A 193,450-nucleotide genomic window follows, 5' to 3' on the forward strand; every position below is an offset into this window, starting at 1 on the left:
GAGTTCATCCGGAAGTACGCCTGGACGGGCATGTCGACGTTCGTGTCCTCGGGGACGTAGACGAACGAGCCGCCCGACCAGATCGCGCCGTGGAGCGCGGCGAACTTGTTGTCGCTGGGCGGGACGGCCTTCGTCATGAAGTACTCCTTGACGATGTCTTCATGTTCTTGGACGGCCTTGTCCATGTCACAGAAGATGACGCCCTTGTCCTCCCAGCGCTCCTGCATGTTCTGGTAGACAATTTCGGACTCGTACTGGGCGCCGACGCCCGAGAGAGCGTTTTTCTCGGCTTCCGGGATGCCGAGCTTGTCGAAGGTATCCTGAATCTCCTCGGGGAGGTCTTCCCAGTTCTCGGCGCCGCCGCGCGTCTCGATGTCCGGGCGAATGTACGGGACGATCTCGTCGATGTCGACCTCGCTCAGGTCAGGCTGACCGGGCCAGTCGGTTGGCATCGGCATCTGCTGGAACTGCTTCAAGGCTCGCAGCCGGCGCTGAAGCATCCACTCGGGCTCGTCTTTGTCGTCCGAGATCAGGCGGATAGTCTCCTCGGTGAGCCCTTTCTCAGCCTCGAAGGCCGACTTCTCTTGCTTCTTGAATTCGAAGCGAGCTTCGGTATCGGTGTCCTGAAGATGGTCTTGTTCTGAACTCATGAAGTTAGCTTGAGACTCTGGATACATAACTTTGATCTATAACTATCTTTGATTGCAGTCTAAGCAAATAACCTCTTGGAACTTTACTCTAAAGATCGAGATAAGTAATATATTTTTGCGATATAAAAACTTACTATCACACAGGCTCAAACGCGGTATATGGTATCATTATCCACTGCTCGTCAGTCCAGTGAGCAATCTGACAGCCAACCTCTACTCAGAGCCGGTTTACCCGGCTCGTATACTACTTTTGTGAGTTGCCGGGTGTGGGATATCCGCTTGCCCCGCCGGCAGCGACCCCCCCGCTCTATTATCAGGGGAACCGAACATGACTGATTCATTTACTCCGCCAAGGGTTCGTCAAGAAAGCTCTCCAGAAGAACACGGCGAGACGGACGAGAAAGAACAGAATGACCTGTCGGGCAAAACGTGTCCGGAGTGCAGTGGACGTATCGTCCACGACGAGGCACAGGCCGAAACCCACTGTGAAGACTGTGGTTGCGTAGTTGAATCAGATCAGATTGACCGCGGACCTGAATGGCGTGCGTTCGATTCGCGCGAAAAGAATGACAGGTCACGGGTTGGAGCTCCTCAAACCCAGCAATTACACGATCGTGGCTTATCGACGGTTATCGACTGGCGAGACGAAGACGCGTATGGACGGTCGCTTTCGTCTCGTCAGCGAAAGAAAATGCGACGTCTCCGGAAATGGGACGAGCGGTTCCGGACGAAAAACGCTGGAGAACGGAATCTAAAGCATGCGCTGGGAGAGATTAATCGGATGGCCTCCGCGCTTGGATGTCCCGATCCTATCAGGGAAACGACGGGTGTGTTGTATCGGCAGGCACTGGAAAAGGACATGCTCCGGGGCCGGTCGATCGAGGGAATGGCGACAGCAGCCCTCTACGCCGGGTCACGCCTGGAGAATGCACCCCGGACACTCGATGAAGTTGCTGCCGTGAGTCGGGTGGATAAAATCGAGATCGAGCGCACCTATCGCTATCTGGCAGATGAACTGGAACTCGAAATGGTCCCGACAGATCCTGAAGCATACATTGCTCGGTTCGCTTCCGAGCTGGGATGTCCCGACGAAACGGAGCGCCGAAGTCGCGAACTGACTCAAGCCGCGGTCGAGGCGGGCGTTCACAGTGGGCGAAACCCCGTCGGGATTGCTGCATCAGCGCTGTATGCAGCTGCCAAGCTGACAGATCAGGACGTCATTCAAAACGATCTGGCCGAAATCGCTAACGTGAGTAAGGTCACGATTCGGAACCGGTACACGGAAATTCTCGAAGCGGCAGACAAAGTGTCGAACGGGTGACCAGATCTAACCCGAAAGCAGTTCTCTTTTGCTGATTATAGGCGCTAAGCCCCCGTCCTCAAGGAGCGAACGAAGTGAGCGAGTAGGGCGGGGATACAGCGCCGTCATCGTTTTAGTTTCACTGCACGGCATGGCCTTACTACCTCTGCGGTCGATGCTGGTAGTACGATGCTCACCACGCTTCCGGCGGTGTTCCAGCGCGAGAAGAAGCGCGCACCCTCGGTTGTGGCTGAGTGTCCATCTGGTAGGAGTGGGACACTCCGAACTACTCATAAAGGGAAGCCGCCTGCGGAGTCTAGAGCCGCTGTGTCCACGTCGGATACAAGCTCCGACGCAGAAACAGGAAGCCCTGTCCTCAACAAGCGAGGGGTAGCCCCGAGCGCGGGAGGTCAGGGTAGTTCACACAAGGTCTGTTGCCCATGCATCGAGAAGTTCGGTCGCAACTACTGAGCACAGCGTGTACGACAGAAGCGCGTTGTATCTAACATACGAGTCTTATCAAGACCTGAACGGGAATGCGTGCAGACGGAGAGGCTTTTGACCATGGGTCACCCTCTATCACTATGCCCGCACGAAATGTCCTAGGCGAAGAACTTGCCACCTGTAGCACTGATCCGAAGACAGGCTTCGCCCGCGATGGCTGCTGTGGGACCCATCCCAACGATCGAGGGAGACACGAGCTTTGTGCGGTCATGACCGACGAATTCCTATCGTTCAGTAAAGAACAGGGCAACGACCTTGTGACGCCGCGCCCGGAGTTGGAGTTTCCTGGGCTCAACGCCGGTGATCGCTGGTGTCTCTGTCTTGGACGGTGGATCGAGGCGCTTGAAACCACGCAAGCCAAACGTCTCCCGGAGACGACCGTCCCACCCGTAGTTCTCGAAGCAACCAATGAGGCAGTGTTGGATTCCGTGGACCTGGAGACGCTCGAAAGCCACTCCTACGACGCGTGAGGGTCCAACGGACATGAGATTGTGCGATTATACACGACAACTTCGACTGCTTCGGTTTTTCTCCCCACTGGTGTGAAGGCGTCGAATACGGATGATATCTTGTCGTTTCGCTCTCAATTTTCTGCCTGTTTCCTCTGAGAGCACGGCTTGACATCCTCCCCGCGCTAAAGCGCGAGGATTCCCGACCGCGTTGGGATATAATGACAGTTGCTGCCGACAACTTATCTCAATCGACATCCAAGATCGGCTAATGCTCACCATTGATCTTGACGAGTTCATGATTGAGATTCAGGACGGGACAATCAAGCACGTCGGTTCGTCCACAACGAGTGTAGACGCGAAACTCTATGACGTGACCGAGGCCGAGGCACGACAGTTTGGCGATCAGATTAAGTTCGCGTTTGAAGACGGTGAGGGTAATATGATTGAGGTCGCACTCAACGGACCAGAGGTGCAGTCGATTGTTGGGGACCTCAATGAGATGGAGTAGTAAGGGCGGGGCGACCGGTCCGGACGAGTGGTAGCGCGGAAACCATTGCCGGTCATCCGTCTTCGGTTAACACTCACACCGTGCTTGTGTGCCGGCAACGAGTCTCTCTTGTAAGATCAGCCGTCGAATTATTTTTCTCCTGTAACGGCTGTTCGCTGAAGAGTGCGTATTCCTCATTGGCAGTGAGATGGAACTCTGGGGGGTATATACAACTAGAGCTTGGGGAGCCACACGATGGCGACTGAGGCGACCTTCACACCACCCACCGATCACTTCCTCTCGAAGCGGAATTTATTTCCTGGCGACTGCCAGTTACTGCTAAATGTTGACCAATGTTCTTCAATGTTAGAGCGCGTCTCCGATATCTCGATCAGTTGGTCAAGCAGCCCACGATAGGTCGTGTTCTTCCGCACTTTGAGACACAGCAGAACAACGTGCTGCGGAAGTGTGTAGCGGTGTTTAGAGAACTTCGAGGAGTATCGAGAGACCGCTCGGCGTGCCAGATGGATCGCCTTCTCAGTAAACCGGAGAATTTGCGACTTCGGGAGGGGCTTCATCTCGTCGAATTACGCGATGAACATGTAACTCTCTGTGAATTTCAACAGAGCCAAACAGACCGGAACCCGATGGGCACACGAAAATGTTCAACGGGTCGGTCGCAAGCAGACAGGCCGATTCGAACAGATGCTTCACACGATGTCGAACGAACTGGTAGAGGAAGCTCTTGAGAACGACTGTACGCATATTGTGTTCGAGCAACTCAAAGGCATCCGCGAACGCCTACCGCACGCGAAAGCGGTTCACCAGTGGGAATTTCATCGTTTCCCAATACCGGCGTTGAGGAGGATTCGAGACTCCACTCGCCGCCCCGCCAGTCGTGAATTAGTGCGCCGTACCGCGGGTAGTAATGTGCGCCCACATCTCGAACGCGGTCGGGCCATGCGGCCCGGATCAGAACCTCCCCGACCGGTTCGCGACCGAAGCTGATCGCCTGTATTCCGGTCGTCTCGACTGTCGTCGTGAACTCGACCGTCTCGGTTTCGCCGGCACCAACGGCGAGTCGCTCGGTTGTGAGCCGCCGTCCTCCGATCACCAGTGGCACCTCCATCTCGATGGACGAGGCCGCCGTATTCTCGATCTGCGCGGTCACCCGGGGTGTTTCTCCTGCGGTAAGTGTCGACTCCGCGAGCGTAAGCTCGTTGAACACTAGTCCACCGGCGGACGTGGTGGCTTCCTCCTCAGTCGGAGTGTCCTCACCGCCATCTCCTCGGCTTACACATCCCGCGAGGGCGCTACTCCCAAGCATCGATGCCGTGTATAGCAGCGAGCGACGCGAGATATTTTCAGTCACGTATCACGTTCGCGCGACCGGATAAAATAGCTACCGCCGAACTCAAGCCTCCGCTTCGTCCTTCTCTGCGCCACCGCGCTGCTGCTTCTTCTTTTTTATCAGTCCGAGCAGCCCGACGAGTACCGTGGCGAGCCCCTGTACCCGGACCGCCTTCACGTACCACTCCTTCGGCTCCAGGTCCTCGGGGTTCTCATACCCCGCAAGCAGCACCTTGCCGGCGACGGCGAGGACGCGCCGCGGCAGCAGTATCTGAACGATGCCAGACAGTATCGTGAGTAGCTCTTTGCCCATATCTGATAGTTGGCGCTGCTGACATGAAAAGCTGTGGCTCGCGCCCCGACGCCGAAAGAGAAGAGAAGTCGCCGACTCAGTGGTCTTCATCCTCGTAGACCCACGCTGCCGTGTCGAGCGTGTAGTCGACGAGTTCGTCCTCATCGAAGAACAGGTCGATCTCTCGTTCGTTGGCCCCTTCGTCCTCGTGGTCGGAGCCGTGGATGACGTTGTGGCCGAGGTCGAGACCGAAGTCACCGCGGATGGTGCCCGGCGCGGAGTCGGCCGGGTCGGTCTCGCCCATCATGTTGCGAACCTGTCGGGTCGCGTCAGCACCCTCCCAGACCATCGCGAAGACGGGCCCGGAGGTGATGAACTCGACGAGACCGTCGAAGAACGGCTTGTCCTCATGTTCGCCGTAGTGTTCGTGGGCGAGTTTCTCGTCAATCTGCATGAACTTCCCACCGACCATCTTCAGCCCGCGGTCCTCGAACCGCGAGACGATGTCGCCGATGAGCCCGCGCTGGACGCCGTCGGGCTTGACCATCACGAACGTCCGCTCGTCGTGGTGGCTCACGCGTGACACCTCGTGTCACGCGTGAGGGTGTCAGCCGCAGCCCGCGAGCGAAGCGAGCCGGAACGTCTGACTGAACTCATTCCTCGTCGCCCTCCTCGTCTGTGTCAGCCGACTCCTCAGCCTCCGAATCGTCCGAATCGTCCGATTCCTCGGCGTCTTCGGTGTCGGCTTCCTCGATCTCCTCAGCCTCTTCGGCCTCGGTGTCTTCAGACTCTTCGACCGGTTCCGGCTCCGGCTCGGTCGTCTGCGGGCCGGACTGGCGCTGGCCGGATTCGGTCCACTCGAGATCGCGGGCTTCGCGCCCGAGGTCGACGTTCTTCTCGCACTTCGCCGAGCAGAAGTGGTGTGTGCTACCGTCGTTGAGCACGAGCATCGTCCCCGTGCCGGGTTCGATGTCCGCGCCACAGAAATCACATTCTCGCGTTCGTGGCATTACTGACCTCCGATGGAGTCCGCCTCTCGGGCGGTTTCGCGCAGTTGCACCACATCACCGACGCGGACGGGACCGAGACAGTTCCGCGTGATGATGCGGCCCTGATTCTCGCCCTCCTTGATGCGGCATTTTACCTGCATCGCCTCGCCGTGCATCCCGGTCTTTCCGACGACCTCGATGACTTCGGCGGACGTGGCGTCGCTCTCAGTCTCTTCTGCCGACATAAGCTTAGTTCAGCTCCTCGACCTTCGAGGCGATATCCTCGACGTCGTTGACGGCCTCGCCCGCGTCCGTGATGGCGGCGGCGGCGGAGCCGACCGACAGCCCGGCCGCGTGTCCGAGGTCGTCCTGTGTCTCGACGAAGATGTGTGGGATGTCACGCTCGCCCGCGATCTCGGGGAGGTGCATCACGACCTCCTCCGGAGAGACATCCTCTGCGACAAAGACGAGCTCGGCGTTGCCGCGCTCGACTGACTTCGTCGTTTCATTCGTTCCCTTCTTCACCGCGCCTGTGTCCCGTGCGACCTCGAGCGCCGCGAGGGCGTCGTCTTCGAGGTCTGCAGGAACGTCGTAGTCTACGTATACTGGCATGTGTGTGGTCACCTCCGACACGTCAGCTCGCACCCCCCCGCCTCGACCCGAGTGGGTCTACGGCACAGTTTCCCGTACCGCGTTAATCCTTGGCTAGGGGCATCACAACTGCGTGTCGGCTGTAGCCTGTCATACCGAACGCGAGCATAAAAGGGTGTCCGAACGCGGCCGGGCGTGGGCCGCTGTCGCACGGCCGTTCGTCAGATATCTGCGTACTCCGCGTCGCCAACCTTCACGACCTGCTTGCCGATGTTGACGCCCTCGAACAGCCCGAGGAACGCGTCGGGCGCGTTCTCGAAGCCCTCGACCACGTTCTCGCGGTAGCCGACCTCGCCGGTCGCGACCCACTCGCCCAACTGCTGGAGCGCCTCGCCCCACTGCTCTGGACCGTAGTCCCGCACGAGCACGCCCTCAACCTTCGCGCGCGTCTCGATGAGCTTCGCGAGCTTTCGCGGGCCGGTCGGCACCTCAGTTGCGTTGTACAGTGCGATCTGGCCACAGACGACGACGCGGGCGCGGACGTTCAGCAGGTCCCACACCGCGTCGGTCACCTCGCCGCCGACGTTGTCGAAGTAGACGTCGACGCCGTCGGTCTCCTCGCGCAGGCGCTCGTGGACGTTTTCGGTCTTGTAGTTGATCGCCGCGTCGAAGCCGATCTCCTCGGTGAGCCACTCCAGCTTCTCGTCAGCGCCGGCGATGCCGACCACGTCACACCCACCGAGTTTGGCGACCTGTCCGACGACGCTGCCGACCGCGCCCGCGGCCGCGCTGACGACGACCGTGTCGCCCGGCTGTGGCGAGCCGACGTCGAGAATCCCCCAGTAGCCCGTCACGCCCGGCATCCCGAGCACGCCGAGGGCCGTCGAGACCGGAGCCGCGCCCGTCCGCGCGGGACGGAGACTGTCACCGTCGAGGACGGCGTGTTCGGCCCACAGCCCCTCCTCGGCCTGCACCACGTCGCCCTGCTCGAACTCCGAGTGTGCCGACTCAACGACCTCGCCGACGACCGCAGCGCGCATCGGGTCGCCGACCTCCCACGGGTCGGCGTAGCTCTCGGCGTCTCGCATCCGACCGCGCATATACGGGTCCACGGACTGATACAGCGTGTGGACGAGTACTTCACCCGGCTCCGGGTCGTCGAGTTCTGCGCTCTGTAGCTCGAAGTTCTCCATCGTCGGTTCCCCCGTCGGCCGCGAGGCCAGCGTCCACTGTCGTGTCTCCATGCCTCCGTCTCCACGCGGCGACCCCTTGACCGTTCCGCACCCGGAGACCGAAAGCGGCTTTCGGCTCGACCGCCCGCTCACGGGCATGGACGCGACCGTACGCGCGCTACGCGAGGAGGCTCGACGGACGAACGAGCGACGGGCACTCCTCGTCCACGGGTCGCGTGTGAACTGCTACGCTGCGGCGCGACGGACTCTCGACAGCGCCGACATCGCTGGCACCGACACCACCTGTCTCAGCGACGGCGACATCTGTCCGGCCGAGCATCTGCGCATCGACCACTCCGATGACCTGCTCGGGCGCACCCGCGAGGCCGTCGTCGCGGACTGTCACGATAGCTGCCGACCGAACGCTCTCGGCCGCGCCGTCGGTGCCGTCGACGGTGGCGGTCTCCTGCTCGTGCTCGCCCCGCCGCTCGACGAGTGGCCGACGACCCACGACCAGTTCACCGAACGACTCGCCGTTCCCCCGTTCGAACGGACGGAAGTCACGGGCCGGTTTCGCGAGCGACTCGCCGCGACGATGCGTGTCCACCGCGGTATCGCCGTCTACGACGCCGACGCCGAGACGTGGGAGGCGGACGGGCGCACGCATCCGGCTCCGCGCCGTCCCGCTCCTGCTCCCACGGTTCCCGACGACTACGACTTCCCGACCGCGGTGTATGAAGCGTGTCTCACGACCGACCAGCGCGATGCCGTCCACGCGTTGGAGACGCTGCGCGGCCCGGACGGTGCCGTCGTCGTCGAGGCCGACCGCGGGCGCGGGAAATCCGCCGCTGCCGGACTCGCTGCTGCCGCTCTCGTCGCCGAGGGACGGGACGTGCTCGTCACCGCACCGGGCTACCGGAACGCCGCCGAGGTGTTCGACCGCGCCGAAGTCACCCTCGACGCACTCGGTGAACCCTTCGACCGCCCCGCGGAACACCCAATCGTCGCGACCGACGGGCGAATCCGGTACGCGCCGCCGCCGGAGGCTGTCGATGACGAGACGGCCGACGTGGTTCTGGTGGACGAAGCCGCCGCCGTCCCCGTCCGTCTCCTGAAGTCCCTCGTCGAGACGGGAGCCCCTATCGCCTTCACGACGACCGTCCACGGCTACGAGGGGGCCGGCCGCGGCTTCGACGTGCGCTTTCGCGACTGGCTCCGCGACGCCGACCGCACGGTTCTGGAGCCGACGCTCGCCGACCCGATTCGGTACGCTCCCTGCGACCCAATCGAGGTGTGGGCGTTCCGGGCGCTGTGTTTCGGCGCTCGCCCGCCGGCCGAGCCGCTCATCGCCGACGCGGCTCCGGACACGACCGAGTACGTCCAGACGCACCCCGACACCCTGCTCGACGACGAACACCTGTTGCGCGAAACGTTCGGTCTGCTCGTGGCGGCCCACTACCGGACGGAGCCGGACGACCTCGCGCGGCTGCTCGACGGACCGAACCTCACCGTTCGCGCGCTCCGCCACGATGGTCACGTCGTCGCCGTCGCGCTGCTGGGGTGGGAGGGCGGTCTCTCGCCCGCTCGCTGTGAGCGGATGTACGAGGGCGAGCGGGTCGCCGGCAACATGCTTCCCGACCTGCTCACCTCACAGCTTCGTGACCCCGAGGCCGGACTCCCGCGCGGGCTTCGCGTCGTCCGCATCGCCGTCCACGAACACGCCCGCGACCGAGGTCTCGGCACCGAACTCCTCGATTCGATCCGCGAGGAGTTCTCGACCGCCGGGACGAGCGCACCACACGCCGGTGACACCGACGCGCAACGACCGCTCGCCGTCCGTCACGAGCAGGCCGGCGGCGCGTTCGACTATCTCGGCGTCGGTTTCGGCGCGACCCCGCCGCTGCTCCGATTCTGGCGGGCGGCCGGCTACCGGACGGTCCATCTGTCCACGACGCGCAACGACCGCTCCGGCGAGCACTCGACGCTGCTTGTCCACCCGCTGACTGACGACGGCGAAGACCTGCTGGCGCGCAACGACCGGTGGTTCCGCCGACGCATCGGCTCGGTGCTCGCCGACGGTCTCGCCGACTGCGAGCCGGCCATCGTCGCCGGAACGCTTCGGGCTGTCGACGGCGAGTTCGGACTCGACCTCACGGAACGAGAGTGGCGGACGGTCGCCTCGGCCGCCTACGGGCCGGGCCACTACGACTTCGCCCCACGGCCGTTCCAGGCGCTCGCGCTCCGGGGACTCGCCGACGGGGTCGCGACCGGTGAGGACGCCACGCTGCTCGTCGCGAAGGCGCTCCAGTGTCGCTCGTGGGAGCAGGTCGCCGCAGACCTCGAGTACGTCTCCACCCGGCAGTGTGCGCTCGCGTTCGGCGAGGCGGTCGAGACGCTACTCGATGTCTACGGTACCGAGACGGTCGTCCGTGAACGCGCCCGGTATCAGGCGTAGAGGCGGCTCGTCTGCGAACTCGAATCGCACCCCGCCCGACGCACTCTCGGTGATTGACGGCTCCCAGCCGTGGGCTTCGGCCGCGGCTTTCACGATAGCGAGCCCGAACCCCGTCCCGCTGTCGGAGGTGGTGAAGCCGTCGTCGAACACTTGCTCGCGGTCCTCGGCCGGGATGCCCGGCCGTTGTCACCGACGTAGAATCTCTCCTCGCCGTCCAGCGGGCCGACGCGCAGCTCCGTCGCGTTCCCGTGCTCGATGGCGTTGCGAAAGAGGTTCTCGAACAGCCGTTGGAGCTGGTCGCCGTCGCCTTCGACGGTGACGGAGTCGGCCGTGAGCGTCGCCGATTCGGCCTCGGTGACGTCCCACGCGCTCCGTGCGAGCGCGGCGAGATCGACCGCCGTCGGGTCGGTCACCTCACCACCCTGTCGCGTCACCGCCAGGACGTCGTCGATAATCTCGTCTATGCGTTCGAGCGAGTTGACGACGCGCTCGTAGGCCTCCTCGTCACCCTCCTCGTATGCCATCTGCATGTAGCCCGTCGCCACCGACAGCGGGGACCGGAGGTCGTGGCTCACGACCGACGCGAACCGTTCGAGTCGCTCGTTCTCGCGGCCCAGTTCGGCGGCGGCCTGTTCGCCGAGATTCAAAACAGTATTTCCGCGCTCAAAGGCGGTTCTCGCGGCCTGGGTCCACGTCAATCGCGTCGACCGGACACACGTCGACACACAGCATACAGTCGATACACTGCGACTCGTTTGCGGGGTCGGCTTTGCGTTCTGATTCGGGGTGTCCCGGCGTGTCGACCCACTCGAACACGTCGACTGGACAGTCCTCGAGACATGCGCCGTCCTCCAGACAGATATCGAAGTCGACGGCGACATGGGTGCCGTGGATACCCAGCTCTTCGGGTTCCTCGACGGGTCCCCACACGCGGTGTCCGTCGTGTTCCTCGACCACCTCTCGCGACTGCTCGAACTGCGGGTCGATTGCCATACAGGTGGTTCGCCCGGCGACCACTTAACCTCGGGCACCTCCAATCAGCGCGTATAGCCCTTTTGTCAGCGGGCGAATCCGGATATTCGAAAGAGTATATGAAGGCCCCCCTCCTATGGGGACAGTATGGAAGGATTCACTTCAGGTAAGGGTACCTCCGAGAGTACCCCCGAGGAATTCAAGACCGGCACGACAACGGTCGGCATCGTCGCCGACGGGGGAGTCGTGCTCGCCACCGACCGCCGGGCGAGTCTCGGCGGCCGGTTCGTCTCGAACAAGAACGCCGACAAAATCATCGAGATTCACCCGTCGGCCGCCATCACGATCTCCGGCAGCGTCGGCGCGGGTCAGAGCTTCGCCGACCAACTGCAGGCCCAGACCAGCCTGTACGAGACGCGCCGCGGGACGGAGATGAGTATGGAGGCCCTCTCGACTACGGCGTCGAACGCCATCCGCGGGATGCGCGTCGTCCCGCTGTTGGGCGGCGTCGACGAGTCGGGCGGTCACCTCTACTCGCTCGACCCGGCTGGCGGTCTCATGGAAGACACGTACGGCGCGACCGGCTCCGGGATGCAGATGGCCTACGGCGTGCTCGAAGGCAAGTACGAGGACGGCATGAGCATGGACGAGGCCGAGGAGGCTGCGCTGAAGGCCGTGAAGGCAGCGAGTGCACGCGACACCGCGTCCGGCAACGGCGCGCTCGTCGCGCGCATCACGAGTGAGGGTATCGAGCGCGAGGAACTCTCTGCGGAGGAACTCTAAGTATGCAAGGAAACTCACAACAGCAGGCGTACGACCGCGGGACGAACATCTTCAGCCCTGACGGGCGACTGTATCAGGTCGAGTACGCGCGTGAAGCGATCAAGCGCGGCTCGCCGAGCATCGGCATTCGCTACCGGAACGAGGACGACGCGGGCGTCGTCTTCGTCGCCAGCGGCCGACTCCGCTCGTCGCTGCAGGTCCCCGACAGCATCGAAAAAATCCACAAGGTCGACGACCACGTCGGCGTCGCGAGCGCCGGCCACGTCGCCGACGCGCGCCAGCTCGTCGACGTCGCGCGCCGACAGGCGCAGGTCGAGCGGCTCCGATTCGGCGAGGACGCCGGCATCGAGGCGCTGACGAAGGAGATCACCGGCTACATCCAGGAGTACACGCAGGCCGGCGGCGCGCGCCCGTTCGGCGCGGCCCTCCTCGTCGGCGGTATCGACGAGGACGGTAGTCCCCACCTGTTCGAGACGGATCCCTCGGGCACCCCGTACGAGTGGGAAGCCGTTGCCATCGGGGGCGACTCCGAGAAGATTCAGGGGTACCTCGAAGCCGAGTACGAAGCCGACACCGACGCCGACGGCGCGCTCGAACTCGCGCTCCACGCGCTCGAAGACGCCAGCGAGGGCGGTCTCGAATCCGAGGGAATGAGCGCTTCCATCGTCAGCACCGACGGGTTCCGCTCCGTGTCGGACGCTAAACTCCACGAGATGATCGACGGATACGACCTCACCCCCGACGCGGAAAGCGAGGAAGACGACGAGGAGTAACGACGGCGAAGCTAAGTAGCTCCCACCACTTTCTGCGTCCGTGTTGTCGGACGACTTCGACCGCGAGGTGTCCGGGCTCCGCGTCTCGCTCACCGACCGGTGTAACTTCGATTGCGTCTACTGTCACAACGAGGGACTGGGCGACACCCGCGGTCCCCTCGACCCGAGCGACGCAGAGATGCGCACCGATACCGTCGTCCAGACGCTCGAAGTCGCCGCCGAGTTCGGCATCGACTCGGTGAAGTTCACCGGCGGCGAGCCGATGCTCCGGCGCGACCTGGAAGAGGTCGTCCGTCGAACGCCCGACTCGATGACCACCTCGCTTACGACCAACGGGACGTTCTTGCCCGGCCGAGCCGACGCCCTCCGCGAGGCCGGCCTCTCTCGTGTCAATATCTCACAGGACACGCTCGACCCCGACGCTTTCCGCGAACTCACGCAGTCGGGAGCCTACGAGTCCGTCATCGACGGCGTCGACGCCGCGCTCGATGCCGGACTCGTGCCCGTGAAGCTGAACATGGTCGTCTTCGAGCAGACCGCCGGCTACGTCCCGGAGATGGTCGACCGCGTGGCGAACACCGACGGGCTTCGGCTCCAACTCATCGAGTACATGCCCGAAATCGCGGGCCACCCCGAGTGGGCCATCGACATCGACCGAGTCCACGACTGGCTCGACGAGCAGGCCGCACGCGTCGAACACCGCGAGATGCACGACCGCCGGCGCTACCACATCGACGGCGACAGCGACGAAGGGCTCGTCGAAATCGTCGACCCCGTCGGGAACCACGACTTCTGTGCCAACTGCCACCGGGTGCGCGTCACTCACGACGGCCATCTGAAGGGGTGTCTCAACCGCCACGACGACCACCGACCACTCGGCGAGACGAAAGCCGAGATGCGCGAGACGTTCCGCGAGACGGTTGCCAATCGCGTCCCCTACTACGGCGAGTATCTCGTCGAGGAGGACGGCGAGTGGACCGTGAACGAGGCGTATCTCGACGGCGCGGCGGACTGACTACGGCTCGGCGCGCTTTTCGTCCACGCCCAACTCTTCGAGCGCATCGAGGACGATGCGCGCCTCCACGAGGTCGCGTTCGCTGACGTTGCTGTCGGGGTACTCGGCGACGTGTGCTTCGGCCTGCTCGCGCTTGCGACGCTCCAGTGGCGTCTGGTTCGGTTCATCGCGCACGTCGTTGAGCAGCGCCTCGAAGTCCTCGCGAAACACCATCGACGCGCGGGCGGCGTTACACCGTCCGAGGGGGAGCATACCCATCTCGAGTGTGAGTTCGCGGACGACCTCCCAGTCGCTCTCACAGAAGTGTAAGGAGACCTCGCCTTCGATGTCGCGCCACGCGATCGGACCGCTGTTCTTCAGCAGTTGGACGGCCCGCGGGAAGATGTCGATACGGTGGGCCGTCTCCGGATCGTCACAGAGACAGCAGGGCTGTTCCGTCTGCCCGGTGTACATATCCGGGTTTGGGACGCCGGAGTCATAACCCTCGCGGCGAACCCCACACAGTATTTTCAGGCTCGCGACCGATCTCTCGGATATGCCACCACAGCGAGCGTACACTGGCGAACTCGCACCGTCGACACTCATCGCCGCGGGCGCTGCACTCATCGTCTTCCCCGAGCCGGCGACGACGACGCTCGGCTTCGGCGTCCTGCTGTTGGGGCTCAGCTGGTGGGTGTACGAGTGGAACTAACCCAACTCCGGTAGCCCGTCGATCGCCTCACCGAGGTGGTCGCGAACCGTCGCCATCGCGGCCTTCGTCTGTTCGTCGGCGTTTTCGAGCGGAAGCTGTTCGAGGTAGCCGTCGGCGAGGCGCGCGTACACGGACGCCTCGTCCATGTAGGTTAAGCCGAGCTGGTTCGCCCAGATGTGACCCGGCCGGTTCTGTCGGGCGTGCCACGCGAGCGACTTGCCGAGTTCCTCCTCGATAGCAGCGACCGACAGCGACGACAGCCGGGCACGCGCCTCCAGCCACGTGTCGAGCCCGTCTCCCCAAAAGGTTCGAAACCGCTCCGGGTCGTGAGGGGCCTCGATGCGGTAGTTGTCGGGGTCGTATGTCGTCAGGGCGGCCTGCGTCTGGGCGGCGGCGTGTTCGGGGTCGTCGCTCGCGGCGATGACGCGAATCACCTTCGTCCCGAGTTCGTCGCCGCCCCAGAAGCTGTGTGACCAGTGTTCGATGTTGCCTTCGAGTTCGAGCGCGTCGAACACCGGGGCGACGTGGTCGGTAAGCGCCTCGCGTTTCGCCTCGCGAAGCGGCTTGTCGATGAACCGGGGCCACGCCAGCGCGAAGGCGAGATACTCCATACCCCGACTCTACTCGCGACAGCTCTTAACGAACCGGGTCGACCGACAGCGTTTTTCACAGCCGGAGCCACCTCCGGCCGTGAACATTCGCGGTCCCGTCGTCGCCTGCGAGGAGCCACGCACAGTCGAGACCTCCGGCGGGACCAGCGAGCTCGCCGAGGTGGAAATTCGCCCCGGTCAGGGCGCACGCGACCCGGTCACGGTCACGCTGTGGGGGAAGTGGACGGAGACGGCCGCCGTGCTCGACGTCGGGATGGACCTGCTCGTCGTCGACCCCGACGAACGCGAGTATCAGGGGGAGACGCAGTACGCGACCGGCCGTGACACCTTCGTCGTCGTGAACCCGGAGTTCCTCGTGGACGTGACCGACGTGCGCTCGTGGGTCCAGTGTCCGCGGATGTACTATCTGAACAAGCTGTCCGCGACCCCGCTGGCATATCCGGTCGTGCGCGGGACGGTCGTCCACGAGGTCTTCGGCGACCTGTTGCGCGGCCACGACCTCGAAGACTCCATCGAAGAGCGCGTCGCCGAGGCCGGTCTCGACATCGGCCTGCTCGGCGAGGAACGCGACGCCGTGGCCGAGGAGGTCCGACAGAACGCCGGCGCAATCGAGGGGTGGCTCGCGCAAGGCACATTGACCGAAGAAGACGAGTGGCGCTCCGAACAGACGCTGCTCTCGGAGACGTTCGGCATCAAAGGACGGGCCGACGCGGTTCGCCGCGGGATGCCCGTCGAACTCAAGACCGGCAAGAATCTCAAGCGCGACCCCAGATTCCACGATAAGGTACAGGCGGCTTGTTATGCACTCGTCCTCGGGGAACACGAAGCCCGCCGGGAGGGAACGAGCATCGGCGCGGCGGCCCCCGATACGGGCACGCTCCTCTACACCAAGAACAACGCACTCGACCGAACAGAAGAAAACGGCGACCTCTCGCCGGCAAAGGAGTTCTCACTCGGCGTCGGCCTCCTGAAGTACGTCGTCCGCCAGCGCAACGAGATCGCCGCGATGGAACACGACTTCGACGTACCGACCGGCTACGAGGCCGACGCCGTCTGTGAGTACTGCTTCGAGCAGGACACCTGCATGGTCGTCTCCGGCCGACTGGACCAGGAGTCGAAGGCCGGGCAAATCGGGACGCCCGTGCCCGAACACGAGCGCGAGTACTTCGACCGCTTCTACCGCGCTCTCGAAGCAGAGCGCCGCGAGGTCCACGCCGAGTACCGGAAGCTGTGGGAACAGACGGCGACCGAACGGGCCGACGACGACCGCGCGCTCGTCGACCTCGACCCGGTCGACCGGACGGAACGCCCCGACGGCTCGTGGGAGCTTCGGGCGCGCCACAGCTCGGATGCGGTGTCGAAACTGCGTGAAGGCGACATCGCGCTCGCGAGCGACGGCCACCCGACCCGGGGGACAGCCGAACTGGCCCGAATCCAGCGGTTGGACGACGAGGTCGTCGTCACGGCCGACGAACCCTTCGACCTCCGACGGCTCGACGTGTACCCCTCGGAACTGAACGTTGCCCGTCAACTCGCGGCCCTCCACGACGCGATTCTGAAGGGCGACCCCGACGAGAAGGACGTGCTGTTCGGGCAGCGCGACCCGACCTTCTCGGGCCCGGAGCGAACCTACATCGACAACAACGACGCACAGGACGCGGCCGTCAACAAGGCCGTGCGCGCCGACGACTTCGCGCTCGTCCACGGTCCGCCCGGAACGGGAAAGACCTACACGCTCGCCCGGACGGTGCGTGCACTCGTCGCCGACGGCCAGCGCGTCCTCCTGGGCGCCTTCACGAACCGGGCGGTCGACAACGCCCTCGAAGCGCTCCGCGAGCAGGGGTTCGAGTCGTTCGTCCGCGTTGGAACCGAGTCGGGCGTCCGCGCCGACATGCAGGACAGCCGACTCACGACGACCGGCGACCCCGAGCAGGTGACCGGGACGCTCGCCGACGCGCAGGTGGTCGCCGCGACGACCGCCTCCTGCGGGAGTCGCGCCGTCCGCGAACAGAAGTTCGACGTGGCGGTCGTCGACGAAGCCGGCCAGCTTACGGAACCGGGGACGCTCGCCGCCGTCAACCGCGCCGACCGGTTCGTACTCGTCGGGGACCACCAGCAGTTACCGCCGGTCGCTAGAGCGGAGAACGACCTCCAGACCTCGCTGTTCGAGCGGCTCATCGAACAGGCCCCCGACGCCGGCGTCCTGCTCGACCGCCAGTACCGGATGGCACAACGGATTCAGTGGTTCTCCTCACGGGAGTTCTACGACGGACAACTGCGCCCGGCGACCCCCGAGGTGGCCGGGCAGACGCTCGCCGACATCGGCGTCGACACCGACGACCTGCCGCCAGAGCTACGCTCACAGGTGGCGTTCGTCGACCCCGACGGCGAGCAGACGGGGAACACGAATCGCACCGAGGCCGACCGCGTCGCCGACATCGTGGAGTCGTACGTCGCGACGGGGGTTCCGCGCTCTGAAATCGGCGTCATCGCGCCGTTCCGGGCGCAGGTCGCCGAACTGTCGAAGCGGCTCCCCGACACCACCGTCGATACCGTCGACCGGTTTCAGGGATCTGCAAAGGAGGTCATCGTCATCTCCTTCGTCGCCACGGGCGGCTTCGACGGTCCCATCTTCGAGGACGCCCGGCGGATGAACGTTGCCCTGACGCGGGCCAAGAAGGCGCTCGCGCTCGTCGGCGACCCCGAGACGCTGGCGAGCGAGCCGTTCTACCACCGGCTGCTGGACTGGGCGAGCGCGTAACGTACCGCCTGCCAAACAGTTAATCCGAGTGAGACGTAACTCCGGCGTGAACCGCGTGGACATGGGGACGGGTCGACGGCTGTTGCTGTTGGCGCTCGCCGTCGTCTCGATTACCGCGACGACGTGGGGGTGGCAACTGCTCTACGCGAACCCGAACGTCAGCCTGCTCAACGCCATCTCGGTCATCATCGTCCCGGCGACAGTCGGGGCCATCGCCGCCTACTACGGCATCAGGGGTTAGTCGTGAACCGTCGCGTCGTCGCCGATTTCCTCCAGCACGCGCGCGTGGAACTCCTGTAGCACCGCCGACTCGTCTTCGGCCAACACCACGTCGCTGGCCATCAGCGTCGCCAGCCCGAACGCCCGCGGCGACGGCGAGTCGACCGTCTGAGTCTCCACCCGGAGATTACCCTCGGACACCGACGCGAGCACGTCCTCCAGCGCAGCGACGTTCAGTTTGTCCTCCAGAATCTCGCGGTACGTCTCCTCCATGACGGCAAAGCCATCGAGGTCCTGAGCGAACGACAGCAGCATCTCCGAAGATACCTGCTGTTGGGCGGCCGTTTTCTCGTGGCCCTTGTACCGTTTCAGAATCATGAGCGACCGGGTGGCGTTGATGCGGAAGTAGCGCTTGAGCAGGTCCGAGCCGTCGAGACTCGCCCGCAAGTCGCCGCGTATCTCCGACGGGTCGATACCCTCGATGACGCGCTGGAGGTTCACCTTCCGGTTCAGCGGGAGCGTGAGTGTGAAGCCGTTGTCAGCGACCGCGAGTTGGACGTTCGCGTTGGTCTGTTGTGCGACGTGGTACGCGCACAGTCGCGAGAGCCCGTCGTTGAACCGCCGTCCGTACGCCGAGTGGACGTGGTAGTGGCGGCGATACTCGTCGCGGTCTAACGCCACCTCGACCGCCAGCCGGTCGTGTGTCGAGACCGACGCCGCTCCCGCGTAGCGGAGCTGTTCGTCGTACATTCGGGCCAGCGCGCGGACGGTGTTTTCATCCATCGGAAGGTCGCGGAGCCACGCCCGCACGGCGGGCGGGCCACCGTCTTGGAGCGTGGCGACCATCTCCCGCTGGAAGTCGAGAATCTCGCGACCGAGGTCATATGAGAGGGGGAGCCGCTCGGAGTACCACGACGGGACCGTCGCGGTCTTGTTCGTCGGATCGACGTACGCCTTCGTGCCCCGGCGGTAGCTGTACTGGTAGTTCGACCCGCCGAGCACGAACACGTCGCCCTTCTCCAGCGTGTCGAGGTACTCCTCGTCGAGCTGGCCGACCCACTCGTCGGAGCCGCGCACGTACACGTCAATGTCGAAGGAGTCGGGGATGGTTCCGAGGTTCGTCATGTAGATGACGCGGGCCAGCCGGCCGCGCTTGCCGATGAGTTCTTCGCCCACGTCGTACTCCTCGTAGTGGTGGTCGCCGTTCGGCGGGTCGTTGGTGTCGCGCCAAATCTTCGGATAGACGTTCTTCTCCTCCAGCCCGTCGTAGTCGCCGGTCATATACGCGAACAGCGATTCGAACTCCGCGTCGCCGTACTCCCGGTACGGGTACGCAGACCGGAGAATCTCTCGCACCTCGGTCTCGGGCCGTACTTGATTAATCGCCATCCCGTAGACGTGTTGCGTCGCCACGTCGTGTGCGCCCTCGGGGAGGAACACCCTGTCCACGAACCCCTCCTCGGCTTTCTTCAGCATGACGGCACACTCCACGAGCTCGTCGCGGTCGAGCGCGTAGACGCGCCCCTTGACCGTCTCGCCGAGCTGGTGGCCGGCCCGGCCGACGCGCTGGAGCAGCGACGCGACCGATTTCGGCGAGCCGACCTGCACCACGAGGTCGATGTGGGGCATGTCGATACCGAGTTCCAGCGACGTGGACGTGGTCACCACGTCGATGCTTCCTTGCTTCAGTCGTCCCTCAATCTCCTGTCGTCGCTCCTTCGAGAGCGAGCCGTGGTGACAGCCGGAATCCGACTCGTCGAAGCCGTGGTGCTCTCGCAGATTCGAGAGGACGCGCTCTGCTCCAGACCGGGTGTTCGTGAACACGAGCGTGTTCTCGTGGTCGGCGATGAGCCCGGCGAGGTCGTCGTAGAAGCGCTCGCTCACCACCGCCGGCGGCGTGTCGATGAGGTCGTCGGTCGGACACGCCAGCTCCATGTCGAACTCGCGGACGAACCGGGCGTCCACGATGTCGAACTCGCGGGGGTCACCGTCCTCGTAGCCGACGAGGAACTCCCCGACCGCATCGAGCGGTTCGACCGTCGCCGAACAGCCAATGCGCGTCGGCGAGGTGGCACACATCGCTTCCAGCCGTTCGAGCGATACCGACAGGTGGGTTCCCCGCTTGTTCTCCGCCAGCGAGTGAATCTCGTCGACGACGACGTACTCGACGCTCTCCAGCTTCTTCTTGAACTTCGGAGAGTTCAGCAGGATAGCGAGCGTCTCCGGAGTCGTGTTGAGGATGTGTGGCGTCTCCTTCAACATCTTCTGACGCTCTGAATCCGAGGTATCGCCGTGTCGAATCGCCTGTCGCACGTCGACGTTCTCTGGACACCGCTCGGAAATCCCCGCAAGCGGCTCGGCGAGGTTCCGATGGATGTCGTTGGCGAGTGACTTCAGCGGCGAGACGTACAGACAGTAGACGGCGTTGTCCAACTCGTCCGTGCGGGCGCGGCCGACGAGGTCGTCGATGATTGCGGTGAAGGAGGCGAGCGTCTTGCCAGAGCCGGTCGGCGCACAGACGAGGGCGTTCTGTTCGTCGTCGATGAGCGGAATCGCCCCCTTCTGTGGTGGCGTGAAGAAGCCGCCGTTCTCCGGGACAAACTCGCCGAACTGGTCGAGCCACCACTCCTGGGTCTCGGGTTCGAGTCGGTCGAGCACGTCGCCGTCGTCGATGTCGACGCGCTCGGGGTCGAACTCGATGTCCTCGCGCGTGGCGAGCCGCTCGCGCACACTCATACTCACTGGTAGGACTGGCACCCTGAAGTCCGTTGTGCCCGCCGAAGGCCAACGCACAAGACGCCACCTCCACACCTTCGGGTATGCGCGTCACGTTTCTCGGCACCGGCAGCGCCATGCCGACGGGCGAGCGGAACCAGACTGGCCTCCTGCTCGAAGCCGGCGGCGACCGACTGCTCGTAGACTGTGGCAGCGGCGTCCTCGGTGCGCTCGCTGACACCTCCGGCGGCTACGAATCCACGGATACCGTCCTGCTCACTCACCACCACCTCGACCACGTCTCCGACCTGCTCGCCCTGCTGAAGGCCCGCTGGCTCGTCGGCGAGGAACACCTCACCGTCGTCGGTCCGGCCGGCACCGAATCGCTCCTCGGTGACCTGCTCGACGCCCACGAGTATCTCCGCGGTCGCGTCGACCTCACGGTCCGCGATATCGACCCCGGGGCGACGACGGTCGCCGGCTTCGACATCGAGGCGACTGAGACCGTCCACTCGATGGACTGTCTCGCCTATCGGTTCGCCCACGACTCGGTAGACGGGGAGTTCTGCTTTTCGGGCGATTCGGAGGCGACCGAACCTGTCGCCGACCTCGCCGACGGCGCGGCCGTGTTAGCTCACGACTGCTCGTTTCCCGACGACATCGACGTGTCGAACCACCCGACGCCGACCGCCCTCGGTGAACTGCTCGCCGGCCGGGACATCGAGGAGGTGTATCTCACCCACCTGTACCCGCACACCGACGGCAGACACCGGGAGATGACCGACGCCGTGCGCGCGAACTTCGACGGGACGGTCCGGATGGCTCGCGACGGGTTGACGGTCGAGATTTAATTAAGAAGCCGCTCCACCGACCGCGTGACCTGACGACTGGCCGCCGGGAGACGAGGGCGTGGTACGAGCAATCCCGGCGTCGCGGCCGCTCGTCTGTTCGCTTAGTCGAGTCGGTATCGCAACAGCGCCGCGACCCCGCCGAGATTCTGGAGTTGGCGACCCGGGTCGAAGTCGCTGGAGAAGACGGTCACGTCCCCGCCCTTCTGCTCGACGCTCCGGATGAGTTCGTTCGCGTCCACGTCCCACTCTCCCTCGCCGGCGCGCTCCTTCCGGAGTCGGCTGTCGAGGATGAGTAGCTTCTCGACCGCGCCGAACTCGGCGGCCTGCATCGTCTCGTCGATGCCGTAGGTCGCCTTCGCGCCCTCGCCGATGCGCTGGGTGAGTTCGTCGATGAGGTCCGCCTCCTCGGCGATGCGCGTCTCGGCTTGGACCTCCTCGACAGCGCCGCGCTTGAGCACCTCGTGGACGCCACGGCCACCCGCGGCGGAGGTGTCGACCGTCGTGGTACGCTCCGTGAGCGACGGGTACTCCTCGCTGAAATAGTCGAGTGCGTCCTGCTTCGTGAACCCCGGGCCGGCGAGAATGATCGCCTCGGCGTCCGTGCGCCGGAGGACGGCCCCGAGTTCGTCGAACAACTCCTCTCGCGGGCGAGCGTACTCCCCCTTTCCGGTCGGTTTGGTGATAGCAGCACGCTCCTCGACGCCGTACTGCTCGACGGTGTGGACGTACGCTTCCCCCTCCTCGACGGTCGCGATGGCGACATCGGGATTTTCCGTCGCCTCGACGGCCTCCTGGAGTCGTTCGAGCTGGTCGGTCTGCCACTGCTTTTCGATTTCCAGTTCGGTGCGCTCCTCGACGTTGAGCGTGTGGTGGAAGCCGAGCTGGTCCTCTCGCGAGCAGTCGGCGATTTCCCCGCCGACGCGCAGTCGGTTCGCAAACTTCGCGAACTCCACGTCGTCGACGGCGAGTTCGACCCACATGTGTTCGCGCTCGCCGCCGGAGTCTCGGAGCTGGTCGTCGTTGCGCTGGATGCGTCGTGTCGTGTCGCCGCCGACCCGGTCGCCCGGTTCGATGACGTAGGTGAGATGCCACAGGTCATCGAGACTCTCGGGGACGACCGTGATTCGCTCGCGGTCGCCCTCGCGCTGTTGGCGGTCGGCAATACGCATACCTCGACTGCGGGAGCCGGAGAGAAAGGCCCTGTTATTTGGCCTGCAGTCCACGCGCGTTCGCGTAGCCGCGGCCGAACAGATAGAAGAACACCGCCTGCGCGTAAAACTGAACGAAGACGGCAAGCAGGAGGAACAGCCCTAGCGTGAATACGGTCAACACGGTGTTCATGATACCGATGAGGACGACGGCGGCGATACCGAGTAGTCCGGCGACGAGATACTCGACTGAAAACGCCACGCCGAAGACATCGGAGAGCGCGAACGCGTCCGCGATGTCGCCGCTACGGGCCATGTTCGCCAGCGCGGCCGGAAAGACGTACGTCGCGAGCAGAACCGTCACGAGACTCGCGAAGACGAACAGCGCACCGACCACACCGATGCCGGTGGCGACGCCGGCGACTGCACGCTCCTGTGCGAGGATTGCGCCGACGCCGATGACGATGCCGCCGATGAGGGTGAACACCAGCGGGACGAGAAAGTAGACGAAACTGACGACGACGGCCTTCAGCCCGTCCACGCTGAGTTCGACCCACTCACCGAACACCGGCGGCGTCTCGTCGCCGTCAATCCCCGCCTTCACGACGCGAAGATAGTAGCCGAACAGGGGGAGCAAGGGCAACACGAACGGCGAGAGCAGCACCAACACGCCGCCGATGAGGAGACTGCGGGCGCTGTCGTCGCCAGCGAATGGAAATCTGAGTGCGTCCTCGAACATACGTCCCCGTGGCTCGCAGAGGGTATGAACGTTGCCGCGTTACTCGCGGATTCGCGACCCGCCCGGCGGACAGAACTCCTGAATTCGGTCGGGCGAGGCCACCTTCCGGAGGAACGACTTGTCGGCAAAGCGACCCTTGAACTCCCGGTACAGCAGCTTCGCGATGTCGTTTTGGGCGTACTGGCCCGGTTCGAGTTTGACGTACGTCTCCACGTCGTCCTCGACGGCGCGTTCCGGGCCGCCGAGGACGCGCGTTTCGGGTTCACACTGGATACCGACCGCACAGTCGACGCTGGTCGACTCGAAGTAGGTCCGGTCGCCCCGAATCGTGAACCCGCCCTTTTCGAGATACTCACCGGACTCCGGAGTCTTCGACACCTGACTCGGCTCAACCATGTACACGTCGCCGTCGAACTTGCCGTCCTTCCAGACCGACGAGTGGGTGACGGCAAACCGGGCGGCCTCCTCCTTCGAGGCGTCGGGCAGGTCGATATCCTTCGACGGCTCGGAGGGACCGGTGGCTTTCAACACGGTGACCGGTCCGCCGTGGGCCTGCGCGTGGAAGAAGCGGTCGCCGCTTTCCATGTACTTCTTGACGATTTCCTCGTTCTGGTCGGCGTTGCGTCCCCCGATGACGAGGAAGCCGTCGCTGGTGTGGAACCACCGGAACCGCTCGTACCACTGCTCGTCGTAGCGAACCGGAATATCCTGTTTCGCGAGCCAGTCGGTCTCGCCCGTCCGCTCCTCGTCTGCGGGTTCGGTCTCCGCGTCGTCGGCCGTCCACTCGTCGCGGCGCTGTTTGGCGTCTTCAAGGTCCTCGCGCGTATCCTCGATGGCAGCGAGCGCGCCCTCTTTTTTCCCCTCGATGCGCTTTGCCTCCTGGTACAGCCGGTCTGCGTTCTTCTCGACGCCGTCCTCCGGCACGAGGTCGATGTGCGTCCCGTCGAGTTCGACGGTCACCTCACCGGCCTCCGGTGTAACTCCGACGACGCGCTCGGCCCGTTCGTTGCCGGCCTCGGCCGCCTCGGCGAACGTCGCTTCGAGGTCGTCCCACGGGACGCCGGACTCGCGTGCCTCGCGCACCGTCGTCAGTATCTCGTCCACGAGGTCGTAGTTACCGTACAGCCGTTCGGCGCGTTCCCGCACCTCGTTGGCCTCCTGTTCGAACCCCTCGATAGCGCCATTCTGCTGTTCGATGATGCGTTCGAACTTCGCGATTTCTTCCTCGAACCCCGGCCGGGAGCTGCCGGGCGTCGGCTCCTCGCGGTCGAGTTCGAAGAAGTAGTCGTCGAGTGCGCCGGTGAACCGGTCGTAGCTGTCACAGTCCATTCGCCCGTGTTCGTCCATCGGGACGGGGGTCACGTCGACCGGCCGGGTGCGTTCGCCGTCGTCGCTCTCCCAGTAGACGCGCGGGTCGAACTGACCGTCCTGAATCGACTCGCGCAGCCGTTCGAGTGCACCGAACACCTCGGCGAGGGTCTCGTCGCCCGCCTCGTCGATGTCGAGTTCCTTCTCGACGCCGGCGCGTGAACAGAGTTCCTCGGCCCACAACCCCCCGAGATTGTGTTGGGTGGCGAGCGTCCGTACAACGTCGGTGTCGGAGTCGCGCATCTTGGCGTCGAAGGCTTCTCGCGAGCAGGTCATCGGGTTGAACCGTGAAGCGGGAAAGCCGTAGACGGAGCCGGGGGCGACGGTTCGGGACTTGAGCCGAACCGTGTCCAGACAGTCGATGACCTCGCGGTCTTTGTTCATCACGACGATGTTGCCGTCGCCGAACAGCTCCGCGAGCACGAGGGTGTTCGCGTCCTCGCGGGCGAACTCGAAGACGAGGATTCGGTCGAACTCGTACTGGCGCACGTCGACGAGGTCAGCCCCCGAAAGCCGGTTGCGCAGCATCATCGCGAAGTTCGGCGGCCGACCGGGTGCGTCGGGGACGTTGTCCGGGTCGGCGATGTGGGCGCGCTTGGGGTCGCCGGCCTCGATGATGAGCTCGACGCGGCCGCGGTCGAAGTCCCGCATCTTGACTCGGAGGAGGTCGTCGTCGTAGAGATACGCCTTGTCGACCTTCGCGCCCTCATAGTCGCGAAGCTCGGTCGCGAGCGCACGGATATCCACGCTCGACATGGCTCGCTTCTGGTCCATAGCCACCATTCTCGGGTCGGGAGGAAACCGTTGTCGCCTTGGGGCCACACTGTTTTGTCGGCGGCGTGTGACCACTCCCCATGCCGACAGAGATTCTCGACGGCGTCTACGACATCACCTGTACCGAGGTCGACGGCGCACCGGGACGCATCCGTGCGTATCTGACCGACGGGGGCACACTCGTCGACACCGGGCTTCCGGACTCGACGACCGCACTTCTGGACGGTATCGACGCCACCGGTATCGACCTCGAGCGCGTCGTCATCACCCACATGCACCCCGACCACACCGGCGGCATCGACGCCGTGCTCGGCAGCTACGACGCCGACCTCTATCTCCCAGTCGGAGCCGACCCAGAGGAGACCCCGCCCGTCGACCACTTCTACGGTGACGGGGACACCGTCGGTCCGTTCGAAGCCGTCCACGTGCCGGGCCACGTCGGCCACCAGCACGCGCTGATTGCGACGGACGACGACTACGCGATTCTCGCCGATGCAGTGTCGGGCGCAGACCAGCGCGGTCTGGCCGGCGGATTCCACCTTCCGCCAGAGAAGTTCACGCAGGACCTCGGGCAGGCAGAGCGGTCGCTGGAAAAGCTGCGTGCCTACGAGTTCGACGCCGGTCTCGTCTTTCACGGCTCGAGCGTGCTCTCGGAGGCGTCGGCCACACTCGACCGGTACGTCCTGCCCGCGGAGTAGCTACCAGAACTCGTCGGTCACGGCCCGGAGGTGATCGCCCGCGCCCGTGAGAACGGGCTCGCCGTGGGCTGCGAGTCCGCGCTCGAACTCGTGGTCGCGGGCGAAGGCGTACGCGCTCTCGCGGACGGCACGCATCTCGTAGGAATCCAGCCAGAACGGCGTCGTGAACTCACCGTCCGTGGCCCACACGAGGTCGCCGAGGAAAGCCGCGTCCAGTCCCTCGTGGGTGTAGACGGTGTGGCCGGGGTTGTGCCCCGGGGTGTGGTGGGCGGTGAAGTTGCCGACCGTCTCTCCGTCGGCTATCGGCCGGAGGTCGTGGCCGGCGAGCGGGAACAGCCGTCGCGCGATGCGGTGGAACAGCCCCTTGTGGTGAACGAGATTCGGATCCCACGCACCGGTGACGAGGTCGACGTCGCGTTCACCCATGTACATCGGCACGCCGTGGTCGCGCAGCGCGCGCGCCCCGCCGACGTGATCGATGTCGTAGTGCGTGAAGAGTACGCGGTCGATATCGGCTCGCTCGTATCCGGCGCGGTCGAGCTCCGTCGCGAGCGACGGATAGTTTATCGGCAGCCCGGCGTCGATGAGCGTCACCGCCTCGCCGTCGTCCACCAGATAACAGTTCGTCGCGAAGGGGGGAACGAGTCCCAAATCGAGCAGCCACAACCCATCAGCGAGCCGGCGTGCCATACCTACAACTCGGCGCGCGAGCGTATATCTGTGTTCCCGTCAGCAAGCCGCGACAGCGAGGTACAGCGTTCCGTCGACGACCCGCGCGTCGACGCCGACGCGCTTGGCCGCGCCCCCGAGCCGTGGCTCGTCGTCCGTCGCTCGGTCGGCGATGCGCGAACCGAGGTCCATGTCGGCGCTGGCGTCGGGAACGCGGTAGCCGGTGAGTATCGGCTCGGCGCAGTCGTAGCCCGCCTCGCTGAATGCCGCGCTCGCACCCTGTGGCTGTCCGTCACCGGCCGCTCGTTCGGTGCGCGTCGCCGCGATGCGCGTCAGCTCACCGTCCTCGGCGAGCGGGTCGAGACCGGCGGCCGTCCGCTGGTCGTTCACCTCGGCGACGAGACTCGACTCCACGACCGCCGGGTCGGGCGGAGTCGGGCCGCCGATGTCGGCTGCCGGACCGATGCCCGCGGTACCGAGCAGGAAGACGACGACGATAGCACCGATGAGCACACCGCCGAACGCCTGTGAGCGCGAGAACCCGAACAGCCCGCTGTCGCCGGGTTCGTCGTAGCCAGCGACGTGTTCGTCCACGTCGAAGTCGGCGGCGTCGACGCGGACGCGCTCTAACACCTCGTGGCCACACCGGTCACACGGCGGGGTGTGGCGGGGATGTTCGTTGCCACACTCCTCACACCGCCACTCGATGTAGCTTCCCTCGTCGCGGGGCTGTGGCTCGCCAAGCGGTTCGAAGCCGGTGAACCCGCAGTCGGGACAGGTGGTGGTGTGTTCCGGGACGCGGGTCCCGCAGGTCGTACACTCCTTCGTCACCTGCACGACCGCCCGCTCGAATGAGGTGGAGCCACACTCACAGGTCCCGCCGTTCGTGTCGCTGGGGCGGCCACACTCGGTGCAGTACCACTCCATACCGACTATTCGCCCGCGCCGGCATCAACGCACCGACCTCAGTGGAGTCGCTCGGCGTACGCCTCGTCCCATCGGTCGGCTTCGGGGGTGTCGCCGTCGAGTTCGATGCGCCAGCCGTCGAGTCTGTCGGGGCCAGACAGCGCCGCCGTCATCGTCTCACGCACGTCGCGCACGTCGACGCCGTAGAAGTCGCCGGGCACATCCTGCAGATAATCGAGCGCGGTCTCGAACAGCGACCGCATACCGGCGTCGTTCTCGAAGTCGTAGTGTTTGTACGCGCCGGCGGCGACCTGCACCATCCCGTGGAGGAACTTCGATTCCGTCGAGCCGCGCCCGTAGTTGTACCACTCGTCCTCGAAGCAATCGTGGGCCTCGTGGTACTGGCCGGCGTTGAACAGCCGAACTCCGTGTGCGGTCGCGCGCCGAAGCGTGTCGTGTTCCCACCGACCCGTGTCGGGGAGAAAGCCCGTCGGCTGGCCGCGAATCGGCGGCGGTACGTCCGGGTCGGTGGTGTGGTCGTCCACGGTTAGCCCTCACCGTGCAGGGTCGTAACTCCGTCGGCGGTCGCAATCGTTTTGACATACGCCGACCGATTCGGGGATGCGTGCGGGGGTAGCAAAGCCTGGAAAACGCGGCGGACTCAAGTTCCGCTCCTGTAGAGGTCCAGGGGTTCAAATCCCCTCCCCCGCATGACTGCACGCCTCGCGTGCAGGAATGCACGAGGGGATTTGAATCAGGGAGGTCGCGTCAGCGTCCGACCGTGGTTGCAACGCGAGTTGCAAGCCGATGACGGCTCCGCCGGCATCGTGGTTCAAATCCCCTCCCCCGCACTGCCTCGGCAGTGCAGGAAGACGACTCTCGGAGTGGTCTTCCCCCGCATCATCCTACGTTCACGCTCAAAAGAGCAATCAGTCGCTACAGGTCGCGAGCGATATCCGAGAGCTTGCCGACACGCTCGGCGTTCGAGGTAATCTCGTCGGCGTTGAGATACGTCGAGAGGTCGGTCTCGCGGACGTGCTCACGGAGGGTCTCGACGGCGCGTTCGCTCACCTCGACAGCGCGGAGATACTCGGCCGTCCGGTAACAGTCCTCGGCTGTGGCGTCTCTGCCGCCGTCTGCGCCGCTGAGTCCCCACGCCGCGTCCCGAGCGTCCTGTCCCTCCGGAACCGACGCGCCTCCGGCGAGCACGAGCGCCTTCACGACGGTGAAGGGGACGAGGTCGGCCTTCTCGTACTCGAGGTCGTCAACGAGCAGGGACTTCCCGCGGTCAGAGAGCACGAGGTCGCGGCGCGTCCCGTTGATGGACGCGTTCAGCTTCAGCTCGCCGCGGTCCTCGACGAGGTGGGGTAGTTGGGCCATACCGAGGCTACGTCCACAGCGGGGAGTAGATTACGACTCGACGCGCTCGACCGCGGTGACCTCGCCGACCGGCTCCCAGCCGTCGTCGGTCTCGCGGGCCGCAACGAGCGGGTCCTCGTCGCCGTCGGAGACGAACCGATAGCGCGTACCGTCGCTTTCCCCCTCTGCTTGGAACGCCTCTTGAAAGAACTCCGCCGAGGAGATCTCCATCCGGCGAGTCGTCTCGTCGGCGAACGTGAGCACCATCGGGCGGGGTGTGATGTTGTGGATGCGCTTTGCGAGCGTGTGCATACCCGACCCTTCGTGTCGGTACACAAATCGGTGACCCTTTGCGCGCCGGTGTGCGTGGGAGACCATGAGCGAGAACGGAACACGGAGAGCGGACCTCGCCGAACGGGCCGCCCGTGCCGGCGGTGCCGTCGCGGAAGGATTCTTCCGCCGGGACGTGCCCGTCGAGACGAAGACGAACCAGACGGACGTAGTGACCCGCGCCGACCGCGACGCCCAACAGCAGGTCATCGCAGCCATCTCCACGGAGTACCCCGAGGAGGCGGTCGTCGGCGAGGAGGACGACGAACTGAAGACGGTGCCGGAGTCGGGTGTGGCGTGGGTCGTCGACCCCATCGACGGAACGAGCAACTTCGTGCGCGACATTCCCCTGTGGGTGACGAGCGTGGCTGCCGTCGAGGACGGCACACCTGTCGCCGCCGCGAACGTCCTCCCCGTACTCGGCGACGTGTACACCAGCGACGGTGACGGCGCGGCGATGAACGGCGAGCCAATCGAGGTCAGCGACCGCACCGACCCCGAGGCGATGGCCGTCTCGCCGACGGTGTGGTGGCCCCACGACCGCCGGGACGAGTACGCCGCCGCCTGCCGGGAGACGGCAGAGCGGTTCGGCGACTGCCGCCGCTACGGGAGCGCACAGGCCGCGCTCTCGATGGTCGCCGCGGGCCAACTCGACGGCGCGTTCACCAACACGACGACGAACCCGTGGGACACCGTCGCCGGCGTCTTCCTCGTCGAACAGGCGGGCGGCACCGTGACCGACGTACACGGCGACCCGTGGCGACACGACTCCCGCGGGCTGGTCGCCTCGAACGGGCACGCCCACGAGGAACTGCTCGACGCGACACAGGCTGTGGAGGCGGTCCGAACCGGGCGACCGGAATCCTGAAACCTTCCCGCCCCGCTTCGCCGGTATGGATTCGCCCCGCTCGTGGTCGCGTGCGCAGGCGTGGCTCGCGACGTTCACGACTGCCCTGCTCGCGTTCGGGTTCGGCGTGCTGCTCGCGCCCGAACTCGTCTGGGACCGCTTCCTCTGGCACTACTTCTGGGGTCCGGTGTACGCCGACGCCAACAACGCCGTCTGTGTCGTTATGGATGGCGGCACGACCGAGCTGCTCTACTCGACCGTCGCCTGTCAGGACGCGTCCGGTATCGTCGCGGAGCCGGGGTACACGCTCGTCAGCGAGGCGGGGTACGCGATTTCGCTCGTCTTCTTCCTCGTCGGCGTACTCACGCTGCTCCACCGGCTCGAAATCGGCGACACGAAACAGCTGTTTTTCGCGCTCGTCCCGTTCATGTTCTTCGGCGGGGCACTGCGCGTCATCGAGGACGCCAACGACTCCATTCCGGAGGGCGCGGCCCAGATTCTCGCCTACCCGTGGAACACGCTCATCATCTCGCCGATTATCTACTTCACCGTCTTCTTCATCACGCTCGCGACCGTCGTCGCCAGCGTCCTCGCCGAACGGCGCGGCGACGTCGAGCGCTACGGCCGGCCGCTGTTCGCGACCGGCTGGGTGCTCGTCCTGCTTTCTGTCGGCTACCTCCTCTATTTCGTCCCGACGCGGCTCACCGGGGCCGTCGACGGCGCGGGCTTTTATCCGCAGGTGACGGGCGTCACTGTCGCCCTCGCCGTCGTCTTCGCTGTCGGCATCTATCGGCTCGCACAGCGGTACAAGCCGGGCATCAACGCCGGCACGGGCTACATCGGGCTGGTCGTCGTCTTCGGTCACGCCATCGACGGGGTGGCGAACGTCATCGCCGCAGACTGGACGGACGAACTCGGCGTCGTCGACAGCGCGGGCAACGCGCTCGAATACGGCGCGAAACACCCGTTCAACGACATCATTGTCGGGGTAGTGGACACCGTTCAGCCGGCTGGACTCGACTCCATCATCGGGCTTTCGTGGGGCTTCCTCCTCGTGAAGTTAGTCGCCGCGACGGCCGTCATCTGGGTGTTCGACGACACTATCTTCGAGGACGAACCGCGCTACGCCATTCTCCTGCTCGTCGCGATTCTCGCGGTCGGGCTCGGACCCGGGACGCGCGACATGCTCCGGGTCACGTTCGGTATCTAGGGGTACGGGTGGTGGTCGCGGTCGAGTCGCGGCTCGAAGCCCAACTCGCTCGGAACGCGCTCTGCTCGCTCCCCGAAGTAGGCTTCGTCGGTGAACAGCGGCTGTGCCGTCGGGACGAGTACGCGCACGGCCTCGAAGCCCTGTCGTGCTAAGTCACGCGGCGTGAGCCGTGCGGCGTACGGGTCCAGTCCCGCGTCGACGGCTCGCGAGACGAGCGCGTCGAGTTCTGCTTTGCCGGCCAGCGACTCGTCCGGGCCGACCGAGTCCGCCGGAATCGTCGTCTCGGGTGCGACGAACTCGCGTGCCGCCGGCGGGAACTCAGCGTACGAGCCGATAGCTCCCGGCTGGGCCGTTGTCTCCTGTTTCCCCATCCCGCGGAGTTCGAGCCAGTTTTGGAGTGCTTCCTCCAGCGCGTCGGCCGCGGCGGCGTCGGCATCTAGGGCGGCGCTCATCCCGGCGGCAAAGCGGGGCCACTCGCCGGACTCTCGGTGGAGACACGCGACGACGACCGGCACGTCCACGTCCTGTGTGACGAGCAGCGCCGTCGCCGACAGCGACTCCGAGCGCGCGCGCTTTTCGATATCGCGGTACCGGTCGTCGTCGACGGCCAGCCCGAGCGGCTCGAACGTCGAGTACCACGCTAACATCGCGGCGTCGCGCTCGACGACTTCGTACAGCCCCGAGAGCAGCGCTTCGACGCCACCGTTCCCGAGCCCCAGTCCGGTCGTGATGGAGGGCCGGTAGCGCGTCTCCGGCGGCGGAAACTGGACGAACTCGGCCGGGAGCTTGACGCGTGCCCCGGTCTCGACGTGCTCGCCGGGGTACCAGCGAACCGACCGCTCGGGGTCGGCGTCGGTGAAGGACGGCGACCCGACGAACGCTGATGGCGCGACTCCGTCGGGAGTTTCGGCAGGCGACCCACGCTCGAACTCGGTCTCGCGGTAGACCCCGGCGGCGTAGCGTTCTAACCCCTCACCGAGTGCCTTCATATACGCACGGTTCCAGTCGGTCGTGACGCCCGCGGCCTGCCGGTTCGCTTGCATGTCTGAAAAGCCGGTCGTGTCCGCGAGCGTCGCGAGATAGTAGGGTGCGGGGAACGACTCGGCCTCGCCGACCTCATGGACGATACCGACCCGCGAGTCGATCGTCTGCTCTGCGGCCGCGAGCGCGCCGTCGAGGTCGCGGGGCGCGTGGTCGCGGTCGAGGTCGTGGTCGCGCGGGCCGGCACAGTCACACCCTGGTACCGGAAGGATACGCCGGGTCGCGTACGGGAGTTCGATGACGCCACCCAGTGCGGCCGACTCCTCGCCGTTCGCCAGCCGGACGAGCTCGCGCCCGGCGAGCGTGCCGGCGAGGCGCGCGTCCGCGTCACTCGTCTGTGCGCGCTCTGCGTCGCCACCGTTGGCTGAGACGCGCGCGCGGAGGCAGTCGAAACAGCCCTGCCCGGGAGCGAACCCGGAGACAGCGGCGTCCACGCCGTCGATTGCGTGGCCGCCGACCCCGCCGAGTTCGACCGCCAGCCACGGTGTTCCCGTCTCGCGTGCGGTCTCGTTGGCCGTCTCGAAGCCCGTCGCGCCGGCCGGGCCGACGGCGACGGCGAAGTCGACCTCGCCGAGCGCCCGTGGGTCGATGTCGGTCACCGAGTCGACCGCGCCGGCGATCGTCTGTCGGACGGCGGTGGCGGCGTGGCCACTGCCGACGAGTCCTACGTGCATACTCCGACTCGCGGTCGCCGCGAGAAAAACCCCGGCTATCTGGTTAGCTCGCGAGAACGGACTTCGCGACGGAGGCGAGTTCTGCGGCCGACACCTCTTTGAGTCGGTCGTCGGCGAGTTTCAGTCGGAGCCGCGGGCGGCCCACGTCGATGGGCACCTTCTCGGTGTCGATGAGCCCGCGTTCTTCGAGGTCGGTCTTGGTGCGTGAGAAGGTGGCCTTCGACGCGACGCCCGTGTCCTCGCCCCACTTCGAGATGTCGTACAGGAGCTGTTCGTTCTTGGCGGCCACGAGCAGCGCGACGGTCACCTCACTCAGGTCGCTCTCGTCCCCACGCGCGGTTTCCATCGCGGCGAGTGCGTCCTCGAAGTCCTCGGCGGTCTGCTCGCCGAGGCTCCCGGCCAGCGTCTCGCTGACGTGACTGGTCCCGGGTGTCCGGAGGTCGAACGCCTCTGCTTCCTCGAACGCGGCGGCGTACTGGTCGTACGTGGCGTCGACGAACGACTCCTCTGTCGTCGTGAGTCCGGCGACCCGTGACGCGCCGGCGACGAGGGCCGTCGTGAACGTCTCAGCCACGACAACGATGTTTGTCGGCTCACCGTAGACAGACAGTGTGAGCCGACCGTCGTCTTCGTAGTCGGCGGCCCGGCTCGCGAGCTTGAAGTCGCGAGAAAGCTCCTTGAGCCGCGACTCGGCGGCCAGTACGTTCACACGTATCGTCACCGTGTCGAGCACGTCGAGTAGCGCCTCGAGTGTATCGGTCGTCGGATTGACGAGGAACACCTCGTCGCTGGCCCCCCCGAGGACCTCCCCCAGAACGCCGTCGACGGTATCCCCGAATACATTTGTCTCGATAGACATTAGAAATCGTTACGTATCTTCGTGATATAAAGTTGCTGGGTCGACCGCGTATTGCGGTATGACACTCCGTGGCGTCGGTTCCTGCCGGTCCAATCCACCTGCTAGTCGGTGAGACCAACAGAGGGCAGCGATGAATGTGGCTGGTAACACCGGGTAGTCAGAAATCACCGAACGTCGGGTCGATGAAACTTAGCTTGGACGCGACGAGACGCCGACCCGTGACTGGACAATTGTTTGGCTACGTGCGTAGCCGAAGCAATGTCTCTCGCTTCCCGGATTGCCGGAGACGGGTACATTCTTACGGGTCGGGTCGAAGCGATAGCCATGAGCCAGGAGTCTGCCCGCGAGCCGCGGCCGGAGACGGTCCGCGACATCGACCCTGAGATCGCCGACGCGCTCGGCGAGGAGAAACAGCGCCAGCGCGACACCCTCGCGATGATCGCGAGCGAAAACCACGTCTCCGAGGCGGTCATGGAGGCACAGGGTTCCGCGTTCACGAACAAGTACGCCGAGGGCTATCCCGGCGCGCGCTACTACGCCGGCTGTGGTCCCTCCGATACCGTCGAGGAACTCGCCATCGAGCGCGCCGAGGAGCTGTGGGGTGCAGACCATGTCAACGTCCAACCCCACTCCGGCACGCAGGCGAACATGGGCGTCTACACCGCGGTCCTCGAACCGGGCGATAAGATTCTCTCACTGGAACTCGACCACGGTGGCCACCTCAGCCACGGCCACCCGGCCAACTTCACGGGGAAGACCTACGAGGTCGAACAGTACGAGGTCGACCCCGACACCGGCTACATCGACTACGAGGGTCTGCGCGAGACGGCTGAGTCGTTCGACCCCGACATCATCGTCTCGGGCTACTCCGCGTATCCCCGCGAGGTCGAGTTCGAGCGCGTGCAGGAGGCCGCTGAGGCCGTCGACGCCTACCACCTCGCCGACATCGCCCACATCACCGGACTCGTCGCGGCGGGCGTCCACCAGTCGCCCGTCGGCGTCGCCGACTTCGTCACCGGCTCGACGCACAAGACCATCCGCGCCGGCCGCGGTGGCATCATCATGTGCGACGAGGAGTACGCCGACGACATCGACGCGGCCGTCTTCCCCGGCGCGCAGGGCGGTCCCCTGATGCACAACGTCGCGGGCAAGGCCGTCGGTTTCAAAGAAGCGCTCCAGCCCGGCTTCGAGCAGTACGCCAAGCAGGTCGTCGAGAATGCCCGCGCCCTCGCGGACCACCTCGACGAGCGCGGGCTCGAAATCGTCTCCGGCGGCACGGACACGCATCTCGTGCTCGTGGACCTGCGACCCTCCCACCCGGACACGACGGGCGGCGAGGCCGAGGAAGCGCTCGAATCAATCGGGTTGGTGCTCAACGCGAACACCGTCCCCGGCGAGACGCGCTCGCCGTTCAATCCCTCTGGCATCCGCGCCGGCACGCCCGCGCTCACGACGCGCGGCTTCGGCGAGGCCGAGATGGTCCGTGTCGCCAACATCATCGCCGACGTGGTCGACGCGCCGAACGACGAGGACGTGCTCGCCGCCGCAAGCGACGAGGTCGACGAACTGACCGACTCCCACCCGCTGTACGAGTAGCTACCCCGTTTCGAGGACGAGCACCGCCGTCGCGACACACCACGCGACGCCGGGGACGAGATGGGCCGCGCCGCCGAGACTCCCGAGCGTCCACGCGACGCCTGTTCCTGTCGCAATCGCGAGCAATCCACCGAGCGCGAGCCACCGCTTCCGTGCGAGTGCAAGGAAAGGTGCGACCGCCGCGAGCGGTGTCGCCGCGGCGTGAGTCGCAATACCGACGACCGACCCGCGTGCGACGGTCGCGGCGACACCGGTCGCGAGGACGGCCACGACCGACACCCCGACGAGCAGACGGCCTCGGTCCATACTCAGATGTAGGGTCGATTCGCGGGTAAGAATTGTGCCGAAGGGGACACGATAGCGCGTGTTGGCGTCGCGAGCAAGCGGAGAAGATAGCATTATCTTGTATATTTCTTCACCTTGGTCGGGTCGTGTGGACACGAATGCGGGAGTTTGATACCGGTGGGACCCGGACCGTCGAGCATGACCGAAGTCATCGACGGCAACGCCGTCGCCGCGGAGATTCGCGAGGACCTCTCGGACGCCATTTCGACGCTCGAGCAGGCGGGAACGGTGCCGGGACTCGCGACGGTGTTGATGAGCGACGACCCCGCGAGCGAGACGTACGTGTCGATGAAACAGCGCGACTGCGAGGAGGTCGGAATCAACGGCATCCATGTGGAACTCGACAACGACGCGCCCGCCGATGAACTGTACGAGACCATCGCCGACCTGAACGCCGACGACGAGGTACACGGGATTCTCGTCCAGAGTCCGCTCGTCGAGCAGGTGAACGAGCGCGAGGCGTTTCGCGCCGTCGCCCCGGAGAAGGACGTTGACTGCTTCCACCCCGAGAACGTCGGGCGGATGGTCGCCGGTCCGTCACACGCCCGGTTCAAGCCGTGTACGCCCCACGGCATTCTCAAACTGCTCGACCACTACGACGTGGAGACGGAGGGTGCAGAGGCCGTCGTCGTCGGTCGGTCGAACATCGTCGGCAAGCCGATGGCGAATCTGCTCGCACAGAACGACGCCACCGGCAACGCGACCGTGACGGTGTGTCACTCCCGGACCGAGGACCTGGAGGCCCACACGAAGAACGCCGACATCGTCGTCGCGGCGGTCGGGGTCCCGGAGTTCATCGACGGTACGATGCTGAAGGAGGGTGCCACGGTCATCGACGTGGGTATCAACCGCGTCGACGCCGAGACGGAGAAGGGGTACAAACTCGTCGGCGACGTGGAGTTCGCCAGCGCCCGCGAGGTGGCCGACACAATCACCCCCGTGCCGGGCGGGGTCGGCCCGATGACCCGTGCGATGCTCCTGTGGAACACCGTGAAGGCCGCGAGCGAGCAGACCGGCGTCGACGTAGACCTGCCGTAGTGGACCCCGACAACCTCATCGCGCGCTACGACGGCGTCCGTGCCCGGCCGGACAAGCGCGAGACGCTCGCGCCCGACCGCTGGGAGTCGGCCCGCACCCGCGAGCAGAACGAGACCTCGTGGGGAGTCGGTGCGCTCGTCGAGACCGACGCGGGCGTCCTGCTCGCCCGGCAGGGCGACAAGTGGTTCCTCCCCGGCGGAATGCACGAGCACGGCGAAACGCACGCCGAGGGCGCGGCCCGAGAAGTGCGAGAGGAGACGGGCGTAACTGTCGAAATAACAGATCTGCTTGCCATCACCGAACAGACGTTCGTTCACGCCGAGGACGGCCGCGAGTTCGCGTTCCGGTTCGCTACTTTCCGCGGTGAGCCGACCGACACGACGCTCGCCACGAACCCGGGTATCGACGGGGAGACAATCGACGACGTGGCGTGGCGCGAGACGCTTCCGGACAACACCTTCGACCGCGAGCTCGTCACCCGCCTGCGGGACTGAAGTTCATACGCGAAGCCGCACCACCAGCCGTATGCGATAGGAACGTGCCGACAGCGCGCCGGGGCGGGTGCGTGACCGACCGCTGTCGGAGCCGACTCGTGGTCGCCTGTTCGCTACACTCCTTCCGCGAGCGACAGCGCTCCCTCTAGTTCGACCGGTCCCTCGGCGGCGAGTCTGTCGAGCAGGGTCTCGACGCGCTCGTCGGTCGCCTCTCCGCCGACACGGCTGAGGAGCTTGCGAGCCGCGCCCCGTCCCGTCCCAGCGCCGAAGACGAGTCGGCGCTGTCCGCCGAACGTCGCGGGGTCGAATGGCTCGAACGTCGACGGGTCGGTGAGCATGGCGTCCGTGTGAATCCCTGACTCGTGGGTGGTCACCTCGCGTCCAAGCACGGGCTTGCGGGCGTCGACCGACTCACCCAGCGCGTCGAGCACCGACTCCGCGGTCGGGATCAGCTGCTCGGTCTGTACCTCGGGGTCGCCACCTTCCTGCACGATTGCCGTGACGACCTCCTCGGTCGCGGGGTTGCCGGCACGTTCACCGAGCGACGCTACCGACACGTCGATGCGGTCGACGCCGGTCTGTGCGGCGACGAGCGCGTTCGCCGTCGCACAGCCGAGGTCGTCGTGGAAGTGGACGCCGGCCCGCGAGAGGTCCACGCCGAGGTCCGCGAGTGTCCGGAGGTAGCCGGCCACGTAGGAAGGCGTCCGTGCACCGACGGTATCGGCGACGACAATTGGACAGTCGAATCGCTCGAACGCCGACGCGACCGCGCGTTCGTCGGTTCGGAAGCCGTCCATCAGGGTCAGATGCGGCTGTGCGCCGCCTTCACGGATCTGTGTGATTCGCTCGCCGGCGGTCTCGTACATCGCCTCCCGGGACGTGCCGACGACGTGCTCTAACTGCTTGTCCGAGACCGGAACGAACAGTTCGACCACGTCCGCGCCCGTCTCCAGCGCCGCGGTCACGTCCGACTCGACGCCACGGGCGATGGCAACCACCTCGGCGTCGAGCCGGTTCGTCAGCGTCGCCGTTACCTCCCGTTCCGTTTCGTCGACGGCCGGAAACCCAGCCTGCACGAACGACAGGTCAAGTCGGTCGAGCGCCTCGCCCGCGGCGACACGCTGGTCGACCGTGTACCCGCGGTCGGAAAGCTGGACCGCCTCCCGGAGCGTCACGTCACAGAGTCTCATATCACGCCTTCCTCGCGCAGCGACGTATAGGTGTCCTCGTCGAGCGCCAGTTCGCCGAGATACACCTCGTCGTTGTGCTCACCGTGGCTCGGGCCGAGCCGGTCGATTTCCCGCGTCTCGCCCGAGAACTTCGGAACGATACCGTGCGTTTCGACCGGCCCGAGGTCGGCATCGTCGACGGTGACGACGGCGTCGCGCGCGTCGTACTGCGCGTCGGCGCGGATGTCGGAGATGTCGTAGATTTCGGAGGCGACGGCGTCCGCGTCGGTGAGCGACTCGACCGCCTCCGTCGCGGTTCGCTCCTGCATCCACGCCTCGATGTAGTCGTCGAGTTCGGCGGCGTGTTCGACGCGCTTGCGATTCGTCGCAAAACGGTCTTGCTCGACGAGTTCCGGGTGGCCGATACACTCGGCGACCCGCTCGAATATCGCCTGTGAGGAGGCCGACAACGCGACGTAACCGTCGCTGGCCTCGTAGACGTTGCGCGGCGCGGCGTTCGGGTGCCGGTTGCCGGTGCGTTCGTCTACTTCGTCCAGCCGGTCGTACTTCTCGGGGACGCTCGGGAACATCCGGAACAGCGACTCCATGAGCGACACGTCCACGACCCGGCCCGTCCCCCCGGTCAGGGTGTCGAACACGCCGAACAGCGCGCCCATCGTAGCGTACTGGCCCGCAGCGAGGTCGGCAAGCGAGATGGGCGGAAGAAGCGGTTCGCTGTCGGGAAACCCGTTGACGTGCGCGAAACCGGACATCGCTTCCGCGACGGTCCCGAAGCCGGGCTGTTCGGCGAGCGGGCCGTCCTGTCCGTACCCGGAGATACGGACGACGACGAGGTCCTCGTTCGTCTCGTGTAGGGCGTCGGGACCGAGTCCCCACGATTCGAGCGTCCCGGGCCGGAAATTCTCGATGACCACGTCGGCCTCGGCAGCCAACTCGTGCACGAGGGCCGTCCCCTCGTCGGTCTTCATGTCGAGGGTGACACAGCGTTTGTTCCGAGCCAGGGCCTTCCACCACAGCGAGTGGTCGCCGTCGAAGGGGGGCCACTCCCGGATGGGGTCACCGTGCTCGGGGTGTTCGACCATCACTACGTCTGCACCGTGGTCTGCGAGCGTCATCGTCGCGAAGCCGCCGGCAATCATCCCCGACAAGTCGAGTACCCGGAGACCGGCGAGTGGTCCGTCCATACCGGACACAGCGCGCGCTGGCGCAAATAAGCTAGTCTCTCGGTAGTCCCTCGAGCGCGTCGAGTCGCGACTCCGTCGTTGCAAGTGTCGTCTCGTCGCCGTCTGCCACGTACGCTCCGATACCGCGAGCCGCCTCGACCAGCGTCTCGGCCGCTCGCGTCGAAATCGCACCGTCGAGCGCGAGCGCGCGCTTCACGTGCCCGCGCAGGCGACCCAACTGGTCACTCGCCGTCTCGTCGGGGTGTTCGTCCAGATACGTCCGGAGGTCCTCGCGGTACTCTTCGACTCCCCTCGCGTACGCGAGCCCGCGTGAGTCCACCAGTGAGTCGGAGACCTGCTCGCGTGCCGGTCGCTCGCCGTCCCCTGCACCGGCCAACAGCGAGAGGAAGTACGACTCCTCGTCGTCGGTAACGCTCGTCGCCCGCCCGACCGTATCAGCGACCATCCGGAGCTCCATCGCGGCCAGATACGTGTCATCCAGCGGCTGCACCTCGCCGCCGCTGATGAATCCGTAGCCACGGGTGAACTCCCGGGCCGTCTTGACGGCGCGCTCGGCGACCGTCCGGAGCGGTTGTTCGTCGACCAGCGACTGCACCTCGGTCAAATCGAGCGGCGCGGCCGTCGCGGTGTGGAGCCGACGCTCCTCGTCGACGCCGACGCTCCGGGGACTCCCGCAGTTCGGACACTCCACGCTGCCGGTCTCGTAGTACGCCCAGCGCGTACCGCAGTCCTGACACTCGCGGTCGCCGCGAACCTTCATACGCAATCGTTGTCCCGCCGGCTGAAAACCCCTCTGTCCGGCCGTGTCGAAATCTGTCACACCACATAGGTTTAAGTGTATAAGGCTCCCACCAGTAGATATGTCGGACACACCGACGCTACACGAGGATAGAGTAAGTCGCCGCGAGGCGGCTGGCCGGGAAATTCGACGGTAATGTAACTGTCTCCCGGGACTCACAGGAACTGCTTCTGCACGTCGACGGTGAGGAACACGTACTCGACACCGAGACGGCCACGGAGCTTCGCCAACAGCTTGGCGACGCCCTGACCGGCACTCGCGAGTACGTCTACACTAGCGGCGAGTGTCGCGCGGACGGCAGCTACGTCGTCGCGCGCCGCGGTGCTGGCTCCGCCGGCCACCGCAAGGTGTTCGAGAGCTTCGAGGCGCTCACCGCACTGTATGAATCACTCTCGACTGAGTTCACCGCCGATGACCTCTCCGGCAGCGGGCTGACCGACAGCCGACGACACATCGTGTTGCGCCACTTCGTCGAGCACCCGCGCTTCGACTGCGAGTTGGCGAGCCGTCAGCCGCTCACCGTGCGGAAGCTCTAATCTTTTCTCGCGGGCGGGCGAGCTTGGAGTATGACGTTCTCCATCGTTGCCCGCGACCCCGAGACCCGTGCTATCGGCGTTGCCGTCCAGTCGAAGTTCGTCAGCGTCGGCTCCGTCGTCCCGTTCGCCAGCGCCGACGCCGGCGCGATTGCCACCCAGTCGTTCGCCAACGTCGAGTACGGGCCCGACGGTCTCGACCTACTCCGCCGCGGTCACGACGCGGCGGCCGTCGTCGAGACGCTCACCGCCGCCGATAGCGAGGCCGAATCCCGACAGGTCGGCGTGGTCGGTCGAGACGGCTCTGTTGCCGGCTTCACCGGCGACGAGTGTTTCGACACCGCCGGCGACGTTCAAGGCGAGATGTACACCGTCCAGGGAAACATCCTCGAAAACGAGGCGACCGTACGTGCGATGGCCGACACCTACGAGGAGACCGACGGCGGGCTTCCCGAACGACTGCTCGCTGCGCTCCACGCGGGCAACGAGGCCGGCGGTGACTCCCGCGGCGAGCAGTCTGCCGCGCTGTACGTTGTCAAGCCGGAGGGTGGGTACGACGGCGGCAACGACCGCTGGGTCGACGTGCGCGTCGACGACCACGACGCACCAATCGACGAGCTGGAACGCGTGTTCAAGCTCTACGACGTGACCTTGCTCGAACGCGATCCACCGGCCGAGACGACGGAGCTGACGGGCGAGACCGCACGCGCGGTCCAACGGACGCTCGCCGACCTCGGTCTCTACGATGGCGATGTGTCGGAGGTGTTCGACGCGGAAGCGCGCGACGCACTGGAGTCGTTCCGCGGGCTGAACAACTTCGAGAACCACTCGCTCGACGTGTTGGAGGATGCTCTTGCCAACGGCTGGGCCGACGCCGACGGCGAGGGTGAGCCGCGACTCGTCGACGCCATCTGGCATGGTCTCTCGCGACTCGACCGCGTGTAGGCCGGGGCTTTTGCCCTTGCCACCCGAACAGGCGTGTATGCGTGATGAAGCAGAGGTGCGAGAGCAGTACGAGTTCATCAAAGAGCAACTGGAGAGCGAGGAGATGAACCACGAACGGGTCAGACAGATGTTCACCTACTACAAGCGGTCGCTCGGCTGGGTGCTCGAAGAGGAGTATATCTGAGCGGAGCTGTCAGTACGTTTGACGCTGTGTGTCACGGTCGGCAGCTTTATGCTACACACACGTCTTTCACCTGATGACGCTTCGCTTTGGAGGGCCGAAGCGTCAGCGGGGACCAATTCAGGGCGGCAAGCGGCTACCCAGGTTTTCTCTGGGTGGCCGCTTTCCACTCGCTTTCCGTTTACTCGACAGACAGCGGCGCGTCTTCGCCGTCGGTTTCGTCCCACTCGATTTCGAACTCCACTGAGAGTTCCGTCTCCTCGCCTTCGATCTCCCGCTCCACCTGCACCTCGAGTTCGGCTTGACTCGACACGTCGAGGGTAATCGATTCCTCGCCCGACGCCAGCTGCACCGGCTCGCCGGCCGCGAGGTTGTCGGCCACGTCGTGGAGCAGTTGGGCGATGGTCGCTCGGTCGGTATCGCGCTCGAAGCTGAACAGCTGTTCTTCCATAGCTGGTACACATCGTGGACACGATTGAGCTATCTTGTCGGATTCATACCGTGCGTGTCACGACTTGCAGTTCGGTGTCACCGGGGAGACACCGCCGAATCGCCGCTCCCAGGCGTGTAACTCCAAAGATATATTTATTTCTCGCCACGTACGTGGTCGGTATGTACGACCTGACAGGCTTTCAGCGTGACCTGATGTACGTCATCGCCGGCAACGAGGAACCGCACGGGCTCCAGATCAAAGAAGAGTTAGAAGAGTACTACGAGAAAGAGATTCACCACGGCCGGCTCTACCCGAATCTCGACACGCTCGTAGAGAAGGGGCTGGTGGAGAAGGGAGAGATCGACCAGCGGACGAACTACTACACCCTGACGCGGCGCGGCCGCCGAGAGATCGACGCGCGCCGCGACTGGGAGCAGCAGTATCTCGAAGGCGACGAAGCCTGATTACGACTCCTCCTCGCCGATACGTCTGACCGCCGGCTCGGCGGTCGGCTCCGTAGTCGCTTCGCCGGCCGGTTCACTCACAACAGCCGGGTCGACTGCGAAAGGCCGTATCGTCGTCCCGGAGATGAGTTCCGGCAACACCACCCGCGCGAAGTGGACGATGAAAATCAACACGAGTGGGCCGAGGAAGATGCCGTACCAGCCGAACACGAGCGGGCCGAAGATGTACGCGAACATGACCAGTCCGACATGGAGATTTCGCCCCGAGACGTACGGGCGCAACACGAGGTCCGGAATCGTGTCCACGACCACGAACGACAGGACGGTGAAGATAATCGGCATCGCGAACACGGAGTCAGGACTCGATGCGGCCGTGGCGACGAGATAGCCGGAGACGGGGACGTACACCAGTTTCATCCCGATGACCGGGATGAGCGAGGCGGCCCCGGCCAGTAGCCCGATGAGTGCGGGATACGGTATCTGCGGGCCACCGATAGCGAGGACGTTCAACACCGAGTAGATGATTGCGCCGATTGCGGCCGTGAAGACGGCGTTGAGGATGTTTCCGGAGAAGACGCGATAGAGGTCGCGGTCCACCGCCCGGGTGTACTGCTCGAAGATGCCGGCGTCGTCGCCAAAGCGGTTCAGGAGCCAGCGGCCGAGGCGCGGTCCGTCACGAAGCAGATAGAAGACGATGGCGACGATGATGAACAAGCGAAGCAGCACCGCGCCGACCAAGCCGAGATAATCGAGTCCGGTCGTGAGGGTGTTTTGCAGCGTCGCGACGAGATTCGGGTCGTCGAGCAGCGCGGCCGGATCGCTCACGCTCGCCGTGACGTTCGTGTACGGCGTGACCATCGACTGAAACCGGCTCAGATCGGTACCGCGGGCGACGGCGTTGAACTCCCGTAGCCCGATAGTGAGTGAGTACCCCACGAGGAGAAACAGCGGCACAACCAACACGAGGATAGAACTGACGGCGGCGAGTGAGGAAGGAAGCCGAACCCGGAGTCGTCGGTAGACGGGACGAGAGACGTAGTAGACGAACAGCGCGACCGCGAGCGTCCCAAGGAACCGGTTGGCGACCAACGCGAGCAGAACGGACAGAAACCCGCCGAGCGCCCACCACGCGACCGTCCCTCGGCTCACGTCCTCGAGTCTCATACCCCCAGATGTGAGGCTCGGCCGATAAGTCCTCCTACGAGGTCGACCGACGGCACAGCCCTCCCCTATGCGACTGATTCCTCACGGAGCGTATCCAGCTCCGCGAGCAGCGTGTCGATATCCGGTCTGTCGAACGTCGAACTCCCCTCGTAGGCGTACGCGACCTCCGGTTCTGGACCGCGCCGGTCGATGATGACGACCTCCGGCATCCGGCCGAAGAAATCGCTGAACCGACCCAACAGGCCGAATCGGACTGGCTGGTCGTACGCGTCACCCACCGTCGCGTCCGGGTCGGCCAACAGCGGATACGGGAGGTCGTAGCTTTCCTGCCACGTCGCGACCTGCTCGCGTGGCTCCGGGACGATGGATACCACTTCGGCGTCCCGCTGTCGGAACGCGTCGTAGCGTTCGGCCACTTCTTGGACCTGCTTCCGGCAGTTCGTGCAGTAGTGGTCGCGCTGGAAGAACACGACGACGAACGCCACGTCGTCGGACAGCGCCGACAGCGAGAACGGGTCCGGACCGACGGCGACGTTCGGCAGTGAGAACTCCGACACCTGTGTGCTCATACCCGCCGTAGGCCGGCAATCGGCAAAGGTTCACCTCTCGTCGGCGTCGAACCGCGACCGAACCTCTTCGGTCAGGTCGGCGACGACCTGCCGTTCGGCCCGCGTCATCGCGTGAATCGCCTCGTCCGTGTAGTCGATGCTCGCACTCGGGAGCGTCGGCAACAGGGCACTGTCCAGTAGCTCGTTCGGGTCGGCCTCGACCTCGAAGGTCAACACGCCGCGGTGAGTCGACAGCGGCTCGGTGAACGGGAACGCCTCTTGTACCAGTGTCGTCGCCGCTACCTGGCTGTATGCCCCCGCTGCGGCCGCCCAGAAGTCGTCTTCCGGCCGGTCGAGAATGGGCGCGAGCCCCGTTCCGAGTCGGTCGAGTCGCGCGAGCACGTCCTCCGCTACGGCTGCTCGCTGGGCCGGTGTCGCCGTCTCGTCGATGGCCTCGACGTAGCTGTCGTGTGCGAGTAGCTCGTCGGCGAACGCCGCGATCTCCTCGTCGCTCTCGACGGCATCGAGCAACACGCGAAACTGTGCGAGCGATCGTTCTCGGTAGGCGTCGAACTCCCCGGCGACGAGCTGTCGTTCGAGCGCGTCGTTGTTCTCACGGAGCCGGTCGACGACCCGGCCGCCGAGTCCGAACCCGGTTCCGCGGAGCGCTCGCTCGACGCTGAACTCGCGTCGCACGGCCGTCATCGTCGGGTCCAAGAACAGTTCGAACCCCCATTCGGCGGCTCGACGGCTCATACACCGTATTCGGTGGCGTCACAATCAGCGTGTCGGTCCCCCCGACGCGCCGGTACATCTACCCGACACCGCGTGCAAGGTCGAACATCCACACACCTCGTTCGTGGCTCATCGAAAGCGTTCCCCGCCTGTGGGCGCTGTGGGCGGCGAGTCGACCGAGCCAGCTCGCGCTCATCGGACTGCTGTACGCGCTCGGGGTCGGGATGGCGACGACGGGACCGCCGATTGTCACCGCAGCATTCACTCCGCGGCTCACGCGCCCTCTCCTCCTCGGTGGGGTCGCCGTCCTTGCCGTGGCGGTCACGGTCCACTACGCGAATGAGTACGCCGACGCCGACACGGACACGCTCGCCGACCGGACGCCCTTCTCCGGGGGGAGCGGCGCGCTCGTCGAAACTGAGCTCCCGGCGTCGTTCCTCCGGCGTGCGACCATCGGGGCGGGAGTCCTCGCCGTCACACTACTGGCTGTCGGTGCCTTCGGCCCGCTCTCTCCGACTGCTGTCGTGCTCGCTGCGACCATTCTCGTCGCTGGTGTCGCCTACTCGCTGCCGCCGGTCGCGCTGGTCAGACGCGGGCTCGGCGAGCCGGTGAACATGGCGCTCGGTGGACTCCTGCTCCCGGTGTACGGGGTTGCGGTCGTTGCCCCTCCGACTCCGAGTGCCGCGGCGGTCGTCGTCCCGTTCACGCTTGTCGTCGGCTGTAACCTGCTCGCGGTCCACTGGCCGGACAGAGTGGCCGACGAACGAGTCGGCAAGCGAACGCTCGCCGTCCGGTGGAGACCGATACGGCTCAGGCGCGCGTACGCTACGCTCGCAGTGGTGGCCGCGCTCTCGACGGTCGTGCTCTGGCATGGAGAACTGCTCCCGCCTGTCGTCACAACAGCCCATCTCACGGCCGTTCCGTTCCTTCTGTGGGGGTGGAGAACGCTGACTCGAAAACGGAGTCCCCTGCCGGCCGTCGCCGCGATGGTCGTCCTCGCGGTCGCCCTGACCGCGGGCTGGTGGTGGGTCGGCGTCTGACTGCACTCTCGAGAACGGCCCGCACAACGGTTTAGTTCCGACACTGCCTACGTCGTAGCAATGGACGGCGCGACCGGCGACACGACAGACACTCCCTCGGCGGTCGCGCGACAGCTCCTCGAGCGCGTCCGGCGCGAACAGCCGACGGAGTCACGCGAACACGCGCTCGCCGCGCTCGACGAGGCGTCCCTCGCCGACCTGCGGACCGACCGCCGGAGTGCACTCGCGTTCTGGCTCAACGTCTACAACGCCACCGCACAGCTCCTGTTGGAGCGACGGCCCGCGCTGTACGAGTCGCGCTGGCGGTTCTTCCGCACGACCGCCGCTACCGTCGCTGGTATCGACGTGAGTCTCGACGACATCGAACACGGCATCATGCGCGACAAGCAGTCGAAGTACGGGCTCGGGTACCTCCCGCGGCTCGCCCGGTGTCGCTTCGGCCCGGCCTACCGGCTCGACGTCGACCCCCGGATTCATTTTGCACTCAACTGCGGGGCAGCGAGCTGTCCGGCGATTCTGTCGTACGACGCCGAGACGGTCGACCAGACACTCGACGGCGCCACCGAGCAGTATCTCGCCCAGCACGTACAGTACGACGAGGTACTCGACCGCGTTCGGGTCCCGCGGGTGTGTCTCTGGTTCGTCGGCGACTTCGGAGGCCCGTCGGGGGTGCGGGCGTTTCTGCGCGACTACGGCCGGATTCCGCGCGGGGCGAGTCCGTCGCTCAGCTTCGACGGGTACGACTGGACGCGCGTCCCCCGGCGGTTCGATACGAGCGAGTGAGGCCGGTCTTAAAACTGGTACCGGCGGTCGTCGTTCGGCTCGGGGGTCTGCTGGCCGGTCATCTCGGCGAACGTCATCCCCGAGAGATACTCGTCGTAGGTGCAGTCGTACTCCGAGCGCAGATGGAAGTCGATGTTGCCGGTCTCGACCTGTCGCTGGAACAGGCCGTGAATCGCACGCCGGAACAGTTCGGCTGGGTCGTCCGTGCCGTAGGCAGCTGACAACAGCGCCAGTTCGTTGCGCGTCTCGGCGTCGAGAACGACGGTACACTCATCGCCGAGGTCGCGAGCCGCGTTCTCTACGTCCGTTTGGAGGTGGTCGAGCGTCATATCCAACGAACGCGACCGAGCCGCATAACTACCCCCGGTTCGGGTAAACGTCACGCTCAAGCGAACGTCACCGCTAACACGTGGTAATGACGGAGTCCGGTCCGCTGCCCGAAGACGTGTCGGCCGTGCAGTCCAGCCTCATCGAGTGGTACGAGACCGACCACCGCTCGTTCCCGTGGCGCGAGACGGCTGATCCCTACCGAATTCTCGTGAGCGAGGTGATGAGCCAACAGACACAGCTCTCCCGCGTCGAGGAAGCGTACCACGACTTCCTCGATGAGTGGCCCGACGTGGCCGCGCTCGCCGGGGCCGCCCAGTCGGACGTTGTCGGGTTCTGGAGCAGCCACTCGCTCGGCTACAATAATCGTGCGACATATCTCCACGAGGCCGCACAGCAGGTCCGTGACGCGTACGACGGCTCCTTTCCCGAATCCCCCGGCGAGCTGCAGGAACTGATGGGCGTGGGTCCCTACACCGCCAACGCGGTCGCCTCTTTCGCGTTCAACAACGGAGACGCCGTGGTCGACACGAACGTGAAACGCGTCCTCCATCGCGCGTTTGCGGAAATCCATAATGTGGACGATCCGGATTACGAAACGGTTGCGAACGCGCTCATGCCGGCCGGAGAGTCCCGAATCTGGAACAACGCGATTATGGAACTGGGTGGCGTCGCATGTCAGAAGCAACCTCGGTGTGACGAGGAAGGATGCCCATGGCGCGAGTGGTGTCACGCGTACCAGACCGGTGACTTCACCGCACCCGACGTGCCCACACAGCCGAGCTTTGAGGGGAGCCGACGGCAGTTCCGGGGTCGGATCATTCGACTCCTCGGCGAACACGACGAAATGGACCTAGACACGCTTGGTCATCGGATTCGTGTGGACTACACACCTGACGGTGAGCACGGGCGAAAGTGGCTGCAGGGTCTCCTTTCGGACCTTTCTGACGACGGTCTCGTCCAAGTTGAGGAAGGGGACGATCAGATAACGGCTCGCCTCCAGTAGTCTGATTCAGGTCCGCTGAACGACTCACATTCGAGAAGGGAATATATTATTTCACACCTGATTTAGGTTCTATGTCCGATGAGCGCCTCTCAAGTCGACTTTTGGTAAACCCGATCTCAACGAGTACCTTTATTCCCGCTCGGATTTAGATTCTATGTACGCTAAGCGGCTATGGGATCAACAAACGAAGAAGAGACTCAACGAAAGAGCCTGTCGACACGTGAATCGCAGGCACTCTCACGGCTTGCAAGCGAGGGCCGACAGATCATCACCATCGGTGATATGGCGGATGTCCTGGACATCCCTCGGAAGTCAGCCAAGGATATGGCGTATACGCTCAAGAAGAAGGGCTGGCTTGAGCGGATCGCGTACGGGAAGTATCTCATCCTGCCACTCGCTGCGGGTGAGAACGCCGTGTATACCGAACACGAGTTCGTGATCGCGTCCGCACTCGTCGAGCCGATGTACATCGGGTACTGGAGTGCGATGAACCATCACAGGCTTACAGAGCAGCTGTCCCGTACTGTGTACATCGTGACGACAGAACGCGCCCAAGAACGCGAAATCCACGGGGTTACCTATCAACCGGTGACAGTTACTGAGCAGAAATTCTTCGGCTATCAACCGACTGCGGTCGGGTCTAACCAAGTGAATATTTCGAGTATCGAGAAAACGCTGGTCGATTGCGCTGACCATCCGGAGTTCTGTGGAGGCATCGACGAGCTTGCAAAGGCAATGCAGAACGCGGCAGAAACGCGATGTTCCTGGGAGCGGGTCGTCGAGTATCTGCGGCGAGTCGGGAACGGTGCCGCGACGAAACGAATCGTCTACCTCGCCGACCAGTTGGAGATCGAGCTTCCGGAGTACGACGAGATCGTCGAGAACTTCACGACTGGGTACCCGTTGCTTGATCCGACGAGAGAAGCGAAGGGCACCCGCGACAGCACGTACCAACTCCGCCTGAATGTCAGCCCCGAATCGTTCCAGCCGGAGGACTTCTCATAATGATTTCCGAACCGCAACTCCGGCGGCTGGCCAGAGGGTTGGATGTTCGCCTCGGCTACGCGGAGAAGAACTACGTTAATTCGTGGATCCTCTGGGCGATCTACACGAGCCAATACGGCGATAACCTGCTGTTCAAGGGCGGCACTGCGCTCAGTAAGTTGTACTTCCCGGAGACGTGGCGCTATTCGGAGGATCTTGATTTCGGTGTCGAGGGAGAGTACCAAGGGAGCGAAGCGGAGTTGCGAGACGTATTGAAAGACGCTACCAGAGCCTCCGGCATCGACTTTGAGGTGACCAAACACCGCGAGCTGCAGAAAGAAGCGTATCCGACACACTACGTCGGTGTCAACATCCAGTACACCGCTGTGCTCAGTCACAAGAACACAACAAGCTTGGACGTTATGATCGATGAACACGTTGCGTTCCCTTCGGAAAACCATCGCCACAGCTACGAGGATGTCCCCGAATTCGAGTTGACCGCGTACAGCGTAGAGGAGATTTTCGCAGAGAAGTTGCGAGCGCTCTATCAGCGATCACAGGCTCGGGATTACTACGATCTCTATCGGATGATTACCGAGGCTGACGTTGGTGACTCGGTTATCCGTCCGGCATTCACGCGAAAGTGTGAACACGACGGTCTGGACATCGACCTCCGAGACAGACTTCCCAGGGAGAAACGGGATGAAATCCGCGACGGCTGGCAGAATACCCTTCCCGACCTGGTTGCGGATCTTTCCGAGTTCAACTTAATGTATGACACGCTCGAAGACTACATCAGTTCGATATAGACGAATCGTAGCCTGGGTAATACCTCTCCGGAGACGGATGGCTGCGTCTTCTCCGGATCTATGGTATATCTCGCCAACCATCGGGCGTTTGAAGAAATCCATAATGTGGACGATCCGGATTACGAAACGGTTGCGAACGCGATCATGCCGGACGGAGAGTCCCGAATCTGGAACAATGCAATTATGGAACTCGGCGGTGTCGCCTGCGGAAAGAAACCACGGTGTGACGAGGCAAGTTGCCCGTGGCGGGAGTGGTGTCACGCGTACCAGACCGGCGATTTCACCGCGCCGGAGGTTCCCACTCAGCCGAGCTTCGAGGGGAGCCGCCGACAGATGCGCGGGCGCGTGGTTAAGCTTCTTAACGAGCACGGCGAACTACAACTCGACACACTCGGCCATCGGGTCCGCGTCGATTACGCACCGGACGGCGAGTACGGCCGCGAGTGGCTGCGTGGACTGCTCGCCGACCTCGCGGACGACGGGCTGGTCGACATCGAAGACGGAAGCGAGGATACGATGGTTCGGCTCCGGAGCTGAATCGGTAACTCAGACGCCCCAGCGCAGACCGACCATCGTCCCGACGATTGCGATCATCAAGACGAGTTCGACGAGACTCAACATGCCGTACTTCTTGTTCAGCTCCGCGAGCCGCTCGTGGTCCGTGTCCTCGGCCGCGATTTCATCGAACATCCCGGCGGTAAACGAGTGGAGCGGACCGAACCCGAGCACGAGCAGCGCGACCGCGATAGCGAGTGCAGCCCACAGCGTCGGCGACGGCGACGCCCACAGTCCCATCATGGCCGCGAGTCCGATGCCCGAGCCGACGACGCCGACCGATATCGGCTCCATGAGGAGGTTCATCCGCGGGACGAACCCTTTCGCGAACTCGACGTTTGCTCCCTCCGAGAGCGACCCCATAACGGGACCGAGCACGACTGCACCCAACACCGCCGTCCCGAACCAGAACGCCCCGAGGAACAGGTGGACGGCGAACATGACCCGAACGTCTCCGGAGAGATACCCCACGACGGGGAGCGCGAGCGGAATCGCAACCGCGCCCGCGGCGAAGGGCCGGGACGCGGCGTCGGCCATCAGACTGTAGCGTTCGCGGCGACTCGTCGGTCGATGTGCGTCAGCAAGTGACATAATTCCCCACGACTGAACGACATATATCCGAGGGTCAAAAATCTTCGCCGAGCGAAGCGACGCCCGCTGTGGATAACAGCCGATATGTGTGGCGGCCCGACAGTGGGAGCATGGACACCGTTCGCGTTGCCGCGCTCGTCGGTGGCCTTCGCGAGACCAGCTACACGCGTCTCGCCTGCGAGCACGTTCTCGAGACGGCAGCCGGCTACAACCGCGTCGAGACCGACCTCATCGACTTACGGGCGTTCGACCTCCCGCCGTACAACCACGACCACGACGACCCCGGCGACAGTGCTGACCTGCTCGCGCGGGTCGAGCGCGCCGACGCCGTCGTCCTCGGGACGCCGAACTACCACGCCTCCTACTCGGGCGTGTTGAAGAACGCGCTCGACTACTGTGGGTTCGACGAGTTCGACGGGACGACCGTCGGCCTGCTCACCGCCGCCGGCGGCGGCTACTCCTCCAGTCCGGTCGATCACCTGCGTATCGTCGCCCGCGCTGTCGGCGCGTGGGTCGTCCCCCACCAGGTCGCGATTCAGAACGCGAGTTCGCGCTTCGAGAACGGCGTGCTCACCGACGAGCAGTCCGCCGACCGGGTCACAAAACTGGGCGAGCAGTTGGTCGCGTACGCGACGATCGAACCTGACGAGCGCACCCGAGAGTAGTCAGGGGTGAAAAATCCGGAGGTGGCTACCGACGAACGCAACGACTTTCTCCGTGACCGCGTGCACCCGAGTATGCACGCCATCACGAACAGCGGGTGGGTCGAAGTCGTGACCGGCTCGATGTTCTCCGGAAAGACCGAAGAGCTTCTCCGCCGCGTCCGTCGCGCGGAAATCGCGGGCCAGTCGGTCGCCGCTTTCACGCCAGCGCTCGATGACCGCTACGGCACTGCCACCATCGGGAGCCACGTCGGCCAGCAGATCGAGGCGACCGTCGTCGACAGCGACGACCCCGGTCCTGGGATTCACGGGACGCTCAACGGCGAGGAGGTCATCGCCGTCGACGAGGCGAACTTCTTTTCGGGTGCGCTCGTCGACGCCTGCGAGGAGCTGGCCGCCGAGGGCAGACGCGTCCTCGTCTCCGGCACGGACCAGACGTTCCGCGGCGAGCCGTTTTATCCCCTCCCGGAGCTGATGGCCATCGCCGAGTACGTCGACAAGTATCAGGCAATCTGTTCGCAGTGTGGCGAGCCGGCCTCGCGAAATCAGCGACTCATCGAAGGGGAGCCGGCCCACTACGACGACCCGACGGTGCTCGTCGGCGCAGAGGAGTCATACGAGGCGCGGTGTCGAGACTGTCACGTCGTCAGACGGGACTAGCCCGGAACCGCTTAGTCCGGCCCGACGTAACATCTCGGTGTGACTACGTGGGTCGAGAATCCGGACGGGGGCCGCGAGCGCGGACCGCGCGGGCTGGTGCGGGCGTGGCTGGAACTGCTCGCGCGACCGCGACGCTTCTTTCGAAACGGCATCTCGCCGGGCGACCAGTCGCCGGGACTCAGCTTCGTCATCGTCGTCTCCTTCTGCTACACGGCGACACGATTCGCGACACTTCCCGCCTCCAGACCCGGCTTCTTCGCGAGCGAAGCGGCGTCCGTTCTCGTCGGCCTGTTGCTCGCCACGTTCATCATCGGGCCGGTCGGGCTGCATCTCGTCGCCGCCATGCAGGTCGTGTTGACCATCGCGTTCGTGCGCGACCGCGGGGGCGTGAGCAAGACCGTGCAGGTGCTCGCGTACGCGACCGCGCCGATGGCGCTTGCCGGGGTCGGGGTTCCACCGATACTCGCGGGCACGCCCCTCGTCGCCGAACTCGTGGCCGCGTGGCGGGTCGGTCTCGCGCTGTGGGGCTGTGGCCTGCTGGTCGTGGGGATGGCGACGGTCCACGACATCTCAATCCACCGTGCCGTCGTCGTCGTGGCGGTGCCGGCCGTCATCGTCTTCGGCTACTTCTTCGGTGGCATCTATTCACTGGAGACGCTCGTCGGCGTCGATATCGTCTCACGCCCGCCGCCGACGGGAGAGATGGAAACACAGTTACTCGCCGCTCGCGAACCGCCGGTGTGACGAACACGCAGATCACGCTCATCCAGATCGACAACTACGGACCGTGGACGGTGACGCCCGAGCCGCGCCGCGAGGTCGACCTCCAGACGCTCCAGTCCCGGCTGTACGCCGATCTCTCACAGCTGTTCGGCAACCGCGAGGGGTACGTCTTCTTCACCCGCTTCGACAACATGATCGCCGTGACGAACGGGCTGGACGCCGACGCCCACGCCCTCATCCAAGAGTCCGTCAGCAACCGCTACCCGGTCACCATCTCGCTGGGCGTCGAGACGGACGCCAACCCCGCTAAGGCACTCGGGACGGCGACGGAGCACCTCCAAGAGGCCGGCTCCGCACAGGACGCCGCCCGGACCGAGGTGCTCCGCGGGGACCCGCTCGCCGAGTCCAACCGCACCGACGAGGACGTCCAAATCGCGCACTTCGACGTGAACGACGCCACCGGCAAGTACACCGACCAGCTCAACGAGTACGACTCCTTCATCCAGATCGAACAGGGGTACGCAAGCCTGATGAAACACATGCGCGAGGAACACGACGGGCTTTCCTTCTTCGTCGGCGGCGACAACATCATCGCGGTCTGTCCCGCGATGGACGGCGACGCCTACAAGTCGGCCATCGACCACGTTCGCGAGGACGTCGGCGTCGATCTCAAGGTGGGAGTCGGACGGGCACGAACCGCACAGGCGGCTGGCATGGACGCCAAGCACGCGCTCGAAACCTGCCGCCACGAGGCGACGACCGTCGAGTTCCGATAGCGCGCAACCGTCGCGCCGGTGCGCACGTTTATTACCCCTCCCACGTTACCCACGCGTGGTATGTCAGAACGACTCAATCGACGGACCGTGTTGCGCGGACTCGGCGTTGCCGGGATGGCCGGACTCGCCGGCTGTTCCAGCGGCGGCGACAACGGAGATGGCGGCAACGGTGGAGATGGCAGTGACGGTGACGGTGACGGTGACGGTGACGGTGACGGTGGCTCCACCGACCGCACGCTCCGACAGGGTGTCTTGATGCCCGAGACCGGCGACCTCGCCAGTCTCGGCACCGCGATTCGCGACGGTGCGATTCTCCCGTTTGCCGTCCTCGAAGACGATGAGGACAATCCCTTCGAGCTCGACTACACCGTCGGCGACACGCAGACGAACCCCAACGCCGGAGTCTCGGCCGCGAACAACCTGAACAATCAGGGGTACCCGGCGGTTACGGGGGCCGCCTCTTCGGAGGTCTCTATCGCGGTGTACGAGAACGTCCTCGTCCCGAACGGCATCGTCGGCTGCTCGCCGGCGTCCACCTCGCCCGCGATTACGGACCTCGAAGACAACGGACTCATCTACCGTACCCCGCCGACGGACGCACTCCAGGGCGAGGTGCTCTCACAGGTCGCGATGGAGCGTGAAGACGCCAGCACGGCCGCGACCCTCTACGTCAACAACTCCTACGGACAGCTGCTGTCCGAGAGTTTCTCCTCGGCCTTCGAGGAGAACGGCGGCACCGTCCAGACGACGGTCGCCTTCGAGCAGTCACAGAGCTCCTACGCCGCGCGCCTCTCCGACGTGCTCGCCGACGACCCGGATATTCTCATCGTCATCGGCTACCCCGAGTCGGGGATTCAGCTGTTCCGCGACTACTACTCCAACTACGACGGTTCGCTCCCGATTCTCGTCACGGACGGGCTACAGGACTCGGCGCTCCCGTCGGAGGTCGGCAACGCGATGGAGAACGTGAAGGGGACGGCCCCGCTCGCGGCCGGGCCGGGCCGCGACTACTTCACCGAACAGTATCAAAACGAGTACGACAGCGAGCCGGGCGTGTTCACCTCACAGGCGTTCGACGCGACGGCCGTCTGTCTGCTCGCCAACGCTGCCGCCGGTGAGAACGACGGCGCAGCAATCGCCCAGGAGATGCAGAACGTCGCCAACCCCGGCGGCGAGGAAGTGATGCCGAGCACCCTCGGTGAGGGGCTCGCGATGGCCGCGGAAGGGACCGAAATCCAGTACGTCGGTGCCTCCAGTGCCGTCGACTTCGACGACAACGGCGACCTGCAGGCGGCGACCTACCAGTACTTCGGCTTCGAGGAAGGCGGCGGTATCCGCACCATCGACGAGATTCAGTACAGCTAATCCTCAGCCGCCGAGGAAGTCCTGTCTGACCTGCTCGTCTCCGAGCAGGGCTTCACCTGAATCCATGTATCTATTTTCGCCGTTGACCAACACGTAGCCGCGGTCACACCGGCGCAGCGCCTCCTTGGCGTTCTGCTCGACCATCAACACCGAGGTGCCGGCCTCGTTGATGCGGTCGATGCGGTCGAACATCTCCTCGACGAGGTCGGGTGCCAGCCCGGCAGACGGCTCGTCAAGCATCAACAGGTCGGGGTCGAGCATCAGCGCCCGACCCATCGCGAGCATCTGCCGTTGGCCGCCGGACATCGTGCCGGCCTCCTGTTCGCTCCGCTCTTCGAGAATCGGGAACCGGTCGTACACCGCCTGAATCTGGTCTTCGGGCACCGAATCGAGGATGTACGCGCCCATCTCCAAGTTCTCGCGGACGGTGAGCGACTCGAAGATGTTCCCGTTTTGTGGCACGTAGCTGAGTCCGAGATGGATGATGTCCTCGGGGTTGCTCCCCTGAATCTCGTCGCCCCGGAACTCGATTTCCCCGTCCATGTAGGTGGTGAGTCCGAACACCGACTTCATCACCGTCGACTTGCCGGCCCCGTTCGGCCCGACGATGGTGACGTACTCGCCGTCGTCGACGTTCATGTCCACGTCGGTGAGAATCTGGAGGTCGCCGTAGCCGGCATCGAGCGCCGACACCTGCAATAGGCCGTCGTCGCTCGTCTTGAAATCGCTCACGAGACATCCTCCCCGAGGTACGCCTCGACGACCGCTTCGTTATTGCGGATGTCGTCGGCGCCCCCCTCGGCCAGCACCTTCCCTTGGTGCATGACGATGATGTGTTCACAGTGTTCCATGATGATATCCATATCGTGCTCGACGAAGAGGAAGGTGTAGCCGTCCTCCCGTAGCTCATGAATCCGTTCGAGGAGTTTCTCCTCTAGGGTCGGATTCACTCCCGCGAGTGGCTCGTCGAGCAGTACCATCTCGGGGTCGGTCATCAGTGCGCGCGCCATCTCCAACAGCTTCCGCTGGCCACCCGAGAGCGTCCCGGCTTCCACCTCGGCGATGTGGTCCAGTTCGAAGAACTCCAGCATCTCCCAGACCTCTTCGCGGAGTTCCTCCTCCTGTGAGACCACGTCACGCCGGAGTCCCGGAGTCACCGACCGGACGACGGACTCACCGCGCTGGTGTTTCGGTGCGAGCATCATGTTTTCGAGGACGGTCATTTCCTCGAGTTCTCGGGCGATCTGGAACGTCCGAACCAGGCCCCGATTCGCGACCTCGTGTGGCTCCAGTCCGGTGATGTTCTCGCCGTTGAACTGCACCTGCCCGGCCGTCGGCGTGTGGACACCGGTGATACAGTTGAACGTCGTCGACTTGCCGGCTCCGTTGGGACCGATGAGTCCAGTCAGCGAGCCGGCTTCGACCTGGAAGCTGGCTCCGTCGACGGCGGTGATGCCGCCGAACTCCTTGCGCAGTCCGTCGACGCGCAGCGGGATTCCACGCGGAGTTCGTTTCGCCGCCTCCTCGACCGCCGAGTCGTGGCTCTCTGGGTCGAGTTCATCCGGCGTCTCCACGTCGTCCGGAATGTTCGTCGTCGCCGGTCCGGGTTCGTCACTCATCGGTCTCACCTCCCTTGGACTGTGACGGACGGACAGAGAGGTCCGTGGCCGCCGCAATCTCCGAGCGGTGGCCCAACAGCCCCTCGGGTCGCCGCTGGATGAGGTAGATGAGCAGTACGCCCACGAAGATGAATCGGAGCTGACTCATGTTGTCGAGCAGGAAGCCGAGCATCGGAGTGAGTTGCCCGCTCGCTATCGGGCCGAGCGCGCCGATAATCGTGTCTGGCGCGTTCGTGACGCCGAGCGCGTCGGTGAGGATTGTCGCGACGCGCGGCGGTGCCTCGAACAGCAGCCCGGCAAACAACGCACCACCGAGGACACTCCCGGTGTTCGAGCCGGCACCGCCGATGATGAGCGCGATGAAGATGTAGAACGTAATTTCGGGACGGAAGGCGTTCGGGTAGACGGAGCTTTGCCCGATTGCGCCGAACCACATGATACCGGCAAGCCCCATCAGCGCACACCCGAGCATGAACGTCTTCAGCTTGAACCGGCTCGTGTTCTTCCCGAGCGACTGGGCGGCCACCTCGTCCTCGCGGATCGACTTGAGCACGCGGCCGTACGGGGAGTTCACTGCCCGCACGAGGAACGCGTACACGAGCACCAACACGACGACGATGAGCAGCGTCGAGAGGATGTTTATCGTATCCGGTCGCCCGAGCGATATCCACCCGATACCGGAAAACTCCATGAACTGGAAGATTGCCGCGCCGAGCGGCGTCGGCTCCGAGATGATGGACGAAGCGTCCTGCAAGAGCAGCTGTCGGATCGGTCCCGGCGGAATCGAGTCGAAGCCGCTCGCGCCGCCGGTGAACTGACTGAACGTGTTGGAGTTGTACGTGAAGCGGATAATCTCGCTCACCGCGACCGTCATGATGGCGAGATAATCCGAGCGGAGCCGCAGCGCCGGCAGTCCGGCGATGAGTCCGACGAGCGCAGCCGCGAGCATCCCGCCGAGAATGCCGACGGGAAGCGGGAGCCCAAGTCCGGGCGGGCTTGCCCCGACCGGCGCAGTCAGCATGACGCTCGTGTAAACGCCGACAGCCATGAAGCCGGCGACCCCGATGTTGAACAGGCCCGCGTACCCCCAGTGGAGGTTCAACGCGAGCACGGCGAGTCCGTACACCGCCACGAGGAACGTCACGCGCTGGAGACTGGAGATGATTCCCGCAACCGGGTACCCTTGCAGCGTCCCCAAGATGAGGAAGACGACGTACAACAGCAGCATCGCTCCGGCGATGTACCCCGCGTCCGTCACGAGCCGCGAGCGGCCCTCGGTGTCGGTGCTCATGCTGTCTCCACCCCCCCGAACAGCCCAGACGGCCGGAACAGCAGGAAGAGGATCATCAGTCCGAAGGCGACCGGGCGACCGAACTCACCGGGCACCCAGACGAGTGCGACACGGCTCGTGATACCGATGAGAAGCCCACCGACGATGGCCCCGTAGACGGAACCGATGCCGCCGAGAATGACCGCAGCGAAGATGAGCAACAAGAGGAGGTAGCCGTCGTTGAAGCCGAGTGTCCCACGCGCGAGCACGAGCATATACCCCGACGCGCCCGCGAGACCGCTGCCGAGCACCCACGTGGCGGTAATCATGCGCTCGGTCGGAATCCCGGTGATGCGTGCGAGGTCGCGGTTGTCGGCCATCGCGCGCATCGCCTTCCCGATCTTCGTCCGCTGTAAGAGGAGGTGGATCGCCATCATTGCGACGAGCGCCACGACGAGAATCGTCAGCTGGTGGGCGTTCACTTGGACGCCGAGTACGGTCATGCTCGGAATCTCGCTGGGTGCCGTGATGCCGCGACGGCCCGTTCCGAAGATGAGCGCGGCGAGATATCGGAGGATGAACGCGACACCGATACTGGCGATGAGCAGCGAGATGCCCTCTGAGTTGCGCATCGGCTTGTACACTGCCCTGTCGAGCGCGAGTCCAAGCGCGACCGTCACGACGATTGCGACGACCAACCCGACCACGACGGCGACGGGCGTATTGGTCACGCTCGCCCCCACGTTGCTCGACGGTGCGTCTACGAGGATGAGACTGGCTAAGTCGATCGTGCCGAGTCCGGCGATGACGTACGCGACCGACCAGCCGGAAAACGCGCCGAGCGTCAGATAATCGCCGTGCGCGAAGTTGGCGAAGTTGAGAATACTGTACGTCAACGAGAGTCCAACCCCGGCAAGTCCGATGATAAGTCCAAGAGTAAGCCCTGTCCAGAGATAGTTCATGAGCTGTGAGAAAGCCAGCTCACCGCCGATTATCCAGAGGTCTACTCGCGCGAGCTGTGCGAGTAGGTCGATGAGTAACAGGACAGCACCACCCAGCGTGACGGCGACGCCGAGACGGGCCAGGAGCTCCCGACCGCGTGCTGTTGTCGCACTAGCTCCCATGTGTGTGAATCACGCTCATTCGTCCGACGTGCATCGTATAAAGGGTTATCGTTCCTCAGAAACACCAGGCCGAGACGCGTAAAGGAAACACCTTTGACCGGACCGGCGGGAACCTCGGGTATGGTACGGACGCTCGATTCGCTCGACGCAGCCGGCGCGGCCGTCGGGGTTCGGGTGGACATCAACAGTCCGCTCACGGACGCGGCAACGCTCGCCGACGATGCCCGTCTGCGGGCACACATCGAGACGCTCACCGAACTCGCCGCGGCGGACGCCCGAACCGTCGTCATCGCCCACCAGGGGCGGCCCGGCGGCGACGAGTTCGGAACGCTCGAACCGCACGCCGAGCGACTCGACGAACTACTCGACGCGCCCGTCGAGTACTGTGATGCCACCTTCTCTGCGGACGCTCGCTCGCGCGTCCGTGGACTTGCCCCCGGCGGGCTTCTCGTGTTGGAGAACACGCGTTTCTACAGCGAGGAGTATATGCAGTGGGAGCCGAGCGAGGCGGCCGACACCCACCTCGTCGCGAAGCTCGCGCCGGTCCTCGACGCGTACGTCAATGACGCCTTCGCAGCCGCACACCGATCACAACCGTCGCTCGTCGGCTTCCCGCAGCGGCTCCCTTCCTACGCCGGTCGCGTGATGGAGACGGAACTCGAGGTGCTCGGAAGCATCGGCGGGTCGCCGGAGCCGCGCGTCTACGTCCTCGGGGGCGCAAAGGTCGCAGATTCCATCGACGTGGCCCGGTCGGTCCTCGAACGCGGGCTCGCGGACGCCGTCGTCACCGCCGGTATCGTCGGTAACGCCTTCCTCCTCGCCGACGGCGTCACGCTCGGTGCCGCTTCCGCCGAGATCGTCAACGACCGCTCGCCAGAAGCGGTCAAGCAGGCCGGCGAACTCCTAGACGAGTTCGGTCACCGGCTGTATCTCCCGCGTGACGTGGCCGTCGAGCGCGACGGCGAACGGGTCGAAATCGATACCGAGTCGTTGCCGGCGGCCGAGCCAGCGATGGATATCGGCGCTCGGACGGTCTCCGCGTACGCTGACATCCTCGAAGACGCGGGGACGGTTATCCTGAACGGCCCCGCCGGCGTCTTCGAGAACGACCTGTTCTCCTTCGGGACTCGGGAGCTGTACGAAGCAGCGCTTCGCACCGACCACAGCATCGTCGGCGGCGGCGACACCGCGGCCGCGCTCCGCTCGCTCGGGCTCGAAGGCTTCACGCATGTCTCGACGGGCGGTGGGGCCGCGTTGCGGATGCTGACCGGCGGGACCCTCCCCGCCGTCGAGGTTCTCGACGACTGATGAAACTCACCACGCCGACCGCGAGTACGCTCGACGCGCTCGTCGGGTTGTGGCTCGAACTCGCGCACGACCAGCGAGCACACGGCTCACACCTGCGCGTAACCGAAAACGAGAGCCGGATTCGCGAGTCGCTCTCACAGCGGCTTGTCGTCGGCGGTGTCCGGCTCGCCCGCGTCGACGACGACCCGGTCGGGTTCACCACGTTCTACCCCGAACAGGGCGCGTTCAAACAGGACCACGCCCGAGGAATCATCGAGAATCTATACGTCACAGAGCGACACCGCGGTAACGGAATCGGCACGGCGCTGTTGGAGGCTGCGGTCGACTCGCTCCACGAGGGCGGTGCAGACCGAATCGCGCTCGACGTGTTGGCGGCCAACGAGCGAGCGCGGGCGTTCTACCGGGACCACGGATTCGAGCCCCATCGGATCGAGATGGAGCGGCGACCGTAACGCGAAACCGATACAAGGGTCGACCACCGAGAGGCAGACGTGCCAAGGGAGCGTGGGTGGTGCACGCACCCGATTTGTAATCGGGAGTTCGAGGGTTCAAATCCCTCCCTTGGCTTCAGACCGTGTCCTCGCGGCTCCGACACAACGGCGATGCATAGATACTTTCTTGTCCGACACCGGACGAACGTACGGATATGAGCCAAACCGTCGTCCTCGCATCGATCGCGATTGTCGCCCTCGTGTTGATCCTCTTTGCCGTCGCCAGCGTCCACTACGTCACCGACATCCTGTCGGAGGTCAACGACGGCGACGGCGACCACGGCGGGGCGAGCCACTAACCGACGCTCGAAGCGTCCCCGAACATATCCCTCCTGCGGCTATCCTTCCGGTATGGAGCCTGACCAACTCGAGGAGTGGACCGACGACTACTGGAGTTGGGTCGCCGTCGTACTGTTTCTGCTCATTCCCGTCGATCTGCTCACGACAGCCGGCGCCGCGACAATCTACGGGACCCAGGCCGAGACGAACCCGCTAATGCGGTGGCTGTTGACGCGTCGACTCGCTACCATCGTGGCCGTTCACCTCGCCGTGTTGGTGGCCGTGGTCGTGAGCTTCCGTGTGATGGTCTTTCTGCTAGAGACTACCGACGAGCGATACCAACGGGCGTTCGCGTACGGTATCGAGGCGTTCGTCGGCCTCCTCCTCCTCGCTGGGCTGGTCGTCTTCGCTAACAACCTCTCGGTCATCGTGTTGGGCGAGTCACTCCTGTGAGTCGCGCCACGAGTCCAGACACGCACCGTCACAAAACTGTACCCGCTGTACTTCCCTGTTTTCGACCCACGTCCGGGTGCGACGGTCGGGTGCGTTCGCGAGTGAGTCGCCACACCACTCACAGGCGGGGGCCTCGTCCGGCGAGATATCCTCGCCCAGATCGGAGGTCGGGTCCTTCATTATCGATACCTACTGCCACGCACACTTAGCCGTACCCACGGCGGCGATTCCTACGGGCGTTCGTAGCTCGGGTCGAACATGTGTGCGGAGGTCGGTGCCGGGTCGCCCTCGGTGAGGTTGTACTCCGAGAAGTCAGTCACGCCAGCCTCCCGAAGCACTTCCTCGTCGTAGAAGCTGTTGCCCGTACACGTCGCCGGGTCGCGAGATAGAATCTCCAACAGCGCGTCGGACATGACCTCCGGGGTCCGCCAGTCGTCTTCGGTGCCCATCCCGAAGTAGCGGGTCGCGCGCGTGTCGATTGCCGTGACCGGCCAGATAGTGTTACACGCAACGTCGTCGCCGGTGAGTTCGTCCGCCAGCGACAGGGTGAGAAACGACATCCCGAGCTTCGACCACGCATACGGGCCGGACCCCGGCGCACGGTCGACGGTGACCGGCGGTGCGTTCGCGAACAGCCACGACGACTCCTGTCCGCGTAGGTGGTCCGCGAACGCTCGCGAGACGAGCTGCGTTCCCCGGACGTTCACGTCAGTCAGCAGGTCGAATCGGTTGGCCGGCAGGTCGACCGTCGAGACGGCCTGGATGGCGCTGGCGTTGTTGATGACGATGTCGATCTGGCCGAACTCGTCGATCGCCTTCTCGACCGCGCGCTCGACGTTCTCCTCCTCGCGGACGTTCAACTCGATTGCGAGCGCCTCCGGGCCGATGTCGCGAACCTCGCGGGCAGTCTGCTCGATTGTCCCTTCGAGCCGCTGGTCGTCGGTGTCGTCGGTCGTTTTGCCGGTCGAGACGATGTTACAGCCACACTCCGCGAGCGCGAGCGCAAACTGCTTGCCGATGCCGCGGGTCGTTCCTGTGATGAACGCCGTCTGTCCGCTCAGGTCGGGTTTGCTCAGTGACACACCAGTACAACGGCTCCCCGGATAATAGGTGTCCCTACCGGTCCCGCAGAACCGACTCGCCGGGCGTCGTCGTCGCGCCGGCCGAGAGGACGACCCCGGCGTTCAGTGAGGTGTTGATGGCCGTCTTCGCGTCCGGCCCGGCGACCACCCCGAACTTCCGGCGACCCGTCGAGACGCGCTCACTTTTCACCGTGGTTTCGACGGGTTCGCCGTCGTGGCGGAGGTTCGCCACCTGCGTTCCAGCGCCGAGGTTGACTCGCTCGCCGAGGACGCTGTCGCCGACGTAGGAGAGGTGCGGCACGTTCGTCTCCTGCATCACGACGGTGTTTTTCAGCTCAACGCCGTTGCCGACGTGGGCGTTTTTCCCGATGTGTGTCGCACCGCGGACGTACGCGTTCGGGCCGACATCGGCTCCCGACCGAATCAGCGCCGGTCCCTCGACGACGACGCCAGCGTCGACTGTCGCACCGACTTCGACCACGATAGAGCCGCGTAGCTCTGCTCGCTCGTGAACCTCGCCGTCGACGTGTCGATCTAGTTCCGCGAGCTTCCACTCGTTGGCTTCCAGCAGCTCCCACGGTCGTCCAACGCCGAGCCACCGGCGTACCGGAACGGCCGACACATCGTGTGTGGCGATGACTCTCGCGAGCACGTCGGTGATTTCGTACTCGCCGCGGTCAGAACGGTCGACCTCGATGAGCCAGTCGGCAGCCTCTGCCGGGAAGTGGTATGCACCGACGTTGACGCGGCTGCTGGGCGGGTCCTCGGGCTTCTCGACGATGTCGGTCACCTGTCCGTCGTCGATAGAGAAGACGCCGTAGGGCCGCGGGTCATCAACCGTGTAGGCTCCGACGGAAGGACACCGCTCGAACAGCGCCGCCAGCGCGTCCTCATCGTAGAGGTCGTCGCCGTTTAGGACGACGAAGTCGTCGTCCAGATGCTCGCGAGCAGCGGCGGCCGCGTGTGCCGTCCCCAACTGTTGGTCCTGCGTGGCGTACGCGACCGGAACCCCTCGATACGACTCGCCGAAGTGGTCGCGAACGCGGTCGGCCTCGTAGCCGACGACGAACACGAGTCGGTCTGCGCCCGCAGCCACGGCAGCGTCGGCGGTGTGTGCGACGAGCGGACGGTCGGCGACCGGTAACATCGGCTTCGGTATCGACTCGGTGAGCGGACGCATCCGCGTCCCCTCTCCGGCGGCGAGGATGACAGCGTGCATACCCGTGACTGGCCGGCCACGTCGTTAGGTGTACTGCTTGGCGAACAGGCGACTCGACTCCGGCCACGGTGCGTCGCGCTCCCGTCTCGTCCCGTGGCCGACGAATTACCAGCGCATGCGCCGGTTGGCTGCGGCTTCGCTGATAAGCATCCGCTCGCTGTGCGAGCGGTTCACGGGCGCGAACGGAGTGAGCGACGGCTGCGGGTTTTATTTCAGGTTTTTCCTGTGAGTGGTGCGCGAAGCGCACCTGAACAGGAAAAAAGTGCGTTAGTAGGAACGAATCTTCGGCTCGTACGTCTTCTCCTCGCCGTCGAGCAGCACGTCGGTGTAGTAGAGGTCCGGCTCGCCGTCGTTCCACGCGATCATGGTGTGTTTGAGCCAGTCTTCGTCGTCGCGCGCCTGGTGTTCCGCGCGCCAGTGGGCACCACGGAACTCCTCGCGTGCGAGCGCGCCGAGCGCGATGGTCTCGGCCACGTCGATGAGGTTGCGCGTCTCGATGGTGTGGAGCAGGTCCGTGTTGAACGTGCGCGAGGGGTCGGCGACAGCGACGTTCTGGTAGCGTTCACGACAGTCGCGAATCGTCTCCAGCGCGTCCTGAATCCCCTCTTTCTCGCGGAACACGTTGACGTTCTGGGTCATCGCGTCCTGCAGGTCGGAGCGGATTTCGGCGTGGTTGATACCGTCCCGGTCCATCATCTCCTCGACGCGAGCACGCTCGCCCTCGAGCGTGTGCTCGACCGTCGCGGTCGGGTCGGCGGTCATCGCCCCGCCGTCTGCGACGGCATCCGGGTCGGGCTGGTCGATTGCGCCCGGCGACACCGGCGTGTCGAGACCCGTCTCGTCTTCGGTACGCGCGCTCGGCCCGGTCGGGATGCGCGCCTCGCCGAGCTCACGCCCTGCGGCGTGGTAGCCGGCGCGCGCACCGAAGACGATGAGCTCCGGTAGCGCGTTGCCGCCCAGTCGGTTCGACCCGTGGACGGAGACACAGGCACACTCGCCGGCGGCGTACAAGCCGTCGATGCAAGTGTGGCCGTTCTCGTTCGTCTCGATACCGCCCATGTGGTAGTGCTGGCCGGGCTTGACCGGCATCGGCTCGTCCAGCCCGTCGACGCCCTCGAAGTCCTCCGCGAGGTGGAGAATGTTCTCGAGGCGGTCGACGACGCGCTCCTCGCCGAGATGGCGCATATCGAGGTAGACGTACTCGTCTTCGATACCGCGTCCCTCGTTCACCTCAGTCAGTTCGGCGCGCGAGACAACGTCACGGGAGGCGAGCTCGCCGTCGTTGTTGGCGTAGCCGTGTTCGAACATGAACCGCTCGCCGTCGCCGTTGTAGAGGATACCGCCCTCACCACGAACCCCCTCGGAGATGAGCACGCCCGTGCTCGGGAGGGTGGTCGGGTGGAACTGGACGAACTCGGGGTCCTCGACCGGAACGCCCGCGCGGTACGCCATCGCCAGCCCGTCGCCGGTGTTGGCGACCGCGTTGGTCGTGTGGTCGAACGTTTGTCCGTCGCCGCCGGTGGCGAGGATGACGCCGCCCGACGCCTCGAAGCCGACGAGATCGCCGCTCTTGATGTCGTAGGCGATACAGCCGTGACACTCCCGCTCTTCGGGGTCCGGGTGGTCGGTGGTGGCGAGTTCGGTGACGTAGAACTCATCGTACACCGTGATACCTCGCTTGACGACCTGCTCGTACATCGTGTGGAGCAGGTGGTGGCCGGTCTCTGCGCCCGCGTACGTCGTCCGCGGGAACGAAAGCCCGCCGAACGGCCGCTGTGAGACGCGCCCGTCGTCCTCTCGCGAGAACGGCATCCCCCAGTGTTCGAGCTGGATGGTCTCTTCGGGACTCATCTCACACAGCGTCTCGATTGCTGGGGCGTCGCCGAGGTAATCCGACCCCTTCATCGTGTCGTACGCGTGGTCCTTCGGGTCGTCGCCGTCGCGAAGCGCCGCGTTGATTCCACCCTCCGCCGCACCGGTGTGCGAGCGAACCGGGTGGAGCTTCGTCACGATGGCGACATCCGCGCCTTCTTCGTGGGCAGCGATGGCAGCACGGAGTCCGGCTCCGCCGCCACCGACCACGATTACGTCGTGTTCGTGCATTGGTCTGTAGTTATTGTTGGTTGGTGTTGGATACGTTTAGGAGTGACGCGGTTACCAGAACTTCAGGTTCTTCTTGACCGCTTCACGCTTCAGTTCCTGGATGTGTTCCGTCAGGGGGATATCCTTCGGACACACCTCAGTGCAGGAGAACTGGGTCTGACACCGCCAGACGCCGTGCTCCTGTTCGATGATGTTGAGTCGGTGCTCGGTGAGGTCCTCGCCCTCGCGGTCGTCCATCGCGAACCGGTAGGCCTTGTTGATAGCCGCCGGGCCGAGATAATCGTTGTTGCCCGCCGCGATGTTACACGAGGACATACACGCGCCACACCAGATACAGCGCGTGGACATCTTCACCTTCTCGCGGTTCTCGCGCGACTGGTACTGCTCTTCGAGTCCGTCAGGGGTGTCTTCCCCCTGGAAGTACGGCTCAACGGACTCCATCTGGTCGTAGAAGTGCTCCATGTCGACGACGAGGTCCTTGACGACCTCGGCGTGCGGGAGCGGCTCGATACGGACCTTCTTCGGGATGCCGCTGTCGGCGAGGTCAGCGACCTGCGTCTTGCAGCCGAGCCGCTGTCGCCCGTTGACGAACAGCGCGTCCGAGCCACACACCGCCTGTCGACAGGAGTGGCGGAACGTGAGCGAGGAGTCGTACTGGTCGCGCGCCCACATGAGCGCGTCGAGCACCGTCATCCCCTTCGAGAACGGGACGGTGAACGTGTCAAACCGTGGCTCCTCCTTCTCGGGAACCTCGGGGTCGAAGCGGAACACCTTCAGCTTGACCGTGCGGTCCGCCTCCTCGACGAGTTCGCGGGTGCGCCGTCGCGCTTCCTCGTTTGCCGTCTCGATCTCCTCGCTGTCCATCTCGGTGTACGTCTCACCGGCAGCGCGCGCGGCCCCAACGGCCTGCGTCTGTGTCTCTGTACCGTCGTCTTCGGTTTCGGTGATTCCTGTGCTCATGAGATACTCCCTCCTGCCATCACGAACGCCAGTCGGAGAATCTGTGCGGAAAGCAGCAGTCCGGCGACGATGAGGCCGTACTTTACGACCCGCTTGCCGGTGCCGTCGAGTCCCTGATTGACGAGTCCGTTGTAGACGCCGTTGACGCCGTGGAACGTCGCCGTCAGGCCAAAGCCGACCATCGCGGCGAAGTAGCCGGGCTGGCTCATCCGGGCGCTCGTGCCGGCGAACGTCACGTCTGCGGCGTGGTTCACGAAGTGCAGCTGCATAAAGTGGAACGCCAACACGATGACGAGAAACGCCGCCGTGAGACGCTGCAGCAGCCAGCGCGTGCCTTTCGGTTCGAACGAAGAGTAGCGTTCACTCATGCCAGTTTCCCCATCAGGAACGTCGGAATGCTCGCGACTACGATGACGCCCGTGACAACGAGCGACGCGTAGAAGGTGCGGTCCTGTGACTCCAGTCCGAGCCCGAGGTCGACGAACAGCAGGCGGATGCCGTTGAGAATGTGGAACACGGCGACCGCCAGCAGGCCGACTTCGAGGAATCGAACGAGGAGCAGTCCTTCGAGGCCCTGAATCGTGCTATTGTACGCGTCGGAACCCTGCATCGCGGTCGAGAGGACAGCGATGTGGGTGAACAGATAGCCGACAAGGACCCAGCCGGTGAACTTGTGGAAGATCCACGCCCACATCCCGGCGGAGAACTCCGTCCACCGACCGAAGTCCTCGACGAGGCCTCGGTCGTACGATTGGCTCATGCGTCTATGTGTCAGGGCCGCCTCGTCATAGTAGTTGCCTTCTCGGCGGCCTACGCAGGTCGGCTCACTCCTGCTGTTCCGACTGTGACGACCGGTGCATCCTCACCGCGTGTCGAGTCGGTTCGTCCAGCTCGACGAGGTGACACACCGGGTTTCCCGGGTAAACGAGCGGGTTCTCCAACACCCCGACCAGCAGGCCGGTAAAGGGCGCACGTATCGCCCCCGACTCGCGCTTGAACGGGTTCGTAATCGTACAGATGCGCTCTCCAGCCTCGACCAACGCGCTCCGCCCGTGGTGCATCTCCACCAGCCCACCAACGTCGGCCCGGAGCCACGTCTTCTCGTAGTCGTTGCCGATGATGGTCCGCCAGCCGGGCCACGAGACGACGCCGTCCGTCCGCGCGCCGAACTCGTTGAGCACCGACAACGTCCCGGCCAGCGCCCGGTGGATGAGCGACCGCTGGAACCGGTGTGCCTCGCCCATCTCGACTGTCACGGTCGGGACGCCTGCGGCGGTCGCCTCGCGCCGGAGTGCCCCCGACGGCCCGGTCGAGTCGATGATGACGTGCGAGGCGAACGCGTTCGCGACCCGGGACACACCCTCGTCGTCCATGTCCGCACGGACGTGGACCGCGTTCGTCCGTCCGCGCGTACGACGTGCTCTCTCGCGACCCAGAACTCGCTCCGCTGGTCGAGCAACACGGTCCACTGGACGTGAAGCCCGCCTCGGACCCGTTCGCGCGGCTCGTCGTCTCGGTGTGTAACCAACAGCTCTCGACCGACTCGGCGGCCGCCATCGAACAGCGGCTGTTCGACCGGTTCGAAGTGACGCCGGAGGAGATGCTCGCTGTCGACGCGGACGCGCTCCGCGAGGTCGGTCTCTCCGGCCAGAAGGTCGAGTACGTGAAACACATCGCCCGCGCATTTGCCGACGGCGACCTCTCTACGGCGCAACTGCGCGAGGTGGCCGACGACGAGGTACGCGACCGACTCACCGAGATTCGCGGCGTCGGGCCGTGGACCGCAGACATGTTTCTCATCTTCGTGCTCGCCCGCGAGGACGTGTTCCCGGTCGGTGACCTCGGTATCCGAAAGGGGATGGCCGAACTGTACGGCTACGACACGGACGACCGCTCGGGAATGCGTGCCCACGCCGAGCGCTGGCGACCCTACCGGTCGTACGCGAGCCGGTATCTCTGGCGCGCGGTCGACTAAACCTCCTGTGCCGGGTTCCCGACGACCGTCGCGCCCGCAGGTACGTCCTCGACGACGACCGCTCCCGCGCCCACGGTCGCACCCTCGCCGACAACGATGTCGCCGATGAGCGTCGCGTTCGCCCCCAGCGTCACGTCGTCCTCGACGGTCGGGTGCCGTTTCACGCGCTCGCTGGATCGCCCTCCGAGGGTGACACCGTGGTACATGTTCACGTCGTCGCCGATTTCGGCCGTTTCACCGACCACGACGCCCATCCCGTGGTCAATGAAGACGCGCTCGCCGACGGTCGCTCCGGGATGAATCTCGATGCCGGTAAGCCCCCGACCGAGCTGTGAGAGCAACCGCGCAGTGAACCGCCGTCCCCGCGTCCACAGCGGATGAACGAGGACGACGTGGAGCCAGACGGCGTACAGCCCCGGATACAGCAGCGCCTCGGCGACCGACGTGGCGGCGGGGTCGGTCGCGAGCGCGGTCCGAACGTCGTCGCGGAATCTCTCGAACATGGACGAGGCTTGTGTTCCCAGCCGGGAGGCTGAGACACCGTGTGTCTGTCGTCTCGCCTGCCCGCGGTGAAAACGCTACCGTTGTCTCTCCACGGGGCGATACGAACCGCGGCGACTGCGCCGCCGGATTACTCCTGTTGGCTTGGGAAGCGAGGGGCGAGCACCGACACCAGCGCGTCGAGGTCCCGGGTCTGGTACCACGCCGTCCCCGGTCCCGTGAACTCGAAGACGAGTCCCTCGCCGCTCAGGAGCGTCGACTTCAGCCCGCCGACGCGCTCGACCGAGTACTCGATGTCGTCGTCCCACGCGATGAGGTGTTCGTTGTCGAGGACGTAGGACTCGCCGGCTTCGAGCTCGAGCTTCGCTAGCCCGCCGTAGGCGTCGACGAAGGCCGTGCCAGTGCCTTTCAGCGCAAGCGGCGTGAGACTCGCCTCTCCCAGCATCGACTTCAGCCCGCCGAGTTCGGCGTCGATGTCGATATCGCCGGTCGCCGCCAGGAAGGCCCCATCGACGGCATACAGCGTCTCGTCGCGTAGCTCGTGGGCCATCACGTCACCCGGCGAGGGCGGGGCAAGCGTCACCGTTCCGGACTCGTCTGTCGCGGTGAACTCGTTCGCGAACACCGACTCGCCGCCCAGAAGCGACTTCGCTGAACTGAGCAGTCCGTCTCGGCTCGTCCCCGTGTCCATCGTGACGCTGGTCGAGTGACCGACCATCGCACCCGGCTCGGCGACGACCGACTCGCCCGCCTCCAGCGTGACTGTCAACTGTGTGAACGACGGCTGATGTGTGAACTCGTGTTCCATAATCGTCGGGCGATGAATCGCCGCTCAGCCACTTAACCTGTTGGGCTAGTAACTAGTTGTCGTCCGCGTCGGCGGTATCGGTTACCGGGACCCGAATCCTAACGATTAGCCCGCCGTCGCTGTCGAAATCGAGGGTGCCGCCGGCGCTATCGGATCGCCCCTGATAGCGACGTTCTCGTAGGTATTGTACGACGAGACGGCGAGCAATCTTTCTCCGACGACTACCAGTACGAGCCCTGCGCGTGCTCGTCGCCCCTCCTTCGACATCGCCCCTACCGTCTCGCTCATCCGGTAATCAACTGAGTAGACGCCTTGTCGTGTCAACTAAAAATAAAAATAAACGTCGGACCACGGTCCCTGTGTTCCTCGTTCGACGGACGGAAACGTTGAAACGCTCCCCGAGAGAGCATGAAACATGGAGTTTGAGAACATCGAGACGATTACACTACTCGGCGCGGGGAGCATGGGCCACGGCATCGCCGAAGTGGCTGCCCTCGCCGGTTACGAGGTGCGACTGCGCGATATCAAGACCGAGTTCGTCGAGAACGGCTACGAACAGCTGGTCTGGTCGCTGGACAAACTCGCGGAGAAAGACCAGATCAGCGAGGAGGAGGCCGACGCCGCCGCCGACCGCGTCACCCCGCTCGTCGACGTGAAAGAAGCCGTCGACGACACCGACGTCGTCATCGAGGCGGTCCCGGAGAAGATGGAGATCAAGAAGGACGTGTACAGCGAGGTCGAGACGTACGCGCCCGACCGCACCATCTTCGCGACCAACACCTCATCGCTATCTATCACCGACCTGTCGGAGGTGACCGACCGGCCCGAGCAGTTCTGCGGGATGCACTTCTTCAATCCGCCCGTCAGGATGCAGTTGGTCGAAGTCATCACCGGGTCACACACCGCAGAGTCGACGCTCGACGCGGTTGAGCAGTTGGCCGAAGCGTTCGGCAAGACGCCGATTCGCGTCCACAAGGACTCCCCCGGCTTCATCGTCAACCGCATCCTCGTTCCGCTGATGAACGAGACCTGCTGGATGGTCTCCGACGACGAGGCGACCGTCGCCGAAATCGACTCGACGACGAAGTTCGACATGGGGCTGCCGATGGGCGCATTCGAACTCGGCGACCAGGTCGGCAACGACGTGACCTACCACGTGCTCCAGTACCTCCAGGAGGTGCTGGGTGACGCCTACGAGCCGGCCCCCTTCCTGAAAGAGACGGTCGACGCAGAGCGGTACGGCAAGAAATCCGGCGAGGGCTTCTACGACTACGAGAACGGCGGTGTCGACATCCCGACCGACGCCGGGAGCGAGGACACCAAGGTGCGACTCGCGGCCGTCATGGCCAACGAGGTCGGGCACCTCGTCGAGAACGACGTGTCGAACCCGAGCGACATCGACGAGGCGGTCATGCTCGGTGCCGGCTTCCCGGATGGACCGGCGAAGCTCGCAGACAACATCGGACTCGACCGACTGGTCGAGACGCTCGAATCCCTCGGCGAGGAGGACGGACACGCTCGGTTCGAGGTGAGCGAGGCGCTGCGTGAGGCCGCACAGCAGGGTGGCTTCTACGGTGAGAGCGACACCGACGAGACTCGCAGCTACTCCACTATCGACCTCTCGTACCCCGGTGACATGGTCGGCCACATCGAACTCTCCCGCGAGGCGCGCATGAACACCGTCAACAGCGAGATGCTGGACGAACTCGGCGACGCGCTCGCCGAGTTCGAGAACGACGACGAGGTGCGCGGCGTGCTCATCACCGGCAAGGGCGACCGCGCATTCTCGGCGGGTGCCGACGTGTCCTCAATGGCTTCTTCGGCAAGCCCACTTGACGGCATCGAACTGTCGCGCAAGGGCCAGTCGACGTTCGGCGCGTTCGAGGAGTCGCCGCTCCCAATCGTCGCCGCTATCGACGGATTCGCCCTTGGCGGTGGCTTCGAGCTGGCGATGTGCTGTGATTACCGGCTCGCCTCCGAGCGCTCGGAACTCGGTCTGCCGGAGCACAACCTCGGGCTGCTCCCCGGCTGGGGCGGCACCCAGCGGCTCCAGCGACTCGTCGGGATGTCCCGCGCGAAGGAGATCATCTTCACCGCAGAGCGGTTCGACGCCGACACGATGTATGAGTACGACGTGGTGAACGAAGTCGTCGAAAACGACCAGTTCGAGGAGCGGGCCCACGAACTCGCCGCCGAGATGGCGGGGGGTCCACCGGTCTCTCGCGCGCTCACGAAGCAGGTCATGCTGAAGGGAGCAGAGGACCTCGATGCGGGGCTCGAACTCGAAGCCCAGGCGTTCGGTCATCTGCTCGGCACCGACGACCTGATGGAGGGTATCACCGCCTTCATGGGTGACTCCGAGCCGGAGTTCGAAGGCAAATAACCGCCTCCGGAACCGTTTTCTCGCTCGCTCGTGGTATCCGAGCCATGGATTTAGCAATCGACGGCAACGCAGCACTCGTCACCGCCTCCTCCAGTGGACTCGGCAAAGCGTCAGCCAAGGCGCTGGCACGGGAAGGAGCCAACGTCGCCATCAACGGCCGCGACGAGGAGCGACTCGCCGACGCGAAGACAGAAGTCGAGGAGGTCGCGACCGGTGAGGTCATCGCCGTCTCGGGTGACCTGACCGACGCCGACGACGCCGAGCGGCTCGTCGACGAGACCGTCGACGCCTTCGGCGGACTCGACCACCTCGTCACCTCCGCCGGCGGCCCGCCGTCGGGCGCGTTCATGGACACCGACGACGAGGACTGGCAGGAGGCGTATGACCTGCTCGTAATGAGCGTCGTCCGACTCGCCCGCGCCGCGAAGCCGCACCTCGAAGCCGGCGACGGCGGCACCATCGTCACCATCACCTCCCGGAGCGTGAAGGAGGCGCTCGACTCGCTCGTCTTGTCGAACTCCGTCCGAATGGGTGTCATCGGCTTAGAGAAGACGCTCTCGAAGGAGTTCGCTCCCGACGTCCGGGCGAACGCCGTCTTGCCGGGTCCCCACGAGACGGCCCGTATCGAGAATCTCGTCGATGCGGCCGTCGAGCGCGGCGAGTACGACAGCTACGAGGCAGGACTCGACGAGTGGGCCGGGAACCCGCTCGAACGCATCGGCGACCCGATGGAGCTGGGCGACACCGTCGCGTTCCTCTCTTCGCCGCTGTCGGGCTTTATCAACGGGACGGCCGTCCCTATCGACGGCGGCGCGACGGGCGCGAATCTATGAAGCCGGTCCCGTTCGACGAGGCCGAGACGTACGAACCCGAAGACGGGTGGCGACGGGTCTCTATGGCCGGCAGCGACCAGTTCAGCTTCGAGTGGTTCGAGAAGCCGCCGGGTCATTCCTCGCCGATGCACGACCACGAGAACGAGCAGGTGTGTCTCTGTCTGGAGGGTGAACTCACCGTCGTGACCGAAGAGGACTCGGTCACCCTCCAGGAGAACGACTCCGTCCTCTTGGAGGCGAACGAGACCCACCGCGTCGAGAACGACGGCGAGGAACTCGCGGTCGGGCTGGACGTGTTCGCGCCCGGCCGCGACTTCGACTTCTGGACCGACCGCGAGGAATGAAGTACCTCGCCCGCACCGCGACCGGCGACCCGTTGCTCGGCGACGAGGACGGATACGTCCCGCTCACGTCAGTCCACCCCGGTCTCGACTCCGTTCGCGGCGCGCTCCCGCGTGCAGCTTCGGGTACCCTCGGCTCGCCCGACGACGCGACGGCCGCACGGACGGGCGAATCGAAGCTCACCTTCGGTGCGCCGCTTGAGCGATTCGGTAAACTCTGGGGCATCGGACTGAACTACGTCGAACACGCGGGCGACTTAGACGAGGACGGTCCCGACGAACCGGCGAGCTTTTTCAAACCGCGGAGTGCGCTCACCGCGCCCGGCGGCCCGATTCGGCTCCCGCCGCCGAGCGAGACGGAGCGCGTCACGGCCGAGGGTGAACTCGGCGTCGTGCTCGGGCGCACCTGCCGTGACGCGTCCGAGCCCGACGTAGACGATGTCGTCGCCGGCTATCTCCCGGTCATCGACATGACCGCGGAGGACGTGCTCCGACGGAATCCGCGGTTCCTCACGCGGGCAAAGAGCTACGATACGTTCCTAGTGGCTGGCCACGCGATTGCCGTACCCGACGAGGCGTTCGACCTCGATTCACTCACCGTCGCGACGCGCCACAATGGGGCGGAACGCGCCGCGAACCGCGTCGGGAACATGCTGTTTTCCCCCCGCGAGCTGGTCGCCGTCCACTCGCGGGTCGCGACACTCGAACCCGGTGACCTCTTCTCGACCGGGACGCCCGGTGCGGCCCACGTCGAACCCGGCGACACCGTCGAGGCGGTGGTCGAATCCGTCGGCTCCGTCTCTGCGCCGGTCGTGCGCGAGTGAGTGGCCGTGTGTGAGTCACCGCACGCTCGCGCCCGCCTGCGGTTGGGGCGCGTCCCCACCCGAGAAGGAAGCATTTATTCATACCTCCCCACTACCCCGAAGTGCGCACCATTGGTGTAGTCCGGCCAATCATCTTGCCCTTTCGAGGCGAGGACTAGGGTTCAAATCCCTAATGGTGCACATGTTTCCATCCGCCGAGCGCCTGCTATCACGGCTCTCGCGAAGGTTAAGCCCGCCTACAGGATAGTTGGTGAAAGAAAACGTGAGTACCCGACGTAGTTCGTTCGACATATTCAGCGAGATGGAGGAACTGATGGAACGGATGCGCCAGTCGATGGCGGAAAGCGTCGGCGACGTGCGGTCGTGGCGGCCCCAGCAGTCGGCCGCGGACCGACACGGCCTGTTGGCGCTCGAGGCCGACGGCGAGGATTACCGCATCGTGGCTGACCTCCCCGGCTTCGAGACCGAGGATATCGACCTCCGATTCGACGACGGTCGGCTCACCCTGACCGCGACCAACGAGGTCGAGACGAACGACGAACACGGCGCGCACAGCCGCTCGCGACACGTGAGCGAATCCCTGTACGTCCCCGGCACTATCGACGCGGACGGCATCAAAGCGAGCTACCAGAACGGCGTCCTCGACATCCACCTGCCCATCGACGACCCGGTCGAAAGCCACCGTATCGACGTCGACTAACCCGGCTTTTCGACCGACTGCCCCGAATTTTCGGAGGGCATAGATTGAAGCCCTAGCCTGTATACGAATTCGTAAGCAATGATTAATACAGATACCGAGTGGTTCCGCGCGGAATCCTCCTACTCGGACCCCAGTATCGGCGAGACAACCATCCCGCGGATGTTCTTCAACAGCGTCGACCGGAACGGCCCGCGAGACGCCCAGTGGTACAAGGGTGGGGTCTACGACCGCTCGCTCACGCCGGACGTGCTCCCGACCGCGACGACGGGCGAGTTTGCGTCCGTCACGTACGACGAGCTGGCCGACATCGTCCGCTCGCTCGCGGCCGGGTTCCGCGAGCTGGGCGTCGAACACGACGACCGCGTCGGCATCTACGCCAACACGCGCATGGAGTGGGCGCAGTCCGACCTCGCGCTGTTGTCCGCCGGCGCGACCGTCACGACCGTCTACACGGAGTCGTCGGCCGAACAGACCCAGTATCTGCTCGACGACCCGAGCGCGACCGGCGTCGTCTGTGAGAACGCCGAGCTGCTCGACACGCTGCTCGGAATCGAGGAGGACCTCGACCTGGAGTTCATCGTCGTCATCGACGAGTTCGAGGGCCACGAGGACCGCGACGACATCCTCTCGCTGGGCGAGGTGTACGAGCAGGGCAGCGAGGCGTACGACGACGCGGCGTTCGAGGGGTGGCTCGACGAGCAGTCGATGGACGACCTCGCGTCGCTCATCTACACCTCCGGCACGACGGGCAAGCCGAAGGGCGTCCAACTGACACACCGGAACTTCCGCGCGAACGTGAATCAGGTCCGGCGGCGCTTCGCCGACCGGCCCGACCGCGACGACGACGTACCGACGCTCAGCACCGACACGCGCGCGCTCTCGTTCCTCCCGCTCGCGCACGTGTACGAGCGCACGTCCGGTCACTTCGTCATGTTCGCCTCGGGCGCGACGGTCGCGTACGCCGAGTCGACGGACACGATCGCCGACGACCTCGCAACCGTGAAGCCGACCTCCGCGACCTCGGTCCCGCGCATCTACGAGCGCGTGTTCGCGACGATGCGCGAGCAGGCCAGCGGCTCCAACGTGAGCGAGTCCATCTTCGAGTGGTCCATCGGTGTCGCCCGCGACTACGCGCGCACCGAGAACCCGGGTCTCGGTCTCCGAGCGAAACACGCCCTCGCCGACCGACTCGTCTACTCCTCGGTGAAGGAGACGATGGGCGGCAACATCGAGATGTTCATCTCTGGCGGTGGCTCGCTCTCCCAGCGGCTCGCCGAGCTGTTCGAGGGGATGGGCCTACCCATCCACGAGGGGTACGGACTGACGGAGACCTCCCCCGTCGTGTCGACGAACCCGCCGGACGACCTCCGGTCGGGGACGCTCGGCCCGCCGCTGACGGAGATGGAGGCCAAACTCGATCCGTCGGTCGTCTCGAACGACCAGAAGGCGAAGGCAGACGGCGAAATCGGCGAACTCCTGTTGCGCGGGCCGAACGTGACCGACGGCTACTGGAACCGCCCCGACGCGACAGAAAGCGCCTTCACCGATCCCGAGGAGGGAGAAGGCGACGAGCCGTGGTTCCGCTCCGGTGACATCATCGAGGCGGCCGACGACGGCTATCTCGTCTACCACGACCGGCTCAAACAGCTCATCGTCCTTGACACGGGCAAGAACGTCGCGCCCGGTCCCATCGAAGACGAGTTCGCCACCAGCGAGCGCATCTCACAGGCGATGGTCGTCGGCGACAACGAGAAGTTCATCGCCGCGCTGTTCGTCCCGGACATGGAGGCGCTCGAACGGTGGGCCGAGAAGAACGACATCGACCTGCCCGACGACGAGGCAGCCATCGCCACCAACGAGCGCGTCCGCGAGTGGGTCCGGGCCGAGGTCGACGAGGTGAACGAGTCGCTGTCGAAACACGAACAGATCAAGGAGTTCCGGCTGGTCGGCGTCGAGTGGACGCCGGACAACGACATGCTCACGCCGTCGATGAAGCTCAAGCGCCGGAACGTGATGGAGAAGTACGACCACAAAATCGAGGAGATGTACGGCCGCGACGAGCAGTAACCCACGCCACTCCCCGTCTCAACGGGCCACGTGTTACTTCTGATACGAGTGTGAACGGTGAACGTCGGTGAGCGACGCGGTCGCTGCTCGAACTCGCCGAGGCGTGCTACAGCTAGTGCATCCGATACCACTCCTCGATGTCGACCATCGGTCGCGGGTAGTCGATTCCCAACTGCACGCCGTGGCGCGCTTGTTCGTCGTCGCTCAGTTTCCACGGCCGATGGGCGTACTCGGCCGGTAACTCTGCGAGTTCGGGGAGCCAGTGGGTGATGTACGCCGCCCCGGAGTCGTACCGTTCTCCCTGGCCGAGGACGTTGAAGTAGTTGTCGCGCGAGTCGTTGCCGACGCCCGACTGGTAGGCCCAGTTGCCCCAGTTTGAACACACGTCGTAGTCCACGAGCAGCGATTCGAAGTACGCCGCCCCCCACCGCCAGTCGATTTCGAGCACGTCCGTGAGGAAGGAGGCGACGTTCTGTCGACCGCGGTTCGACATGTAGCCTGTCGCGTTCAGCTCCCGCATGTTCGCGTCTACGAACGGGACGCCGGTCTCGCCGGCGGCCCACTGCTCGAAGGTGTGTTCGTCGTGTCGCCACTGTTTGTCCGCGTCGCGGATCCCCTGAGGGCCGAAGAAGTCGCCGCCGTGTTTGATGAACTGGAACTGGAAGAAATCTCGCCACAGCAACTCGAAGACGAGCCAGTACGTCGAGTCGTTCGAGACGCGTTCGGTCTCGTACTCCTTGACCTGCTCGTGGAGCCACCGGGGCGAGAGACAGCCTTGCGACAGCCACGCCGAGAACTTCGAGGAGTAGTCCGCGCCGAGCAGCCCGTTGCGCGTCTCCTTGTACTCCCGCAGGCGGTCTTCCTCCCAGACGTAGGTCTGTGCGCGCTCGCGGCCGGCCGACTCGCCGCCTCGGTGTTCGATTGCACGCCGATCGTCCGGCTCCGGCTCTGCCCGCCCGAGGTCGGCGAGCGTCGGGAGTTCACCGACGGCGAGTTCCGGCGTCTCGACACTCGTCGGCGTCTCTGCGGTGTCGCGAACCGTCGCCTCGCGTTCGACTTCCTTGCGCCACGGCGTGTAGGTGTCGTCGATGGAATCGACCGCCGTGGGCAGGTCGTTGAGGTGATACAGCGTGTGCGTCCAGAAGCGCTCGCTCGGGATTCCCGCATCCGCGAGAGCGGCCTTCGTCGCGTTCTCCGTCGTCAGCTCCTCGGTCGCGGGTATCGTCTGGAAGTAGACCGCGTCGGCGTCGTACTCGGTTGCGACCGCCGGGACGAGGTCCGTCGGGTCGCCGTGGCGCACGAGCAGGTCACCGCCCCGAGCACGGAGGTTCGCCCGGAGGTCGGCGACCGACTCGCGAACGAACCGGGCGCGGTAGCCACCGGTCTTCGGTTGGTCGATGTAACGCGAGTCGGCGTACTCGCTTTCCCCGAAGACGTACAGCGGGACGACTCGGTCCGCGTCCGCAACCGCACGGGCGAGCGTCTCGTTGTCGTGGAGTCGCAAATCGCGCCGGAACCAGACGACGGTAGTGTCCATACCCGATGTACGGTCGGTCACACCAAAGCCGTGGGGGCCTACACCACGTCGACGTTCCGGACCCGCGGGCCGTCGCAGTCGACGAGGAGGACGGACTGATACCGCCCGATGTCGAGTGCGCCGTCCATGACGGGGAGCGTTACGTCCCGGCCGAGCACCATCGAGGCGAGGTGTGCCCGTGCGTTGTCGTCGATTTCGTCGTGGTGCCACTCCGCGTCGGGAACCATGCCGCCGGCGAACCGCGCGATGTCGGCTTCGAGCCGTGGCTCCGCCTCGTTGACGACGACGCCCGCGGTCGTGTGCGGGACGAACACCGAGACGGTCCCGTTTCGTCCGGTCGGGACCGCCCCGGATACCTCGTCTGTGATGTCGGTGACGCTCGTTCCTTCCCCCGTCTCGACCTCGAATCGCATGGGCTGGCCGACGCGCGCCGGCGACAAGAAGCCACGCCCCCGGACCGCCGTACTGATTGTGACGGCCGGCGAACCGTCGGTATGGACGATCTCCCCGACGGGTGGAACCGCTGGAACGACGGAGAGACCAAGCTCGTGTGGGCGTATCGTCCGGACGTGTTCAACGGGAGCAGTTTTCCGGCGGCCTGTCTCCCGACCATCTACATCACGCAGGGAAAACGGACGCGCCGGCCCGGAGCCGAGCGCGCCCCCGACCCCGATACCCCGTGGTACGTCACCCTCTATCTGGAGCCAGAGGTCGCTCGCGAGGACGAGGAGTTCTCCTCGCGCGAGCGCGCCCTGGCAGGCGCACACGACCTCGCCGCCCGATTTAGCGAGGGAACGGTGGACTACCGCGGGCTGTATCAGGTGCCTCGCGAGACGTACTTCGCGAAGCTGGACGAACTGACCGGGCGCGAGGGACCGACCGACTCGCCGGAACGGGAACTTTAGGGTCGCGGGCCGCCTCTCGTAGGCTATGACTACGGTCACGCTCATCGGAACGCGGCTCGCCGAGCCGGGGACCGAGTTCGTCTACGGCGGGGAGGCGACCGCCTGCGAGGGGTGTCCCTACCGCGACCAGTGTCTTAATCTGACTGAGGGCCGCCGCTACACCGTCGAGAGCGTCCGCGAAAACACACAGACGCTCGACTGTGCCGTCCACGACGAAGGGGTACAGGCGGTCGAGGTGACGCCCGCACCGATTCGGGCGAACGTCCTCTCGAAGTCGGCGTACGCCGGTTCGACGGCCGAGCTCGCCGGCCCCTGCCCGTACACGGGCTGTCCGAGCCACGAGTTCTGTGAGCCGGCGGGCGCGGAGTTCGACGCCGAGTACCGTATCGCCGAGGTAGAAGGGGAACCGCCACACGACTACTGTATGCTCGACCGCGACCTGACGCTCGTTGAGTTCGCCGCCGCCGAGGAGTAGTCAGGGTCGCGAAAACGACCCCGAGAACGCCCGCTGGACGACCTCCGACAGCGCCGGATGGATGTGGATTGTCTCGCGGATATCCCGCACCGTTCCCGAGCCAGCGGTCATCGCGACGACGACCTCCTGAATCAGGTTCGACGCCTCCGGCCCGATGATGTGACAGCCGAGAATCTCGCCGTCCAGGCCGATGATGACCTTCACGAAGCCGTCGGCGTGCATCGCGTCTCCCCGGGCGGTGTCGCCGTACTCGGAGGTCCGGACCGCGTAGTCGTCATCGAGGTCGCTCTCCGTCGCCCCGACGCCGGCCACCTCGGGCGAGGCGAAGACGGCAAACGGCATCGCGTCGTACTCACACAATCGCACTGAACCAACACGGCCAACATACTGGACAGCGACTTACTCTTCGCCGGTCTCAGCCTGCTGTTGGCCCGCACTCTCCTCCTGCTCGTCCGAGCGGGCAGCCACTAAGCCACCGCGCGCGACGCTGTAGAGCGGCTCGTCCACGTGCATCACCTCGCTGATGCTGAACGGGATGTTGGACCCTTCGAGGTGGTCTTGGAACAGCTCTTTGAAGCCGTCCGGACTGGCCGTCCCGCCCGTGACGACGGCGGGTACGTCGAGACCCTCCTCGACGTCCTCTTCGTCCACTTCCGCGACGATGTTCTCGATGACGTATTCCAGCAGGTTCTCGTAGTAGATGGACAGCGCGCCCTCGACACCGCCGACGTCGGTCTGGAAGTCGAGCGCGAAGTCCTCCTCCTTGATGGAGGTGACCTTATCGACCGGCGTCCCCGTCGCCTGTGCGGCCTGTTCGTCGACCCAGTCGCCCCCGCGGGCGACGGAGAACTTCATCACCGGCACCGCGTAGTAGGAGAGACACACGTTCGTCATCCCGGCACCGAAGGAGATGCCAAGCCCGGTGAACGAGTGGTCCGCCAGTTCGGAGTAGATGACGGCCATCCCCTCGTTGATGGGTTCGGCGTCGTACCCCATGTCGTTCAGGAACGACTCGATGGTCTTCTGATGGTACAGCGTCGACAGGTCGCTGTCGATGGGGTCGGCGGGCGAAGAGAAGTACAGCCGCTCGCCGGGACGGTCCGGTTCGCCGACCACCTGCTCGATGATGAGCTTCATCATCGGAATGGCCGACTGCTCGTCGCTGGAGAGGATGCCGCGTTGCATGGGACGGCGGGTCTCCTTGTTGAAGATGTTCGCGAAGTTGAGTGCATCGTCGCCGACGACGTACACCTTGTCGTCCTTGCGGATGTGGAGGACGTCACTCCGAGAGAGCATCTGCTCGGCCATGTCGGAGTACTCGATTTCTACGAAGGAGTTCCGCTGCTGGATGAACACCGTGTCGGTTCCTTCTTGATTCGCCGACAGGATATTCATCGTGCCCACGTCGAGACCAGTTGCCATGCAGATACTCGGGTGGGCCTATCTCATAAATCTATTCGCTGTTTTCACTTCGCCGAGTCGGCGCCGTTTCCCCGCTGTCCGTATGTCAATGTTCCCCACCGCAGAGTTACTACTCAGTTCGACAGCCACGAGCGGAGCCGCGCGAGGATACTCTCGGCGTCGTCATTGACCGGGTCGACCTCGTCATTGCGCTTCTGTTGTCTGAGTTCGTTCAGCGCCGCGGTCTGGTCATCGACGGTCGACTCCGAGGTCTGTACGTCACGGTCACCGCCCTTGAGCTGTCGAAGCCCCTCGACCTGGGCGTCGACACCGCCCGGGTTGACCGTCTTCTCGGCTTCAGCGTTCAGACGTCCCCCCGCCTCGTCGGCGTAGTCTTCTCTGAACGAGAGGTCCCGGTTGCTGTCCTTCTCGACACCGCCCCAGGAGAGTTCGACGTTCGACATGGCCGCATCGATGTCGGCCCGGACGTCTTCGTCACTGACGCTCTCGTCCGGCTCGTCGGTCGCGGCTTCGTCGGGCACGGTCGCCGTTACCGTCGCCTGCTCCAACTGATGGGCAACGAGGGCGCTCCCGGTAACGGCCGCAAGGAGTGCAAGCCCGACGGCGTAGGTCCCGACCACGAGCAGCGTGTTCTGTGTCCCGAACTCGAACCACTGTTCGGGGTACGCGAGCAGGAACGCGATGCTCGCAACCACGGTGACCGTGATACCCACGAGCCCGCCAATCTGCGCCCGACGTTCGGTAGGAAGCAGCACGACCACCGAAAGTAGCGCGAGTGGGACCGAGAGCATCCCGAGGAGATACCCCGGCTGTGCCAGCGCAAAGTAGCCGGCCGTCCGGAGACCGTAGAAGCTAGCACCGGCGACGAACAACACGAGTCCGAGTGCGGCACACGTGATACCCGCAAAGAAAAGGCCGAATCCGAGATACACTTCAGACTCTGTTTCCGGCTCACCGATGTATCGCTCGTAGAGCCTGAGCAACGCGTTCTCTGGGGACGTGTCGGTGGTGTCGTCCTGGGTCATTGACCGAGGGTACTCACCCGGTGAATATGATAGTTTGGCTTACTCCAGTCCCGGGGGTGACTCCTCGTCGTCTCCCGAGTCTTCCTTAATCTCCTGTAGCTGTGAAACGGCGTCATCGTCGCTCTGACTCCGGGTCTGGCTAACGTTGTCCGGGTCGAGGCGTGGCTCGCCGGTCTCCTCCGACGCCGACTCGGTCATGTCGCTCTCCGGCGACTCGCCGTCGCCGGTGCCGAACAGCCACTGCTGGATACGGTCGAGTAGCGTCATCGGTGGTGTTTGAACAGAATCGCCTTCACGTCGTCACGCGTCCGGGCCGTCTCGGTGCTCCCGTCGGGCAAATCGACCTCGTACCGAGCGTCGCCGTCGGCTTCACGCCACTTCTCCTCGTGGTCTTCGAGCAGATTCAACATCCCAGGTCCCGCCCCGATTCCCCCGCCTGATTCGCCACTCCCCGGGTTCCCGTCAGTCCCTGAACCGCCATCCGACGGCTCGTCCTCGTCCGGGCTGTCGTCATCCGACGCCGTCGTATCCGCACCTGTGCGTGGCGCGTCTTCCGTCGCAGTCGCCGGCTCACCGGCTGCTTCGGCCACGTCGAGGAGATACGCCATCACGTCGGCCGGCTGGACCGAGGTGTACTCGCCGGCGTGTGCCGCCGTCAGTTGGTCTCTAATCGCAGCGAACCGCTCCTGTTGGTCGTCCGTGATTTCAACGCTCGGCATACCTACCTCTTCTCGGGACAGTACAAAACAGTCAGTACTCACGGGGGTCACTACGCTGTTTCGTCCGAGCCGTCGGTCGCGTCCTCATCGCCGCTCGTCTCACTCTCCGCCGCGTCACCCGTCGTCTCTTCGCCCGGACCGGTATCGGCGTCCGAATCGCCGTCTGTGTCGTCGGCTGCCGAGTCCGTGCCCGCACCGGTGGCATCGGACTGGTCCGCAGTATCAGCGTATTCCTCGCCAGCACCGGGGTCGGCGACCGTCGTCGACTCGGGAGTGCCGCGGAACTGGAACTCCCCGTCCCCGGCCGACGTGTCCTCAGCCACGGGCGCGTCGGGGGGTGTAGTGTCGTCGTCCACGCGCGCTGTGCCGTCCGGGATAGAGTCCGGGAAGAGCGTCTGGAACCGGTCCAGTGCGTCGTCCCACGACTCCAACGAAGCGTCCTCAGGCCGGTGGTCCACCAGCACTCCCACGTACGAACAGTCCTCGCACACCCGCGAAACTGCCTCCTCGAGTTCAAAGACGGTGACGTGGCCACCACACCGGGGACAGTCCATACGGTCAAATACACCCCGGGGGGTCAAATCTTTCATGGTCACTCCACCGCTGCCGACACCTGGTCTCGCCTCTGAACTCTCCACATCAGACCAAGCGACCGACACCAGACACAACCGCAGAGATGCGCTTGAGCCGACTCGTAACCGACGCCAACAACTCCGCGAGGCTCCTTCGAAATGCTGTCCACAGGCCAAGCGTCTGTGCCCACCGTCGGAGCAGTACGGCTTTACCCACCGTGTTGTCAGGAGAAATTACTTATACAGTGGTACGTACGTGGTTAATGTTACCATGGGACTACTTGGCGGAACAGACCCCGGGCCGTGTCACTTCTGTCGTGGAAAGGTCACGCCGGACAACGGGCTCCATTGTGATATCTGTGACACCTATGCTCACAACGACTGCATGCAGAAGAACGGATTAGTGAAAAACGACAGCGGAATCATCCGCAGCTCGACGAAAGTCAAGTGCCCCGGATGTGGTGACGTGAGCAAGGTCTGACCGTCCCTGAGCTACGCCAGTCGCGTAACTGAATACAGCGTCAGTTCGATGGCGCTGTGTTCCAAGACGGCGCGGCAGCTACTCTGTCGCAGTTACTCAGGAAAGCCTGTATCACTCTTGCGGCAGAATTCGAGCTGCTGTTCTCCAAACTGGGAGAGGTCAGTTCCACAACTCGGACAGAAAGCGACAATCGAATCACCTCCCGACGAGGATTCACGGTCATCTGCTGAATCGTGGGTAAACACCTTGGTGTTGCTTGCTGGTGTTTCTTCTTCCGAGGCGTCGGTACCGCCCGTTGCTGGCGACTGTTCGTTGACAGCCGTAGCAGCATCGTCCTCCTCGTCTCGAAGAGTCGAACCGTCGAAGATAACCCCATCGAGGATAGCGCCATCTGTGTCAGCATTCTGCAGGTTGGCATTTCGGAGATCGGCAAATGCGAGATCAGCGTTCCGAAGGTCTGCCCCAGAGAGGTTCGCACGACGAAAATCAGTATACCGAAGGTCGGCTCCACTGAGGTCCGCTCCCCGGGGATCTACACCAGAGAGATCATCACTGTACAGGTCAACACCGGAGAGATCCGCACCGGGGATGACATGCGATTCATCAATCAGTGATTCCAGTCCGAGATCGACCATGTGGCCACTGTGAGGAGGGTATCAAATAATTATCAGATTTAAGTAACCTCCCCTCGTATTTTTTTATATGACTCGTGGACACCAGCGCGTCCCTTTTCCGCTGGGTGGCATTATCTCGTTGTTAGGTGTGCTGCTGGCGTCGGTAGTCGTCTACGATCTCTATGCCGATATCGTCGTCCAGAACAACCGACCTCTCACCGCTCTTCTGGAAAACTCGCTCCCCCTCGCGCTCAACGCCGGGATTATCGCCAGCGGCTTCTGGCTCACACAGCATGACAACCGCGATATCAGCAAGCAAGCAGTCATCTGGACCGGAATCAGTATCACCAGTCTTCTGCTACTGGCAGTGTGGGTGTACAGCTTACAGCTCATCCAAGGCCAACTCAAGCCGTTGATTCTCCTCGCCCAGATCGCATCGATGGGCGCGGTCGCCGGAATCGTCGTCGGAGTTTACAGCGGCAGACAGAACCATCGGCAGCGAGAACTCCAGTCGCTCTTTCAGAACAGTCGAGACTGTATCGCAAAAGTTCAATTTGAGAATGAGACGCCCCTGATCCAAGAGGTGAATCCGGCGTTCGAATCGATGTTCGGCTACACAACAGATGACGCCGCCGGGGAGTCGCTTGACGAGCTTATCGTCGACTCACAGAGCAAGCGTCAGGCGACGGAACTGAGCCGCCGTGCTCGGGGCGGCGAACAATTTGAAACGGAAGTCACGAGAACAACCGCCAGTGGTGACAGTCGAATCTTCCGGCTTCAGGCGCTCCCAATCGATACTGGACGTACGACGACTCATGTATATGCAGTCTACACTGATATTACGGACTCAAAACGCCACACCAAACGGGTGAATGCACTTCACAGTGCGACGAGAGAGCTGATTTCGGCTGAGACGCCAGAGGAAGTCGCCCAGCGGGGCATTCAGGCGGTCTCGAATATCCTCGAACTGCCACTGTCTTCGATATTCGCCGAACGAGCGGGAACGCTTGAACCGGTCGCGTCAAGCGAGGCGGCGAAGGAACTCTTTGATGAAATTGACACATTAGACCCCGAGAAATCGGTCGCGTGGCGAGTGTACGAATCCGGACAGCCCGTGAAAGCTGCCGATATCACTCAGGTAGAAACCATCCAAAACCCTCAGACGCCGATTGCCTCCGAGATGATTCTCCCCCTCTCGGAGTACGGCGTGCTCATAATCGGCGATACCGAAGCCGGAGAGTTCGACGATGAGGATTTCACCCTCGCACAGATTCTGGGTGACAACATCAGTACGTCACTAAACCGAGTCGACCGCGAGCAGCGGTTGCGAGCGCGCGAACAAGAGCTTCGCGAGCAGAACGAACGGCTGGAGACGTTCACGAGCGTCGTCTCCCACGACCTGCAGAACCCGCTCTCCGTCGCAACAGGATACACCGAACTCGCACAACAGGAATCGGGTGAAACTGAAGCGCTCGAAAAAGTCGAGCAGGCACTCGAACGGATGAACTCACTCATCGACGAGTTGCTGACATTAGCACAGCAGGGCGAATCGATCGATGAGAAGGAACCGATTCTGTTAGACCGCGTCGCGAGCAAAGCGTGGGAGACGGCTGCAACCGAGCAAGCGACGTTAGAAATTATTGACGACGGACAGTTCAATGGGGACCGCAATCGGATCCAACAACTCCTTGAGAACCTCTTTCGAAACGCCGTCGAACACGGCGGTGCGTCCGTGACTGTGACCGTCGGGGCGATCGATAGTGACGGGTTCTATGTCGAAGACGACGGGCCAGGCATCCCTGCAGATACGCGCGAGACCGTCTTCGATCATGGGTATACGACGTCCGAGACCGGAACCGGATTCGGGCTTCCCATCGTGAACGAGATCGTCGAAGCTCACGGTGGAACGATCTCTGTACTCGAAGGGCACGACGGCGGTGCACGGTTCGAAATACGAGACCTCGAGACCAGCAATTAGCCCCAACTAGACTAATCGAAATCCATAGCTACCCACCAGAGTCAGAGCAACCCACTGCACGCTGGTTTTCCACAGCACAGACCAGTTTCACCGATATCATTTTATCACAGAAATGCGTTCTTCAGTTAAGTAGCGATTAACGAACAGTCCGTTCGGCCCATCCCAGTGTCCACATCTACCCCAATCCGCGTTCTCCACGTCGACGACGAGCCGGAGTTCGGAGACATGGTTGCAGAGTTCCTCGAGCGAGAAGACGCGCAACTCGATGTGACGTCGGTCACGAGTGCCGCCGCCGGCATCGAGCGTCTCGACGGAGCTCAGTTTGACTGTGTCGTCTCCGACTACGACATGCCCGACCAGAACGGGCTCCAGTTTTTCGAATCAGTCCGAGACAGCCACCCGGACCTCCCGTTCATCCTGTTCACGGGGAAGGGGAGCGAAGACGTTGCGAGTGATGCGATTTCGGCCGGCGTCGATGACTACCTACAAAAACAGGGTGGGACCGGTCAGTACACCCTGCTCGCCCACCGAATCACGAACGCAGTCGCACAGTACCGTTCGAAACAGGAAATTGAAGCCAGTCAGGAACGCCTCTCACTGTTCTTCGAGCAGTCACCGCTCGGCGCGCTCGAGTGGACGGAGTCGTTCGACGTCGCGCGGATGAACGAGAAGGCCGAAGAGATTCTCGGATTCACCGAGGAGGAACTCGTCGGGAGTTCGTGGCGGCGGCTCATCCCGGAGTCAGAACAGGACGGCGTCGCCGAACTGTTCGCTGAGATGCTCACCGAGTCGAAGGCCTACGATATCGAACAGGAGACGCTCACCAGCGACGGTGAACGAATCAGGTGTGAGTGGCACCACCGCGTCGTCAGAGACGAACTCGGCGACGTTATCACGATATTCTCGAAGTTCCAGAACGTCAGCCAGCGGGTCCAGCGAGAGAAGGAACTGGCCGAGGAGCGTGCGTTCACTGAACAGGCGCTGGACACGCTCGAGGACGTGTTCTACGTCGTCGAGACCGACGGAACGCTCACGCGGTGGAACGAGCGGTTGGGTGCCGTCACCGGACACTCCGATGTCACGCTGGACGGGAAAGACATCCGGACGCTGTTTGCAGAAGACGACCACGACCGTATCAGCGGCGCAATCGAGGAGGCTATCGAGACGGGGACGGCGACCGTCGAAGCGAGGTTGCTCACGGCGGCCAGTGAAGAAGTTTCGTACGAACTCACCGGCAAGCGCCTGACCGACCCCCACGGCGAGTTCGTCGGTATTGTCGGTATCGGGAGAGACCTCTCGGAACGGAAAGAGCGAAAAGCAGAGATCCAGTTCGCCCGCGACCTGCTGGACCAGACTGAACGCATCGCCGACGTCGGCGGCTGGGAGATCGAGACGGCGACGGACGAGGTGTTCTGGACCGAGAACCTCTTCGACATGTTGGGTGTCGACTACGGCCAAGCGCCGCCGCTCGGCGAGGCGCTTGACGTGTACCTCGAGGAAGACCGACAGCGCGTCGCAAACGCGATTGAGACGGCAGTCGCTGCGGCTGAGTCCTTCGATGTCGAAGCGCGGTTCGAGCGTCACGACGGCGAGCTTCGGTGGTTTCGAATCCAGGGAAAACCGGTTCTCCAAGACGGCGAGGTGGTGCGGCTCCGTGGAGCGGTCCAGGACATCACTGACCACAAGCAGCGCGAGAAACAGTTAGAACAGTTCGCGTCGATTGTCAGCCACGACCTCCGAAACCCACTGAACGTGGCGGAGGGGCGACTCGAGCTCGCCCGAGAGGAGTGCGACAGTGAGCACTTACCCAGTGTCGCTCAGGCCCACGAACGGATGCGGGACCTGATCGCCGATCTCCTCGAATTGGCGCGTGGCGACGAACGGGTGAGTGCGATGGAGCTCGTCGACCTCGGAGAGCTTGCGGGTCAGTGTTGGAACGCAGTCGAGACGGGCGATGCGACCCTGGTGAATGAGGCCGAGACCCACTTTCACGCCGACCAGAGCCAGCTCAGGCAACTGCTCGAGAATCTGATTCGAAACGCGGTCGAACACGGCGGGGACGACGTGACAATCACGATTGGAGACCAACCCGATGGCTTCTACGTCGCCGACGACGGGCAGGGTATCCCTCCCGAGGACCGCGAGCAGGTGTTTGAGCCTGGCTACTCGACCTCGACAGAGGGGACGGGGTTCGGGCTAAGCATCATCAGACAGATCACCGAAGCACACGGCTGGACCGTCAGCCTCGATACCAGCACCGACGGTGGGATACGGTTCGACGTTACGGGCGTCGCGTAAGCGCCGATTCAGTGGTGGTCGTCGTGGTCACCGCTGACGTACGGATTCTCCTCGGCGTAGGGGTTCTCTCGCGTCTGTGGCGGGTGTTGGACGCGAACGTACGGCGGCTCCTCGATGTACTCGACGAGCGAGGTCGTTCCGACGAAGCCACAGGGGGATTTCCGAAGGGCGAGATACTGCCGTCCGGCGTCATCGATCCACGTGTCGAGGACCTGCTCGACGGAGTCGCGGTAGAACGCCGCGACCTCATCAGGCACCGTGTTCGGATTCAACACCTCGAGCAGAGCGCTCTCCGGGTCGAGAAGCTGTGCTTCCTCGAAGTATCGAACTCGGCGGGCGGCCTCGTGACCGAGGGTGTGGACGATCGCGTTCCCGTTCACCAGCGAGTAGGTCGTCCCGTCGGTCTCGTCGTGCAGGCGCTTGAGCAGGTCCGTCACCGTCTCGGGGTCGTGCTCGGGGGTGAACACGCACGACCGGCTGCCATCCCACGTTCCCACGAGGTCGACGACCGCGAGCTGTCCGGAGTCGAGGAACGCTTCGACGTCGTAGCCGTGGCCCGACAGGAGCTGCTGGGTCCGACTCCCCCGTAGCTCGATCGCCGGCACGAGAATCACCTTCTCGTCCGTTTCGAGCCCGTGACGGAGGAGCGCGCTGAAGAAGACGTTGAGGTTCGCACGGCCGTCGTGTTCGAGCAAGACGCCAGCCCCGCGCACGAGACCGCCCCCGGTGAGCGCGTCGAGTCCGTCGATACCGATCGGCGTGTGGGCGTGGTCTTTCAGCGCCGGGGGTTGCGAGCGTCGCTCCGGGGCGAGTCGGAGTCCGTCGGGACCGAACTCGACTTCCATCTCACGGCGGTCGTAGTCGATACCCCGCATCTTCGTGATTCGGAGGAAGTTGTGAGGGTCGTCCTCGACGGGCCGCTGCGCGAGTTCGATAACGCCGTGAGTCGTAAACTCGAGCGCCTCCGTCGTCTTGTCGGTCCCCTGTTCGGCCGTGAACAGACTCGTCGCGCCGAAATCCTCCGAGAAGAACCGAATCAGGTCCAGGACGGACCGACGAAACCGCTGTGCGTCGTTCGCGATTACCGAGAGCCCCGAGACGCTGTCGAGTACGACACGGTCGACCGGACCGAACCGTCCGAGATACTCGCGGACGTACTCGGCGGTGAACGGTAGATTGTACCCCTCGCCGAGCATCTCGTCGCCCTCCTCGTCCGCTGCCAGCGTCTGTAGCGTGAGTTCTTCCTCGCCGCTCTCGATCGTCTTGCCCGCGCTGGCGTGGATCGAGGCGACGGCGAGGTTCTCGTGTTCGAGTTCGAACTCGAAGTCGGCAAACGACTGCTGGAGTTCGTCGATGGTCTGTTCGGTGCTAACGTAGAGACACTCTTCGCCCGCATCGAGCCCCGCCTGGAGGAACTGCATCGACAGCGTCGATTTCCCGCTCCCCGGTCCGCCGGTGAGCAGCGTCGACCGGTTTGCTGGGTAGCCGCCGTCAAGCATTCCGTCGAGCACGCGGGACCCGCTGGAGACAGAAGTGTGACCCGTCATCTGTCATCATATACGGCCAACGTACATAATAAAACCACCTCTCAGTATCTGGACTGATATGATACGGCTGGGGTCTCTCTCGCGGAGACGCCCTCACTCCGTCCGCGTCGCCGTCTCGACCGTCGCGGTGAAGCCGGCGTCGCGAAGGCGGTCCGCGAGCGGCAGGCCGATACCCGACGCCGGCGTCACGACGCCGCCGCTCAGTGGCGACTCGACCTCGCCTCGAACCAGACACACGCCTGCCTCTCCGAGCATTCGTGCAGTCGCGCCGTAGCCCGGGTCTCGGTCGGCACCGAACTCAGCCTCCACCGTGAATGGCCCGTCCCTCGCCGTGCCGCGTCCGAGGAGACGCACGGTGAAATACCCGTTTTCGATCTGTTCCTCGCTCGGTCCGTCGCCCGGGTCGGGGAACACGTACCGCTGAATCCCGTTCCGAACTGGGTCGATAGACATCGCTGCCGTGAACACGCCAAGCCCACCGGCGATGAGCGTTGCACGGGCGGCCCCGCCGAACCCAGAGCCGGTCGGAATGCGCTCCGTGCAACGGAACTCACGCCCCCACGGGTAGCCGAGGACGGCATTACTCCGGCGGACGATGCGCTCGTTTACCGGGGCCATCGGCGACGGGCTGGTCCAACTCGAGTGAAGCCGGTCGTTGCGCGGGAGCGGATGTGTCCCCGGGTCCACGCCGCTCCGCTCGCCAGGCGGGGCCAGCGAGTACGGGTTCTGCAGCGTCTGTTTGGCGAGCGGGTCGTTCGACACGGCGGCGAACAGTTCGCCGAAACTGGCGAGCGTACCGCCGCTGACGCCGCCGCTACTCTGTTCCGGGTAGATGCGCACCGTCTCGCAGGCTGCACCGAACTCCTCTTGCGCGTACGACTGGACGAGTAGCGTCCCGATGTCAGCCGGCACCGAGTCGAACCCGCAGCTGTGGACGATGCGCGTCTTCGACTCGACTGCGTCCTCGTGGCACCGGTCGATAATTTCCCGGACCCAGTTCACCTCGCCGGTCAGGTCACAGTAGTCCGTTCCGGCGGCGATGCAGGCGTCGACCAGCGGCGTTCCGTATCTCGTATAGGGACCGACAGTCGTACAGATAACGCGCGTCTGTTCGGCCATCGCCCGAAGTGTATCTGGCTCTGTCGCATCAGCAATCACGGTAGGCACTTCGTCCCAGTCGTCGGCTTGCTCGACCAGTTCGGCTTCGACGGCGTCGAGTCGGTCGCGGTTCCGGCCGCCCAACGCGAGCGACAGTTCTTCCGGAGTGTACCGGTTGGTGAGATACTCGGCCACGAGACTGCCGGCGACGCCGGTCGCACCCCAGACCACGAGGTCGTACTGCCGCTGTGAGTCGGTCATCGACACGGTGTTGGGTCTACGATGTGGTAAATCGCCGTGGTGATTAGCAACGATTGGTTCTAAGCCTCCGTCCTCAAGGAACGAGTGTTGCGAGGAGTAGGGCGGAGATACAGAACCACGTGATGTGTATAGTGCGGGGTGTTGAGTTGTTTTGCAGTCGTTTAAGCCGGTGGAATCCGTTGTTCCCGGTATAGTCGCATGAAGTACAGTCCACGCTACCAGTTGTTCCCTGACGAACAGCAACAGGAGCAACTCAACTGGACTGTCGATGTCGTGCGGCAAGTCTACAACGACGCACTCAACCGGTTCAACGACGTCCCCGAATCAGACGGCACACTCAACCAGCGCGTTCGATCCGTCCGAGATGAACTCCCATCGATGAAAGACTGGTGGGACGACCTCAACGATGTCTACTCGACGGTGCTACAGAACGCGGTGGTGCGGATCGAACAGAACATTGAAACCCTCCACGGCCTCAAAAACCAGGGATATGACGTCGGCGAACTGAAGTGGAAAGCGCCACGCGATTTTCAGAGTTTCACCTACAACAAGAAGGGCTTCGAGCTCGACAAGAAGAGCGGCCCGCCCGGACGAGGAGAACTCACGCTGAAGAAAATCGCTGGCGAGACCATCACCGTTCCAATCCGTCTACATCGTGATATTCCGGACCACGATTCGATCCAGCAACTCACGCTCAAGCAAGAATCGACGGGAGAGTGGTACGCGTCGTTCACGATCACGACCGAACCCCCGGCGAAACCAGATGTGACGGAGATCGATGCGTCTGATTGTGTCGGCATCGATCTTGGCATCAACACGTTCATCCACGACTCCGATGGTCGTGAGATCGACCGACTCGACCTTTCGGATGACCGGGAGCGCCTGGAACGTGAGCAACGATCGCTCTCCCGGAAGACAGAAGGCTCGAATAACTATGAGAAGCAACGCAAGCGCGTTGCATCAGTGCATGCCAGGATGAACACGAAGAAGCGCGACTTCAAGCATAAGCTCGCGCACTTCTACACCACAACGTATGATGCGGTGTTTCTGGAGGATCTGAACGTTGCGGATCTCATGCAAAGTTCGGGGAGTTCGCGGAATACAGCTGAGGTCGGGTGGCGCGACCTCATCACGATCTTCGAGCATCACGGCGAGAAGAACGGATGCTACGTCGAGACAGTGCATTCGGGCGGTACAACGAAGCAGTGCGCGTCGTGTGGTGTTTCGACTGAGAAGCCGCTGTGGGTACGTGAGCACTCGTGTCCAGCGTGTGGGTTCTCGACAGATAGAGATCTGAACGCGGCAGCGAACGTGCTGTCGCGTGGACTGCAGCAACTAGGAGTGGGACACTCCGAAGCAACGCCTGCGGAGACTGCTACCGCTGTGGCCACCGACGGAGGCGACGCCTCCGTGAGTGTGGATGCAAGTGGCGTCGTCGAGTCAGGAAGCCCCGCCCTCACCGAGACCGTTTCAACGGTTGAGTAGGGCGGGGTAGTTCACTGGCGAGTCAGTATCTGGGTCACGTTGACTAGGTCTATGTTACTCTCCGTCGTCTGTCCCCCACAGTCTCTCGACCAGTTCATCGCCCCACGTCCATTCTCCGTCGTACCAGACGGGAGATGATTCAACGGTGAGGTAATCGCGAAGAACTGCGTCAGATACTTCGTCTCGAGTAATTGATTTTCCGACAATTGATGTCGTACCATCTTGTGTGAAGTTATGCGTGATTAATGAGCCAACACCAAAATGTAGTGATGGGTAGGTTTCTGCCTCCACTCTCCACCCCGTCTCTTTTTTATTCAACCGTATGCTGCTATTCATACTCGATTCGTTCGGAGTGAGCCAAAGGCTATCCATGCCAACACACATATACTGCCCACCAGTGACACTCCGAGTACGAGCAATCAACAGTGCATTTCGGAGCGAGAATCCAATACTGAGTAGGTTTGCTGTCATCACCCCGACCTGTGTAGCTGCTTCTTCCGTCACATCACTGAGCGTCACGACGCCACCAATTGCACCCCGCTTGACCAGGTCGCGACCAGGAACGTACGACGAGCACGCATTCAGAACGAATGCCCGACTCCTCACGGAATTGAGGGTTCGAGGCGAGAAAATTCCATCCGGACAGTGTAATCCCTCTATTGACGCGTGACCGACGAAGTGAAACAAGTCTGAGGGTTCTCGTAGGCGTTCAGCAAGCTGATTCGTCGTCAGGTTTTGATACACATCGACGTTCAACTGAAGCTTCTCACGTGACCCGTAGATTGCTTCTGCCCGCTTGATTTCGTTCTGCATCTCTCCCTCGTTACAGACGAGAGTTACGCTAATTTCTGACTCGCTAGGCTGATCTGCTGCGTGATAGCGCCGGATGCCCGTTTCCAGCAGATGATTCGCTCCAAATGGTATCTCATCTCCCGTCCACAGTGCCTCTTGTTCTGGCGGGTCTGGTATCTCAGTAAACGGCGTCTCTTGATTAAAAGTCGACTGCCCTACCGCTGCGCGGTCAAGCACGTTACCTGTTTGAACGAACTGACCCAGTGCTGCGTCTCGTGCATCGGCTCCCTGAATCGGATCCGGGCAGCATGTTTCGACCGGTATCAACTGGTCAATCAAGTGGGGTAATATGCTCGTACTGTCAGCGGTCGGCGGTACGTAGCCTCGGGCAGGCCATTCAGGGACCTCATCAGCAATCGTCGCGTACTCAATATCTAGATAATGTGCAGTTCGTTCTGCTAACGACTCATCGTACAAATTCGTCCAATCGAAACCGAGTCTCTCGTCTAGTACTGCTTCTGCTTCCAGCGTCGTTGGATACAACCCATCCGAACGGGTGAGACAATCTAGAAACACACACTGCTTGAGAAGCTCTGCACACCGCTCGGCGAACTGGCCTCGTGGCAAGTCCCACGTTCCGTAGCCATCGATGTGAATTGCCGGGTCCCCCTCAGCTAGTGTCGCGTTCAAATAGTACGCAACCGGGGCCGCAGGGTAGAGATACTCGTACTGAAACGGCAACGAGAGCGTAATCAACGAGTCGTGGCGTGACACACTGTCTGGAATCTGCAGTTCGTCACCAATCTCGATATCGGGCGGGTGGTTCCGAAGCGTCTGGAACGAACGTTCGGACGAGAGCGTTTCGAGTCCCGCCGAGAGGTGCGAAATCGCCGTTGCAATGTCTACTGGTTCGCACGTCGTAGTAATCGTCTCTGTTGGATGACGGCGGTAGCTACGCACGCCCAACACGATCTCACTTGACATTTCCCACTCAATCGTCACATTGTCTGGTGTAGTCGTGACAGTGAATGGGCCGTATACCTGAGCGTACGATTTTACAGGGCCCGCCAACTCCAGAAGCCACTTGCCGTCTTCTCGTGAGATTGTATTATTAAATCTCAGCGTACGTATATTGATCCCATCTTCGTCACGTAGGCGTACCCAAGCCGACGCATCTATGATAAGCTTCTCCGCCTCTAGCCGAACGGTCTGTGACACCGGAACAGCGAGGTCGTCGTTGCTCGGGGTCGGTGTCACCGGTTGGTCGGCGTGAATCGCATACTGCTCGCCAGTGACCGGATCCGCAATCCGGAGTGTCGACCCGTCTGCCTGTATCGAGATGGCGGTATCAGTCACAATGAGTTATTTCCACGCCGACATCGGTAATGTAGATTACTATTTGATTGCTAGAATACGATTGTTAATACAATATGTTAGCAAGCCTGAGATTATATGCCACGTACTGGTCTCTACATGTAACTGCTTTGCTGAGTAGCCTGTCGACTTCCAGCGACCAGTCTGGGGTCGAACTTAACAAATCCGGGCACATTGGTCGTGGTAATGGGTTTCGTGGACCGATTTCGAATGAGTGGACCCGAGGTTGCCGTGTTCGTCTCGGGGGTATCGAGCATGGGGCTCGAAATCCTCGCCGGACGGGTCGTCGCGCCGCAGTTCGGGAGCTCGATCTACACGTGGGGGAGTATCATCGCCGTCTTTCTCGCCGCGTTGAGTCTGGGGTATCATCTTGGTGGGAAGCGCGCAGGGACGCGGGCGACGACCGATCGGCTCGTGCGGCTGCTCGTCGGCACAGCCGGCTACGTGGCGCTGCTCATCTTCTTCGGCGACCAACTGCTGCTCTCGACGACCGCGCTCCCGCTCCCGAGTCGCTTTGCGTCTCTCCCGGCGGTGATACTCATGTTCGGACCGCCGACCTACTTGCTCGGGTTCATAAGTCCCTACGCCGCACAGCTCTCACGGAAGGAGGGAATCGGGGAAGCCTCCGGGCACGTCTACGCGCTCGGCACCATCGGGAGCATCGTCGGAGCCTTCGGCACGACGTTCTTCCTGATTCCGTACCTCTCGGTGACGTACATCTACCTCACGCTGGGCGGCGTGGCAGTTCTGACGGCGCTGTACCTGGCGCTGCCCGAAGACAGCGTCTCCGTCCTCCCCGCAATCGGCGTGGTCTTCCTCTTGATCGCCGCAACGACGACCGGAGCGCTCGGCTACACCGCCCGTGGCGAGGTGGTGTACGAGACCCAGACCGCGTATCAGGAGCTCGAAGTCATCGACGGAGGTGACACCCGGACCCTGTATCTCGACGGTCAGCGCCACAGCGCGATGGACAAGTCCGACCCGACGCGACACGTCTTCGAGTACACGCGCTACTTCCATATGCCGTATCTCTACGCCTCGACTCCCGACGAAATCGACAGGGTGCTGTTCATCGGTGGGGGCGGATTCAGCGGTCCAAAGCGCTTCGCCGCCGAGTACGACGCCACGGTCGATGTCGCGGAAATCGATCCCGATGTCGTCCGGGCCGCCGAGGAATACTTCCGCGCCGACGAGTACGACATCAACACCTACATCCAGGGCGGCCGGCAGTTCCTCCAGGAAACCGACAACACCTACGACCTCGTGGTGTTGGACGCCTACAAGCGCGACAAGGTGCCGTTCCAGCTCACGACGCGTGAGTTCATGGACCTCGTGACGGAGCGGCTCTCGCCAGACGGGATGGCGGTCGCGAACATCATCTCCTCGTCGTCCGGGCCGGCTTCCGAGTTCTACCGTGCGGAGTACAAGACGATGAACGCGTCCTTCGGGCAGGTGTACGCCTTCCCGACCAGCGACACCGGAGCCATCCAGAACATAGAACTCGTCGCAACCAAGAGCGACACGCGGCTGACACAGGAACAGCTTCGCGAGCGCAACCAGGACCGCGAGATTGGCATCGACCTCGCGGACGCAATCGACGGCTACACGACGGACGTGCCGACCGAGGACGTGCCCGTGTTGCGCGACGACCGCGCGCCCGTCGACAGACTGCTGGACTCGATGGTCGGCCAGCGCTATGTCATCGAAGAGACCGGCTCCGGGAGCGGAGACGACGACACGAATACGACTGAGCCTGCTGCGGCCTGGGGTGACCCAGCGCTGACGGTTCGTGATGGTGGGGCCGTCACCCGCGGGCAGGGTCTACACATACGTTAACACAGCTCCGGAGAGGTTTTCAATCCCGCCTGGCTTGTGTGTCGCATGTCCGTCGAGGCGGTCGCGGCCGTGCTCGCGCGCCACGACCACGTCTCCGTCGTTCCGCACCAACAGGCGGACGCCGATGCGCTCGGGAGTGCAATCGGTCTCGCGACGACCGTCGCGGCCGATGCCGACACCGTTCTCCCCGATGGCCTCGCACAGGGAGGCCGCCGACTCGCCGACGGGCTCGACGTAACGCTCACTGACGTCGACTCGTGGACGCCGCCGTCGGACACTGTCGTCGTCGCCGTCGATACACCCTCGACGGCTCGCCTTCCCGGACTCGACGTCGGGACGGTTGACGCCCCGCTCGTGGTCATCGACCACCACGAGCCGGGGGACCTCTCCGCGCTCGCGACCGCAGAGTACCGGAGTACGGCGGCTGGAGCGACAGCCGCGCTCGTTCCGACCGTGGCGGCGGCGCTGGACCGGCCGCTTCCCCCGACGGGTGCGATTGGGCTTGCGGTCGGCCTGTACGCCGACACGCAGGGGTTGGCCGGCGCTGCCAAGTCGGAACTGCAGTGTTTCGGGGAGTGTGTCGCCACAGCCGGGTCGCGGGCGGGTGAAATCCCACCCTTGTTGAGGAGCCGTAGCCCGGGCTTCAGCCGTCGGATGGCGGGAGTCAAAGGCGTCGTCCGTGCAGACGGCTTTCGTGCCGGCGAGACGCTCGCACTCGTGACGACTGTCGGTGGAGAACAGAGCGCCGTTGCGACGGCGTTGCGGAGTGCTGGCGCGGACTACGCGTTCGTCGTCTCCGACCGGGACGCCGAGACGTGGGTCGTCGGACGCAGCCGCGAGGAGACGGCACCGCTCCAGTCCGTCCTCGACCCGTTGGTCGAGCGGTTCGGTGGCCAGTCGGGCGGACACCCGGAGGCCGCAGTCGCGAAGTTACAGACGACGGAGACGGAAGCTGTGCGGGCGGCTGTGCGTGACCATCTGGCGACGGTACTCGACGAGTCGCTGACCGAGCTTTCCTGACGCACCCGGCTGTGTCTAGCGTCCAGACGACGTGAGTTGTCAGAACAGATCGCCGCGTGGGAAAACGACGAAGCTATCGAAGAGGACACCGCCGACGAGCGGCGCCGCGTCTACGTCTCGCTCCACCAGACCCATCTCCCGCGGATGGACGAGGCCGGCGTGTTGCAGTATGAAAACTCCAGAGACACCATCGAGTTGACCGAGCGCGGTGAGTCCCTGCGGGTGTATATGGAAATCGTCGAGAGGGACGAGATTCCGTGGAGTGAGTTTTATCTCGGGCTCAGCGCGTTGTCTGCATCACTTCTCGCCGCGCTCTGGATGGACGCGGCGTTGCTCAGTTTAGTTCCCGACCTCGCGTGGATGTGTGTGTGGTCGTCCTGTTGTTCGGCATTACCAGCGTGGCGCACATCTACTACGCGGACCAGCGCCGGCTGGGGAGCGACGGCACGCCACCGAGCGCGAAATAAACCGGGCGACGACAGAAACCGAACTGCGTTACTCCAGTTGGTGGTAGTCCAGCTCGTACCCCTTATCGAGCGCTTCTTGGACCGTCTCGCTAGGAGTACCGACCGCCGCAGTGTGTGTCGCCATCCCACCAACGTCAGCACGCTTGAAGTAGATGTTCCGCTGCCACTCGGGGTCGGTGTTCGGGTAGTCGGTTCGGTAGTGTGCCCCACGGGACTCAGTTCGCTGGAGCGCACCGCGCAGGACGGCTTCCGCGCTCCGCAACATGAATCCGACGTTGAGAGCGAACTCGAATGAGTCACTGGTGACCGGACCGACATCCATGTCGGCGACTCGCTCTCGAAGCACATCCAGTTCGTCAAGCCCCGCCTGCAGTGACTCTTCGTCGCGGAGGATGCCGGCGTGCTCCCACAAGAGGTCCTGCAGGTCGACGAACACGTCCATCACATCGTGGCTACCGTCCTGTTCGGCCAGCGACGCGAGGTCGCGAAGCTGTGGCTCTACTATCTTGCCGACAGTTCGATCCGAGAGCCGGCCCGGGCCGTCGACGCGCTCGGCGATGTGCTTGCCGGCGACGGTTCCGAACGCGACGGTCTCTGCCAACGAGTTGCCGCCCAGACGGTTCGCGCCGTGGACGCCCGCCATCGTCTCTCCGATAGCGAACAGTCCGTCGACGCTCGTCTCGCCGTGGTCGTCAACGGCAACGCCGCCCATCCCGTAGTGGGCGGTCGGGGCGACTTCGACCGGCTCGGACGCCATGTCGACGCCGAGACTCTGGAACCGCTCGTACATTCTCGGCAGTCGCTCGCGGATGAACGACGCGTCTCTGTGTGAGATATCCAGATACACGCCGCCGTTCTCGGTGCCGCGCCCCTCGGCGACTTCCTGTGCAATCGCTCTCGCCACGACATCGCGCGCGTCGAGTTCCATCTGGTCGGGCGAATACCGCTCCATGAATCGCTCGCCCTCGGCGTTGTACAGCCGTCCGCCCTCACCCCGGACCGCCTCGGTCACGAGCCGTCCACTCCACGGTTCCCACTCGGAGTCGTCCTCGTCGACGGCCATCCCCGTCGGGTGAAACTGAACGAACTCCATGTCCATCAGCTCCGCACCAGCATCGTACGCCAGCGCCGGTCCATCACCGTTGTTCTCGGCATCGCGAGAGGTGTGACGGTTGTAGATAGCCGCGTAGCCGCCGGCTGCGAGCACGACCGTCCCGGCGTTGAAAACGACGTATTCGCCGGTGTCCATGTCGAAGCCGACGGCCCCGTATGCCTCCTCGCCGTCGGAGAGCACGGAGGTGATCATCACGTTCTCGCGGTAGGGGACGGACAGGTCCTGCGCGCGGTTGACGAGTGCGTTCAGCATGGACTCGCCGGTGTGGTCACCGGCAAAGGCCGTGCGGCGGAACGACTGTGCGCCGAAGTAGCGCTGGTCGATGTCGCCGTCGTCGGTGCGGGAGAAGTCCATTCCCCACTCGTTGAGTTCACGAAGCCGGTCGGGCATCTGCTTCGTGACCGTCTCGACCTTGTCTGGATCGTTGAGGAAGTGTCCCTCGTTGAGCGTATCGGCCGCGTGAATCGCCCACGAGTCTTCGGGGTCGTGGGTCCCGAGTGCACCGTTAACCCCACCGCGCGCCCAAGTGGTGTGTGCGTCGCCGTGGCCCCGCTTCCCGAGGACCAACACGTCATCGACACCACGTTCTGCGAGTTCGATCGCCGTACGAGCGCCGGCCGCGCCGGCCCCAATAACGAGGACGGACACGTCGACGGTGTCGTACTCCGGGACGCTCGCGCGGTCGCTTCCGGTCGTCGCTGAGTGGTTCACATTGTAGATAGGGGCCTGTAGCGGTTTAGGGGTTGCGCGCGTGCGTGCGCGTGTGCAAGCAATTCTCGCTCTATCCGGCTACGACCGCATAGAGTATTTTAGCTGGTATTGCTCACAGTACCGGCTGCTCGTATTTCTGAAAAGAGGCGCACCGGCGTCCATACCAGCACAGCGCGTCCCGAACTCCGCGTCAGGTGGTCGGGGACAGGCGTTGCGTAACCGATGACACCGACAGTGCGAACGGCCCGCTCCCGGTGACCATGAGCACGGACGCCAGCCCGAACAGCGAGATGTGCGCGAGCACCGGGTCGTCCGGAAGTCCGAACAGCGTCAGCGTGAACAGCACGAAGGCGACGGCGGCAACGCCGCGGGTCGCGACGCCGGCAATCAGAAGCACCCCGACGGCCATCTCGGCGAGACCGGCCCCGACGACCCACAGTTCGGCGCTGACCGGGACGACACTCGTCAGGTCGTACTTCGCGACCACGGCGAGCGCCTGCCCGCCGTTGAGCAGTTTCTGCGTCAGTCCCAGGTAAATGAAGTTCACGCCGAGGGTGGCACGAACCACCGGGCCGACGAGCGACCCCGAGACGCCGACGGAGTTCAACAGCGCGTCGGGGCGATACCGCTGGAGCTCCAGCCGGCGCACGAGCGTCCCGTCAGTGACTGCGAGCCGTCGGACCATTCCGTCCGCACTCGGCTGGCCCGCGCCGAGCAGAATAATCGCCAGAAAACCGCCGACGTACTCGAACGCGAGAAACAGCGGCGGCTGGAACGGCAACACGACGAGATACGTGAGTAATCCCGCCGCAGCCGTCAGCCGTGTCGCAAGCCCGAACAGCAACAGAAAGCCGAGTCCGACCTGAAGGACGCGCGCCGGGATTGGCACCGCCGGGGTGATGAAGTAGCCCGCGAAGCCGGCACCGACGAGCGGTAATCCCAGCGAGAGGCGAACCATCCACGGCAGATACGGTCGGTACGAGGCCAGTGTCTCTCGGGCAACCTGGATGTCCGGAAATTCGCTCAGGCGGGGCGCTAAGAGGAGGCCGATGAGGCCGGCGACTGCCCCCCCGGCGAGTAACACGACGGCGACCGGGTCTGCGAGTACGTCGCCGAGGAGACTGATGAACTCCCGGGCCGCCTCCGCAGGGGCGACGTACCTGACGTGGAGGGGGAATATCATGCTTGTCTCCCGAGGTCAGTTGCCTGTTCGAACAGGCCCACCAGTCTGTCTGCGCTGTGTGTCCTCACTGGACTTGGGTACGGTCTGCACATATCGTCGCTACGGGCTTGCGACCGTTGAACGTTCCCACCACCCCCACAGACAAGACAAGCCCGTCATGCTCGTGATACTGGGCTTATCCTGTTCACAGCGGAGCCTACCAGTCGAGACTGCCCCCGCTCTGGTACTCCGTCACCTGCGTCTCGAAGCGGTTCTTCTCCTTGTTCAGATCGATCTGTTCAGACATCTACAGGAACGGATTCTCTAATCGAATCTAGGTGATGAAATCCACGCCGAAGCCGTCAAAGACGGAGCCACGCGTGCGCTGAGGTAGGGTGGCGTAGTTTACACAGACCACCGTATCATACCGACCGATGGGATATCAACTCTCACAGGCCTTGCATTCGAGAATGTCCCGGCTGAATTTCTGTGCAGCGTTCACGCTATTTTGATAGTAGAGACTCTTCACCCCCTTCTCCCAGGCCGAAATGTAGAGCTGGTTGATCTCCTTGACGCTCACCTCACTCGGATCGATCGAGATGTTCAGGCTCTGTGCCTGGTCGATGTACGTCTGCCGCTGGGCTGCCTGGTTGATGATCGCCATCTGTGGGATCTCGGCGAAGGTTTTGAACACGTCTTTTTCTTCGTCAGTCAGGCAATCGAGATGCTGCACGCTCCCGTCTTTCTGTGCGATACTGTCCCAGACTTCTCGCTCGTCTCTGCCTCGCTTCTTCAGGATCGCCTCGAGGAACCGATTTTTTTGCGTCGACTTCAGCTTCGCGCCGTCGCGGACGAAGTAGTTCGACTTCAGCGGTTCGATGCTCGGACTGACCTGGCCCAGGATAACACTGCTGGACTTCGTGGGGGCCACGCTCATCGTCGTCGTGTTCCGGCGACCGTAGCCCTCGAGTACCTCCGGTTCGCCGAACTCGTCGGCAAGCCGGTGACTCTCCTCGTAGCTCCGCTCTCTGATGGTGCTGAATATCTCTTGGTTTTTCTCCATCGCCTCCATGCTGTCGAACGGAATCATCTCGCTCTGGAGGTAGCTGTGCCAGCCGAGGACGCCAATACCGATTGCTCTGTGCCGTTTCGCAAACCGCACCGGGCGCTCCATGAACTGCGTCCCCTCCGCCTCCTGTATGAACTCCTCCATAACGGCATCGAGGAACCGCGTCAGCGTCTCCACTGCGTCGGTGTCCTTCCACTCGTCATAGTGGAGCGCGTTCATCGACGAGAGACAGCAGACGAAACTCTCGTCCTGCGTGGCCGGCAGTGCAATCTCGGTACACAGGTTCGAGGCGTTGATTTCGTATCCCTTGTCTTTGTAGACCTGTGGCTTCCCCTCGTTCATGTTGTCCCGGAAGATGATGTACGGGACACCGATGTTGATCCGTGTCTCGATGATCTCCGCCCACGTCTCTCGCTTCTCTTCGTCGCCGTCGACCATCGCCTGGAACCAGTCGTCACCGATGATGACGCCGTAGTAGATGTCCTGGACGGGGTCTCCCTCCGTTTTGATGTTGAGCCACTCCTCCAAGTCGTCGTGCTCAACATCGATGTACCCCGCAAACTGGCCTCGTCGCGTCTCACCTTGGCTGACGACGTTGATGATCGTGTCGAACAGCTCGGTGAAGCTGTAACTCCCGTTGCTCTTGCCGTTGTTCGTGATCGGGCTGCCTCGGGGCCGCATCTCGCCAAAGTACCCGCTGGTGCCGCCACCCAGCTTGGTCATCTCGCCCACTTCGGCCTGCGTGTAGAGGATGCTCTCCATGTTATCCTCCATGTAGCTCCCGAAGCAGCTGATCGGGAGCCCTCGGTCGAGACCGAAGTTCGACCACACGGGACTCGCGAGGCTGTAGAATCCCCGACTCATATACTCGTAGAACTTGTCCGCGAAGCCGTCGTCGTCTAAGATCTCTTCGGCCCGCTCCCCGATCCCCCTGACGCGCTCTTCGGCCGTGACGCCCTCCAGCAGGTACCCCTCGTCGAGGAACGCCCTGCTATCCTCGTTCAGCCAGTAGAATGGTTCCTCGTGTTGCCGTTTCACATCGTCGAGTGCTGGTTCTGCTTGTGTCATCGTTAGAACATATCCTCCGCGGTCACGCTCTGCGCGTGCTTGTTATACGTGGTCGACCGCTTGCTGAAGAAGTCGTTATCCTTCGTCATCAGAATCTCCTCATCGAACCATCGCGTTTCCTCAAGCAGGTCCTCGTCCGGATCGAAGATCGGCTCTACACCGACATTCTTGAGGCTCTGGTTGAACCGGTCCCGCAGGAACATGTCGACATGCTCCCGAGGGAGGAACTCCAGTTCGCCCTCGCTAAATATCCAATCCAGTATCTCCATTTCGGCCTCGAACGCCTGTTGACAGGCCTCCTGCACCTCTTCGTCGAACTCCTTGCCGAAGAGGCCCGGATTCTCCTCGCGAATCGTCTCCACTAGTTCGACACCGAACAGTCCGTGGATCTGCTCCTCCTTGCTGGTCGCTTCGACGGCATTCGCGATTCCTTTGAACTTCTTCTCGTGTTTATCGAAGCTCATCATGATGAGGAACTGCGAGAACAGCGAGACGTGCTCGACGAACGTGGAGAACAGCAGGATACTCATCACGTACTCCTGTTTGTCGTCACTCTCACTCTTTTCCAGATACTCGTCGAGGTATTCGATTCGCTTCTCGATTGCCGGCACATCGGTCACCGCCTCGAAGTCCTCTGTAATCCCCAAGATGTCGAGGAGGTGGCTGTACGCATCCATATGTCTGACCTCACTCTCCGCGAAAGTCATGCCGACATTGCCGACTTCCGCTTTGGGCATCTCGTCGTAGATATCTGCCCAGAACGTTTTGACCTGGACCTCGATCTGTGCGATAGCCAACATCGTCCTTTTGATGACGGTTTTTTCGGCAGGAGTTGTATTGGTCTTGAAATCTTGAACGTCTCCTGAAAAGTTGAACTCCGTGTGAACCCAGTAGCTGTTCCGTATCGCATCCTTGTAGTCGAGGAAGTCCGCGTACTCATACGGTTTTAGCTGCGTTCGTTCTGAGAAGATATCGGTCTCTGCATCTACTCCTGTGGTTTTGTTTTCAGTCATTAGCACGTCCCCCGGAAGAATCGGTCTCTGTTGGTTGGTTTCTGTTTCCGTCGTTCATTGATTCAGTGCGTTCGAATGTACTCGTCTCGATATCTGTGCGTGCCCGGTCGAGAATCGACCGGCTGTCCGGTGTTGTCGTTGATTGTTGGCTCATGAATTCGGTGGGTCGTCGTCGGGTGCGGCCGGTTCGAAGTTGTCGAGTTCAGCATCGAGCACCGCATCGAGTTCGCGCAGAAACTCCTCCGGTTCGGAGAACGCCTTGTACACCGAAACGAAGCGGATATAGGCGACTTTGTCGACGTCGCGCAGTTGCTCGGAGACGAGTTCGCCGACGAACGTCGAGGAGACGATTCTGGTATCGCGAGCTTGGATTGTCGCCTCGATCTCCTCGACGAGTTCTGTCACTGTCGTCTCGGGTACGTCGCGCTTCTCGACTGCTCGGTCGATTCCCGCACGGAGTTTCGCCCGGTCGAACGGCTCGATGGCTCCGTCGCGTTTCTTCACCTGGAGGGAGTCCCACTCTGGGCGCTCGTACGTCGTGAACCGGAACGAACAGCGCTGACACTCGCGGCGTCGTCTGACCGACGACCCGTCGTCGCTACTCTCGGTGTCGATGACCCGCGTTCGCTCGTGGCCGCAGTCGGGGCAGTTCATAATTGTCATTAGTCGTCACTCCAGGCTCTTAACCCCCATATGTAGGGGTGTCAGACTCGAGCCGCAATATCTGGTGTTCGCCGGTTTCACATAAATCCTTCCCAACGAATTTGATGTAATACAAACCTACTTGTTTTCACCGTCGCTTGGGGCAGTCATTCGTGATATGAGATGCCTGCGAGAACCGGCGTGGCAAATCTCAGTCGTCGGCAGTCTCGGCGAGCGCCTGCCGGCGTTCCTGCCGGCGGGATAGTGCCTCGGCCTGCAGTTCCTGTTGTGCCGTCGATGGACACTCCAGGTCCGGGACTGAGGCCGGCGTCTCGTCTGCATCGAGGGCAACGAAGCTGAAGAAGGAGGTCGCCGCGTCGGCCGATTCGCCTTCGGACGGACGCTCTGCTTGTACGTCCACCTTGATGTCCATGCTCGTCTCGCCGGTGTCGAACACGTAGCCCGTGATGGTCACAACGTCACCCAACTCGATGGGGGCGATGAAGTCGACGTGGTCCATTGCGGCCGTGACGACCTGACAGTTGGAGAATCGCCGCGCGGAGATCGCTCCACAGATATCCATCCAGTGGAGGACAGAGCCGCCGAGTGCGCGGCCGAGATTGTTCGTATCGTTTGGCATCAGAATCTCGCTCATCTCTGTGTGAGAACTGTCGAGTGTCGCCGTCTCGCTCGTCTGTTGTGTCGATGGCACACTCCATGTGTGGCGAAGGGCCACAAAATACTATCTAAATTGCTATTATACAAGCTGAGTTGTTCTGCAGGTGAGTATGTCAAATATGTCACTTTTATGTGATGGGATTTCGTCGCCTCAACAGCGTTCATGCGGCCGGTGGGCTACCAGACTAATCTGTTCGTCTACCGACTTGGTGGGTACACGTTTTTGACTTCATGCGTGTCGGGGCCCCCTTGCAGTTCCTCCTCTCAATCGTTCGCGTTCTCGGGACTGACTTCTTTTGTGGAGTCCACGCGTGAGTACCACGGGCAGAGGCGTTAACCCACTTGACCGCTAGTATGAAACGTGGTAACAAATACTAGACTAGGGTTCGAGCCGACACTGTACGTTTGTCGTGACTGTGGGGATGGTGTCGAAGATCCCACTAATACACGACGATGTTCGCAGTGTGGTGGAGTGCTGGTGAACAGCAGCGTCCCGCACGATTAAGCAACCGTTCAGACACGTAGCGAAACGCTTCTGCTGACATCTCAGAAGTGCAAGCAGCTCTCGGCATCTGCTAGAATGCCCAGAGCTAAGCTGGATACCAATGTAACTCAACGGTTGATTGTCTATTCAAACTACAACAGAGCGCGTTCTGAATAAACAGGACGCGAAGAGGGACTACTCTGTGTAGATTCCGTCGGGGTCGAGGTCCTCGCGGATGAGTGCAATCTCTTCCGGCGTCGGTGTCCGCGTCTCCGATACGTCGTCTGCGACCGTCAGCTCCCAGCCGGTCGCCTCCTGAACTTCTGCTTCCGTCGAGCTCGGGTGAATCGCGGCGAGATACATCTCGCCCGACTCGTCGAACCGGAGGACGCCCTTGTCGGTGATGACGGCCTCCGGCCCGCCACGGAGGCCCAACTCCTTGCGATTCTCCCGGCCGCCGACGTAGCCCGGACTCGTGATGAAGTCCACTTCCTCCGGGAACCGCCGTTTCGTGTGGGGCGTAATCATAATCGTCCGGTGGGTGTTGCTCGCGATTTCACACGCCCCACCACTGCCCGGCAGCCGTACCGTCGGGTCGTCGTAGTCGCCGATGACGGTGGAGTTGATGTTCCCCTCGCGGTCGATCTGTGCCCCGCCGAGAAAGCCCACGTCGATGCGTCCGGCCTGCAGATAGTTGCCGAAGCTCTGTGTCATCGGGACGACGCTTTTAGCGTTCGACGCCAACACGGGGTCACCAATCGACAGCGGAAGCTGTGAGGGGTTCGAGCCGATGGTCCCCGACTCGTAAATCATCTCTAACTCCGGGGCGTGGGTTCGTTTCGCCAGGTTACAGGCGATGTTCGGCACGCCGACGCCGACGAGCGTCGTGTCGCCGTCTTCGAGTTCCTGTGCTGCGCGGGTGATCATCAGTTCGGTGTCGGTGTACGGTGGCATCTCAGTACTCCCCCATATCGATGGGCGTCGCGTAGTTCGTCTTCGGCTCTAAATCGAGCAGGCGCTCGGGCGTCAGCTTCTCCAGATACTCACGGCGATTCTCGACGCCGTAGACCCACTCGTCGAGCCACTCCTGTGTTCCGTCGTGACTCTGGCTCTGTTCGTCCCACGTCAGATACGCCTCGTTGTCCCGACCGTAGTACCCTTGTGCGTACGACGGATGTGAGCCGTACGGCTCCTCGACGACGTAGTCGACGACCGAGTCGGGGATGAACGTCCGGTTCGGGTCCGACCGAATCACGTCTTCATCGACGATCTCCTCGACGCTCAACACGACCGTATCAGCCGCGAAGGCCGCCTCGACGATTTCGCCCAGAATCCCCCACAGCTGTGCGCTCCCGTCTTCGGTGGCTCGCTGGGCGCGGACAATCGCCACGTCGGGATTGAGCGCCGGGACGACGGGAATCTCGTTGAGAGGGCCATCGTACGGGTTCTCCAGTAGCCGAATCGCGTCGTTGTGCTCGATGTAGTCGGACCCGACGTACGAGCGCAACGGGAGAAACGGAAGGTGGCGCGCGCCGGCCTCTAGTCGCGTAACTAACCCGAAGTGGGAGTACTCCTCGAGTCCGATGGCGTGAGGCACCTCCTCCTCGACGGCACGCCGGAACGCCCGGAGACTCCCGACGCCGGGGTTGCCGGCCCACGAGAAAACCACGTCGTCGACACAGCCGGCGGCAATGAGCTGATCGTAAATGAGGTCTGGCGTCGCTCGCGCGGCCGTGAGTCCCTCGTATCCTTGTCGGATAATTTCGTGGCCCGCGGCGAACGGTATCAGGTGGGTGAATCCACCGAGATACATCGTCTGTCCGTCTTCGACGGCGGCGTCGATTGCCCCCTCCATATCCCGTAGCTTCGACATTTCACGCGCCCCACGGAAGTTCGATTGTGGCTCTGTTGTCAGTCATGTCATAACATACCGAGGACACAGACATAAATTCACAGATGCCGGCGGAGGTCTCTCGTGTTCGTGAGACGACCGTCACGGCGCGTCCACGAGTCGTGCGTCGCACGGGGTGTCGGCGCAGTTGCCGGCGTGCCGAGATCGACTCGACCCCGACGAGATGGCGGAGACCTACTGGCATCTCGTCGAACAGGATACCGTGAGCACACAGCCGTTCGAGGTCCACATCACGAGCGGCCCGCAGAACACTGAATTTCTGTAGCGACTGCGGGCCAACTGGAGCGGTGCGAAGCCGCTTCAGTCGGCGGCTTCGAGCTGTCGCGCGACCGGGACCAGCGTCCGCGACCGTCGACACAGCGGCGCAGCCGCCGTCCCGCGACTCCCGGCCTAAATCGCGGCTCCGATGAGGAAGACGACGGCTGCGAGGACGAGCGCGCCGATGGCGACGTACGGGAGCGGGATACCGTCGACGCCCACGCGGGTATCCGCCCCATCGTCAGAGGACTCGGCCATTCAGACTCGCGGCTCCGTCGGTACGGCATAGTCGACTACGGGGAACGACGACGCGGGGGGGAGCGGTGAGATGTGCACGCCGTCGTTACGGACTCGCTGAAGGTATCTCTTCTGGGCGTCGGGGGGGGGGACTGCCCAACGGCAGAGCCGCGAGCGAGTGAGACGACGAATCTCGACTCCCGTCTCGTTGCTTAGCTACGTCGCCAGTGGGTCCGAAACGCGAGTGCAGAGTTCGTCGACGGCGAGACACGGCAACGCGGTTGTGATGCATCAACCGTTAAGCTGGACGGTACCGATACACATCATGTATGTCCCAACAGATTCAGGAGGAGCTGGACGTCGATGTGTTCACGCTCGGGCTGGTCGGTCCCGAACAGGAGTGGGCTGGTACGGTCGCCGACGGCGGTACGGTCCGTACCCACACGCCGCCGGCCTGCTGGGGTCCGATGATTACGCCGGAGTTCCGCGGCGGTCACGAGGTGACCCGGCCGATTCGCGTCGAGAACGCCGAGCCTGGCGACGCGCTCGTGGTCGAAATCAAGGACGTGGAAGTGACGAGCCTCGCGACCTCGACAGGGAGCATGGCCGAACGCGAGGGTGCCTTCGGCGACGACCCGTTCGTCGACCACGTCTGTCCGGAGTGTGGAACCGAATGGCCCGATAGCATCGTCGAGGGGACCGGCGAAGCGTCGATTCGGTGTACAGAGTGTGGCGCGAACGCCTCGTCGTTCGGCTTCGAGTACGGCTACACCGTGGCGTTCGACGACGACCGAACCGTCGGTGTGACCGTCGGTCGCGACGGGGCCGATATGCTCGCAGAGAACGCCCACGAGGCGATGCAGCTCCCGGAGAACTCACGCCAGCATCCGATCTTGCTCTACGGGCCCGACGAGATGCCGGGTGCGCTCGGTCGACTCCGGCCGTTCATCGGTAACATCGGCACGACGCCGGGCGAGGAGTACCCGGATTCCCACAACGCCGGCGACTTCGGTCAGTTCCTCATCGGTGCCGAACACGACTGGGGCGTCGAGGACGAGGAGGCATTAGAGTCGCGGACGGACGGCCACATGGACTCGAACGATGTGCGCGCCGGCGCGACGCTCATCTGTCCGGTACGCATCGAGGGCGGTGGGCTGTACGTCGGCGACCTCCACGCCAATCAGGGCGACGGCGAACTCTCCTTGCACACGACGGACGTGAGTGGCAAAACGGAGCTGGAGGTCTCCGTCGTCAAGGACGTGAATCTCGACGGGCCGCTGCTGTTGCCGAACGAGGAGGACCTCCCCCACATCGCCAAGCCGTACACCGATACCGAGCGGGAGGCCGGACAGGCAGTCGCCGATGAGTACGACGTCGATGAGCTTGCCGACGCCGCACCGGTCCAGTTCATCGGCTCGGGGGCGACGATCAACGAAGCGACCGAGAACGCCTTCGACCGCGCCGGAAACTTACTCGGGATGACCGAAGGCGAGGTTCGTGGCCGCTGTACGTTCACCGGTGGCGTCGAGATTGCACGCCTGCCGGGCGTCGTCCAGCTGTCCATGCTCGTCCCGATGGACCTACTCGAGGAGACGGGGCTGGCAGAGACCGTCCAAGCGAAGTACGACCTCTGACCTCCGGGAACAGCCCCGGATACGTTCTCAGCCACCCTGCATCGCGGGGAACAGTTTCACGTCGGCATCCGCCGGACAGTCGGTATCCATGGTTGCCTTCTCGCCGTTTACGACGACTCGCACGCTCGGACGGAGCGCTCCCTCACAGTCGATCAGATGTGCGTCGATCTTCGGGTACGACTCGCGAAGCGCAGTGACGACTCCCCGGACAGTGTGTTCTGCCGGTGAGAGCGTGACCATTTTGCCACCGGTCACGGAGCGCAACTGCCCGTACACCTGAATCTCCATGCCCGGGTATCGACGGGCGGCGACAAGAGTTGTGTGGCTGTGATGGCCTGTCCAAGGCGACAGCCGGCCACTCAGTGAACCAGCCTAACTACGTCCACGGTCTCTAAGAAGGTCAGAGTCGACCGGACCCCACGGCGTGTCTCACCCGCTCGGGACGGTCACCACTCGGTGAGAACAGCTTACGAGTCGGCGATTTCGAATCGGACTCCATCGAGGTGGGTCCCGTCTTCGATCTGAATATCCCATCCGTGGGCCAGCACGATTTGACGAACGCTCGCCATCCCCATCCCGATACCGTCTTTTCCATCCTTCGTGGAAAAGCCCGGCGGGATGTCGAGTCGTGGACGCTCGTGTCGCCGTCTGAGCGAGCCAGTGGTATCGACGCCCTGCAAGGACGCAACTGTGAGATTGCCTCATAGAGTTGAGTAGTCGGCTGGGCCTGTCGTGATTCGCCTACCTTCATCCTACGCGCTTCGGTCGGCGAGCCACGCCAGACAGCGGTCGGGGACTCTGCATGCTGGCGTGTCGGTGGAACGGTGGGAGAAGAGCTTATACATGCTCTCGGTATCTGCGGGCTCCGGCCGACCGTCGCTCACGTGTTCGGTCAGTGTCAATTGCTCTGGCTCCCGAACGGAGCGGCCCCTCCGAGATGTTTCCCCCCGTCTCATTCAGCCGACAATCGCGAGCTAATAGTCGGTTTGCACCATCCTCCGATAGGACTCTCCTCCACGAAACTGTTGTTTTGTTAGCGGGGGTGCCGTGGTACCTTGACTCTCGGAAGGGTTATCCCCGGAACGGGTCTCTGTTTGTTTGTAATGGCAAACGGCAAAGTTGACTTCTTCAACGACACTGGCGGCTACGGTTTCATTTCGACTGACGACGGCGACCTCGATGACGACGAAGACGTGTTCTTCCACATGGAAGACGTCGGCGGCGACGACCTGACCGAAGGAACCGAGGTTGAGTTCGATATCGAGTCGTCCCCCAAGGGACCTCGCGCATCGAACGTCGTTCGACTCTAACTACGATTACACTGTCGCCACTGGCGACAGACACTCGTTTCAATTTTTTCAACTGTGCAGCGCCCGCTCAGCAGCTGCTCGGTCGCTGAACCGCTCACCACGGGCGAGATACTCGACCAACTGATCGACTGCCAGCGGTCGATACCCAAATAGCTCTGCCGAGAGGTTGACTCGCCGTGCGTCGTGGCTGATGGACGGAAATTGCTCCGGCCAGTTGTTGTGGTGGTGTCCGTGGAGGAGCCACCCCGCCGGGTTCGATGGACCATCTGCTGGGTCGTGAACGACGTGGAACGGGACGCCGCGGTGGGTGAACCTCGTTTCGTCGACGAACTGAACGTGATCTAACCGGTCCATGACGACGTCGTCGTGGTTGCCGAGGACGAACACGACCTCCCCGTTGAGCCGTTCGAGCCAGTCGAGAAGCGCGGCTGCTGTTGACCGAATCGTCAGGTCCCCACCGTACACCACGCTATCGCCCGGAGCGATCTCACGGTTCCATTGTTCGGCCAGCGTCTCGTTCATCCCCTCGACGGAATCGAACGGCCGGTCGCAGTAGTCGATGACGTTAGCGTGGTCGAGATGGAGATCAGAGATGAGATACTCCATTATCGGCTGGTCCGTGCGTGTCCACTCATGTCTTGTCCCCGTATGCGAACTGCCAGCTAGTGACGGTCGCCGCCCCCGGGAGACGGGACGCCGACTGCCCGAGTTACGCGCTCGGACGTCGAGTCGGTCTCCCGGCTCTGGCGGTCAGGCCGGATACCGGTCGCGCCACGGCCGCACGCGCTCGTAGGCGCCACTGGCTGCGAGAACTCTGTCTTCTGCAAGCCGCGGCCCAACGAGTTGGAAGCCAACGGGTAGCCCGTCGTCGGTGAGACCCGCAGGGAGCGTACCCACCGGCTGTCCAGTCATGTTGAACGGCTGGGTGAGAAGCCAGCCACGGCGTGGCTCGACCGACTCGCCGGCGACTTCGGTCGGTAACTCACCGATCTCGAACGGAGGGACGCCGAGCGTCGGACACGCGAGGAGGTCGTACTCGTCGAACAGGTCGGTCATCCCCCGTAGTACCTGTGTGCGGACGCGTTGGGCCGCTGTGAGCGCCTGCGTCGACACTGACTCGGCGTCCAGAATCGTCTCGACCGTTGAGTCGGTCAGCTTGTCACGGTCACCTCCCCGCGGGTCCAACCCCTCTTCGGTGAGCCCGTCGAGCAGCCCTTCCCACAGTACTGTCGCGAAGGTGTAGTACGCATCGAGGATATCCTCGTTTGACAGCCCGAACTCGGGATCGGCGCGCTCGACAGTTGCACCGGCCGTGTCGAACGCGTCGACGGCCTCGCCGACAAGCGTGCGAACCGAGTCGGCAGTCGGATACACACCCAAATCGGGGCTGTAGGCGATTGAGAGGTCATCGATCGGGTCGTGCACGGCAGCAGTGAACGACTGGGTTGGGGTCGGCAGCGAGAAGGGATCGGCTGGATGCACACCCGCCATCACGTCGAGCATGAGGGCTGCGTCCTCGACCGTGCGGGCCAAGGGACCGATATGGCTGAACGGCGTGTGGTGACTGTATGCGTCGCGCGTGTCTGCAATCGGCACACGGCCGAAGGTCGGCTTGAATCCGAACACGCCACAGCAGGAGGCCGGAGTCCGAATCGACCCACCGGTATCCGAGCCTTGCGCGAGGGGAACGAGACCGTCTGCGAGCGCAGCCGCAGCGCCCCCCGACGAGCCACCGGCGATGTAGTCCGGATTGAACGGCGTCCCAGTAGGGCCAGCAACCCGGTTGTGCGTCGTACACCCCAGCCCGAACTCCGGCGTATTTGTTTTCCCGACGACGATTGCGCCGGCGTCGATGAGCCGTTGTGCGAACGGATCCGTCCGCTCCGCGATACGGTCGTCGAACAGGAGTGACCCCGAGGTTGTACGAACGCCCTCGACGTCGTCCAGGTCCTTGATGGCGATCGGGACGCCGTGGAGCGGGCCAACTGGCTCGCCGTCAGCGAGCGCCTGTTCGGCCTGCGCTGCGGCATCGCGAGCGCGCTCGGCGGTGACGGTGACGAACGCGTTTGTGCGGTCGTTTCGCGCGTCAATCCGTGCGAGTGTCTCCTCGACAACAGTCGTGACCGAACGGTCGCCCGCACGGGTCTCGCGTGCGAGGCCTGCTGCTGATTGGCGGTGGAGCGGTGGGCTCATGCTACTCCGGCTGTCACTGCGGGGATTTGAAAAGATATCTGCTGTTGGACCGCTCTGTTCGACGACCCATCTGTTTGGGCGAGGAACGCCCGAGTGGCACAGCATTCGGACTGGGGACGGCTGGACTCGGCTCGGGCACCGCACTTCAGCAGCTACTCGGCGGCCAGCGCTCGTTCTCGAAGCTCTTCACCGTCTTCAGTCGAGACGGTTAGCTCGGGGACCGGAACGGGATTGCGGTCATCGTCGACGGCGACGAACACGAAGTACGACTCGGTCGTGACCTCGCTGTTCCCGTTGAGTGGATCCTCACCGTAGGCCCGGACCCGAACTCTGACGCTCGTCCGACCCGCCGCGTAGGCGTATGCCTCGATGAGCGCGATGTCACCGAGTTCGAGCGGTCTCGCAAAATCCACGGAGTTGATGTGTGCCGTCACGCAGGGCTCGGCGGCGAATCGCATCGCGCTCATCGCACCGACCTCGTCCATCCACCGAAGGACGTTTCCCCCGTGGGCGGTACCGAGGTTGTTCGCGTGGTTCGGTTGAATCCGGTTCCGGTCTTCGATGAATGTGTCTGTCAGGTCCACCATACCTGAAACTCGCGGGCGACCGCATTAGGAGCTTCACCCCCGCCTGTTCGCCATACAGATGACCCGAGTGAGCCGGCACGTGTAGGAATATTCATTCATTCATACGATATTTTATATTTTTAGCCATCGTGTGGTAGGCGTATTATGATCGCTCACGACGGTGTTGAGAGTGTCGAGCGGGATACACCGAACGCCGGGCTACAGCAGTAATCCGAACAGAAGGCTCACTACGGACAATGGCCGATTACTCGCTGATGTCGTTACAACCGGCTTGGGGCCATGAGTCCTCTCCGCACTGAATCGCGAGGACTCCCCACACTGGTGTCCCAGCCGGTCTACGACCCACCGGAGGCGTTCGCCGTTACGGTAGACGGTACTCGGGCCAGCGCGCTGTTGTCTGAGACGATGAGCGCGCGTTCTCCCGGCCCGGTGTGGTCGTCACACTCGGACCCCACGGCCAGTGTCTGGGCCGTCAGTCACGCCACTTGTAGCCGCACTCGACACAGGTGAACAGCCGAACCTCGTAGGAGCCGCCCGGCTTTGGTATCATCTCGTAGTAGGCCTCGTCGCTGTCACAGTCGTCTGCCGGACAGGACTCCTGCATCGTCTCGGTGGAGTCCTGGGTCGCGTCGGCCACGTCGGGACCGCCGTCGTCCTGCTGTCCGTCTCGGGTCGTCATCGCCGCTTCCGCTTGTGAGTCTCGGGGCTCCTCGTTCCCGCAGGAGCGACACACCCACGTGTCACCCTCCGTGTGCATCATCGAACGACATTCGCCACAGAATTGCATATAACATCGGAGACACGGCTGCCGGATATATGTGTTAATGTCTGATTCGCTGTGTGACTGACCATTGTAACGTTTCAGGAGGACAGCGATGAGACCTCGGTAGCTGAGACGGTTATGTGTCTGTTAACGCACATTGGTGACATTGCTCCGATACCGAATGTCCTTCCCCGATACTGTCTTCGACTGCGGCCGGAGGAATCAGGAAGACGTTCGAGTCGCGTCCGTAGCGGCTCTGCAGTCGGACGTCGTCGATTTCTTCGGTGTCTTACCTGGGGGATTCTCCGGAGCGCGTCAGTCGAGAAAATCGATTCCGGTAACCTCGAACCGCGCACCGCCCGCTTGCGCATCCGCGGCAATTATATCCCAGCCATGAGCGTTGACGATTGTCCGGACGACTGAGAGCCCGTACCCGTGTCCGTCGCTTCTGGTTGTAAATCCATGATCGAAAACCTCCGCTTTGTCTTCGTCACGGATGCCCGGCCCGTCGTCTTCAAGATAAAATCCGCTCTCGAGCGGGCCAACTCGAACTGTCACGTCGTTTCCCCCGTGATTCACGCTGTTCTGAAAGAGGTTCTCGAACAGCTCACAGAGTCTCTCGGGGTCGCCACTCACTGACTCAACGGACTCGTAGTGGAGACTCGCAGTGGATACCCCAGGTAAATTTTCCCACGCCATTTCGATGACAGCACCGATGTCGGTCGGCTCCGGATCGGTGACGACATCACCCTGCTGTGCGACACGAAGGAGGTCGTCAACGAGGTGGGCCATCCGTTCAGTCGTCTCATGGACCGTCTCGAGGTGCTTTTCCTCACCGGTTTCCTCATACAGGGTCAGATTACCGTCGATAACGCTCAGCGGATTCTTCAGATCGTGTGCAAGGATGTCGGTGAACTCCTTGAGCCGGTCGTTCTGTCGCTCCAGCATGCGCTCGTACTCTTTTTCGCTCGTCGTATCCTGACTGACCGCCGCGTACCCGTGGAACGTATCGTTCCACAGCGGAGACAGCGTGAGCGCTCCCCAAAAGACGGACCCGTCCCTCCGCCGATGCCACTGTTCGACCGCAACTGGGTCTACCTTCGGTTGGGAGAAGAATTCATCTGGAAGCGAATCAGGCTCTGCTCTGGCTTCGTCTGCAAACAGCGTCCGCACGTGCTGACCGAGAATCGTTGTCTCGTCGTATCCGTAGAGCTGTTCGGCCGGAGCGGGCCAGGTGAGAATGTTCCCGTCCGAATCGAGATTGAAAATCGCGTGCGTGGCGACACCCTCGATGAGACGACGGGAAGCAGCCTCTCTTACTCCTGAGCGATCAGCGTCGGAATCAGAAGCCTCGTGAGGAACGACCATGTTGAGTCGTCAGCTTCCGTTCAAAAGCGTTCCCTGGATGGTCTGCCATGGTTTATAAACCATACCCAACGATCGGAGCAGTCCGAGCGTCTCGGGGCTCGACTCCGAGATTACTCATCGTATCCCTCTCAGCCATTACTCCGGAGTTCAACGATCATGACTTCCACGTCAGGCGTAGCCCCATCAGTGTGATAATCCCGCGTCCCCCGTAGATCGATATCGTTCCGGAGGGCGGCGAGGATTACTTGCCGGAGTGCAGCTTCAAAGTCTTCTGTGCTTGAAATTTCGTTATCGAGTGTGCGATCGGTTGTCATAGTGGGAAACAGCCTCAGACGGTGACACAACCACCCTGTAACGTGTGTCTGTTTTGCACACAGGGGGAACCACAGCCGTGAGATTCTACAGCTCTTTGTATGCCGCCACGACCCATAGGAGTACCGAAACGCATGGTACACCATGTTTTCGATTCCGTCCAGACATCGTCTCTACCGAGTCTTTACCACAGTCGCTACGAAACAGTCTTCTATCTAATGGCCGTTATCGTTGAGTTAACCATTCCGGCTGACGCGTTCGAATTGGGGCAGATTCTCCGGGTCGAAGAGCCCACACAGGTCACCGTGGAAACGATGGTCCCCTTAGGTGGGAAACCCACGCCGTTCGTTCGAATCCACAACGGCACGCGGGACACATTCGAACGCACCGTCCGAGAACATCCATCGGTTCACGACATCCAGCTCGTCAATTCACACGACGATGAACTGTTGTACGCTCTGGACTGGGAACCAGCCGACGACTCGGTGCTACAGACGATTCTGAACCTGGGCGGAGTCCTGTTGAACGCGACCGGAACGGCCGACAGGTGGAGCCTTGAACTCAGGTTTCCGACCCACGAGGCGCTTTCGGCGTTCCAAGAGTACTACATCGAACAGGAAATCCAGGTGTCGATCAAACATATCTACAATCCCACGAGGCCCGATGCCGGCCCCTGGTTCGGGTTGACGCCGCCACAGCGCGAGACACTCTCGTATGCAGTGGAGTCGGGGTACTACTCGCTCCCGCGTGAAGTCTCAACGCAGGAACTCGCGAAGCGGTTCGATATTTCAGATCAAGCGGTTACCGAACGGCTCCGACGAGGCATCGCTACCTTGGTGCAGAACACGCTGTTAGTCAACGCGGAGAAAGACTGAGTGGCTTCCCGTTGCTGTTGTGACCGGCACCCGTATCCACGACCATTGACGAGGGGGCGCTCTAACGTGTGATCACCGACTGCGGTCCTCCAGCGAGAGGACCGTCTGGTGGAGTTCGTCGTAGCTGGGACTCTCATATGCGTTTTCCGTCAACCACTTGTAGCGAATGCTGCGCGTCTCATCAATTGTCAACAGCGCTCGTTTCGGGACGCCCTCGTGGTGTTCCCACTCGTCGTAAGCGAGTCCGTACCTTTCGGTCACCGTCACTGTGGTGTCGCTCAACAGCGGGAATGGAATGTCGTATTCTTCGATGAATCGCATATGGGCATAACACGAGTCGAGCGAGACGCCGAACACGTCCACGTTATCCGTAAATGAGAGAAACTCTGCATCACGGAAATGACAGATGACATCTGTACAGACGGGACTGAAGTCAAATGGATAGAAGATGAGAACGACGCCCCCCTCCTCGGTGTATTCGTTCAGGCTGTATTTCTGGGTTCCCTCGCCTTCGGTACCCGGGAGTGAAAACTCGGGACCCGTCTCTTGCGTGGCGTTCACACTATGGATGATGGTCGGAGCCCGGAATGGGCTTTCACATGGTGCGACAAGTGCTTTATACGAGTGAGATAATGTTCGGCGTCGAAGCCGATCTCGGCTCTCTCCGTCGGAGATTCACCGCCAACGCCCTCCGTGTGAAACACCACTCGTTCCCGGGAGTGGTGCTGGTCGCTCCAACTGCCGGACGACGGTGTCCGAGTTGGAGAGCAATCCGGGCCAGTGCCCACGGACCTCAGTACTGCGTGTCAAACGGAGTGGTACGATTGATGGGCGGGGCGTGGACGAGCCACGTGAGCGTTTTATTCTAAGACTGGGGGCCAGACTGTGGGGCGGACTACTCTCCCCGTCGGACGACCGCGGTGAGTTGAGATTTCGGAAGCCACTCGTCAGCGAGATACGGGGCATCGTCCCGTTTCTCGAATCGCTGATACTCCTCCTGTAGCATATCACGCAATCGCTCTCGGCGGTCGCTGTCGACTGCGGCGTTTTCCACGCCGTGTTCGAGTGAGCGTATCTTGTGTGCAATCTGCACGAGATGACGACCCGGCGAAGAGTCCTTGAACAGAACTGCGTCCTCGGTTTCCCGGGAGATAGACCCAACAAATGTGGTGGCCAAGCGTACCTGCACATCGTCGGTTTTCTCGTTGACGAGCCATTCCGGAAGCTGGATAAATACGTCATCTTCGTTTAGGAGGCCCAACAGTTCCCACAGTCGATGCGTATCTCGCTCGCTGATGAGACCTCGCTGTCGTGCCGTCTCCAGAGTCACCTCGTGGTCTGTGAGCGTCTCTGAGTGCCACCTGCGAGCGAATGTCTCGTAGTCAGCGTACGTTCTGATAGCGTCAACCACTCTCAAACAGGGAGGAGCGCGAGACGGAGAAACCTTCTGCCTCTTGAACCGTGTGTACTCCGGCACCGAGCAGCGCTATCTGATCGGACGCCACAACTGGACCACCGGTCGTCTGGCTGGTCGGGATACCAGACCTTTTCCCGCGCAACCGCCTCCACACAGTGTGTCTTTCTTCTTATCTCCGTTGGCGACCCAAGGGCTGGCTTCGACACCGGTGACTGCGGAGATGCTCGTCGTCTTTGCTCTCATTCTCCTGGCTCTCGTGCTCTTTGCGACCGAACGGTTCCCGATTGACGTCACCGCTATCCTGATCATGGTGCTGTTGATGGTACTCGAACCGTGGACGCAGATATCGCCGCAAGAGGGGATCTCTGGGTTCGCGAACCCGGCAACCATCACGGTCCTGGCGATGCTCATCCTGAGTACGGGAATCAACCGAACCGGCATCGTCCAGTTGCTCGGCCGGAAGATGGCTGCGTTTGCCGGGACCGACCGCCGAAAGCAACTCGCCGCCACGGTTGGGGTGACCGGTCCGGTCTCGGGGTTCATCAACAACACGCCGGTCGTCGCGATACTGGTTCCCGTGATCGCTGATCTCGCACACGAGGGGAAAACGTCACCGTCGAAGCTGCTGATGCCGCTGTCGTTCGCCTCGATGCTCGGCGGAACGCTCACGCTCATCGGGACGTCGACGAATATCCTCGCAAGCGACATCGCAGCCCAGCTCGGCGCAGCGTCGCCGGAACTCGGATTGACGGCGTTCGGGATGTTCGAGTTCACCAAACTCGGCGTCGTTGTCTTCGCCATCGGCTCTCTCTATCTCATGACGATCGGCGTCCGACTCATTCCCGAACGGATTCCGGCTAACGAGGACCTCGTCGAGGAGTATGCTCTCCAGGAGTATCTCGCAGACGTGATCGTCCCGGCGAACTCGCCGCTGGTCGGTCAGACCGTCCAGGAGGCGCTCGGGGACGAAGACCTCGACATCGATGTGTTACAGCTGATTCGAAACGGCGAGCAGTTCGACGAACCGCTGGCTCGAAAAGAGATAGATGTCAACGACACGCTCCGGCTCAGGACGAACCGAGAGACGCTCGAGTACATCATGGATGCGGAAGGGCTCACACTCTCGGGCGGTCCGCGAACCGAGGACGAACTGCATCCCGAAGAGGAACAACCGGTCCTCGTCGAAGTCGTCATCCCATCGGGGTCTTTTCTCATCGGCGAGACCCTGACGAGTTCGTCGTTCCGACAGCGCTACGACGCGAACGTGCTTGCGTTTCGCACCCGGGGAGATGTCGTCCGAGACCGGTTCGAAGACATCCACATTCGCGTCGGCGACACTCTCCTCGTGCAGTCACCGCCCGACAGCCTCACCCGCCTCGTCGAGAACGAGGATTTCATCGTCGCTCACGAGTTCGACGAGGTGACCTACCGGAGCGAGAAGATTCCGTTCGCGGTCGGCATTATCGCCGGCGTAGTCGCACTGCCGGCGTTGAATATCCTCCCGATTGTCGTCTCAGCCCTCGCCGGCGTCGTGGCGATGATCTTCACTGGCGTTCTCAAGCCGACTGAGCTCTACTCTTCGGTCGAGTGGAACGTGATATTCCTCCTCGCCGGCGTCATTCCGCTCGGCATTGCCTTACAACAGACGGGCGCTGCGGCGCTGCTCGGAGACGCCGTCGCTGCGACGTCGGTGTTTCTGCCACCAATCGGCGTCCTGTGGGTCTTCTATCTCGCGACCGGCTTGTTGACGAGTGTCATCAGCAACAACGCCAGCGTTGTGTTGATGATTCCAGTGGCCGCCAACGCCGCCCAGTCAATCGGGGCGAACGCGTTCGCGTTCGTTCTGGCAGTCACGTTTGCAGCCTCGACGGCGTTCATGACGCCGGTCGGCTACCAGACGAACCTCTTCGTCTACGGTCCCGGCGGATACACGTTCTCTGATTTCATCCGGGTCGGGGCACCGCTGCAGTTTCTCCTCTCGATCGTGACCGTCCTCGGAATCGCGTTTTTCTGGGGCATTCGCGCCTGAGGGAATCGCTCCCGGAATCGTGTGCTCCCGTCTCCCGGCGGGAGGTGCCGTACGAACTCGACGAGGATATCGAATGCAATCTCACCCGTGCCGAATCCTCCCAGAGACGAGACGACTCACTCGGTCGCGGGAAGTAGCTCCACGCCACCGATTTCGATCCGAACTCCCTCACTGTACGTCGGGTCGATATCGACCGTCCATCCGTGACTGCTCGCAATTGCCCGCTTCGTCGGAAACAGCATTCCGGTCTGGGCAGACGGCTTCGCCTCGCCGTACGCGAACACATCTTCTATGTCGTCTGCCGGTATCGGCTCCCCGTCTGTCGTAACGGTAAGGACGGACTCGCCAGATTCGACGGCCAGTTCGGACGCGCCGTTGAGATCAGCGAAGCGGACGACGGTGGAGAGCAACTCGAGCAGCAGCGACCGATCTGCCCGGAGCGAGACGCCCTCGCAGTTGCGGAGCGACAACTCGTCCGGACCGACGTCGGTGAATGCGTCTGCAGCTACCGAATCAAGCGTGCATTCTTCAGTCTCATCAATCGTCTGTCCGCGGCGGGCCAACCGTGCTAAGTCGGTCACGATGTGTTCCATCCGCTCGTGAGTCTCTTTGATGGTCTCGACTGCCTCATCGTTGCCAATCCCCTGTTCCGGTCGCTCCTCGGCGATCATCTCGAAGTACCCCATCGCGATCGTCAGTGTATTCCGTAGCTCGTGGGTAATCGCGTCAGCGAAAGCGTCGAGCTGCTCGTTTTGCCGGTCGAGTTGCTCGTTCTGGCGCTTGAGCTGTTGGCGCTGTCGTTCCAAATCTGTCACGTCTGCACACACCACGGCCTGTCCGACGACCATGTCGACCTGGGTCAGCGGCGTCTTGGTGACGTAGAGATACCGCTCCGTGTCGGCACCGGACTCTCCGACGGTAATGATCTCACCGCCTTCCTCAGCCGCACACGCCAGCGACGGCACGGCAGCAGAAAGCGGTGTACCCTCACAGCTTTGCAACGTTGGAAATATCGCGAGCGCACGCCGGTTGTAGTCCCGGACGTGGCCGCTATCGTCGGTGACGACGATGGCTTCGTCGATTCCGTCGATGATCTGTGTTCGCCAGAACCGCGGGATGGCAGTGAACTGTTCGTTGACGAAATACAGCACACCGACAGCGAACACCGCGACCCCGAGCGGTTCGTAGTGAATCGTAATCAGGCCGCCAGTGTCCAAAAGCGTAAGCAGATAAAAGATAATCGGCAAGGCGGTGGTCGCCACGAGCACCCCGAGCACCCGAGCGTCCGATTTTGAGCTGCTGAGCATCTCGTACAGGAGATAAAACCCGATCGCAGCCAGTGCATACGACAGGCCAGTGACGATCCAGTGAATCGTCCCGAGTTCGATCACCACGTGTGCAAACGGCCGCGTTGTCGTTGTGGTGGTGAAGTAGAACTCGTGGAGCGGGTTGGTGATCTTGATACTGATAATCCCGAGGTAGAGTCCGAGCGCAGTGCGGCGAATCCACGGGCGGCGGTGGTGGTCGTGGCCGGTGTAGGCAGAACAGAAGTACAGCCACGCCCCGATGGTTGCGAGACCAACGACGAGACCGGCAACGTAAAACGTGATCTGCACTCCCGGCGAGACGGGGAGCAGACGGCCGACGTGGGTCACCCCCCAGAGTCCGCTCAATCCCAGCAACGCCCCGAGTCCCCGTCGTGTATCCGGATCAGTGACTCGGGACACCCGGCGGAGGCTGAAGAAACAGGCTATGGCAGCGAGGGTGAACCCCGCCACGTATGCCACCCGGACGACGGACATGAATGATACTACTCCGCATGATAAAAATAACTACGCGTATATACGCTCCGATACCACTTCTGTGCGGGGGTTTGCAAGTGACAGTGTGTATGAAGCGTTGAATCGTGGCGACAGCTGCGGCCCGTGACACCGGCAATCTGCTCTCAGCGTATCGGTGGTATCTCTGAAGCTTTGCGTCGTACCGGGGAGCTGTCCGTAGCGTCACTGTTTCGAACCACAGTTTGGACAGAAATCGACACTGCCGTGCGCGGAAAGGTCGGCGTCGCAACTGGAACAGCGGTCGTAGATATTCGTCGTTGCTTGGAAAGCTCCAGTATAGATAGCCTACGCTGCCGTTTTGATACTTAGATGGAGTCTCAAACCGGGAGAATGAGCGGGGGTTTTATCAATAAGGGCGGCATAATTTATGTAGACCGCGCGCTGACGCGGCCACTGGCTTGTGCTCGCGGCCGTTAACGAGTCCGCAAGGAGAGAGCCGCGGGACAGTCACCATCTGTCCTGCTTCAAGAGTACGGTTGCGTGCCGTGCTCAAAAATCCTTGCTCTGGCTCGGTGTCTGACGCGCTGGTTGACAAACTAACATGCAAATCAAACATCTGTTCGACGACGACTCGGCAGTATCACCCGTTATTGGAGTGATACTAATGGTGGCGATCACTGTCATTCTGGCAGCCGTCATCGGCACGTTCGTCCTCGGCTTGGGCGATAACGTCGAGAGTACACCGACTGCATAGTTCGATATCGACTTCAATGACGAGCAAATCACCCACGAGGGTGGTGACGCTATTCCGGCCGACCAGCTTGAGGTTGTTGTTGGTGGTAGTCCCAGTGACTGGGATGGCAGCGACGATGTCACTGCTGGTGATACGCACTCACTCTCCAGCGGCCTCAGCTCGCCTACAGAAGTCCGTGTCGTGTGGACCTCACAGAGCGGTGGATCATCGCAAACTCTCGCCAGTGCGGAAGCACCATAACATAATCCAATGAACATCAAACAACTATTCAACGACGATTCGGCCGTCTCACCCGTCATCGGCGTGATTCTGATGGTTGCCATCACGGTGATTCTGGCAGCTGTCATCGGCACGTTTGTCCTCGGACTCGGCGATAACGTCCAGAGTACACCGACGACACAGTTCAGCTTCGACTACACGAGTAATGGTAATGATGTGACCATCACGCATGACGGTGGTGACTCTATTAACCCGGCACGACTCAGCGTGAATGGCGTAGATACTACTGTCGCTTGGAGTACTGGGAGTGACAGTAGTGTTAGTGCGGGCGAATCGACGAACACATTGACCATTTCGAGCAGTGCCAATGAAGTCCGTGTTATCTGGACAGCAGAAGGCGGTGGCTCGTCCCAGACACTCGCGTCGAGCGAAGTCCCATAACACGGCACCGCAGTCCGTGATTGCTGTTTTTTATCGCAACACTCGATAGCCACGGCGCTGTTGACACTACTATGCTCCCCAGCCCTCTCGACGAGTCACCGACACTGCCGGTGCTCGACGGATAGGTCACGGGGCGACACACAACGTGCGTCTCGCCCCCGCTGCGTCGGTTGACACAACATTGAACCCGCGGTAGGGGTCTGTTCAGCCCCGCGCGGCATTCGTAATTCGGTACTCCAGTTGATAAGTATAGTGGGCTAACGCTCTCTGGGCACTCTCGAGAGTCCGCTTCCGCACAATGGGCAAGGTAACTCTCCGGATTTGATTCTGAGCCACCTACAGCTCGCTTGAGGGGCAACTATCGGCCCCGAAAGAAACTCGGACACAGCAAGCGCCCCGTTGCCGTCTCTCGGTTAATCACAACTCGTAGTAGTATGAAAAGTGATCGCTTCGGGAACGAGGGCGTCCACCAGCTCCTCGACAGTGACGAGCACAAGGATCTACGCGGGGCAATCAGCGCTATCAACCCGGACGCATCGAAGCAATCGGTCGGAGTGTACTCGACGCTCCAACCGATTGTCCGGGAGGTGCTCACGGGAGATTTCGCAACAGCGGACGGCGAGTTTTCGATCCGGGAGTACATCGAAAACCCAAATAATCGATTACTGTTGCTCGATTATCCGATTGAGGAGGGTGATCGAATGGGCCCCATCTACAAGTTCTTCATTGACCGAGCCAGCCAACTCATGATCGCCGACCCCGACCGAGGCGGGTACTTCGTCCTCGACGAGTTTGCTCGTGTCCCACAGTTGGAGGTGCTCGATACACTCGTGGCCACGGGACGAGCCCAACAGACCCAAGCCATCCTGGGGGTCCAGAGCCTCTCACAGCTCGCCCGGAAGTACGGCGACGCGACGGTCGATTCGATTCTGAGTGGGCTCACACAGGAGATGCATCTCCGGTCGGGTGACCAGCGGACCGTCGAATACGTCCGCGACCGGCTCGGAACCAGCGACCAGGTACGGTACTCGTTTCGCGATGAGACAACCGTGAACGGCAAGCCAGTCACGAAGACCGTCTCCAAGGAACCGATAGCTGGGAAACTACAGCGACTGGACCACGGCGAAGCGATTATCTATGCGACGCGTGGGTGGGTACACGCGAAGCTTCCCATGTGGCGGGAACTCTCCGAAGCGACACGAGAGGAGCTTGCGGGAACTCCCCACCACTCGCCCGGACGAATGGTCGGGGACGACGACTAATAAGACCGCTCACAAGAAGTATAGCAGTGATATGTCGCCGTCGCGTGCGTATCACGCGGCCCGCGACCGCGATGGTGTGGTGACAGTTACGCGACGTTCGGCGTCGGCTTCGTAGCACGACGACGCCGGACTCACCAGCTTTCGTCTGGTGGATGGTTTTAGTAAATAGGACGAAATACGTAGCTATGGACACATCACAATCGAGCGGTAGTCCGGCCCAGGAGTATCTATGGTAAACGTCGCGCTCTCGGTGGGTCAACTCATCTTGGCGCTGTTTCTCGTAGTGCTCAACGGATTCTTCGTCGCCGCAGAGTTCGCCTTCGTTCGGATTCGGGGGACATCGGTTGACCAGCTCGTCGAGGAGGGGCGTCCGGGGTCGGGGACGCTGCAAGAGGTAATGACCAATCTCGATAACTACCTCGCCACGACGCAACTCGGCATCACCATCGCCTCGCTCGGATTGGGATGGGTCGGCGAACCCGCCGTGGCGGCGCTCATCGAACCCGTGCTGGAATCGATTCTCCCGGCGAGTCTCATCCACCTCGTCGCTTTCGCAGTCGGCTTTAGTCTCATCACATTCCTTCACGTCGTCTTCGGCGAACTGGCGCCAAAGACGATCGCAATCTCCCAGACCGAGCGGCTCTCGCTGTTTCTCGCCCCGCCGATGAAGCTGTTTTACTATCTCCTCTACCCGGGAATCGTGGTCTTCAACGGGGCAGCCAACGCGTTCACGCGGTCGCTCGGTGTGCCCCCCGCTTCGGAGACGGATGAGACGCTCGGTGAGCGAGAGCTTCTCCGAGTACTAACACGGTCGGGCGAAGGAGGAGACATCGATGTCGCGGAAGTGACGATGATCGAGCGCATCTTCGATCTCGACGACATCGTGGTGCGTGAGGTCATGGTTCCACGACCGGACGTGGTGAGCGTTCCGGCGGATGGCTCCCTCTCCGACCTCCAGTCGACCATCCTCAACGCTGGTCACACACGCTATCCCGTCCTTGCTGCCGACGACGGCGACGACGTGATCGGATTCGTTGACGTCAAGGACGTGTTACGAGCCGAGGTGGAAGGCGGGGAAGCCGAGTCAGTCGGTGACATCGCCCGCGAGATCGTTATCGTTCCCGAGACGATGACACTGAACAATCTCCTGCAACAGTTCAGGGAAGACCGACAGCAGATGGCCGCCGTCATCGACGAGTGGGGAACACTCGAAGGGATCGCAACGGTTGAAGACGTCGTCGAGGCGCTCGTCGGAGACCTCCGAGATGAGTTCGATATGGACGAGCGTGAACCCTCGATTCGCCGGCGCAGCGATGGGGGGTACGACATTGACGGGGGCGTCGCGCTATCAGAAATTAACGACACGATCGAGGGAGCGTTCACGAGCGAAGAGGTCGAAACGGTCGGTGGGCTGGTACTCGAGCATCTAAACCGGGTCCCAGAACGTGGCGATCGCGTTGAGGTCGCCGGGTACGTCGTTGAGGTGACGAGCGTCGACGGGAGCCGAATTTCGACGGTCAGGGTCCACAGACGCCAAGAGGATGATTCAGCGGAGGACTGATTGGAGGTCTCACCGCCGGTCGGAAGTCAAGAGGATCCCGACCTACAGGGGACGAGATTCGCGCGACGGGAATCGATAGAGCACTGAGATACGGCTTCAACAAATGTGGTCCCGTCGGTATCCCCATCCCCGACAGGAACGGCGTGAAATAGACCGGGCGTGGTGACCAGTCGGACTGTCCGGAATATCAAGCTATCAGAACAGCTGAAATAGCTCGGGTGCGGGTTAGAACAGAGGGCATGAGAGATACAATTTAGACCGTGTAAGCAGTCTGCAACGTCTTGTTGCCTTCCCAGAAGCAGTCGTCTTACGTCGACGTACCGGACGAGGAGGCGACCGGGACGAGCGCGGCTTCTACCTCGTCCGGGTCGTAGGATTTACGCTGGCCACCATCGGCACGAGCGACCGTCGTAGACGTATCGTCTGTCGGCATTATCGGGACCATCGGCTCGATTTTATCTCGGCGCATCTACTCTATGTGAGGCTCCACAGCGTATTAAGTATAATGAACGTTCATAATATATGCGCTGTCAACTGTCGACAGTCCCGGATTCCCTTCGGCTGTGCGGCAACAGTGCCGATAGAGCGTGGTGAAAGCTGGTTCGGCCGTGGTGAGCGTCTCCAGTCGATACTCGGGAGCGAACGTCAGCGCTCACCCTCGAGGAGTACAGCAAGGTTTTGCGGGCGATCTGCGACTCAGGACGGTTGGTAGCTCGATACAGATTCGAACGCAGTCTTTAATCACGGCCTTGAGAGTCTGGCGCGAAGGGCTGTCAGGAAATACTTGATTTTGCTGGTCCAAACTGAAGTCACTCGGTGTACCCCGTTTCGAACCGGAATCGTCAGAAAGTGTGTCGTTCGTCTCTCGCAAACCGAACGCGTACACCGATGCTAATCAGGCGGGGTCGGTAAATAAATGAAATAATAATGATATACATCTTTAATATTGTGCCGTAGTTGGACGGTTCACATGAGGAGTCAAATCATCTACAAAACGATTTGCCGGGCTGCTCGGTATCGTGCAAGGAGGCGGAGGTTCTGACGATGTCGACCGGAACTTCCGAGCAAGAGCCCGAGAGGGTTGTCCGACAGTGTATCGAGACCGGCCGAGACGCCATGGAGCAGATCCAACAGTACGATCAGTCACAAACTGACGACCTCGCTCGCGCCGCAGCTTGGGCCGTTTATCAAGAGAACCGCGCCGAATCCCTCGTTCAGTCCACGCTCAAGGCGACCGAGTTCGGGAACGGAGCCGACAAGCGTGAAAAACTCCGCTCGCGGGTCAAAGGGATTCTCCACGATACACTCGGCCAGCCCTCAGTTGGGGAGATTCCGACCGACCGCGATGGCGTCGTCGAGATTGCAAAGCCGGTCGGTGTCATCGGGGGGCTCGTTCCCTCGACGAACCCGGCCCCCTCGGTCGCTAACCTTGCAATTCTCGCATTGAAGGGCCGCAATGCACTCGTCATCTCGGCGTCTCCGTCCGGTATCATCCCTGCGACGGAAGCCGTCGAATACATCCGGAATGAACTCGCCCGCATCGGTGCGCCACGCGATCTCGTTCAGGTGCTTCCCCAGCCGGCGTCGAAAGCAAAGTCGAACGCCCTACTAGAACAGGCCGACCTTCTCCAGGTGACAGGCTCGGCCGCAAACGTGGCGGCCGGCCAAACTGCCGGTACTCCGAACTACTCGGTCTCCGAGAGCAATCCCATCGCTCTCGTCGACACGGGAGCCGACCTGGGGGCTGTCGCCGAACGGGTTGGTGCAAGCGCCGGCTATGACAACGGGACGACCTGTATCGCGGAATCGTGTCTCGTCGCCCCGACCGAGGTATACGCCGAGCTACGGCAGGCTCTCGCCGATCAGGGCGGCTACCTCTGTACTCGGGAGGAGACCGACCTCCTCCGAGAGACGTTGTTCACAGACGGCCACCTCAACCGCGATGTAATCGGTCTCGCAGCCGAAACGTTAGCGGCAGAGGCCGGAATCGAGAACAGCGAGATCAGCGAGCCAGACCTGCTAATCGTTGAAGCAGGAGACATCGACGAGGATCCGCTCGTCACGGAATGTCTGTCACCGATTCTTGCGACCGTCGATGTGTCGGATTTCGAGACGGGCTTAGACGTGACACGTCGGATCCTTGCACGCGAAGGCGCAGGCCACAGTGTCGCCGTACACACGAACGATTCACACAGGGCCGTCAATGCGGGCCGAACGCTTGATACCTGTAGGGTAGTCGTGAATCAACCGAACCTCGGCAGTAGCGGGACATTCGAGAACGGCCTTACACACACCCTGTCGATGGGCGGGGGGACGTGGGCCGGAAACCAACTGGACGAGAACCTTTCGTATCGACATTTCATCCAGACGACGCGGGTCGCGTTCCGCCAAGAGCGGGACGAACCCTCGGCGGCTGACGTGTTCGGTTCCTACGAAGGCTTCGACGATTGACGCCCTCCCTGCCCCGAAGGCCCGATTTGCCGCTTAATCTTCCGTAACGAGGGCCACGATTCTTCATTCGCGCCCCGTCGGACCGCGCGACTGGCGCTCGAACTCGACGAGCGAGTACGCCGTGCGTTGGTTCAGCCTGTTCACGTAGCTCCCCTGCCGGCACTGCTCGGATGCGATACGGCAGGAGGCTCACAAAAGCGATACCACGCCGCGCCCAGCAGTGGTTGGAACACTCATCCACACGCGTTCTCTTCTGTTATCTCCCAGTCACGATTCGCGGCGCTTTCGAAGCCGGCCACGGACGAACGGCCAGACTGGCGTGACTCCGAGGTCCAGCCGCTCGACTTCGAGTACGTCGAACGACTGTAGCGTGGTCAGGTGCGAGACGGTTTGTCGGTTCAGACGACAGCCGCCGGCGAGGCGTCGCCAAATGGGCGCGGAGAGATTCTGCACCTGTCCACGCCAGCCGTCGGCGTGGACGTGCTCGAAGAATCTGAGTTCGCCACCCGGTTTCAACACTCGAGACACTTCCGCGAGCGCGGCGTCGACATCCGGAATCGTACAGAAGACCATCGAAGCAAGTACGGTATCGAACTGGCCGTCAGCGTACGGTAGCGACTCGGCACTCGCCTCGCTGATATCGACGTCGAGGCCCAGTTCTGCTGCTTTCGCGAGTGCCTGTCGACGCATGTGCGGGTCCGGCTCGATAGCGTTGAGTCGTCTCTCTCCATCGGCTGGAAGGTAGGGAAATATCCCACCGGTTCCAGCCCCCAGGTCGAGCACCGACTCGCCGAGCGCCCGGACAAGGTACTCTCGGTGCGGGCGCAAGACGGTTCGTTCAGCCAGAGCGGTCGCCGGATCGTAAATCGCCGCAAAGAGTCGATGTTCCGGAGTGTCGCTCACCGTCTCTCACACATACACGAGAGATAGTGTGGGAGCTACCTTGGCTGTTGTGACGACGTATCTGGCTGCGGTCCCGTCTCCCCCACCGATGCGTCCGTGACACAAACTCGACGTGAAGGTACCCCGAGCTTTATTATTATTAAAGAATACTACTTGGTTGTATGTTCGAATTTGATGGGTTTGCGCCCGTCGACGAAGCAGAGGTGACTCGTGCGATCGCGGACGACTGGCACGACGAGTTCATGGACAGCACCGAAGCCGATGTCATCATCGTCGGTGGCGGTCCGTCGGGGCTAATGGCCGCCAAGGAACTCGCCGACCGCGATGTCGACGTGACCGTCGTCGAGAAGAACAACTACCTCGGCGGGGGATTCTGGCTCGGTGGCTTCCTGATGAACAAGGTGACAGTTCGGTCGCCGGCACAGACTGTCCTCGACGACCTCGGCGTCGAGTACCACGAGAGCGACGAAGCCGATGGGTTGTACGTTGCAAGCGGACCGGCGGCGTGTTCGGGTCTCATCAAGGCGGCCTGTGATGCAGGAGCACGTGTCCAGAATATGACCGAGTTCACCGATGTCGTGATCCGAGACGACCACCGCGTCGGTGGCATCGTCATGAACTGGACGCCGGTCCACGCACTTCCGCGCGAGATCACGTGCGTCGACCCGGTCGCCGTCGAGTCCGACGTGGTTATCGATGCCACTGGACACGATGCAGTCGTGGTTTCGAAGCTCCACGAGCGAGACGTGATTACGGCCGACGGAATCGCACACGCCGCAGAGAACTCGACCGGGATGGACCAGACCGACGACGAGAGCTACGGCGCACCGGGTCACGACTCTCCTGGTCACGACTCGATGTGGGTCGCCGAGAGTGAGGACGCCGTCGTCGAGCACACGGGGAAGGTCCACGACGGTCTGTTGGCATCGGGGATGGCAGCCGCGACAGTCCATGGACTCCCACGGATGGGGCCGACCTTCGGTGCGATGTTGGTCTCGGGCAAGCGCGTTGCTCAAGCCGCCATGGACGAGCTGGGTGTCGACGCCGGTGCGGTCGAGATGTCGAGTCCGACGCCCGCCGACGACTGACCGGCAACCGCACTGTCGGACGTGCAGGCGAACACATGATGTCGGGGGCGTCATCCCGGGTGCAGCTTTTGTATTCGTAATCCATTGTGAACGTGTGGCACCTAGTGGTGAGGACGATAGGAGTCGGACGTTCCGGATGCAACGGTATCACGAGCGCTGTGCACGCCGCACCTCGATGGAACCGCTCGCCGAGACGCGTGTCGGCGATACGCCAGCAGTGCTTGTCACGGCGTTGAAACACATCGACCGGGCTGAGCCGTGGACCGTCTACCGAGACCGCGAAGCAGAGCGGCGATTCGTTGCGATTGGACCCACTGGCTCGATGACGCTTCGTCGCGAGCAGCACAACTGGGTCGTCGCGGATACCGCCGGCCAGATTGAGTGTCTTTCGCCGTCGCGGGCTGCGAGCCTCGTCCGGTCGGTGCGCTGGTAGACACAGTGGGAGACCCGTCGACACTGTGGTCGTGAGTCGGGACCGTCTCGGTCAGGCCGCGAGGTGTCTTCGTACACGAGCGGTTGATGTCGGCGTCGCTGCTCGTCTCCGATTACTCTCGGAATACTCTCCGATTCGGAAAGTGCTCCGTCTGGTATCCATACTATCTTTCGTCGCCACACATCTGTAGCAGCGTGAGATAACGCCCCGTCTCCATGTCGGGATGGACGCGTCCGCCAAGAACTCCGTTCTCGGCCGCGCGTTCACCAACGGTCGCTTGGAGCGTAGTTCGAAGCCGATCGAACTCGTTCAGCGTGAACTGCTTCCCACCGACGACGTAGCCGACCCATGCTTCGGTCTCCGCGGACGTACGGGCAAGCGGTAACAGCGACTCGGGGGGTCTCGCTGCAGTCGGTGCATCCGAGCCCAACCGTGCGAGTGACGGAATCGTGAGGCCGCCGGTGTCCCAGTAGGAGGCGACACGGGGATACCGCGTCCCGATCGCTCCAGAGATAGTCGGTATCTCGACGGCATCCGTTATGAACTCGCGAGCGAGTCGCGCAGTAAGCTCGTCGGTAGGAGTCGCCGTGTGACCGAGCGGTCCCTCACGGATGACAGATTCGTCGAACAGGAGCGTTGTGTTTGCGGCGGTAGTGAGACGCTGTAGTGTCGTCTCCGCGTGCTGGCCGTCGGTCGCGGCAAAGACGAGCACCGGCGTATTCACAGCTTTTCTCGCGAGCGTGACAGCCGTCGTTACCGCATCTGCGTCCGTGAGTGAGAGCGTGAGCAGACAGATATCCGTCTCGGTAATCGCCGCGACAAGCCGGTCGTCACAGCCATCGCGGTCGCCGCCGGCACTCGTCCGGGCGGCGTTGTGACGAAAATCCGTGGCGGTTCGCACTGGACACGCCGTTTCTGGCCGTCCAACGTAGATACTCGTAGTGAGTTGTTGAAGTGGTATCCGCGGGGCTGTATCGTAGCTGCGGTCAGCTAGCCCGGCCGCAACACGTCGACAGCCCCAGGAGCCACAGCCGATGTAGCAGAAGCGAGGCAGACCGAACTCGTCCGAATCAGACGAGGAACTCGCCTCCGCTGCCTGCTGAGCAGTATCGAGGGCCGTCGCAGCGAGATCCTTCATACGAGTCGCTGCGAGTCCACCAACTTCAGCTTTCGTCCACGCTCAGTCCGTCCACAGCGTCTCGAGCAGCTCGTCGCTCCACGTCCACTCACCGTCGTATCGTACCGGGCTCTCATCAGCCCGAAGAAACGGCTTGAGCGCCGAATCGGAAACCCCATTTCGGGTAAATGAACCCCCAACGAGAGATATCCGGTCATCCGTGTCGAACTGATAGCCGACCATAGAGCCAATGCCGAAGTGAACCAAGTTGCGCGATTCACTGTATACCCAATCCCTCCGCGATTTGTTTATATATTCACGTTGCAATCTGCACCCTCCAATTTAATTTCAACATATTATTGATATCTATTATGCTATCTATCACTATACATAATACAACAGACTTCGGAACTAATGTCGTAAATGCAGAACATAGCATACACCTACCTCAAGAATAGCCCACGACTAACTGCACTGGTTCTCACGGCGGTTTTCTTATTGTCGCAGATAACAGGAGCTGTCTCCGCTGTGGATGGTCTAGGTGTTGCAGGCCCGTAATATCCGGTTCGGAATATACTGACAAGCCGGGTATATAAATATCAATTCTTACAATATGTAATCTGAGATTGACTTCTGACTATGATTGTTCCTAAACAAAGCGTAGGCCGGAAAACGCATAATAGTCTTGAGCGATAGTTTGATCTATGACAAACGCCGAAGTAATTACTCGCGAGGAGAGTCTCCGACAGGTAATCGAGACGGCAGACGCCGACGTCACGGTCGTCGCGCCGAACTTCGAGACGCTCCAAGCTCTCGGTCGGCTCGACGACCCGGATTGGGGCGACCACGTGCGGATCCTCACGACGCCACAGCCCCTGAAGCGACTGCGGCATGAGTTCACGACGGCGACGCGTATCGCCGAGATCTCGTCTCGCAACGACGTAACGATTCGAACCATCGACGATCAAGACGCGACGCTTCAACCGCTCGTGCTCACCGAGTCACAGGTGACGACGGTTCTGTTGTCGGGAATGGAGTCCGTCCCGACGCTGCGAACGTCTGTTGAGCCGGTGTTGGAAAACGTTCACGAGACCGTCGCGGCGCTGTGGAGATCGGCACAGACAGCCGACATCAGTACACCGCCGTACTCGCAGGTGATGAAGACCGTCGGTGAGAACTTCGACGGGAGTTTCGAGGCGGACGTCCAGACGATGTTGAGTACCGCGATGGGGAGTCGGGCTATGTCCGACGGCTTGGACGAAGTCCATGCGTTTCTGCTCCTCGCGGCGCGCAATCGCGAGCAGTACCGCGAGCTGACGAAGTGGGCAGAGCGGATTCAGATCGGAAGCCCGGCACGATTCTCCACGCGCAAGAAAGAACTCGAGAACGCCGGTCTGCTCACGACCGAGAAGATCGAGCGCGAGACCGTCGGTCGCCCCCGACAGCGGCTGCTGTTGACTGATCAGGAGCTACAGGAGGCACCGCTGAACGAACTGGTTGCAACCGCACAGGCAGTCCTCTGAGTGGTCGGTCTCCCGGCGGCTATTCACGACGGCGTCCGACTTCGACCTGGACACCCCAGCGATCGATTACTCGTTCGGTGACTTCTGGCGCACTCCGTCCGTGACCGGCGAGACCTGTTGTCCCGCCGGGACCAACGAACGGGTAGGCGGGCGTGGAAACTGCAGGTGGGAGTTCAGAGGACGCGAACTCCGCTGCACGTGGGATGACCCCTCGTCGGTGAGCTGTTTCGGGTCGACGGTGTGGTGGCGCATGAATCGTCGTTCGCTGACGTGTACGGGAAGTTGGCGTCCAGCGCGGAACTGTCGGATAGATACCTTTCTCACGCTGGGGCGATGTCGAGCAGTATGAGCCGAGCCGGCTATTTCGCGTTGGTGGGGGCGGGAGCGCTGTACGGCAGTCGACACCTGGTGCAGCACACGGGCGTCGACGGGAGTCTCCTCGGTGTGACAGTGCCACCGTTCGTCGTCACGGGGCTCTCGATAGCCGCAGTACTGTTCGCGTTGTATGCTGGTTACAACATCTTCGGTAGCTATCTGCTCGAACGAACGGAGAGTAAACGCCGTCACCACGACGTTCGGAATCTGCTGCGACTGGTGTTTGGGGGACTTGCCCTCATTGCCTCCTTCGGGGTCATCACTCGCGAGTGGGTGAGCGTGTTGTTCTCGCTCGGCGTGCTCGGGTTCGCAATTATCTTCGCACTCCAGCAGCCGCTGTTTTCACTCATCGGCTGGCTGTACATCATCGTGAAGCGGCCGTATCAGGTGGGCGACCGCATCGCAATCGAGGAGATGCGCGGCGATGTCGTCTCGGTTGATTTCTTCGTCACGGAAGTGTGGGAGATCGGCGGCGACCTGGTCTCGATGAACCAACCGTCTGGCCGGATCGTGACAGTCCCGAACAGCACCGTGTTATCGGCTCGCGTCGTGAACTTCTACGGCGAGGGCGTCCAGTCCGTCTGGAACGAGCTGTCAGTACAGGTGGCTTACGAGACGGATTTAGCGTTCGCCTCGGAGCTGATGGTCGACGCGGCCACGGCGCAGCTTGGCGAGGAGATGGCCCAGCAGGTGGAGGAGTACCGTCAGCGACTACACGAAACACCCGTCGAACTCGACGTGAACGACAGACCGACGGTCAATATCGTGCAACAGGAGTCGTGGGTCGAGCTTCGGTTACGATATACCGTCCATCCCCGACGCGGGACGCGTGCGAAGAATGCTCTCTACAAGACGATTTTGACACGGTTCAACAAACACCCGGAGTGCGTGAAGTTCCCGATGAGCCGGAACCGCTAACACACCGCTGTCGAGCCGATTCACAGCAGTCCCGTTTGCACTAGTAGCAACGCGAGAACTCCAACGGTTCCAACGACTGCGGCAATCGCCGCTGGTACGTTCTCCCGTGCCTTCTCGTGGGGTGGCATCGCTGCATACTCGTCTGCAAACGCGTCTCGGTTCGCCTCGCTGTAGAAGTACTTCCGTCGGAGAGCAAACCGGTCGGTCACGGCACAGCCGGTACAAACTGGCTCTTGTTCGAGCCGCTCCGTCTTGATGTGTGACTCGCAGTTGATACTGCCACAGTTTGAACAGAACGTGAACGTCGCCGCGTCCGCGTCGCCACACTGGACACACTCGTGGGTTCCATCTTCGTGGGTGACGCGCGACGGACCCGCAGCGTAGTACGCGTACGGGTACGAGTACTCCTGGATCGTCGTCGTTTGATGAATGTCGGGCAGATAGACCGCCTCGATCGACTGGACCGAGATGTCCGAGTGGTTCGGTACACACTCCTTGTGGTAATCGACGTTGTTGTCACCGGTGTACGAGACCGTCGTCGCGTGGTGTTGTTTGAGCCGGTCGACTGCCCATTCCTTGTATTCGGTCTCGGTCTTCCCAAAGCGCTGCACCTCGTGGTCGTCGAAGTCGGCCGCGAGGTCTAACCCCTCGATTCTGACCGTCTGTCCGCGGTTCTCGGAGACGAGCGACGCGACCGCGCTGTCCAGTATCCGTGGCTGCGTGCGAGCTGCCCGGACGACGAACTGCGTGCGCTCGTCGATACGGTGAATCACACCGACGGAGGTTTCGAAGACAGCATCGACCGTCGCCGTTACCAGGACGACCGGTTCGAACGTGGCGTGTGTCGTCGGCGTCGAGAGCTTCGTCTGATCGAGGTTCTCGATATCGCGAAACGCCTCTCGCACGGGCCCATCGGTGCCGCTTGTCGGGTCTGTCGGCCGGAGCGTCTCGTCACACAAGATCTCGATGCGACCGTTGTACAGATCGAGACCGACCTCCTCGGCGATTGACCGCAGCCCCTTGCCGTCGATCAGTTCGATTGGATACGGGTCGCCGTTGTCCCGAAGTCGCTGTGCGTACTCCGTCGCCGGCCCGGTGAACGTACCGGTAGTGACGGCGATTCCGCGCTTTGGGCCGTCGAAGTCGTACGTCGCGACTGCCGAGTGGAGCTTCTGAACCACCGGTCGACCGACGGTCCCGGTGTGCTTGCACTCGACGACGACGCCCCTCGTCGTGCCGTTCACCCGTTCGTCCATCAGGATATCCCGGCCTTCGTCGGCGGTTTTCGCCGCCTGCCGGACGTTCGTATAGCCGACGTTCCGGAACACGTCCTCCATGACATCCTCGAACTCGAAGCCCGAAAGCTCATCCAAAATCGGCATTGCTGTTACAGTCCCAACCAGCGGGCGTGGCTTAGCCCTTCCCGTGCCGGACGCAGCATCGGTGGCCGACTCCGTCGGGACCGTCCATCGCCCGTTCGTGACGCAGGTGAGCCGGTAGTGTGATGTGGTGATACCGTAACCGCTCTCCACATCTTCCAGGGTAAAACGGGAGGACGGGAATGATGATTCCGAACCCGAGCAGATCGATGAAGATGATTGCGACGACGACCGCCACTCGTCGCCGAGGTGACGAAGGCGCGGCTGACCCTGCCTGATCGCTCACAGCAGCCCGAGGTGACGCCACTAGGACTGATGGTTGCCGCGGCGCGGTATAGCGGTACCGGCTCGCGGGCCGTTCGACCCGTCGATTCAGCCACTCGAGCATTCGCTCGCTCGTCCGTGACGAGTGTGAAACCAGCGTCGTCGGCTGTCGACGGCCGACTCGATCGCGCTCGCCAACTACCCCGGAGATACGTTTTTGTTCACAGCCAGCGGGTCATCATTCGTGCTAGAGAATATCACGGTATTCGTCACCGGCGCGAGCGGCGGTATCGGTAGGGAGATCGCCCACACGTTCGCCGACCACGGCGCGTCGGTCGCGTGTGCGGCCAGAAGTGACGGAATATACGAGACGGCAGACGCCCTCGGCGAGCAGGGTCTCGCCGTCGAGACGGACGTGACCGACGAGGCGAGTATCGAGGCTGCCGTCGCCGAGACGGTCGAGACGTTCGGCGGGCTCGATTGTCTCGTCAACAACGCGGGGGTCGCCGGCCCGACACAGCCGTTCGACCGGCTCTCGCCCGACGACATCCAGGAGACGGTTGCGGTCAACACGACCGGCGCGGCGATGTGTGCGAAACACGCGAGCGACCACCTCCGCGCGAGCGAGCAGGCCAGCGTCATCAATATCGGCTCCATCGGCGGGAAACAGCCGTATCCGAACCGGCTCCCCTACGCGATATCGAAGATGGGACTCGTCGGCGTGACGCGGACGCTCTCGCGTGAACTCGGCCGCGACGACGTGACCGTCAACACGGTGCTTCCCGGTCCCGTCGAGGGAGACCGCATCGAGGACGTTATCGCGAAGCAGGAGCGTCTCGCCGACGTGGAAGACGCGGAGCCGTTCCGTATCGGCCCCGACGATTTCGCGCTCCCTGATTACACCGCGAGCAAGGCAGAGGTCGCAGAGCAAGTCACCTTCCTCGCCGGGCCGAACGCGCGACGCATCACGGGACAGGAAATCGGGGTCGACGGGGGCGCGACCTGGTACTAGCGCTCGGGCGTCGGCTCCGGGCCGGGAATTGCCTGCTCGTCGAGTCGGCCGACGAGGTCGCCGGTGTAACCGAACTCCGTCTCGTAGCCGTACGGCGAGAGCAGGATTGGATAGAAGGGTCGGTCGGCGACGAACAGTTCGTCGTCTGCACGCGCGTACGTCTCCCCCTCGGCCACGCGCTCGAAGTTGGTCGCGAAGGTCTCGTACTCGGTCGCGGGCGGCTTGGGGAGCATCCGGTCCATCCGGAAGACGGAGACATCCTCGTGTGGCGCTCGGGGCGGCTCGATTGCGCCGACGGCACCCAGGAACTGCCGAGTGAGGTCGTAGGCGTTCTCGGCGGCGCGTTCACTTCCCTGCAGCCCACACTCGACCTCGATAACGTCCTGTGACTCGAGGAGTCTGCCCTCGGAGAAGTTCACCGTCTCGATGAGCGCCTCGACGGTGAGATACGGGACCACCGAGGCCGCAAGCGGGTCGAGTTCGTCGACGAGGGCAAACGGTGTGGCGTACGACTGCGTGGAGTGCATCGAGAAGATGGTGCAGTCGCGCAGCTCCTGTGTGAGTTTGTGCGCGAGTCGGCCCTCGTGGGTGTCGGCGTCGGGGTCTCCCGGAAACGCGCGGTTCAGGTCTTCGTCGACGTAGCGGGCGTTCTCGGCGAGTGCGCGCTCGTTCGCGACGACGAACTTGACGGGTCTGTCGAGGTCGGGCGAAGCGGCGAGCAGTCGCTCGACGGCACGTGCACCACACGGTTCGTCGCCGTGAATCGAGCCGACGACTGCGATTTCCGGCGTTCCCTCACCCAGTTGCTCGACGCGCATCTACCCGGAGGTTCGCGACGGGGGCATATGAGAGCCCCGGATGCGGTGGACCTGCGGGCGAGGAGCCGAGAGACGCGCGGATTCCGACAACAGTTTTACCCCCCGACCACACTACCCGATAATGGGAACCTGTATTGTCTGCGGCACGTCGACTGACGGGCCGATCTGTGACACCCACCAAGAGGACGTACTGTTCGATTTCCGCGGCGATAGCGCGAACCAACTCACCGAGGGCCGTTTCTACCGCGGTGTCGTCGACGGCTACGCCGACTTCGGCGTCTTCGTCGACCTCTCACCCCGCGTGACCGGGCTGCTCCACCGCTCGAAGCTCGACAAGCGGCTCGAATCCCTCGACTGGGAGCCGGGCGACACCGTCTGCGTGCAGGTGACGAACGTGCGCGACAACGGCGACGTAGACCTTGGCTGGTCCATTCGCCAGACCGACCGCGAGTTCCGCGGTACGCTCGTCGACGAACCGGAGGGCGACCGCCTCGAAGACGAACAAGAAGCGGAGGCTGATTCGGGAAACGCGAGTGAGGCAACCGAGCCGGCGGAGACGCAGCAAGAATCGCGCGTCGCCACCGACGCGGACGCGGAGGTTGCCGCCGACCCCGACGACGTGAGCGAGACGCCGGACGAAGACGAAGAAGCCGAGCCGGAACCGGAGACGGCATCCGAACCATCCGACGGCGACTCCGAGTCGGAGCCTGTCACCGCCGAGACCGACGAATCGACGGAACCGGCAGGGCCGGCGGAGCCGAACGACGGCGGTACCGTGCAGGTCGAAGCCGAACGGGAACAAGAGATGGAGACGACAACCGACGAGCACGCCCGCGTCGCCGTCGACGCGCTGCGTGAACACGTCGGCTCCGACGTGCGACTCGAGGGGGAAGTCGTCTCCGTACGCCAGACCTCCGGACCGACGGTGTTCGAACTCGGCGACGAGTCGGGCGTCGTCGACTGTGCCGCCTTCGTCGAGGCCGGCGTCCGCGCCTACCCGGACATCGAGACGGGCGACATCGTCCGACTCAACGGCGAGGTGCGCGTCCGCCGCGACGAGCTACAGGTCGAGACCGAAGGACTCGTCGAACTCGAAGGCGAGGAGGAGGAGACGGTCGAGTCGCGGATGCAGGAGGCGCTCGACGCCGAGGCCTCTCCGGATGCGTTCGAACCGCTCGCCGACGACGAGACCATCGTCGCCGCGACGGACGACATCGAGTCGGTAGCGACCGCGATTCGCCGCGCCGTCTTCGCCTCGCGACCGGTCGTCGTGCGCCACGCCGCCACGACGGACGGCTACGTGGCCGGAGCAGCAATCGAGCGCGCCGTCCTGCCACTCGTGCGCGAGGAACACGCCAGCTCCGACGCGGCCTACCACTACTTCGACCGCCGCCCGCTCGAAGAGGGGAGCTACGGGATGGCCGACGCGACGAAAGACACCAGCCGCATGCTGGACAATCAGGAGCGCCACGACGAGAAGCTCCCGCTGTTCGTCTTCGCCGCGGCCGGCTCCACCGAGGACTCCCTCGACGGGCTGGAGATGCTCGACATCTACGGCGTCGAGTCGGTCGTCGTCGACTCGCTTTCGACCGCAGCCCGGACGGACGAACTCGCGACCGCGACGGCAAGTGTCACCGACCGAACCGCCTGCACCGTCGGGGCGAACGTCGCCGCCGCCGTCAACGAGGACGTGCGTTCGGACCTCGGTCACCTGCCCGCCGTGACATTCTGGGAGGACACCCCCGACGCGTACGCCGACCTCGCGTCCGAGGCCGGTATCGACGCCGAGGCAGCCCGCCAGCTGCGCGAGGCCATCGCGCTGGAGGCGTTCTACCAGAGCTACGAGGACAAGCGCGAGCTCATCATCGACCTGCTGTTCGACCAGGAGGTCGGACTCGCGGCGAACGTCTCCGAGCAGTTCACGGAGAAGCTGGACGCAGAGCTGACGACCGCAGAGGAGAACATCGAGACACGGACCATCGGCGACACCGAGGTGTCCGTCCTCGACATGGACGCGTACACCCACCGGTACGACTTCCCGCCGAAGTTCCTCCTACTCGATACCCTCCACCGCCGCCACCGCGACGACACGCCGGTCGTCGTCGGCTACGGCAAGGATGAACTGTACGTCCGCGCGACGAACGCTGTCGACCTGACCGAGGTCGCCGACGCAGCCGCCGAGGCTGTCGGCGACGCCGGCATCGACGTGACGGCGCTGCGGGTCGGCAAGCTCTCATTCCTCTCGGGTCGCCGCGAGGACAGCGTCGACGCAGTGCTCGACGCGGTCGTCGACCAACTGTAATCTCCGGCTGATTTTCGGCTTTCGCGCTCCGTTCTGCTCACAGAACCGTGTGACACTTGCCGGTGGGTGGCCAAGCGAGGGTAATGAGTACCGAGGCGGAACCGTTCGAGCAGGTGTGTCGCCACCTCGCCGAGCGCGTGCTCGCGGGTGAACTGGAGAAAGACGACATCGAGAGCGCAAAGCTCGACGCCTGCTCGAAGTTCGGCGCAGAGTCCGTGCCGAAACACGCGGATATACTCGACGCTGCACCCGACGGAAAGCGCGAGGACCTCGAAGCCGTCCTCCAGCGCAAGCCCGTCCGCACCGCGTCGGGCGTTTCTCCGGTGGCCGTGATGACCTCTCCACACACCTGCCCGCACGGGAAGTGTCTCTACTGTCCGGGCGGGCCGGCCTCCGAGTTTGACTCCTCACAGAGCTACACCGGCCACGAGCCGGCGGCGGCCCGCGGCGTCCAGAACGACTACGACCCGTACGGGATGGTGACGCTCCGATTGAACCAGCTTCGGCAAATCGGCCACCCCGTCGACAAGGTGGAACTCATCGTGATGGGCGGGACGATGACCGCCCGGAGCCACGACTACCAGGAGTGGTTCGTGAAGCGGTGTCTGGAGGCGATGAACGAGTTCGACCCGACGGCGGAGCCGAACCCCTCCGAGACCGAGTCGTTCGCCCAAGACAACTACCCGTTCCGGTATCTGGAGGACGTGATTGCGGAAAACGAGACGGCCGCCGTCCGCAACATCGGGACGACGTTCGAGACCAAACCCGACTGGTGTGACCCCGAGCAGATCGACCGGATGCTCGATTTGGGCGGCACGAAGGTGGAGGTCGGAGTGCAGACGACCTACGAGCGCGTCAACCGCGAGATGCACCGCGGCCACGGCGTGCAGGCGAGTATCGACGCCAACCGCCGGCTCCGCGACGCCGGCTTCAAAGTCGGCTTCCACATGATGCCCGGCCAGCCCGGCATGTCGAAGGAGATGTGTCTGGAGGACTTTCGGCGCATCTTCGAACACGCCGACTGGAAGCCGGACTACCTGAAGATCTACCCGACGCTCGTCGTCCGCGACACCCTCACCTACGACATGTGGCGACGCGGCGAGTACGAGCCGTTGACGAACGACGAGGCCGCCGAACTCGTCGCAGAAATCAAGTCGATGGTCCCCCGATACACTCGGCTCCAGCGCGTCCAGCGTGACATTCCAGCAGACCACATCGACGCCGGCGTCTGGAAGTCGAATCTCCGCCAGCTCGCGTGGAAGGAGATGGACAAACACGGCTGGGAGTGTGAGTGTATCCGGTGTCGGGAGGCCGGCATGAACGACGAGACGCCCGAGAACATCGAGCTTCGCGTCCAGACGTACAAGGCCGGCGGCGGCACGGAACACTTCATCTCCATCGAGGACTTCGAGAAGGACCTCCTCGTGGGATTCTGTCGACTCCGGTTCCCGAACGACCCCGTTCGTCGCGAGCTACAGGACGGTGCGATCGTCCGTGAACTCCACGTCTACGGCAGCGAGGTCGGGGTCGGTAAATCTGAGAGCGACGACACCCACCAGCACAGCGGCTACGGGAAGCAGTTGCTCGCTCGCGCCGAGAAACTGGCTCGCGATGCCGGCTACGAGAAACTGTCTGTAATCTCTGGGATTGGTGTCCGTCAGTACTACCGTGAGAAGCTTGGCTACTATCAGGACGGTCCGTACGTCAGTATCCGACTCTGAACGTCTCGGTTCGTTCGTCTGGATGGCTCGATGGCTCCGATTGTTCCGGTTGCTCTGACTGCTCTGTTACTTCCAGCTTGAAACCCCGGACGTGTCGCGGTCGCTGTGCTGTACCCTGGGCCAAGCAATCAGAGCCGTATCGGTGCTGTCGTCGCTCGTGGACCGGTCAAACACTCCCCAAACACAGACCACTCGGTGAGCCAGACAGAGAACAGCGGAATCCACACGCTCATGGCGACCAACACAGAATACGGGACAATGCCAGTGCCGTCACTCGTCATCGGAATCGCCGGGGGGACCGGCGCGGGAAAGACGACCATCGCCCACGAAATCACGTCTGGGGTCGACTCCGTCACGCTCGTCCCGCTCGACAACTACTACGCCGACCGGTCGGACACGCCGATGACCGAACGCGAACAGATCAACTACGACCACCCCGACGCCTTCGACTGGAAGCTCCTCCGCGAGCATCTGCTCGCGCTGTGTGAGGGGCGAACCATCGAGATGCCCGAGTACGACTTCTCGATTCACAACCGCACCGACGAGACGACGACGGTCGACCCCGGCGACGTGGTGATGGTCGAGGGAATCTTGACGCTGCACGACGAGCAGGTCTGCGAGCTACTGGATATCAATCTCTACGTCGAAACCGACGCAGACGTGCGCATCATCCGGCGCATCCGGCGTGACGTTATCGAGCGCGGGCGGGAACTCGACGGCGTCATCTCACAGTATCTCTCGACGGTGAAGCCGATGCACGAGCAGTTCGTCGAGCCGATCAAGAAGGAAGCCGACCTCATCATCCCCGAGGGGGCGAACGACACGGCAGTCGGGTTGCTTCGCGAGCAGGTACACGGCGTCGTCGATGGCGACGAACGACCCTTCTAGGCGGTCTGGTCTTCGCCGACGAACGGGTTGTACTTCCAGTGGGGGGAGTCGCGCAGCCCCCGCCCGATGCACTTGTGGAAATGGAGGAGGTCGTCGAAGCTGTCCTCCTCGACGTACTCGAACACGTCGGAAAGCGAGACGACGGTCTCGTGATCCATCCGGACCGGGTCCTCGCCGTACTCCTCGACGAACTCTGCCTTCTTGAGCGGGAACGACTCGTCTTCGTCGATTTTCTTGACGATGACGGCGTGTCCGAACTTTCGCATCCCTTCGCTTCCCTTCTCCCCGTCGGGGTCGTGCGGCCAGTCCATACCGAAAGTGGGGCCAGCGGTCGCAAAAGCGTTTTCGTCCACCCCGGCGCGGGGAGAGACTCCTTTTGTCGCTCCCACTGCGAAGGTGGGTATGGACGTAGCCCTACTCACTGTCGGCGACGAGATTCTCGCCGGCGACACGACGAACACGAACGCCGCGTGGCTCGCAAACGAGATCACGACACGCGGCGCGATCGTCCGACGCATCCTCACCGTTCCCGACGACCACGACACCATCGCGCGCTGGACCCGACGCTTCCGCGAGGAGTACGACGCCGTCGTCGTCACCGGTGGTCTCGGCGGCACTCCCGACGACGTGACGATGGTCGCCGTCGCGGACGGACTCTCTCGCGAGCGGGAGTTGTTCGAGGACGTGCGCGACGGGCTGCTCGCCAAGAGCGAGGCGTTCCGCGACGCCAACCCCGACCTCGCCAGCGAGTACGAGTTCGACATGGACTTCGAGGACAGCGCCTCACTCCCGTCAGGTGCGCGCCCGCTCGTCACCGACGCCGGCTGGGCACCGGGCTGTGCCGTCGACGGCGTCTATGTCCTCCCCGGCATCCCGGACGAGATGAAGGCGATGTTCGAACTCGTAGCCGACGAGTTCGACGGGGACACCGACTCCCGGACGCTGTACACCCCGACCCCGGAGGGCGCGATGGGTGACGTGCTTACCGAGGTACGAGAGGAGTTCGACACCGAAGTCGGGAGCTACCCGGCCGACCCGGACACCCCGAACCGGCTGAAGGTCGTCGGCGAAGACGAGAGAGAGATCGAGCGGACGATCGCGTGGCTGCGCGAGCGCGTCGAGACGGTTCCGGAGCCGGAGTAGAAAACGGTGGGACTGGGGATTTGAACCGAGCCGAGACGGTCCTGCTCGCGATGCTGTGCGGGCTGCGACTCGTCGGCTTCAAATCGCCAGTTCACTCTTTGTCAACACGCGCGAGAGAACGGTGGGACTGGGATTTGAACCCAGGAATCCGTGAGGATACCGGTTTTCAAGACCGGCGCAATAGGCCGCTCTGCCATCCCACCACACTCGCCGGTACCCGACGAGGGGGTTTCGACCTTTCGGTTAGCCGTCTAGCTGGAGGTCGCCGTCGGCATCGGCGAACAGGCCGACCTCGTCGAGCCACGCGGCGGTCGACTCGGGGACGCGGCTACCCGCGCGCTGGCGCGTTCGAATCGTCGTGACCGCGTTCGCGAGGTCGGTGGCCGTCTCCACGACCGGGAGATACGCGAGGAAATCCACGTTGTTGCCCATATCGAGCGTGCGGTCGGTGAGCGACTCGACGGCAGGGTGGGCGTAGGCGTCCTGAAAGTCGATTTCTTCGCGGAAGGCGGCGTAGTACACTCGACCGTCGGTCGTCGGCCCGAGGACGGTTTCAGTGGTGCGAATCTTCATCGCGGCGGCGTCCACCTGCTGGCGGGCGGTGAAGACGGCTTCGGGCGTGAGAACTCCGACCGACTGCACCTCCTCGGCGTCGAGCAGGTGGCTCGCGGTGTTGCCCGCGCGCCCGGCGAACGTCTCGCCGACCTGTCGCTCGAATCGGGCGTCGTCCACGACCGACGAGACGACCTCGCGAATCTCGGTCTCGGCGGTTCCCTCGCCGCGGCGGTGTGACTCGGGGAGCGACTCGTCGGGCCGGAAGTTCACGAGCAGGTCGCCACCGCTTGTCGTAATCGTCCGAACCACGTCGCGTGTCATCGCGGCATAGAGGTCTCCACACTGCTCGGGCGACAGTGGCGTCGTCTCGGCGATATCGGGCAAGACGAGGTCCGGCCGGGGCGGGTCGACGAGGACGGCGATAGTTGTCATACCAGCACGAGACGCGGCGTCACCTTGAGCTTTTTATTTCGGGGGCGACGATACGGTGTACGATGAAAGGAGAACGCCCACTCATTGCACTACTGGGGGCCGGCATCGTCGTCCTCGTCGTCGGCTCGCTCACCGTCCTCGCCCGCAACACGCTCGGAATCTATCCGACGCAGGCCGGTGCCGTCGTCGGACTGCTCATCCTGTCGCTGCTCGTCGGTTCCGCCCTCGGCATGAAAGGTCGCGAGTGGCTCCGCAACCCGGGCTACTGGTAACTCGCGTTACTCGTCGACTGACTCCGCGCTCGTCGCGGCGTCGTCCGGGTCGGCCTGGGGTGACGACGGGTGATACGCCGTCTCGTACTCCCCCGGTTGGTTGTCTAGTCGGTCGGGATTGATGCGCCCGCCGAGTAGCATGAAATCAAGCACCGTACAGTAGAGCATCGCCTCCACGACCGGGACCGCACGCGGCGGCAGCGACGGGTCGTGCCGGCCGACGACCTGTGCGTCCTTTTCCTCGCCGCTCTCCCAGTCCACGGTGCGCTGTTCTTTCGGAATCGAGGTCGGGGCGTGCCAGGTCGCCTCGCCGTAGATCGGCTCGCCGGTCGTGATACCGCCCTGTAGCCCGCCGTGGTCGTTTCCGACCGGGACCGGGTCACCCTCCTCGCTCACCACGTCGTCGCGGCTTCCGTCGTCGAACTCCCAGTCCTCGTTGCGGTCGCTCCCGCGCACGCTCGCGGTCTCTTTCCCCTGTCCGTACTCGACGGCCGCCGTCGCTGGAATCGAGAACATCGCCTGCCCGAGCCGCGCCGGGAACGAATCGAACCGCGGCGCACCGAGCCCGCGTGGCACTCCGCGCGCCTCGAAGTAGATGGAGCCGCCGATGGAATCGCCTTCCTGTTGATAGCGGTCGATTGCCTCGCGCATCTCCTCGGCGGTTTCGGAGTCTGCACACCGAACCTCGTTCTCCTCGCTGTGTTCGAGAATCTGCTCGAAGCTCACCTCCGGGGCCTCGATGTCGCCGATGCGGTTGACGTGGGCCTTGATCTCGACATCGTACTCCGACTGGGCTAAGACGGCCTTCGCGACCGCACCAGCAGCGACCCAGTTCACCGTTTCACGCGCTGAAGAGCGACCGCCGCCGCCCCAGTTGCGCGTGCCGAACTTCGAGGAGTAAGTGTAGTCGCCGTGGCTCGGGCGAGGTGCCGTCACGAACGGCTCGTACTTCCCGGAGCGGGCGTCCTTGTTCTGGATGACCATCCCGATTGGCGTACCCGTCGTGTACCCCTCCAGCGTCCCTGAGTTGATGGTGACCTCGTCCGGCTCGCCGCGCGAGGTGGTAATCATCGACTGGCCGGGTTTCCGGCGGTCGAGGTCTTCCTGAATCTGCTCTTCGTCGAGTTCGACGCCGGCAGGACAGCCGGAGACGGTCACACCCATCGCGTCTCCGTGGCTCTCGCCGTACGTCACGAACTGGAAGAGCCGGCCGAAGCGATTGCCGTTCATTACCACGCAGTCGGGCGTGCGCCCATTTGAAGCTTACAATAGAGGCGAGCGTTCAAGTATCAATCCGAGCCCACCGTCCCCATGCGCTGGTGAACTGCCCCGGCCGACCGAGGCGGGTGCGTGACGACTCGGCCGAGACTCGCGACCGTCACCTGTTTGCCCCTCGCTACTCGCGAACGTTGACGCCAAGCGACTGCAGCGTCTCGAAGTAGCCCGGAAACGAGACGTCGACGTGGTCGCTCCCCTCGATGGTCACCGGTCCAGCGACAAGCCCAACGAGCGACAGCGCCATGATGATGCGGTGGTCGTCGTGGCCGGCGACCGTACCGCCGGTCAGAGACGACTCGCCGCCGTGAACCGTGAGCACGTCCCGTTGTTCCCCGACGACAGCACCAAGTGCCGAGAGTTCGTTCGCCATGGCGCTCACGCGGTCCGTCTCCTTGTAGCGGACGTGCTCGCAGTTCACGATGCTCGTCGTTCCATCGGCAACCGCGCCCAGCACCGCAATCGTCGGCAGCAGGTCGGGCGTGTCGCCCACATCGACCTCGATGCCAGACAGCGAGGACTGCTCGACGCGAATCTCGCCCGCGTCGCGGTCCCAATCGAGCGTCGCGCCCATCTCGTCAAGAATCGAGACGATAGCCGAATCGCCCTGCGCGCTCGGCTCGGCTCCCTCGACGAGCAGAGCGTCCTCGCCGGCCGCTAGTGCACCGGCCGCGAGCAGATACGACATCGACGAGAAGTCTCCCGGCACGGCGTACGTCCCCTCGTCGGCCACGTACTGCTGGCCGCCGGGCACACGGAAGCCGTCGTCCGTCGAGTGCGTCTCGATGCCGAACGCGTCGAGCAGCTCCAGCGTTATCTCGACGTACGGTGCGGACTTCAGCTCCGTCGTCAGCTCGATGTCGATGCCCTTCTCGGTCACTGCGCCGGCCATCAACAGCGCGGTGATATACTGGGACGACACGTCGCCGGGCATCGCGACCGCGCCGCCGTCGACATCTCCACCGACGACGAGCGGAGCCTGCCCGTTTGCACGCGTCGACTCCGCGCGACCGCCGAGGTCACCTATCGCATCGAGCAGTGGGCCTTGCGGCCGCGACCGGAGCGAGCCGTCTCCCGTGAGGACTGTCAGCCCGCCGGCGAGTGCAGCGGTGGCCGTCGTCAGCCGCATCGTCGTTCCGGAGTTCGCACAGTCGATGACATCGTCGGGAACCGCAGGGCGACCGCCGAATCCCTCGACTGCGACCCGCGTCTCATCGCGCGTGACCGTCCCGCCGTACGCCTCGACCACCCGCGCCGTCGCGCGGGTGTCGGCAGAGTCGAGCGGGTTCCTGACGGTCGTCTCGCCCGCGTAGCCGGCTGCCAGTATCGCGCGGTGTGTGTAACTCTTCGACGGCGGCGCGCGGACGACCCCGCCGACCGTGGACGGGTGAATCGTGCGTTGCATACTCCGTCTCGCTCGGGCGTGCTAATCAGCCTGCCGGCCACCAGCCGGCGGGCGGTAGGCATTTGCCTCGGGGCGTCCGACTCCGGAACATGGACCCCGACTTCGCACAACTCGACAAGTACCTCGACGAGCACGACCTCGACGGCTACCTCGTCGTGGCGGACGAAAGCGACGCCAATCAGCGGTATCTCTCGGGCTTTACAGCCCCAGACCCGTTCACGACGCTGTACGACGGCGAGGTACATCTCCTCGTCAGCTCGCTCGAATACGGCCGCGCAGAGCGCGAGGCACGCGCCGCGACCGTCGAACGCACCGCAGATTACGACTACCGCGCGAAGGTGCAGGAACACGGCGCGTCGGAAGCCGGCCACCGCATCCGAACCGAGTTCTGTAAGACCTACGACGTTGACTCCGTCGCCACGCCCTCCGACTTCCCCGTCGGGCTTGCCGACGGCCTGCGCGGGCAGGGCGTCTCGGTCGCCCCCGACGAGGACGACGTGATACAGGAGATTCGCGCGGTCAAACACGAGGAAGAACTGGAGTATATGCGGACGGCTCAGCGCGCGAACGAGCGGGCGATGGAGACCGCAGAGCAGCTCATCGCCGACGCCGACGTTGCCGACGACGGAACGCTCGTCTACGAGGGCGAGACGCTCACCAGCGAGCGCGTAACCGAGGAAATCGAGGTGTCGCTCATCCGCGAGGGCCACGCGCTCGACACGACAATCGTCGCGTGCGGTGCCGACGCAGCCGACCCGCACGACCGCGGCTCCGGCCCGCTCCGCGCGAACGAGTCAATCGTCATCGACATCTTCCCGCGTTCGAAATCCACCGGCTACTACGCCGACATGACCCGAACCTTCGTGAAGGGTGAGCCGTCCGAGACCATCCGCGAGTGGTACGATATCACGCAGGAGGCGAAAGAAGCCGCCCTCGACACGCTTGAGGCCGGCGTGTCCGGCAGCGACGTGCACGACGCCGTCTGTGACGTGTATCAGGAACACGACATTCCGACGCTCCGTGACGACCCCGAAACGAGTACGGGCTTCATCCACACGACCGGCCACGGCGTCGGGCTCGATATCCACGAGTTCCCGCGCGTCTCCACGACGGAGAACGAACTCGAAGCCGGGATGGTCGTCACCATCGAGCCGGGCGTCTACGACCCGGAGTTCGGCGGCGTCCGCATCGAGGACATCGTCATCGTCCGCGAGGACGGCCACGAGAACTACACCGAGTACGAGGAGCAACTCGTCCTGTAGCGAACGAACGGCTTTTGCGCCGCTCGGCGCAACCGCGTGTATGAACGTTCTCGTCGTCGGAGCCGGGGCGATGGGTCGGTGGCTCGCGGAGCGACTCGCCGCGACACACACCGTCGCCGTCACCGACACCGACACCGACCGCGCCGCCGCCGTCGCCGCCGACCTCGGACTCGACACTGACACCGGCGGCTCGTACGACCTCGTCGCCTTCGCCGTCCCGATGTCAGCGATCGAGCCGGCGGCCCGCGAACACGCCGGCCGCGCCGACGCCGTCATCGACGTGACCGGCGAGATGCGCGATACGCTCGCCGCGTTGCGCGACGCCTTCCCCGATGCGGCGCGCGTCTCGACGCACCCGCTGTTCGCGCCCGACAACGAGCCCGGCACCATTGCCGTCGTCGAGGACGCACCCGATGACCGGACGACGGCAGCCCTCGACGTGCTCACGGCTGCGGGCAACGACATCTACGAGACGACCGCGAGCGAACACGACGAGGCGATGGAGACGGTACAGGCGAAGACTCACGCCGCCGTCCTCGCCTTCGCGCTCGCTGGCGACGAGGTGCCAGAGCCGTTTCACACCCCGATTTCCGGACCGCTCTCGGACCTCTCAGACGCCGTCACGACCGGCGACCCGACCGTCTACGCCGAGATTCAACGCCGGTTCGACGGAGCCGAAGCAATCGCTGCCGCGGCCGAGCGCGTCGCCTCCGATCCCGACTCGCTCGCTGACCTGTTCTCGGAGGAGGCAGAATGACCGACAAACGCCAGTCCGTCCGGGACAACGCCCGGTATCTCCGTGAGGTGCGCCCCATCGACCCCGAGGAGATCTGGGAGTACGTCGACGGCCAACCACATCCGGCAGTCATCCGTCAGATTCTCCGCGAATCGACCGTCGAACTCGGGATTCGCGAGCGCGACGACGGCACCTTCGTTCCCGTCGAGGAGCAACCGATTTCGGCCACCTTCGCCGGCGTCGACTCGTTCCCGTTCGAGTACGGGACCGTCCTCGAAGAGCTACTCGTGGAGGCGTACGGTCGCGGTTGGCCCGACGGCGAGAGCGGCGACTCGCTACGGGAGACGATTCGCGGCATGAAAGCGGAGTACTTCGCCGGGAGTCCCGTCGAGTACGACCGCGAAACCGCACTCGCGTACGCGCTGTATCACCTCCCCGATAACTACGCGGTCGTCCAGTACGTGCTCTCGCGGCTCGCCGAGGCCGACCTGTTCTCGACGCGGCTCCGCATCCTCGATGTGGGCGCTGGCGTCGGTGGTCCGATGCTCGGCGTTCACGACCTCCTTCCTGAGGACGCGCTCGTCGAGTACCAGGCCGTCGAGCCGTCCGCCGCGGCCGACGTCTTCGAGCGCTTCGCCGAGGAGACGCACACCGGCTTCGAGCCGACCCTCCACCGCGAGACAGCCGAGGAGTTCTCTCCGGAAGGTGAGTTCGATATCCTCCTGTTCGCGAACGTGCTCTCAGAGCTTTCCGACCCGGATGCCGTCGCCGGTCGGTACATGGAGTCGGTCGCGCCCGACGGCTCGCTCGTCGGCATTGCGCCGGCCGACCGCGAGACCGCCATCGGACTGCGCCAGACCGAACGCGCGCTCGAACGCGACGGCTACAGCGTCTGGGGCCCGCAGGTCAGACTCTGGGAGAACGCCCGCCCGACCGACCGCGGCTGGAGCTTCGACGTGCGCCCGGACCTCGACGTGCCGGCGTTCCAGCAGGCGCTCGACGCCGCGGCCGGCCGAGAGGGCGAGTTCGTCAACGCCGACGTTCAGTACGCCTTCTCCGTGGTCCGCCACGACGACGAACGGATGGTGGATATCGCGCTCGATACGGGACGGTTCGCGCGCTTCAGCGACAGCGAATCTCACGTCTCCAACCGCGTCGACTGTGTCGCGCTCAAACTCTCACACGACCTGAGCGACGGCGGCAACCCGCTCTACAAGGTGAGCGACGGCTCGGAGTCGACGGACCACTACGCCGTCCTCACGCGGGAGTCGATGCTGAACACCGACCTCTCTCGCGCCGACTACGGCGACCCGCTCGTCTTCGAGAACGCGCTCCTGTTGTGGAACGACGACGAGGAGTCGTACAACCTGGTCGTCGACGACGAGACGGTCGTCGACCGCGCCGGATAGTCGGGTACCCTTTTCCGTTCGGCCCCGAACGACCGGCATGGACGTACTCCTCACGAACGACGACGGCATCGACGCGGCCGGACTCGGGGTCCTGTATCGGACGCTTGACGCGATGGACGACGTGACCGTCACGGCCGTCGCCCCCGTCGATGATCAGTCTGCTGTCGGGCGTGCGCTCAACCACGAGGTCGATATCCAGACCCACGAGTACGGCTACGCCGTCGACGGGACGCCGACCGACTGCGTGGTCGCGGCGCTTGGCGCACTCGGCATTGACCCGGACATCGTCGTCTCCGGCTGTAATCGCGGCGCGAACCTCGGCGAGTACGTGCTCGGGCGCTCGGGCACGGTCTCTGCGGCCGTGGAGGCAGCCTTCTTCGACGTGCCCGCGATTGCCGTCTCGCTGTACGTCCCTCTCTCGGAGGACTTCGTCTTCGCGGAGACCGAGACGCCCGCGAGCGCCTACGCGCTCGCCGCCAACACGACCGAGTACCTCGTCGCCAACGGTCTCGACTCGGGCGTCTTCGAACACGCCGATTACCTCAACGTGAACTGCCCGGTCGCGGAGCAGGCCCCCGCCGAGATGGTCGTCACACGCCCGAGTCACACCTACGACATGGACGCCGAACGCGACGGCGACACCATCCACATCAAAGACCGCATCTGGAAGCGCATGGCAGACGGCGACATCCCCGACCCGGAGGGGACTGACCGCCGTACCGTCGTCGACGGAAAAGTGTCTGTCTCCCCGCTTACTGCTCCCCATACGACCGAGTTTCACCCCGGTCTCGATGCGCTGGCCGCGGAATTCGGCGGCTAATATTACTGATTCTTGCAGAGCCAACTACACCCCTGTCGTAGCGCCCGTATGGATACGCTCGCCTCGCTACTCGCTGGGAACCGCGACCACGCGAAACGGCTCTCCGACTCCTTCGACCACCTACAGGAGGGCCAACAGCCGGACGCCGTCACCGTCTGTTGTTCCGACTCGCGCGTGCTCCAGGCCGATGCCTTCGGCACTGACCAGCCGGGGGAGGTCTTCACCGTCGGCAACATCGGGAATCGCGTCGTACAGGTCCGCGACGACGCGACCGTCGTCTCGGGTGACGTACTCTACCCGCTCGTCCACACCGACACGAAGACCGCCGTCGTCCTCGGACACACCGGCTGTGGGGCCGTCACCGCGACGTACGACGCCCTCACGGGTGACATGACCGAGCCGCCGGGAATCGAACACTGCATCGACCTGCTCGCTCCTCGACTGGCGGACGGTGTCGAACTACTCCCCCACGATCTCGACCGCGCGGCGGCCATCGACCGACTCGTCGAGTACAACGTCGACGCGCAGATCTCGGCACTTTCGGACAGCCCGCACGTCCCCGACGACGTAACTCTTGCCGGCTGCGTCTACGACTTCCAAGACCGCTACGGCGGCGACCGCGGTGAGATCCACGTCATCAACGTCGACGGCGAGCGCGACCCCGAGACCCTTCGCGAGACACACCCCGAAATTGCGTCCCGCGTGAGCCGATACTGGAGCTACTGAGTGATCACGTTGTCAACACACATTACCGGTGGCTCGACAAGACGCACACTCCTCCTCGGAGGCGCGGCGCTCGCGTCCGCGCTCGCGGGCTGTTCCGCGAACGGAGACCCCGGACGGCTCGATCTCACGGTCAGCAACGAGACCGACGCCCCGGTGGACGCACGGGTGACCGTCACCGGACCGGACGGCGAATCCTACGAGAACGAGATGGACCGAATTGACTCCGGCGTCTCTCGCGCATTCGAGGTCGTCGTCGGCGCGAGCGGTCGCCACGAACTCACGGTCGCGGGCGACGACTGAACGGGGTCGCTCGCGTGGAACGCCGACGATTGTCTGTTGTACGACGGGCAGGTCCGAGTCACCGAGACGGCAGTTGAGACTGCCGGTGCGTGTGTCGACTCACGATAGGGAGATTGCTGTTCCGCGCCCGAACACCAGCACTCGAATGCGTTGTTGTGTCCGTCTCCACTAGCTCTCGTCCCGGCGTCGGGTCGGCGGTAGTTCCTCACGTGCCACGGTAGCTACTGCCGTGAGTGGGTGTGTATTACCGTCACATACGCGTGGAGTTAGGCGAACGACTGCACCGCTCGTCGGTGTTGGGAAAGACGGGGTAGGAGAGACAGCGGCACACCCACGTGGAAACCACGTAGGCTGAAAGGTGGCTGTCCAACCGTGCCGTCCACCTACTGTTCGTTCACGACGCGGTAAAACCCCTCCGACACCCAACTGTACGAGCCAGTCACCTGCTACCCACGGTGTCTCCCACCGGAGCGCTCGGGAGATGTGTGCCAGCACAGCCTGAGATTAACTAGACGTTCACTCATATAGTGGCCACAAATTAATACATATCAAAGGATTATTGCCAAAGCACTTATCGGATATTACCCATAGCAGAGTATATGAAAGCGTATGTCCGAATAGTGGGCTGGACTGGGTCACGAACTGACGCCGTAGCGACCGTAGGAGGTAACGTCGCATGACGAAGCGACACGTCGAGGTGCCGCCCGCGGTGCAGGCGACAATCGACGAAACCGTCGAGTACGTCGACCGACGGCTCTCTGAGGGGGACACCGCCGCGGCCGTCGGAGAGATTCTCGCCGACTTGTACGACGACACGGAGACGTACGAGCGGTATCGCTCCGGCGAGTCGCTCCCGCCGATGACGCGAATGCGCGTCGAGAGCTACAACCCCGAACACGCGCTCATCGAGACGGAACGCTGGGCAGAACAGGAGCTGTCGGCGCTCCAGGAGGCGAAGTGTCTCCGTTATCTCTGGAACGGCTTCGATCAGTCGCCGCTGGCGAACAACCTCGCGTTCGCTCTCCCCTTTCGGCAAGTACTCGCCGACCACCTCTTTGCCGAGGCCGGCGACGGTCTCCGACTCTTCGGCGGTATCAAGATTCAGTGCGGCCACAACATCGAGATGGGCGACAACGCCGTCATCCACAACAACGTGTTGCTCGACGACCGCGGCAAACTCACTATCGGCGACCGCGTCTCCGTCGCCGACGAGGCGCACATCCACACCCACAACCACGACACCGTCGACCAGACGGACGTGACGAACTACGAGACGATTTTGGCCGACGACGTGCGACTCGGCTACGGGGCCATGATAACGGCCGGCTGTCGTATCGGCGAGAACGCGATGGTCGGCTCCGGTTCGACGACGCTCGGTGACGTGTCCGCCCACCACATCGCCACCGGCACGCCGGCAAAGAGCGTGAAGATCAAGCCCGGCTGGGAGCCCGTCGCCGAGGAGGTCGGTCCCCTCACCGACAACCGGGAGCAGCGCGCCCTGCCCAGTGAGTATCCCGACTCGCTGGAGGAGTTCGACGAGTTCGGTCGCACGCTCTCACCCCCCGGCGAGAGCTGACGACATCGGCAATCCCTTTCTCGTCGCCCACCAATTCGTGGTGATGGTCGACCGAACGGCGCTCCGTGAGCTACTCACCAGCGAGCCGGCGGCCTTCGCCGCCGGCGCGGCGGAATACGTGGGGTCGGTCGAACCGTACGAATCGTTCGACCCCGACGCGGTCCCCGTCCCGACGGACGAACTTCTCGACCGTGAGCGGCGACTGCTCTGGAAGGCGCGGGTGCTCGAAGACGCCCGCTTCGGCGTGGTGTTGTCGGGGGCCGCCTACGAGGACAATCCAATCATCTACGCGAACCGGTACTTCCGTGACCTCTCTGGCCACGACCTCGATTGGCTCGTCGGGGAGAATCCCCGGTTCCTCCAGGGACCGGACACCGAATCCGACTCGGTGACGCGACTCCACGAGGCACTCCGGACGTGGGAACCGGCCACCGTCGACCTGTGGAACTACCGGCGCGACGGCGAGCAATTCCGGAACCGCGTGTCTCTCGTGCCGATTCCCGACGCTGCCGGTACCGTCACCCACTGGTTCGGGATTCAGGAACGGCTGGACCGGTGAAGGAACCTTCCCCGGTATCTGGTATTCGGTACCAAACATTTATTATTCGGTGCTCGGTGCCTCCGGCAGATGGTACAAGATGGGTCGGGCGTCCAACTCGGTGTACCTCGATCTTGACCGGTTCAGAATCGGCTGTGACATCCTCCTCGCCGTAATGCGATGCTTCCCACGCATAGGCAATGGTTGATACGGAGCGGTATCCAGAAGTTTGTTTCCCGACTGGGCGAGGAACCCATCACGTGAACTCGTAGTTACCAGAACGCAACAACAAACCCGAGAATGTTAACGGAAAATAACAACAAACCGCCGGTTCACCCGAGGATGTATTCGAGGGCGGGGTAACGCTCGACGAGCGTCTCACCGCCGACGTCGTAGTTCTCGATGTACTGGTCGAGGCCCAGGATGCGGCCCGCAGCGAACGCGGCGACCGCGAGGAACACGAGCATATACGCGAAGTCCCCGTTGATGAACCCGTGGCCCATGTCCCAGTTGCCGAAGTAGAACATGAGCATCATGAGCGCGCCGAAGAACGCCGCGAGGCGAACGAACGCGCCGACGAGCAGGCCGAGGCCGATGAACAGCTCGCCCCACGGGACGGCGACGTTCGCGAACTCGACGAACCACGGCGTGCTCCCCATCCATGCGAACATGCCCGCGAGCGGGTTGCCGTTCGTCGCGGCGACGTTCGACAAGTAGCCGCCGGCGGCGAACTCGCCGGTGATCTTTGTGAACCCGGAGTACGCGAACGCGTAGCCCATCATGAGACGGAGCGCGAGCACAAACCACGCACTGAGACTGTGAACTTTCCCGCCGACGGTCAGGCCGCCGACTCTGCTCTCGAGCTGATTCATGCCGGAGTCGAGTGTGGACATAGTTATTGCACCTTCAGCTATCAGTACGGAGGCAGAGACGATATAACGGCGAGCCGGCGTTCTGAGTCAGAAAATCGGGGGGCTATATGATGCTCCTGTCGTGAGTATGGACGTGTGACTGAGGAGGCCGACCCGTCGGACATCTTCGCTACGCTCGACGACGAGTACGCCCGCGACATCCTCGTGGCGACGAAGACCGACCGAATGTCTGCGAAGGAACTCAGCGAGGAATGCGATATGTCGCGTCCGACCGTCTCGCGCCGTGTCACTCGCCTCGTCGAGCAGGGTCTCCTCGTTTTGATGCTGCGCAAGGGGTCGATTTGAATGGCACAGCGTTCGTTTTCCTTGGCTGTCATGCTTGTATGCACAAGCAAAACCACGGGACTGCGTGAGGATCGTAGTGCGCGGGACCGGATTTGAACCGGCGGACCCCTACGGGACAGCGTCCTAAGCGCTGCGCCGTTGGCCTAGCTTGGCTACCCACGCGCATTCCGAAATCCGCCGACGCGAACCAAGAAGCTAACGTTGTGACTCGCGGTCGCGAATCGCCGCCGCCAACCCCTCCCCGTCGAAGGAGGTGTCTTCGAGATACTCGACGCCGTCGCCGACGCGGAACGGTCCCGGTTCGACCACGTCCGCACAGATGCCCCCGCGCTCGCGGAGCGCGTCCATCAGCCCGTCGAGCTCGGCGACCTCCTCGACGTGGCGACACGGCGGGCGCGGGCGCGTCCCCTCGAACACCGCCTGGCCGACGCGAAAGCGCGCCGCCAGCAGGTCACCGAGATCCACGCCGCGGGTGACGACGTTTCGGCGGTGTTGGCCGTCCGAGAGGTCGAGACCGGCTTCCTCGCGGATACGGTCGAGCGCCTCGCCCGCGACGAAGGTTACCTCACACACGTCGAACGGGGAGTAGTAGCCCGTTCCACGTTGATACCGGTCGCCGGCCAGTCCACCGTCGACTGCCTCGATTCCCTCGACGGGTTCCATCGGCGCGCTCTCTTCGGCTGTCGTCCAGATCTGCGTGACGCGTCCGGCCATGTGACGACTCGGGGCGCGAAAGAGAAAGCAGTAGCCCCGAAGACACTTGTCGATGGTCACACAGACACCGATATGCCCTCCCGACGTTCGGTGCTGGCGACGACAGCGGCGGCGGTCGCGGCCACGGGTGGCTGTCTCTACGACCACCCCGACCCGACGCCGACTCCGAACTGCGCCCACGCGAGCGTGGTTCCGCTCCGAATCGAGCGACGCGGGACGCCACCAGACGACGGGGCGTACGCCGTCGTTGAACTCACCGTTGACGAGCTTCCGGCCCCCGCGCTCATCGCGGAGCTACAGACCTGTGACGGCAACGAGCGGGAGCGATACGCGGTTACAGAAACTGGAACGCGGCGCATCGAGTTCGGCCCGTACGATTGTATCGACGGCATCAGTCTCCACTTTGACGGGTGCGAGGATTGAAGCGGGTCGCCGCTCGAGACGTGAGCATGTACCGCGCGAGCGACGAGGTCGACAACGAGGCGTGGCTCGCCGACCTCGAGCGCGCCTGCGACCGACTCGACCTGCCGAGCGAGACGCGCTCGCGGGCAGCTGACCTCTTCTTGTCGACGGTGCCGGACGGCGACCGGTCGAAACAGCCGGCGCTCGCAGCAGCGCTCTACGTCGCGACGCTCGCCACCGGCGAACGCCGGTCGCAGGGCGACGTGGCCGACGCCGTCGGCGTCTCGCGGCTCTCGGTCCAACAGCGCTGGAAGTCGCTGATGGAGTCTGCGGGACTGGAGCCGCCGAGTTGGTAGCTACTGGCGGGCCGCCTCGCGCCCGTCGCGGTCGGGCGTGAGGTTGCCGTGTACATCGATTTCACCGTTGACGATGCGCGTCGAGGAGATGATACCGCCGTCGTCCGCGGTGACGTGGTCGACGACCTCGATTTCGAGGGGTTCGAGCCCTTTCTCGCGGCGAATCTCGTTGATCGTCTCGCCGCCGTCTTCCGTTTCGGGGGAGACGATGAGCACGTCGAAGCCGGGTTCGGTGGCGATACCGGTCGGCTCCGTGAGTTCGCGAATCTCGAACTCGCGGTCGTGTTCGCTCGCGAGGGTAGAAAGCGCGGCGGCGAGGTCGGCCTTACGCTCGTCGAACGGGCGGACGTACCGCTCTTCGTTGCGCGTCTTCGGTGCGAGCGAGTCGCTCGTCAGCCCGACGGTCACGTCGCCAAGCTCGAAGGCGCGAGCAAAGAGTGCGCGGTGGCCGTCGTGGACCGGGTCGAACGTTCCCCCGAGCGCGACCTGCATATCCGGTTCAGAGCGCCCCCCGGTAAAGCCGTTCCGCTCGGCTCCCGTCAGTCGTCGTCGCTGACGGAAATGGAGACGGGTCCGTCCCCGCGGCGCTCGCGGCCGTCGTCACCGAGCACGGCGTCGAGTTCGAACACCGTGTTCAGCTCCGCCTGCACGTCGTCGACGATGTCAGCGACGAGTTCGCTGGGCGCAATCGTCTCGTACTCATAGGGGTTGTTACCGGCCCCCGCCGCGGATCGCTTTTCTCGCAGCACAATTTCCTCCTGGTGGAGCGCGGCGAGTGACTCGCGGACCGTACTCGGATACAGCCCCGTCCCCTCGGCGATTTCCTCGCTCGTCGCGGGTGCGTTCGTCCGGAGGTACACGTAGATGCGCGCCCGCGTCTCCGTGTCCAGCACCCACGCGAGCAAGTCGAGGATGCGGTCGTCGAGTCCCTCTGTTGCCGCCAGTCGTTGCCGGGGCTCCCCACCCGTATCGGAGTTGTCCGAACTCATCGTTCGGTCGATGTTGAGGGGTCTCGGAGGAAAAAACGCCACGCTCACCCGCGCTCCTCACAGGGTCAGCGACGCACACAACTCGTCGAGGTTCTCCTCGCGGAGTCGACGCTGCTGGCTCGCGCCCGACTCGGCGCCGTACAGTTGCCTGATGCCGGTGACGCCCAGTCGCTCGGCCTCTCTGTCGACGAGTTCGCCGAGCGGGACCGACCGCTCGAACTCACGGTCCAGCAGCTCGGCGTCGTGGCCGTGGCGAAGCGCACGCCACTTGTTCTCGTCTAACGGCTCACGCCGGTGGCGATACCCCGACTCGCCGTCCTCGTAGCGGGCCGCGAGGTCCTCGACCAGCGCCTTCGTGTACTCCACGAACGCGAGGACGCGCTCGGTGTCGGACTGGCCGTCCGGCGTTCGCACCTCCACGGTGCCGTGGCCCGAGTGCGGCCGCACGTCGTACCATAACTCCCCGCGGTCGTTGATGCTCCCCGTCTCCACCATCGTGCGCTCGAAGTCGGCGTACGCCTCGAAATCGCGGAACATCGTCGGCATCCCCGTGTTCGGGAGGTTCTCGAATATCTTCGCCCGGGCGGACGCGAGTCCCGTGTCGAAGCCGTTCCAGAACGGCGAGTTCGCGGAGAGCGCCAACATCACGGGCAGCGCCCACCGGATCTCGTTTGCGATCCACGTCGCCTTGTCGGCGTCGTCGACCCCGACGTGGACGTGAAGTCCGGCCGTCGTGTTCCGGTGTTGTGGATACTGAATCCGGTCGAGTTGGGCGCGATAGCGCGGCTTCGAGGCGTGTTCGAGTTCCCGCCACTTCGCCAGTGGATGTAGGCCGGCGGCGGCGATCTGGTAGTCGTGGCTCTCGGCGTGGGCGACGAGCGCGGCCCGGACCTCTCGCACCTGTTCGCGCGCCTCCGCGAGTGACTCACATCGGGGCGTCTGTATCTCGATGACCGATTTGAACAGTTCGTGGTCGAGTTTTCCCTCCAGCGTCGCGGGCGGGTCGGCACCGTAGACGAGCGTGTCGGTACCGGCGGTGGGGCGTCCGTCCTCGTCGACGACGAAGAACTCCTCCTCGACACCGAGGGTGCCCATCCGGTCGAATGCGTCCGCCGACCCCAGTTCCATCGCCCGAAAATCTGCCCCCCGCGGATAAAGTGGTTCCGCTCGCTTACCTGGGCCGCGCGACGACGCCGAGGTGCGAATCGTGGAACGGCTCCAGCCGCCTGGTTTCGAGCACTTCGTACGAGTCCCGCAGCGTCGCGAGTTCTCGTTCGAACACCTCGCTCGGGTCGGCGACAACGTCCTCCGAACGCGCTTTGATGGCCGCGAGCAGTCGCCCCTCGCCGTCGAGGAACTGTGCGTTCGCGTTCGCCACCTTCGCCTGCCCGCGCGTCGCCACGTCCTGCACGATAACGTCGACCGGTTCGACGACGTGGGCGTACGTCTCCGGCTTGCGCGCGTCTTTCAACAGGGGGAACAGTCGGTCGCGCGGCTCCGCAGCGTCGAGTAAGTCCCGCGTCGGTCGGGGCGCGAACTCGACGGCGTAGGTCGGCCCGGCGAAGTCGGCGACGTGTGAGACGGTCGTCCCCGCGGCCGCGCCGAGATACAACACCGTCCCGCCGCCGACGAGCCCGGTTTCCATTCCCGTTTCCAACATCGCGCCGAGCTTGGAGCGCCGGGCGTCCCACGCCCGCCACTCGCCGTCGGCCGGCTCGCCGTACACCGGCTCACCCCGCGTTGCCAGCCGCGACTCCCCGTCGAACTGTCGGCGCTCGACGCCGTCGGGAAGCTCACTCATCGGTTTCCTCCTCGGCCCGCGCTCGAATCGTCGCCATCCGGTCTTCCAGTTGGGTCTCTATTTCGGGGTTGAACTCCCCGCGGTAGTGGTCGCCGCGGGCGGCGATGGCGAGTTTGCCCGACAGCGCGCGTGCCGCGCTCCCGCGGTCTGCCTGTCGCGTCCCGCGCACGTACTCGTGGGTGAAGATGACGCCGTGTTTGGGCGAAGGCGCACGCCCGCGGAGATGAGCGAACAGCGCGTCTTCGGCCCCGAGCACCTGTATCGTGCCGGCCGGCTTCTTCGCCAGCGACTCCAGGCCGCCGGCGAGCGCGATGAGCCGCGCCGCGAGCACCGGTCCCGCGAGTCGCGCGAGGTTCGGCGCGACGGACGGAGCGGTCTGTTGGATATACTCGCGGAGGTCCTCGGCCTCGTCCGCGAGCCCGGCCACCCGGTCGGCCAACGCGACCACCCGGCGCTCGGTCGGGTCCGTCGGGTCGCGCTCGGCGATGTCGCGTGCGCCCTCGATGCCCGTGCCTGCGTCGGGAAACAGCGACCCGGCCCACTCCTGGACGCGCTCTGCCAGTTCGTTCGCCGTGCGGTCGCAGTCGTCCATGCCCCGAACCGCGTGGATGAGCTGTCGGTCGCCGGCCCGTTCCCCCTCGCGGACGGCCGTCTCGGTCGCCGCCATCGTCACCTCGTGGAGACGGTCGTAGTACGCCTCCTCGTCGGTGGCGACGCCCTGCTCGACGGCCAGCGTCGGCCACTCGGTCGGCCGCGCGGCGCTTCCCGTTCGGACCCGCTCGCTCGCGGCGTCGGTGTCACCGACATCGACCCCCGCGAACCACGCGTCCGTCTCCTCGGTCATACCCCCCGTTGTCGGTCCCGCGGTAAAGCCGTTCGTGACTGCACGCGACCGCTGGCGAGCACTACGCCTTTCACCCCTGGTCTCGTCGGGCGAGATAATGGACGGACGCCGCGGTGGGGTACGGCTCGCAGTCCCCGAACAGGTGGACTACTCGCTCGTCGACCGGCTCGCGGCGGCCGACGGCGTCACCGTCGAGGAGACGGCCGCCCTCACGGGCGACAGCGTCGACGGCGGCTACGACTGTGCGGTCGTACCCGTCGACAACAGCGACACCGACCGCGTCGAATCGACGCTGCCCACGCTGTACGTGGCCGAGCCGGCGGCGCTGGCCGGTTTGCTCGGCCCGCGTGCGGATGCGGTCACGCCCGGGACGACCGTTGAGGAGCCGGTGGCTCGCGTGCGGGCGCTGGTCGAGTTGGGAGGCGGGACCGAGACGCGCGCCGTCGGGCGGATGAGCGACGGTCTCGTCGCGGTCAACGAGGAGTGGCGAGTGACGTGGGCGAACGACGCCGGGAAAGCGGTGTTGCGCGCGTCGAGAGCCCCGTCACCGTGCGGGCGACGTTGGACGAGACCACCGTCGATATCGCGGTCTCTGACTCGGGCGACGGCGTGCCGAAACGCGAGCAGGCGGTTATCGCAGGGGGACTGAGCATCTCTCAACTCGACCACAGCCGCGGGCTCGGACTGTGGGTCGTCTCCTACGTCGCCGAGTCACTCGACGGGCGGCTCCGGTTCGAGGACGACGGCACCGAGGTCGTGCTCGCCGACCTGCCGGTGGAATGAGCCAGTATTCCTATACTTCGACCGTCCCAGGTGCCGACGTGGAGCTCATCTCAGTCGCCGCGATTGCGGGCAACCGCGTCCTCGGCAAGGACGGCGAGCTACCGTGGCCGAGCATTCCGGCCGACAAACGCCAGTACCGCGAGCGAATCGCCGACTGGCCGGTGGTGCTCGGCCGGCGGACGTTCGACTCGATGCGCGACGACCTGCCGGGCACCGTCCAGATCGTGCTCAGTCGCTCCGAATCCGACTACAGCGTCGACTCGGCACGCCACGCCTCGGGCGTCGATGCGACGCTCGACATGCTTGAGGCGACGGCTCACGACCGCGCGTACGTCATCGGTGGTGCCGCCATCTACGAACTGTTTCAGCCGGTCGTAGACCGGATGCTGCTCAGCCGAATCCCTGGTGCGTACGACGGCGACGTGTACTTTCACGAGTGGGACCGAGACGCGTGGGAGCTCGCGAGTCAAACCCCCTACGAGGAGTTCACGCTGGAGGAGTGGGTTCGCAGACGCGAGTGAGCTACGAGCGGCGTGCACGGAGAAACGCCACGGCGCTCCCACCACAGCCGAGTGAAACACCGAGTTCGAAGGTCCGGACGACGAGCACGCCTGCGGTGGCACTCGCGGCCGGGACACCAGTCGTGGCGACGAGCGCACCGACCAGCAGGAGGTCGTACGCGCCGATGCTCCCGGGGATGGGGACGACGCTCGCGGCCTGCGGGAGCGGAATCAACGCGACGATGGTGATGAGCGCGACCCCGGGTTCGGCCGCCGAGAGCGCGACCCACAGCGCACTCGCCGTGAGACACTGTTCGAGGAGTCCACCAGCCGCGATGAGCGCGACGAGACCGGGCGCGTCCCGGAACGCCGCGGCACGGCCGCGGAAGCGAGCGACCGCGGTCGAGACGCGTTCCCGGCCGTACTGTTCGGTGCCGAGGAGTCCCGAAAGCGCCGCGACGACGGGCGTGAGCGCGGACACGACAACACGGGCAAGTAGGTCACGCGCGAGGACGAGCGCGACACCGAGGAGTGAGAGCGCGACGGCGGCACCGGCGAGCGTGACGAGCAGCGACCGCGGGGCGGTGCCTCCGGCGAGCAACACCGTTACGAGCACCACCGAAAGGAGGAGCTGAGCGGCGGACTTGGCGTACTTGGCGACGCTGCGCACGCCCAGCGCCTCGCTGTAGTCGGTCTCCGTCGCGACGGCGAAGAACTGCGCCATGATCGGCTCGGAACTTACCGGTCCCGCCGGGCTGAACACGTCGAAGAAGTCGGCGGCGAAGGCGAACTGGACGCTTCGCCGTCGCGAAAGCCCGCCGTTCAGCGGACGGACCGAGGCCCACACGCCGATGCCGTCGACGGCGGCTTCGGCAAGAATCAGCACGGCGACGACGGCGACGGCCCAGCGGGGGACCGCAGACAACCGGCTGACCACCGCGGTCGGACCGACGTACCAGAGATATCCGCCGAGGGCACCGCCGCCGAGGAGCACGCCGATGAGAAACCGGACACGGCGGTGCACACCAGACAGCGGGAGGGGGTCAACAAAAGCCCTCGGGGCGACACACGACGGGGCGACTACCCAGACATGTAGGTTCGAGGCGGATAGAGACGCGAACGCGGCGTGGAACATTCGTTCTCGCGGTATCACAAAGCGGTTAGGAGCGGGACGCTCCGAATTAACGCCTGTGGAGACTGCGCTCCCTGTGGATACACCTGTATCTGCAAAGCGCGTCGTGGAAGCAGGAAGCCCCACCCTCAAGGAGCGAACGGCGTCAGCCGTGAGCGAGTAGGGGAGGGTAGTTCACGAACGGTGTACGGGCAGCAAATAGCGGGGAGAGATAGTCCACGACCCACCAGATAACACGCGTGTAATGCGGTGACACCGGGGTTCGCAAATAGGTATATACCCGAGCGTAGTACGGGGTAGTGATGCAATCTGACAACGCTTCGACGGTGATGTACCGATGAGTCTGACCACCCTGCAGGCCGACCTCCTCGCCCAGTCGGGTGCGGGCGAGATTCTCCTGCTCGCGCGAATCGTCTTCGGCGGGACGCTCGCGTTCATGGGACTGAACCACTTCATGGACCTCGAGACGATGACGGGGTACGCGGAGTTCAAGGGACTTCCCGCGCCGCGCTTCTCGGTCGTCGCCTCCGGCGTGATGCTCGTGCTCGGTGGACTGGGTATCGTGGCCGGCGTTTATCCCGTCGTCGCGGCGGGTGCCCTCGCCGTCTTCCTGCTCGTGTCTGCCGTGACGATGCACGACTTCTGGGCACAGGACGACCCCGAAGAACAGCAAAACGAGATGACCGCCTTCCTGAAGAACATGTACGGGACCGGTGCGGCGCTCGCGTTCCTCGTCCTCGGCGGCGTGGAGTGGAGCTACGCCGTCAATCTCGGCCTGTTCTGACGCCGGCGAACGACCCGGACTTTTCTCACCCGCCCGCGAGGACGAGGTATGGAGATCGAAGTCGCGGAGGGTGACTCGCTGTACCGAACACTCGCTGGTGCAGTCGTCCCCCGACCAATCGGGTGGATTTCGACGCGGGGGAAAGAGGGTGACAACCTCGCGCCGTACTCGTTTTTCAACGTTGCGACGCCGAAGCCCCCGACGCTCGCGTTCTCGGCCGGCACGGCCGCGGCCCGGAAGGACACCGCGCGCAACGCCGTCGAGACGGGCGTGTTCGCCCACAGCGTCGTCACGGCCGACCTCGCCGAGGCCATGAACGCGACGAGCACCAGCCACGGGGTCGACGAGTTCGACCACGCCGGCCTGGACAAACGAGAGTGTGAGACCATCGACGCACCATCCGTCGCCGCCTCACCCATCGTCTTCGAGTGCACCGTCGTCGAGACGGTCGAGCGGGGCGTCTCGACGCTCGTGCTCGGCGAGGTACAGCACGTCCGCGTGGACGACGAACTGACGACCGACGGCAAGCTCGACACGACGAAGCTCGACGCGCTCGGTCGGCTCGCCGGCTCTGAGTACGCCCTGACGCGCGACCGGCTCTCGATGGCGCGCCCGGAGTAGCTACGGCTCACCGCCCACTGTGTTCTTCCTCGTCGTCTGTTCCGTGCGGTTGGCGTACGCGACCGCTGCAAGGAGTGTGGCGACATAGATTTTTGTCCCGGCCGTGAGTCTCTCGCGCATGGAGTACACCACGCTCGGGGACACGGGCATCGAGGTGTCGCGTATCTGTCTCGGCTGCATGAGCTTCGGCGACCCGGACTGGCGCGAGTGGGTCCAAGGAGAGGCGTTCGGCCACGACCTCGTGGAGCGGGCCGTGGATTTGGGAATAAACTTCTTCGACACCGCGAACATGTACTCACGCGGCGAGAGCGAGCGCATCCTCGGGGACGCGCTCGCCGGCTACGACCGCGACGCGCAGGTGGTCGCGACGAAGACCTACTTCCAGATGCGCGACGACGACCCCAACTCCGGCGGGCTGTCCCGGAAGGCCATCGAGCAGGAACTCGACGCCTCGCTCGACCGACTCGGCATGGACACCATCGACCTGTATCAGACCCACCGGTGGGACGACGACACGCCAATCGAGACGACGCTCGCCGCGCTCGATGACGCCGTCCGCCGCGGGAAGATTCGCCACTTCGGGGCCTCCTCGATGTGGGCCCACCAGCTCGCGACGGCCCACGCCGTCGCCGAGCGGGAAGGGTACGACCGGTTCGCGACGATGCAGAACCACTACAGCCTAGCCTACCGCGAGGAGGAACGCGAGATGCTCCCCTACTGCCAGCAGGAGGGGATGGGCGTCATCCCGTGGTCGCCGCTGGCGCGCGGCTTCCTCACCCGCCCGCACGAGGAGTACATGTCGACGACCCGGGCCGAGACCGACGACTACGCGCTCGAACACCCATACCCGGACAACGGGGGGAAGGAGGTGAACGAGCGCGTCGAGGAACTCGCCGACGAGTACGACGCCGAGATGGCACAGATCGCCCTCGCGTGGGTGCTCGGAAAGGAGGCCGTCACGGCACCCATCGTCGGTGCCTCCTCGATTGAGCACCTGGAGTCGGCCGTCGAAGCCCTCGATATCGACCTCTCCGACTCCGACGTGGAGTGGCTGGAGGAGCCGTACGGGGCCGTCGAGGTGTCGGGCCACGCCTGAGCCGGCGTCACGCACAAGAGGCTCCCAGCCCTACGGGTTGGTATGAGCACCGACAGTCGCAACTTCGCGGGTCCGGCGGTGCTGTCGATGGTGTGGCGGGACGCGCTGTTTGCACACTGGGAAATGCCACCGGAGCGCATCCAGGAGACGCTCCCCGAGGGGCTGTCCGTCGACACCCACGACGGGAAGGCGTATCTCGGCGTCGTTCCATTCGTGATGGACGATATCAGCCCACGCGGAGTTCCGTTCGGGCTCTCCTTCGGCGAGTTGAATCTCCGCACGTACGTGCGCGACGCCGAGGGCGAGCCGGGGATTTACTTCTACAATCTGGACGCCGACGACCGACTCGGCGTCCACGTCGCGCGGGGACTGTTCCAACTGCCGTACTACCGAGCAGACATCGACGTGGGCCACGACGGCCAGGCGGTGAACTTCCGGTCGCGACGCGTCGGCGACGGCGAGCCGGCGGCGTTCGATGCCACCTACGAGCCGGCCGGCGCGCGACTCGACGCCGAGAAGGGGAGTCTCCCGCACTTCCTCACGGAGCGTTACCGCTTCTACACGGAGGGGCGGGGACAGCTGTTCTACGGCGACATCGACCACCCGCCGTGGCCGCTGACCGAGGCCGAGGTGGAGGTTCGCGAGAACGACCTGTTTCGGGTCAACGGGTTCGAGGAGCCGGAGTCGGAGCCGTTCTTCTACTACGCCCCCCGGACGGACGTGACCGCCGGGCGCATCCATCGGGTGTGATTTGTACCCGGGCGTGGTGGCAGACGTATGACCACTGAGACTCCCGACCGACAGACGCTCGATTCGGGCGTGCGCATCGTCTGGGGCGTCGGGTCGCTCGTCGGAGCCGTCGTCCTCGCGGGTATCGCCGGCGCGGTCGGCTTCGCGACCGTCGAGCGGATACTGCGTCCGGCGGGCGTGACGTTCCTCGTCGCCGCAGTCCTCGGGGTCGTGTACACGCTGGCCCGCTACCGGGCCTGGTGGTACGCCGTCGAGGCGGACTCGCTGCACCTCTCGCGTGGCGTCCTCACATACGTCCACACGGTCGTGCCGTTCGTGCGCGTCCAGCACGTCGACGTGTCGCGCGGTCCGCTCGAACGCGCGCTCGGGCTGTCGTCGGTCGTCGTCTACACCGCCGGCTCGCGCGGGGCGGACGTGACCATTCCGGGGCTGACCCCCGAGCGCGCCGACCGCCTCCAACAGCGGCTCAAGCGGCTGGCCATCGCCGCCGAGGGGGAGGATGCCGTCTAAGCTCGACCCACTTTCGGTTCCGTACCGGGTCGGCGTCTCGCTGTCGCGGTTCGGGTGGCTGCTCGTCGTCGGGACCGTCTCGGCCGGCACCCAGCGACTTCCCCTCCTCGTCGGGCTGTTCGGCGTCGTCCTGCTCGCGACGCTCGCGTATCAGGTGGCGTACGTCCGCCGGTTCTCGTATGAGCTCACGGCTGACACCTTCGACGTGTACTCTGGGGTGTTCTCCCGTCGGAGCCGCGAGATTCCCTACCACCGCATCCAGAACGTCGACGTGACGCGAAACGTCGTCCAGCGCGCGCTCGGTATCGCCGAACTCGCCATCGAGACGGCCGGTGGCGGCGAGACGGAGGCGACCCTCCAGTATCTGGACGCCGACACCGCAGACGAGCTTCGTGCCGCACTCAGCCGGCGGAAACGCGGCGAAACTGAGGACGGAGCCACGGAACAGACAGCCCGCGAGCGCGAGGCGCTGTTCTCGATTACCACGCGGGAGCTGCTGCTGTTGGGTGTGGTCGGACTCGACCTCCGGCTGCTTTCGTTCGTCGCCGTCACGCTCCCGGTCGTCCTGCCGTCGGTCTCAGAAGCGACGCCGCTGTTTGACCTCTTTCGGGTCGCCCCATTCCTGTTGGCCGGACTCGCCGTCCTCGCGCTCGCCGCCTCGATGGTGCAGGCCGTCGTGAGCTACTACGGCTTCGAACTCCATCGGGAGGGCGACGAACTCGGCTACCGTCGCGGGCTGGCAAAAGAGTACAGCGGGACGATTCCGCTGGATAAGGTACAGTCGGTCGTCTTGACCGAGAACATGCTCGCGCGCCGGCTCGGCTACGCGTCGGTCGCAATCGAGACGGCCGGCTACTCGCCGTCCGGTGACTCGGCCGGCTCGCAGTCCGCGGTTCCGCTCGCCGAGCGCGACCACGCCTACGCGCTGGCACAGGAGGTCGAGGCGTTCGGCGACCCGACCTTCGACCGTCCGCCGAAGCGCGCGCGGACCCGGTACGCCGTCCGGTACGCGCTCGCCGTGCTCGTGGTCACGGGAGTCGCGACGGCCGCCGTTCGGCTCGTCGAGTTCACGTCGCCGGTGCCGACGGCCACACTGCTTGCCGGACTCGTCCTCGTTCCGGTGGCCGCACATCTCCGGTGGGCGAATCTCGGCTACGCGGTCGAGGAGGACCACTTCGTCGCACGCGCCGGGTTCTGGAGCCGTCGGACGCAGGTCGTACCGTTCTACCGCACCCAGACGATAGCCGAACAGGCGACGATTTTCCAGCGCCGGCGCGACCTCGCGTCCGTGGTCGTCGACACCGCCGGCACGCACGGCTGGAGCGCGCCGAGTGCACCCGACATCGACGCCAGGCGGGCGAGTGACCTGCGCGAGACGCTCGAGGCACGGCTCCAAGCCGCACTGCGAGCGCGACGCGACACCGTCGAGTCGGCCGTGCAACGAATCGATTCCGACACGTCGGGCGAAGTCGACTCGGACACGCCGGACGACAGGGGAGGCCACGACCACGGAGACGAGCGGCCGCCGGAGTGAGAGGCGGATTTTTGTCCAGCGGGCGAAACGAAGGGGTATGAACACGACACAGCGGTCGGTCGCGGTCGGCGTGGTCGGCGTCCTCGTCTCGTTTCTCGCCATCCTCACCGCGGTCGGGACGGCGTCGTGGTTCTCGTGGGCTGACAACGCGCTCTCAGATTTAGGCGTCTCGGCCGGGGTCGCGCGACCGATTTTCAACTACGGGCTCACCGCGACGGGCGTGATTGCGCTCGGGTTCGTGCCCGCGCTGTGGCGAACCGCAGACCACCTCGCCCACCGGGTCGCAGTCGTCCCGTTCGTGATTGCGATGGTCGGCGTCGCCGGCGTCGGGCTGTTCCCCTCCGACCAGCCGCTGCACGCGCCGGCGGCCATCACCGCGTATCTCGCCTTCATGACGACGCCGACGGTGTACGGCGTCGGCGATCTGCTCGTCGGTGCGCGCCGGCGCGGAGTCGCGACGATTGCGAGCGCGCTCGCCCACCTCGGCTTCTGGGTAGTCTGGGCGACACAGTTGCAGGCGACGCTGCCGGGGTTGGCGGTGCCGGAGTTCGTCGGCTCGACGCTGTTCAACGCGTGGGTCTGTTACACGGCGACCCGGCTGTGGGACCGGTGAGTCAGACAGGGTTTTAGGTCGGCTCTCCCGACTCTCAGATATGACCACCTGGCGGCGACAGACAGCGAAGTTCGTCGGCGGTATCGTCGTCGCTATCCTCGTGTTCACGCTGTTGTACGACTACGGGATGACGGCCTTCGACAACCGCCCTCGGACGCTGTTGGAGTCGCTGCAGGTCGTCGTGGAGACGTTCACGACGACGGGATACGGCTCGGACGCGGGGTGGAACTCCCGGGTGATGACGCTGTTCGTCATCGTGATGGACCTGACCGGCGTCGTCTTGATCTTCCTCGCGTTGCCGGCGCTCGCGTTCCCGCTGCTGGAAGAAGAGCTGTCGACGACCGTCCCGACGAGCACCGACCTCACGGACCACGTCGTCGTCTGCGGCTTCAGCGAGCGGGCCGAGACGCTCATCGAGGAGTTGGAGTCGCGCGGCGTCGACACCGTCATCGCGGAGCCGGACCGTAACGCCGCGCTCGACCGGTACGAAGACGGCTACACGGTTGTTCACGCCTCGCCCGACACGGTCGACGGGCTGCTCGCGGCGAACATCATCGAGGCGCGCGCCATCGTCGCTGACATCTCCGACGAGGTGGACACCAGCATCGTCCTGACGGCGAAAGAACTGGCCGCCGACGTGCGCGTCGTCACCGTCGCGGAGAAACTCGACCACACCCGGTATCACGAACTCGCGGGCGCAGACGAGGTGTTGTCGCCTCGGACGCTGCTCGGGGAGAGTTTCGCCCGGAAGGTGACGACCGCCGTCTCCACGGACCTCGACGAACCGGTCGAGTTGGGCGAGAACTTCGATATCGTCGAGCTGTCGGTGCGGCGGGGGAGCCAACTCGTCGGTTCCTCGCTGGCGGAGAGCCGCCTGCGTGAGGAGACCGGCGTCAACGTCATCGGTCTCTGGTTCGACGGCGAGTTCCAGAGCCCGCCCGACCCGGCGGCGACCATCACCAGCGGAACCATCCTGCTCGTGAGCGGTCGCGACGACCAAATCGAGATGTTGCGCGAGCGCACACGGACAGACGTGCGCCGTCACGAATCAGGGAAGACGCTCGTCGTCGGCTACGGCGGCGTCGGCAGAGCGGTCTGTCGGATGCTGACCGAGGCGGGCCACGACCACACGACGGTGGACAAACGGGACATCGACGGGGTCGATATCGTGGGAGACGGCACCGAAGCGGAGACCCTACGCAGGGCCGGTATCGAGGAGGCGCGGACGGTCGTGCTCGCCATCGCCGACGACACCGTCGCCGAGTTCGCCACGCTGGTCTGTCGCGACCTCGCGCCGGACGTCGAGATTATCGTCCGGGCACAACAGCGCGAGAGCGTGAAGAAGCTGTATCGAGCGGGTGCCGACTACGCCCTCTCGCTGGCGTCCATCTCCGGCCGGATGACGGCGGGCACCGTCCTCGACGAGGAAGTACTCTCGATGACGACGCAGGTGGACATCGTCCGGACCGAGGCCCCGGGGCTGGTCGGACAGACCCTCGCCGAGGCGTCGGTGCGCGACGAGACGGGCTGTACGGTCGTCGCTGTCAGACGCGACGGCGACGAGGAGCCCCAGACCGAGGTGGGACCGGACTACCGCGTCAGCCATGGCGACCAACTCATCATCGCCGGGACGGACGAGGACGTCAACCGCTTCAACGAGCGATTCGGCAACTCCTGACGAGAGATACACTTTTTTATCGAGCGCGCCGGCGGTAGGTATGAACGACAGACGCAGCGCGGCCGTCGCGATACTCGCGCTCGCACTTCTCGTCTCGGGGGCCGTCGGTGCCGGCGGCTTCGTCTCGCTCGCCGCGCCCGGTAGCGGCGACGCGTGGACCGCGGCCACCGACGCGAACGACCGGAGCATCGGCGCGACGGCCGACCGCGCGCTCACCGGCCCGACGAGCGTCGAGTCACCGTACGGTGAGGCGACCGTGCGCTACGACCGCGAGGGCGTTCCGCACATCGAGGCCGACAACGAGACGGCGCTCTACTACGCCGTCGGCTACGTGCAGGCGCGCGACCGCCTGTTCCAGATGGACCTCCAGCGCCGGCTGATGCGGGGTGAGACGGCCGAAATCGCCGGCGAATCCACCGTCGAGAGCGACCGCTTCTACCGGAAGATGGACTTCGCGGGTGCGGCCGAGGCCTCGTGGAACGCGACGAGAGACACCGAAGCCGGCGACGCGACTCGCGCCTACACCGCCGGCGTCAACCACTACATCGACACGGAGCCGCTGCCGACGGAGTTCCAGGCGAACGACTACGCGCCCGACGAGTGGACGCCCGTCGACTCGCTGCTCGTCGGCAAACTCATCGCGTGGCAGCTCACCGGCGACTTCCGCGACCTCGAGCGCGCGACGGTCGCCGACAGCTTCGACCCGGGGGCGGTGAGCGAACTCTATCCCGAACAGCTCGACCACGACTCCACGGTCGTGGGTCGCTCACAGGGCGGTGACGTGACACCGGCGAGTGCACGGCCGAGCGCGTCACGGCAGGCTGGGACACAGGGCACGACCGGCGATTTCGCCGGGCTGTACGACCGTTACTCGACGTACGAGCGCTCGCTCGGCATCGGGTCGAACTCGTGGGTCGTCTCCGGTGAGCACACCGCAGACGGTGCGCCAATCGTCGCGAACGACCCGCATCTGTCCCTGACAGTGCCGCCCGTCTGGTACGAGATGCACCTCGAATCGCCGGAGATGAACACCCGGGGCGTGGCGTTTCCGGGGCTGCCGTTCGTCGTCATCGGACGGACCGAAAGCGTCTCGTGGGGCTTCACCAACGTCGGGGCAGACCAGACTGACCTCTACACCTTCGAGCGACCGACGGACGACACCTACGTCTACGACGGCGAGACGCGAGAGGTGCAGACGGAGACGGAGACCATCGAGGTGGCGAACGGCCCGGACGCCGGGGTAGAGATACGCAAGACGGTGAAGGGACCGCTGCTCGAGCGCGGCGGCCAGGAGGTGGCCGTCTCGTGGCTCGGGCTGACCGGGACCCGCGAGGGGCAGGCGATACACGACCTCAACCACGCTGAGGACCTCGCTGCCGTGAGCGAGGCGCTCCGGACCTTCGACACCCCGACCCAGAACATCGTCGCAGCCGACCGCGACGGCGGAACGCTGTTCCGCACGACCGGCAAGTACCCCTACCGGTACACCGACGGCGAGCGCGTCTCCGGTGAACTCCCGTTCAACGCGACCGCAGGTGAAGGGAACTGGCGCGGCTGGACGCCGTACGGTCAGACCGACTGGGACGCCGGCGGCTTCGTCCCCTTCGAGGACGTGCCCCACGTCGATAATCCGGACGTGCTCGCGACCGCGAACCAGCGCACGACCGACGAGCCGGGCTTTTATGTCTCCTACAGCGAGCGATTCGCCGACCCGTACCGGGGCGCGCGCATCTACGAGCGGCTCGAATCGCGGGTCGAGAGCGACAGACCGGTGACCGCCGCGTTCATGCAGGACCTCCAGCGCGACACCCGGTCGCTGGCGGCGGCCCGATATCAGGAGCCGATACTCGATGCTCGCAGCGAGATGTCGGCCGACGTGCGGACCGAGGCAGACCGACTGGTGGGGTGGGACGCCCGGATGAATCGTGACTCCCGGGCCGCGCTGCTGTACGCGCTGTTCCGTGAGGAGGTGCGCGGGGTCGTGTTCGGCGACGAGTTCGCGGCCGAGGGACTCGATTCGAGCTACTACCCGCACCACACGACGCTTCAGAATCTCCCGGCGGACAGCGAGTGGTTCGACAACGCGACCACGCCCGCGCGCGAGACGCGCGCCGACGGCTACGCGACCGCGTTTGAGCGGGCCGTCGAACGCGCCGAGGAGGAAGGGTGGCGGGTCTACGGCGACTACAACGTCGTCGACCTAGACCACCGATTCCCGCTCGCGTTTCTCGAATACCCCGAAGTGCCGACCAACGGCGGCCCGTTCACGGTGTCGAACTTCCGGGTGACGGGCGATGCGGGGTCGTCGTGGCGAATGGTCGTCTCGGGCAGTGAGGCGTACGGCGTCATCCCCGGCGGCCAGTCGGGCAACCCGTACTCGCCACACTATGCCGACCAGCTCGACCCGTGGGCCAACGGCGGCTACCACCCGATTCCGACCGAATCGAGCGGGCCAATCGTCATCATGTTCGACGAGGAGGGGGACGCATGAGCTACCTGACGCCCGACGCGCTCGCCCGGTTTCGCGACACCGAACGCGCGACGCAGGCGATGGTCGTCGCCTTCGCCGTCGGACTGGTCGCGACGTACGTGCATCCACTTGGTCTCGTCGTCGGTGGCGCACTGCTCGGGGGGACGGCGTCGTCGGTTCGGGAGGCGGTCGTCCTCGGCTCCGAGTTCGGCGTGACCGTCCTGCTCGCGTGGGCCGGACTGCTCGTCTGGTACGGCGTGCTCGGAGCGGTCGCGACAGCTGTCCCGCTCATCTACATCGCGCTCGCGTCGGCGCTCGCGGTTCCTCCGCTCGCGGCCGTCGCGGTGCGCGGGCTGGTCTGAGCCGTTTTTTACACTCCCCCGCGTAGCGTCGGTATGGATATCGACGCCGTCGTCGTCGACCTCGACGGAACGGTGTATCTCGGCGACGAACTGCTGGCCGGAGCACGCGAAGCTATCGAGACGCTGCGCGAACGCGGGTACGACCTGCTGTTCGTGACGAACAACCCGACCCGAAGTCCGGCGGGGTACGTCGACCGCCTCGCCGACCTCGGCGTCGAGGCGACGGCGTCAGAGATTCTCTCGGCCGGGACCGTGACGGCGGAGTTTCTGGCTGACCGCCACGCCGCCGACGCCGTATTCGCTATCGGCTCGGACGGGCTGTTCACACAGCTCGACGACGCGGGCGTCACCACCACGGCTGACCCCCAGCGGGCTGACGTGCTCGTCACCTCCCACTGTTATCAGTTCGACTACGAGGACCTCACCCACGGGCTGTGGGCGCTCGACGACGAGACCGCCTTCTACGGGACGGACCGCGACCTGACCTACCCCGACGACGACGGTCGTGAGTACCCGGGGTCGGGCGCAATCACCCGTGCCGTCGCCGGGGTCGCAGAGCGGGAACCCGACCGCGTGCTCGGAAAACCGTCGGGCGTGATGGTGGAACTCATCGCCGACCGACTGGCACGCCCCGAGCGCTGCTGTATCGTCGGCGACAGTCTCGATACCGACATCGCGCTCGGCGAGCGCGCCGGCATGGCGACGGTACTCGTCCTCTCGGGCCGTACCGACCACGTGGCGGTAGAGGATGCCCCCGTCGCGCCCGACTACGTGCTCGATGGACTTGCCGACCTCCCGGCGCTGCTCGACGACCGTGGTACAGTCTGACAAAGACTTATACCCAGTGGTGTGTAACCACTTCGTATGGAGATGATTGATAACCCATACGAGTACGGCGGCGAACGGATGGACGGCGGTCTCGAAGGTCGAACCCCCGAAGGGTGTGAGAACGGCGGCGACGCCGTTATCGTCGACGGCGAATCCGTCAGCTACAGGAGCTACCAGGCGCGCAACGGTGGCTGATTGCTAGCCGACGCCACCGGCTACACGCTGTTTTCGCTGTGAAAACGGGAGGAATTAGCTATGGCGTCAGGAGACGGCGAGACGTGGAGCCGTCACTCCTCGATGCCGATTGTTGAATTCCGTACAGATTGGAGAAACAAGCCGCGCATTTGTGTCGTCTCAGCCACCATCTCAACGACAAGCCTGTGTTGACCGGCACAGACGACAGGAATTAGGCCAGCGGGCGACCGACGCGAATAAACGCACGGTGGGTTTCAAACGTGGGGTACTCGAATAGTATATAAGTGAGGTGGCCGACAGTACGACCGCTATGGTAGACAAAGCAGAACTCCGCGAGCAGATGGAAGAAGCGTTCGGCGAAGCAGACTACCCCATCAGCAGTCCGATGGACCTCGTGCCGGCGCTTCCGAACGGCCCGGGGACGAAGTTCGAGTCCGGCGACTTCTCCATGACGGCGATGGAGCTGAACACGAAGCTCGGTGGCGGCGACTTCCCGTATGAGTCCGTCGAGGCGTTCGTCAACGACGTGCTGGCGAACCTCGAAGAGCAGGGCGAGATCTGAGCGCCGGCAGGGTTAACTCACGCCGTGTGGAAATGTCGGTATGACAGAGCCGATGGGTCGATTCGAGACCCCCGCGCTGGCGGACCTTCCCGACGACGTGCGAGAACGCATCGAGACGGAGACCGAGGAAGCCGGCTTCACGCCGAACGTCTTCTCGGCGTTCGCCTACAAGCCGAGCCACTTCCGCGCTTTCTTCGAGTATCACGACGCCATCATCGACGACGCGGCCATCGAGCGGGCCGAGATCGAGATGCTCATCGTCACCGTGTCGGGCATCAACGACTGTCTCTACTGTGTCGTCGCCCACGGCGCACTCCTGCGCATCTACAGCGGTCGCCCGAAGCTCGCCGACCAGCTCGCCACCAACCACCGGAGCGCCGACCTCACGGAGCGTCGCCGTGCAATGTTGGATTTCGCCGAGCTCCTCACCGAATCCCCGGGGGAGGTCGACGACGCCGCAGTCGCGGCGCTGAGAGAGGCCGGCTTCTCCGACGAGCAGGTGTGGGACATCGCCACCGTGGTCGCCTACTACAACCTCTCGAACCGGCTCGCGACCGTCGCGGATATGCGCCCCAACGAGGAGTTCTACACGCTCGGCCGGGGCGAGTAGTCAGGCCTGTCGCGGGTCAGCCATCCCGCCTTTCACGCCGACCGCGACCAGCCCGACGTTCACCGGGTACGCGACGAGGAGCCCGACGCTCAACGAGAAGATGAGTCCGGACCAGAAGAGCACGGAGCCGATATGTGCCTCGCCCGTAACCCAGATGTCCGTCCCGATTGCCGTCACCTCCATCACGGTAATCGAGGGCGTCTCCGAGTAGAGCGCGTCCGTCACCGCGGTGGCGAGCGATTCGCCTTCCTGCACGAGCAGCCCGACGGTGAGAGCGAAGCCGGCGAGATACGCACACGCGAACGTCGTCGCCGCGACGCCCAGCGTCGGCAGCGAGAGGATGCCGGCCGCCACAACGACGCCGACGACCTCGCCCGCGCCACACCCCGAATAGCAGTGCGCGACCGAGCGGTCCGGAGTACAACACCGTCAGCCCCCAGACGAACTGCATCAGCGGGGCGAGATGGCTGTTGTGCGCCCGGAGGTCGTACGCGAGGGCGACCAGCGAACAGGCGACCAGAACGACCCATACGGCGAGCACGCGGGGGTCGGTCAGTACGGCTTGGAGGGTTTCAACGACCATGAGCCGGCGTTCTCCCGACAGCAGTATGCACCTTGTGGCGACGCCCGACTCGTAGGCAGGAATCTGAATCTAGCGGGCGTGAACGCTTTGGTTTGTGAAGTATAACCACGGTGTGTGCCACTTGACGAGATGGATTTCGAGATTCTTTCCCTGCTCGCGGCGGACGCCCGCCGGCCGTACAGCGACATCGGCGACGTGGTCGACCTCTCCGGACCGGCCGTCTCCCAGCGAGTCACACGGCTGCAGGAAAGCGGCGTCATCGACGGCTTCACCGTCAGCCTGAACCGGGATCGGCTCCGGGCGGGCGTGGGCGTCCTCGTGACCGTCACCGATCCCGAGGACGTGGACGCGCTCGGCGACCGACTCGCCCGGGCCGACGGCGTCGAGGGAGTCTTCACCTCCGTCGACGGGACCGTCCGGTTCACCGGGCGGACGGCCGCAGACGACGTGCGCTCTTGGGTACACGCGTTGGTCGGCGAGGAGAGCTTCGACGTGGAACTGCTCGATAGCGTGACGTGGGAACCGTCCGTCGCGGGCGGCGGTTTCGCCGTCGCCTGCGCGGAGTGTGCAAACACCGTCGACTCCGAGGGCGAGTCGATTCGCCTCGACGGCGAGACGTACCACTTCTGTTGTTCCTCCTGTCGTGCCCGCTTTGAAGAGCGATACAACCGACTCAGCGAGTGAGTCAAACAGAAGGTAGTTGCCGGAGCCGTCACAACGGGTGGTATGCTCACATCGACCAGACTGTACGGTGCCGCTATCGCGCTCGCGTCGGGCCTGTACTCGCTGTTCGCGATGGACGGAGTGATGGCGTCGACGGCCGACACAGTGATGGTCGTCGTCGGTGCCGTCGCGGTCGTCCACGGTGTCGTCCTGCTCACTCCCGTCGCCGACCGGCTCGGAAACGCCAGCGGCCCGCTCATGGTCGGCTACGCGCTCGTTATGCTGGTGAATCAGGCCGTCGCGATGGGTGGTGGGTCGTCGACGGATATGCGAATGGGGATGGATGGCTCACAGATGGGCGAGATGATGGCTCTCGATGCGGGAATGGTCGCGCTTGCCGCACTGATGCTCGTCTCCGGACTCATCATGCTGCAGGCCGACGAGACGGGGATGTAGCTACAGTTCCATCGATTCGGCCATCGACCGCACCTCGCTCGCGCGCTCGCGAATCGCGGCTCGCTCCTCGTCGTCTTTGTTATCGAGGTGAGAGTATACCAGTCCCATCCGGTGGTTGTCGCCCAATCTGTCCTCGTTGCGGTCGAGAAACTCCCAGTAGAGGGTGTTGAACGGACAGGCACCGTCGCCGGTGGTCTTGGTGTGGTAGTAGTCGCAGTCGCCACAGTAGTCGCTCATCTTGTTCACGTAGTTGGCGGACGAGGCATACGGCTTCGTCGCGAAGATTCCCTGTCCGAACGACCCCATCTCGACGACGTTGGGAGTCGTCACCCAGTGGTAGGCGTCGACGTAGCCCGCGTGGAACCACTCGTTGAGTTGGGCCGGCTCCACGCCGTAGACGAGCGCGAAGTTCGAGAGAATCATCAGCCGCTCGATGTGGTGGCTGTATCCTCGCTCGCGTACGCCGTCGACCACGTCAGAGAGACACCGCATGTCAGTCTCGCCGGTCCAGAACGCCGCTGGGAGGTCCTCGGTCGCGTCGAGTTGGTTCGCCGAGGCGAGTTCCGGCATCCCCTCACGGTAGGTGTGGCGCATGAACTCCCGCCAGCCGAGCAGCTGTCTGGTGAACCCTTCGACGCTGTTGAGTGGCGCGTCTGGCTGTTCGCGTGCTCCCTCGATGACCGCCTCGATTACCTCACCGGGGTGGAGCAAACCGACGTTGATGGCCCCCGACAGGAGCGCGTGGTTCAGCGACCAGTCGTCGTCCAGCATGGCGTCCTGATAGGGACCGAACTCGGCCAGCCGCTCGTCGACGAAGCTGTCGAGCGCATCGAGCGCCTGCTCGCGGGTCGTCGGCCAGAAGAACGGCTCCGGGTCGGCCCACTCCGGGCCGGGCGGGTCGGTGTCGTAGCTCCCGTCCAGCTCGGTCGCCCACTCCCACACCTCACGTGTGGTCTCGTCCATCTCGTAGCGCGGCGGGTCGGGCGTCTCGTACCCCTCGCCGGGGAACTGCTGGTTCTCGTCGTCGTAGTTCCACTCCCCGCCGACAGGGTCGCCGTCGGCCATCAGGTAGCCGGTCTCGCGACGCATCATCCGGTAGAAGTTCTCGTGACGGTAGGGTGGGTCGCCGGCGTACGCGTCCCACTGCTCGCGCGTCGAGAGGAACAGGCCGTTTTCGACCACCTCAAGCGTGCCGCCGCGCTGCTTGACGAGCGAGCTGAGTCGGTCGCTCGTGCCGTAGGAGGGGGACTCCATCACGACGAGGTCGTCTCCGGGATACGTCTCGAAGTGGGCGTCGAAGCCGTCGGCGAACGTCTCACACTCGTAGTAGTCGACTGCAGTCCCCGACTCGCGCAGGCGGTCGCGGAACTGTCGCATCGCGGCGAAGACGAGGGTGAGCTTGTGCGGGTGGTACGCGCGCCGGCGGGCGAACGCCGTCGCCTCGACCATCACGACGCGGTCTGCATCGGCGGCGGGACCGTACTCCGGGTGGAGTTGGTCGCCTAAGACGAGCACTGCCATACGGGGTGTACGGGCGAGAGGGCGAAGAAACCACGCGTCGTGTGTCACTCGCTCCCGAAGGAGACTTATTCGCGGCCGTCCCCTCCCTCCGGTATGGACGAGTCTACGCTGACCCGACGGCGACTGCTCGGAACGCTCGGAGCCGCGGGCGCTGTCGGCGTCGCAGGCTGTAGCAGCGGTGGAAACGGCGGCTCGGCGGAGGGACCGGAGGAACGCGTCTCGGCGTTCCTCTCCAGTGGTCGCCCCGCCCGGGGGTACGACGACATCGTCGACATGACCGGCCAAGACGAGGTGGTCGTAGAGGTCGGCGCCGGCGGAAACGGGCTGGCCTTCGCGCCCGCGGCGGTGCGCATCTCCACGGGAACGACCGTCTCGTGGCAGTGGACCGGCCGCGGCGGTCGCCACAACGTCGTCGCCGCGAGCGATTCGGATTTCGACTTCCAGAGTGGGAGCCCGAAACTGGAAGCCGACCCGTTCGAGCAGTCGTTCGATAACACCGGCGTCGGCCTCTACTACTGTGGCCCCCACCGGTCGCTCGGGATGGAAGGCGCACTCATCGTCGAGTAGCAGAGGCGAGCTTTTTATCACCGACCGCCTCAGAGCCGGTGTGGAGACGGTTACGACGGAGACATCCAACCCATTCGGGATGCGCATCGACGGCCCGGCGGTGTACGGCTACGGCGACGCCAACGCCGATTTTCACGTGTTCGGCGACTCGCCGGCGCGCCACGGCGGCACCGCAACGGGGGTCCCATTCACCGACAGCGAGGCCGGCCGCCGGCTACAAGCGCTCGTCCACGAACTCGGCTTCGCGACCGACGCGTACGCAGACGAGCCGGACCTCTCGAATCTGTATCTCTCTTACATTCATCCGGGAGACGGCGAACCGACGCCGGCGAGCTACGCCGACCAGGAGCGGTTTCTGGACGCGGAGCTGCGGGCGATTAACGCCCACATCCTCCTGCCGGTCGGGGACCGCGCGTTCGCGTACGCGCTCGAACACCACACCTCCGTGCGAGGGAAGACGGACCCCCGGACGAGTGAGATGCACGCGACGCCCGTCCGCGGGCGCGGCTTCCTCGTGATTCCGGTGAAGGAGCCGACCGAGTGGACGGAGACAGACCGCGAGCGACTGCTCGCGACGCTGCGTGAGCTTCTCGACGGCGATTACAGACAGACCAAAGGCGTCGCGACGACGGTTGGTTAGGTTCTGTCGACGAACTCGACGATTCGGTCGGCGATTTCCTCGCCGGCGTCTTCCTGCAGGAAGTGCCCGCCGCCCTCGATCCACACGTCGGGCTGGTCGCTCGCGGTGGGAAGATGTTCCCGCAAGGAGTCGCGGTTATCGTGGGTAATCGGGTCGCTGTCGGAAAAGAGCACGAACGCCGGCTTGTCCCACTCGCCGAGCCGTTCGGCCGCAGCACGGGTCATCTCCGCGCCGTCGCCGCCGTTCTTCCGGGGGACCATGTCGGGCCACGCCCGCGCACCGGCTTTCAGTTCCGGCTCCGGATACGGGGCCTCGTAGGCGGCCAGCGTCTCGTCGCTGAGCTCGGTTATCGTCGCGTTCTGGATGAGCATGTCCAGCGGGAGGTCGTCGGTTCGCTCCACGAAGTCACGGAACTCCTCCCACGTGTCGGGCATCTCCTGTGTACCGGTCGGAATCCCGGTGTTCATCGGGACGAGACGAGCGAACCGCTCTGGGTGGTTCGCCGCGAGCGTCAGCCCGAGGATGCCTCCCCAGTCCTGACAGACGAGGGTGATGTTCTGGAGGTCGAGGTCGGCGAGGAACCGCTCGAAGGCGTCGTAGTGCATCCGGAAGCTGTACTCCTCGCGGTCGGTGTACTTGTCCGAGCGACCGAAGCCGATTGCGTCGGGAACGACGACGCGACCCCGCTCGGCGAGGCCGGGTATCAGCTTCCGGTAGAGATACCCCCACGTCGGTTCGCCGTGGAGACACAGGAACGTCTCTTCCCCCTCGCCGACGTCGACGTAGGCCATCTCGGGGTCGCCGACGGAGACGCGCTCGACCGGGTAGTCGTAGTCGTCGAACGGGCCGATGTCGTCGCCGCTCGCGTCGTGTAGCGCCATTGGCGTGTTCACATCGGGAGACATCAAAGGCGTTGTCCACGGGAACACTCTTGACACTCTCCGGTGAAGCCCGTGTATGCAGATTACGTGCGAGCTTCACGGCACCGTCCGGGACGCCTACGGGGACAAGGCCGCGACGGTCGCTCTGGACTCTGGAGCGACGATCGGAGACCTGTTGGACGCACTCGACAACGGGGACGAACGGGTCGCCCCGCTCGTCCGCAACGGCGACAGCGAGATTCGCCCGCATATCGCCGTCCACGTCAACGGCGAGCGCGTCGCTACCAGTGGCGGAGCGGGGACCGCACTCGACGACGGCGACAAGGTGACGATTCTCCCCTCCGTGTCGGGTGGGAAACGGACGCTTCCCTTCGAGATGGAAACGGTCCGACTCGGCAACGCCGCCTTCGAGGGGCTGAACAACTGTTACGTCCTCGGGCTGGAAGACGACGCCGAACTCACCCTCATCGACACCGGCTTCCCCACCGATGAGACGCGCAGCGAACTCGAACGCGGACTCGCCGACATCGGCATCGAGTTTGCCGATATCGACCGGATTCTCCTCACTCACTGGCACGGCGACCACGCCGGACTCGCGGCCGATATTCAGGCGGCGAGCGGCTGTTCGGTTCACGTGCACGTCGACGACGCGCCCCTCGTCGACGGCTCGGAGGCGACACAGGACATGGACGACCCGGCCTTTCGTGACACGCTCACCGCGTGGGGGATGCCGCCACAGAAACAGACGGAGCTGGCGGAGTTCATCGACGCGAGCGCGGCCGCCTACGCGCGCCCGACTGTCGAGACGTTCACCGACGGCGACCGATTCGACATCGGGAGCGTGGAACTCGAAGCCGTCCACCTGCCGGGCCACACTGTCGGGCTCTGCGGCTTCGCCTTCGATGGTCGCGACGGCCGAGAGCTGTTTTCGGGCGACGCGCTGCTCCCCTACTACACCCCGAACGTCGGCGGGGCGGACGTGCGCGTCACCGAACCGCTCGCCGCGTATCTCGACACTCTCGTTCGAATCATCGACGGCGAGTACGAGCGGGCGTGGCCCGGCCACCGCGGAGCGGTCGTCGACCCGACCGGCCGCGCGGCCGACATCATTGACCACCACCGCGAGCGAACCGACCGAGTGGTCGACGTGCTCGCCGACGGTCCCGCGACGCCGTGGGAGGTCTCTGCGGAACTGTTCGGGACGCTCCACGCAATTCACATCCTCCACGGGCCGGGCGAGGCGTTCGCCCACCTGAACCACCTCGAAGACGCCGGTCTCGCAGCGCGTGACGGCCGGAACTACGAACTCACGACGACGGAGCCGGCGACGGAAGCGCTGTTCCCGACGATCGCCGACCGGCTCCGCCCGGGGTACGAACCGGTTCACTGAGTCTGCCACCGTCGCCCGGCGAGCAGACAGACGGCTCCCAACAGGAGTGCGACCGTCGCGAGCGTCGTCGGGACGATGGGGTAGACCGTCTCGATGGCGGCATACGGTGACCGCTCGAGCGTCGTCGCGAGCCACGTGACAGCCTCGGGACCGGTGAAGGGAACGAGACAGAAAGTGACGGCGATGGCCGCAGTCGTCCCGCCGGTGACGAAGCCGGTCAGCGCACACAGCTCCTCAACGACGAGAATCGTCTCCGCGCGCTCGTCCGAGAGCGGCTCGTCGCGTTCCCTGACGACGCCGAGTATCGACAACACGAGTGCGACTAACCCGAGCGTCGCCAGCGCGATGAGCGCGACCATACTCGTGTAGGTCGGCACCGTTCCGGGGTCGACCGGTACGGTCGTTCCGTTCGGTGTGACGAACGCGAACGCACCGACGGCGACGCCGAACGCGAGCAACACCACGCCGAGCCATTGGAGCTTCTCTCCCAGCGACCACGGGAACACTGAGACGCGCTGGACGCGGAGCCGTTCGTACGCCGACCCCTCCGTCAGCGCGGCGGCGACCGGGTCCTCACCGCGCGTGTCATCGGTACTCATTACCATAATTCAAGTGAGCGAGCCAGAAAACGCTGTCCCGAACTCAGAGAGGTCCGATAAAAACGGACGCGGCGGGAGTGAGCAGCGTCGCAGACGCTGCGAGCTACGCCGCGGCCGCGACGAACGAAGTGAGGAGCGGGCGCGGCGGGATTCGAACCACGGTCAGACGTGCTCGCTTCGCTGCGCGTGACTTCCCTGATTCGAATCCCTTGGTGACGTTTTCACGCATCGCTACGCTCGGCGGAAGACAGACGCGGCGGGAGTGAGCAAACGCGAAGCGTTTGCGAGCTACGCCGCGGCCGCGACGAACGGAGTGAGGAGCGGACGCGGCGGGATTCGAACCCGCGATCTAGAGGTTAGGAACCGCTCGCCTTGGTCCACTAGGCCACGCGTCCCCACTGGAGCGTCGCCACTCCAGGGCAAAACGATTGTGAACAAGGAAACCGCTCAGTTATTCTCCGTCGACTCGTCGAACTCCACGTCCTCGTCCTCGGCGTACTCCTCGCGCGTCTCCTCGATCTCCTCTTGGCTCGCGCCGCTTTCCCGCATCTCCTGGAGTTCCTGCTCGACCTCTTCACGGCCCTTCTGGAACTCACCCATCGCCTCGCCCGTCGAACGAGCGAGCTTCGGAATCTTGTTTGCACCGAACAGGAGCACCGCGATACCGAGGATTATCAACAGCTCCGGACCGGCAGGAATCCCGAACTGTGCTGGAACAAGTGTCTCGAACATCTATGTCTGAAGGTACTCCCTTGCAACTATATGCTTTTTCCTCGCCGTGGAGCCGACAGATGCCGCCGCGACGCTCGCAGCCGGGAGATATTCGGAAAGCCGGACGGTTAGTCTGCGGTCTCTGTCGCCGGCTCGGTCGCCTCGTCACCGTCCGCGCGCATCTCGTCGAGTTCCTGTTGGACGTCCTCACGCCCTTTCTGGAACTCGCCCATCGCCTCCCCAGAGGAGCGAGCGAGCTTCGGAATCTTGTTCGCACCGAACAGGAGCACGGCGACGGCGAGGACGATGAGCAGTTCCGGCCCGGCGGGGATGCCGAGTTGTGCGGGGACGAGTTCGAGCATGGTATACCGACGGATTCGAGGGTGGAGTTGTAGTTCTTTTGCCGACGGGGCCGAACCCTTTTCGCCGTCGCACGGCTCCCCACACTGTGAGCCGACTCGACGACGACACACGGCGATACGACCCGACGGCCGCCCACGCGTTCCCCGACGAGCGGCTGAACGGCGTGCTCGATGCAATCGCGGCCGACGAGGAGATACAGGCGTATCTCGAGGCACAGAACGTCAACCCCGTCCAGCGGAAGGGGTACAACGACCACGGCGCGAAGCACATCGAAATCGTCCGCGACCGCGCGCTGTGTCTGTACGATTTGCTCAAGGAACACGACGTTGAGTTCAACGGCGCGCGCGAGCAGGGGCTCGACGAAGCCGACGAAGCCGTCGTCGTCGCGCTGGCGGCGACCCTCCACGACATCGGTCACGTCGTCCACCGCGACGACCACCCGTACTACTCGATTCCGCTCGCGGCGGACATCCTCGAACGGTTTCTCCCCGCCTTCTACGACACGACGGAGCGCGTGAAGCTGACCGGCGAGATTCTCCACGCCATCCTCTGTCACCACACCGAGGAGACACCGCTCACACTCGAAGCCGGCGTCGTTCGCGTGGCCGACGCACTCGACATGGAGCGGGGACGCTCGCGGATTCCGTACGAGCGTGGCGGACGCGGCATCAACACGCTCTCCTCACAGGCGATTGAGGGAGTGGCCCTGACCAGCGACGACGACCGGGTCGTCGTCGAAATCGAGATGAGGAACGCTGCCGGCGTGTATCAGGTCGACGAACTCCTGACGGCGAAGCTGCGAGACTCGGGACTCGAATCACACGTCCGTGTCGTCGCGCTCAACTCCCATGACGGCGACGGCGACGACCAGTTGGTCGAGCGCATCGAGCTCTGAGAGTCAGCGAGTCTTTTGTGGTTGCCGTGTGTCGGTTTCGACAGTGGGCTCGTCGCTTCGCGTCTTCAGAGATCCGGAGTTTCTGGCGATGTCGGGGACCGCCTTCGCCCGCGCACAGGCGTACTCGACGGTCGCAATCGCGCTCGCGCTGTATGCCGGAATCTTCGACGTTAGCTCAACGGTCGAAGGGCTGTTCGGGACGGCGTTCGCGCTCGTCCAACTCATCATCGTCTTACCCCTGGGACGGGCTATCGACACCGGCAACGCAAAACGGTGGCTCCTCTTCGGACTCGGGTTGAACGTCGCCGTCTTCTTTGGCTTCATGGCCATCTCGAACGTGGCCGGCGTCATCGTAATGCGCGTCTTCCAGGGCGTCGCGGCGAGTATCCTCTGGCTCACCGGCTCGACCGTCATCGGTGAAATCTCCGGCGAGGACGAACAGGGCCTGTGGCTCGGTACCTACAATCAGGTCGGAGCCTTCTCCTCACTGTTCGGTGACCTCGTCGGCGGTGCGATACTCGCCGTCTTCGGGTTCACCGCCGCCTACAGCGTGCTTGCCGGGGTTACCCTCGGGGCCGGCGTCCTCGTCTACGCCGTGCTGCGTGACAACCCCGGCGGGAAGAAGGACGCCGAGGAAGCCACCGGGCGCGAGACGCTCGAATCGCTGCTCTCGCTGCCGACCGTGCGCGCGCTCGTCGGCTTCCGGTTCGGACTCTCCTTCGGAAAGATGGCCGTCATCACCTTCCTCCCCATCTACGCGCACACGGAGTTCGGGATGAACCCCTTCGTCGTCGGAGGGCTCCTCGCCGGCGGAAAGCTGACCAAGGCTCTTACGCAGGGGTACGTCGGGAACCTCACCGACCAGTGGGGGAACAAACACCTGTTCATCGCGACGGGGGCGATGTTGTACGCCGCCGGCGCGCTCCTCATTCCGCTCGCCGGCTTCGCCCGCGGTGTCGTTCCGAGCGTGACGCTGACGCTCCCCGATGTCGCGAACGCCCCCACGGGAGGTATCGACCTCCCGCCGGCGTTCTTCGTCCTCTCGGGAGCCTACATGGTGTGTGGGATCGCGGACTCGATTCGGCTCCCGGCGAGCATGGCGATGTTCGTCGAGGAAGGCGAGAAGTTCGACGCCGTCGGCGGAGCCTTCTCGCTGCGCTCCGTGGCGTGGAAGGTCGGCCAAGTCATCGGGCCGGTCACCGTGGGATACGTCTGGGACGCTGCGAGCGTCGGGTTCGCCTTCGGGCTGGCGGCGACACTCATCGTCGCCGCGACGGCGGTGTTCCTCGTCGTGTACGAAACGACAAGCCCGAGCCCAGAACCGACCGTCGGCGATTAGCTGTAGCCGCTACCGCGCAACGCGATGTCCTCTTGTTCGATGGTCGCCTGGCTGTCGAACAGCGTGCGAATCGTGTTCGTCTCCTGCTCATCGTGCATCCCCGGCTGGAGCGTGAAGATGCCGAACAGGCCGGCCGAATCGAGCCGGCTCGTGAACACGTGGAGGAACCGGAACACCGTCTGTACGTCGGCGTACATCAACAGCGTGGAAACGGAGTCGATGACGACACGCGCCTCCGTCGCCGCGCCCCGCTCTTCGAGCAACTGGAGCTGCTTTGCGAAAGCGAGACTCATCCCGGTCAGGTCGCCGGGGGAACCGACCGCGCGCACCGAGACGCCGTCGATTTCGCCGTCGTCGCCGTCGCCGGACACGTCGACGATGGCGAACCGCTCTGCCGGGATGTCGATTCGGTCACCCAGCGCGTCCAGAATCCGCCGGGGAGACTCGTTCGTGCTGATGAACACGGCTGCCTCGCCGTCAGCCAACCCCTCGGCGACGGCGTCGTAGACGCGCTCGCGAGCCTGTGAGGCGTCACCCGAGACGAGCACGCTTGTCCCTTCCGAGAAGGTGACTTCGCCGAAGCCGCTCACGTCGTAGCTCATTGGGTATCCTCCTCCGTTTCGTCCGCTTCGGGGTCGTCTTCGAGGTCGCGGACCATCGCGACCATCTCGGTGTCGCCGATTTCGGCGAGTGACTCGTCCAGCTGTGACCTGAGCATCTCGATTTCGTCTGTGAGCGATGCGTACTCGTCGCTGGCGGCGAGTTCGGACTCCGATTTGCTCGACTGGAGCAGCGACTGCTTGCGGGTCAACGCGTACAGCCGCCGGCTCATGTCAGCGACGTTCTCGCGCTGTGCGAGCTCCATTACGGTCTCGGTGAGCGTCTCGCGCTCGATCGGCTTCGTGAGGTACTCGTCGAACCCCATCCCGATGATGTCGAAGTCCGGCTCGACGGCAGTCACCATCGCCACCCGACAGTCGTTCGATCGATTGCGAATCTCCGACAACACTTCGTCGCCGGTCATCTCGGGCATCAGCCGGTCCAAGAGAACGACATCGACCGTCTCGTCGAGGATGTCGAGGGCCTGCGAGCCGCTCGATGCAGTCTTCACGTCGAACTGCCAGGTGAGCCAGCGGGAGTAGATATCGAGAAGCGCCTCCTCGTCTTCGACGAGCAACACCGTCGTCTCATCCACACCCATGTTGTGACACCCTACTCGGGCACTCCTTATGAAGACCGTGGCTATCGGTTCGTTTCGCCCGGCGAGTCGCCCGCAGCGAGCGCTTGGAGAACATTCGTGGTCGACGCCGGTTGTCGGGCGGATTGTGCTCATGGGTCGCGACCACGGTCACCCTCCGGACGAGGGTTCGCTCGACGCTGCCGCGTGTACGCCGGACACGGGGACGGTACCTCGGCAAGTGCGCTCATGAGTCGAGAAGGCCATGTGCCGGCCGGGAATTGAACCCGGATCGTTGGCTTGGAAGGCCAAAGTCATACCATTAGACCACCGGCACTCGTTCATTGCGTTTACTCGTGCCGTCGTTCGCAATCCCTGCGGGATTGCTCACCACTGGCACTCTCGTCGTGTTCGTGGCACCGGTCGTCTCGCGTGGATGTGGCGACCAGTACCGCGGCGTGATTGTGTCGTGGTCGTGCGCTGGTCGACACGCACGTCGACACATGTGTCGTGAACCGACGGCCGGAGACCGTCCGTTCACACACTCACCTCAGCGTACCGCGTCTACCCCTATGTGCGTTTCCCTTCACACCCGACAACGGCAAAGCAGTTGCCGTCCTCGGTGAACGTTCGTTCGACCGCGAGACCGCTCGCCGCGAGGTCACTCTCGAACTCGTCGGGGTCGTAGATATGGTAGTACCGGGGGACCGTCTCGCCGCCCGGCAGCGTCCAGTCGACCACCGTGTCGAACCCGTCCGTCTCGTCGAACGTCGAGTGGGTCGTCGACCACACGCTCACGAGCGCCCGACCGCCGGGAGCGAGCACGCGTGCGAGCTCGTCCAGGCTTGCCCGCCGCGTCTCCCGCGCGTCGAGGTGATGGAGGGTGGCGATGTAGACGCCGATATCGACGCTGTCGGTCGCGATTGGCAGTCGGTCGACGCTCCCCTGTACCCAGTCTGCGTCGTAGTCGGTCGCCCGCTCGACCGCCAGCCCGAGCAGCTCTCGCGAGAGGTCCAGTCCGACCGCACGGCCACAGCAGTCGGCGAGCAGTTCCACGTGGCGACCGTTACCGCAGCCGAGCGCGACGCCGACGGCTCCCGACCGGCCGTCGAGAAACGCCGGAATCTGCGGCCACGGCTGGGCGCGGGTCTGTGAGAAGTGGTCCGCGATGCGGTCGTACGTCGCCCTGACGCTCGCTGCGTCGGCCACCGCGCTCGGCTCCATACCACGGCTGGGGAAGCCGGCGGTTTAGCACGTTCGCTTAGCAGAATACAGGCGCTAAGCCCCCGTCCTCAAGGAGCAACGCAGGGCAAAGCCCGAGTAGCGCAGTAGGGCGGGGATACAGCGCCGTCATCACCTGTTCGTACACTGTTCTATTGCAGGCCCAC

207 protein-coding genes, 7 tRNA genes and 7 pseudogenes (1 of these 221 only partly in view) are annotated in these 193,450 nt (G+C 63.8%); 111 read left to right on the forward strand and 110 right to left on the reverse strand.

Annotated elements, in window-relative coordinates; genetic code table 11:
- On the reverse strand, positions 1 to 650 hold the beginning of the coding sequence (gene sufB / locus DMP03_RS10265; RefSeq protein ID WP_152120582.1) for a Fe-S cluster assembly protein SufB. 781 nt of this gene lie to the left of the window's left edge; only the first 650 of its 1,431 coding nucleotides appear in the window; it begins with the start codon at positions 648 to 650; its stop codon lies off the left edge, out of view.
- A 328-nt stretch (positions 651 to 978) separates the two neighbouring features.
- Here sufB and DMP03_RS10270 point away from each other — a divergent pair, with 328 nt between their 5' ends.
- From DMP03_RS10270 to DMP03_RS10280, 3 genes are all read left to right on the forward strand, one after another.
- Positions 979 to 1,971, forward strand: coding sequence for a transcription initiation factor IIB (locus DMP03_RS10270; RefSeq protein WP_152120583.1), 993 nt, complete (start codon positions 979 to 981; stop codon positions 1,969 to 1,971).
- A gap of 563 nt (positions 1,972 to 2,534) precedes the next feature.
- Entirely contained in the window at positions 2,535 to 2,924 is a 390-nt protein-coding gene (locus DMP03_RS10275; RefSeq protein ID WP_152120584.1) for a DUF2237 family protein, read from the forward strand.
- Between the two features lie 250 nt (positions 2,925 to 3,174).
- Positions 3,175 to 3,414: a hypothetical protein gene (locus tag DMP03_RS10280; RefSeq protein ID WP_152120585.1), complete on the forward strand. Its 240-nt coding sequence runs from the start codon at positions 3,175 to 3,177 to the stop codon at positions 3,412 to 3,414.
- Between the two features lie 350 nt (positions 3,415 to 3,764).
- Here the strand turns inward: DMP03_RS10280 and DMP03_RS10285 are convergent.
- Positions 3,765 to 3,971, reverse strand: a pseudogene (locus tag DMP03_RS10285) (IS5/IS1182 family transposase); the annotation flags it as partial.
- Between the two features lie 52 nt (positions 3,972 to 4,023).
- On the opposite strand from DMP03_RS10285, the pseudogene DMP03_RS14955 reads away from it, so the two are divergent.
- A pseudogene (locus DMP03_RS14955) lies at positions 4,024 to 4,236 on the forward strand (RNA-guided endonuclease TnpB family protein); the annotation flags it as partial.
- On the opposite strand, the gene DMP03_RS14340 reads toward DMP03_RS14955, so the two are convergent.
- From DMP03_RS14340 to DMP03_RS10320, 7 genes are all read right to left on the reverse strand, one after another.
- On the reverse strand, positions 4,175 to 4,621 hold the full coding sequence (locus tag DMP03_RS14340; RefSeq protein ID WP_172967127.1) for a CARDB domain-containing protein: 447 nt from the start codon (positions 4,619 to 4,621) through the stop codon (positions 4,175 to 4,177). The pseudogene DMP03_RS14955 and the gene DMP03_RS14340 sit on opposite strands and share 62 nt — an antisense overlap.
- Before the next feature lie 186 nt (positions 4,622 to 4,807).
- Positions 4,808 to 5,056, reverse strand: a complete 249-nt coding sequence (locus DMP03_RS10295) for a hypothetical protein (protein WP_152120586.1) — start codon at positions 5,054 to 5,056, stop codon at positions 4,808 to 4,810.
- Positions 5,057 to 5,132: 76 nt separating this feature from the next.
- Positions 5,133 to 5,612 carry a nucleoside-diphosphate kinase gene (gene ndk, locus DMP03_RS10300; protein WP_152120587.1) on the reverse strand — a complete coding sequence of 160 codons (480 nt, stop codon included), beginning with the start codon at positions 5,610 to 5,612 and terminating at the stop codon, positions 5,133 to 5,135.
- 76 nt (positions 5,613 to 5,688) lie between these two features.
- A complete protein-coding gene (locus DMP03_RS10305; protein WP_152120588.1) occupies positions 5,689 to 6,045 on the reverse strand; it encodes a 50S ribosomal protein L24e in 357 nt (118 codons plus the stop codon).
- Positions 6,045 to 6,269 (reverse strand): 30S ribosomal protein S28e, encoded by a 225-nt coding sequence (locus DMP03_RS10310; protein WP_075936120.1) that lies wholly within the window; start codon positions 6,267 to 6,269, stop codon positions 6,045 to 6,047. Before DMP03_RS10310 ends, DMP03_RS10305 begins: the two co-directional genes overlap by 1 nt.
- 4 nt (positions 6,270 to 6,273) lie before the next feature.
- Entirely contained in the window at positions 6,274 to 6,636 is a 363-nt protein-coding gene (rpl7ae, locus tag DMP03_RS10315) for a 50S ribosomal protein L7Ae (protein ID WP_152120589.1), read from the reverse strand.
- A gap of 200 nt (positions 6,637 to 6,836) precedes the next feature.
- On the reverse strand, positions 6,837 to 7,859 hold the full coding sequence (locus tag DMP03_RS10320; RefSeq protein ID WP_152120590.1) for an NADP-dependent oxidoreductase: 1,023 nt from the start codon (positions 7,857 to 7,859) through the stop codon (positions 6,837 to 6,839).
- Between DMP03_RS10320 and tmcA the strand changes: the two genes are divergently transcribed.
- Positions 7,858 to 10,242: a tRNA(Met) cytidine acetyltransferase TmcA gene (gene tmcA / locus DMP03_RS10325; RefSeq protein WP_328593017.1), complete on the forward strand. Its 2,385-nt coding sequence runs from the start codon at positions 7,858 to 7,860 to the stop codon at positions 10,240 to 10,242. The genes DMP03_RS10320 and tmcA overlap by 2 nt on opposite strands.
- On the opposite strand, the gene DMP03_RS14960 is transcribed toward tmcA, so the two are convergent.
- The 3 genes from DMP03_RS14960 to DMP03_RS10340 are packed head-to-tail and all read right to left on the reverse strand — an operon-like array spanning position 10,183 to position 11,235.
- Positions 10,183 to 10,392 carry a HAMP domain-containing histidine kinase gene (locus DMP03_RS14960; RefSeq protein WP_172967128.1) on the reverse strand — a complete coding sequence of 70 codons (210 nt, stop codon included), beginning with the start codon at positions 10,390 to 10,392 and terminating at the stop codon, positions 10,183 to 10,185. The genes tmcA and DMP03_RS14960 overlap by 60 nt on opposite strands.
- A complete protein-coding gene (locus DMP03_RS10335) occupies positions 10,332 to 10,889 on the reverse strand; it encodes a histidine kinase dimerization/phospho-acceptor domain-containing protein (RefSeq protein ID WP_172967129.1) in 558 nt (185 codons plus the stop codon). Before DMP03_RS10335 ends, DMP03_RS14960 begins: the two co-directional genes overlap by 61 nt.
- Positions 10,890 to 10,905: 16 nt before the next feature.
- On the reverse strand, positions 10,906 to 11,235 hold the full coding sequence (locus DMP03_RS10340) for a 4Fe-4S dicluster domain-containing protein (RefSeq protein WP_152120592.1): 330 nt from the start codon (positions 11,233 to 11,235) through the stop codon (positions 10,906 to 10,908).
- 126 nt (positions 11,236 to 11,361) lie between these two features.
- Here DMP03_RS10340 and DMP03_RS10345 point away from each other — a divergent pair, with 126 nt between their 5' ends.
- From DMP03_RS10345 to moaA, 3 genes are read left to right on the forward strand one after another with little or no spacing between them, the layout of a single operon-like run.
- Entirely contained in the window at positions 11,362 to 11,997 is a 636-nt protein-coding gene (locus DMP03_RS10345) for a proteasome subunit beta (protein WP_152120593.1), read from the forward strand.
- Positions 11,998 to 11,999: 2 nt separating this feature from the next.
- Positions 12,000 to 12,770: an archaeal proteasome endopeptidase complex subunit alpha gene (locus DMP03_RS10350; RefSeq protein WP_152120594.1), complete on the forward strand. Its 771-nt coding sequence runs from the start codon at positions 12,000 to 12,002 to the stop codon at positions 12,768 to 12,770.
- A 40-nt stretch (positions 12,771 to 12,810) separates the two neighbouring features.
- On the forward strand, positions 12,811 to 13,785 hold the full coding sequence (moaA, locus tag DMP03_RS10355) for a GTP 3',8-cyclase MoaA (protein ID WP_152120595.1): 975 nt from the start codon (positions 12,811 to 12,813) through the stop codon (positions 13,783 to 13,785).
- Here moaA and DMP03_RS10360 read toward each other — a convergent pair whose 3' ends face one another.
- On the reverse strand, positions 13,786 to 14,238 hold the full coding sequence (locus tag DMP03_RS10360) for a hypothetical protein (protein ID WP_152120596.1): 453 nt from the start codon (positions 14,236 to 14,238) through the stop codon (positions 13,786 to 13,788).
- 82 nt (positions 14,239 to 14,320) lie between these two features.
- Here DMP03_RS10360 and DMP03_RS14345 point away from each other — a divergent pair, with 82 nt between their 5' ends.
- Positions 14,321 to 14,476 (forward strand): hypothetical protein, encoded by a 156-nt coding sequence (locus DMP03_RS14345; protein ID WP_172967130.1) that lies wholly within the window; start codon positions 14,321 to 14,323, stop codon positions 14,474 to 14,476.
- Here DMP03_RS14345 and DMP03_RS10365 read toward each other — a convergent pair.
- Positions 14,473 to 15,087, reverse strand: coding sequence for a hypothetical protein (locus DMP03_RS10365; protein ID WP_152120597.1), 615 nt, complete (start codon positions 15,085 to 15,087; stop codon positions 14,473 to 14,475). The genes DMP03_RS14345 and DMP03_RS10365 overlap by 4 nt on opposite strands.
- Positions 15,088 to 15,166: 79 nt before the next feature.
- Here DMP03_RS10365 and DMP03_RS10370 point away from each other — a divergent pair, with 79 nt between their 5' ends.
- Both DMP03_RS10370 and DMP03_RS10375 read left to right on the forward strand, forming a co-directional pair.
- Entirely contained in the window at positions 15,167 to 17,848 is a 2,682-nt protein-coding gene (locus DMP03_RS10370; protein WP_152120598.1) for an AAA domain-containing protein, read from the forward strand.
- 46 nt (positions 17,849 to 17,894) lie between these two features.
- A complete protein-coding gene (locus DMP03_RS10375; protein WP_152120599.1) occupies positions 17,895 to 18,089 on the forward strand; it encodes a hypothetical protein in 195 nt (64 codons plus the stop codon).
- On the opposite strand, the gene DMP03_RS10380 is transcribed toward DMP03_RS10375, so the two are convergent.
- On the reverse strand, positions 18,086 to 20,803 hold the full coding sequence (locus tag DMP03_RS10380) for an ATP-dependent helicase (RefSeq protein WP_152120600.1): 2,718 nt from the start codon (positions 20,801 to 20,803) through the stop codon (positions 18,086 to 18,088). The genes DMP03_RS10375 and DMP03_RS10380 overlap by 4 nt on opposite strands.
- Positions 20,804 to 20,886: 83 nt before the next feature.
- Here DMP03_RS10380 and DMP03_RS10385 point away from each other — a divergent pair, with 83 nt between their 5' ends.
- Positions 20,887 to 21,633 (forward strand): MBL fold metallo-hydrolase, encoded by a 747-nt coding sequence (locus DMP03_RS10385; protein ID WP_152120601.1) that lies wholly within the window; start codon positions 20,887 to 20,889, stop codon positions 21,631 to 21,633.
- A gap of 101 nt (positions 21,634 to 21,734) precedes the next feature.
- Here the strand turns inward: DMP03_RS10385 and DMP03_RS10390 are convergent, their stop codons facing one another.
- Genes DMP03_RS10390 through rqcH form a run of 3 tightly spaced genes read right to left on the reverse strand, consistent with a single transcriptional unit; the run spans position 21,735 to position 25,662 of the window.
- Positions 21,735 to 22,802 carry an mRNA surveillance protein pelota gene (locus tag DMP03_RS10390; RefSeq protein WP_152120602.1) on the reverse strand — a complete coding sequence of 356 codons (1,068 nt, stop codon included), beginning with the start codon at positions 22,800 to 22,802 and terminating at the stop codon, positions 21,735 to 21,737.
- Positions 22,803 to 22,836: 34 nt separating this feature from the next.
- Complete coding sequence (locus DMP03_RS10395) at positions 22,837 to 23,520, reverse strand: DUF4013 domain-containing protein (RefSeq protein ID WP_152120603.1); 684 nt, start codon at positions 23,518 to 23,520, stop codon at positions 22,837 to 22,839.
- A gap of 39 nt (positions 23,521 to 23,559) precedes the next feature.
- Positions 23,560 to 25,662 (reverse strand): ribosome rescue protein RqcH, encoded by a 2,103-nt coding sequence (gene rqcH, locus DMP03_RS10400; protein ID WP_152120604.1) that lies wholly within the window; start codon positions 25,660 to 25,662, stop codon positions 23,560 to 23,562.
- An 80-nt stretch (positions 25,663 to 25,742) separates the two neighbouring features.
- On the opposite strand from rqcH, the gene DMP03_RS10405 reads away from it, so the two are divergent.
- A complete protein-coding gene (locus DMP03_RS10405; protein WP_152120605.1) occupies positions 25,743 to 26,360 on the forward strand; it encodes an MBL fold metallo-hydrolase in 618 nt (205 codons plus the stop codon).
- On the opposite strand, the gene DMP03_RS10410 is transcribed toward DMP03_RS10405, so the two are convergent.
- From DMP03_RS10410 to DMP03_RS10420, 3 genes are read right to left on the reverse strand one after another with little or no spacing between them, the layout of a single operon-like run.
- The gene (locus DMP03_RS10410) at positions 26,361 to 27,050 is read right to left on the reverse strand and encodes an MBL fold metallo-hydrolase (protein WP_152120606.1); all 690 of its coding nucleotides are present in this window, start codon (positions 27,048 to 27,050) and stop codon (positions 26,361 to 26,363) included.
- Between the two features lie 39 nt (positions 27,051 to 27,089).
- Positions 27,090 to 27,956: a hypothetical protein gene (locus tag DMP03_RS10415; RefSeq protein WP_152120607.1), complete on the reverse strand. Its 867-nt coding sequence runs from the start codon at positions 27,954 to 27,956 to the stop codon at positions 27,090 to 27,092.
- Between the two features lie 38 nt (positions 27,957 to 27,994).
- Complete coding sequence (locus DMP03_RS10420) at positions 27,995 to 28,480, reverse strand: DUF309 domain-containing protein (RefSeq protein ID WP_152120608.1); 486 nt, start codon at positions 28,478 to 28,480, stop codon at positions 27,995 to 27,997.
- An 82-nt stretch (positions 28,481 to 28,562) separates the two neighbouring features.
- On the opposite strand from DMP03_RS10420, the gene DMP03_RS10425 reads away from it, so the two are divergent.
- Positions 28,563 to 28,646, forward strand: a tRNA-Leu gene (locus tag DMP03_RS10425).
- A gap of 225 nt (positions 28,647 to 28,871) precedes the next feature.
- On the opposite strand, the gene DMP03_RS10430 is transcribed toward DMP03_RS10425, so the two are convergent.
- Positions 28,872 to 29,315 (reverse strand): hypothetical protein, encoded by a 444-nt coding sequence (locus DMP03_RS10430; protein WP_152120609.1) that lies wholly within the window; start codon positions 29,313 to 29,315, stop codon positions 28,872 to 28,874.
- A gap of 30 nt (positions 29,316 to 29,345) precedes the next feature.
- Positions 29,346 to 29,606 (reverse strand): hypothetical protein, encoded by a 261-nt coding sequence (locus DMP03_RS10435; protein WP_152120610.1) that lies wholly within the window; start codon positions 29,604 to 29,606, stop codon positions 29,346 to 29,348.
- A 64-nt stretch (positions 29,607 to 29,670) separates the two neighbouring features.
- Here DMP03_RS10435 and DMP03_RS10440 point away from each other — a divergent pair, with 64 nt between their 5' ends.
- Together DMP03_RS10440 and DMP03_RS10445 are read left to right on the forward strand one after the other, a co-directional pair.
- Entirely contained in the window at positions 29,671 to 30,492 is an 822-nt protein-coding gene (locus DMP03_RS10440) for an inositol monophosphatase family protein (protein ID WP_152120611.1), read from the forward strand.
- A 25-nt stretch (positions 30,493 to 30,517) separates the two neighbouring features.
- The gene (locus DMP03_RS10445) at positions 30,518 to 31,681 is read left to right on the forward strand and encodes a DUF63 family protein (RefSeq protein ID WP_152120612.1); all 1,164 of its coding nucleotides are present in this window, start codon (positions 30,518 to 30,520) and stop codon (positions 31,679 to 31,681) included.
- Here the strand turns inward: DMP03_RS10445 and DMP03_RS10450 are convergent.
- A complete protein-coding gene (locus DMP03_RS10450) occupies positions 31,678 to 33,396 on the reverse strand; it encodes a YcaO-like family protein (protein ID WP_152120613.1) in 1,719 nt (572 codons plus the stop codon). The genes DMP03_RS10445 and DMP03_RS10450 overlap by 4 nt on opposite strands.
- Before the next feature lie 43 nt (positions 33,397 to 33,439).
- Positions 33,440 to 34,249, reverse strand: a complete 810-nt coding sequence (gene tbsP / locus DMP03_RS10455) for a transcriptional regulator TbsP (protein ID WP_197739331.1) — start codon at positions 34,247 to 34,249, stop codon at positions 33,440 to 33,442.
- Between the two features lie 330 nt (positions 34,250 to 34,579).
- Here tbsP and glyA point away from each other — a divergent pair, with 330 nt between their 5' ends.
- Positions 34,580 to 35,851: a serine hydroxymethyltransferase gene (gene glyA / locus DMP03_RS10460; RefSeq protein ID WP_152120615.1), complete on the forward strand. Its 1,272-nt coding sequence runs from the start codon at positions 34,580 to 34,582 to the stop codon at positions 35,849 to 35,851.
- On the opposite strand, the gene DMP03_RS10465 is transcribed toward glyA, so the two are convergent.
- Complete coding sequence (locus tag DMP03_RS10465) at positions 35,852 to 36,157, reverse strand: hypothetical protein (protein WP_152120616.1); 306 nt, start codon at positions 36,155 to 36,157, stop codon at positions 35,852 to 35,854.
- Positions 36,158 to 36,334: 177 nt separating this feature from the next.
- Between DMP03_RS10465 and DMP03_RS10470 the strand changes: the two genes are divergently transcribed.
- Both DMP03_RS10470 and DMP03_RS10475 read left to right on the forward strand, forming a co-directional pair.
- Entirely contained in the window at positions 36,335 to 37,234 is a 900-nt protein-coding gene (locus DMP03_RS10470; RefSeq protein WP_152120617.1) for a tetrahydrofolate dehydrogenase/cyclohydrolase catalytic domain-containing protein, read from the forward strand.
- Complete coding sequence (locus DMP03_RS10475) at positions 37,234 to 37,728, forward strand: NUDIX hydrolase (protein WP_172967131.1); 495 nt, start codon at positions 37,234 to 37,236, stop codon at positions 37,726 to 37,728. Before DMP03_RS10470 ends, DMP03_RS10475 begins: the two co-directional genes overlap by 1 nt.
- Before the next feature lie 113 nt (positions 37,729 to 37,841).
- Here the strand turns inward: DMP03_RS10475 and DMP03_RS10480 are convergent, their stop codons facing one another.
- The 3 genes from DMP03_RS10480 to DMP03_RS10490 are packed head-to-tail and all read right to left on the reverse strand — an operon-like array spanning position 37,842 to position 40,862.
- Positions 37,842 to 38,918, reverse strand: coding sequence for a LeuA family protein (locus DMP03_RS10480; RefSeq protein WP_152120619.1), 1,077 nt, complete (start codon positions 38,916 to 38,918; stop codon positions 37,842 to 37,844).
- On the reverse strand, positions 38,915 to 40,102 hold the full coding sequence (locus tag DMP03_RS10485) for a CaiB/BaiF CoA transferase family protein (protein ID WP_152120620.1): 1,188 nt from the start codon (positions 40,100 to 40,102) through the stop codon (positions 38,915 to 38,917). Before DMP03_RS10485 ends, DMP03_RS10480 begins: the two co-directional genes overlap by 4 nt.
- A 31-nt stretch (positions 40,103 to 40,133) precedes the next feature.
- The gene (locus tag DMP03_RS10490; RefSeq protein ID WP_152120621.1) at positions 40,134 to 40,862 is read right to left on the reverse strand and encodes a DUF7117 family protein; all 729 of its coding nucleotides are present in this window, start codon (positions 40,860 to 40,862) and stop codon (positions 40,134 to 40,136) included.
- Positions 40,863 to 41,146: 284 nt separating this feature from the next.
- On the opposite strand from DMP03_RS10490, the gene DMP03_RS14990 reads away from it, so the two are divergent.
- From DMP03_RS14990 to DMP03_RS14350, 3 genes are read left to right on the forward strand one after another with little or no spacing between them, the layout of a single operon-like run.
- A complete protein-coding gene (locus DMP03_RS14990) occupies positions 41,147 to 41,437 on the forward strand; it encodes a DUF7528 family protein (protein WP_442777704.1) in 291 nt (96 codons plus the stop codon).
- A 30-nt stretch (positions 41,438 to 41,467) separates the two neighbouring features.
- Entirely contained in the window at positions 41,468 to 42,379 is a 912-nt protein-coding gene (locus DMP03_RS10500) for a DUF1028 domain-containing protein (RefSeq protein ID WP_152120623.1), read from the forward strand.
- A 37-nt stretch (positions 42,380 to 42,416) separates the two neighbouring features.
- The gene (locus DMP03_RS14350) at positions 42,417 to 42,563 is read left to right on the forward strand and encodes a hypothetical protein (RefSeq protein WP_172967132.1); all 147 of its coding nucleotides are present in this window, start codon (positions 42,417 to 42,419) and stop codon (positions 42,561 to 42,563) included.
- A gap of 178 nt (positions 42,564 to 42,741) precedes the next feature.
- Here DMP03_RS14350 and DMP03_RS10505 read toward each other — a convergent pair whose 3' ends face one another.
- The gene (locus DMP03_RS10505) at positions 42,742 to 43,011 is read right to left on the reverse strand and encodes an amphi-Trp domain-containing protein (RefSeq protein WP_152120624.1); all 270 of its coding nucleotides are present in this window, start codon (positions 43,009 to 43,011) and stop codon (positions 42,742 to 42,744) included.
- 161 nt (positions 43,012 to 43,172) lie between these two features.
- Between DMP03_RS10505 and DMP03_RS10510 the strand changes: the two genes are divergently transcribed.
- Positions 43,173 to 43,457, forward strand: coding sequence for a PadR family transcriptional regulator (locus tag DMP03_RS10510; RefSeq protein WP_152120625.1), 285 nt, complete (start codon positions 43,173 to 43,175; stop codon positions 43,455 to 43,457).
- Here the strand turns inward: DMP03_RS10510 and DMP03_RS10515 are convergent, their stop codons facing one another.
- The 3 genes from DMP03_RS10515 to DMP03_RS10525 form a co-directional block, all read right to left on the reverse strand.
- Positions 43,458 to 44,621: an AI-2E family transporter gene (locus DMP03_RS10515; RefSeq protein WP_152120626.1), complete on the reverse strand. Its 1,164-nt coding sequence runs from the start codon at positions 44,619 to 44,621 to the stop codon at positions 43,458 to 43,460.
- Between the two features lie 65 nt (positions 44,622 to 44,686).
- The gene (locus DMP03_RS10520) at positions 44,687 to 45,190 is read right to left on the reverse strand and encodes a peroxiredoxin family protein (protein ID WP_152120627.1); all 504 of its coding nucleotides are present in this window, start codon (positions 45,188 to 45,190) and stop codon (positions 44,687 to 44,689) included.
- Positions 45,191 to 45,220: 30 nt separating this feature from the next.
- A complete protein-coding gene (locus DMP03_RS10525; protein ID WP_152120628.1) occupies positions 45,221 to 45,925 on the reverse strand; it encodes a hypothetical protein in 705 nt (234 codons plus the stop codon).
- Positions 45,926 to 45,954: 29 nt separating this feature from the next.
- Here DMP03_RS10525 and DMP03_RS10530 point away from each other — a divergent pair, with 29 nt between their 5' ends.
- Both DMP03_RS10530 and DMP03_RS10535 read left to right on the forward strand, forming a co-directional pair.
- The gene (locus DMP03_RS10530; RefSeq protein WP_235908647.1) at positions 45,955 to 46,944 is read left to right on the forward strand and encodes a prenyltransferase; all 990 of its coding nucleotides are present in this window, start codon (positions 45,955 to 45,957) and stop codon (positions 46,942 to 46,944) included.
- Between the two features lie 60 nt (positions 46,945 to 47,004).
- Positions 47,005 to 47,727, forward strand: a complete 723-nt coding sequence (locus tag DMP03_RS10535) for a DUF547 domain-containing protein (RefSeq protein WP_152120629.1) — start codon at positions 47,005 to 47,007, stop codon at positions 47,725 to 47,727.
- 8 nt (positions 47,728 to 47,735) lie between these two features.
- On the opposite strand, the gene DMP03_RS10540 is transcribed toward DMP03_RS10535, so the two are convergent.
- Positions 47,736 to 48,056: a hypothetical protein gene (locus DMP03_RS10540; RefSeq protein ID WP_152120630.1), complete on the reverse strand. Its 321-nt coding sequence runs from the start codon at positions 48,054 to 48,056 to the stop codon at positions 47,736 to 47,738.
- A gap of 86 nt (positions 48,057 to 48,142) precedes the next feature.
- Between DMP03_RS10540 and DMP03_RS10545 the strand changes: the two genes are divergently transcribed.
- The 4 genes and pseudogenes from DMP03_RS10545 to DMP03_RS10560 form a co-directional block, all read left to right on the forward strand.
- Positions 48,143 to 49,060, forward strand: coding sequence for an A/G-specific adenine glycosylase (locus DMP03_RS10545; protein ID WP_152120631.1), 918 nt, complete (start codon positions 48,143 to 48,145; stop codon positions 49,058 to 49,060).
- 171 nt (positions 49,061 to 49,231) lie between these two features.
- Positions 49,232 to 50,065 carry a type IV toxin-antitoxin system AbiEi family antitoxin domain-containing protein gene (locus DMP03_RS10550; RefSeq protein WP_152120632.1) on the forward strand — a complete coding sequence of 278 codons (834 nt, stop codon included), beginning with the start codon at positions 49,232 to 49,234 and terminating at the stop codon, positions 50,063 to 50,065.
- Positions 50,065 to 50,853, forward strand: coding sequence for a nucleotidyl transferase AbiEii/AbiGii toxin family protein (locus tag DMP03_RS10555; protein WP_152120633.1), 789 nt, complete (start codon positions 50,065 to 50,067; stop codon positions 50,851 to 50,853). The genes DMP03_RS10550 and DMP03_RS10555 overlap by 1 nt, the downstream gene beginning before the upstream one ends.
- A 78-nt stretch (positions 50,854 to 50,931) precedes the next feature.
- A pseudogene (locus tag DMP03_RS10560) lies at positions 50,932 to 51,390 on the forward strand (A/G-specific adenine glycosylase); the annotation flags it as partial.
- A gap of 9 nt (positions 51,391 to 51,399) precedes the next feature.
- On the opposite strand, the gene DMP03_RS10565 reads toward DMP03_RS10560, so the two are convergent.
- Positions 51,400 to 51,999, reverse strand: a complete 600-nt coding sequence (locus tag DMP03_RS10565; protein WP_152120634.1) for a hypothetical protein — start codon at positions 51,997 to 51,999, stop codon at positions 51,400 to 51,402.
- A gap of 110 nt (positions 52,000 to 52,109) precedes the next feature.
- Here DMP03_RS10565 and DMP03_RS10570 point away from each other — a divergent pair, with 110 nt between their 5' ends.
- The 5 genes from DMP03_RS10570 (at position 52,110) to DMP03_RS10590 (ending at position 56,185) form a co-directional block, all read left to right on the forward strand.
- A complete protein-coding gene (locus DMP03_RS10570) occupies positions 52,110 to 52,664 on the forward strand; it encodes an NADPH-dependent FMN reductase (protein ID WP_152120635.1) in 555 nt (184 codons plus the stop codon).
- A 72-nt stretch (positions 52,665 to 52,736) separates the two neighbouring features.
- On the forward strand, positions 52,737 to 53,321 hold the full coding sequence (locus DMP03_RS10575) for a thymidine kinase (RefSeq protein WP_152120636.1): 585 nt from the start codon (positions 52,737 to 52,739) through the stop codon (positions 53,319 to 53,321).
- 39 nt (positions 53,322 to 53,360) lie between these two features.
- A complete protein-coding gene (locus DMP03_RS10580; protein ID WP_152120637.1) occupies positions 53,361 to 54,065 on the forward strand; it encodes a YIP1 family protein in 705 nt (234 codons plus the stop codon).
- Positions 54,062 to 54,820 (forward strand): GTP cyclohydrolase III, encoded by a 759-nt coding sequence (locus DMP03_RS10585; RefSeq protein WP_152120638.1) that lies wholly within the window; start codon positions 54,062 to 54,064, stop codon positions 54,818 to 54,820. Before DMP03_RS10580 ends, DMP03_RS10585 begins: the two co-directional genes overlap by 4 nt.
- 60 nt (positions 54,821 to 54,880) lie before the next feature.
- A complete protein-coding gene (locus DMP03_RS10590; RefSeq protein ID WP_152120639.1) occupies positions 54,881 to 56,185 on the forward strand; it encodes an ABC transporter substrate-binding protein in 1,305 nt (434 codons plus the stop codon).
- Between the two features lie 3 nt (positions 56,186 to 56,188).
- Here DMP03_RS10590 and DMP03_RS10595 read toward each other — a convergent pair whose 3' ends face one another.
- The 4 genes from DMP03_RS10595 to DMP03_RS10610 are packed head-to-tail and all read right to left on the reverse strand — an operon-like array spanning position 56,189 to position 60,198.
- Positions 56,189 to 56,917: an ABC transporter ATP-binding protein gene (locus tag DMP03_RS10595; RefSeq protein ID WP_152120640.1), complete on the reverse strand. Its 729-nt coding sequence runs from the start codon at positions 56,915 to 56,917 to the stop codon at positions 56,189 to 56,191.
- The gene (locus tag DMP03_RS10600; RefSeq protein ID WP_152120641.1) at positions 56,914 to 57,804 is read right to left on the reverse strand and encodes an ABC transporter ATP-binding protein; all 891 of its coding nucleotides are present in this window, start codon (positions 57,802 to 57,804) and stop codon (positions 56,914 to 56,916) included. Before DMP03_RS10600 ends, DMP03_RS10595 begins: the two co-directional genes overlap by 4 nt.
- Positions 57,797 to 59,095, reverse strand: a complete 1,299-nt coding sequence (locus DMP03_RS10605) for a branched-chain amino acid ABC transporter permease (protein ID WP_152120642.1) — start codon at positions 59,093 to 59,095, stop codon at positions 57,797 to 57,799. The genes DMP03_RS10600 and DMP03_RS10605 overlap by 8 nt, the downstream gene beginning before the upstream one ends.
- On the reverse strand, positions 59,092 to 60,198 hold the full coding sequence (locus DMP03_RS10610; protein ID WP_152120643.1) for a branched-chain amino acid ABC transporter permease: 1,107 nt from the start codon (positions 60,196 to 60,198) through the stop codon (positions 59,092 to 59,094). The genes DMP03_RS10605 and DMP03_RS10610 overlap by 4 nt, the downstream gene beginning before the upstream one ends.
- A 120-nt stretch (positions 60,199 to 60,318) precedes the next feature.
- Here DMP03_RS10610 and DMP03_RS10615 point away from each other — a divergent pair, with 120 nt between their 5' ends.
- The 5 genes from DMP03_RS10615 (at position 60,319) to DMP03_RS10630 (ending at position 62,729) form a co-directional block, all read left to right on the forward strand.
- Positions 60,319 to 61,506 (forward strand): phosphoglycerate kinase, encoded by a 1,188-nt coding sequence (locus DMP03_RS10615; RefSeq protein WP_152120644.1) that lies wholly within the window; start codon positions 60,319 to 60,321, stop codon positions 61,504 to 61,506.
- Complete coding sequence (locus tag DMP03_RS10620) at positions 61,506 to 61,958, forward strand: GNAT family N-acetyltransferase (RefSeq protein WP_152120645.1); 453 nt, start codon at positions 61,506 to 61,508, stop codon at positions 61,956 to 61,958. Before DMP03_RS10615 ends, DMP03_RS10620 begins: the two co-directional genes overlap by 1 nt.
- Before the next feature lie 41 nt (positions 61,959 to 61,999).
- Positions 62,000 to 62,073: transfer RNA gene (locus tag DMP03_RS10625), tRNA-Thr, on the forward strand.
- A 79-nt stretch (positions 62,074 to 62,152) separates the two neighbouring features.
- The gene (locus tag DMP03_RS14355) at positions 62,153 to 62,296 is read left to right on the forward strand and encodes a hypothetical protein (RefSeq protein ID WP_172967133.1); all 144 of its coding nucleotides are present in this window, start codon (positions 62,153 to 62,155) and stop codon (positions 62,294 to 62,296) included.
- Between the two features lie 52 nt (positions 62,297 to 62,348).
- The gene (locus DMP03_RS10630) at positions 62,349 to 62,729 is read left to right on the forward strand and encodes a hypothetical protein (RefSeq protein WP_152120646.1); all 381 of its coding nucleotides are present in this window, start codon (positions 62,349 to 62,351) and stop codon (positions 62,727 to 62,729) included.
- On the opposite strand, the gene DMP03_RS10635 is transcribed toward DMP03_RS10630, so the two are convergent.
- The 8 genes from DMP03_RS10635 to DMP03_RS14505 form a co-directional block, all read right to left on the reverse strand.
- A complete protein-coding gene (locus DMP03_RS10635; protein WP_152120647.1) occupies positions 62,718 to 62,909 on the reverse strand; it encodes a DUF7576 family protein in 192 nt (63 codons plus the stop codon). The two genes, DMP03_RS10630 and DMP03_RS10635, sit on opposite strands and share 12 nt — an antisense overlap.
- Positions 62,910 to 62,959: 50 nt before the next feature.
- On the reverse strand, positions 62,960 to 63,811 hold the full coding sequence (locus DMP03_RS10640) for an SDR family oxidoreductase (RefSeq protein WP_152120648.1): 852 nt from the start codon (positions 63,809 to 63,811) through the stop codon (positions 62,960 to 62,962).
- A gap of 34 nt (positions 63,812 to 63,845) precedes the next feature.
- On the reverse strand, positions 63,846 to 65,030 hold the full coding sequence (glmU, locus tag DMP03_RS10645; protein WP_152120649.1) for a bifunctional sugar-1-phosphate nucleotidylyltransferase/acetyltransferase: 1,185 nt from the start codon (positions 65,028 to 65,030) through the stop codon (positions 63,846 to 63,848).
- 267 nt (positions 65,031 to 65,297) lie between these two features.
- Positions 65,298 to 67,133 (reverse strand): FAD-binding protein, encoded by a 1,836-nt coding sequence (locus tag DMP03_RS10650; RefSeq protein WP_152120650.1) that lies wholly within the window; start codon positions 67,131 to 67,133, stop codon positions 65,298 to 65,300.
- A gap of 51 nt (positions 67,134 to 67,184) precedes the next feature.
- Positions 67,185 to 68,093 carry a succinate dehydrogenase/fumarate reductase iron-sulfur subunit gene (locus DMP03_RS10655; protein WP_152120651.1) on the reverse strand — a complete coding sequence of 303 codons (909 nt, stop codon included), beginning with the start codon at positions 68,091 to 68,093 and terminating at the stop codon, positions 67,185 to 67,187.
- The gene (locus DMP03_RS10660; protein ID WP_075936178.1) at positions 68,090 to 68,461 is read right to left on the reverse strand and encodes a succinate dehydrogenase hydrophobic membrane anchor subunit; all 372 of its coding nucleotides are present in this window, start codon (positions 68,459 to 68,461) and stop codon (positions 68,090 to 68,092) included. Before DMP03_RS10660 ends, DMP03_RS10655 begins: the two co-directional genes overlap by 4 nt.
- Entirely contained in the window at positions 68,458 to 68,853 is a 396-nt protein-coding gene (sdhC, locus tag DMP03_RS10665) for a succinate dehydrogenase, cytochrome b556 subunit (RefSeq protein WP_152120652.1), read from the reverse strand. Before sdhC ends, DMP03_RS10660 begins: the two co-directional genes overlap by 4 nt.
- A gap of 64 nt (positions 68,854 to 68,917) precedes the next feature.
- Positions 68,918 to 69,466, reverse strand: a complete 549-nt coding sequence (locus tag DMP03_RS14505; RefSeq protein WP_152120653.1) for a succinylglutamate desuccinylase/aspartoacylase family protein — start codon at positions 69,464 to 69,466, stop codon at positions 68,918 to 68,920.
- A 44-nt stretch (positions 69,467 to 69,510) separates the two neighbouring features.
- Between DMP03_RS14505 and DMP03_RS10675 the strand changes: the two genes are divergently transcribed.
- Positions 69,511 to 70,068, forward strand: a complete 558-nt coding sequence (locus DMP03_RS10675; protein ID WP_152120654.1) for a DNA-3-methyladenine glycosylase family protein — start codon at positions 69,511 to 69,513, stop codon at positions 70,066 to 70,068.
- Here the strand turns inward: DMP03_RS10675 and epsC are convergent.
- Both epsC and DMP03_RS10685 read right to left on the reverse strand, forming a co-directional pair.
- Positions 70,065 to 70,571 carry a serine O-acetyltransferase EpsC gene (gene epsC / locus DMP03_RS10680; protein ID WP_152120655.1) on the reverse strand — a complete coding sequence of 169 codons (507 nt, stop codon included), beginning with the start codon at positions 70,569 to 70,571 and terminating at the stop codon, positions 70,065 to 70,067. The two genes, DMP03_RS10675 and epsC, sit on opposite strands and share 4 nt — an antisense overlap.
- Positions 70,572 to 70,699: 128 nt before the next feature.
- Complete coding sequence (locus DMP03_RS10685; RefSeq protein ID WP_152120656.1) at positions 70,700 to 71,377, reverse strand: TIGR00266 family protein; 678 nt, start codon at positions 71,375 to 71,377, stop codon at positions 70,700 to 70,702.
- A 415-nt stretch (positions 71,378 to 71,792) separates the two neighbouring features.
- Between DMP03_RS10685 and DMP03_RS10690 the strand changes: the two genes are divergently transcribed.
- The 7 genes from DMP03_RS10690 (at position 71,793) to DMP03_RS10720 (ending at position 78,525) form a co-directional block, all read left to right on the forward strand.
- Positions 71,793 to 73,760 (forward strand): 3-hydroxyacyl-CoA dehydrogenase/enoyl-CoA hydratase family protein, encoded by a 1,968-nt coding sequence (locus DMP03_RS10690; protein ID WP_152120657.1) that lies wholly within the window; start codon positions 71,793 to 71,795, stop codon positions 73,758 to 73,760.
- 44 nt (positions 73,761 to 73,804) lie between these two features.
- On the forward strand, positions 73,805 to 74,593 hold the full coding sequence (locus tag DMP03_RS10695) for an SDR family oxidoreductase (RefSeq protein WP_152120658.1): 789 nt from the start codon (positions 73,805 to 73,807) through the stop codon (positions 74,591 to 74,593).
- Positions 74,590 to 74,937, forward strand: coding sequence for a cupin domain-containing protein (locus DMP03_RS10700; protein ID WP_152120659.1), 348 nt, complete (start codon positions 74,590 to 74,592; stop codon positions 74,935 to 74,937). The genes DMP03_RS10695 and DMP03_RS10700 overlap by 4 nt, the downstream gene beginning before the upstream one ends.
- A complete protein-coding gene (locus DMP03_RS10705) occupies positions 74,934 to 75,758 on the forward strand; it encodes a fumarylacetoacetate hydrolase family protein (protein WP_152120660.1) in 825 nt (274 codons plus the stop codon). Before DMP03_RS10700 ends, DMP03_RS10705 begins: the two co-directional genes overlap by 4 nt.
- Positions 75,759 to 75,863: 105 nt before the next feature.
- A tRNA-Glu gene (locus tag DMP03_RS10710) sits at positions 75,864 to 75,938 on the forward strand.
- An 82-nt stretch (positions 75,939 to 76,020) separates the two neighbouring features.
- Positions 76,021 to 76,458, forward strand: a complete 438-nt coding sequence (locus tag DMP03_RS10715; RefSeq protein ID WP_152120661.1) for an Hsp20/alpha crystallin family protein — start codon at positions 76,021 to 76,023, stop codon at positions 76,456 to 76,458.
- A gap of 78 nt (positions 76,459 to 76,536) precedes the next feature.
- The gene (locus DMP03_RS10720; RefSeq protein WP_152120662.1) at positions 76,537 to 78,525 is read left to right on the forward strand and encodes an AMP-dependent synthetase/ligase; all 1,989 of its coding nucleotides are present in this window, start codon (positions 76,537 to 76,539) and stop codon (positions 78,523 to 78,525) included.
- Between the two features lie 112 nt (positions 78,526 to 78,637).
- Here the strand turns inward: DMP03_RS10720 and DMP03_RS10725 are convergent, their stop codons facing one another.
- Positions 78,638 to 80,062, reverse strand: coding sequence for a DASH family cryptochrome (locus DMP03_RS10725; RefSeq protein ID WP_152120663.1), 1,425 nt, complete (start codon positions 80,060 to 80,062; stop codon positions 78,638 to 78,640).
- 38 nt (positions 80,063 to 80,100) lie between these two features.
- Positions 80,101 to 80,475: a secondary thiamine-phosphate synthase enzyme YjbQ gene (locus DMP03_RS10730; protein ID WP_152120664.1), complete on the reverse strand. Its 375-nt coding sequence runs from the start codon at positions 80,473 to 80,475 to the stop codon at positions 80,101 to 80,103.
- 81 nt (positions 80,476 to 80,556) lie between these two features.
- Here DMP03_RS10730 and DMP03_RS10735 point away from each other — a divergent pair, with 81 nt between their 5' ends.
- Both DMP03_RS10735 and DMP03_RS10740 read left to right on the forward strand, forming a co-directional pair.
- Complete coding sequence (locus DMP03_RS10735; RefSeq protein WP_152120665.1) at positions 80,557 to 80,967, forward strand: DUF5820 family protein; 411 nt, start codon at positions 80,557 to 80,559, stop codon at positions 80,965 to 80,967.
- A 25-nt stretch (positions 80,968 to 80,992) separates the two neighbouring features.
- Positions 80,993 to 81,442: a UPF0179 family protein gene (locus tag DMP03_RS10740; protein ID WP_152120666.1), complete on the forward strand. Its 450-nt coding sequence runs from the start codon at positions 80,993 to 80,995 to the stop codon at positions 81,440 to 81,442.
- Here the strand turns inward: DMP03_RS10740 and DMP03_RS10745 are convergent.
- From DMP03_RS10745 to DMP03_RS10775, 7 genes and pseudogenes are all read right to left on the reverse strand, one after another.
- Positions 81,443 to 81,796 (reverse strand): annotated as a pseudogene (locus tag DMP03_RS10745) (dihydrolipoamide dehydrogenase); the annotation flags it as partial.
- Positions 81,797 to 81,841: 45 nt separating this feature from the next.
- Positions 81,842 to 82,864: a hypothetical protein gene (locus DMP03_RS10750; protein WP_152120667.1), complete on the reverse strand. Its 1,023-nt coding sequence runs from the start codon at positions 82,862 to 82,864 to the stop codon at positions 81,842 to 81,844.
- Between the two features lie 113 nt (positions 82,865 to 82,977).
- Entirely contained in the window at positions 82,978 to 83,889 is a 912-nt protein-coding gene (locus tag DMP03_RS10755) for a DUF7139 domain-containing protein (protein WP_152120668.1), read from the reverse strand.
- Between the two features lie 39 nt (positions 83,890 to 83,928).
- On the reverse strand, positions 83,929 to 84,156 hold the full coding sequence (locus DMP03_RS10760; protein WP_152120669.1) for a hypothetical protein: 228 nt from the start codon (positions 84,154 to 84,156) through the stop codon (positions 83,929 to 83,931).
- Complete coding sequence (locus DMP03_RS10765; RefSeq protein ID WP_152120670.1) at positions 84,153 to 84,608, reverse strand: hypothetical protein; 456 nt, start codon at positions 84,606 to 84,608, stop codon at positions 84,153 to 84,155. The genes DMP03_RS10760 and DMP03_RS10765 overlap by 4 nt, the downstream gene beginning before the upstream one ends.
- A gap of 50 nt (positions 84,609 to 84,658) precedes the next feature.
- Positions 84,659 to 85,162, reverse strand: coding sequence for a hypothetical protein (locus DMP03_RS10770; RefSeq protein WP_152120671.1), 504 nt, complete (start codon positions 85,160 to 85,162; stop codon positions 84,659 to 84,661).
- A gap of 591 nt (positions 85,163 to 85,753) precedes the next feature.
- Positions 85,754 to 86,296 carry a pentapeptide repeat-containing protein gene (locus DMP03_RS10775; RefSeq protein ID WP_152120672.1) on the reverse strand — a complete coding sequence of 181 codons (543 nt, stop codon included), beginning with the start codon at positions 86,294 to 86,296 and terminating at the stop codon, positions 85,754 to 85,756.
- 67 nt (positions 86,297 to 86,363) lie between these two features.
- Here DMP03_RS10775 and DMP03_RS10780 point away from each other — a divergent pair, with 67 nt between their 5' ends.
- Together DMP03_RS10780 and DMP03_RS10785 are read left to right on the forward strand one after the other, a co-directional pair.
- The gene (locus DMP03_RS10780; RefSeq protein WP_152120673.1) at positions 86,364 to 88,253 is read left to right on the forward strand and encodes a sensor histidine kinase; all 1,890 of its coding nucleotides are present in this window, start codon (positions 86,364 to 86,366) and stop codon (positions 88,251 to 88,253) included.
- Between the two features lie 165 nt (positions 88,254 to 88,418).
- On the forward strand, positions 88,419 to 90,551 hold the full coding sequence (locus tag DMP03_RS10785) for a hybrid sensor histidine kinase/response regulator (protein WP_152120674.1): 2,133 nt from the start codon (positions 88,419 to 88,421) through the stop codon (positions 90,549 to 90,551).
- 8 nt (positions 90,552 to 90,559) lie between these two features.
- Here the strand turns inward: DMP03_RS10785 and DMP03_RS10790 are convergent, their stop codons facing one another.
- Both DMP03_RS10790 and DMP03_RS10795 read right to left on the reverse strand, forming a co-directional pair.
- Positions 90,560 to 92,098 carry an ATPase domain-containing protein gene (locus DMP03_RS10790; RefSeq protein ID WP_152120675.1) on the reverse strand — a complete coding sequence of 513 codons (1,539 nt, stop codon included), beginning with the start codon at positions 92,096 to 92,098 and terminating at the stop codon, positions 90,560 to 90,562.
- Between the two features lie 93 nt (positions 92,099 to 92,191).
- On the reverse strand, positions 92,192 to 93,457 hold the full coding sequence (locus DMP03_RS10795) for a saccharopine dehydrogenase family protein (protein ID WP_152120676.1): 1,266 nt from the start codon (positions 93,455 to 93,457) through the stop codon (positions 92,192 to 92,194).
- A gap of 198 nt (positions 93,458 to 93,655) precedes the next feature.
- Here DMP03_RS10795 and DMP03_RS10800 point away from each other — a divergent pair, with 198 nt between their 5' ends.
- Entirely contained in the window at positions 93,656 to 94,942 is a 1,287-nt protein-coding gene (locus tag DMP03_RS10800; RefSeq protein WP_152120677.1) for an RNA-guided endonuclease InsQ/TnpB family protein, read from the forward strand.
- Positions 94,943 to 94,996: 54 nt separating this feature from the next.
- On the opposite strand, the gene DMP03_RS10805 is transcribed toward DMP03_RS10800, so the two are convergent.
- Positions 94,997 to 97,090, reverse strand: a complete 2,094-nt coding sequence (locus DMP03_RS10805; protein ID WP_152120678.1) for a hypothetical protein — start codon at positions 97,088 to 97,090, stop codon at positions 94,997 to 94,999.
- A 228-nt stretch (positions 97,091 to 97,318) separates the two neighbouring features.
- Between DMP03_RS10805 and DMP03_RS10810 the strand changes: the two genes are divergently transcribed.
- From DMP03_RS10810 to DMP03_RS14995, 3 genes and pseudogenes are all read left to right on the forward strand, one after another.
- Positions 97,319 to 98,944, forward strand: coding sequence for a spermidine synthase (locus DMP03_RS10810; protein WP_152120679.1), 1,626 nt, complete (start codon positions 97,319 to 97,321; stop codon positions 98,942 to 98,944).
- 45 nt (positions 98,945 to 98,989) lie between these two features.
- Complete coding sequence (locus tag DMP03_RS10815) at positions 98,990 to 99,964, forward strand: DHH family phosphoesterase (protein ID WP_152120680.1); 975 nt, start codon at positions 98,990 to 98,992, stop codon at positions 99,962 to 99,964.
- 36 nt (positions 99,965 to 100,000) lie between these two features.
- Positions 100,001 to 100,147: pseudogene (locus DMP03_RS14995) on the forward strand (DUF7344 domain-containing protein); the annotation flags it as partial.
- Positions 100,148 to 100,459: 312 nt separating this feature from the next.
- On the opposite strand, the gene DMP03_RS10820 reads toward DMP03_RS14995, so the two are convergent.
- From DMP03_RS10820 to DMP03_RS10860, 8 genes are all read right to left on the reverse strand, one after another.
- Positions 100,460 to 102,256 carry an L-aspartate oxidase gene (locus tag DMP03_RS10820; RefSeq protein ID WP_152120681.1) on the reverse strand — a complete coding sequence of 599 codons (1,797 nt, stop codon included), beginning with the start codon at positions 102,254 to 102,256 and terminating at the stop codon, positions 100,460 to 100,462.
- Positions 102,257 to 102,446: 190 nt separating this feature from the next.
- Positions 102,447 to 103,439: a DoxX family protein gene (locus DMP03_RS10825; RefSeq protein ID WP_152120682.1), complete on the reverse strand. Its 993-nt coding sequence runs from the start codon at positions 103,437 to 103,439 to the stop codon at positions 102,447 to 102,449.
- A gap of 421 nt (positions 103,440 to 103,860) precedes the next feature.
- Entirely contained in the window at positions 103,861 to 105,555 is a 1,695-nt protein-coding gene (locus DMP03_RS10835) for a ribonucleoside-diphosphate reductase subunit alpha (protein ID WP_152120683.1), read from the reverse strand.
- A 2-nt stretch (positions 105,556 to 105,557) separates the two neighbouring features.
- Positions 105,558 to 106,568, reverse strand: coding sequence for a ribonucleotide-diphosphate reductase subunit beta (locus tag DMP03_RS10840; protein WP_152120684.1), 1,011 nt, complete (start codon positions 106,566 to 106,568; stop codon positions 105,558 to 105,560).
- Positions 106,569 to 106,718: 150 nt separating this feature from the next.
- On the reverse strand, positions 106,719 to 107,222 hold the full coding sequence (gene nrdR / locus DMP03_RS10845; protein WP_152120773.1) for a transcriptional regulator NrdR: 504 nt from the start codon (positions 107,220 to 107,222) through the stop codon (positions 106,719 to 106,721).
- A gap of 199 nt (positions 107,223 to 107,421) precedes the next feature.
- On the reverse strand, positions 107,422 to 107,865 hold the full coding sequence (locus DMP03_RS10850; protein ID WP_152120774.1) for an acyl-CoA thioesterase: 444 nt from the start codon (positions 107,863 to 107,865) through the stop codon (positions 107,422 to 107,424).
- 702 nt (positions 107,866 to 108,567) lie between these two features.
- Entirely contained in the window at positions 108,568 to 109,326 is a 759-nt protein-coding gene (locus DMP03_RS10855; protein ID WP_152120685.1) for a CoA-transferase subunit beta, read from the reverse strand.
- Between the two features lies 1 nt (position 109,327).
- Entirely contained in the window at positions 109,328 to 110,245 is a 918-nt protein-coding gene (locus DMP03_RS10860) for a CoA transferase subunit A (protein ID WP_197739327.1), read from the reverse strand.
- Positions 110,246 to 110,411: 166 nt separating this feature from the next.
- Here DMP03_RS10860 and DMP03_RS10865 point away from each other — a divergent pair, with 166 nt between their 5' ends.
- Complete coding sequence (locus DMP03_RS10865; protein WP_225870763.1) at positions 110,412 to 110,549, forward strand: hypothetical protein; 138 nt, start codon at positions 110,412 to 110,414, stop codon at positions 110,547 to 110,549.
- A gap of 125 nt (positions 110,550 to 110,674) precedes the next feature.
- Here the strand turns inward: DMP03_RS10865 and DMP03_RS14790 are convergent, their stop codons facing one another.
- Positions 110,675 to 110,800 (reverse strand): hypothetical protein, encoded by a 126-nt coding sequence (locus tag DMP03_RS14790; protein ID WP_263969980.1) that lies wholly within the window; start codon positions 110,798 to 110,800, stop codon positions 110,675 to 110,677.
- A 308-nt stretch (positions 110,801 to 111,108) separates the two neighbouring features.
- Here DMP03_RS14790 and DMP03_RS10870 point away from each other — a divergent pair, with 308 nt between their 5' ends.
- Positions 111,109 to 112,413 carry an acetamidase/formamidase family protein gene (locus DMP03_RS10870; RefSeq protein ID WP_152120686.1) on the forward strand — a complete coding sequence of 435 codons (1,305 nt, stop codon included), beginning with the start codon at positions 111,109 to 111,111 and terminating at the stop codon, positions 112,411 to 112,413.
- 27 nt (positions 112,414 to 112,440) lie between these two features.
- On the opposite strand, the gene DMP03_RS10875 is transcribed toward DMP03_RS10870, so the two are convergent.
- On the reverse strand, positions 112,441 to 112,701 hold the full coding sequence (locus DMP03_RS10875) for a ubiquitin-like small modifier protein 1 (RefSeq protein WP_152120687.1): 261 nt from the start codon (positions 112,699 to 112,701) through the stop codon (positions 112,441 to 112,443).
- A gap of 179 nt (positions 112,702 to 112,880) precedes the next feature.
- On the reverse strand, positions 112,881 to 113,093 hold the full coding sequence (locus DMP03_RS10880; protein ID WP_152120688.1) for a HAMP domain-containing histidine kinase: 213 nt from the start codon (positions 113,091 to 113,093) through the stop codon (positions 112,881 to 112,883).
- A 423-nt stretch (positions 113,094 to 113,516) separates the two neighbouring features.
- On the opposite strand from DMP03_RS10880, the gene DMP03_RS10885 reads away from it, so the two are divergent.
- A complete protein-coding gene (locus DMP03_RS10885) occupies positions 113,517 to 113,723 on the forward strand; it encodes a cold-shock protein (RefSeq protein WP_152120689.1) in 207 nt (68 codons plus the stop codon).
- A gap of 48 nt (positions 113,724 to 113,771) precedes the next feature.
- Here DMP03_RS10885 and DMP03_RS10890 read toward each other — a convergent pair whose 3' ends face one another.
- From DMP03_RS10890 to DMP03_RS10910, 5 genes are all read right to left on the reverse strand, one after another.
- Positions 113,772 to 114,329, reverse strand: a complete 558-nt coding sequence (locus DMP03_RS10890) for a metallophosphoesterase (protein ID WP_152120690.1) — start codon at positions 114,327 to 114,329, stop codon at positions 113,772 to 113,774.
- 144 nt (positions 114,330 to 114,473) lie between these two features.
- Entirely contained in the window at positions 114,474 to 115,916 is a 1,443-nt protein-coding gene (locus tag DMP03_RS10895) for an amidase (RefSeq protein WP_152120691.1), read from the reverse strand.
- A gap of 152 nt (positions 115,917 to 116,068) precedes the next feature.
- Positions 116,069 to 116,503: an acyl-CoA thioesterase gene (locus DMP03_RS10900; protein WP_152120692.1), complete on the reverse strand. Its 435-nt coding sequence runs from the start codon at positions 116,501 to 116,503 to the stop codon at positions 116,069 to 116,071.
- Between the two features lie 472 nt (positions 116,504 to 116,975).
- A complete protein-coding gene (locus DMP03_RS10905) occupies positions 116,976 to 117,290 on the reverse strand; it encodes an RPA12/RPB9/RPC11 RNA polymerase family protein (RefSeq protein ID WP_152120693.1) in 315 nt (104 codons plus the stop codon).
- A gap of 291 nt (positions 117,291 to 117,581) precedes the next feature.
- Positions 117,582 to 118,634, reverse strand: coding sequence for a sensor histidine kinase (locus DMP03_RS10910; protein ID WP_152120694.1), 1,053 nt, complete (start codon positions 118,632 to 118,634; stop codon positions 117,582 to 117,584).
- 530 nt (positions 118,635 to 119,164) lie between these two features.
- Between DMP03_RS10910 and DMP03_RS10920 the strand changes: the two genes are divergently transcribed.
- Positions 119,165 to 119,821, forward strand: a complete 657-nt coding sequence (locus DMP03_RS10920) for a helix-turn-helix domain-containing protein (RefSeq protein ID WP_152120776.1) — start codon at positions 119,165 to 119,167, stop codon at positions 119,819 to 119,821.
- Between the two features lie 72 nt (positions 119,822 to 119,893).
- On the opposite strand, the gene DMP03_RS10925 is transcribed toward DMP03_RS10920, so the two are convergent.
- Entirely contained in the window at positions 119,894 to 120,382 is a 489-nt protein-coding gene (locus DMP03_RS10925; protein ID WP_172967135.1) for a redoxin domain-containing protein, read from the reverse strand.
- A gap of 334 nt (positions 120,383 to 120,716) precedes the next feature.
- The gene (locus DMP03_RS10930) at positions 120,717 to 121,232 is read right to left on the reverse strand and encodes a hypothetical protein (protein WP_152120697.1); all 516 of its coding nucleotides are present in this window, start codon (positions 121,230 to 121,232) and stop codon (positions 120,717 to 120,719) included.
- Positions 121,233 to 121,458: 226 nt separating this feature from the next.
- Between DMP03_RS10930 and DMP03_RS10935 the strand changes: the two genes are divergently transcribed.
- Entirely contained in the window at positions 121,459 to 123,267 is a 1,809-nt protein-coding gene (locus DMP03_RS10935) for an SLC13 family permease (RefSeq protein ID WP_152120777.1), read from the forward strand.
- A gap of 116 nt (positions 123,268 to 123,383) precedes the next feature.
- On the opposite strand, the gene DMP03_RS10940 is transcribed toward DMP03_RS10935, so the two are convergent.
- A complete protein-coding gene (locus DMP03_RS10940) occupies positions 123,384 to 125,069 on the reverse strand; it encodes a histidine kinase N-terminal 7TM domain-containing protein (RefSeq protein ID WP_152120698.1) in 1,686 nt (561 codons plus the stop codon).
- A gap of 580 nt (positions 125,070 to 125,649) precedes the next feature.
- On the opposite strand from DMP03_RS10940, the pseudogene DMP03_RS14965 reads away from it, so the two are divergent.
- The 4 genes and pseudogenes from DMP03_RS14965 to DMP03_RS10960 all read left to right on the forward strand — a co-directional run bounded on the left by DMP03_RS14965 (position 125,650) and on the right by DMP03_RS10960 (position 129,285).
- Positions 125,650 to 126,042 (forward strand): annotated as a pseudogene (locus DMP03_RS14965) (type IV pilin).
- A 9-nt stretch (positions 126,043 to 126,051) separates the two neighbouring features.
- Complete coding sequence (locus DMP03_RS10950) at positions 126,052 to 126,462, forward strand: type IV pilin (RefSeq protein WP_152120699.1); 411 nt, start codon at positions 126,052 to 126,054, stop codon at positions 126,460 to 126,462.
- 434 nt (positions 126,463 to 126,896) lie between these two features.
- Positions 126,897 to 127,724 (forward strand): type IV secretory system conjugative DNA transfer family protein, encoded by an 828-nt coding sequence (locus tag DMP03_RS10955; RefSeq protein WP_152120700.1) that lies wholly within the window; start codon positions 126,897 to 126,899, stop codon positions 127,722 to 127,724.
- Between the two features lie 229 nt (positions 127,725 to 127,953).
- A complete protein-coding gene (locus tag DMP03_RS10960; protein WP_152120701.1) occupies positions 127,954 to 129,285 on the forward strand; it encodes a hemolysin family protein in 1,332 nt (443 codons plus the stop codon).
- Positions 129,286 to 129,592: 307 nt separating this feature from the next.
- On the opposite strand, the gene DMP03_RS14520 is transcribed toward DMP03_RS10960, so the two are convergent.
- Complete coding sequence (locus DMP03_RS14520; protein ID WP_193221828.1) at positions 129,593 to 129,754, reverse strand: hypothetical protein; 162 nt, start codon at positions 129,752 to 129,754, stop codon at positions 129,593 to 129,595.
- Positions 129,755 to 130,401: 647 nt separating this feature from the next.
- Between DMP03_RS14520 and DMP03_RS10965 the strand changes: the two genes are divergently transcribed.
- Complete coding sequence (locus tag DMP03_RS10965) at positions 130,402 to 131,736, forward strand: aldehyde dehydrogenase family protein (RefSeq protein WP_172967136.1); 1,335 nt, start codon at positions 130,402 to 130,404, stop codon at positions 131,734 to 131,736.
- Positions 131,737 to 132,003: 267 nt separating this feature from the next.
- Here the strand turns inward: DMP03_RS10965 and DMP03_RS10970 are convergent, their stop codons facing one another.
- Positions 132,004 to 132,639 (reverse strand): class I SAM-dependent methyltransferase, encoded by a 636-nt coding sequence (locus DMP03_RS10970; RefSeq protein ID WP_152120703.1) that lies wholly within the window; start codon positions 132,637 to 132,639, stop codon positions 132,004 to 132,006.
- A gap of 161 nt (positions 132,640 to 132,800) precedes the next feature.
- Between DMP03_RS10970 and DMP03_RS10975 the strand changes: the two genes are divergently transcribed.
- Together DMP03_RS10975 and DMP03_RS10980 are read left to right on the forward strand one after the other, a co-directional pair.
- Positions 132,801 to 133,727, forward strand: a complete 927-nt coding sequence (locus DMP03_RS10975) for a sulfide-dependent adenosine diphosphate thiazole synthase (protein ID WP_152120704.1) — start codon at positions 132,801 to 132,803, stop codon at positions 133,725 to 133,727.
- Between the two features lie 94 nt (positions 133,728 to 133,821).
- Positions 133,822 to 134,160 (forward strand): hypothetical protein, encoded by a 339-nt coding sequence (locus tag DMP03_RS10980; RefSeq protein WP_152120705.1) that lies wholly within the window; start codon positions 133,822 to 133,824, stop codon positions 134,158 to 134,160.
- Positions 134,161 to 134,323: 163 nt separating this feature from the next.
- On the opposite strand, the gene DMP03_RS10985 is transcribed toward DMP03_RS10980, so the two are convergent.
- Positions 134,324 to 135,061, reverse strand: a complete 738-nt coding sequence (locus DMP03_RS10985) for a hypothetical protein (RefSeq protein WP_152120706.1) — start codon at positions 135,059 to 135,061, stop codon at positions 134,324 to 134,326.
- Between the two features lie 920 nt (positions 135,062 to 135,981).
- On the opposite strand from DMP03_RS10985, the gene DMP03_RS10990 reads away from it, so the two are divergent.
- Positions 135,982 to 136,800, forward strand: coding sequence for a transcriptional regulator TbsP domain-containing protein (locus DMP03_RS10990; protein WP_152120707.1), 819 nt, complete (start codon positions 135,982 to 135,984; stop codon positions 136,798 to 136,800).
- A 345-nt stretch (positions 136,801 to 137,145) separates the two neighbouring features.
- Complete coding sequence (locus DMP03_RS10995) at positions 137,146 to 138,093, forward strand: mechanosensitive ion channel family protein (protein ID WP_152120708.1); 948 nt, start codon at positions 137,146 to 137,148, stop codon at positions 138,091 to 138,093.
- A gap of 20 nt (positions 138,094 to 138,113) precedes the next feature.
- Here DMP03_RS10995 and DMP03_RS11000 read toward each other — a convergent pair whose 3' ends face one another.
- A complete protein-coding gene (locus DMP03_RS11000; RefSeq protein ID WP_152120709.1) occupies positions 138,114 to 139,475 on the reverse strand; it encodes a restriction endonuclease in 1,362 nt (453 codons plus the stop codon).
- Between the two features lie 505 nt (positions 139,476 to 139,980).
- On the opposite strand from DMP03_RS11000, the gene DMP03_RS11010 reads away from it, so the two are divergent.
- Positions 139,981 to 140,748: an SDR family NAD(P)-dependent oxidoreductase gene (locus tag DMP03_RS11010; protein ID WP_152120711.1), complete on the forward strand. Its 768-nt coding sequence runs from the start codon at positions 139,981 to 139,983 to the stop codon at positions 140,746 to 140,748.
- Here the strand turns inward: DMP03_RS11010 and DMP03_RS11015 are convergent.
- Positions 140,745 to 141,566 carry a succinylglutamate desuccinylase/aspartoacylase domain-containing protein gene (locus DMP03_RS11015; RefSeq protein WP_152120712.1) on the reverse strand — a complete coding sequence of 274 codons (822 nt, stop codon included), beginning with the start codon at positions 141,564 to 141,566 and terminating at the stop codon, positions 140,745 to 140,747. The genes DMP03_RS11010 and DMP03_RS11015 overlap by 4 nt on opposite strands.
- Positions 141,567 to 141,687: 121 nt before the next feature.
- Here DMP03_RS11015 and DMP03_RS11020 point away from each other — a divergent pair, with 121 nt between their 5' ends.
- The 3 genes from DMP03_RS11020 to udk all read left to right on the forward strand — a co-directional run bounded on the left by DMP03_RS11020 (position 141,688) and on the right by udk (position 146,477).
- Positions 141,688 to 143,868: an OB-fold nucleic acid binding domain-containing protein gene (locus DMP03_RS11020; protein ID WP_152120713.1), complete on the forward strand. Its 2,181-nt coding sequence runs from the start codon at positions 141,688 to 141,690 to the stop codon at positions 143,866 to 143,868.
- An 83-nt stretch (positions 143,869 to 143,951) separates the two neighbouring features.
- Complete coding sequence (locus DMP03_RS11025) at positions 143,952 to 145,589, forward strand: tRNA uridine(34) 5-carboxymethylaminomethyl modification radical SAM/GNAT enzyme Elp3 (RefSeq protein ID WP_152120714.1); 1,638 nt, start codon at positions 143,952 to 143,954, stop codon at positions 145,587 to 145,589.
- Between the two features lie 258 nt (positions 145,590 to 145,847).
- Positions 145,848 to 146,477, forward strand: coding sequence for a uridine kinase (udk, locus tag DMP03_RS11030; RefSeq protein WP_152120715.1), 630 nt, complete (start codon positions 145,848 to 145,850; stop codon positions 146,475 to 146,477).
- Here udk and DMP03_RS11035 read toward each other — a convergent pair.
- Complete coding sequence (locus DMP03_RS11035; RefSeq protein WP_152120716.1) at positions 146,474 to 146,788, reverse strand: DUF5785 family protein; 315 nt, start codon at positions 146,786 to 146,788, stop codon at positions 146,474 to 146,476. The two genes, udk and DMP03_RS11035, sit on opposite strands and share 4 nt — an antisense overlap.
- Positions 146,789 to 146,879: 91 nt before the next feature.
- Here DMP03_RS11035 and DMP03_RS11040 point away from each other — a divergent pair, with 91 nt between their 5' ends.
- The gene (locus DMP03_RS11040) at positions 146,880 to 147,620 is read left to right on the forward strand and encodes a competence/damage-inducible protein A (RefSeq protein WP_152120717.1); all 741 of its coding nucleotides are present in this window, start codon (positions 146,880 to 146,882) and stop codon (positions 147,618 to 147,620) included.
- A 119-nt stretch (positions 147,621 to 147,739) separates the two neighbouring features.
- On the opposite strand, the gene DMP03_RS11045 is transcribed toward DMP03_RS11040, so the two are convergent.
- Both DMP03_RS11045 and DMP03_RS11050 read right to left on the reverse strand, forming a co-directional pair.
- A tRNA-Ser gene (locus tag DMP03_RS11045) sits at positions 147,740 to 147,823 on the reverse strand.
- 40 nt (positions 147,824 to 147,863) lie between these two features.
- On the reverse strand, positions 147,864 to 148,607 hold the full coding sequence (locus DMP03_RS11050) for a hypothetical protein (RefSeq protein ID WP_152120718.1): 744 nt from the start codon (positions 148,605 to 148,607) through the stop codon (positions 147,864 to 147,866).
- Between the two features lie 62 nt (positions 148,608 to 148,669).
- Between DMP03_RS11050 and DMP03_RS11055 the strand changes: the two genes are divergently transcribed.
- A complete protein-coding gene (locus tag DMP03_RS11055) occupies positions 148,670 to 148,879 on the forward strand; it encodes a hypothetical protein (RefSeq protein ID WP_152120719.1) in 210 nt (69 codons plus the stop codon).
- Positions 148,880 to 148,885: 6 nt separating this feature from the next.
- Here DMP03_RS11055 and aroC read toward each other — a convergent pair whose 3' ends face one another.
- Both aroC and aroA read right to left on the reverse strand, forming a co-directional pair.
- On the reverse strand, positions 148,886 to 150,109 hold the full coding sequence (gene aroC / locus DMP03_RS11060) for a chorismate synthase (RefSeq protein ID WP_152120720.1): 1,224 nt from the start codon (positions 150,107 to 150,109) through the stop codon (positions 148,886 to 148,888).
- Between the two features lie 166 nt (positions 150,110 to 150,275).
- The gene (gene aroA, locus DMP03_RS11065) at positions 150,276 to 151,559 is read right to left on the reverse strand and encodes a 3-phosphoshikimate 1-carboxyvinyltransferase (protein WP_152120721.1); all 1,284 of its coding nucleotides are present in this window, start codon (positions 151,557 to 151,559) and stop codon (positions 150,276 to 150,278) included.
- Between the two features lie 89 nt (positions 151,560 to 151,648).
- Between aroA and DMP03_RS11070 the strand changes: the two genes are divergently transcribed.
- The 8 genes from DMP03_RS11070 (at position 151,649) to DMP03_RS11105 (ending at position 158,947) form a co-directional block, all read left to right on the forward strand.
- On the forward strand, positions 151,649 to 152,821 hold the full coding sequence (locus tag DMP03_RS11070; protein WP_152120722.1) for a M24 family metallopeptidase: 1,173 nt from the start codon (positions 151,649 to 151,651) through the stop codon (positions 152,819 to 152,821).
- Between the two features lie 40 nt (positions 152,822 to 152,861).
- Positions 152,862 to 153,578, forward strand: coding sequence for an NAD(P)-binding domain-containing protein (locus DMP03_RS11075; protein ID WP_152120723.1), 717 nt, complete (start codon positions 152,862 to 152,864; stop codon positions 153,576 to 153,578).
- The gene (locus DMP03_RS11080) at positions 153,575 to 154,966 is read left to right on the forward strand and encodes a small ribosomal subunit Rsm22 family protein (RefSeq protein ID WP_152120724.1); all 1,392 of its coding nucleotides are present in this window, start codon (positions 153,575 to 153,577) and stop codon (positions 154,964 to 154,966) included. The genes DMP03_RS11075 and DMP03_RS11080 overlap by 4 nt, the downstream gene beginning before the upstream one ends.
- 37 nt (positions 154,967 to 155,003) lie before the next feature.
- The gene (gene surE / locus DMP03_RS11085) at positions 155,004 to 155,786 is read left to right on the forward strand and encodes a 5'/3'-nucleotidase SurE (protein WP_152120725.1); all 783 of its coding nucleotides are present in this window, start codon (positions 155,004 to 155,006) and stop codon (positions 155,784 to 155,786) included.
- Positions 155,787 to 155,834: 48 nt separating this feature from the next.
- Positions 155,835 to 156,512 (forward strand): carbonic anhydrase, encoded by a 678-nt coding sequence (locus tag DMP03_RS11090; protein WP_152120726.1) that lies wholly within the window; start codon positions 155,835 to 155,837, stop codon positions 156,510 to 156,512.
- A gap of 9 nt (positions 156,513 to 156,521) precedes the next feature.
- On the forward strand, positions 156,522 to 156,812 hold the full coding sequence (locus DMP03_RS11095) for a hypothetical protein (protein WP_197739328.1): 291 nt from the start codon (positions 156,522 to 156,524) through the stop codon (positions 156,810 to 156,812).
- 676 nt (positions 156,813 to 157,488) lie between these two features.
- Entirely contained in the window at positions 157,489 to 158,388 is a 900-nt protein-coding gene (locus DMP03_RS11100; protein ID WP_152120727.1) for an acyltransferase, read from the forward strand.
- Between the two features lie 43 nt (positions 158,389 to 158,431).
- Complete coding sequence (locus tag DMP03_RS11105; protein WP_152120728.1) at positions 158,432 to 158,947, forward strand: PAS domain-containing protein; 516 nt, start codon at positions 158,432 to 158,434, stop codon at positions 158,945 to 158,947.
- A 311-nt stretch (positions 158,948 to 159,258) separates the two neighbouring features.
- On the opposite strand, the gene DMP03_RS11110 is transcribed toward DMP03_RS11105, so the two are convergent.
- Positions 159,259 to 159,819, reverse strand: a complete 561-nt coding sequence (locus DMP03_RS11110; RefSeq protein ID WP_058365957.1) for a DoxX family protein — start codon at positions 159,817 to 159,819, stop codon at positions 159,259 to 159,261.
- Between the two features lie 114 nt (positions 159,820 to 159,933).
- On the opposite strand from DMP03_RS11110, the gene DMP03_RS11115 reads away from it, so the two are divergent.
- Positions 159,934 to 160,143: an ArsR/SmtB family transcription factor gene (locus DMP03_RS11115; RefSeq protein ID WP_225870762.1), complete on the forward strand. Its 210-nt coding sequence runs from the start codon at positions 159,934 to 159,936 to the stop codon at positions 160,141 to 160,143.
- A 77-nt stretch (positions 160,144 to 160,220) separates the two neighbouring features.
- Here DMP03_RS11115 and DMP03_RS11120 read toward each other — a convergent pair.
- Positions 160,221 to 160,305, reverse strand: a tRNA-Leu gene (locus DMP03_RS11120).
- A gap of 33 nt (positions 160,306 to 160,338) precedes the next feature.
- Positions 160,339 to 160,857 (reverse strand): MOSC domain-containing protein, encoded by a 519-nt coding sequence (locus DMP03_RS11125; RefSeq protein WP_152120729.1) that lies wholly within the window; start codon positions 160,855 to 160,857, stop codon positions 160,339 to 160,341.
- Between the two features lie 72 nt (positions 160,858 to 160,929).
- On the opposite strand from DMP03_RS11125, the gene DMP03_RS11130 reads away from it, so the two are divergent.
- Together DMP03_RS11130 and DMP03_RS11135 are read left to right on the forward strand one after the other, a co-directional pair.
- Positions 160,930 to 161,280, forward strand: a complete 351-nt coding sequence (locus tag DMP03_RS11130) for a hypothetical protein (RefSeq protein WP_152120730.1) — start codon at positions 160,930 to 160,932, stop codon at positions 161,278 to 161,280.
- A 26-nt stretch (positions 161,281 to 161,306) separates the two neighbouring features.
- Positions 161,307 to 161,615: a transcription initiation factor IIB family protein gene (locus DMP03_RS11135; protein WP_152120731.1), complete on the forward strand. Its 309-nt coding sequence runs from the start codon at positions 161,307 to 161,309 to the stop codon at positions 161,613 to 161,615.
- On the opposite strand, the gene DMP03_RS11140 is transcribed toward DMP03_RS11135, so the two are convergent.
- From DMP03_RS11140 to DMP03_RS11160, 5 genes are read right to left on the reverse strand one after another with little or no spacing between them, the layout of a single operon-like run.
- The gene (locus DMP03_RS11140; RefSeq protein ID WP_152120732.1) at positions 161,616 to 162,107 is read right to left on the reverse strand and encodes a phosphopantetheine adenylyltransferase; all 492 of its coding nucleotides are present in this window, start codon (positions 162,105 to 162,107) and stop codon (positions 161,616 to 161,618) included.
- Between the two features lie 47 nt (positions 162,108 to 162,154).
- Positions 162,155 to 162,604: an ArsR family transcriptional regulator gene (locus DMP03_RS11145; RefSeq protein WP_152120733.1), complete on the reverse strand. Its 450-nt coding sequence runs from the start codon at positions 162,602 to 162,604 to the stop codon at positions 162,155 to 162,157.
- Between the two features lie 57 nt (positions 162,605 to 162,661).
- Positions 162,662 to 163,732 (reverse strand): glutamate--cysteine ligase, encoded by a 1,071-nt coding sequence (locus DMP03_RS11150; RefSeq protein WP_152120734.1) that lies wholly within the window; start codon positions 163,730 to 163,732, stop codon positions 162,662 to 162,664.
- Between the two features lie 43 nt (positions 163,733 to 163,775).
- Positions 163,776 to 164,405 carry a fibrillarin-like rRNA/tRNA 2'-O-methyltransferase gene (locus DMP03_RS11155; RefSeq protein WP_152120735.1) on the reverse strand — a complete coding sequence of 210 codons (630 nt, stop codon included), beginning with the start codon at positions 164,403 to 164,405 and terminating at the stop codon, positions 163,776 to 163,778.
- Positions 164,398 to 165,249: an NOP5/NOP56 family protein gene (locus DMP03_RS11160; RefSeq protein ID WP_152120736.1), complete on the reverse strand. Its 852-nt coding sequence runs from the start codon at positions 165,247 to 165,249 to the stop codon at positions 164,398 to 164,400. The genes DMP03_RS11155 and DMP03_RS11160 overlap by 8 nt, the downstream gene beginning before the upstream one ends.
- Positions 165,250 to 165,346: 97 nt before the next feature.
- Here DMP03_RS11160 and DMP03_RS14360 point away from each other — a divergent pair, with 97 nt between their 5' ends.
- From DMP03_RS14360 to DMP03_RS11170, 3 genes are read left to right on the forward strand one after another with little or no spacing between them, the layout of a single operon-like run.
- Positions 165,347 to 165,898 carry a hypothetical protein gene (locus tag DMP03_RS14360; RefSeq protein WP_172967137.1) on the forward strand — a complete coding sequence of 184 codons (552 nt, stop codon included), beginning with the start codon at positions 165,347 to 165,349 and terminating at the stop codon, positions 165,896 to 165,898.
- Complete coding sequence (locus DMP03_RS14365) at positions 165,799 to 166,032, forward strand: ATP-binding protein (protein ID WP_328593021.1); 234 nt, start codon at positions 165,799 to 165,801, stop codon at positions 166,030 to 166,032. The genes DMP03_RS14360 and DMP03_RS14365 overlap by 100 nt, the downstream gene beginning before the upstream one ends.
- 38 nt (positions 166,033 to 166,070) lie before the next feature.
- Positions 166,071 to 166,553, forward strand: coding sequence for a dihydrofolate reductase (locus DMP03_RS11170; RefSeq protein WP_152120738.1), 483 nt, complete (start codon positions 166,071 to 166,073; stop codon positions 166,551 to 166,553).
- Position 166,554: 1 nt separating this feature from the next.
- On the opposite strand, the gene DMP03_RS11175 is transcribed toward DMP03_RS11170, so the two are convergent.
- Entirely contained in the window at positions 166,555 to 167,556 is a 1,002-nt protein-coding gene (locus DMP03_RS11175; protein WP_152120739.1) for a lysylphosphatidylglycerol synthase domain-containing protein, read from the reverse strand.
- A gap of 67 nt (positions 167,557 to 167,623) precedes the next feature.
- Between DMP03_RS11175 and DMP03_RS11180 the strand changes: the two are divergent.
- The 15 genes and pseudogenes from DMP03_RS11180 to DMP03_RS11245 all read left to right on the forward strand — a co-directional run.
- A pseudogene (locus DMP03_RS11180) lies at positions 167,624 to 167,827 on the forward strand (RNA-guided endonuclease TnpB family protein); the annotation flags it as partial.
- A gap of 174 nt (positions 167,828 to 168,001) precedes the next feature.
- Complete coding sequence (locus DMP03_RS11185) at positions 168,002 to 168,448, forward strand: DoxX family protein (RefSeq protein WP_152120740.1); 447 nt, start codon at positions 168,002 to 168,004, stop codon at positions 168,446 to 168,448.
- A 48-nt stretch (positions 168,449 to 168,496) separates the two neighbouring features.
- Positions 168,497 to 169,069, forward strand: a complete 573-nt coding sequence (locus DMP03_RS11190) for a flavin reductase family protein (protein WP_152120741.1) — start codon at positions 168,497 to 168,499, stop codon at positions 169,067 to 169,069.
- 118 nt (positions 169,070 to 169,187) lie between these two features.
- On the forward strand, positions 169,188 to 170,165 hold the full coding sequence (locus tag DMP03_RS11195) for an aldo/keto reductase (RefSeq protein ID WP_152120742.1): 978 nt from the start codon (positions 169,188 to 169,190) through the stop codon (positions 170,163 to 170,165).
- A 42-nt stretch (positions 170,166 to 170,207) separates the two neighbouring features.
- Positions 170,208 to 170,915, forward strand: a complete 708-nt coding sequence (locus tag DMP03_RS11200; protein WP_152120743.1) for a YqjF family protein — start codon at positions 170,208 to 170,210, stop codon at positions 170,913 to 170,915.
- A 27-nt stretch (positions 170,916 to 170,942) separates the two neighbouring features.
- Positions 170,943 to 171,425, forward strand: a complete 483-nt coding sequence (locus DMP03_RS11205) for a PH domain-containing protein (RefSeq protein WP_152120744.1) — start codon at positions 170,943 to 170,945, stop codon at positions 171,423 to 171,425.
- Positions 171,415 to 172,959: a PH domain-containing protein gene (locus tag DMP03_RS11210; protein WP_152120745.1), complete on the forward strand. Its 1,545-nt coding sequence runs from the start codon at positions 171,415 to 171,417 to the stop codon at positions 172,957 to 172,959. Before DMP03_RS11205 ends, DMP03_RS11210 begins: the two co-directional genes overlap by 11 nt.
- Before the next feature lie 37 nt (positions 172,960 to 172,996).
- Positions 172,997 to 173,572: a DUF998 domain-containing protein gene (locus DMP03_RS11215; RefSeq protein WP_152120746.1), complete on the forward strand. Its 576-nt coding sequence runs from the start codon at positions 172,997 to 172,999 to the stop codon at positions 173,570 to 173,572.
- A gap of 40 nt (positions 173,573 to 173,612) precedes the next feature.
- On the forward strand, positions 173,613 to 175,250 hold the full coding sequence (locus DMP03_RS11220) for a potassium channel family protein (RefSeq protein WP_152120747.1): 1,638 nt from the start codon (positions 173,613 to 173,615) through the stop codon (positions 175,248 to 175,250).
- A gap of 40 nt (positions 175,251 to 175,290) precedes the next feature.
- The gene (locus tag DMP03_RS11225) at positions 175,291 to 177,741 is read left to right on the forward strand and encodes a penicillin acylase family protein (RefSeq protein ID WP_152120748.1); all 2,451 of its coding nucleotides are present in this window, start codon (positions 175,291 to 175,293) and stop codon (positions 177,739 to 177,741) included.
- Entirely contained in the window at positions 177,738 to 178,082 is a 345-nt protein-coding gene (locus DMP03_RS11230) for a hypothetical protein (RefSeq protein WP_152120749.1), read from the forward strand. Before DMP03_RS11225 ends, DMP03_RS11230 begins: the two co-directional genes overlap by 4 nt.
- A gap of 33 nt (positions 178,083 to 178,115) precedes the next feature.
- Positions 178,116 to 178,910: an HAD-IIA family hydrolase gene (locus DMP03_RS11235; RefSeq protein ID WP_152120750.1), complete on the forward strand. Its 795-nt coding sequence runs from the start codon at positions 178,116 to 178,118 to the stop codon at positions 178,908 to 178,910.
- Positions 178,911 to 178,946: 36 nt separating this feature from the next.
- Positions 178,947 to 179,105: a hypothetical protein gene (locus DMP03_RS14370; protein WP_172967139.1), complete on the forward strand. Its 159-nt coding sequence runs from the start codon at positions 178,947 to 178,949 to the stop codon at positions 179,103 to 179,105.
- A 310-nt stretch (positions 179,106 to 179,415) separates the two neighbouring features.
- Complete coding sequence (locus DMP03_RS11240; RefSeq protein WP_152120751.1) at positions 179,416 to 179,667, forward strand: MTH865 family protein; 252 nt, start codon at positions 179,416 to 179,418, stop codon at positions 179,665 to 179,667.
- Between the two features lie 40 nt (positions 179,668 to 179,707).
- Positions 179,708 to 180,277, forward strand: coding sequence for a peroxidase-related enzyme (locus tag DMP03_RS11245; RefSeq protein WP_235908664.1), 570 nt, complete (start codon positions 179,708 to 179,710; stop codon positions 180,275 to 180,277).
- On the opposite strand, the gene DMP03_RS14635 is transcribed toward DMP03_RS11245, so the two are convergent.
- Positions 180,278 to 180,631: a DUF4396 domain-containing protein gene (locus DMP03_RS14635; RefSeq protein ID WP_235908667.1), complete on the reverse strand. Its 354-nt coding sequence runs from the start codon at positions 180,629 to 180,631 to the stop codon at positions 180,278 to 180,280.
- A 358-nt stretch (positions 180,632 to 180,989) separates the two neighbouring features.
- On the opposite strand from DMP03_RS14635, the gene DMP03_RS11255 reads away from it, so the two are divergent.
- Positions 180,990 to 181,544 (forward strand): AsnC family transcriptional regulator, encoded by a 555-nt coding sequence (locus tag DMP03_RS11255; protein ID WP_152120779.1) that lies wholly within the window; start codon positions 180,990 to 180,992, stop codon positions 181,542 to 181,544.
- A gap of 42 nt (positions 181,545 to 181,586) precedes the next feature.
- Complete coding sequence (locus tag DMP03_RS11260; RefSeq protein ID WP_152120752.1) at positions 181,587 to 181,979, forward strand: hypothetical protein; 393 nt, start codon at positions 181,587 to 181,589, stop codon at positions 181,977 to 181,979.
- On the opposite strand, the gene DMP03_RS11265 is transcribed toward DMP03_RS11260, so the two are convergent.
- Entirely contained in the window at positions 181,980 to 183,500 is a 1,521-nt protein-coding gene (locus DMP03_RS11265) for a cryptochrome/photolyase family protein (protein ID WP_152120753.1), read from the reverse strand.
- Between the two features lie 93 nt (positions 183,501 to 183,593).
- Here DMP03_RS11265 and DMP03_RS11270 point away from each other — a divergent pair, with 93 nt between their 5' ends.
- Complete coding sequence (locus tag DMP03_RS11270) at positions 183,594 to 184,067, forward strand: halocyanin domain-containing protein (protein WP_152120754.1); 474 nt, start codon at positions 183,594 to 183,596, stop codon at positions 184,065 to 184,067.
- A 40-nt stretch (positions 184,068 to 184,107) separates the two neighbouring features.
- Positions 184,108 to 184,707 carry a uracil-DNA glycosylase family protein gene (locus tag DMP03_RS11275; RefSeq protein WP_172967140.1) on the forward strand — a complete coding sequence of 200 codons (600 nt, stop codon included), beginning with the start codon at positions 184,108 to 184,110 and terminating at the stop codon, positions 184,705 to 184,707.
- Here DMP03_RS11275 and DMP03_RS11280 read toward each other — a convergent pair.
- Positions 184,704 to 185,588 carry a haloalkane dehalogenase gene (locus tag DMP03_RS11280; RefSeq protein WP_152120755.1) on the reverse strand — a complete coding sequence of 295 codons (885 nt, stop codon included), beginning with the start codon at positions 185,586 to 185,588 and terminating at the stop codon, positions 184,704 to 184,706. The two genes, DMP03_RS11275 and DMP03_RS11280, sit on opposite strands and share 4 nt — an antisense overlap.
- Positions 185,589 to 185,664: 76 nt before the next feature.
- On the opposite strand from DMP03_RS11280, the gene DMP03_RS11285 reads away from it, so the two are divergent.
- The gene (locus tag DMP03_RS11285; RefSeq protein WP_152120756.1) at positions 185,665 to 186,978 is read left to right on the forward strand and encodes a ubiquitin-like small modifier protein 1; all 1,314 of its coding nucleotides are present in this window, start codon (positions 185,665 to 185,667) and stop codon (positions 186,976 to 186,978) included.
- Here the strand turns inward: DMP03_RS11285 and DMP03_RS11290 are convergent.
- The 4 genes from DMP03_RS11290 to DMP03_RS11305 all read right to left on the reverse strand — a co-directional run bounded on the left by DMP03_RS11290 (position 186,972) and on the right by DMP03_RS11305 (position 188,650).
- Positions 186,972 to 187,577: a hypothetical protein gene (locus DMP03_RS11290; RefSeq protein WP_152120757.1), complete on the reverse strand. Its 606-nt coding sequence runs from the start codon at positions 187,575 to 187,577 to the stop codon at positions 186,972 to 186,974. The two genes, DMP03_RS11285 and DMP03_RS11290, sit on opposite strands and share 7 nt — an antisense overlap.
- Before the next feature lie 321 nt (positions 187,578 to 187,898).
- Positions 187,899 to 187,972: transfer RNA gene (locus tag DMP03_RS11295), tRNA-Arg, on the reverse strand.
- Between the two features lie 52 nt (positions 187,973 to 188,024).
- Positions 188,025 to 188,309 carry a twin-arginine translocase TatA/TatE family subunit gene (locus DMP03_RS11300; protein ID WP_152120758.1) on the reverse strand — a complete coding sequence of 95 codons (285 nt, stop codon included), beginning with the start codon at positions 188,307 to 188,309 and terminating at the stop codon, positions 188,025 to 188,027.
- Between the two features lie 107 nt (positions 188,310 to 188,416).
- On the reverse strand, positions 188,417 to 188,650 hold the full coding sequence (locus tag DMP03_RS11305; protein WP_152120759.1) for a twin-arginine translocase TatA/TatE family subunit: 234 nt from the start codon (positions 188,648 to 188,650) through the stop codon (positions 188,417 to 188,419).
- A gap of 86 nt (positions 188,651 to 188,736) precedes the next feature.
- Here DMP03_RS11305 and DMP03_RS11310 point away from each other — a divergent pair, with 86 nt between their 5' ends.
- Together DMP03_RS11310 and DMP03_RS11315 are read left to right on the forward strand one after the other, a co-directional pair.
- On the forward strand, positions 188,737 to 189,546 hold the full coding sequence (locus DMP03_RS11310; protein WP_152120760.1) for an HD domain-containing protein: 810 nt from the start codon (positions 188,737 to 188,739) through the stop codon (positions 189,544 to 189,546).
- A gap of 88 nt (positions 189,547 to 189,634) precedes the next feature.
- Entirely contained in the window at positions 189,635 to 190,885 is a 1,251-nt protein-coding gene (locus DMP03_RS11315) for an MFS transporter (RefSeq protein ID WP_225870784.1), read from the forward strand.
- On the opposite strand, the gene DMP03_RS11320 is transcribed toward DMP03_RS11315, so the two are convergent.
- From DMP03_RS11320 to DMP03_RS11335, 4 genes are all read right to left on the reverse strand, one after another.
- Positions 190,882 to 191,487 (reverse strand): RAD55 family ATPase, encoded by a 606-nt coding sequence (locus tag DMP03_RS11320; RefSeq protein WP_152120762.1) that lies wholly within the window; start codon positions 191,485 to 191,487, stop codon positions 190,882 to 190,884. The two genes, DMP03_RS11315 and DMP03_RS11320, sit on opposite strands and share 4 nt — an antisense overlap.
- Positions 191,484 to 192,086, reverse strand: coding sequence for a response regulator (locus tag DMP03_RS11325; protein WP_152120763.1), 603 nt, complete (start codon positions 192,084 to 192,086; stop codon positions 191,484 to 191,486). Before DMP03_RS11325 ends, DMP03_RS11320 begins: the two co-directional genes overlap by 4 nt.
- Before the next feature lie 242 nt (positions 192,087 to 192,328).
- Positions 192,329 to 192,399, reverse strand: a tRNA-Gly gene (locus tag DMP03_RS11330).
- Positions 192,400 to 192,632: 233 nt separating this feature from the next.
- Positions 192,633 to 193,286: a class I SAM-dependent methyltransferase gene (locus DMP03_RS11335; protein WP_152120764.1), complete on the reverse strand. Its 654-nt coding sequence runs from the start codon at positions 193,284 to 193,286 to the stop codon at positions 192,633 to 192,635.
- Positions 193,287 to 193,450: the final 164 nt, after the last annotated feature.

Source organism: Halosegnis rubeus (assembly GCF_009184545.1).
In the GTDB taxonomy this organism is placed as follows: domain Archaea; phylum Halobacteriota; class Halobacteria; order Halobacteriales; family Haloarculaceae; genus Halosegnis; species Halosegnis rubeus.

Bases quoted from the DNA above. Each gene is read 5' to 3' on its own strand.
- DMP03_RS10270 (WP_152120583.1), top strand. From the start codon at position 979: ATGACTGATTCATTTACTCCGCCAAGGGTTCGTCAAGAAAGCTCTCCA.
- DMP03_RS10275 (WP_152120584.1), top strand. From the start codon at position 2,535: ATGCCCGCACGAAATGTCCTAGGCGAAGAACTTGCCACCTGTAGCACT.
- DMP03_RS10280 (WP_152120585.1), top strand. From the start codon at position 3,175: ATGCTCACCATTGATCTTGACGAGTTCATGATTGAGATTCAGGACGGG.
- DMP03_RS10295 (WP_152120586.1), bottom strand. From the start codon at position 5,056: ATGGGCAAAGAGCTACTCACGATACTGTCTGGCATCGTTCAGATACTG.
- DMP03_RS10305 (WP_152120588.1), bottom strand. From the start codon at position 6,045: ATGCCACGAACGCGAGAATGTGATTTCTGTGGCGCGGACATCGAACCC.
- DMP03_RS10310 (WP_075936120.1), bottom strand. From the start codon at position 6,269: ATGTCGGCAGAAGAGACTGAGAGCGACGCCACGTCCGCCGAAGTCATC.
- rpl7ae (WP_152120589.1), bottom strand. From the start codon at position 6,636: ATGCCAGTATACGTAGACTACGACGTTCCTGCAGACCTCGAAGACGAC.
- tmcA (WP_328593017.1), top strand. From the start codon at position 7,858: ATGCCTCCGTCTCCACGCGGCGACCCCTTGACCGTTCCGCACCCGGAG.
- DMP03_RS10320 (WP_152120590.1), bottom strand. From the start codon at position 7,859: ATGGAGACACGACAGTGGACGCTGGCCTCGCGGCCGACGGGGGAACCG.
- DMP03_RS10340 (WP_152120592.1), bottom strand. From the start codon at position 11,235: ATGGCAATCGACCCGCAGTTCGAGCAGTCGCGAGAGGTGGTCGAGGAA.
- DMP03_RS10345 (WP_152120593.1), top strand. From the start codon at position 11,362: ATGGAAGGATTCACTTCAGGTAAGGGTACCTCCGAGAGTACCCCCGAG.
- DMP03_RS10350 (WP_152120594.1), top strand. From the start codon at position 12,000: ATGCAAGGAAACTCACAACAGCAGGCGTACGACCGCGGGACGAACATC.
- DMP03_RS10360 (WP_152120596.1), bottom strand. From the start codon at position 14,238: ATGTACACCGGGCAGACGGAACAGCCCTGCTGTCTCTGTGACGATCCG.
- DMP03_RS14345 (WP_172967130.1), top strand. From the start codon at position 14,321: ATGCCACCACAGCGAGCGTACACTGGCGAACTCGCACCGTCGACACTC.
- DMP03_RS10365 (WP_152120597.1), bottom strand. From the start codon at position 15,087: ATGGAGTATCTCGCCTTCGCGCTGGCGTGGCCCCGGTTCATCGACAAG.
- DMP03_RS10380 (WP_152120600.1), bottom strand. From the start codon at position 20,803: ATGAGTGTGCGCGAGCGGCTCGCCACGCGCGAGGACATCGAGTTCGAC.
- DMP03_RS10385 (WP_152120601.1), top strand. From the start codon at position 20,887: ATGCGCGTCACGTTTCTCGGCACCGGCAGCGCCATGCCGACGGGCGAG.
- DMP03_RS10390 (WP_152120602.1), bottom strand. From the start codon at position 22,802: ATGCGTATTGCCGACCGCCAACAGCGCGAGGGCGACCGCGAGCGAATC.
- DMP03_RS10395 (WP_152120603.1), bottom strand. From the start codon at position 23,520: ATGTTCGAGGACGCACTCAGATTTCCATTCGCTGGCGACGACAGCGCC.
- rqcH (WP_152120604.1), bottom strand. From the start codon at position 25,662: ATGGACCAGAAGCGAGCCATGTCGAGCGTGGATATCCGTGCGCTCGCG.
- DMP03_RS10405 (WP_152120605.1), top strand. From the start codon at position 25,743: ATGCCGACAGAGATTCTCGACGGCGTCTACGACATCACCTGTACCGAG.
- DMP03_RS10410 (WP_152120606.1), bottom strand. From the start codon at position 27,050: ATGGCACGCCGGCTCGCTGATGGGTTGTGGCTGCTCGATTTGGGACTC.
- DMP03_RS10415 (WP_152120607.1), bottom strand. From the start codon at position 27,956: ATGGAGTGGTACTGCACCGAGTGTGGCCGCCCCAGCGACACGAACGGC.
- DMP03_RS10430 (WP_152120609.1), bottom strand. From the start codon at position 29,315: ATGGCCCAACTACCCCACCTCGTCGAGGACCGCGGCGAGCTGAAGCTG.
- DMP03_RS10435 (WP_152120610.1), bottom strand. From the start codon at position 29,606: ATGCACACGCTCGCAAAGCGCATCCACAACATCACACCCCGCCCGATG.
- DMP03_RS10440 (WP_152120611.1), top strand. From the start codon at position 29,671: ATGAGCGAGAACGGAACACGGAGAGCGGACCTCGCCGAACGGGCCGCC.
- DMP03_RS10445 (WP_152120612.1), top strand. From the start codon at position 30,518: ATGGATTCGCCCCGCTCGTGGTCGCGTGCGCAGGCGTGGCTCGCGACG.
- DMP03_RS10450 (WP_152120613.1), bottom strand. From the start codon at position 33,396: ATGCACGTAGGACTCGTCGGCAGTGGCCACGCCGCCACCGCCGTCCGA.
- glyA (WP_152120615.1), top strand. From the start codon at position 34,580: ATGAGCCAGGAGTCTGCCCGCGAGCCGCGGCCGGAGACGGTCCGCGAC.
- DMP03_RS10465 (WP_152120616.1), bottom strand. From the start codon at position 36,157: ATGGACCGAGGCCGTCTGCTCGTCGGGGTGTCGGTCGTGGCCGTCCTC.
- DMP03_RS10470 (WP_152120617.1), top strand. From the start codon at position 36,335: ATGACCGAAGTCATCGACGGCAACGCCGTCGCCGCGGAGATTCGCGAG.
- DMP03_RS10480 (WP_152120619.1), bottom strand. From the start codon at position 38,918: ATGAGACTCTGTGACGTGACGCTCCGGGAGGCGGTCCAGCTTTCCGAC.
- DMP03_RS10485 (WP_152120620.1), bottom strand. From the start codon at position 40,102: ATGGACGGACCACTCGCCGGTCTCCGGGTACTCGACTTGTCGGGGATG.
- DMP03_RS10490 (WP_152120621.1), bottom strand. From the start codon at position 40,862: ATGAAGGTTCGCGGCGACCGCGAGTGTCAGGACTGCGGTACGCGCTGG.
- DMP03_RS10500 (WP_152120623.1), top strand. From the start codon at position 41,468: ATGACGTTCTCCATCGTTGCCCGCGACCCCGAGACCCGTGCTATCGGC.
- DMP03_RS14350 (WP_172967132.1), top strand. From the start codon at position 42,417: ATGCGTGATGAAGCAGAGGTGCGAGAGCAGTACGAGTTCATCAAAGAG.
- DMP03_RS10505 (WP_152120624.1), bottom strand. From the start codon at position 43,011: ATGGAAGAACAGCTGTTCAGCTTCGAGCGCGATACCGACCGAGCGACC.
- DMP03_RS10510 (WP_152120625.1), top strand. From the start codon at position 43,173: ATGTACGACCTGACAGGCTTTCAGCGTGACCTGATGTACGTCATCGCC.
- DMP03_RS10515 (WP_152120626.1), bottom strand. From the start codon at position 44,621: ATGAGACTCGAGGACGTGAGCCGAGGGACGGTCGCGTGGTGGGCGCTC.
- DMP03_RS10520 (WP_152120627.1), bottom strand. From the start codon at position 45,190: ATGAGCACACAGGTGTCGGAGTTCTCACTGCCGAACGTCGCCGTCGGT.
- DMP03_RS10525 (WP_152120628.1), bottom strand. From the start codon at position 45,925: ATGAGCCGTCGAGCCGCCGAATGGGGGTTCGAACTGTTCTTGGACCCG.
- DMP03_RS10535 (WP_152120629.1), top strand. From the start codon at position 47,005: ATGGACGGCGCGACCGGCGACACGACAGACACTCCCTCGGCGGTCGCG.
- DMP03_RS10540 (WP_152120630.1), bottom strand. From the start codon at position 48,056: ATGACGCTCGACCACCTCCAAACGGACGTAGAGAACGCGGCTCGCGAC.
- DMP03_RS10545 (WP_152120631.1), top strand. From the start codon at position 48,143: ATGACGGAGTCCGGTCCGCTGCCCGAAGACGTGTCGGCCGTGCAGTCC.
- DMP03_RS10550 (WP_152120632.1), top strand. From the start codon at position 49,232: ATGGGATCAACAAACGAAGAAGAGACTCAACGAAAGAGCCTGTCGACA.
- DMP03_RS10555 (WP_152120633.1), top strand. From the start codon at position 50,065: ATGATTTCCGAACCGCAACTCCGGCGGCTGGCCAGAGGGTTGGATGTT.
- DMP03_RS10565 (WP_152120634.1), bottom strand. From the start codon at position 51,999: ATGTCACTTGCTGACGCACATCGACCGACGAGTCGCCGCGAACGCTAC.
- DMP03_RS10570 (WP_152120635.1), top strand. From the start codon at position 52,110: ATGGACACCGTTCGCGTTGCCGCGCTCGTCGGTGGCCTTCGCGAGACC.
- DMP03_RS10575 (WP_152120636.1), top strand. From the start codon at position 52,737: ATGCACGCCATCACGAACAGCGGGTGGGTCGAAGTCGTGACCGGCTCG.
- DMP03_RS10590 (WP_152120639.1), top strand. From the start codon at position 54,881: ATGTCAGAACGACTCAATCGACGGACCGTGTTGCGCGGACTCGGCGTT.
- DMP03_RS10600 (WP_152120641.1), bottom strand. From the start codon at position 57,804: ATGAGTGACGAACCCGGACCGGCGACGACGAACATTCCGGACGACGTG.
- DMP03_RS10605 (WP_152120642.1), bottom strand. From the start codon at position 59,095: ATGAGCACCGACACCGAGGGCCGCTCGCGGCTCGTGACGGACGCGGGG.
- DMP03_RS10610 (WP_152120643.1), bottom strand. From the start codon at position 60,198: ATGGGAGCTAGTGCGACAACAGCACGCGGTCGGGAGCTCCTGGCCCGT.
- DMP03_RS10615 (WP_152120644.1), top strand. From the start codon at position 60,319: ATGGTACGGACGCTCGATTCGCTCGACGCAGCCGGCGCGGCCGTCGGG.
- DMP03_RS10620 (WP_152120645.1), top strand. From the start codon at position 61,506: ATGAAACTCACCACGCCGACCGCGAGTACGCTCGACGCGCTCGTCGGG.
- DMP03_RS14355 (WP_172967133.1), top strand. From the start codon at position 62,153: ATGAGCCAAACCGTCGTCCTCGCATCGATCGCGATTGTCGCCCTCGTG.
- DMP03_RS10630 (WP_152120646.1), top strand. From the start codon at position 62,349: ATGGAGCCTGACCAACTCGAGGAGTGGACCGACGACTACTGGAGTTGG.
- DMP03_RS10635 (WP_152120647.1), bottom strand. From the start codon at position 62,909: ATGAAGGACCCGACCTCCGATCTGGGCGAGGATATCTCGCCGGACGAG.
- glmU (WP_152120649.1), bottom strand. From the start codon at position 65,030: ATGCACGCTGTCATCCTCGCCGCCGGAGAGGGGACGCGGATGCGTCCG.
- DMP03_RS10650 (WP_152120650.1), bottom strand. From the start codon at position 67,133: ATGCACGAACACGACGTAATCGTGGTCGGTGGCGGCGGAGCCGGACTC.
- DMP03_RS10655 (WP_152120651.1), bottom strand. From the start codon at position 68,093: ATGAGCACAGGAATCACCGAAACCGAAGACGACGGTACAGAGACACAG.
- DMP03_RS10660 (WP_075936178.1), bottom strand. From the start codon at position 68,461: ATGAGTGAACGCTACTCTTCGTTCGAACCGAAAGGCACGCGCTGGCTG.
- sdhC (WP_152120652.1), bottom strand. From the start codon at position 68,853: ATGAGCCAATCGTACGACCGAGGCCTCGTCGAGGACTTCGGTCGGTGG.
- DMP03_RS14505 (WP_152120653.1), bottom strand. From the start codon at position 69,466: ATGGACGACGAGGGTGTGTCCCGGGTCGCGAACGCGTTCGCCTCGCAC.
- epsC (WP_152120655.1), bottom strand. From the start codon at position 70,571: ATGTTCGAGAGATTCCGCGACGACGTTCGGACCGCGCTCGCGACCGAC.
- DMP03_RS10685 (WP_152120656.1), bottom strand. From the start codon at position 71,377: ATGGAACACGAGTTCACACATCAGCCGTCGTTCACACAGTTGACAGTC.
- DMP03_RS10690 (WP_152120657.1), top strand. From the start codon at position 71,793: ATGGAGTTTGAGAACATCGAGACGATTACACTACTCGGCGCGGGGAGC.
- DMP03_RS10695 (WP_152120658.1), top strand. From the start codon at position 73,805: ATGGATTTAGCAATCGACGGCAACGCAGCACTCGTCACCGCCTCCTCC.
- DMP03_RS10700 (WP_152120659.1), top strand. From the start codon at position 74,590: ATGAAGCCGGTCCCGTTCGACGAGGCCGAGACGTACGAACCCGAAGAC.
- DMP03_RS10705 (WP_152120660.1), top strand. From the start codon at position 74,934: ATGAAGTACCTCGCCCGCACCGCGACCGGCGACCCGTTGCTCGGCGAC.
- DMP03_RS10720 (WP_152120662.1), top strand. From the start codon at position 76,537: ATGATTAATACAGATACCGAGTGGTTCCGCGCGGAATCCTCCTACTCG.
- DMP03_RS10725 (WP_152120663.1), bottom strand. From the start codon at position 80,062: ATGGACACTACCGTCGTCTGGTTCCGGCGCGATTTGCGACTCCACGAC.
- DMP03_RS10730 (WP_152120664.1), bottom strand. From the start codon at position 80,475: ATGCGATTCGAGGTCGAGACGGGGGAAGGAACGAGCGTCACCGACATC.
- DMP03_RS10735 (WP_152120665.1), top strand. From the start codon at position 80,557: ATGGACGATCTCCCCGACGGGTGGAACCGCTGGAACGACGGAGAGACC.
- DMP03_RS10740 (WP_152120666.1), top strand. From the start codon at position 80,993: ATGACTACGGTCACGCTCATCGGAACGCGGCTCGCCGAGCCGGGGACC.
- DMP03_RS10750 (WP_152120667.1), bottom strand. From the start codon at position 82,864: ATGGCAACTGGTCTCGACGTGGGCACGATGAATATCCTGTCGGCGAAT.
- DMP03_RS10755 (WP_152120668.1), bottom strand. From the start codon at position 83,889: ATGACCCAGGACGACACCACCGACACGTCCCCAGAGAACGCGTTGCTC.
- DMP03_RS10760 (WP_152120669.1), bottom strand. From the start codon at position 84,156: ATGACGCTACTCGACCGTATCCAGCAGTGGCTGTTCGGCACCGGCGAC.
- DMP03_RS10765 (WP_152120670.1), bottom strand. From the start codon at position 84,608: ATGCCGAGCGTTGAAATCACGGACGACCAACAGGAGCGGTTCGCTGCG.
- DMP03_RS10770 (WP_152120671.1), bottom strand. From the start codon at position 85,162: ATGGACTGTCCCCGGTGTGGTGGCCACGTCACCGTCTTTGAACTCGAG.
- DMP03_RS10775 (WP_152120672.1), bottom strand. From the start codon at position 86,296: ATGGTCGATCTCGGACTGGAATCACTGATTGATGAATCGCATGTCATC.
- DMP03_RS10780 (WP_152120673.1), top strand. From the start codon at position 86,364: ATGACTCGTGGACACCAGCGCGTCCCTTTTCCGCTGGGTGGCATTATC.
- DMP03_RS10790 (WP_152120675.1), bottom strand. From the start codon at position 92,098: ATGACGGGTCACACTTCTGTCTCCAGCGGGTCCCGCGTGCTCGACGGA.
- DMP03_RS10795 (WP_152120676.1), bottom strand. From the start codon at position 93,457: ATGACCGACTCACAGCGGCAGTACGACCTCGTGGTCTGGGGTGCGACC.
- DMP03_RS10800 (WP_152120677.1), top strand. From the start codon at position 93,656: ATGAAGTACAGTCCACGCTACCAGTTGTTCCCTGACGAACAGCAACAG.
- DMP03_RS10810 (WP_152120679.1), top strand. From the start codon at position 97,319: ATGAGTGGACCCGAGGTTGCCGTGTTCGTCTCGGGGGTATCGAGCATG.
- DMP03_RS10815 (WP_152120680.1), top strand. From the start codon at position 98,990: ATGTCCGTCGAGGCGGTCGCGGCCGTGCTCGCGCGCCACGACCACGTC.
- DMP03_RS10825 (WP_152120682.1), bottom strand. From the start codon at position 103,439: ATGATATTCCCCCTCCACGTCAGGTACGTCGCCCCTGCGGAGGCGGCC.
- DMP03_RS10835 (WP_152120683.1), bottom strand. From the start codon at position 105,555: ATGACACAAGCAGAACCAGCACTCGACGATGTGAAACGGCAACACGAG.
- DMP03_RS10840 (WP_152120684.1), bottom strand. From the start codon at position 106,568: ATGACTGAAAACAAAACCACAGGAGTAGATGCAGAGACCGATATCTTC.
- nrdR (WP_152120773.1), bottom strand. From the start codon at position 107,222: ATGAACTGCCCCGACTGCGGCCACGAGCGAACGCGGGTCATCGACACC.
- DMP03_RS10850 (WP_152120774.1), bottom strand. From the start codon at position 107,865: ATGAGCGAGATTCTGATGCCAAACGATACGAACAATCTCGGCCGCGCA.
- DMP03_RS10855 (WP_152120685.1), bottom strand. From the start codon at position 109,326: ATGCCACCGTACACCGACACCGAACTGATGATCACCCGCGCAGCACAG.
- DMP03_RS10860 (WP_197739327.1), bottom strand. From the start codon at position 110,245: ATGTCGAAGCTACGGGATATGGAGGGGGCAATCGACGCCGCCGTCGAA.
- DMP03_RS14790 (WP_263969980.1), bottom strand. From the start codon at position 110,800: ATGGCCGAGTCCTCTGACGATGGGGCGGATACCCGCGTGGGCGTCGAC.
- DMP03_RS10870 (WP_152120686.1), top strand. From the start codon at position 111,109: ATGTCCCAACAGATTCAGGAGGAGCTGGACGTCGATGTGTTCACGCTC.
- DMP03_RS10875 (WP_152120687.1), bottom strand. From the start codon at position 112,701: ATGGAGATTCAGGTGTACGGGCAGTTGCGCTCCGTGACCGGTGGCAAA.
- DMP03_RS10885 (WP_152120689.1), top strand. From the start codon at position 113,517: ATGGCAAACGGCAAAGTTGACTTCTTCAACGACACTGGCGGCTACGGT.
- DMP03_RS10890 (WP_152120690.1), bottom strand. From the start codon at position 114,329: ATGGAGTATCTCATCTCTGATCTCCATCTCGACCACGCTAACGTCATC.
- DMP03_RS10895 (WP_152120691.1), bottom strand. From the start codon at position 115,916: ATGAGCCCACCGCTCCACCGCCAATCAGCAGCAGGCCTCGCACGCGAG.
- DMP03_RS10900 (WP_152120692.1), bottom strand. From the start codon at position 116,503: ATGGTGGACCTGACAGACACATTCATCGAAGACCGGAACCGGATTCAA.
- DMP03_RS10905 (WP_152120693.1), bottom strand. From the start codon at position 117,290: ATGCAATTCTGTGGCGAATGTCGTTCGATGATGCACACGGAGGGTGAC.
- DMP03_RS10910 (WP_152120694.1), bottom strand. From the start codon at position 118,634: ATGGTCGTTCCTCACGAGGCTTCTGATTCCGACGCTGATCGCTCAGGA.
- DMP03_RS10920 (WP_152120776.1), top strand. From the start codon at position 119,165: ATGGCCGTTATCGTTGAGTTAACCATTCCGGCTGACGCGTTCGAATTG.
- DMP03_RS10935 (WP_152120777.1), top strand. From the start codon at position 121,459: ATGCTCGTCGTCTTTGCTCTCATTCTCCTGGCTCTCGTGCTCTTTGCG.
- DMP03_RS10940 (WP_152120698.1), bottom strand. From the start codon at position 125,069: ATGTCCGTCGTCCGGGTGGCATACGTGGCGGGGTTCACCCTCGCTGCC.
- DMP03_RS10950 (WP_152120699.1), top strand. From the start codon at position 126,052: ATGAACATCAAACAACTATTCAACGACGATTCGGCCGTCTCACCCGTC.
- DMP03_RS10955 (WP_152120700.1), top strand. From the start codon at position 126,897: ATGAAAAGTGATCGCTTCGGGAACGAGGGCGTCCACCAGCTCCTCGAC.
- DMP03_RS10960 (WP_152120701.1), top strand. From the start codon at position 127,954: ATGGTAAACGTCGCGCTCTCGGTGGGTCAACTCATCTTGGCGCTGTTT.
- DMP03_RS14520 (WP_193221828.1), bottom strand. From the start codon at position 129,754: ATGCGCCGAGATAAAATCGAGCCGATGGTCCCGATAATGCCGACAGAC.
- DMP03_RS10965 (WP_172967136.1), top strand. From the start codon at position 130,402: ATGGAGCAGATCCAACAGTACGATCAGTCACAAACTGACGACCTCGCT.
- DMP03_RS10975 (WP_152120704.1), top strand. From the start codon at position 132,801: ATGTTCGAATTTGATGGGTTTGCGCCCGTCGACGAAGCAGAGGTGACT.
- DMP03_RS10990 (WP_152120707.1), top strand. From the start codon at position 135,982: ATGACAAACGCCGAAGTAATTACTCGCGAGGAGAGTCTCCGACAGGTA.
- DMP03_RS10995 (WP_152120708.1), top strand. From the start codon at position 137,146: ATGAGCCGAGCCGGCTATTTCGCGTTGGTGGGGGCGGGAGCGCTGTAC.
- DMP03_RS11000 (WP_152120709.1), bottom strand. From the start codon at position 139,475: ATGCCGATTTTGGATGAGCTTTCGGGCTTCGAGTTCGAGGATGTCATG.
- DMP03_RS11015 (WP_152120712.1), bottom strand. From the start codon at position 141,566: ATGCGCGTCGAGCAACTGGGTGAGGGAACGCCGGAAATCGCAGTCGTC.
- DMP03_RS11020 (WP_152120713.1), top strand. From the start codon at position 141,688: ATGGGAACCTGTATTGTCTGCGGCACGTCGACTGACGGGCCGATCTGT.
- DMP03_RS11025 (WP_152120714.1), top strand. From the start codon at position 143,952: ATGAGTACCGAGGCGGAACCGTTCGAGCAGGTGTGTCGCCACCTCGCC.
- udk (WP_152120715.1), top strand. From the start codon at position 145,848: ATGCCAGTGCCGTCACTCGTCATCGGAATCGCCGGGGGGACCGGCGCG.
- DMP03_RS11035 (WP_152120716.1), bottom strand. From the start codon at position 146,788: ATGGACTGGCCGCACGACCCCGACGGGGAGAAGGGAAGCGAAGGGATG.
- DMP03_RS11040 (WP_152120717.1), top strand. From the start codon at position 146,880: ATGGACGTAGCCCTACTCACTGTCGGCGACGAGATTCTCGCCGGCGAC.
- DMP03_RS11050 (WP_152120718.1), bottom strand. From the start codon at position 148,607: ATGACAACTATCGCCGTCCTCGTCGACCCGCCCCGGCCGGACCTCGTC.
- DMP03_RS11055 (WP_152120719.1), top strand. From the start codon at position 148,670: ATGAAAGGAGAACGCCCACTCATTGCACTACTGGGGGCCGGCATCGTC.
- aroC (WP_152120720.1), bottom strand. From the start codon at position 150,109: ATGAACGGCAATCGCTTCGGCCGGCTCTTCCAGTTCGTGACGTACGGC.
- aroA (WP_152120721.1), bottom strand. From the start codon at position 151,559: ATGCAACGCACGATTCACCCGTCCACGGTCGGCGGGGTCGTCCGCGCG.
- DMP03_RS11070 (WP_152120722.1), top strand. From the start codon at position 151,649: ATGGACCCCGACTTCGCACAACTCGACAAGTACCTCGACGAGCACGAC.
- DMP03_RS11075 (WP_152120723.1), top strand. From the start codon at position 152,862: ATGAACGTTCTCGTCGTCGGAGCCGGGGCGATGGGTCGGTGGCTCGCG.
- DMP03_RS11080 (WP_152120724.1), top strand. From the start codon at position 153,575: ATGACCGACAAACGCCAGTCCGTCCGGGACAACGCCCGGTATCTCCGT.
- surE (WP_152120725.1), top strand. From the start codon at position 155,004: ATGGACGTACTCCTCACGAACGACGACGGCATCGACGCGGCCGGACTC.
- DMP03_RS11090 (WP_152120726.1), top strand. From the start codon at position 155,835: ATGGATACGCTCGCCTCGCTACTCGCTGGGAACCGCGACCACGCGAAA.
- DMP03_RS11100 (WP_152120727.1), top strand. From the start codon at position 157,489: ATGACGAAGCGACACGTCGAGGTGCCGCCCGCGGTGCAGGCGACAATC.
- DMP03_RS11105 (WP_152120728.1), top strand. From the start codon at position 158,432: ATGGTCGACCGAACGGCGCTCCGTGAGCTACTCACCAGCGAGCCGGCG.
- DMP03_RS11110 (WP_058365957.1), bottom strand. From the start codon at position 159,819: ATGTCCACACTCGACTCCGGCATGAATCAGCTCGAGAGCAGAGTCGGC.
- DMP03_RS11125 (WP_152120729.1), bottom strand. From the start codon at position 160,857: ATGGCCGGACGCGTCACGCAGATCTGGACGACAGCCGAAGAGAGCGCG.
- DMP03_RS11130 (WP_152120730.1), top strand. From the start codon at position 160,930: ATGCCCTCCCGACGTTCGGTGCTGGCGACGACAGCGGCGGCGGTCGCG.
- DMP03_RS11135 (WP_152120731.1), top strand. From the start codon at position 161,307: ATGTACCGCGCGAGCGACGAGGTCGACAACGAGGCGTGGCTCGCCGAC.
- DMP03_RS11140 (WP_152120732.1), bottom strand. From the start codon at position 162,107: ATGCAGGTCGCGCTCGGGGGAACGTTCGACCCGGTCCACGACGGCCAC.
- DMP03_RS11145 (WP_152120733.1), bottom strand. From the start codon at position 162,604: ATGAGTTCGGACAACTCCGATACGGGTGGGGAGCCCCGGCAACGACTG.
- DMP03_RS11150 (WP_152120734.1), bottom strand. From the start codon at position 163,732: ATGGAACTGGGGTCGGCGGACGCATTCGACCGGATGGGCACCCTCGGT.
- DMP03_RS11155 (WP_152120735.1), bottom strand. From the start codon at position 164,405: ATGAGTGAGCTTCCCGACGGCGTCGAGCGCCGACAGTTCGACGGGGAG.
- DMP03_RS11160 (WP_152120736.1), bottom strand. From the start codon at position 165,249: ATGACCGAGGAGACGGACGCGTGGTTCGCGGGGGTCGATGTCGGTGAC.
- DMP03_RS14360 (WP_172967137.1), top strand. From the start codon at position 165,347: ATGGACGGACGCCGCGGTGGGGTACGGCTCGCAGTCCCCGAACAGGTG.
- DMP03_RS11185 (WP_152120740.1), top strand. From the start codon at position 168,002: ATGAGTCTGACCACCCTGCAGGCCGACCTCCTCGCCCAGTCGGGTGCG.
- DMP03_RS11190 (WP_152120741.1), top strand. From the start codon at position 168,497: ATGGAGATCGAAGTCGCGGAGGGTGACTCGCTGTACCGAACACTCGCT.
- DMP03_RS11195 (WP_152120742.1), top strand. From the start codon at position 169,188: ATGGAGTACACCACGCTCGGGGACACGGGCATCGAGGTGTCGCGTATC.
- DMP03_RS11200 (WP_152120743.1), top strand. From the start codon at position 170,208: ATGAGCACCGACAGTCGCAACTTCGCGGGTCCGGCGGTGCTGTCGATG.
- DMP03_RS11205 (WP_152120744.1), top strand. From the start codon at position 170,943: ATGACCACTGAGACTCCCGACCGACAGACGCTCGATTCGGGCGTGCGC.
- DMP03_RS11210 (WP_152120745.1), top strand. From the start codon at position 171,415: ATGCCGTCTAAGCTCGACCCACTTTCGGTTCCGTACCGGGTCGGCGTC.
- DMP03_RS11215 (WP_152120746.1), top strand. From the start codon at position 172,997: ATGAACACGACACAGCGGTCGGTCGCGGTCGGCGTGGTCGGCGTCCTC.
- DMP03_RS11220 (WP_152120747.1), top strand. From the start codon at position 173,613: ATGACCACCTGGCGGCGACAGACAGCGAAGTTCGTCGGCGGTATCGTC.
- DMP03_RS11225 (WP_152120748.1), top strand. From the start codon at position 175,291: ATGAACGACAGACGCAGCGCGGCCGTCGCGATACTCGCGCTCGCACTT.
- DMP03_RS11230 (WP_152120749.1), top strand. From the start codon at position 177,738: ATGAGCTACCTGACGCCCGACGCGCTCGCCCGGTTTCGCGACACCGAA.
- DMP03_RS11235 (WP_152120750.1), top strand. From the start codon at position 178,116: ATGGATATCGACGCCGTCGTCGTCGACCTCGACGGAACGGTGTATCTC.
- DMP03_RS14370 (WP_172967139.1), top strand. From the start codon at position 178,947: ATGGAGATGATTGATAACCCATACGAGTACGGCGGCGAACGGATGGAC.
- DMP03_RS11240 (WP_152120751.1), top strand. From the start codon at position 179,416: ATGGTAGACAAAGCAGAACTCCGCGAGCAGATGGAAGAAGCGTTCGGC.
- DMP03_RS11245 (WP_235908664.1), top strand. From the start codon at position 179,708: ATGACAGAGCCGATGGGTCGATTCGAGACCCCCGCGCTGGCGGACCTT.
- DMP03_RS11255 (WP_152120779.1), top strand. From the start codon at position 180,990: ATGGATTTCGAGATTCTTTCCCTGCTCGCGGCGGACGCCCGCCGGCCG.
- DMP03_RS11260 (WP_152120752.1), top strand. From the start codon at position 181,587: ATGCTCACATCGACCAGACTGTACGGTGCCGCTATCGCGCTCGCGTCG.
- DMP03_RS11265 (WP_152120753.1), bottom strand. From the start codon at position 183,500: ATGGCAGTGCTCGTCTTAGGCGACCAACTCCACCCGGAGTACGGTCCC.
- DMP03_RS11270 (WP_152120754.1), top strand. From the start codon at position 183,594: ATGGACGAGTCTACGCTGACCCGACGGCGACTGCTCGGAACGCTCGGA.
- DMP03_RS11280 (WP_152120755.1), bottom strand. From the start codon at position 185,588: ATGGCGCTACACGACGCGAGCGGCGACGACATCGGCCCGTTCGACGAC.
- DMP03_RS11285 (WP_152120756.1), top strand. From the start codon at position 185,665: ATGCAGATTACGTGCGAGCTTCACGGCACCGTCCGGGACGCCTACGGG.
- DMP03_RS11290 (WP_152120757.1), bottom strand. From the start codon at position 187,577: ATGAGTACCGATGACACGCGCGGTGAGGACCCGGTCGCCGCCGCGCTG.
- DMP03_RS11300 (WP_152120758.1), bottom strand. From the start codon at position 188,309: ATGTTCGAGACACTTGTTCCAGCACAGTTCGGGATTCCTGCCGGTCCG.
- DMP03_RS11305 (WP_152120759.1), bottom strand. From the start codon at position 188,650: ATGCTCGAACTCGTCCCCGCACAACTCGGCATCCCCGCCGGGCCGGAA.
- DMP03_RS11315 (WP_225870784.1), top strand. From the start codon at position 189,635: ATGTCGGGGACCGCCTTCGCCCGCGCACAGGCGTACTCGACGGTCGCA.
- DMP03_RS11320 (WP_152120762.1), bottom strand. From the start codon at position 191,487: ATGAGCTACGACGTGAGCGGCTTCGGCGAAGTCACCTTCTCGGAAGGG.
- DMP03_RS11325 (WP_152120763.1), bottom strand. From the start codon at position 192,086: ATGGGTGTGGATGAGACGACGGTGTTGCTCGTCGAAGACGAGGAGGCG.
- DMP03_RS11335 (WP_152120764.1), bottom strand. From the start codon at position 193,286: ATGGAGCCGAGCGCGGTGGCCGACGCAGCGAGCGTCAGGGCGACGTAC.